We start from the raw sequence: 163,619 nt of genomic DNA on the forward strand, positions 1-163,619 counted from the left end.
AGGGTATAATCCAGGAATCGCCCATTGGGTTGGGGTATAGCCAGGGTGAAACTGGTCTTGGCGATGTCAATACCGACATAGATGGTGTTCATAGGCGTAGTTGATTAAGGCGTTTACCGCTGATGCTTATCGATTCTTTATTCGGGCTTTATGCCCCACGAACTGTTCAAGCTGGCGGTTGAAAACCTCCGTCGGCGACTCGCATTCCGAGCGGTCTTGGTGACCCTTGACAAAAGATAGTCTACCGACGGAGGCACTCAAAAGGACTGCTACAAACATAGAATGACAAAAAACGATCCAGTTTCACTGAAAATTAGAAAGTTTAATGAACAGTTTCAAGATTAAATCCTGTCGAAAAAATCACTTCCAGCCTCGATAACCCCGAACGCCAAACGTAGCAATAGCCAGCATCGTAGCCGAGCTAATGGGCATCAAAATGGCCGCTACGACTGGTGATAAGTTGCCAAACAGGGCGTAACTGAGGCCAATGCCGTTGTAGAGTAGCGAAACCACAAAGCTGAACCGGATCACGCGCATACTATAGCGGCTAAAGCCAAGGAATTTAGGTAGTTGAGTCAGTGCGGTCGCTTCCAGTATGGCATCGCTAGCCGGGGTGAACTGAATGGTATCGTCGGTAACAGCAATACCTACATCGGCTTGTTTCAAGGCACCCGCATCGTTCAGCCCATCACCTACCATCATGACCCGTTTTCCAGAAGCTTGTAAATGCTTGATAAAAGCTAGTTTCTCCTGCGGGCGGCAGTTAAAATGCATCTGTCCGGCCTGGGGAAACCAGTATTTCAGTTCGGTTTTTGTGTGGTCGTTGTCGCCCGAAAGCAGGTATAACTCATAGGATTTGTCCAGGCCAGTGAGCATACTGTCCAGCCCAGAGCGGTATTGGTTCGGGAACCGGAAACGCCCTCTGCATTCATCATCAATGCTGACATAAACTGCTGACTCGGAAGGCGAGGCTATTTCGGTTCCGGTCTTTGAGGAATCCGGCTTGGAAGGTGTACTTTCACTTCCTCGGTCTGCGTCATCAAGTACTAAAGGATTGTGTAATGAAAGCTTATTCCCTGCCAGGGCATCTTCGCAGGCCATAACGGACGCATTGACGAACGAACGCGTTCCCAATTTTACAATTTGCCCATCTACCACAGCCTGAATACCATGCCCCGGAACTTCCGTAAATAAATCCATCGGGAGTGACGAACAGTCGGCCAGGTGAGCCGCCAGTTTCCGGCTAAGCGGGTGAGCCGAGTGCCGCACCAGCGAAGCAATCATACTCTGTTCAATAGAGGTTAATCTTTGTGGAAATTCTTCAACCACGCCTAATGGCTCATCTTCACTCTTTCGCTCTTTCACTCTTTCGCTCTTTACCTCCGTCAACGTTCCCGTCTTGTCAAATACGATGGTATCGCAGGCGGCCATTTGCTCGATGACTTCGGCGTTTTTTAGGTACAGGTGGCGTTTTCCCAGGAGCCGTAAGCCATTGCCCAGCGCAAACGGGTAGGAGAGGGAAAGGGCACAGGGGCAGGCAATAATCAGTACCGCCGTAAACACGTTCACCGCCCGCGATGGGTCGTGCTGGAGATACCAGTATAAACCGACCACAGTTGCCAGTGTGATAACCGTAAGGGTAAAATACTTTCCAACAGCATCGGCAAAGGTGCGGATCTTAGAGTCGGTATCCTTCTGAAACGCATCGTTGTTCCAGAGTTGGGTCAGGTAGCTTTGCGATACATCGCGGACAATTTCGAGTTCGATAGCTTCGCCGACCTGTTTGCCCCCTGCATAAACTAAAGCCCCCGGTTCTTTCGACTCCGGTTCCGATTCGCCCGTTACGAAGCTGTAATCAATGAGTGCATTGCCTTTGTAGAGCAGGCCATCGGCAGGAATCAATTCCTGGTTTCGAATCCGAATCCGGTCGCCTTTATGGAGTTGAGCAACCGGAACTACGCGATCCTCACTTCCTGCGCGTTGTCCTTTGCTTCCGACCACCGTAACCGCCAGTGGGAAATACGACTTATAATCGCGTTCGAACGAAAGAAACTCATGCGTACGCTGCTGGAACCATTTGCCGCACAACAGGAAGAAAACCAGTCCGGTCAGTGAGTCGAAATACCCGGCTCCATCCAGCAACAATACTTCATAAGCACCCCGAAAAAAGGCCACCAGAATACCCAGTAAAATAGGTAAGTCGATGTTGATAAGGCCTTTGCGGAGGCTCGACCAAACGGATTCGAAATAACCCGAAGCGGAATAGAAAACGACCGGGATGGCCAATAGTAAGTTAAGAATGCCGAAAACGTGTTTGAACGATACATCATCGAGGCCGAGGTACTCCGGGAAGCTGAATAGCATGATGTTGCCTGCACAGAATCCGGCTACGCCCAGACGATACAGAAACGGTCGATTGGAGGTTTTCTGCCCTTCTTTTACTACATCGTTCAGACTGATTAACGGTTCGTAGCCAATCGAACTCAGCAATTCGACCACCTGCCGAAGCGTAATCTCCGATGGATTATAAGTGATGAAAACCTGCTTCTTCAAAAAATCGACCCGCGACTGCTGGATAGCCGGATTGATCCGGTACAAATGCTCCAGCAGCCACAGGCACGAACTACAGTGTATGGTGGGTACGTAAAACGTGACCTTCGCAACAGCATCGCCCGAAAATTCCAATAGCTGGGCAATGATGTCCGGGTGGTCTAAAAATTCCAGACGGGTCTGTCGGGCAACGTTTGGTGTTTGTGTCGTTCCCGGTCGGTCCGTACCGGGTTCAATGGCGTAGTACTGGCAAAGCTGGTGCTGGCTCAAAATGGAGTATACCGTTTTACAGCCGTCGCAGCAGAAGTGCTTATCATCGAAAATAAGGTCTTCGTCCAGACATTCATTGCCACAGTGGTAGCAGACCGTTGGGGAAATCGTTGCCGTATTCATCGTTCAGAATTTGGATGCAAGTTGGCACAGGTATGCGCTGCGTACCCTGATAATCATCAGCGATCGGCCTGATACGGCTCAGGATTTGGGAGTCGATAGGGAGAGAAATTTGCGTTATCGCATTGGGGTAAGGGCATGGGGCAGAGGGTAAAATAGCTCGATGTCTGCCCTCTGCCCCATGCCCTTACCCCAATGCACCTATGCAACTCATTCAGAAATACAACGTTCCCGGTCCGCGTTATACGAGCTATCCGACCGTGCCCTTCTGGGATGAAACAACCTTTAGCGAAACGGCCTGGATACGCAACCTGCGTCGGGCCTTTTCGCTAAGTAATGGTAAAACGGGTGTCAGCCTCTACATTCACCTGCCCTATTGCGAAAGCCTTTGCACCTTTTGCGGTTGTAACAAACGCATCACCAAAAACCACGGCGTCGAAAGTCCGTATATCGATGCGTTGCTGGCAGAATGGAATAGCTATTGCGATTTATTGCCCGAAAAACCACGCCTTGCGGAGCTGCATCTGGGTGGTGGAACGCCGAGTTTCTTTTCGCCCGATCAGTTGAAACGACTGCTAACCGGTATTTTTAGCCAGGCTGTACCCACCGACTCGCCCGATTATGGCTGGGAAGGCCACCCCAACAACACAACCCGCGAGCACCTACAGGTATTATACGACTTCGGATTTCGGCGGGTAAGTTTTGGTATTCAGGATTACGATCCGGTGGTACAGAAAGCTATTCATCGCATTCAGCCCGTCGAAAATGTAAAACGTGTAACCGAGTGGGCGCGCGAAATGGGTTATACCTCCATCAGCCATGATCTGGTATTTGGATTACCCTTCCAGACCACCAATTCGATCATCGACATGATTTACCAGACGCTCATTCTCCGGCCCGACCGAATTGCGTTTTATTCGTATGCACATATACCCTGGCTCAAAGGAAACGGCCAGCGCGGTTTTCGGGACGACGATCTGCCATCGGGTGAAGAAAAACGTGTTCTCTATGAAACGGGCCGGACGTTGCTGGAAGATGGCGGCTATGTCGAAATCGGGATGGACCACTTCGCCCGTCCGCACGATTCACTTTACAAAGCCATGGAGGCCGGTACGCTCCACCGGAACTTCATGGGGTATACGACAGCGCAAACGCAGGTATTGATTGGTCTGGGGGCATCCGCCATTGGGGATGTCTGGACGGCTTTTGCTCAGAATGAGAAAGATGTTGACCTGTATATGAACCGGGTGTTGGCCGGAGAATTACCGCTCTTACGTGGGCATGTGCTGGACGATCAGGACCAGTTTCTGCGTCGGCAGATTCTGAATATCATGTGTCAGGGCAAAACCAGTTGGCACTTGGGCAACTGGTCGAAGCGCGAATGGGAGGCTCTTGAAGCACGGCTGGAAGCGTTCTGGCTCGATGGCCTGATCGATTACACCGCCGAAGGGGTACAGGTCCGGCCCGAAGGTCGTCCATTTCTACGGAATATCTGCATGGCGTTCGATGAGCGACTGAACTACGCCAAACCGCAAACCAAACTGTTTTCGCAAACGGTGTAAGTTTACCGCCTTCTATTTTCAGTCATTAATACGAATCTGTTGACTTTTAAAACGATGTGTAAACTTTGTCATGCTGACGAAGGAAGCATGACAAAGTCACTCAATAATTAGTTTTAGTAATAGAATTTAAACAGGTTTTACGCCAGCGAACAGTAAACTCATTCTTCCCATTTATCCAATCCCAGCAACTTCCGACCCAGCGGGCTTAATTCAGCGGTTTGGTAGCGGGTTTTCTCCCAGCCGCGCGGGTCACCGGGGAACGCGTAGCCTTCGGGCGCTACACGGTCGCGCCAGGATGTAATGCGCCATTGACGCAACTCTTCATTATCTTCTTCGGCGGGCATCATCGAAATATATTGCGCTATCCGCACCTTGTCGGCCGACCGATTGGGCCGGATGCCGTGCGGTTGTGTACTGTTGAAAATCAATAAATCACCCGCTTCCATTTTTACTTTCACCAGTTCGAAACCCGTTGTATCGGGCTTAAAGTGGTCGCGGTCGGCGGGTTGAGTGAGTTTCCAGGTATCGTAGGTCCGGTAGAGTTCGGGAATGCACTGAAAGCCGCCCATATTTTCGTCGGTCTGATCGGCCAGCGCCAGTACGCCCTGCACATTTTGCGGACGGGTTTCGGGGTCGTAATCCCAATGGATAAAACCTTTGAAGGTATCCTGTGGCCGAAGCGGGAAATTCAGATTGGCCCGGTCGATGGTAACCCAAAGTTTTTCAGTGCCCCATACGTCTACGAAGGCATCGTACACACGCTGATACTGTCGATTATCCCACTCGTACTGATGGTTGTAGAGTTCGACCATACCACTGCCCGTCAGCTCTTTCATCTTCATTTCGGCGCGGGGTGGCGCATACCAGGTGCTCGGGTCATTGGGGTCTTTTTCTTCAAACTCCCATAGAAGCGTGGCCAGCCGCTCGGCATTCTCTTTTGGAACCGCCTGTTTTATAATGACATAGCCGTTGGTAATCCAGAACTGCCAGTCTTCTTCCGAAAGCACCCGTAGTGGTTGAACTGGTCCGTCGCCATGGTTTGAGCGGTCGCTCAATTTGAGTTTGCTGCTGGTAGCCGTCGATGGATTACCCGGAATATCTTTATGGGCGTTGTTTGGAATCATCGTAGGGGCCATTGTCTGCGTCGCTTCCATAGTTGGTTTGTATTTTTAGTGTTTTTTGTTGTAACAAAGTTAGTAGCCTGGAACTCTGATGTGTTAGGACAGAAATTGCCAGTTTTTGTACTATATTGCTCCTGACTTCCTGGTTTCTGAATAAGTAAGGCATTTATCGGCAAAAAGAAGGTTATTTTGAAAGTCGTTTTAGAAGAAATCAACCCCGATGCCAACAGCTCTTTTCACCTGCTGCTGACGCCCCATCTGAGCGAGGTGTTTCTCTGGCACTATCATCCCGAATACGAAATCGTGTATATCGAAGGAGCCAGCGGTACCCGCCATGTGGGCGATCATATCTCGCGGTACGAAGGCAGCGATCTGGTGTTTATCGGCCCCAATATTCCACACCTGAATTTCGATTACGGTGTGCAGACGGAGCATCAGAAAGTGGTGGTGCAGTTGAAAAAGAATTTTCTGGGCGATACGCTTTGGCAGGCTCCCGAGTTCAGCGCCATTACGGATCTGTTCGAACGGGCGCGGTCAGGGGTTTCGTTTTACGGGCAGACCAAGCTGGAAGTGGGCGAACAGTTGAAACAGTTGGCTCAGTTACCACCCTTTGAGCGACTGATGAAACTGCTGGGTATTTTTCAGCAACTGGCCACCAGTACCGAATGGACGTCCTTACAGGGCGAAGCCGTGACTAATGCCTATAACCTGACGGAACAACTGCGGCTGAAAAAAGTAAATCAGTTCATTGCCGAGCAGTACACCCGCAAAATTGAGGTCGATGAAGCTGCGGCAGTGGCCAACCTGACCAAGGCGGCCTTTTGTCGGTATTTCAAACGGATGACGCACCTGACCTTCACCCAATTTCTGAATCAATACCGGGTCAATCAGGCGCAGAAATTATTGCTGGTCGATCAGACTGTATCGGAAGCCTGTTTTGCCTGTGGGTTTGACAGCCTGTCGTACTTTACGAAGATATTCCGGCGGGTTACGGGCGAAAATCCGCTACAGTTTAAAAAACGGCATCGGGTGTAAGGCTCACATCAGGTAGTTTAGCCATTTCGTAGCCCAGCCGTGGATGGTCGCAACGGTGGACTGTAAAGCCCGCCACTTGGATTATATTTTGTAAAACAAAGGCTTTAAGTTCGCATAACGATACTTAATGTCAGAAATTGTATAAATAATATAGATACAATATGTGCTAAAAAACTATATTTGTCGTTATGTACTTAAGTTTGTAGTTAGCTATGAGATTAATCTTCTTTGTAACCTGCCTCTTGCAGATTGGCAGACTTCTAGCACAGGAAATTCCTGATTTTGCAATCAACCCAAATAGAATATCCGTAATAAAAGTCGTGTACAAGAATAATATATACTCTCGCCCTGTCTTCAGTTTTGTGGGTAGCGTCTTGCCTCATGGCACGGAAACACGAATTGAAGATTCTTTATCAATAGGAAATGGCGAAAAATACTTGGTGTACCGATTAGCGGCCCCTCAAACTGGCTTTTTAACCGTTAATCAATTTGGTGGTCATGTCTACTTGGTACCTAATGATACAGCGACGCTTTTTCTAGATTTAGCGAAAGCGAATCCTTGGTCTTCTTACCAATTTAAGGGGCGCTATGCAGCCATTAACCAATTCTATTTTGATCAAGCAAAGACGTTAAAAACAGTACCTTTTGCCTTCCGGGCTAATGCGGCTAATGAGGCCGTTTCGTTAAAGAGGTATAAAAGCCAAATGGACTCTTTGTTACGTACTGAACAGCAATTCCTGATAACTTATTCTAAACAGCATCATTTGCCAGCATGGTTTCTCCAACACGAGCAGCAACGAATTTTGTATAGTGATGCTTCCTCAAGGGCGAATAACATTCTTTACCGAAGATTTATTAAAAAAGACTCTGTAACGGATATACCAAACGATTATTTCAGCTTTGTTACTCCTGCCTTTATTAATAATTCCTCAACAGCCTATTTAGTCGATTACCAAGGGTTTCTTAAAGATTATTTTTATTACCTTTTTGATCGACAACAAACAGTTAAAAATGTCATTACCTATACAGCTCAAGTAGCGTCAAAAAAATTGACCGGATTAGCTTGGGACGTATTCATGAGTAGCTATTTAGACGAAATATTGGCGGGCGCTCCAACTCTTGGCGAGCAACTACTTACGAAGTATTATTACAGATTTACGAATAAACAGTGGATCAATGATCGGAAAGCTTACTACCAGGACGCTTATTTGCTTAAGCCGGGGGAGATGGCTCCTAATTTTGCTTTGGAAGATCATCTGGATTCATTAGCTTACTTGAAAGACTTTCGTGGTCAAGTAATTTATCTTAGTTTTTGGTTTACGGGTTGTGCGCCTTGTCGGCAGGAAATGCCACTTGAAAACGAGCTAGTAAAGCATTTTAAAGACAAGCCAGTAAAAATTGTCAATATCTGCGTAAGAAGTTCACGAGCCGACTGGGCTAAGGTAAGTAAGCTGTACAATTTACAAACAGTTAACTTGTATGCAAATAAAGCTTGGGAGAACACATTGATCAGTAAGTATAATGTTAACTCCTACCCTCATTATGTTTTAATTGACCGGGAAGGCAAGGTTGTCAAGAATAATTGTAGTCGACCAAGTGGCAATGCGAAAGAAGAAATAGAGGCCCTATTAAAGCAGTAGTTTTAGAACAAATTCAAGAAGTTGAAACTTGCCGTAGGTAGTCCTATTTGACATTTTATCTCTTAATATAAGAGCCTGTTTAAAAATATAGCAAGGGGCTAAAAAGACAAAATCAGCCTATCTTGGGGCATGAGCCGACCAAAGCTATACCCCTCCGACCTGACTGATTCCGCCTGGAAAGTTATTGAACAAATCCTGGCCGACAAGCGAAAGCGCAAATATTCCCTGCGTAGTTTTTTTAACGCCCTGCTTTACATCACCAAAACAGGTGGTCAAGGCGGCAAATGCCTAATGACTTACCACCCTGGCCATTGTGCTATTACTATTTCTGGAAGTGGCGTAACAACGGTACGTGGGAAAAGCTTAACAAAGCTCTCGTTGAACGAAGGCGCAAGAAAGCTAATCGAGAAGCCTCGCCTAGTGTGGGGGTGATTGACTCCCAAAGTGTTAAATGTAGCGAATGGGGCGTGGTACCCAAAGGCTATGACGGCTATAAAAAGATTAACGGGCGCAAACGCCACATTGTGGTGGATACGTTAGGCTTGGTCTTAGTGGTCGTCGTCCATGCAGCTAACCTGCATGACAGTCCAGCGGCTCGGCTGGTAGTGAGTCGGTTAGCGCAGCAAGGCTTTGATCGGCTGACCAAACTCTTGGCCGATAGTGCCTACGGGAAGAAGTTGGCTTCTTGGATGAAAAAGACCTACGGACTGATTTTAGAGGTCGTTAAAGTGAGTGAGTTGGCGGGTTTTCAGCCGGGCCGCCGGAGCGTTAGTGCCAATGCGTTGGAAAGTAGAACGGACATTTGCCTGGATGAATTGGTCGAGACGGCTCAGCAAGGATTATGAATGCGGTGTCAACTCGCACGAATCATTCGTGTATTTATCCAACATCAATCGTATGCTCAAGCATTTTTAAACAGGCTTTAAGTTTACATAATTGCTTTATAAAAAAAATGACAAGGTAATTACAACGGGAGAAGACTTTCAAGGATACTTAAGTAAACAACTTAATTTATGAAAACACTATTTCTTACTCTACTCTTTTTCGCGCCAGTGTCGGTTATTGCTCAAAAAAAGGCTTACGATATAGCCTTTAGTTATGGAGGCTATAACAGCCCAATCGCGTACCATAATCAGTTTTATGATACCAGAAATATCAAAAGCTATTTTTCGGCTGATTTTGATTATCATCTCACGAATCGATGGACCATAGCCTCTGGCTTTATGAGTGGTAAATTTGGTTATTATGATAGTTTTCCCGTAAAGCTGGCCAATGGTACGTATACAGATGAACCCAACTCAAAAGGCTTTGATTTACATGGGTATGCACTGGCTAAATATGCTATACTAGCAAAACCTCGACTTAGCTTGCAAGTGGGAACCGGCGCAGGATTTTATAGTCAACGCTTAGAATATACTTATGAGGGTAACACCTACGAGGCTTCGTATGCTGCTGAGTTTGAGGTTCCAGTCAGTGTCGAGGGATATTATTTCATGTCGGAGAAAATAGGATTTGGTCTTAAGGCTGGTTGTTTTGTCCAGCCTGAGATACGTGGGGTACATATTGGCCCTCAAATCCGATTAAGATTGTAGCCCATCGATTAGAATATTTCTAAGACTGATCCATTAGTCAACTATCTAGTATTTTTCCGGTATATTTTCTTTACATAAAATTAGTTCAAAAACGGATCTGGGAAATGTATAAATTATGGCTTGCTGGATAAGTTATATTTTAGCTAGGTTAACAGTTCTGAGTGACGGATTTTACAGTTCACCGTTGCGATTCGAAATGGCAAACTACCCCACATTTGTCAAGAACAGTGGCTAAGGCAACTTAAATGGTTGTAGTGAGGTTTTTGGGCGATTTGCCTGATGTAGATAAACCAACTGTTCTTAGAATAACCTATTATTGGCATAGTTTAGTCGACTTTTTGATGGAAAATCATCAGAGAAATGTGCGAATAAAGCGTCATAATCTTGGTCATGCTTTTGCCAAAGAGCTTTTCTGGTAGACTGCGCTGATGCGCCGACATAACCAGCAAATCCACTTTATTTTCGGCTATATACTGGTCCAGCGTTTTTTCGATACTAGCGCCTTTGATAAGTCGAAAACGGATGCCGGGCGTACCGATTTCAGTTTTTACCTGCTGTTCAAAACGCGCCAGCGTTTTTACGGCATCAGCCGATTCATCCTTTGTAATATGGATAACGGTAACGCTGGCGTTGAAAGCCTGCGCGATCGGCATCAGTTGTTGCAGATTGTCGATATCGCCCGGTACATAATCACTGGCATATACGATTTCTTTTACCGCTTCCAATGGTTGGTTCTCCGGTATGGCGATCACCGGGCATTTGACTTTTTCGACTACCCATGAGGTGTTGGTGCCAAAAAGATTCCCTTCCAGTCGGCTGCCCGATCCTTGTGTACCCATCACAATAAGATCGATCCCCCTTTCGGTTACCAGACGGAGCATTTCCTCATGGAATTCAGTATCGCTGCTAACAAATTCAGTCGTTGCCAAGGTGCTGCCGCCGACATGGGCATACAAGTCTTTCAGCTTTTGGTCGGTATGCTCTTTTAGCGTACGTAACTCACGATCAAATGAGTTGGCCGATACATAGGCGCTCGTATGATGGGTATGGTACGAGTGAAATACGATGAGTCGGGCCTGTCGTTTTTCTGCCAGGTTACTGGCAAAATGCAAGGCGTTTTCTGAATTTTTCGAGAAATCGATCGGTACTAGAATGGTTTCCATGATAAGATTACAACGCTTTTTGGACGCTGATTAGTCAACCGTAAAAGTACAAGGAGCGATTTTTTAAGGGTTGATCTTGGTCATGTATCGGCATGAGAATCACCTTCTGTGTTACCGAATCTTTTTCGACGAAATGTACAGGGTCATGATGCCAGCGAAGATGGTCGGGACCGCATAAATCAGAAAGTTGGTGACCATCGATAGCCCCATGCCAATCAGTACCCCACCCACAGCTGGCCCGATAATACCCCCCAGCCGACCAATGCCAATGGACCAGCCAACCCCCGTTGTGCGAAACTCCGTCGGATACAGTCGGGCGGCTACGGCATACAAACCGACAAAGCCCCCCTGAATGCCGAAGCCCAGCAGTCCGAACAGAAGCAATAGCAGTGATGAACCCATAAACAATCCGAAAATAGCCATTAATACGCCCGTCATGATCAGGAAGATACCGATGGTTTTTTTGAGTCCAACCCGGCTCGAAAAATAGCCCTGTGTCATGATGCCAAAAAAGGCACCTATGTTAAATACCGTTCCGGCATAAATGGCTAATTCGATGGAAAGACCTGCGTTGGAAGCAAGTTTCGGAATCCAGCTTGTCAGGAAATACAGGGTGGCAAAGGCCAGAAACAGAGCAATCCACAACTGAATCGTCGGGGTTTTGTACTCGCCATCCAGAACCGACCTAAGCGGAATGCCCTGCCGTCGGGTGGGTTTGGGAGGCAATACCGACAGTGTGCTCATGCGCATCCGATCCAGAATCACATTGGCCTTCACCAGCGCATCGGTCGGTTGCGACTTCAGATAAAATTCCAGCGATTCGGTCAGAAAAAACTGAATAATGGGAAGGGCGACCAGTGTCGAGATACCCGCCAGTTGAAACATCGTTTGCCAACCCGATTCTGGAATGACTCGAGCCGCCACCAATCCCGACAAAACGGCCCCGACCGGATACCCTCCGATGGCGAAACTTACCCAGAAATCTTTGGTTTTGTCGGGCGTGTATTCGGCTGCCAGCGCTGCCGTACTGGCCAGCATACTACCAATGCCTAAGCCACTCACGAAGCGGAAGCCAATTAGATGAATTACAGATGTGGCCTGGGCTGTCATATAAATGCTAAAACCCATCATGGCCGCACTGATCAGGATCATGGTTTTTCGACCCAGACTGTCGGCAAATGGAGCCAGCAGCAACGCACCGAAGGTCATCCCGAATAAGCCCGAACTAAACACAATACCCAGCGCTTCGGGGCTGGAATTCCAGCCTTTGGCAATGGCCGGTGCCGCATACGAAATCACCATCACGTCCATACCGTCGAGCATGTTCATCAGAAAGCAGATCAACACCGTCGTGTATTGCAGCCGTGTAAAAGGTTGTTGGTCAAGCAGGGTTTTAGGGCTAACGTCCATTGATCTAAGGGTTTTAGGAGCTATGAGGTCGGTACTTTGGGTAATTCTTTTCTTGATCCGTGGTCTGTGTCCTCGCAGGCCACGGAGAACGAGATTACGTTAAGCCTAATAATTTGATGGCATTCTCTTTCAGAATCAGCGGTTTGACTTCGTCGCGGAAACCAGCTTCATGGAAGTCCTTGATCCAGCGTTCGGGGGTAATCAGCGGAAAATCTGTACCGAACAGCATCCGATCTTTCAGTAAGGTATTGGCATACTGCACCAATTGCTTCGGGAAATACTTGGGCGACCAGCCACTGAGATCGATGTAAATATTCGGTTTGTGCATAGCCACGGAAAGGGCTTCATCCTGCCAGGGCCAGCTTGGGTGCGCAATGATGATGGGATTGTCGGGGAAATCGATGGCTACGTCGTCCAGATGAATTGGATTGGAGTATTCCAGTCGAAGCCCTCCACCCCCGCGTACGCCCGAACCAAAACCCGAATGCCCCGAATGAAACAACATCGGCAGTTTGTATTCGGCAATGACTTCGTAGAGATGATATGCCATCCGGTCGTTGGGGTAAAAGCCCTGCACTGTCGGGTGAAATTTAAACCCTTTAATGCCGTGATTTTCAATCAGATTTCGGGCTTCACGAGCACCCATACGGCCTTTGTGCGGGTCGATACTCGCAAAAGCAATCATCACATCCGGATTGTTACGGGCCCCTTCGGCTACTTCTTCATTCGGAATCCGGCGTTTGCCCACGTTAAACTCCGAATCGACCGTAAACATGACGAAGGCCATATTCTGCGCCCGGTAATAATCGGCCGTTTCCTGAATGGTTGGGCGCTTATCCGATTTGAAATATTTGGCAAATGCTTCATCAAGCTCGGGACGAAAATCATCATGCGGATGCCAGCAGGAAGCTTCAGCATGCGTATGGACGTCGATGGCGATAATTTTACTAGTATCGATCATATTAAAGAGTGAATGAGCGAAAGAGTGAATGAGTGAAAGATGCGTTAGCCACTCTTTCGCTCTTTAATTTACAAAGCCTGCGGCTGGTTTATGGCCTGTTTTGACCCAACTTCTGAGCGCGTCGAAAGCTTGAGCAGTTTGTGCCGGGGTAAACTGGCAATGGCCGCGTCCGTTGGTGTATTTGACCGTGAACAAAGCGTCTTTCTGCTGCTGATGCACCATGTTCTCGAAGTTGACAACCCCGTAGGTGGGTGGAATTAACTGGTCGTATAGGGTGTGCATCAGCAGTACGGGTTTATTGATGTTGCCCGTCCGGTCGTATTTGGCAAAGATGGTGTTTGGATTTGCTGTTGCCGCCAGCCGTTCGGCTTTCTGATTGACTTCCAGGTTGTTCGGGAAACCGCTGTAAACGGTATTGGTATTGTCGAACGGATTTCCTTTGGCTTTCTGGGCCAGATCGCGGAGGACGTTTTCGTTGAAGAACAGCGAAATAGGCAGGTCGTCGAGTTGTAAATCGAAGCGTTTAGCAAAGGCAACGGCCAACACCGAATCTTTAGCCAGGATCGCCGTCCGAATGGCTTTCGCTTTCGCCACCATAGCCTGTATAGGTTGCGCCTGATAGGGTTTCGACAGGTCGAAAATGTCGGTTAGAGAGGTTACGATGCCCGGGAATAATCCGTTGAACGTGGCATACATATCGTACTCTTTCCGGCATTGTAGATACGGTCGGCTCGATAGCGGACAGAGAGGCAATCCACCGTTGTAGTTCGCGCCAAAGTTTTCGATAGTAGCCACCGTGACTCCACCCCCCATCGAATGCCCAACCATAAAGGTCGAATCGGGTTTGCCGTAGGTTTTGACAAAGAGCTTTCGTAAGGCTTCGGTATCATCCACGCCCTGCGGTAGCGCAAAACCCTGATACTGGTAATCCGATGCAGCCACGGCAAATCCTCGTTCCAGAAAGGGCTTCATGCTATTAGCAAAGCCCGGATTCTGACTCTGTAAGGGTCGTGCGCCCATAAACTCGTAACCATGCGCATACATGACAAGCTTCCCTTTCCAGTTTTGCGGAAATAGAATCATATACCGCGCTCCATCAATGCGGCCCGAATCGACTTTCGCTACCAGCGTCTGGGCGAATGATTGGGTCGTGAGGGTTAGAATTACGAGTAGGTTTAGGAGTGTTTTCATAGTTTCTATAAACTCTTTTTTGTCATCCCGAGGAACGAGGGATCTTCGTGCGAGCCGATACAATTACCCGAAGATCCCTCGTTCCTCGGGATGACAAAAAGCCATTGTTACGCGGTTCCCCAGACTTTTCGGGCGGTATTGACGACCAGTTCAATTTTGCGCCATTGGTCGTCATACGTCAGATCGTTGCCGTGGTGCGTTGACGAGAAGCCGCATTGCGGGCTTACGCAAAGGTTATCCAAAGGCATATAGTGGGCGGCTTCATCGATGCGTTTGCAGAGGTCGTCTATGTCTTCCATCTCCCGTACTTTGGATGAAATGATACCCAACACCACCATCTTGTCTTTCGGAACAAACCGTAATGGGGCAAAATCGCCGGAGCGCTCGTCATCGTATTCGAGGAAATAGGCATCGACGTTGATTTCGTTGAACAGCACTTCGGCCACCGGCTCGTAGCCTCCTTCGGCAAACCAGGTGCTGCGGTAATTGCCCCGGCACAGGTGAATGCCTACCGTCAGATCGTCGGGTCGCCCATCGATCACGGAATTGATCAACGCTGCATAGGTTTTGGGGAGCAGATTTGGGTCTTCGCCCCGCTCGATAGCCGCAGCCCGCATCTTGGGGTCACAGAGGTACGCCAGGTTCGTATCGTCCAGTTGCAGATACCGCAGACCCGCCTGATACAGATGGTCGATTTCTTCCCGGTAGGCCGCCGACAGGTCGTGGAAAAACTCGTCCATATCAGGATACGATTCGATGTCGATGGATTTCCGGCCACCCCGAAAGTGAATCATCGTGGGCGACGGAATCGAAACTTTGGGTGTTTGGGTCGTCACGGATTTCAGGAAGTTGAAATCGGCTACCTGAATGTCTTTAACGTGTTTGAGCTTGCCCGTTACACTAAGTACGGGCGGTTTGAATCCATCTTCGGCCACCTTCGCGTTTGGATTGGCTTCGATGCCACCCGTTACCGAAACCCCGGCCAGTTCTTTCAGGAAGTCGAGGTGGAAGTAATCCCGGCGGAACTCGCCATCGGTAATCGAGCGCATGCCGGTCGATTCCAGTTTTTTAACGGTTTCGGCAATGGCGGCATCTTCAATGGCACGTAGCTCATCGGCCGTAATCTCGCCTTTTTTCCATTTCAGGCGGTTTTCTTTCACTTCGGGGGTTCGCAGCAGGCTACCCACATGGTCGGCACGAAAAGGAGGAGTTTTCATTCAGTACTAGGGTTTAAAAAATAAAGTAGGTTGGTAAATTAGTTAAACCGCGAGGGCGCAAAGGCGCTAAGAATGCACTTCTAATTTATAATTCTTTGCGTCTTCGCGTCCTGGCGGTTACTCTCTATAGGTTGGTTTTCTGGTTTAATGACTGTATTCATTGCTGTAAAGCTGTTCGATCAGATGCGGGCGGTTGGCTAAAATCGCTCGTTGATTCAGCGAACCTTTGTCGGTTATTTCACCGATATCCATCGAAGGCGGATCGAAGGCAATGATGATTTTTCCGAGCCGATCAGCACTGCCCATAGCCGTTTCATTGAGTTTATTCAGGAGTTGGTCGACGAAATCCGTTACGGCCATGGTTCTGAATATCTCATGAGGATGAGCATCCGATGAAAGTTTGGCCAGGTTTCGGCAGGCGTCGGCATTTAGAAAAAGGATGGCGCTGGCATAATCCCGGTCAAGTCCAGCAATGACGGCATCCTGTACGATGGGTGAACCGGCAGCAATAATTTTCATACGCAGTATCCCCACATTGACCCAGGTACCAGTCGATAGTTTGAAATCTTCGGCAATTCGCCCGTCGAAAACAAGCCCTTTGCTGGGGTCGGTCTCATCCAGAAATTTTACCGCATCGCCCGTTTTGTAATAGCCTTCGTCGTCAAACGCTTTTTGAGTGGCCTCGTCATTGCGCCAGTAACCGGGTGTGACATTGGGGGCTTTATAACGCGCTTCCAGTTTATCCTTGTCAGGCACCAGTTTTACGCTCATGCCCGCAACAGGTACACCCAAAAGTCCCGAAAAACTGCCGCCCCAGTTGGCAAACAGCGCCGAAGGACCTGATTCCGTACAGCCCAGACCTGTAATGATCGGAATCCGCTCGCCAATGGTCTCAACGGCCAGTTCTTCCAGCCGATTCCAGATTGGTTGCGCCAGACTGGCTCCCGCATAGAATAGCATGGAAAGTCGGGCAAAAAAAGTTTTGCGTAGGTCGGGCTCCCGTTCAAAATAGGGAATCAGCATCTCGAAACCCTTAGGCACATTGAAGTAAACCGTTGGTGAAATTTCCCGCAGGTTCTGGACCGTTGCTTCAATCCCGGTGGGGGTTGGTTTCCCGTCGTCGATATACAGCGCACCGCCGTTGTAGAGCGCCAGACCGACGTTATGATTCCCGCCAAAGGTGTGGTTCCAGGGAAGCCAGTCGATGAAAACGGGCGGCTCGGCTGCCATGAACGGAAACGTCTGCGTAATCTGCTGCAAATTGGCGCACCACATACCGTGTGTATTGATAACCCCTTTCGGCAACCCCGTTGAGCCGGACGTAAACAGAATTTTAGCAACCGTATCGGCCGTAACGCGCTCGAATGCCTGCTCAACAGCTTCAGTCGGTTTTGTATCCAGTAGTTCAGAAAAACTGGTTTCGCTGCCGGGCACGGCTGTGATGATCAGCACGTCCGGAAAAAGCGATTTCGCTAACGCAATGGCGCGGGCATAGGCCGTCTCGTTCTGTGCAAAAACAACTTTGGGCGTCATCACCTGCAGGCAATGTTTCAGCCGCGCCAGATCGGTCGATACGAGCGAATAGGGTGGCGAAATGGGGCTATATGGAACGCCAATGTGCAAAGCCGCCAACGCCAGTAAGGCATGTTCGAGACTGTTCTCCGACAGAATGACGATCGACTCATCGGGATTGATGTTCAGATTTAACAGATATTGAGCAATGGCACTTACCTGTTCCAGCGTGGTCCGATACGATAAACGAATCCAGTGCCCATCCGCTCCGCGACGAGCCAGAAACGTTGCGTCTGGACGTTGGTTGGCCCAATGAACCAGCTTTTCGCCTGGTTTTGCCGGATAAGCTCCCAAGGGTTGTTCCAGTTCGAGCCGGATACATCCATCGGCATCAACCTGTTTTCGGGTATTCGTTGGCCCAAACGCGATGGCTTTATAAGGAGAGGGCATTGGCTTTAAGGTTTAGGCTTGTTTAGGCATCACGCATTATGTATTTACTGGCCTACTTTTTTGGCGCGTCCTTCCAGAAAATCGGTTAGTCGCTGTTTGGCTTCGGGCGATGACTGGGCAATGGTCGCCATCAGACTTTCCATCAGCAGCCCTTCCGATGGCGACGAATCGGCAATGCGGGGGAGTACGTGCATAAGGGCGTAGTTGGTCATGGGCGCGTTCTGCGCAATCTTTTTGGCTAGTTCGATACCTTTCTCCAGCCCTTCGCCAGCCAGGGTCACATACTGGGAAAAACCCATCCAGACCCCCTCTTCGGCCGAAATCGTTCGTCCGGTGAACATCATATCCGCCATTCGAGCCATACCGATCAGTTTCGGTAATCGGACCGATGCGCCACCACCCACAAAGATGCCCCGTTGCCCTTCGGGTAAGGCATAAAACGTACTGGCTTCTGCTACCCGAATATGACAGGCCGACGCAATTTCCAATCCACCACCAACACAGGCTCCTTTCAGCACCGCCACAACCGGAATTTTGCCAAACTGGATTTTATCGAGTGCCCGATGCCACATGCGCGAATGATGTAATCCCTCGATGATGTCCCGTTCCTGCAATTCGGACAGGTCAAGACCGGCGCTGAAATGATCGCCCTCGCTGTGCAGCACGGCACATTTAACGCCTTCCGGAATATCAGAGAAAGCAGTCTCTAGAGCCAGGATGAGGGCGTCATTGACCGCATTCCGTTTTTGTGGACGATTCAGTTTGACAAAAAGCAGTTCATCCTCCTGCGTAACTTCCAATAATGTGGATGCAGCCATTTTAACCTTATTTAGGGTGCTTTGAGTCATTTCTATTTTACCTGCCAGACGGTAATGAGCACGTTATCTGGATTCCGAACTGCTGTAGCGATGAAGATGGCGTTGTTCATCCAGTCGTATTTGCCCACTGGCGCTTCAAATTTTGGCACCGTTCGGAAATAGTATTCGCTCGGACTTACCTGTTCGCCACGACCAATGCGTGCCGCCACTTCGGGTGTTGCCACGCGCAGACCTGTATTGGTGATGTAGATCGTGACACCGTCGAGGGTTTTGAGCTGATAATGGGCTTCCAGTTCGGCCACCCCGTCTTTTCGGACAATTTGCCAATCGGCACCACCGGGCAGAATTTCGCCTTTAATACGCGGGCCTTCAAACGTACCGCCGGTAATGGGAATGATGCGCCGTAAGCCGTGAGGGGTTTCGCCAACTACATAAGGATTCGCGATTTTCACACTTAGCTCACAGACAAACTCGAGTTGAGGTATATCGTACCGCTGCGGCTTTTGAGCAAGGGCGCAAGCAATTGATCCAACGAGCGCAAACAGAATAAGAAGTTGGCGTTTCATATACGTCTAATTAACTCGTTCCAGAATAACAGCGTACCCCATGCCGACACCCACACACATAGTGGCCAGGGCATAGCGCTTTTGCTGCTTTTGTAATTCAAGCGTGGCTGTTTGAATCAGTCTCGCGCCCGACATACCCAGTGGATGCCCTAGCGCAATGGCTCCTCCGTTCGGATTAATGCGTGGGTCATCATCGGCCAGACCCAACTGCCGGGTACAAGCCAGCGATTGGGCGGCAAAGGCTTCATTCAGTTCGATTATATCCATATCGGCCAGGGTCAATCCCGCTTTTTTCAATGCTTTTTGGGTGGCGGGTACGGGACCAATACCCATAATACGCGGTTCGACACCCACCACCGCCGAGGCAACGATGCGGGCTTTCGGAACGAACTGATGCCGCTGGATGCCGTCTTCCGAAGCTATGAGCAGGGCGGCTGCTCCGTCGTTCAGGCCCGCCGAATTTCCGGCCGTTACGCTGCCGCCTTCTTTTTTGAAAGCTGGTTTCAGGGTAGTCAGCACAGCCAGCGTGGTGTTGGGCTTAACAAATTCATCGTAGGCAAACAGGAGCGGGGCCCCTTTTTTGGTTGGCAGTTCAACGGGCATAATTTCCTCCGACAAGCGACCCGATTGCTGGGAATGCGCAGCCTTTTGCTGCGATTGATAGGCAAATAAATCCTGATCTTCGCGACTGATGTTGTAGAGGTCGCCCAGATTTTCGGCCGTTACCCCCATCGCATCGGTGCCATACAGCGCCTGCATTTTGGGGTTGATGAATCGCCAGCCAAAGCTGGAATCGAACAGTTGAGCGTCGTTGCCAAACGGTTTCGACGTTTTCGACATCACCCACGGTCCGCGCGTCATATGCTCCATGCCTCCGGCTATGAACACGTCGCCATCGCCCGCTTTGATGGCCCGATTGGCATGAATCACCGCCGACATACCCGACGAACACAGCCGATTAACCGTTTCGCCCGGAACGGTGTACGGTAGCCCCGCCAGCAAGAGTGCCATTCGGGCCACGTTCCGATTATCTTCCCCGGCTTGATTATGGCAGCCCAGAATGACATCGTCGACCGCATCGGGCGGCAGACTAGGGTTCCGTTTCAAGAGTTCTTTAATGGGTAATGCCGCCAGATCATCGGCCCGAATGGTCGAGAGGCTACCCCCGAAACTTCCAATCGGGGTGCGGATGGCGTCGATGATATATGAGTCGTTCATAGGTGAAAGAGTGAAAGAGCGCAAGAGTGAAAGAGTGAAAGAGCGAAAACCATCCGGCCGACTCGCTCTTTCACTCTTTCGCTCTTTCACTCATTAAAAATTTTGCACTTGTTTTCGCCTGTACGTCTTCTAAGGTTGCTCCGGGCATAAGTTCTACCAGCGTTAACTGCCCATCAGGGTAAGCAAATACGGCTAAGTCGGTGATAACCATGTCGACTACGCCTGTAGCTGTGAGCGGAAGCGTACACTGCGGGACAATCTTGGGTGAGCCGTCGGGGTTGGTATGGGTCATAGTGATGATGAGTCGTTTAGCTCCTTTCGCCAGATCCATTGCGCCCCCCACACCTAGTAAGGGCTTGCCGGGCACGGCCCAGTTCGCCAGATTAGCCGCTTCGTCAACTTCCAGGCCGCCCATGATGGCTACGTCGATATGCCCACCCCGGATCATGGCAAACGAGTCGGCACTGTCAAAATAGCTGCTGCCTTTCAGAGCCGTTACGGGAATCTTTCCGGCATTGACCGGATAATCCATGGCACCACCGCCATCGGTCGGAACGGGGCCTACGCCCAACATCCCATTTTCGGTGTGGAGCATAATGCCCTGCTCGTCGGTGATCAGATCGGCAACGAGGGTTGGGATGCCGATGCCCAGATTGACCACATCGCCCTTTTTAAGTTCGGCCAGTGCCCGACGAGCCATGTTCATCCGCACCTCATCCACTTTTTTAGACGAGGATACCGATGCCGACATCCCTAAATCGTCGGGTGTAAGTGTTGCCTGCACCAGATAATCGACAAAGCAGCCGGGCGTATGCACACATTCGGGCGCTATCTGACCGACGGGTACGATCTCTTCCACTTCCGCAATCACCAGATCGGCGGCTGTCGCCATTGCTTTGTTGAAATTGTTTTCGGTCATTCGGTATTGTAGATTACCCGCCGTATCGGCCCGCCAGGCCCGGATGAAAGCTACATTGCCTCGAAGGCTTTTAATAAATACGTGTTCAACGCCATCAATCACCTTCGTTTCCCGACCTTGTGCCAGTGGCGTACCGGCGGATGTAGGCGTGTAAAAGCCTCCAATCCCGGCTCCTCCGGCGCGGATAGCTTCGGCTAGTGTGCCTTGGGGGAGTAATTCGTACTCGACCTGACCACTTTGGGCGGCTTTAACGGCATCGGGGTTGGACGTGAAAAAGGAGCCGATCAGTTTTTTGAGTTGTCCATTTCGCAAAAGCCGCCCCCCACCAAGGCCCGTTTCGCCTGTGTTGTTGCCAATGAACGTCAGGTTTTTGGCGCCTAACTCAGCCAGGGCATGCATCAGATGGACCGGATTGCCCGTCATACCAAAGCCGCCCTGTAAGAGGGTATCGCCATCACGTACCAACGCGGCTGCCTGAGTCAGTGTCAGGATAGGGACTGTTTTCATCGTTCAGAAAGGGTAGGTTGGTGTAGTGACCCGCGCATGAGTGCACTGGCTTGTTTAGCCGCTAAACCGACATAGTTTTCGGCGATGAGCGCCGATGCTGTCCGGCTGGTGACTAGCTGATTGAACCGGGATGCCTGCAAATGGGTATCGAACGACGAACGTTCTGGATTATGATGCAGCAGTTCGGTCATGAAATTGGAAAACTCCTGTACCCGCCACACCCGACGCATACAGCACTCGGTATAGTTGTCTAAATCTGCCGAACTGCCTTCCCGATACCAGCTCATGAGCGCGTTGAAAAGTTGCTCGGTATCGGCTACAGCCATATTCAGTCCTTTTGCGCCTGTTGGCGGCACAATATGGGCCGAATCGCCCGCCAGAAATAACCGCCCGAATTGCATGGGTTCGCTGACGAAGCTGCGCATGGGTGTAATGGTCTTTTCCAGAATCGGCCCTTCGGTCAAGGTCCAGCCCGTGGTGCCCAGTCGAATTTGTAACTCGGCCCATATTCGTTCATCCGGCCAGTCGTCAAGTGTGTCGGTCACAGCGCATTGCACATACAGCCGGGAGATTTCGGACGAACGCATGCTGTGTAGGGCAAATCCACGCTCATGATACGCATAAATAAGTTCTTCGGTTGAGGGTGGAACTTTGGCCAGAATACCCAGCCAGCAATACGGATATATTTTGTCGTAAACTGTAGTGAGTGAGGCTGGTATGGTTGATCGAGAGATACCATGAAATCCATCGCAACCTGCCACAAAATCGCAGGTTAGCGTGTGCTTTTCTCCTTGAGAGGTGTAATGGATGGTTGGTTGATCACTTTCCAGGCCTTCGATAGCTGTTGCCTCAGCCTCAAACAGAACATCGCCACCCGCATCGAGTCGGCGTTGAATCAGGTCTTTTACGATTTCGGTCTGGGCATAAATCGTCACGCGGGAGCCGCCCGTTAGCTCCGACAGGCCGATGCGGTGCCGTTTACCGTTGTAGCTTAAAATGACACCCTCATGTACAAGCCCTTCCCGGTCAAGTCGATCCGCAGCCCCGGCCTGTCGGAGTATATCTACCGTGTTTTGTTCGAGTAAACCTGCCCGCTGACGGCTTTCAACCCGCGCTCGCGATCGATTTTCCAGCACGACCGACCGAATCCCCTGCCGATGTAACAGCTGGGAAAGAAGAAGCCCGGCCGGACCCGCTCCGATGATGCCTACCTGCGTATGGTGAATCATGATGATTGACGTTCCTGTAAAATGTCCTGCGCGGCATGGAAAGCGGCATTGGCGGCCGGTAGGCCACAATACAGCGCTGAATGCATAATGACTTCCTTCAATTCATCGATGGTGACGCCATTGTTGAAAGCCGCCCGGACGTGCATTTTGAATTCTGTTTCGCGATTGAGGGCAATGAGCATCCCCAGCGTAATCAAACTACGGGAATGGCGGGTCAAACCGGGCCGGGTCCAGATTTCGCCCCAGGCATAGCGCGTGATAAATTCCTGAAAATCGGCGTTGAAGTCAGTGATGCCCGCGTTAGCCCGATCGACATGGGCATCGCCCAGAACAGCCCGTCGAACCGCCATACCCTGATCGTATACACGTTGGCTGGATGTTCGTGATTCGGGCAATTCGGTTGGTTCGGCTGGTTGCTGTAAGAAAGCCATCAGGAGTTGTACCACCGCATCGGCCTTCTCCACGACCGACATATGAGCCGCCGATAGTTCGCAAAGCTGGGCATTCGGTATTTCCTGTTGCATAAACTGCCCGTCGGAAACGGTCGTCACGGGGTCATACGTGCCCGCAATGATGAGCGTAGGGGCGGTAATGTGGTGAATGTCCGCTCGCAAATCCGTATCCCGAAGGACGGCACTACAGGCCACATGACCTTCGGCTCTGTTCGCCTTAATCATGGTTAGCAAGCGTGCTGTTACCTCTGGATTCGCCTGCTGAAAGGCATCGGTTAGCCAACGGTTCAATACGGCATCAGCAATGGCCGAAATACCCTGTTGACTAACGGTATTGATGCGTTCGTTCCAGCCAGCAGCGGTGCCGATTTTGGCGGCTGTATTGCAAAGAATCAGCTTGTTGATTCGATCGGGATAATGAACCGCCAGCCATTGACCAATTAAGCCACCCATCGACAAGCCACAAAAGCTGACCTTCGCTATACCCACCGCATCCAGCAAACCCAGTACATCCTGTCCTAAATCCGCTATACTGATGGGGTTTGCAGAGGCTGGTGTTTGCCCATGCCCGGTGGTGTCGTAGCGTAGAATCCGAAAATGAAACCGAAGCGGCTCCACCACATCATCCCACATACGCATATCGGAACCCAGCGAATTGGAAAAAAGCAGTACTGGGGCCTGTTCTGGGCCTTCGAGCTGATAATGGATCAGGTTTCCGTTTATCTGTAGGTTCGGCATGGTCAGGGTTGAGTAGTCAGATTTTGTTGCATCCGGTCGGTATCGACCTCGAGGGTACGGATCAGGTCGTTGGAGTGGTGGAGGTTGGCCGCTGTGAGCTTCACCAGTTCCCGGATAACCGACCATTCGCTATGCCAGGCTCCGGCAGCCCGTTCGTGAGGCTGGTTCATGGCGCTCAACAGGCTGGCTACCAGTCCGGGTGTACGATGCGCAATAGCGACCATAAACGTCGAGGTTACGGGATTCCGTTTGTGCGGCATGGACGACGAACCACCCTTGCCTTTGGCAGCCCCTTCCCGAACTTCTCCCACTTCGGTTTGCATCAGTAGGATAATGTCGTTCGCCAGTTTGCCAAGCGATCCGTTCAGAATCCCCAGTGTCGACGCCAGATCGGTCAATCGGTCGCGTTGCGTATGCCAGGACGTAGTTGTGAATCCAAGTCCTAAGGTAGCTGCCACCTGTTCGCAGATTGAGGTGTAGTGCTCTCCGAACGATTGCCCATTTCCGACCGGACCGCCCAACTGCACTACCAGACACTCCTGACTGACGCGGTCCAGACGTTCTGCCGACCGGAACAGCCCACTAAGCCAGCCCGTTAGTTTATCGCTAAACGTGATCGGTAGAGCCTGCTGCAAAAGCGTTCGACCCATTATCGGAGTATGTTGATGGACTTGTTTAAGCGATGTTAGCAGATTGATGAGTTCGTCCAGATCGGCCCTGATAGTCGTAAGGGCCTGACTTAGCTGACATACTAACGCCGTATCGATCACATCCTGGCTGGTCGCCCCTCTATGAACGAAGGGAGCCGCTTCTGGATCTTTCTGACGAACACGCTGCCTGAGTTGGTCAACGAATGGGATAGCCGGATTGCCAGCCAGTAGGGTTTGAGTTTTAAGCCAGGTTATATCCCAGTCTGTTTCGGCACAGCAACCCTGAATCGTTTCGGCAGCCGATGCGGGTATGTCACCCACCGATGCCTGTGCCGCAGCCAGGGCCGACTCAAACGCCAGCATGAACCTTAATTCGGCATCGTCCGAAAAAAGGGCTTCCATCAATGGAGTCGTGAAAATCGCGTCGGCCAGCACGGTAGTAAAAAGCTATAAGTCAAAAAATACGGTCTCGTCAGAACCCTGTAATCGAATATTGAACTGATAATGCCCGTCTTTACTTTTCGTAGCGATGAGTGTCGTTCTCCGTTCCGGCTCAACAGAACGAAGCAGCGCGTCCTGCTCGTTAGCCTCTGGCTCATCGGCAAAATAAAGCCGGGTGTATAGTGTTCGAAGTGAACCGCGCAGAAACAGAATGACGTTGATGTGCGGAGCCGAATCGGGTGCAGTAGCACCCGGTTTGATGGTCGTAAACGTAAACTGATTTGTGCGGGTTGTGCCAGTGCCTAAGCGCCCAAACCCGATAAAACTGGACTGATCGGTTGGATAGGCAATGGGCTGGGTATTGTATTGCCCCTGCCCATCGGCTTGCCAGCATTCGATCATCGCGTCGGATACGGGTTGGCCGTTGCCATCAAGAATTTGCCCGGAAACATAAATCAACTCCGCCGAATGGACAATTGGGTTTACAAGCTCTCCTTCGACCAGACTGTTGAAGTCATAACCGTATTGGTGGGCCGTCAGGCCGTAGGCGAAAAAAGGGCCTACCGTTTGTGAGGGGGTTATCGGTAAGGTCGTCATTTATTCAAACGGGGTTTGGTTTCGGCCATTCAGGACAATGTTGAATTCATACGCCAGCGCAAACTCCGGCTCGGTCCAGTCCATACTGAACTTGGCGATCAGCAATTCACGGGCGTGTTTCGGAACCGATTGAAAAATAGGGTCATACGCAAACAGTGGATCGCCCGGAAAATACATTTGTGTGATTAGCCGTTGATCGAGGTGGGGGCCAATTACCGAAAAGTGAATATGGTTCGGACGCCAGGCGTTGTAGTGATTTCCCCAGGGGTAAGCCCCCGGTTTGATGGTATAAAAGGAATAGCGGCCTTCCGCATCAGTCAGCAAACGCCCGGCTCCCAGAAAGTTAGGGTCTAGCGGGGCATCGTGAATCTCGGCTTTGTGAATATACCGACCGGCGGCATTCGCCTGCCAGATTTCGACCAGTACATTCGGCAACGGTCGCCCCGAGGCATCCAGTACACGACCCGCTATTTTGATTCGCTCGCCAATCGGCTCCCCATTTTTCCGTGCATTTTTAGTCAGGTCATTATCCAGTGCACCCAGGCAGGAATCACCAAAAACGGGCATCCGTAGGTTTTTCATCTGATCAGGTACCAGCATCAACGGGCGAGTCGGACTCCGTAGAATCGTAGACTTATACTCCGGTGACAGATGCAATGGGTGGTTGCTCAACGGAACGGATGGGCTAAGGCCAGAGTGCGTTGCTGGCTTATCCGGTTCAACGATGTTTGGTTCCATATCGGGTTCGCTTCGGTGGTATATGCGGGAAGACAAAGCTATGGGGATGGTACAATATTTTCTTGGATGATTCTAAAACAAACTTGTACAAATAGAACATTAATTCGATATTCGGCCTGTTAATTGTCTTTTTAGAACATGAATCGACAGGGGCTTAGAAACTATAAAGGATTGTACGGCGACCACCGATTGCCTTTCCCGGAGAATTTCATTCACCATGAGCTGCTGGCCGTTCGTAGTAAACTTTATGGTTGGGAAATCGACCAGCATCTGCACACCGACTTGTATCAGGTATTTCTTTTTACAGAAGGAAGTGGCATGGTATTGTCGGAGCAAAGGCGGATTCCGCTTCGCCCGCCCTGTGTATTACTGGTTCCTGCCAATACCCTGCACGGGTTTGCGTTTCAGGCTGGCATGGACGGCGAAGTGTTTACGCTATCGGAGTCGTCACTGGACCAACTTCTCTGCGACGCACAACACATTCGGCTCGGTCTCAATCAACTTCAGCAGGTAACGTTTGAGAACTCGGAGGGTGCGTTCGATGATATACGATGGCTTAAAGACCGGCTCATTCGCGAACTGGAAACCGATCAGCCGGAGAAACAGGGGATACTGGGCCATTTAACCCAACTTTTGCTGATTAGTTTGTACCGCACCAGTCTACGTTCCGAAGCCACCGTTCCAAAGTCAGACAATCGGACATTGACCTATTTTCTTTCCTTTCAAAAGTTGATCCGGCAGTCGGTTCATGATCCGAAAACGATTCAGCAATACGCTCGCGAACTCCATATCACCACCGTCCATCTGAACCGGATCTGCCAGTCGATTGTCAATAAATCGGCTTTGCAGCTCGTACATGACTACCTGACGGCCGAAGCGAAAAAATACCTGCTGAACACGTCCTGCTCATTGTCGGAGGTTTCGTACAGGCTAAACTTCAAAGACCCGGCCTATTTTTCCCGGCTTTTCAAGAAACAGACGGGCCTATCTCCCAGAGATTTCAGGAAACAGCAGGGCGTCGTATAAGTAAGCTTCGGAGCCTTCGCTGACCACCTAACCCGAAAGGCCCTGTTTGTTGGTAGACATACCAAACAATCTTCAATATTTTGTGGATTATATTCGTTAAAAGTAAGACCCGCCTGAATTTGCGTTATCTTGGGCGCGGAAAGTTCTGCTCACTAACCTCTATGAAAACCATTACGTCGTCTGTGCTGCTGGTGGTGTTAGGCCTGGCCCTGGGTTTGTCAGGCTGTAATTCGGCCATGCAGTCTTATAAAAAAGGCGTCCGCCACTTCGATGCAGGAGAATATAATCTGGCGCTAACTCAGTTTGAGAAAGCGAGCAAAGGAACCATCGACCCTGCCCGCCTAAACTACTACGTGGCTGAGTCGTATCGGCTCTCGAACCGTTTTGGCGAAGCAGTCCCGTATTATCAGAAAGCGATCGATGCGAATACGACCGAGCCTGCTGCCCGGTTTAATTATGCCTATGCTCTGAAATCGCAGGGCAACTACGCCGAAGCACTGAAGCAGTTGCAGGAGTTTATTGCCAACGCCCCTAAAAACACGGCCAAAGCGACGTTGGATAAGGCGAAGCGGGAGGTCGAAACACTGAAAGCCATCGACATCATTGCCAGGAATAAGTCGATGATTACGTTGCGAAACATGGCTAACCTCAACTCGCCTGGTGCCGAATTTGCGCCCGTAGTACGCGGAGAGGAATTGATTTTCACCGCGTCACGCAAAGAGCAGGTCTACAAAAATAACGGCCAACACATGCTTGGCTTATACAAAACCAAGCTCAATCAGAGACCCGACGAAACGGGTACGTCGCCCGCTCCCGAACCCTTTAGTACGAATGTGTTTCAGGGCGATGTAAACGAAGGAACGCCAGCCTTTACGAAAGATGGTAAAACGATGGTTTTTGCGCGGGGGAATAACGGAAAACGCAAAGGTGGGCTGGATGTTGATTTGTTTATCAGTCGATTAGGGGAAGGGGGCGTATGGAGCCAACCGTTACGATTGCCTATCAGCGACTCGACAGCCTGGGATGGTTCACCCGCTTTTTCGGGCGATGGCCGTACGCTCTATTTTGCCTCGAACCGGGCCGGTGGAGCAGGCGGTATCGACCTGTATCGGACCAGCATCGATGCTTCAGGCCGATTTAGCCGCCCGGTCAACATGGGGCGCGATATCAATACTGCTGGCGACGAAATGTTCCCCTACGTAGGGCCGAATGCGAAGCTGTATTTTGCATCGGATGGGCATCCGGGACTTGGTAAGCTGGACGTTTTCGTAGCAACCCGGTCGGGCGGTGTCACACGCGTAGAAAACATGGGCCAGCCAATCAACTCCCCATCCGACGATTTTGGCCTGATCTATACTGATCCAAACAAAGGATTCCTGGCGTCGAACCGGTCAGGTGGCAAGGGCGACGACGATATCTACTTCTTCCAGGAAGGGCCTGATTCGGATACAACCACGATTGCGCAGAATCCTCCGGCCAATGCCCCCAAAATGGTTCATTACTTTATTGCGGGTACGGTTTCTACCAATGAAACACCTATTACTCCGCTGGACTCAGCGACGGTGAAAGTTATTGACGATGCTACGGGCCAGCCCATTGGCGAAGCCGTAACAGACAAACCCGGTACATTCGGAAAATACCCCTTGCAGGAAGGTAAAGATTATACCGTTCTGGCACAGCGGAAAGGCTACCTGACTCGTCGGGAGCAGTTTACGATGCAGGGTAAAAGTATTCCACAAATATTCCTGACCAAACCGCAAACCGATACAACGTTTACGGTTGATTTACTGCTCGATAAGGCAACGCTCAACAAAACGTTCGTGCTGGAGAATATTTATTACGATCTCGATAAATACAACATTCGTCCGGATGCGGCTGTTGAGCTTGATAAGCTCGTGACCATTCTTCAGGATAACCCGACTTTGAAAATCGAGCTTGGTTCCCATACCGACGCCCGTGCCAGTGATGCCTATAACCAGAAACTGTCGCAGAACCGGGCTAAGTCGGCCGTAGAATACATCGTGTCGAAGGGTATTGATGCCGATCGGCTCACCTATAAGGGCTATGGTGAGACCCAGCTTATCGTGAAAAATGCGAAAACAGAAGAAGAGCACCAGCGCAACCGTCGGACTGAATTCAAGATTCTGGAGCTATAGCAGTATACAGACTATTCCTAAACGCCAAGGCCAACTCTAGCACTAGAGTTGGCCTTGGCGTTTAGGAAGTTATTTAATTGTGAATCGCTCACTAAGCTTCCTTATTTGACCAGTAACTGAGCGTGTTGTTGCTGCCCGTCTTTCACAACAACCAGCGAATAAATTCCGAAAGGCATTGGGCCAATTGGTTGAAGAAGCAACTCCTGAGCATTGGCCCGTGACAGGTTAATGGGCACTTCGAATCCAAGGAGGTTATATAGATGGATACTGGCCGACGATCTTTCAGGGATTACAAGGCGAAACGGCGCATTCGATTCGACCGGATTAGGGTATATGGTCAATCGATCCAGAAGATCATTGGCCGGGCGATAGATGGAAATAATCCGTGAAGTTTCACTGCTTCCATCCCGATCGGCCTGAACAAGTCGGTAATAGTTGTTCCCTAAAGCAGGCGTCTCATCAACAAAAGCATAGGACTGAGTTTCCTGCGTTGTTCCTTTCGACTGTACTTTGCCCAGACTGTCGAATGTTTTCAGGTCGGTACTGCGCTGTACCAGAAAATAATCAGCGTTTTTCTCCCAGGAAGTTGCCCATTCTAGTTTAACGGTTTTCTCTTCGGCCGTGCCTTTCCAGAAAAGCAGACTTACGGGTAAGGGATTGCTTTCCAGGGAAAAGGTACAACTGGCATCACTACTCGGGTCAGCAATATTCATAACCACAAGGCGGGCTGGCAAAGAGCCACAGGGAGTATAACCAGACCCGGTTCTGATTCCGATACCTAAAAACCCCTCGTTACCCGTTGCTCCCCGATCATCGACATAACCTGTGTGGCCACTGGCATCCACATTCTGAATAAGCGCAGCTTCCCGATGCCCCCATGCGGTAGGATTAGGGGTTGCGTCTCGATAAATCCAGCTAAAAATAGCCTGTTCTACCGCATAGGTTGCCGAGGCTCCACAAGAAAGGTATATATTTTCGGATCGCCCCATTGTATACTGACCTGAACTGTTACGTTGCAGACAGTTTGTAGGATAGGTAGCTTCTACTCGTTGAAAAGGAGATGTGCCTCCTGCACCCGTATGTCCGAAGGTGTTATTGGTAAACAGGTAATCAGCATGGGATTGGGCTGTATTATCCAATGCCGTTTCTACACCTTCCAGCGGTTTGCCTAGTACAGCGCCACTGCCATAGTTAATTCCGGCTCGGGCTGCCCGTTCGGCATTGATGAGGTACAGAGCCCGTTGATTATCGGACAAAGTAGCATAGCTGGATGGAAGGGTAAGGGTTCCCAGTGAGTTGGCGGCCAATCCTAATTGAGTTTCTTCGGCGCGTCTTCCTTTGTTGAAGGCCGCTACAATCTGGGCTGTCGACGAAAAATAAGCATCGGGAGCAAAATCGGTTTCGGCAGGTGCTGTCAATGCTACATCGCTTGTCAGGTTGGCTGGAGCCTGGGCAAACAGTTTACCTAAATGGAAAAGGAAAACCAATAGCAGACCAGTAGACGAGTTACGGAGTAATCGTATTTTCATTTTTATAATTTTGGGTTAACTTATTAGTGTAATTTTTGCTAACTTTATCCGTAAAATAGATAATTAATAGTATATTAAAAAATGATAAATATATATTAACTCTATCGTAGAACTAGTTTTTGTGACTGCCTATGTATAAATAGGCTAAAAAAAACGCCTGAGGTGATATCACCCCAGGCGTTTTAATAGTAGGTCGGCTTTACTAGTCTTCCAGAATAGTAATGCTTTGAATTTTATCGCCCTGTTGAATAGAGTCTATTACGTCCAGTCCTTCAACAACCTTACCAAAAACGGTATGATTGCGGTCGAGGTGTTGCGTGTTCTGCCGATTGTGGCAGATAAAAAACTGCGATCCACCCGTATTCCGACCCCGGTGAGCCATTGATAAAACACCTCGGTCATGGTATTGATTATCGCCTGTTAATTCACAGTCGATGGTATAGCCTGGACCTCCAGCACCTGTACCCGTTGGGTCACCCCCCTGGATCATGAAATTGGGAATAACCCGGTGGAATTTAACCCCGTTATAAAATCCTTTTTTAGCTAGCGAAACAAAGTTGTCGACCGTTTTTGGGGCGTCTTTTTCGAAGAACTCGATGAGCATTGTGCCCTTATCCGTGTTCATTTGTGCCTTTGGCATAGTTGCATTTGTTTAATGGGACTGCAAAGGTACGAGTATTTCCTGTGCTATGGTTGAAAACGTCCGGACCCCCAAAAGGCAGTGTGTTTCACACAGATCATACTGACACCTAATAAGCTGTGCTCTATTTGATTACATTTAGTGCTTAACAAAACCACGGATTTATATGGAAACGCCAGACAACCCACCTGTGCCAGACGATAACCAGGCTTTAACCCGCCTGCGACGATTTGAGGATGCCAATGATTTTCTGGAGACCTGCGACCGCTTATCGTCGGGATACGAAAGTGGTCTCTATTGGGAAGATGTTCAACGTGCACTACGTATTGCGGCTGGTCTGGAAAAATGGCCAGACTGACTTCAACCGACCCACTGGCCGTCCCATAAAAACAGCTTTCTCTGGATGTAGCATCTGCTGGACACCAATATCCGATAGACTATAAATTTATTCTTGGAATAAGACAATTGTTTAGTTGCGTTTTCTGGAAAAATGCAACTAAATTGCCTGAGCTTAAGTTGCCAACAAAAGTCAGGCCTGTATGCGGTCTTGCTTTTGTTCAATAGTACCTACGAAATTGAGATGATTAGGTAGTACTACTTGCGTAAGAACTACCAGGAATCTGATTTCTTCTGTTTAGACTAGTGATGGATTCGCCAGGCCGTGGAACAACAACCAATTCCTTATTACGATAATCTACCCGATTTTTTGAAGGCGGTAAAATCCATCGACGCAACGAATCGGTGTTTTGGAATTTTTCCTTTTAAACAGTTTGGCGGGCCGGGCGAAGTAATTCCACCCTTTCGAAGCAGCACCTATGTAGCCGCGTTGGTAACGGAAGGAAGCGGGACCATTCATCTGGATGGGGTTCCGTATCGGGTGCAGCCCGGTACGTTGTATGTACTTCGGCCCTGGACGGTTCGGTCGATTCATAAGCAGGACCAATGGCATGGCTACGTCATTATGTTTACGTCGGAATTTGTTGCCAAACGTTCGGTCCATTCCGACCCTATGCGCGAATACCCATTTTATCGGAAAGGCGCTCAGCCATTGATTCACATTGCCCCAGCCGACGTGGCTGAATTGTACAGTCAGTTTGAATTGATCGACAGGGAATTTAACAGTTCGAATCGAGCGAAGGCCGATCGGCTGGATTTAGCCTATCATTTATTGCAGGCGTTGTTGATCAAAGAGCGTCAGATTTACCGGCAAGCCCTTTCGGCCATTGAGTATTCGCAGCCTATATCCCTGGTTGAACGATTTCAGAGCCTGCTTCAGATGTATTACTTACCCGACCCGAATCAGGACAGCCCAGTTTTACTGACGGTACATGAAGCGGCCGACCGCCTGCATATTCATCCGCATTATTTAAGCGATATTCTGAAGAAATACACGGGAAAAACAGCTTTGCAGCACATTCGGGAACGGACTGTTTTTGAAGCGCAGAACCTGATTCGGAACACCGATCTGACCGTGGCTGAAATTGGCTATAGGCTGAAATTTGAAGATCCTTCGAATTTTACGAAATTCTTCAAAAGTGTAACAGGCATAACCCCACGAGCCTATCGCGAACAAGGGTATGTACTGGCGGCCTGATCGCACAACTGGTAATTTTACAGAACTAACTTTAGGAATCTGCATTTTTTACCATTGAAACTACCAAACCTACCTGTTCTGCCCAATTGTGTGCCCGTAATTTTGGACCTACATTGACCAGAGTTGCTACTAGTTAAGTCGGTATAGCTATCTGATGAGCTTGCCTAACACGTATCCAGGTTTACTATGTGGATTGTCCGCTTAGCGTTAGAGAAGAAATACACCATCGCCGTTATGGCGTTGCTGATTATGATAATGGGTGGGCTGGCCGTAACCCAGATGCCTACCGATATTTTTCCGCGTATCAACATTCCGGTTGTATCCGTCATTTGGGGGTACAATGGTTTGTCGACCAATGAGATGGAGAAAATGATCACCAATTTCTCCGAAACGTCGCTCATCAACAATGTTAGTGATATTCAACGGCTCGAATCGCAGACGTATAACGGTACGGCCGTTCTGAAGATTTTCTTCCAGCCAACGGTAAAGATCGAGGAGGCCATTGCCCAGGTAACGGCCATTTCACAAACCATTCTGGTCCGGATGCCGCCGGGTACGCAGCCCCCCCTTATTGTCCGGTATAATGCCACCGACGTTCCGGTATTGCAGCTGGGCCTTTCGTCGGATAGCCTGACCGAACCACAGATTACTGACTATGCTCAGACGCGCGTTCGTCCACAGATTTCGACGGTGCCTGGGAGTCGGCTTTCGCAGGCGTTTGGCGGAAAAAGCCGTCAGATTGCGGTAGACCTGGACCCTGAACAACTCATTGCCTACAACGTTACACCCGAAGAGGTGACCAATGCTGTGGCGGCCCAAAACCTAACCTTGCCGGGTGGGTCGTTGCGCGTAGCCGATCGCGAATACAACGTCCGGTTGAATTCAAAACCCGATGTTATTTCTATTCTGAACGACATTCCGATCAAGGTAGTTGCCGGGACCACCGTACACATGCGCGATGTAGCCAATGTACACGACGGGGCTGCCATTCAGACCAATATTGTCAAACAGGATGGCAGCAAAGGAGCGCTGATGCGGATCGTGAAAACGGGGAATGCATCGACTACCGAAATTGTCGACAAAATCAAAAATCAGATTTTGCCAACCATCCGGGCGGCTGCCCCGGCCAATCTGCGTGTTGAGGCCTTATTCGATCAGTCGTTATTTGTGCGGGCTTCCATCAAAGGGGTGTTGACCGAAGGGTTGATTGCGGCTTTACTGACGGCCGCGCTGATTCTGCTCTTTCTGGGTAGCTGGCGAAGTACGCTTATTGTGGCCATTTCGATTCCGCTCTCTATTCTGACCTCGCTGGTGATCCTGTATCTGCTCGGAGAAACGCTGAATATCGAAACCCTCGGAGGCCTGGCGCTGGCCATCGGGATTCTGGTCGATGATGCAACGGTTACCATCGAAAACATCCACCGAAATGAAGAATTGGGTATGCCACTTCGGCAGGCTATTCTGGAAGGGGCGCAGCAAATTGCGACACCAACGCTGGTTTCGACCCTGACCATCTGTATCGTTTTTACGTCGGTGCTGTTTCTTGAAGGTCCTGCCCGCTTTTTGTTTGGCCCTCTGGCCGAAGCCGTTGTATTTGCGATGCTGGCCTCGTACGTACTGTCGCGAACGCTGGTGCCAACACTGGCCGATATGATGCTCCGTGGGGAAAAAAGGGAAGGGCATGGGGCAGAGGGTAACGGGTATGAAACTAATCCCTCAGCCCATCGCTCTAATCCCTTTGCCCGATTTTATAATCGGTTCAACACGGGTTTCGACCGATTTCAGGCTCGGTATGTTCGGGCGCTGGAATGGGTACTAAACCACCGTCGGACGGTATTCGTCATCTTTGTCGGTGTCGTGGCTGTCACAGTGGTTATGCTGCCGTTTGTGGGTCGTGACTTCTTCCCCCATGTCGATGCGGGTCAAATCCGGTTGCACATGCGGGCACCTGCCGGGACTCGACTGGAAGCTACAGAGCAGGTCTCCGCAAAAACGACCGAAATTGTCCGGCAGGTAATCCCAGCAGAGGAGGTTGGGTCGGTGATCAGTACGATTGGCTTGACCTCAGAACGGTATAATTTCTTTTTCTCAGATAATGCTACGGCAAGTTCGGCCGATGCCGAACTGCTGATTTCGTTGAATGAGGAGCGTTCGCATGCGACGGATGAGTATGTACGTGCACTCCGGACAAGGCTCCGCGACGAAATGCCGGATGTTTCCTACTTTTTTCTGCCGGCCGATATCGTTAGCCAGATTTTGAACTTTGGTCTGACATCGACCATCGACGTGCAGGTATCGGGCTTTGACCGGGCCAACAACCTGAAAATTACCCGTGAAATGCAGGCAAAAATGGCGCAGATACCAGGCATGGTCGATGTGCACCTGCACCAGGTACTGGATGCCCCCGAACTCTTTCTGGATGTTGATCGCGAGCGGGCAAGCCAGTTTGGGCTGACAGAACAGCGCGTAGCTACGAACCTGAACATCTCACTGAGTGGTACAGGCCAAACCCGCCCTAATTTCTGGCCCGATCCGAATACAGGTTTTCCCTACATTATTGCCGTACAGACTCCGCCGTACAAACTGGATTCATACGATAAACTGCTGCGGACACCGATTACGGCTGGCCAGTCGGATGGCCGCACCCAAGGCAGTCCCCAATTGCTGAGCAACATCACAACCGTAAAACGCACGACGGCTCCCGTTATCATCAACCGGGTCAATACGCAACCAACCTACGACATTTACGGAGGGGTCGAAAAAACCGACTTGGGATCGGTGGCGAAGGAATTGAACAAACTGGTAGCTGAATACAAAACCCAGTTGAAACCGGGTAACGTAATCTCGATTCGTGGGCAGGTGGAAAGTATGGAAAGCGCATTCAATCGGCTGGGCTTGGGCATTGTGTTTGCCGCGTTGTTTGTGTATTTGCTGATGGTGGTCAACTTCCAGTCGTTCCGTTATCCATTCATTATTATCACGGCTTTGCCGGGTGCGTTGTGCGGTATGGTCTGGATGCTGTTTCTGACAGGCACTACCTTTAGTATCCCGTCGTTGATGGGTGCCATTATGAGTGTGGGGGTGGCAACAGCCAACAGTATTCTGCTGGTTAGTTTTGCGAAAGACTATCTACCTGAAGTAGCTGGCAATGCCTATGAAGCCGCGCTGGAAGCGGGAAGAACTCGTTTGCGTCCCATTCTGATGACAGCCATTGCCATGATTATCGGGATGCTACCGATGTCGCTGGGATTAGGCGAAGGGGGTGAACAAAACGCCCCGCTAGGCCGGGCCGTCATTGGTGGATTGCTGCTGGCCACCTTTACAACACTGTTGTTTGTGCCCGTTGTATTCAGTTATCTGGCTCGTAAAACCGACGTTAAGCCTGTAGATGCTTCACCTGTAGCCGAAGAAGTGTAGACCGATGAGTATCATTTATCACATTGTTCTAGCGGCCGACTGGGCCCGTTTCGAAAATGAGCCAGCTTATGAGGCTGCTAGTTTGCAGACCGAGGGCTTTATTCACCTGTCGCAGAAAGAGCAGGTCGATGGAACATTGAGTCGCTATTACCAGAACGTGCCAGATTTATTACTGCTACACGTCGACACGGACAAATTAACGCCTGAGTTACGCTATGAGCCGTCAACTAATGATGACTTGTTTCCGCATTTATATGGGCCGCTCAACAAAGAAGCCATTGTCGTCATAGAACGTTTGAATTGATTGACTTTTAAGGATGTATATGAAAGCGTTACGGATTATTATTCCACTCCTGGCCCTGATTGCCCTGTTTGTTTTTTTCGGGGTATTGCCGCGTATCCGCAATAGTCAGGAGCTAAAGGCCGAAGCCATTGCCGAAAAAAATCGGGAACCGATTGTAAATGCGGTACCCCTGAAAAACGCATCGGATACAACCGGACTGGCATTGCCCGGTCAGATTCAACCCTATCGGCAAACGCCTTTGTATGCCCGTACGCAAGGCTTTTTGCGTCGCTGGTATGTCGATATTGGTACTCAGGTAAAACAGGGACAGCTTCTGGCAACCATCGATGCGCCTGAGCTAGATCAGGACATTGCCCGCGCCAAAGCCGATCAGCAACTTGCCCAAACGAATCTGGAGCGTTTACAAAGTGTGCAGTTGCCGGGGGCAGTCGCCAAACAGGATGTCGATACACGCCAATCAGCCGTGGCTGTTGCTCAGGCCAATGTTCGTCGCCTGGAAGCCTTAAAAGATCTACAGCAGATTCGGGCTCCGTTCAGTGGAGTAATCACCAGCCGTACGGCCGAAAATGGTGTGCTCGTATCACCAGGGGCGGGGCAGCCTTTGTTCACCATCTCCGAAATTGGGACCCTTCGGGTATTTGTTGATGTACCACAAACCTATTTTCAATACGTAAAAGTGGGTTTGCCGGCTACAGTTGTCATTCCTGAATTAAAAAATCAGAAATTTACGGGTAAGGTAGTGCGAACATCGGGAACATTGCGCAATGACTCGCGGACGTTATTAGCCGAAGTGGTTATCCCTAACCCCAAAGGGAATCTGCCGTCGGGTTTGTACAGCCAGGTTAAATTCGACATGATCAATGCCAATGCGCCGGTGCTGATCCCTGCCAATGCCCTGCAAATAACCCCGCAAGGGCCCCAGGTCGTTGTGGTCGATACCGATCAGCGCGTACACTTTGTGCCTATTACACTCGGACGCGATTACGGCACAACGCTTGAAGCCGCCAGTGGATTGACCGGACGTGAATTTGTTGTCACTAATCCGAATGACCAGCTTAAGGATGGACAAAAAGTAAGACTTCGGAAGCCAATAGCCGAAAAAACAGTGGCAAGTAAGTAAATGAAGAAACATATTTTAAGCATCTGGTTTTTGGCTTGTAGTGGGTTGGCCTATGCGCAAACAACACCCGTTAATCCAACCGGAGGGGCCGTCACGATTCAGCCGGGGACCAGCCCCTCAACCGGGCAGGGCACCGTTCAGCCGCAGAATCCGGGAAGTACACCATTGCCCGCCACCTCGGTCTCATCGGCAGACAATGACCTGACACCCGCCCTGACCGTCAGTGGCTTTAAGCGGTTTGGCGACCCTATGCTCGAATCGCTGATTCAACTGGGGCTCGACAATAGCCCCAATCTAAAAGCGGCTCTGAGCCGTCTGGAGGAAGCCCGGATTCGGGTGCGCGTGGCCCAGTCATTTCTGTCACCTTCCTTGCGGAGTTCGGCGTTGATTACAACCCAGAGCCTGTCGCAACACCGCCCGCTGGCACTGACGACGGCGGCACCTGATGAGTTGCCGCGCTTCCAACTGAACACGTTTCAGCTTTTGCCTATCGACGCCAGCTACGAACTGGACCTGTTCAGACGGATTCGGAGCAGCATTGCCGTTTCCGAATTACAGGCGCAGGCCAGTGTAGCCGACTACCAGGCGTTCCGGCTCTCACTGGCTGCCGACATTGCGCGGACCTATCTGCTCATTCGCGGAAATGACGCTGAGCAGGCTGTTTTTCGTCGGAATATCCAGTCTCGTGATACCACGCTTTCAATACTTCGCGAACGCTTCCGGGTGGGGTTGATTAATCAGATCGACGTACAACGTGCCGAAACCGATTATGCAACATTGCAGGTGACCCTGAAAGGGCTGGAACGCGCCCGCGTTGAACTGGTCAATGGATTGGCGCAGCTTTGTGCGCAGGACCCTACTCAATTTTCGGTGCCGTCAGGGACACTTCCGACCGCTGTTCCGGTTTACCCGTATACCAGTGTATTGCCCGAGCAGTTGCAGCGTCGGCCTGATCTGGTTCAGCTAATTCGGCAAAATCAGGTGGCTACAGCCCAGGTTACGCTTCAGCAGAACAGCACACGGCCCAGAGTAAATCTGGTGGGTTCGGGTGGCCTGCTTTCGGGGCGGATCGGGCCCTGGTTTACACCCAGTAGTGCCACGTATATTGTGGGGGTAAATGCCTCAGTTCCGCTGTACGAGGGACACCGCGCCAAGCAAACTATTGCGCTTTCCAGACAGCAGGTGCAAACAGCCCAGCAAACGTACCAGCAGGCCATACAACTGGCCCAGCGTGATGCCGAAACCGCTCTGGATAATCTGACCCTGCTTCGTCAACAGATTGACTTACAGGGTCAGACGCTGACATTGGCCCGCCGGACCGAACAGTATAATCGTGAGCTTTACGTTCGGGGGCTGGCGACTTATCTGGAAGTGCTGGATGCTCAACGTACCATTCTTACAGCCGAGCAACAACTCGCTCAACTACGGAGTCAGGAAATGCAGTATGCGGTAGCCTTACTACGCGCCGTTGGTGGTGATTATTAATTAGTTTACTGATTTGTTGTTTCGGTTTCTATTTAGTTGCCGTCTGCTAAAAAAATAAATAAAACGTGCTTACTGAGCAGTAGGGTCTTCTTTCCGTTTGGTTGGAAATCGTAACTTGGACTTCGAAAATCAGTTATATACTAGCAACTTTGCTATAACTTATCGAAGTATCAATGAATCATACGTATGTAGTTATTATGGCAGGAGGTGTCGGAACCCGATTCTGGCCGTTCAGCCGCACGAGCTATCCAAAACAATTTCATGATGTACTCGGCACTGGCCGAACCTTACTGCAACAAACTGCCGACCGTTTTGAGGGCATTTGCCCCCCTGAGCATATCTTCATCGTCACGAGCTGGCTTTACAAAGACCTTTGTCAGGAACAACTCCCACAGTTGTCCGACGATCAGGTATTGTGTGAACCCATAGCCCGGAATACCGCGCCCTGTATTGCGTATGCGTGTTACAAAATAGCCCAGCATGACCCGGAAGCCAATATTATTGTGGCTCCTGCCGACCACATTATCCTGAAAGAAGAGGAGTTTCAGCGGACGATTCAAACGGCGCTCCAGGCTACAAAAGGGCAGGATATTCTCGTAACCCTGGGCATTCAGCCTAGCCGCCCAGATACGGGATATGGATACATTCAATACATTCCGGAATCGGGCGATGTGATCAAGAAAGTGAAGACATTCACTGAAAAACCGCATCTCGAACTAGCGCAGCAGTTTGTAGCGAGTGGTGAGTTCGTCTGGAATGCGGGTATTTTCGTCTGGAATGTACAGGCTATCATCAAGGCATTTGAACAATACCTTCCCGAAGTTGCTGAGATTTTTGCCGAAGGGGCGGATGTTTACTACACGGAAGAAGAAAAAGCATTTGTCGATAAAGCGTACTCGCTTACCAAAAGTGTCTCCATCGACAATGGGGTCATGGAAAAGGCAGGTAATGTACATGTCGTTTTAAGCGATTTCGGCTGGTCGGATCTGGGTACCTGGAAATCATTGTATGAAGTGTCGGACAAAAACGAAGACTTCAACGTGATCGACGGCCATATTATGTTGTACGATACCAAAAACTGCATTATCAAAACGCCTAAAGATCGGTTGGTTGTGGTCAATGGGCTGGATGGCTATATCGTGGCTGAGTATGATAACGTCCTGATGATCTGCCGAAAAGAAGAAGAGCAAAAAGTGAAAAACTTTGTAGCCGACGCGAAAGAACGAGGCACGGAGTTTGTGTAGCATCGATTAGCTTCCCGAAAGTAGCTATTGCACTTTCGGGAAGCTAAAATCCGCCTGTTAAACAGTCTGCAAGGCAATGGCAGAAATGATCTGTTCGTTAGCGTTGTACATGGTGCTCTACGATTTGTGAAAAAAGTAATTTACCTAAGTTTTTCGCTCCTCCTAACGACCCTATTGCTGGCGTGTAAGGAAGCCGACACAGGTTTTTCGCCTGGAGCCGGTGATACCCGCATTACGGGTACCTGGCGGCTGGTCGAACGGCTCTTTCAGGTCAATGTCAATACGACGGCCTATGATTCGGTCTTTGTCAAAGGCTATTATAAAATTGATTCGACGCTGATAAACGGGCAATACATTAAAGATTCCGTTTTTGTGAAAGATCACTACGTGAGAGATACCATTCAGATCACGAAATCGGTCGATGTTATTAGCCGATACCCGAGTAGCCGACCCCAAACGCTTACCTTCAATACCGACGGCAAGCTAAGCGCCGATGGGGATTCGATGTCGTACTACTTTCCCATCAAATATTACCGGGTCGATACAACCTATCCGGATAGCCTGGGCATAAATTTTTACATCTACACCAACCGGGCAAACGTCTATTTTCAGCAAGGATTACGGTTCAAAGGCGATACGCTTCTATTTCTGCCCCGTTGCGAACGACCGTGCTATTCGAAATTTGTTCGAGCCAGGTAGTTACGCTTCGGCTATTTTGTTGCGGTGAGGGTTACCGACGTGGTACTGAACGGATAATTAGCCAGATTCAGCGTGCCCAGTACCCAGCTTCCCACTTTGGTGCTGCCATTATACAGATCAATGGTGTTGTCGCTCCGTTGCAGGGAAATGGTTTTGCTTTCCGAAAAAGTCGAGCTGCCCGACGAGCTGGCTGTTGTATAGGAAAGGGTAAGGTCAACTTTGTCCAATGCAGTCCCGTTTCGCACGATGGCCGCATTACCACTGGCTACGGTTGTTGACTGGTTGTTGCTCGCCAGGCTAATTGTTGTGAAGGTATACGTTCCCGACACACTTTTGGCCAGATCGGGGTCAGGAACGCTTTCGGTTTTTTTACAGCCACTGATCAGGAACAGACACAGGCAAAGGATAGTAAGCCCGTAGGAAAAAGAATGAACGAGTTTAAACATAGGTTTTAAAAGCTATAAATCTTTGCCATTGCCCTAACTGGAAACGTACCCGCTCCTTTAAACTTGGGTGGCGCAGCCGTAAAGGTAAAGCCCTCATTAGGAACTGCAGACAACTGGCACAGATGTTCGACAATCAGAATGTTGGCCCCTAATAAGGTTGTGTGTACCGGGCGGCTATTCCCACGCGTATCGTCGATATTGTGAGAGTCGATGCCAACCAGTTTTACCCCACAATCGCGCAGATAATCAGCGGCATCAGCTGTCAGGAACGGGTGTTTCTCATAGTAGGCTTCGGTGTTCCAGAAGGTATCCCAGCCGGTATGGATCAGTACGGCCCGGTTTCGCAATTCATGATTTCGGAGATGCTTTTCGGTAATCGCCAGCGTATCGGTGTGTGGAACGCGAATGACGATGCCTTCCAGATCAGTAAATGCCTCCAGACCTACTTCGGATAAATCATGACCATCTTCGAATCGGTGAAACGGACAGTCCAGATAGGTGCCGGTATTGGTAACCATTTCGATCTTGCCAATCTGAAACTCCGTACCCGGCGCATACAATTGGCGGGACCGTTCGCGACTCAGATAATCGCAGATGATGGGGGCGGGGAGCCCTTTGTAGGTGACTAACCCATTCTCAATTGTATGGCTCAGGTCAATCAGGCGATGGCCCGAATACGTGTTGGGTGAATGGCTGCGCTTATGCGGCTCAGTGATGATTTCTTTATTGAAAATTTGGGCTTTACCGACCATCAGTAAACGTAAATCCGCAACGACATAGTCGATCAACTCCTGGTCCGAAATTGAATCACCGTCAATATCCAGTCGAAAGTCTTCACCTTTCAGGCTTCCGCCATTGGTAAACTCGAATGCGAAATCAAACTTTACCCGCTTTTGTGTCATTCTGTTAATAGAACGCAGATTTTTATGAGTGTTATGATGAACACGGATCTTAATCAATCACCAGAATCCGCGTTCTATTTTTTGAATGAAGAGTTATGATTGCCCCCAGCCCTGCGCCCGAATAGGTGTTTGCTGACCCGCTTTGGTAGCCAGAACCACCTGCGAAGGGTCGGCCGTCAGGTAGCCAATAGCCGTAATGCGGGCGTGGTTCGCTAACTTTTCAAACTCCTGCGGGCGAACCGTAAACAACAGTTCATAATCTTCACCGCCATTGAGGGCCGCCGTTACCGGACTAATTTTAAACTCATCGGCAGCCAGGTGCGTCTGATCATCGATCGGGATGTTTTCGTCGAAAATAACCGCACCTGTACCCGATTGATGGCAAAGGTGGAGTAGCTCCGAAGCGAGTCCATCCGAAACATCGATCATGGCCGTAGGGCGAATACCCAGATCGCGAAGCTCATGAACAATGTCGGTACGAGCATCGGGGCGGAGCTGACGCTGAAGCAGATACGACCGCTCTTCGGAAAGGCTCGGTTGCATATTGGGATCGGCCAGGAAGACCTGTTTCTCCCGTTCCAGCAGTTGCAGGCCCAGGTAGGCCGCGCCCAGATCGCCCGTTACACAGAGCACGTCATTCGGTTGGGCCGTATTTCGGTACGTGATTGATTCTTTAGGAACCTTACCCAGTACCGATACCGAAATAACCAGTCCCGAACGGGAGGCTGTCGTATCGCCCCCAACCAGATCGACATTATACGCGGTACAGGCAGCCCGGATGCCTTCGTATAATTCATCGACGGCTTCGACTGGAAAGCGACTACTGAGGGCAATGCCAACGGTCACCTGGATGGGCAATCCGTTCATGGCAGCAATGTCCGAAACCCCAAACGTGATGGCTTTGTACCCTAAATGTTTTAGCGGCACATACGACAGGTCGAAATGAATACCCTCCACGAGCATATCCGTAGCCAGCAGACCGTACTGATCGCCCCAGTCAAATACAGCCGCATCGTCGCCAATGCCCCGTACGGTTTCGGGATGTAAAGGTGATGAAGTGGCTTGCCGGATTCGTTCGATCAGGCCAACTTCGCCAATTGTAGTTAGGTCAGTCATAGAAATAGGTACTAGGGAGCTGTTTTTCACGAACTCTATAGGTAGGATGCATGAAAAAAGCCGCTCCGATTGATTTACGGAACGGCTTTTTTAGAGAATTGGTTTATACCGCCTTACGGATTTGTCAGCGTATAGACGTTGGTACTACCACCCGTTTTCTGGCTGGTCGTTGTCCGGGTCAATTTTAAGTTGTTATCATCAATGGAATTGATTGTAAACGTGATGCTTCCATTGTCGCCAGTTGGCGAAGGGTTCAGATTCGTTAGTTTCAGTGTGTTATCGTCGGGTAGCGAATACTGACCGGTGAAGGTATTACCGTCAAATTCGGTATACTTTACGGTTGGGGCACTGCTCAGATCAAGCTTAAAACTAGCGTAGTTGCGGATATTGTTCGTAGCGCCTTTCGTATAAACAGTGGTGCTGTTTTCGTCTACTTTACTGGCGGTCCATACTTTGGCAATCCGTTCCGAAACGGGAGCCACTTTATTACCCTTACAGCCCATTAGCAGACTGAACATGCTTACTACCGAAAAGAAACCGATAAAATAAGTCTTTCTCATGGTGAATTAAATGCAGAGAATCAGAAGTGGCTAAAGTTACGCTAATTTTGATGTCACTCACAAAATTGATGCCTAATTATTCATTCAACTGATTAAGCGGACGATGTCGCCTGAAACTCCATTACCCGCTTATACGCGCTCACAACTTGCTCTACGCAATGGTCAGGACCGTGACGAGATCTGGTGTGCCTACAACGGCCTTATTTATGATCTGTCGACGTCGCGACTGTGGCGTAACGGTCACCATTATGAACACTGGGCTGGTCAGGACCTGACCGACGAACTGGTCGATGCGCCCCATACCAACAGTGTTTTTGGTCGGTTTCCGGTAGTTGGAACATTACGTTAAACGCAAACTATGTCATTATTAATTGCCGATAGCGGCTCTACAAAAACCGACTGGCGGCTTGTCGATACGGACGGGCAAACCCACGCTATTCAAACGGACGGATTGAATCCATATTATCAATCGACGGCCCAAATGACGGAAACTTTACGCCAGCAACTGCTCCCGCAGGTGGCCCATGCCACCGTCCGTAAGGTTTTTTTCTATGGAACAGGCTGTACAGGGCCAGCCGTAAATCATATTGTGAGCGATTCCTTGCAGGAAATACTGCCTGGCTTACAGGTTGTTGAGGTAAATAGCGATATGCTGGGAGCCGCTCGGGGCGCTACAGGCCATGAACCCGGTATTGTTTGTATTCTGGGAACGGGCTCCAATGCCTGCTGCTATGATGGCGCGAAAATCAGTCGGGGTATTCAGTCGCTCGGTTTCTGGTTGGGCGATGAGGGGAGTGGCGGCTATTTGGGCAAAACGCTGGTCCGCGATTTTTTTCAGGAACGTTTGCCCGCCGATCTTCGTGAGCTATTTCAGGCCCGTTACGCGCTCGACCGCCCGACTCTGCTTGAAAATGCCTATCAGAAACCTTATCCGAACCGCTATTTTGCGGCCTTTACGCCTTTTTTATCGGATCATTTATCGCATCCTTACATAGCTGGTCTGGTCGTCGATGCGTTTACCCTATTCCTGACGACGTATGTGAAACGGTTCCCGGAATCTGGCCAGTGGCCGGTTCATTTTGTAGGATCAATCGCTTATTATTTTGCCGAGCCCTTACGGATAGCCGTTCAGCAAACGGGCCTGATTATGGGAAATATTCTGAAAGCGCCCGTCGAACGTTTGGTTGAATTTCATAAAAATAGCTGAGTATCGGACGTTCACTGTATTTTTGTAGGATGGTTTTCGGTTTATTCCGAAGCTGACAACTACCTGAAAGAATGGCAAATCGGTATTTTTTGAAAGTAAAAGACGTCGTTCGGGAAACACCCGACGCCGTGACAATAAGTTTCTGGCACCCCATCAACGAAGAAGTTCGCTATCAGCCCGGTCAGTTTCTAACGTTTCTGCTCAACATTAATGGAGAAAAAATACGTCGGTCCTATTCGATGTCATCGTCTCCTCACATGGATGTGTCGTTATCGGTATCGGTTAAGCGGGTGCCGGGTGGTTCTGCTTCCAACTATCTCTGCGACCGGATCAAGCCGGGTGATATTCTGGAAACGCTTGAACCCATGGGCACTTTTGTGCCGAAGCTGGACCCGCAAAACAGACGGACTCTGGTGCTGATCGGTGCCGGTAGTGGTATCACGCCTTTGTTTTCGATGGCTAAGTCGGCACTGCACGTAGAGCCCAATAGTCGGGTATGGCTAATTTATGGCAACCGGAATCAGTCGTCGATTATTTATAAGTCGCATCTGGACGCCATGGAGCAAGCCTACGGGCGTTCGCGCTTTCAAGTGACCCATGTACTCAGTCAGCCTACCTATGGCTGGACGGGGGCAGAAGGGCGATTGAATCAGCATTCGATCAGTAAATTGCTGGAACAGCTCCCGACCACTGAGCGGCAGAATGCCAGCTATTACCTGTGTGGCCCCGATGGCATGATGGCCGAAGCCCGCTCGGCCCTGGCCTTACTGGGCGTATCGACTGAACATGTGCATAAGGAAAGTTTTGCGCATGCGCCCGTTACGGCTGGTGATGTGGTGGAAGAGCCTATGACAGCCGCCGATACGGGTACGCCCGAAGTGACGGTGCTGTACGAAGGCAGTGAGTACAAATTTACAGTAGCCCCCCATCAGACCATCCTGGAAGCGGCTCTGGATCTGGATATTGATTTACCGTATTCCTGTCAGGCGGGTATGTGTACGGCCTGTATGGGACGGTGTACCTCGGGGAAGGTTAAGCTCGACGAAGAAGATGGCCTGTCGGAATCTGAACTCAAAGCGGGGTATGTGCTCACCTGCGTGGCACACCCCGTTGGCCCAAATGTGGTGATCGAGATTGAGTAATCGAATCATAAACGCGATAAAGCCGTAAGTTGAGCAGATCGTGTCCTCAACTTACGGCTTTATCGTTTCCTGCCAATATACACCATTCACGCTCAGTTATTGGTACTGACAACGGATGCAGTTGGCTTACTATTTGCCGTTTGCACCGTTGTTGTAACGGATGGACGAGCATCAGCACTAGCTGTAGGGATCGTATTGAGCGTGATAGAAGCGGTTTTGGCCGTAGGCGTTTTGTCCGATTTTGCTACCAGGCTTCTTACCGACACAGCATGCTCATTGTTAAGGGCAGGTGTTACACTGGATTGGTCTTCGGGTTTAGGAGCTGTTGGCGGTTTGGGTGTTGATCGGGGAGCGGCTGGTTTTGCGGTCCGTGCGGGTGGAGCTGGCGCATCAACATCGGGTACGACGTGTGCATCAGGAACAACGGCGGGCGCTGCGGGTGCTTTCATACGAGCCGATGGACGAGCAGCAGCGGCTGGCGGTGCGGGGGGCGTTGGACCATAGGAGAAACCAACACGGGTTCTGGCCGGACGAGCCGCACGGGGAGTAGAACGAATTTTCGGACGAACATTTCGAAGGTCATATTCTAACTCACTCTTGTATGCGTCTGGAGCAGATAAGTTGAAGTCGCCATCAATTTTTACATCTACGTCTACATTTGATAATTGGTCTCCATATTGGCCCATTTCTTCCGACAGGCGCTCCAGGCGTTGGTTTAACTCCTGCGTTTCATGCTCTAGTTTCTCCAAGGGCTTCCGGGCGTCCATCATCCTGGTTTGAGCGGCTTCAATTTGCTGGTTAATTTCTTCGATACGCTCTTCCTGCTTTTTAATTTCAGGTTCCAGAGCGGCTACCTGCTTTTCGACCTCATCCAGCGTTGCCTTTTGCTTGCCCTCCTGATGCATCATTTGCCGTTGCTTCTCGATCAGAGTCATTCGTTGCTGCATCAGTTTCTGTTTGCGCCACTCCAGCATTTGTTGGCTGCGCTCCGATTCTTCAATGGGAAACTGCATTTTTTCCATCTGAAGCTGTAAAGACTGGATATGTTGCGTCTGCTGTTGCATAAGCTGACCCAGGCTATCCATCTTCCGTTGTTTCAAAGTCCGGAGCCGATCAAGAGAATCGTGCGGAACAAGCCCGGATAGTGGGGCAAGAGCATCACGAATTAACTTCTCCTGATTGATTGTCGATAAGGCATTGGTCGGTTCGTTTAGCACATCAGGTAAATGCGTGGCTGTACCTACCGACATATTCGAAAGGTCGATGTGCGATAGTCCTTCCGACAGCGAAGCCATACCGCTCTCGAAAGCATAATTTTTCTCAATGATCGTCAGGAGTATATCGCGGTCAGTCTGAGGAACAGCATCAAGCGATAATTGCCCAGCCATGACGCCATCAAGCTGGTGCTGTAGCCGCGTTATCCGTTCGGCTGATAGTAGCTGGCCTTTCCACACAACATAACTGATATGGCTGTCGTCGGCCATGCCATACTCTGAACGGCTATCTACTTTATGCTTGCGGGTCGTCTTCATCGGACGGGGCTGTACCTTCGTATGTTTGGGAGTATCCTGTTTTTGAACAGCGTAGACCGATACACTCATGAGTAGGATCGTTACGAGCGTCAGCCCCGCCAGGCTACTGTTCGAAATAAAGGGCTTGGTGGGTACACCCAGTACCCGACGTACCCGATGCAGTAGCTGTTGCCGTTTTGAGGCAAACGCCATCGCCAGCGAAGGGGCCTGAATTTGCTGCGTTAGCCGTAATTCTTCAATACGGGCGAGTGCCTGAGCCAGTACGCGTCCATCGCCCCCACAAACCTGAACCGCCAGATCATCGCAGCAATGTTCGCGCTCTTCCCGAACGCGTGCCGAAAGCCACCATAAAGCCGGATGGAAAAAATACAGCACTTCAACGACGGATTGCAGCAGATTTACGGCATAATCGTATCGTTTGATATGCGCTAATTCGTGGGCTAAAACGGCTTCAATCTCCCGAATGGATAGGTTTGCGGCCAGTCCGATAGGCAGTAACAGAACCGGTTTAATGACGCCAACGACCATCGGAACGGCAATTCGCGCCGATTCGCGTACCTGGATGAGCCCCCGAATGCCCATTGCCGAACGAAGTCGATCCGTCATTTGAGCCCAGCCTTTCGTAGCGGGTTGCAGCGCCGTTCGGCTCAGTCGTTGTAGATAAAGCCATCCCCCAGCCAGCCGCAAACCAAATAAGGCTACACCGATCAGATAAACCAGCACAAACTGGCTCAGATGGATTTCGAGAAATTGCTGTAGTTGCTGAGGCCAGGGCAACGTTTGTGTCATGGTTTGCCAGCGTACGGGATACAGAAGCGCCTTGTGGCCATAGACTGGTAAGGTAGTGGTGGCTACGGCAGGCTTATAATACCAGAAAAATGTAACAAGAGAAGCCAGCACCTGTAAGGATAGGGTGGCCACACCGACCTGATAGCGTAACGTGCTGGATCGTTTACGAAGCACATGCAATACAATAGCCAGCGGCAGCACCAGCGCGAAACCCTGCCAGATAGCGTGAATCAGTGTCCAGCCCAGCGCATCCGCTACCGGATTCGACAAAAAATGGAAAGCGTTCATGAGTATAGGAAGTCTTTATGTATAGAAATTCAGTTAATCACATCCTCAATCGACAAAATCTGTTCAAGCAGTTCAATCCGATAAATCCCGGTTCAGGTTGTTTAGGAGGGCTTTGATTTCATCCAGTTCCTCGCGGGAGGCTTTGTGCTGCCCCAGTACCTGCATGACCAGTTTGGAAGCCGATCCCCGAAAGGCGGTTTCAACAAAACGGTCGACCAGATTCCGTTGGGTGTCTTCTTCGGTAACGAGGGCCGTATAGGTGTGCGATCGACCGTCTTCTTCGCGCGAGAGCAGGCCTTTCTCGTGCATAATCTGCATGAGTTTCAGGGCCGTTGTGTACCCAATTTCGCGGTTTTGACTTAAACTGTCGTGCACCTGTCGGACGGTGCTTGGTCCATTGGCCCAGAGCACATGCAGGATTTCGAGTTCGGCATCAGTTGGCTTCATTGTTCATCTACGAAATATTTCGTAGCAATTATATACGAAGATTTTCGTAGATGCAAATTTGTGAACAAAAAAGTTTTGGAATGACTTAATGGGAAGGAGGCTTTGAAGCCGCTATATTGCTGTTTGTCTTTATTTACGAGCCAAAGGATTTTTCTGCTGAGTTACTGATGACTGCCAACGAAACCCTGACCATTCCAGCCCGACCCGCTCGCCCATTTATCGGCGAAACCCTAACGTTGCAAAGCTGGGAAGATGTAAAACCCCTTTACGATAATCTGCTGGAGAGGCCCCTCCATAATGCAGATGATCTTCGGCAATGGCTGATTGACCGGAGCGAGCTGGAATCCTATCTGTCGGAAGATTTTGCCTGGCGCTACATTCGTATGACCTGCGACACGGCTAATGAAGAACTGGTCAACAATCTAAATTTTTTCATTGCTGAGATTCAGCCACCGATGACCGCTGTGGGTAACGAACTGGATCTGAAAGCAGTGAATAGCCCTTACCTAAGCCAGTTAACCGACGAAGGTTATGACGTGATGGTGCGGGGTATGAAAAAAGCCATCGAAATTTTCCGGGAAGAAAATATCCCGCTTCAAACCGAGCTTCAAACCGAAGAGCGGAAGTACGGTGCTATCGTCGGAGCCATGACGGTTACCATTGATGGGCAGGAAATCACCTTGCCCAAAGCCAGCGATCTGCTCCAGTCGACCGATCGGGCGGTGCGGGAAGATGCTTGGCGTAAAATCTGGGAGCGCCGTTACCAGGATCACGAAGCACTCGACCAGCTCTTCGATCGCTTACGAACCTTGCGGCATCAGGTGGCAGTCAATGCGGGCTTTGCTAACTTTCGCGATTATGCGTTCGCTGCGCTGGGTCGATTTGACTATACTCCGCAGGATTGCGTTCATTTCCATGAGTCAGTAGCCGAAGCGGTTGTTCCCCTGCTCAATGAACTGGCAAAGGAGCGGAAGCAAAAGCTTGGTGTCGACCCACTTCGTCCGTGGGATGCCAAAGTTGATGCAGAAGGGCGGGCTCCATTGAAACCGTTTGCGACCGGCGATGAGTTGCTGGAAAAAGCCATCACCTGTTTCGACCGGCTGGATAAGGAGTTGGGCGATGACCTGCGTATTATGCGGGCGATGGGCCATCTGGATCTGGAATCGCGGAAAGGGAAAGCACCGGGTGGGTACAACTACCCGCTCGAAGAAATTGGCGTACCCTTTATATTCATGAATGCAACCTCCAGCCTGCGCGATCTGGTAACGATGGTGCACGAAGGAGGACACGCCGTTCATTCATTCCTGACTCGTGATTTACCCCTAAAAGCCTTCCGAAATCCGCCGATGGAAGTGGCCGAGCTGGCGTCGATGAGTATGGAACTGCTGTCGATGGACCATTGGGACGTTTTTTTTGAAAACCCTGAAGAGTTGCGTCGGGCCAAATTACAGCACCTGGAGTCGATCATCGAAACCCTGCCCTGGGTAGCCACCATCGATAAATTTCAGCACTGGGTGTATGAGAATCCAACACATACCGATGCCGACCGTCGGGAGAACTGGCTTCGTATCTATGACCAGTTTACCGATTCAATCACTAACTGGGATGGGTTTGCCTATTATAAGGAGTACATCTGGCAGCGGCAGCTTCATTTATACGAAGTGCCGTTCTATTATATTGAATACGGCATTGCGCAGTTAGGCGCTATTGGTGTCTGGCGAAATTACCGTCGTGATCCAAAACTAGGGTTAGATGGATATAAACAAGCGCTGAGTTTGGGGTATAAACGACCGATTCGGGACATTTACGAAGCCGCTCATGTACCCTTCGATTTTTCCCAGGCTCATATCCAGGAGTTGATGAATTTTGTGTGGGAAGAGATTCAAAAACTACGATAAAGGCTGTGGGTCAACGGGCAATAGCCGGGCAAACTAGTCATTTATTAAAAAACTAACGACGCATGGTTATTGACAAACGACTCTTTTTCCTATTTTTGCCGAATCAATTCGTAATCAAGTTGCTATGAAACGCGTACTCAATATAGGTTTGTTAGGTGTGTTGGTATTGTCGCTGGCCTCGTGCGATTATCAGAAATATAATTCCGTACGCCAAACAGACTATCGTGCTGGTGATGTCAGCTCAACCTATCGGGCAGGCGATCCAGAGGTATATGGCCTTGGTAAAGATTCGCCAGCCGTTCAGACCCGATATAAATATGCTCCGAATGCGGCTCTGGATGCTAAAGCGGATGAGATTCGGAAAAAATTGTATGGCCCTAACAATACGACCCAAAGTTTGTAGGAACTGCTGAATAGACATAGAAAAGCGATGAATTGGCCAATCACTAGCCGGTTCATCGCTTTTTTTGTTCGTAGCAACAGGCTTCTATACCTTGCGCGTTTTATTCAACGGCCGTACCAAACGCACCGTAAGTGTAAATTTTTGTGTTACTTTGTTGAGTCAAACAACTTGAGAAAAAAGAACTATTTGGTGAGATAAGCCGCTCTACGCATAAATAACTATATGAAAATTGCACTAGTTACAGGTTCGGCAGGGTTGATCGGTAGTGAAGCCGTTGCCTTCTTTGCCGATAAATTTGATCTGGTCGTTGGGATCGATAACAACATGCGCCAATACTTCTTTGGCGCTGATGGCTCTACTGAATGGAACCGAAACCGCCTGGCAGACGCCTATTCGAACTACCAGCATCGCACCGCCGATATTCGTGAAGTGCCCCAGCTTGAAGTCATCTTCAAAGAATTTGGGACCGATATTAAATTAGTTCTCCACACAGCCGCTCAACCCAGCCACGACTGGGCTGCCCGTGAGCCGTTTACCGATTTCGGTGTTAATGCGGTGGGTACGCTCAACATGCTGGAGATGACCCGGCTCCACTGCCCCGAAGCCGTATTTATTTTCACCTCTACCAACAAGGTATATGGTGACAACCCTAATTTCCTGCCGCTGATTGAAACCGAAACGCGTTGGGAAATAGACCAGAACCATCCTTACTTCGAGAACGGTATCGATGAGTACATGAGTCTGGACCACACCAAGCACTCCATCTTTGGGGCCTCGAAAGTAGCCGCCGATGTGATGGTGCAGGAATATGGGCGCTATTTCGGTATGAACACGGGCGTGTTTCGGGGAGGCTGCCTGACAGGGCCTAATCATTCGGGGGCTCAATTGCATGGTTTCCTGTCGTATCTGATGAAATGCGCCATTACGGGCAATCAATACACCATCTTCGGCTACAAAGGCAAGCAGGTTCGCGACAACATTCATAGCTGGGATTTGGTGAATATGTTCTGGCACTTCTACCAGAACCCCCGCCCTGGTGAGGTGTACAACGCCGGTGGTGGTCGTTATGCCAACTGCTCGATGCTGGAAGCCATTGCCCTATGCGAAGAGATTTCGGGCAACAAGATGAACTACCAGTATTCGGAAACGAACCGAAGCGGTGACCACATCTGGTACATCTCGGACCTAAGCAAGTTCAAGCTGCATTACCCCGATTGGAACTGGACGTATGATCTGAAAGAAACGATGATTCAGATTCACGACAGCATGGCGGCCCGGTTAATGAGCCATAAATAAGTTGCCATTGGTTATCATTCATTGTCATTGGTTGTCATTTATTGAGGTGTTGGCTATCAATAAATGACAACCAATGACTACTGCATGACAACGCATGTTACTTGTCCACTTGCATGTATAAAGCGATTGAATTTAATTAGCAATGAGTTTTTTGAAATCTCCTCTACTCTGGGAAACGGGAGGCTGGCTTGCTTTTTTGATTGTCGCAGCTCTATTAGTAAGAGGTGATTTTCGTTCTCAACTGTCTCGTAACCAGCAACTCGGCTTGCTGTTAGCCCTGCTGGGTCTCCTTTTTTTCAAGCGGCTTCCTATTCTGTTTATCAATTGGGAACTGAATCCCGACGAAAGCCAGCTGCTGTCGCAGGCAATTACGCTTAAACACCATCCTGTTTACTGGAAATACATTGATGGGGCTACGATGGGGCCGCTCAGTTCGTATTATGTGGCTTTACCCGGTTATGTCGGTGTTCCCCTGAACTATATTGTGCTGCGCTGGCTGGCGTTTGCGTGTATGGGAGTCAGTGTCGTCAGTGGTTACCTGACCATCGAGAATTTTTTCAATGCGCGTACGGCCCGGCTGGCTTTATTTCCTCTTATCGCTTTTCTGGCCTTTACGACCAACATGGATTTTTTGCATGCGACCAACGAACAGTTGTCGCTGGCACTGATTGGTCTATCGATCTGGCAATATTCCCGATTATGGCGTCAGCAGGCTTTCGACGCTACAACAGGTTTGTTTCTACTCGGTTTTCTGAGTAGTCTGGTTCCCTTTGCCAAGTTGCAGGGCACACCAACGGCACTCGCTGTGGTTCTGGCGGCTTTTCTTAGCCTGTTTGGACAATATTCAGCCATGCCACGTTCCAGATTCTGGCGGGCAGTAGCCAGTTTGGTAGGAGGGGGGCTTGTCTTTCCGGCCTTAGTTGTTGTGCTAACGATTGGCTTTGGTGTTTTTTCGGATTTCATTCAGTTTTACATAGCGGGTAATTTCGCCTACGGTGCCGAAGCATCTTTCTGGGATTTCCTGCTTCTGTTTCCGGCGTTTATCGCCCATACTACCGATTTTCTGGTATTCCTGCTGCCTACTTTTGCCTTGATACTTGGCTGGCTGCTCATAAGGCCGCGCCATGCAGAAAACAAAGTTAGCTTGCTGCTGTTTGGTCTTGGTCTGGTAATAGCCAGCGGATATGCGATCATTAAGCCGGGCAATGCTTTCACCCATTACCTGCTTTATCTGACATTTCCGGTTTGTCTGGTAAACGCCTGGTTTATCGATAAGCTTCGGAAGTCGCTGCATACGGTTTTATGGGTTGCGTTTGTCGTACTCTCTGTTGGAGTAAGCGCATTTTTACAGGCTGACAGGCCGGCCAGCGACCCGCTAACCATTTACAAGAAGACGCCGTTCGATTTTCGGTTTTTCCGGCGTTCGCCAACGGCTCAGGAGGCACTTAAACTGGCTAAACCGGGCGAAGATCTGGTGGTGTGGGGCTGGGCACCTATGTATAATGTGCAGACACAGATGCCACAGGGGGTTTGTGATAACCACGTTATTCGCTGTGTGATGGGATCAAACCAGCCTGTTCACCGAGCGCGATACATACGGAATCTGGAAGCATCGCGCTCGCCCGTATTCATCGATGCCGTTGGTCCGAACTCAATCTGGCTGAATGATCGCGCCCGGTTTGGCTATGAGATATTTCCCGAATTGAAAACCTATATCGACCAGCATTATCAACTGGTTGGCGAAATAGAACATAACCGTGTGTTTGTCCGAAAAGATCGGTACAAACCCCTGCTAAATGAATTGTCGAACAACGAGTAGAACCTGGAAAAGCTTTTGACCATTCAGGTTTATAATTTCTAAATCATATGTGGACGAAAAAAGGACTGATTTATAAGCCCGATGGCTCAAAACCATTTAGCCGTACCCACGCACAGGTGCCTTTTGGCTATCCGATGGATGGCAAAATCCGGGTTTACTTCTCCACGCGCGATGAAAACATCAACTCGGCCGTTTCGTTCGTTGAGCTAAACCCCGATAATCTTTCTGAAGTTACCTATGTGCATGATCAGGCCTGCCTAACAAAAGGCGCTGTTGGCATGTTTGACGAAACGGGTACGATGCCGTCGTGGTTTTTGCCCGTTGGCGACGAAATCTGGTTGTATTATACCGGCTGGAACAAAAGTGAAACGGCCAGCTATCGACTGGGTATCGGCCTGGCCATCAGCCGGGATGGCGGCCTGACGTTTGAGCGGAAATTTACAGGGCCTTTGCTCGATCGGTATATTTTCGATCAGGTTTGGGTTGCTCAGCCCTGTGTGATGCGCGAGGAACAGGCCGACGGGTCGATTCGCTGGCGTATGTGGTATCTGTCGTGTACCAAAATCGAAGTGATCAATGGTCACCCGGAGCCGTTCTACGATGTAAAATATGCCGAATCGACCGACGGTATCCATTGGGAGCGCACAGGAAAGGTATGTGTGGGCTATGATGAATTTACCGATGCCATTGGTCGGCCTACGGTTTATAAGGACGGAAATTTGTACAAAATGTATTTTTCGTACCGCAATTCGCTCAACTACCGGACCAATGTGGAGCAGAGTTACCGGATTGGTTATGCAGAGTCTGAAGATGGAATCGACTGGGTTCGGAAAGACGAGCTGGCAGGTATCGAGCGTTCATCAGAAGGCTGGGATTCGCTGATGATGGACTATTGCCATATTTTTCCGCATCAGGATCAGTGGGTTATGTTTTATAACGGCAATGGATTTGGGGCATCAGGGTTTGGGTATGCCACACAATCAAAAACTGATTAAAAACAGGCCGTTGTTGACCAAAATCAGTAGGGGGTAATTTGGATTTTGTCTAGGCAGCCGCCTATTTTGTACTAAATCAGTATCTGGACAAACTATGAAAGAATTAGCAAAATACCTGATAAAAGTTGATGCCGAATTCAAGGATGGTCAAATCGTGCCCGAAATACCGTTCGAGGAAGTGATGGCATTGGTCAACGAACCAAATATTGTTATTGTCAAATCAGGCATTCCCGAAGAAATGCTTCGGGGAACGATTGCTGCTACTCGATCCTGGGCAGCAAAAACACCCCTGGCCGAAGCGCCTGATTCGTTTGATAACAACCAACATAAACAGCGCCTGCATATTGCTAAAATTCAGCAGGCGCCCCAACTATTCCACGACCATACGTTCGATGCTATTCTTGATCTGGAAGAACCAACCAAAACAGAGCTGTTGAGCGTTTTTAATCCACTTCGCCAGTTCTGGAATAACCTTACCGGGAATAAAGAAGAATACGGTATCCGCAAGGGACAGCCTTATTTTCACCCGCAGGTAACCCACTACCCGTTGGGCGGCAGCTTCTTCGGACGGCACTGGCACCCGCTCAATCCGCAAAAAGTAGGCACTATTCTGGCCCTGAATCAGTACGGTAAGGATTACACATCGGGCGGAACAGGCTACGTAATCAACGATCATATTATTGAAACGGAAGGCTATCAGGACATGGGTGACATTATCCTGTTCCGGTACGATCTGCCCCACTGGGTAAGTCCTTCGAGCTTTGCCGATCGGTTTAGCTGGGATGATCCCGCTGGTCGGTGGGTGGCGATTCTGCCTTTCTACGATCCGTGGGGAACACCCGCTGAAAAAGATGAGCCTCAAGGCTGGAAAGAACATATCCAGACCGCTAAAGCAGTAACTGTTTAAACTAAATAGTCGTTAGAATTGAGGAGCGAGGAGTGAGAATGGCTGGCGCATATTGTCTATATTGCGCCAGCCATTCTCACTCCTCGCTCCTCAATTCTAACGACTTACTCTATTATGCCGAAGGTTAGTGTACTGATTATCACATATAACCAGCACAAGTTTATTCGTCAGGCTATCGACAGCGTTTTGGCCCAGAAGACGAATTTTCCTATTGAAATACTAGTAGGGGATGATTTTTCGACCGATGGCACACGGGAAATCATTCAGGAGTATGAACGCCAGCATCCTGGCCTGGTGATTGGCGTACTTCATCCGCATAATATGGGTAAGAATGGGGGAATCAATTTTTTAGAAACCCTAAAACGAGCCAAAGGTGAATATTACGCCCTGATCGATGGCGACGATTACCTGACAGACCCGCTTAAACTACAGAAGCAGGCCGATTTGCTGGATGCCCATCCCGATTATTCGATGACGTTTCATAATGCGTTGATTACCTACGAAGATGGAAGCCCTTCGTACATACTCAACGGACCGGATATGAAGCCATATTATACGGTCGATGATTTGATCGGAGAAGATGAGATCTGGTTTATGGCTACGTCGAGTACTATGTATCGGAACAATATAAAAGAGTATCCAGCCTGGTTTCGGGAGTCGTCCAGTGGTGATATTCCCCGATTGATTCTGAAAGCCAAACTCGGCAAAATTGGTTATATTCCTGATGTTATGTCGGTATATCGGAAAAACCGGGCTGGTGCCAGCTTTCACGACAATGAGCGCGATGAAGTATTTTTGCGCAACCGGATTCAGATGTACAGTAATATAAACAAAGAACTGGGGTATCGGTACAATACGGTTCTTCGCCGAAATATTGCCCGGTACTATCGCATGATGCTGGATGCGAAGCAGTATGAGGGGAGCTATTTCCGGCGTGCACGGATTGCCATGAAATACCTGTCGATGGCTAAGCCTGAGTGGAAAAAGGCGAAAAAGGTGATTATTGAGTATATTGTACCGAAGCCATTAGCCAAATTGTATAGTACTATACGACTTTTACCATATAGGTAACCATTTGCACAATTTAGTCTGATGTTCAGCGTGTACGGTTACTTCCTTTAAGGGCGTGTACTCACCAGAGCCACCAGACTTTCATCCATAAAATCAATACATACGAATGAAATTAAGTGTTGTCATACCTGCTTATAATGAAGAAGAGTCGTTGCCACTTACGCTACGGTCTCTCTACCAAACCCTGGCAAAGCACGGAGTCCCGCACGAAATCTGTGTAACCAACGATAACTCGAAAGATGGTACGCTACGGGTGTTAGAGCAGTTGGCCGCTACTGAAATTCCGACCTTAGTCTATTACACCAACCCCGGTCCCAACGGATTTGGCTATGCCGTACGGTACGGTCTGGAGCGGTTCACGGGCGATTGCGTGGCCGTTTTTATGGCCGATTTGTCCGACGACCCTGAAGATCTGGTTAAGTTTTACAACAAAATGCTTGAAACCAATGTGGATGCCGTATTCGGTTCGCGTTGGGAGAAAGGAGGAAAGGTTATCGATTATCCAGGGCTGAAGAAGTTTATTAACCGCATTGCCAACTTCATCGTCCGAATCATGATGGGTATCAAATACAACGATACCACCAATGCCTTCAAACTCTATAAACGAGAAACGATAGAAGGCGTAAAACCGTTTTTAGCGCCCCATTTCAACCTTACCGTCGAACTACCACTGAAGGCAATCGTACGTGGCTATACCTATGCTGTAGTGCCCAATAGCTGGACAAACCGCAAGTATGGCGAGTCGAAACTGAAAATCAAGGAAATGGGTAGTCGCTATTTTTTCATTCTCCTGTACTGCCTGATTGAAAAATACTTCTCACGGGGCGACTTCCGAAAGAAATCCGTTAACGCACCTGCCCAAACCGTCAGTCGGTAATTGCCTTATCCGAATATTCCCTTTAAACCTGGGATTTGATAAATGGCAACAGTCTGGACTACCGCCCAGATGGTGCCGCTGATGAGCATATAAAGCAGCAATTGCCCCCGTTTGACGCCGAACGATATGGCCAGTATGGTTCCTCCGATAGGGGTCAGAATGAGAGGGGTCAACAGAGCAATGCCTGCCATACCTGCCCGTTTCCAGATGCGAATGGCTAAACGGGTGCGCCGGGTAAACCGTTTGGGCGGAGTAGGTCGATAGCGTTGCCACAAGGCCTGCAGGGCTGCGCCCGCATAGGCCACGACTACCACGCTCAGCATCATACCCAGGGTTGTAAAAATCGCCGTTTCGAGCCAGCTAAGTCCAAGCGCCACCCCTGTTAAAGGCCCGCCAATAAATTTGATGGTACTGGCAATTAGAACAGAAATATACTTGGCAATCGGCATGGTAGTGATGGATCGGACAGACGAAATATCGCAAGGGAACAACGAAACAAAAGTATCGGTTGTTCAATTAATATGCCGCTGATTCGTTCATCCTATCCCGGCCCGCCAGCTTATCAGTACAACGGGCATCTCCAAACCATTATCCCAAGCCTGACGCGCGTAGTTACTGGGGTTACTTATGAGCGCGAACGACTGACACTTAGCGATGGTGACTTTGTTGATCTTGATTGGATCGATAAAGGGCAGAACCAATTACTTGTGCTTACGCATGGACTGGAGGGCGATAGCAACCGGCAATACATGCGTGGTACGGCCAGGTTGTTTTCTGAACATGGTTACGATGTATTGGCCTGGAATTGTCGGTCGTGCAGTGGTGAAATGAATCAGGCCTTCCGGCTCTACAATCACGGTGAAATTGGCGATTTGAGCGAAGTCATTCAGCACGTACTCCAGCGAAAAGAATACCGGAAAATTGTGCTGGTCGGTTATAGTATGGGTGGAAATATTACCCTGAAATACCTTGGCGTACATGGCAAGCAACTTCCTGATGCTGTTAAGGGAGGAGTCGCTGTTTCGGCGCCAACAGATTTGGGGGCTAGTGCCCTATTGCTCGACCGGGCATCAAACTGGTTCTACCGAAAGCGGTTCATGAAAAAACTGATTGTTAAAATCAGTGAGAAAGACGCCAGGTTTCCGGGCAGGCTGAATATGAGTAAATTAAAGCAGGTGAAGCAATGGCGTGATTTCGATGAGTTTTTTTCGGCACCTGTCAATAATTACCGGGATGCAGAAGATTTTTATACCCAGGCATCGGCCGTTAATTTTATGCCGGGCATTGCTGTGCCCGCCTTATTGCTAAATGCTCAGAATGACCCACTTCTCTCGCCCGAATGTTCGCCAGCCTGGTTAGCCGAGACCCACAAACTGATTTTTCTGGAAACGCCACAAAAGGGAGGGCACGTAGGTTTTCAGATAGCTGGGGATACGTATACGTACGCTGAACGATGCGCCCTTGCCTTTGCCCAAACCATTTGATCGCTTTAACTCGACGCAATGCGGATCAGCTCATTGATCTGAGTAATGATCGAGACATTATCAGGAGTATCTATGTCTTGCCCAACAACCTGATAGCCGGTCAGTAATACCTCTGCCTGAGAAAAGGTACTGGCTAAACGGTTGACAAATTGCTGGACTTCGTGGTTGGCCAGAGAGGAGGTCAGAACCGTAAACAGGTAATCAGGCTTGTACCGACTGTAAGCAGAGGTCAATTCTCTGAACGGTAAGCTCTGCCCGAAATAAATCACTTTGTTTGACCTTGATCGGATAATGTAGTTGGCAAATAATAAGCTGATCTCATGATATTCTCCTTCGGGTAAAAACAGCATGTATTTTTTACCCTTGGTCGTCTGGATGGGGAGACTATCAATAGCCGCAATGAGTTTCTGCCGGATCAGGCTGGTGATGAAATGCTCCTGAGCGGGACCTATCGATCCGGTTACCCACAATGTACCGATCCGGCTGAGAAACGGATAAACAACATTCAAATAGGTATTCTCGAAGCCAAACTGACGCGTATTGGCAAGCATAACCTTTTCAAACTGTTCTTCATCCAGATCGATCATAGCCAGTGTAAGCGCCTGAATCTGATCGGGATAACTAAGTGGCTTCTCTGAGATCTTGAGCACTTCCTGATATAATTCTTCGGAGGAAAGCTTCGAAATTTCAGAAATTTTATAACCGTGATCTTTCAGCAAGGCAATGTTCAGCACGAGTTTAAGATCCTGATCGTCGTAAGTGCGGATATTCGTGTCTGTACGTTGTGGAGCGAGGATAGTATATCGTTGCTCCCAGATGCGCAACGTATGGGCTTTTATACCAGAAAGTTGTTCTAAATCTTTGATCGAGTAGGTGCTCATACCACTAAAGGGCTCGGTTGGATAACCTCAAAACGTGTATCAGTAAATAGTCTTTGCAAAATACAACACCAGAGAAAAAGTTTTGTTTAATGTATAAAGAAAAAAGCTAAACAAAACAAAAATTTACTCTAGGTTATCAGCTACAATCGGACGATCTGGAGAGCGATTAGAAAAGCCATAAAAAAAGCCCCGACGTTGTCAGGGCTTTTTACAAGGGGGGTGAAAGACGGGGCTCGAACCCGCGACCTTCGGAACCACAATCCGACGCTCTAACCGACTGAGCTACATCCACCGTTTTGGAAGTGCAAAAATAATAAAAAGTGGAAAGTGAAGCGTGAAAAATGAAAAGTATTTTTTCAGATTCGTTATTTTTCGCGCTTCACTCCTTTATCCATTAAGCTTGCTTACCTTGCTGGAAACGCTTTTCAGCAGCATCCCAATCAACAATATTAAAGTAAGCCGCTATATAATCGGGCCGGCGGTTCTGGTATTTGAGGTAGTAGGCATGCTCCCAAACGTCGAGGCCAATGACCGGGAAGCCCTTCACCTCGGCAATATCCATTAGGGGATTATCCTGATTTGGCGTCGAAGTAACGGCCAGTCCACCTTCAGGCGTAACGATCAGCCAGGCCCAGCCTGAACCGAATCGAGTTGTAGCCGCTTTGGTGAATTCATCTTTAAAGGCATCGAACGAGCCGAATTTTTCATTAATGGCATCGGCTAGTGCACCTTTAGGCTGACCACCCCCATTGCCAGAAATCGTATTCCAGAACATCGTATGGTTGTAATGGCCACCACCATTGTTACGAACAGCAATGGGGGCTTTGCTAACAGTCGCCAGCAAATCTTCGATGGATTTATTTTCCAGATCGGTACCGGCAATAGCGTTATTCAGATTCGTCACGTACGCATTATGGTGCTTACCGTGGTGAATTTCCATCGTTTGCTTGTCGATATTGGGTTCGAGCGAATCACTTGGGTAGGGAAGCGGGTCTAATACAAATGCCATTGTATTGATAAGTTAGAATGAAAGATTACTCGGTTGGGTTAACAAGCCTGTGCCAAATTATGTTCTTAGACGATTAAAAAACTTTGCCAGTAAGGCCTGACTTTCCTCAGCAAGTATCCCTGTTTCGAGCCGCGTTTTGGGGTGTAAAAGAGGGGTTTGAATGCGACTATAGCCGCGTTTGGGATCGCTGGCACCAATAACCAACCGGCCAAGCTGCGCCCAGAACAAAGCGCCTGCACACATAACGCAGGGTTCCAGGGTAACATAGAGCGTACAGTCGGTCAGGTATTTGCTCCCTAAGTAATGTTCGGCGGCTGTGATGGCCATTAGCTCAGCATGGGCCGTTACATCAGTTAATTGTTCGGTTTGATTGCGTGACTTGGCAATAATTCGGTTCCGACAAACAACCACGGCACCTACCGGGATTTCGCCCGATTCGGCTGCTTCTTCTGCCAGCCCCAGCGCAATTTCCATAAAATACTCGTCGGGCATAGTCGTCGGTTGTTGGTCGTGGTCCATCATAGCCTGTGAATCTGTAAGGATGGACCACGCGCGACTTACATTACTGCTTCAGTATTTTTCGGACCGTTTGGCGGTCGCCCACCTGTATACGAAGGAAGTATACACCATTGGGCTGCGAACTTAAGTTAAGCTCATTCACTTTAGCCCGTGTAGTTTGCTGCAACACAGACTGGCCGCTGGCATCAACGAGCGATAACTGAGCGGGGTCATGCATCAGTGATAGGTCGAATTCTACCGTGAGCCGGGTTTCGGTCGGAACAGGATAGGTCTTAACCAGCGGATCAAGCGGATTATCTTCTACGCCCAGCAAAGGAAGTATGGTAATCGATGCCGTACCCGAAACAGGTCCGCTACCGCAGAAATTAGTCACCTGAGTTAATCGGTAGGTTGTATTGCGAACGGGTCTTACTTCGACAAGTAAGGGGTTGGTACTGGTAGTAAGTGAATAATTTTTGAGGCTATCCGCATAGGTAGCTGTCCAGGGAGCATCTCCGCTAAAGGTAAGGGTCAGATTAGCGGGTGAGCCTTCGTAAATGTTTTGGGAGCCGGTCAGGGTGGCGCTGGCTACCGAGCGTACTGTAAGTTGGGTAGGGCTGTTACTACCCGTAATACCAATTTCCGGATTGTCGGCATTGACCCGAACATAGTACTGTCCGCTCGGCACAGCCGCTGGTAATATGCCTGTAATGGGTGAGCTATTCGCTGTATTCGATACGGCGTATTTTTTACTCGTATCGGCGGCACTGACCAACTCTATACGGAAGGCATTGCCTGAGTTAAATTGTCCGGATGTGGTAAACGGAATTGTAACCGACGTACCCGAGCAAACTGTCGACGAAGCAAATGAGCTTGTTGAAACGGTTGGCACCCGAACATTGATCTGGGCAGTAGATGGGTTGCCGGGCAATCCGAGTCCACAGGTGTTTGATACGGTGACAATCTGATAAATGGTATTACCACGCGGTAAAACGGAAATCGTTGTATCGGCTGAACGCGAAGTTCCCGAATAGCCACCCGTGAGCGTATAGCTGAATGGGCCGACACTAGTGAATTTAAGGTTTAAAGGCGCTCTTTGCCCCAGGTTGACCGTTTGGGTTGGAGCGGTCAGTGCCAGAGTGGGCGGAGCGCTAACAAGTACCCGAACGGTAGTACGTGCGCTATAGCAGCCATACGATGCGATTTGATACACATAAAATGCATCGCCTTTAGGATCGGTGCTTGGCGTGAACGTAAAAGGCACCGCAACGTCGAATACGCGCCCGTAGGGGTCTATCCATTTCAGCTTACTACCCGCTTCGCCTGTGGCTTCGAGCGGAGCTGGTTGGTCATTCAGGCAGTAGCTTACCAAGGCTTTGGCGGTAGGGGCGGGCGGACTTACGATCAGGACGTTGATTCTGGCTTTACTGCTTTCGCAGCCGTCGACAGTTTGGCTCACATCGTAGTTTTGTGTACCGCCCCTGTCGATCGATGGGGTTGGCGCACTCGGATACGAGTTCCCGTCGGTATTGTACCAGCGCAGGTTTTGTCCGTTGGCTCGTGAACTTAAATCCTGAACATTTTGGGCGGGCTGGTCCTGCTGGGCCTGGCAGTAAGTAATATCCGAGACTGATGGAGCACCCGGGAGGGGTTTGATCGTAACCGTAATGGTAGCCTTGGGGCCTTCGCAGTTTTCATTGGATGTTTGCGAGACTTTATACGTCTGCGTACCTACAACATCTGTGCTGGGCCTTGGAGCATTCCCCCCTAATGAGTTATCGGAAGCGTCGTACCATTTCAGGTTTGATCCGGCAGCGCTCAACGTTTGTGCCTGGCTCCTGTTGCAATAGCTGACCGGACTTACGCCTGGAGCGCCCGGTGTACTTTTCACACGTACGGATAAGCTGGCACGAGGGCCCTCGCAGCCATTTAACGTCTGGCTGACATAATACACGGTAACACCCGGTGTGGCATTCGATGGTGTTGGAGCATTCGCTGAAGCAGTTCCTCCATTGGCAGACGTGCCGTACCAGTTTGGGGTAGCCGTATTTACTAAGGATGCTGTCAGGGCTGGTGCGCTGGTGCCCTGGCAAAAGTCGATACTTGATGTTCCTGGTGCATCAGGGGTATCTTTAACCTGAACCGGAATACCGATCCGTTCGCTTTCGCAACTGTTTACGGTCTGGGTTACGTAATAAGTTTTGGTACCGATAGCGCTGGCGTCCGTGCTCGGTACGGTAGGGTTCGATGAAGCAGTTCCTCCCGACGCATTCGTACCATACCATTTCAGACCTGTTCCGGTAGCCGATAAAGCAGAAGCCGTAGTGCCCTCGCAATAAGCACCGGGCGGAAAGATGGTTGGTTGGGCCGGTACAGCATTGACGGTGAACGTTATCGACGCACGAGGACCTTCACAGCTATTGACCGACTGACTGACATAATACGTGGTTGAGCCTGTAGTAGAGGTCACTAGAGCAGGGGCGTCGCTGGTGGCTGTACCGCCAGAAGCCGAAGTGCCATACCAGTTCAACGTGCCTCCTGCCGACGCGGTAGCTGATAAATTATAGCCTGAACGATTCTGGCAGCCAAGAATCGGACTGGAAACACTGGGTGCTCCAGGGGTTGGTTTAGTGATAACGGCAATACTTGCTCTTGAGCTTTCACAACCATTTAACGTCTGGCTGACATAATAATTCGTCGTTCCAGCCGAACCCGTATTGGGTGTAGGTGCTACAGACGAAGCCGTTCCTCCCGAAGAGGCTGTGCCGTACCAGTTCAACGACGCACCTCCTGTGGCAGTTGCTACTAAGGCTGAAGCGGGCTGGTTTTGGCAATATTGGGGAGGTAGAGTGGTAGAGGGCTCCCCAGGTGAAGCTTTCGTTGTAACGGTAATAGCTGTTCTTGAGCTTTCGCAGCCATTGACTGTCTGGCTCACGTAATAGGTAATAGGGCCTGTATTGGATGTCGATGGGATGGTTGCATTGCTATTGCCAGTTCCACCCGTCGCGGCTGTTCCATACCATTTCAGGTTTGAGCCGGTAGCGGTTAAAGCGGGCGCGCTTACCCCCTGGCAATAGGATAACGAAGGCGTTGCAGTAGGAGCTGCGGGAATGGGGTTGGCGACATAGTCAACTTGAACCATGTCGCTGGTACAACCATTTCCATTTAGCTGGCTGACATAGTAGGTGCCACTGGCAGTGGGTGAAGGAGCCGAAATAGGTTGTTTACTTTGGTTATACCAGGCCAGACTGACACCCCCTGCCGTGAGGGTTGCGTTCAGAGATGTTGGCGTTCCGGCACAACCATTTTGGGGCGAAGAAACGGTAGGCTTATTAGCCGAATTGACTGTAAAAGCGCTGCTTTCCTTCGATTGAACTGGCGAACCCGTACTTGAAAGAACCCGTATTTTGTAATTGGTGCTGGTTGGTGACGAAGCCGGAATGGTGACTTTAACTGATGTACCTGTTCGACTGGAAATCGTTGTTAGGGAAGTAGGATAGGCATTCCCCGTTACATCGGATAAAGAAATAGAGAACGTATTCCCACTCGCAAACGAAGCACTGGTTACAAATGTAACGGTAACATCATTGCCGGGACAAACCGCGTTTGTTGATAAGGTGACGCTATTGATGGTCTGCGCGGAGGTTCGGTTGACCAGGCTAGTGAGGCCCAGCAAGGCTAAGAGGTAGAAGTAAAAGATACGGCCCTTCATAAAAATTTGAGCAACTAAGCTTATATGGGTTCTAAAGTTAACGCATTTATGCTCGATATTCAGCCTGAAGTAAGCTGGTATCGGATGGTGTAAGTAGAGCAGGTAGGCTCTATATCAAGTCAAGTTGCTTTAATTCAGGGTTTTAATCTTTCGATGGGCAATAATACTAAGCAAAAAATCATATGTATGGGAAAGCCCTAGCAAGAAGAATGCCACTTCTGAGAGGAAGTGGCATGGTCTGGTTCTATGATCCCAGAGAATTACCGTTTAATCAAGAAATGGCTATTGAATGGCACTATAGATCACTTCATGAATGCGTCGACGAAGTTTTGTGGTGTTGATCGAATTGTTTCCGGCTGTTGGATAAATCCGGTTCGATAGGAAAACAAAGATCAATTCTTCGTCAGGATCCACCCAAACCACATTTCCGGTGAAACCCGTATGGCCAAACGATCGGGGCGATACCTGGGAGGCCATGTATACGCTACTTGGGCTTTCTGCGTTTGGCTTATCCCAGCCCAATGCCCGGTGGCTGCGGTTACTTAGGGTTTGGGTAAAGTACGGCACAGTCATTTGATTTAAAATCCGCTGTTCGCCATACACTCCCTTTTGCAGATTCATCTGTAACAAAGTCGCAATATCGCGGGCATTTCCAAACAGGCCCGCATGGCCCGAAATGCCCCCCTGTACAGCAGCCATCTGGTCATGCACGGTCCCCACAAGCAGTTGATTCCGATAGTAGGTATCCTGCTCGGTTGGCGCGCATTGCGGATGAGCCAAACGTTGAAGGGGCGTAAAGCCAAGCTGGTGCAGGCCCAGGGGTTTATAGACGTTCTCGGTTACAAACTTGTCCAGAGGCTGCTTGCTAACCCGCTCCACAATTTTTTGCAGCGTCAGGAAATTCAAGTCGCTATATACATACGCTGGTCGGCCAGCCTCGTCGGTTTTTTTCGACATCGGCGATTGGACCACCCATTTCCAGACGGAGTCTTTTAAGGCCGGTACTCCCCAAAGGGTCGGCGCAATCTGTAAAGTATGCAGACTGTCCTGAGTGGCCGAGTAATATTCTGCTTTCAAACCACCGCGTGGATTACGGGTACGATCCCAGGTAGTAGGGTAGAACGATACCATCCCCGACTGATGCCAGAGCAAATCCTGAAGGGTGATGTTTTGTTTATTGGTGTTGCGAAGTTCAGGTAAGTAAAACGACGCTTTCTGGCTCAGGTCAATCTGCTTACGGTCGTAAAGGACCATGACCGATTGCAACGTAGCCAGCACTTTGGTAAGTGATGCCAGATCGTACAGGGTTTCGTCGGTTACTTTTTCGGCCCCGGCTGCATAAGTTAGGGCACCGAAGTTTTTGCTGTAAACCACCTTTCCTTTTCGGGCAACCAGAATTTCGCAACCCGGAACCACATGATTTTTAACGGCGCTCTGGGCTATCGCATCAATCTGGTTCAGAACGGTCGTTTTCATGCCAACACTTTCGGGGGCTCCGGCCGAGAGCCGACCTTCGGGGTCGGTACTCATGCCCATTCCCACTTTCATATCATCGTGCGACGTCGAAACGGGCAGCTTTCCCCGGGCTCCCAGTCCGCCAAATAAAACCTGAGGGACTACGCGCTCCATGGCGTCCATCTCCTGATAGGCACAAACCAGCGCATCGGCTCCGGCAAACTGGGGCAGGCTGTAAGGCGAGCCAAAGGCCGTCACAATCACTTTCAGGCCGCGTTGTTTCAGCCGGGAAATCAGGTCGATGGAAGGCTTGGTGATGCCGTATTTCCGGGACGACGATTCACTCATCCGGTGAAAACTGACGACTACCGTATTGGCATCGCCTACCTGAGCCAATATATTGTTAACATCGGTTTCTGAAACCGGTTTGTCGGCATAGGTGAGGGTTTGGAAAGGCGCGTACTGGTTTAGCGTCTTTTGGAAGACGTTGCCAGATTCAGCACCTATGGCAATCGAGGCCAGGCGTAGCGTATCCAGACGGCTTAGCGGAAGTAGGTTGTTGCGGTCATCAGCTATGGTTACGGCTTGCTCGCAAAGTTCCTGTTTCAGACGGTTGGATTCTGGCGAATTCAGATCTGCTGCTAAGCCAGACAGATTGATCGGCTTATAGTTGTTTAGACCAACCCAGTACTTAGCCCGAAGGATTTTGCGAACTTTTTCGTCGATGAATTCCTGTGAGATAACGCCCTGTTGAATCGCATTCAGGATATTCTGGGTGGCTTCGCGAACATTTTCCGGATACAGTAAAATGTCATTTCCGGCCATCAGAGCCCGAAGGTTGACATCCATCGCTTTTGGAGCACGGCTGATACCGCCCATATTCAGCGCATCGGTAAATACCAATCCCCGAAAACCCAGTTCTTTCTTGAGCAGATCCGTTACAATCTTTTCCGACAGGGTTGCGGCCAGTGCTGGGGTATTGTCGATACTTGGTACATGCAAATGGCCCGTTACAACCCCCATTAAACTATCGGCAATGAGTTTGCGGAAAGGATACAGATCAATGTCACGCATTACTTCGGTCGATCGGCTGACCGTAGGAAGTGTATGGTGCGAATCGACATTGGTATCGCCATGACCGGGAAAATGCTTGGCTGTTGCAATAATATGGGTTTGCTGTAAACCGCGCATGTAGGCCGACGCCTTCAGTGCAACGTTTTCTTTAGACTCCCCAAATGAGCGAACGCCAATAACCGGATTGGCAGGGTTGCTGTTGATATCGGATACGGGGGCAAAATTGATGTGTATACCCAACCGTTGGCACTGGCGCCCGATTTCGGCACCCATCCGGTAAATCAAATCGTTATTCCGAATCGCACCGAGGGCCATTTGTTTGGGAAAGTCCATCGTACTGTCCAGGCGCATCCCCAAACCCCACTCACCGTCTATACCGATCAGCAGCGGCACCTTCGACAAACCCTGATAACGATTGGTCAGCACAGCCTGCCGATAGGGCCCACCCTGAAAGAAAATAAGGCCGCCAATGTGATTATTCTGGATAAGGTGGTCAATGTATTGATAATGGTTTTCATGGCGGTTGGAGAAAGTAGCCACCATAAAGAACTGCCCGATCTTCTGTTCAGGGGTTAATGACTGAAATACACTATCTACCCAACGTTGGCCGCTATCGGCTAATGTAAATACATCAACTGGTTTGGCGGCTGGGCGGAACGTAAAGTCGGAGGGAGGGACCGATGGCGTACGGGCTGGCGTTACAGGTTTTCGGGTAGCCGCTTTTTTGGCGCTGGCCCTATGCGAATGTGCGGCTCGATGATGAGCTGCCCGACGCCACAAATTACGACCTGGTTTGGTTAAGCCAAACGCTGAAAACAAACTCACGAACAGGAGTCCGACGAGAAACAGGGGTCGTAGAACGGTGTTCTGCATAGGTAAACTACTGTAAACTAAATACGTCAGTTATCGGCAAGGTAAGGCTAAACCATAAAAATAGGCAAAGCCCAGCGAAAACTATAGCTTATCTCCGAATTATCTAAGTTTTTAACGAAAAAATGTATGTTATTTGTTTTTTGTAATGGATTAATACAAAATTAAATTTAGCGATTGCCCAGTGGAAGCCTGATAAAAGGCTTACTAACAGGATTTTATCGATTCGATAGGAATAGGTATATACGTTCAGCTTCAGAAGTAAAGGGTGGCTATAAACACCAGATGCATAATCAAACTGTCAGGCTCTTGTTCGGATTGGTCAGAAGTGAGCGTCTGGTGGTAAGCTGGAAGGATACTCGATACTATGTACGCTGCTTGGAGAGGAATGAGCCGTTAATGGCCGAGGGGAAGGGATTGAAACAAAAAATAAAACCCAGAACAAGCCGGGTGCATAAGAAAGGAAACATAACGGGAATGCCTAGCGGGATTGCAATGGATTAACCCGCGATATAGCAACCAGAACTTGTTCGGCCAGAGCGCTTTTGGTAGCCTGAACAGCGCGTTGCCAGCTCGTAGCGGGAGGACACAGTCTTGTTTTGGCTACCGATGTCGAAGCTTTAGCCCGTAACTGTTTCCGTGCAGCAAACATATTGTGTGGATGCCCCATACTAAACGCCTGCCCACTGATACCCACGAATAAGATTGCGATGATGAATAACGACTTCATGGCCTCTGCTTTTAATTACAATACAAAGATATGGGTTTAGTTTGGTATCTTGCAATACATAGTACTAAATTTTTTGAAATTTTTTTGCGAAGGGCAGAGGGGTAAGGGCTTGGGGTGATACAGAATAGACAACTAGTCGTTACCCCTGCCCTTCGACCCTGCTTCCCGCTATTCGTCAATAACAATCCGCTTCACAGCCCCGTCTTCGTTCTGGGTTACTGTGATGAAGTAAGTGCCTTGGGCTTTCTTGCCCAGATCGATTTGCCCTACGAACTCGCCTGAGAAATCTTTTATTTCCCGACGAGCTACTTCTTTTCCCTTCGGATTCGTGACAACAATACTTACGTCGCCTTTGGTTGGGGCCGAAAAACGTACATTCAGCTGATCTCGGTCGGGGTTATTCGGGAAAGCGTCCAGGCTACGTATGGTTGATGGTTTTCCGTTAAGACCCCGTGCCCAGCCTTCGAACGGGCGAGCTATCTGATTTTCAAAATCCCGTGGGAATTCAAATTTGAACCGACGCATCTGATCAGCCATTGAATCGGCATTGCGCCGTAGCTGAAATTCCCAGTCTTTACTTCCCCAGAAATCCTGGTTGTTTCGGGGCATTTGCCCACGGAATACGTACGCATCGTTAGGAATACGCTTGAGTCCCTGCCGCTTCCGCAGGGCAATTTTGCTTTCACCAGAATCGTCCACAATAATGGTCAACTGGCGCTTGCCACCGTCTTTTCGGGAAGTTCGTACGGAGTCAACGAATTTGGTTACGAGCTGATCGCGTTGGGCTTCGCTCAGGCCATCGGTGCGATAGGTGCGTTCGATTTCCCGAACATCATCGCCGTTCCGTTCAATAATGCGAATGCTTACCTCGTTAGGATCGGATTTGGGTGAAGGAGTTCCCTTCTTTTGGGCAACAACCGCACCACTGAAGGCAACTGCCAGCAACAGTGCTGGAGCGAACCGGGAGAGGGCTAAAACTGTTTTTTTCATAGGACCTGAAAATTGCAACGAAGGAACAATAAGTTGTAAAACCAATTGATACAGGGCCTGTTAAAGTTTGTTAACGAGCCAATGAGTAGCATTCTGGTTCGTACTTTTACTATTACACGACCTGTTCCTAATAGATATAAAAGCAGGAGTAAGGTTGCATGAGCGAGTAAAAAAATGTCGAAACAACGCATAAGCTGGATTGTTGCGCTGATGGCCATCGGGCTGTTGGGTCTGGTAGGGCTGCAGCTCTATTGGATAAGTAGTGCGCTGCAATTGCAGAAAGAGCAGTTTGCCTACAAAGTTACCGATGCGCTTCAGGAAGTGGTCCGAACGCTGGAACGGCAGGAAATTGCTTATCTGACCAAACAGCATATTCAGGCCCGTGAGCAACAAAGTCGGCTGAAGGCCATTGCTAAAAAAGAAAGTAAGCCAACCCAGGAAGAGGTAGTTGCCCATCAAACGTCACCGGGTAAAGCTGAGCCTGTAGCCCAGGCCAGATCGTTGAAGCGTATGCCGGGTAATCGGCTGAAGACTGACCCAAGCTTATCGGCTGGTATGACCCCTTCGGGTGCCGTTGTTGTTCAGTCCGATATTTTGCACCCGATTGTTCGGCCGCTTTCGCCCGAACAGATGGCCGTTGTGGAAGAATTTGTTCGGCAGCAGGACGAACTCATGGCAGTTGGTGACTGGCAAACGCAGATGATTCAGCAACAGAAATTTGACCACTGGGTCGAAAATGTACTGAGCAATGAACTGTTGGCCATTCAGGATTCCTTAAACCGAGCGGCCAAAAAGCACATTCGTCGGACACATACCAAAGCTAAACCGAATCAGACAGTAGCTTCAAGTACTGATCTGGCGACACGCCCGGCTAGCCTGAGCCTGAATAAAGCAGAAGAACAGTCGCACCGGATCAAGGATATGCTCAAAGGGCTGCTTATGTCCGACCGCCCCATTGAAGACCGTATCAATCGATTGGCACTCGACACCCTGATTCGGCAGGCGCTGGACGAACGTGGAATCAGCATTCCGTTTGCGTATGCCGTTCGAACCCGCCAACAACCCAAATTCCTCTTCACATCGCTCGGGATGGGGTCTCAACAGTTCGATGCGGAAGGCTATAAAGCGGCTCTTTTTCCGAATAATCTGCTCGAAACCGGCAATTATGTCTATGTCTATTTCCCCACTCAGCAGCAGTTTATTTTAAGTCGGCTAGGCTTCACATTTGGGGCTTCGGTTGTGCTGATATTGGTTATTCTGGCCTGTTTTTACATCGCTATCAACACGATTGTCAGGCAAAAGAAACTGGCCGACATCAAGAATGACTTTATCAACAACATGACCCACGAGTTCAAAACGCCCATTTCGACGATCTCGCTGGCCGTCGAGATGGCGCAGGAACAGATCCGGAGCGAAGGCCATTCGCAGCCGGCACTGGCGGTTCATGGTGTGAACGGACCGGACGTTGACGAAGCGCACGAACGAACCGAACAACTCGACGCCCGGCTGACACGGTACATGGGCATTATCCGCGACGAAACCCGGCGACTAGGCTCGCATGTCGAAAAAGTCCTGCAAATGGCCTTGCTCGATCGGGGAGAAATTAAGCTAAATCTGTCGTCGGTCAATATTCATGATGTTATCGAGAAGGTACTGAATAATTTGAGTCTGCAGATCGAACAGCGAGGTGGAGAAGTCGATCTTAACTTTGATGCCGACCGGGAGGTGGTCGAAGCTGATGAGCTGCACCTGACTAACATCGTCTATAATCTGCTCGACAATGCCCTCAAATATTCGCCCGACACGCCACACATTACGCTGACGACGCGTAGTCTTCCAGAAGGGGTCAGTGTTACCGTTACAGATCAGGGCCTGGGTATGACTAAAGAACAGACGAGCCGTATTTTTGAAAAGTTCTATCGCGTACCAACCGGCAATCGGCACGATGTTAAAGGCTTTGGCCTTGGCCTGAGCTATGTGAAGAAGATTGTTGATCAGCATCATGGCCAGATCACGGTCGAAAGCCAGCCCGGAAAAGGCAGTTCATTTGAAGTGATTATACCTTATACAATGAGTGAAAGAGTGAAAGAGTGAAAGAGCGATTCCTGTAATAAGTGATTCGCTCTTTCACTCTTTCACTCTTTCGCTCTTTACACCTATGCCGAATATTCTGCTTGTTGAAGATGACCCCAATTTAGGGCAATTAGTACAGGAATACCTAACCATGAAAGGCTATGCCACCGATCGGACCACCGACGGAAACCAGGGTTTACAGCGATTTATGGCCGGTCAGTATGACCTGTGCATTTTCGATGTCATGATGCCCAAAAAAGATGGGTTCACATTGGCTAAAGAAGTTCGGATGGCCAATCGGGATGTGCCCATTATTTTTCTGACGGCCAAATCCATGCAGGAAGATACCATTCAGGGATTCAAAGTAGGGGCCGACGATTACATCACCAAGCCGTTTAGCATGGAGGAGTTGTTGTTGCGGATACAGGCCATTCTTCGTCGATACCAGCGATCAACGGAGTTAGGTGAGCCAACGGTTTATAAAATCGGCTCTTTTTCCTTCGATTACCCCCATCAACTGCTTTCCCGAACCGACAATGGCCCTTCGGTCAATGATGGCGAATCACAACCGCAGAAACTAACCAGTAAGGAATCGGAGTTATTAAAATTGCTGGCGCAGAACCTCAATCAGCCAGTGAGTCGTAGCTTTGCCCTGAAAATGGTTTGGGGTGATGATTCGTACTTCAACGCCCGAAGCATGGACGTGTATGTGACCAAATTGCGGAAGTACCTTAAAGAAGACCCTTCCGTTCAATTGGTCAACGTGCATGGAGAAGGGTTTAAATTGATCGTGTAGTGAGCAGTATAGTTCAGAATGGTCAGCTGCAGTTAAAAAGGTCAAGAGTCGTATTGATATTCCTGACCACACTTGACAACCTTTGACTAGGTCTAACTAGATAACTCGCTGCCTGTAATCCATTAATACAATGAATTTAATTCGTCGTCCTCGCCGGAATCGCCAGTCGGCTGTGATTCGTGACATGGTGCAGGAAACCCGCCTGTCGGTTACCGATTTTATCCTCCCGCTGTTTGTAATGGAGGGCCAGAATGTTCGTTCCGAAGTGGCTTCGATGCCCGGCATCTATCGGTTATCGCTCGATTTGCTGCTCGAAGAAATTCAGGAGTGCGTTGATCTGGGTATCAAAACATTTGACTTGTTCCCGAATCTGCCAGAATCGAAAAAAGATAAATACGCCACCGAAAGTCATAATCCGGATGGACTGTATTTACAGGCCGTTCGCGCTGTGAAAGAGCGTTTCCCGGATGTGATGGTCATGACCGATGTGGCTATGGACCCGTATAGTTCGGACGGGCACGATGGCGTTGTGGAAGATGGTAAAATCCTGAATGATCCTACGCTCGAAGTACTGGGCAAAATGGCGCTGGCCCAGGCCCAGGCAGGCGCGAATATCCTTGGGCCATCCGATATGATGGATGGTCGCGTAGGCTACATTCGTCAGGTGCTCGATGAGGCAGGCTATTATGATGTAGCCATCATGTCGTATGCTGCCAAATACGCCAGCGCGTTTTATGGGCCTTTCCGTGATGCGCTCGACTCGGCTCCTAAATTCGGGGATAAGGAAACCTACCAGATGAATCCGGCTAACAGCCGGGAAGCCCTCATCGAAGCGCAGCTCGACTACGACGAAGGGGCCGATTTTCTGATGGTGAAGCCTGCTCTGGCGTATCTGGATGTGATCAAGTTATTGAATGATAATTTTCATTTGCCGATTGCGGCCTATAACGTCAGTGGCGAATACGCCATGGTTAAGTCGGCCGCCAGAAACGGCTGGCTCGATGGAGAACGCGCCATGATGGAAGTGCTGCTGTCCATAAAACGGGCGGGGGCCAATGTCATTCTAACCTATTTTGCCAAAGAAGCCGCCCGACTTTTATGAGTAACCTGCTGATTCGTAACGCCCGTTTGGTCAACGAAGGGCAAATTGTGGAAACAGATGTGTGGGTTGAAAACGGTTTTATCGCGCAAATTCAATCCGGTTTGTCCGATACAAAAGCGGATCGGGTAATTGACGCGGCTGGGCAGTACCTGCTACCGGGGGTTATCGACGATCAGGTGCATTTTCGGGAACCGGGTCTGACGCATAAGGCGACCATCCAGTCCGAAGCCCGTGCGGCTGTGGCAGGNGGGGTTACCAGCTTTATGGAAATGCCCAACACCGTTCCTAATGCATTGACACAGGAATTGCTGGCCGATAAATACGCGATAGCGGCTCAAAGGTCGCTGGCCAATTATTCCTTTTTCATGGGGGCGTCGAACACCAACCTCGACGAGGTGTTGCGCACCGATCCCAAAACGGTCTGTGGCATAAAAGTTTTTATGGGGTCATCGACGGGTAATATGCTGGTCGATAATGAGCAGATTCTTGAATCACTCTTCCGGCAAAGTCCAATGCTGATTGCCACCCATTGCGAAGACGAAGCGACCATCCGGGCTAATACCGAACACTACCGCGCTGAATACGGTGACCGCGCAACGGCTGAATTGCATCCGTTGATTCGGAACGAAGAGGCCTGTCTGAAATCGTCATCACTGGCGGTCGAGCTGGCGCGTCGGCATAAGGCCCGTCTGCATATTCTGCACATCTCGACCGCCGACGAACTGGCTTTGTTTGACAATACAGTGCCCCTGACCGAGAAGCGGATTACGTCTGAAGTCTGTGTGCATCACCTCTGGTTCGACAGCCGCGATTATGCCCGGCTGGGGAATCTGATCAAGTGCAATCCGGCCATTAAAGCCCCTCATCACAAGGAAGCGTTACTGGCGGCTCTACTCGATGATCGGCTGGATATTATTGCTACCGATCACGCACCACATACCTGGGACGAAAAGCAGCAATCGTACTGGCAGGCCCCATCGGGACTACCGCTGGTGCAACACCCGCTGTTGCTTATGCTCGATTTTGTGCAGCAGGGAAAATTGCCGATTGAGACCGTCGTTCGTAAAATGAGTCATGCGCCTGCCGATTGTTTCCAGATCGACCGACGGGGGTATGTGCGTGAGGGGTATTGGGCCGATTTGGTACTCGTGGATACCAGCCAGCCAACAACAGTCTCGAAAGCAGGGCTCTATTATCAATGCGGCTGGTCGCCACTGGAGGGGCATACCTTCGGAGCTTCGGTGACGCATACGATTGTTTCGGGTGAGCTGGTTTACCAGAATGGCGCCTTCTGTTCGGACCGCCCCGGCCAGCGACTGGCTTTTGTGCGATAGATTTGAAAAAAATCATGAAAAAAATCTTGTGTTGTGTTGTAAGGAAGCCCTATCTTTGCAATCCCAACACGGGGAACGCGCTGCCGAAGTGGTGAAATTGGTAGACACGCACGTTTCAGGGGCGTGTGTCTTTACGGACATGCGAGTTCGAGTCTCGCCTTCGGCACAAGTATTAGGGTTTATCTAGTTGATAATCAATTAGGTAAGCCCTAATTGATTTTATGCGGGGGAAGAAAGGGGGGAAGAATCACTGATTAGCATATTATTTACTGAATAAATCTACTATTAAGCAGGGTATTAAAATGTGAAGTCCAAGAATTTATGCAAGGGATATGACTGCTTTTAATGAGAATGATTTAGATAAATGGATTTTTAAATACTGGACTTATTTATTAATAAATGGTAATAGAAGAAAGTCTACAAAAGAATTAAAGAATGATGAAAGATTGATACGTAGAATGCGACGACTAGCTAAGCTTTGCGAAAATTATAATGAATCATTAGTAAATAAATATGGCATTAAAGTAGATATAGTAGATTGTTGGCTAGACACATTACATAACTCTCAAATTAATATAATATTTGAGAGTGAAGATGTAGTGATTAAGTATCTAATATTATATGCTAAGTGGCAAAGCGAAAAATTTAATGCTGCAATTGAATCCACCGAATCCGAACTGTTAGAAACAATAAAGATAGAAAGACAAAATAGTAAAAAACCAATTGGTGTAGAAGATAATAATAGTGAAATAACATATGATGAATTATTTGCTAAAGAGACGAAAAAAGAAATAGTAGATAAGGCACTAATAGATTTAAATATAGTATCTAATAAAGGTACAACCGTATTAACTAATAGACAGAAAGGCCAAGTTTGTGGTTTTATAGAAATACTTTTAAAGTACGATTATTTACCAAACATATCAAGAGATTTGATAGCTAATGCTTTTTATAAAAAATTAGCTCTTAAAGAAGGAAGATTTAAAAATGATAGTAATCAATTTGCAGAAATGCTAGTTAAAGCCAATAATTATTTTAAAATTATAGTCAAACAATGAATACTTAAAAGTATATAAAAGAACAGTAAAGATATATTAATTCGATTTGATATATTATTAGCCAATATTATAAAGTAACTTGTCTGCTAATGTCCGTACATGTCCTGAAATGTCCGTATACTGATTGTAGCTTTGCTGTGAAGTAAACTAAACTACAGCAATGAACGCAATAAAAACACTGCATATTGAGCAACTTGATTCTAAAATACTTTTCGATAAGTTACAAACTATTGAACGTGCAATAAAAGCGCTAAAGGTTCAATCAGACAGTATAGATACAGATATATTTCTTACACGTCATGAAGTAGCAGAAATACTCAAGATAAGTGTAGTTACTGTTTGGTCTTGGACAAAGAAGGGGATACTACAATCGTATCGTATAGGCAATCACGTTAGATATAAAAGATCAGAGATAATTAAAGCACCAGCTCCAATTAAAAACGTCGTTGAAAGAAAATAGAAATATTATGTATTTCAAGATCTTCTTATGACAAGTAAAAAAAAGTGTAAAAACTGAAGCTGAAATGATTGATACTATACATCTCTTATATGATTTTAATAATCATAAAGAATTAGAAGACTGTATTGAGTCTATGAAAGAAAGATATTCTGTAGACTGCTATTATAGAGAGACTAGCGATAACAGTAAATATAGTGTTCGCCAATTTAGATGTTGGGATGATGGATTTAAAATATGGATTACTAGTAATCAACTGCATCTTGAGGGAAGTCTAACAAAACTGTATTTTGGTAATAATATTCAGCAGCTAAATAATAAAGAGTTAGCAAAAGCTTATGAGTTATTAATATCTAAATTTGACCTTGTCGATTGGACTAAAGCAGTGCATAAAAGGATTGACTTTGGTATTAATGTAAAGCTATCTTTCCCACCAAGGTTAATAACTAATAAAATTATAGGTGGGAAACGAATGAAAAAGTCAGTTATAAAAAGTTCAAATGAAAGTGTTACTATTGGAAATAACTCACAGAGTATGATTTTTTATAATAAAACTTTAGAATCAAAAGGTAATACTCTGATTACTAATAAATTAGGCAGTGTGCCGGATAATTTATTGAGAATTGAATATAGAATCATGGGGACCTATCCAATGAAAAAATACTTTGGAACAGATAGATTAACTATACCATATATTTTGGCTAATTTAAATTTGCTTCCTAAAATATGGTACGATAGATATCTGAATATAGAAAAAGATTATTCAAATGCGCTTGACTTATTTAGTAACAAAAAGGAGATGGAGATGAAAGCTATTCTCTATTTTGGCCTTGAACCTATGAAATCATTAATTATTGAGAGTTATAAGGCACATAAAATGCCTTTATCTACTAAACAAAACTTACTAAGATACTTAAGAGAGCTAACAGAGTATCAAAAAATTAATACTGGTTTAAATGATATATCTAAAGAACTTGATAGAGAGGTTGAAATGTTTTTAAAGAAGAATTTATCAGACTAGCCCATGTTATAAAAAAAAAATTTAAAATTTTTTTTGAATGGATTTTTCTAAGGACAGATGAATTGTTGAAAGAAAATTGAAATAAATGTATGTTATGTTTTAAACGCTCATAATTGCGATTTAAAAGCTTTTGAGAGAATTATTAATATTGTCATGCATATTTTATTAAATATGCTTAAATCGCAATTAAACGCCTTGAGAAATTTGTGTAATTGATTTTGATGGTGGATAAGGGTTCTGCAGGACTAGTAGTTGGTGTTTTTGGTCATATTGGTAGAGATAAAAAAAGTGCGATATCTCTATATCGCACCTTATGATTTTATAAATATTAATAGCCTAACCTATAAAGTGTTGTTGAAGCTCCATTCTTAATCATAGCTGTTTTCCATAAGCCAAACCCTAGTTTGTAATATTGGGCCTCTATCACATTGCCATCTCGTCGATATGTTGCAAGGTATTTCTTAGGCAATCCTCCTTCGCCACCCTCATTGATTATTACATAGCGAGCAGTATACTTTTCACCTGTTTCTTTATTTACCCATCCTACAGTCTCATTGCCTTTAGGAATTTCTAATAGTATAGCTGGAGGATTAAATCTTTTAACTTCGGTCATTCCAAGACTGTTCTTTTTCTTAGAATAAGTTACAAGCACTTGGTGGTTACTAAATTTTACATGTCTGAGAGTTGTGGACATAACATTTTGGTATGTGCCATTTATTTCATTTACTATGTACTCGTTGTCTTTATATATATACTCTACCTTACGTTTAATGCCAGTTGCAAAACCATCAGGAGTTAGAAGAGAATATATGTGAAATTCTGGAAGAGTATCTGGCATGAAATACCTACTTGCTTGTGAAAAGCATGTTGAATAGGCAAATAAAGTAAGGCCAAAAATATAAAAATGCTTAGTCATAGTAATAGAATGGTTAAATCTGAATCAAGATAGGCAGTATAGTTGCTGTTGTCAACGGATCAGATGACATCCATCCTAAATATGAAGCTCAAATTGCTAGTGCATGCCACTAGCAATGGATAAATCTTCTTTTTTAAAGGGTTTAGGAAGTAATATCGTGAAGCTTCGTTCGGAAAAGAACTGGAGTCAGTCCGATCTTGCTCGTGCTTGTTTTAAAGACAGACAGAGTATTGAGAGACTAGAAAAGGGTAAAATTAATCCCTCTATCTATTACTTAAAGGAAATTGCTGATGCACTTGGAGTAGAATTGTCTCATATGTTAATGTTTTAATGTTGCTTATTAAGCAAATTATATGCTTATTCATAGTTGGATATATTGATTAATATTAAATTAGCAATAGTTAATATCTAATTATGTAACCGAATATAAGTAATGCGTATTTTATTTGCTCAATTATCAGATATCCACTTTAAGGGTGAAAATAATCCAGTACTTGCTAAAGAAGAGAAACTTTTTCATGCATTGCAAAATAAAGCTCTTTCGATGGATAGAGTTGTGCTATTAATAACAGGTGACTCGGCATATTCAGGAAATGCGGGGGAATTTGAAATAGCTTTTGATTTTATAGAACGACTTAAAAGTCGCTTGGCAGAATATTCTGGGACACAAATAGATTCGATTGTAATACCAGGAAATCATGACTGTGATTTCTCTTCACCGAATAAGCTCAGAGAAGCCGCTATTAGTATTATTGAAAAATTAGGTGATGAAGGAATTGACGATACTATAATAGATGCATTAACAAGCACACAAAAAAATTATTTTAACTATGCAGACAGATTAAATCCTATTAATGAATTAATCGAAACTTATAAGCTCTTAGATGTATATAAATTCAATTTGGGTTCCAAAACTATTATTATTAATTGCTTTAATTCTGCTTATATATCACAATTAAAAGAAAGCCCTGGTCATATGTATTTTCCCATTAGTTATTTAAGTGGGAAGTTATTGGAAGAGAAAGCGGACTTAGTATTAAGTTGCTTTCATCATCCTTTAAATTGGTTAATGCCAGAAAATAGGAGAGAATTTAAGACTTTGGTTGAAGAAATATCAGATATGTATTTTACTGGCCATGAACACCAGTTTGCAAAGGCTTCTATATCTGATATGGAATCAAATATTACATATTATATCGAAGGGGATGTATTGCAAGATTCTTACGATATTAATAATAGTGGTTTTAATACTATTATTTTTGATTTAGATAATAGTCAATTTCTAATTGAAAACTTTAAATGGAATAAGACATTATATGAGAGTAATATTCATACTGCTAATTGGCGCTCTTATGACAGAAATATAAAAAACATAAAAAACCCATTTACCCTTAGTAAAGATTTCAAATTGTTGATCAATGATGTTGGTTTTAATATACGTCATCCCAATGTATCTACTATTTACTTAAACGATATTTATATTTATCCACGTTTAGATGTTATAGATTATTTAGAAGATTCTAAAAATGATGTAATAAATATTACAGAAGATTCAGAATCTCTAATAAAGTCTTTAAAAAGTAATATCAAAATTATTTTTACTGGACCTGAGAATATTGGAAAAACAAGTTTGTTGAAAATGACATACCTCAACTTACATTCTAGAGGATTTATTCCAATAATAATAGATGGAAATGTTATTAAATCAACAAATATTGAAGATTTTATTCCAATTCTATATAGGAATTTCTCATCTCAATATAACCCAATTTCTGAGGATGAGTTTTCTCAAATTAATAAAAACAAGATAGTCATACTAATTGATGATTTCAATAGGATAATTGTAAATAAGAAATATAGGAATAGATTGTTATCAAATTTACTATCCAGATTTGACAATATTATTATTACTAATGGAGAAACTTCAATAATACAAGATTTAATTACTGAAGGTATATTGAATGAAGACCTAAATTTTAAAGTTTATCAAATAAAAGAGTTTGGACATCAATTGAGAGGGAAATTATTGAATAAGTGGATAACAATAGGTGTTGAAGAAACAATTACTGATGAAGAAAGGATATATAAGCTCAATAAGGCTGAATCCATTATTAAGGTAGTAACAGGGAAGAATTTAGTACCAAATTATCCGCTTTTTATATTAGTACTCCTTCAAGCTATTGAAGCTGGTAATCCAACGGATTTAACTGCAAGTACATTTGGCCATTACTATCAATATCTTATTCAAAGAGCTTTTGGTAATATTCTTAAAAGCCAAGACGAAATAACAAGTTATAATAATTATTTAAGTGAGTTAGCTTACTATTTATTTAGTAAAAGATCTAGAGATATTGATTATAATGAATTGAAAAAATTTGATTTAAGGTATAGAGAAAATTATACTATAACTCATAAGTTGGATACAATACTAGAAAACGTAACGAATGCAAAAATTATAGCCAAATTTGACTCGCTATATGAATTTAAATATTTATATATATACTACTATTTTGTTTCAAACTACTTGTCGGATAATATTGATAGCCCTGAAATTAAAGAAATAATTTCTGCTATTTGTAAAAGAATTTATAAAACAGATTTTGCAAATATTTTACTTTTTTTAACCCACCATACGAAAGATAGATTTCTCTTGAATGAGGTACTAGTTAATTCTAAACAATTATTTAGTGAGCTTAAACCATGCCAGCTAGAGACCGGAAATGCTGCTATTAAATCTCTTGCCGTTAAAGTCCCTGAATTAGTTTATAAACCTAAAAATGTAGATGAGCATAGAGATGAATTAAATGAAAAGCAAGATGAAATTGATGAGGTAGAGAAGCCGAGTCTTAGTGAAGAACTTTCTCAAGTCCCTGATATCGGTGAAGATATTAGCAACTTGGATGAAATATCTAAAATCAATCTTTGTTTTAAAACTTTAGAAGTGCTTGGGCAAATTCTAAAGAATAATTATGGTAAAATCCCAAATCAGATGATATATAATCTGGTTGAAGAAACTTATCTTTTAGGACTTAGGAGTCTAAATCAATATTTCGTTATAATTGAGGAAAATACTGAAATGTTTATTCAATTTATTGAAAATGTTTTAGAAGAGAAAAATATAACTTCTCCTGAAAAGATCAAGAGCTTGTCTAAAAGGATACTTTTTAATATGTGTTGCCACATTTCGTATAACTATATAAAGAAAGTATCTGACTCAGTTGGTACTGAAAACTTGGAGAATGCATATAAGGCTGTGTTTGATAACTATGATTATAATTCAATAAAACTAATTGATTTTTCAATAAAACTTGATCATTTCAAAGCATTTCCAAATAGTGAAATGAAAAATTTAAAAAATGAATTTATTAAAGCGCCGTTGGCGCTAAATTTAATGCAACGCATGGTGATAAACTATCTGTACTTGTTCCCAACAACTCATGAACAGCGTCAAAGGATTTTGACCTTTTTAGATATACCTATTAACTTACAGAGAGAAGTTGACTTTAGATCTAGGCCTGATAAAAGATTATAAGAACTTGTATTCTTTTTTGTTGTATTATGCTTTTGTTGTTTACAAAATTTCTATATTATTTTTGAAAGTAGGAACGGATTAAGCTCATAGTTTCTTGGGCATCGACTTTTATATATTTTAAAAACTCAGATTCTTTTCTATGGCCTGTTAATTTCATTATTAAAAGGGTTGGCATTCCTCGCTTGAACATGTTCGTCGCAAAAGAACGCCTAGCAGTGTGAGATGTTACTAGCTCCCATTTTAGAACTCCTGGTGAAACTTTTGCCCATCCATCTGAAGTTTTAACAACTTGTTTCCCTCCTTTTGTAACGTGTTTTAATTCACGGCTGTCAATTTCTGCTAGTTTACATATTTCCTTAAGGTAGTCGTTGGTTTTTTGGTTTGAAATGCCGGAAGGTAACCTATTATCATATTTTGCCAATAGTTGAATTACGGCTTCATGGACAATAGGAATTTGTACACGACCTCCAGTTTTTTGTTGCTTAAGGTCAAGGTATTTGTTCCCATCATTATCTATTTTTATATGTTCTGGTTGTAAAGTAGAAAAATCTGAAAATCGTAAACCTGTCCATGCTGCAAAAATAAATAAGTCTCTTACTCGTTCAAGGCGAGAAATTTTGCTTAAATCAAGCTCGTAAATGCGTTGCAGTTCTAATTCTGTAAGATAAATGTTTTCAGCATCTTCTCTCATATTAGCGAATTTACGAAATGCGTAGTTAGCCGTTAAGCCTTCATCAACGGCTGCACTCATAAATCCTTTTAAGTTTTCAATGTATTTGCTGACATTATTAGTAGCATAGTTTTTAGCTGTCAACCATTCCGTGAATGCTTTGTAAAAGTTAGTATCTATGTTGTCCAAATCTAATGAATCAGTATAAGCAAGAGCAAAAGATTCTAATCCGTTCAATGTCGTTTTATAACGCCGTATTGTATTAGGAGAAATAACTCGACCTGCTCTGTTTCCTTTGCTCCTTACTAACCTAGTAGGGCAGGTTTCAATGTACCATCGCACAAAATCTAGTAAATTCTTTGGTTTTCCTGTTTCAACTACTGGATTTAGATAAATATCTATTTGTTGTTTTATTGTTTCTTTATTTAGTGGTATACGTTTTGCCCTCAAATCGTTTAGAATATTTGTAATAGCGCTCTCAAGATTATTCATGAATGTATTTGCACTGTCTTTATTTGTAGCATCAACTACGTTACGAATCCTATACTTTTCATGATTCCAATGAGCTGGTAAGACTTTAAATGGGATTGAAAACTTTAATCTCTCATTATCAAAGCAAACTAAACAATGAATCGGTGTTGGTTTGTGCGCTTGACTATCTCTTAGCCAAAATGTAACGGGAGAAATAGATTTTCTTGCCATGATGGTGCTCTTATTAGACTACCGGACAAAAGTAATAATAATTATAACGGGGGAAGATATGGGGGAAGAATGTATTTATTCAATTGAATTTGTCTTAATCTATCTTAGTTCGTTAAATTACTGAAAGATCACTATTTTGGTTAATATAGGCCGTTTTTTGGACGTTTATCTAATGTTGCTAGGTAAACGAAATTAAGTTAGTTCGAGTCTCGCCTTCGGCACACCTTAAAGCCGCAATCAATTGTTCATCAGTTGGTTGTGGCTTTTTCTTTAAATCCTGGTATACTGGTATGTAGTTTTGCCGACACCTTTTATCCAGAGTAAGTGACTATTTAAACTAGCCCATCTGGTTTGCCGAGGCTGTATGGCTATCCAATTTTCTGGAAAAAATTTAGGGTCTTTAAAATCTAGTTAGCAGTACACAGAGTTGATAGCTTGATTGGTAACTATAGTGTGTAGTTATTCAGTTTAGCACACCTTTCTGGAACGAATACCTGGATGCGCCTTCTTTACCTAGTCGTTTTATACTCGCTTTTACTTTCTTCAAGCTTTGCCCAACTGAAAGGCTGGCAGGAACTTACCATTTCCGACGGGTTGTCGCAGGGGATGATTTATGACCTTAAGCAGGATCATAAAGGGTTTATATGGATAGCGACTAAAGATGGTTTGAATCGGTACGACGGTTATACGTTTACCGTTTTCACGCACGATACCTATAATCCGTACAGTCTGTCGTCTAATGCTTGTTCGAGCTTACTGGTAGATCGCCACGGGCGATTGTGGATAGGTACATTGAACAGTGGCCTCAATCTGTATGATGGCCGGACACAGCGATTTTACCACATCGATATGAGCGGTCCTGCTTCGGCTGATGCGGGGAATTATGAGATTAGTTTATTGACCGAAGATCCCGACGGGAATATATGGGTAGGCACCAGCCGGAATAAACTCATAAAAATTACGCTGGAAGGTTCACTAAAAACGGGTTTCCCCTGGCAGGCCAATGCTACTTCTGAAGTTAAGATCACCCAGTTATCGTTTCCATTATATGGTGTAAATAGGGGTAGTGCTCCTACTCGTATTGGATTTCATCGCGATGGGCAGGCAATGGTAAGTATGGCCAAAGAGTTGTATGCACTGAATTGGCGACAACCGCAACAGACGGGTTTTTCACGAATCAATCGGTTAGGGGCTTTGGCTACCCTATTTCAGGCAACGCCAGACAGCCAGAAACCGGAAATCTGGTTCGGTTTCAGCGATGATACACTCGTTGGCTGGAACCAGACCCAACGAAAGGCGATTCGTTTACCACCTACTGAGAATTTCAATGTGTATCTGAACAGGCTTGACAGCCATACACTGGCTGTAGCGACCCCCAACTTTTTGTGGATCATGTCACCTGCCCAGTTCTATGCGCAGGATAGTTTGTCGGCTCGTAATGCGTTTGCTCGATTGCCCCCCAATATTTTTGCCGTCACCAAAATCCTTGTCGATAAGACCGGCAACATTTGGGTAGGTACGGCGGGCTACGGTCTGCGAAAATTCAACCCACACATCAAACCGTTCCAATCTTATCTGTCGAATACGTCACTATCCTATTTATTTCAGGATCGGCAGGGGCAGATCTATGTACGAAATCAGTTCGACTATGGGCGTTTGGATCGGGCCAGCAATCGTTGGCGTCCTTTTCTGAATAAGGGTAACCTGGGGCCGAATGGCCGACTGCGGTATCTTATGCAGGATCGTCAGGGATTTTTCTGGGGAGCGCTGGTTGACAATCAGGGCAATTCGTCTACCCATCAGTTGATTAAATTCTCGGAGCAATGGCAACGGCTTGACACATACACCTTACCAACGGGTACTGCTTTTGGCGACTACGGCAACCAGATACGGGAAGACAAGGCTGGGCATTTGTGGGTCGGGGCCACCAATGGAAAGCTCCTTAAATTCGATCCGGCCACTCGCCTATTTGCCGTATTCTCGTACCAAAAATGGCTGGGTAAACAGGCCGCCGAAGTTGAAACTTACTCTTTATATTTCGATACGCTTGGTACGGGATGGATTGGCACCCAGAATGGGCTTATCCGAGTCGACCATCCGCAGACAACACCCGCTTTTTCGATCTATAAGAACGATCGTGCTACTCCTGGAAGCCTGAGCAATGATTTTGTATCGAGCTCCATCGACGATCCCATCGCCCCTTTAAGATACCTCTGGATAAGTACGAAAGGAGGTGGTCTAGACCAACTCGATAAGCAGACAGGACAGTTCCGACACTTCACAGAGACGCAGGGCCTTCCCAATAAAGTAGTGTATGGTATTCTGACCGATGCGTTTAATAACCTCTGGATGAGCACCAATCGGGGGCTGGCGCAGTTTAATCCGCAAACGCTCAAGTTTCGTAAGTATACCAAGGCCGATGGGCTGCAAGATGACGAGTTCAATACCGGATCGTTTCTTAAAATCCAATCGGGCGAACTCCTTTTTGGGGGCGTAAATGGGCTGACCGCCTTTCGCCCCAAAGAGGTGATGGCTACTACGACTGACTCGCCCCCTCGGGTGCATATTGTTGGTCTGAAAATCAATAATACGGTCGCAACAGTAGGAGCGGCAGATGGGCTTTTACCTGAAACTATTGAACAGACCCGGCAACTCAATCTGTCTCATACGCAAAACTTGATCACACTGGAATTTGCGCTGATGGATTACACAAATCCGGCCAAAAATCAGTATCGCTATCGGCTGAAGGGTATTGATCCGGGCTGGGTTGAGTCAGGTACACATCGTTTCGCCAACTATGCCCAATTACCTGCTGGCGTCTACACATTTGAGGTTGAAGGGTCGGCCGATGGCGAACGGTGGAGTCAGCCCGTCAGGCTTCACATTCAGATTCATCCGCCGTATTACCTAAGCTGGTGGGCGTATCTGTTCTATTCGGTCGTTGTGTTGTTGATCGGCTGGCAGCTATACCGCTTCCAGAAACAACGTTGGTTGCTGCAACAGCAAGTGGCTTATGAGCAGCGAGAGGCCTATCGGTTGGCCGAACTGGATGCCCTGAAGACGCAATTCTTTACCAATATTTCCCACGAATTTCGCACCCCACTCACGTTGATTCTGGCACCCCTGGCGGATTTGAAACAGCGATTCCGTACAGAAAAGGTAGTTCCATTGACGGAACCCGTAGTAACGTTGATGGAACAAAATAGCAATCGGCTCCTTGGGCTGGTCAACCAGTTGCTTGATCTGGGTAAGCTGGAAGCAGGTCAACTCAAGGCTACTCTCCAGCCCGGTGATGTCGCGGTTTTCCTTAGTACGCTGGCCAGCTCATTTAGCGCCCTGGCCCAACGTCGGCAGATTCAGTTTTCGTTGATCCAGCAATATCCCCACGTTCAGGCCAGTTTTGACCATGATAAGCTCGAAAAAATCGTTACGAATCTGCTCTCAAACGCTTTCAAGTTTACCCCTGACGGGAAGCCGATTCGAGTACAGGTCGACTACCCTCAGCTTGGTAGCACTACCGAGTTGGTTATTAAAGTAGAGGATACGGGTATTGGTATTGCTCCAGCGGATCTCGCTCTTATCTTCAAACGGTTCTATCAGGCCAGTCATTTTTATGAAGGTACAGGTATTGGTCTTTCTCTGGTTAAAGAACTGGTCAAGGTGCTGGGAGGCACAATCGTTGTTTCCAGTCAGGAAGGCGTTGGTACCCATTTCACGGTTCGTTTGCCCTTAATCACCCATCCGTCACAGTCTGTGCCTACTGACCAGCGCTTATCGAATTCGGTGGAGGATGGTAAGCATTCCCACCTGCTGGCAGATACGTTCTTGTCGGCTCCTGCAACGGATACTTTGTTGCTGATCATTGACGATAATCCAGCTATTCGGGCGTATGTGCGAACTGTGTTCGAAGGTGATTATCAGGTACTGGAAGCGGAAGATGGGCAGGATGGTCTGGAAAAAGCGACCATGAGCTTACCCAACCTAATTATCTGTGATCTGCTAATGCCCAGACTGGATGGATTTGAGTTTTGTCGCTTGCTTAAGAATCAGGAAACGACCAGTCATATTCCAGTGGTAATGCTGACAGCTAAAGCAACAGCACAAGACCGTATCGAAGGGTTTGACTTAGGGGCTGATGACTACCTGACCAAGCCTTTCAATCCGGCTGAGCTTAAAGCTCGGGTCCGTAATCTGCTGAAGAAGCAGGCGCAATGGCAGCAATATTACAGTGGTGAGTCGGGTAGGGCAAACGACGGTCTTCCCGAACCGGCTCTGTCTGAGAAAGAAGCGGTATTCCTAGCCAAAGCCCATGCCAGGGTAATGGCACATCTGGCAGATCGTAACTTCGGCGTAGAGACATTTAGCCATGAAATGAATATGAGCCAAAGCCAGTTAGTTCGTAAACTAAAGGCTCTGACCGGGCAAACGGCGGTAGAGTATGTCCGTACGGTTCGGCTTGAGCAGGCTGCCGATCGGTTGCGTCAGAAGCAGGGCAGTGTCTCAGAAATAGCCCATCAGGTAGGTTTTGAAAGTCTGGCTTATTTCACCCGCATGTTTCAGGAAAGATTTGGAGTGTTACCCTCTGCCTATGAGTAGGTTTTTCGGTTGTGTTTCTGGGGCTTTTTGGTTAACCGGGTGGGCTGAATGAAATGAAAAATGCCGCTGAAAGCTACTTCTTTTACCTTCATGCTGTGATAAACTGTTACGAAAACGCTATATGCCTAAAATGAGTAAAAGATTGCCTAAAATGGGTTAATGGCAAAGCGCTGAAAGGGAGCATATTTGCGAGTGCGATACCGATTCGTCGCGCTACCATTTAATCTAACCCATATGCGCTCAATGTTTACACAGGTCGTAAAGCGATATGCACCTGGCTATTGCTTCATTCTTAGTTTCCTTTGCTTTTGGATAAGCCAATCTATGGTATGGGGGCTGCCATTTCCGACAGGCTTATCTTCAGTTGTTGCAAATCCGTCGGGACCCGCTTCTGTTTCGACGGTAGAATCTGGTAAGTGCTACCGACTGGTATCCCGGCTCAGCGGTAAAGTGCTGGGTATCGATGGCAATGGCCAAAGTGACGGCAATCAGCTCCGCCAGCAAACCGATGCCAATCAACTCACCCAGGGCTGGCAATTTACATCGGTTGGAAATGGATATTACAGCATCACGGTTTTGTCGACCCAGAAAGGCATTCAGGTAGCCAACTCCTCAACAGCCGATGAGGCTTTACTGGAGCAATGGACTTATTGGGGGGGCGCTCATCAGCAGTGGCGTCTGGTACAAAATTCCGAGGGGTACTACACAATTGTCAACCGCAATTCCAGCAAAGCGATGACCATACGTAACGCCAGTACGGCCGAGGGTGCTCAAATCAATCAGATGCCGGTAGCAACCGGCCAGCAACAGCAATGGAGTATTGAGGAGCGTAGCTGTACCACTACGCCTACTACCAATCAGCCGCCAGTAGCGGTAGCTACGGCTACTTCTCTGTCTGGCACCTCCCCGCTGAGTGTCACCTTTACGGGCAACAAATCCTATGATCCTGATGGTGATCCCATTACCTACGAATGGGATTTCGGCGATGGGAGTGTCTATTCTAACGAAGCCAATCCTGTTAAAGTGTTTACGGCAAAGACCGGAAATCAGGGCGTAGGACTGATACTCAACTACACCGTGCGGCTAACAGTCATCGACAATAAAGGATTGAAAAGCCCTGTTAAGACGTTCTATGTTTCACTGAAGGATATACCAACGGTTCGTATTACCAATCCCGTCAATGGGGCCAGCTATCCCCTCGACAAATCGACCAGTTACACGCTGGGGGCTACGGTAACGGGTGGAAATATCGGTTCTCAGATATGGCAGGTGAAACTGCGCCAGAACAACCGGGAGCAGTTGGTGAAAACGACATCGGGGAGTGCTCCGGTTGTCGATTTATCACCTGTAGGTTGCGATGGGCAGGATGTCTACTATGTCATTTCGGTGAAAGTGACCAACAATGGCGGTCTATCGGCTCAGGACTCGGTCAAAATATATCCTGACTGCAATTCTCCAAAACTCAATGTTACGGGTCTGACAGCTACCACAATCACGAGTAGTAGTGTGCAGCTTAACTGGACCAATCCGACACTGCCCTTCGACAAAGTGCTGGTGGTCGGTAAAGCTGGGTCAGCCCTTACCGACAGCCCACTGGAGCCTAACTATACCGCCAGCTCAAGCTTTACAGGGACAGGGTCGGTATTGTCAGGAGGAGGTAAAGTACTTTATCAGGGCACAGGTACGTCTGTTTCCGTAAGTGATCTGACGCCGGGGCAGACGTATTACTTTCGGGTTTATGCTCGTGCAGGCAATGGCTGGTCGGGTGGTGTGCAGGTTAGCACGGCACCGGCTATTCCGAACCGACCTCCTGTAGCTGTGGCTACAACGAGTTCGCTTACAGGGGCGTCTCCCTTGAGTGTAACCCTTACCGGCGACAAATCCTATGATCCTGACGGCGATAACCTGGCTTATGAGTGGAGCATTAGTGATGGTACTGTCTTATATGGAGCTAATCAGGTAAAGACGTTCTCTATACAAACGGGTCCGCATGGCGCCGGGATTATCAGTACGTTTACGGTTAAACTTACGGTCATCGATTCGAAAGGCGTGCGAAGTTTCAGCCAGACATTTACCATCTCGCTGAACACCAGTCAACCGACAACGCCAAACTCTGTTTCGGTGGTGGATGCGAGTAAATGCTATCGACTGGTATCCCGGAGCAGCAATAAGGTGCTGGGGGTAGAAGGGGCCTCTCTGGACGATGGTGCCCCGATTCGCCAGCGAACCGACGCCAATCAACTTGCTCAGGGCTGGCGATTTGAGTCGGTAGGGGATGGTTACTATAAAATCGGCGCTTTGCATAGTAACAAAGCTATGGATGTGATCTATGGATCGCAGGAAAATGGGGCCGGCATTCAGCAATGGACGTTCAATGGCAACTGGAGTTATAATCAGCATTTTGCGCTTCAGTGGAATACAGGCGGCTATTTCCAGATTACGAGCCGAAACTCTGGAAAAGTACTTGAGGTGCAGAACGGTAATACCGACGAGGGGGGAGTGATCATTCAGAATACACCCAGTGGGGCAATCAGCCAGCAGTGGCTTATTCAGGAGCGCTCCTGTACTACTAGTCCGCCCTCCTCTACGACGACCACGCCACCTAGCTCAACAACTTCATCTGCCAGCATCGACCCTACGAAGTGCTACCGCATCCAGTCGCGTAGTAGTGGGTTAATCCTGAACGTTCCGGCTGGATCACCAAGCGATGGGGTGGCACTGCAACAGACTAGCAATGCCGATCAGCTCTGGCAGAAATGGCGGCTTACTCCCGCAGATGGGGCTTACTATACTGTCTTGGTGCTTCACAATCAAAAAGGGATGCAGATTGCCAACTCGTCGACGGCCGATAATGCACTGGTCGAGCAATGGACCTACTGGGGAGGAGCCCATCAACAGTGGTCTGTTCAGCGAAATACGGATGGCTATTACACTTTCGTGAATCGCAACTCCAGTAAGGCAATGTCTGTTCAGAATGCCAGTACAGCCGAGGGAGCAGCCGTCAATCAGCAAACCCTGGGATCAGGACTACACCAGCAGTGGAGCCTGATCGAGACAACGTGCCCGGCCAGTGCCCGACTTGGTGTTACTGAAACAGGAGTTACCCTGAGCCTACGACCCAACCCGGCCCGCGACTACGTGCTGATTAACCTTGGGCCTGCGGTTGGTCAGGCCGTCAGCATACAGCTAAACGATCTGTTGGGGCGTGCGCTGCAGCAAACTCACCTGGAAGTGGCACCATCTGAGCCCTATCGATTCAATACCAGTCAGTTGCCCGACGGATTATACCTGATTCAGATTACACCTGCCGGGCAATTGCCGACTACGCTGCGGTTGATGATCCAGCGATAGTGCAAAACAACGGCTTTCAAATGTGAAAATGAAAGCCTGTTAAAACGGACTTACCAAGAAATAGGCCCCATCAAGGTTGATGGGGCCTATTAGGTTAGGTTGGCATTTCGGAAAGCACCTTTGTGTAACTTCCTATCGTCAATACGTAGTTGATGATCAAAGGGTTGCGCTCGACTGCTTGGTAAAGGAAAAATTTTACAGTTCCCGACTGATTCGTTCGTTGTATATGTCAAGCTCGGTGTCCGTGACGGCTTTCGAACCATGTTCCAGTTCCATTAATGCCGCCCATTGCCGATCGTTCGTTGTAGCGGCAAAAGCTTCAAAATGTAACTCGCTGGCAAGCCAGCTAATAGGAAAAGGCTTGTCGTCGGTGAGGGCTATGGCTACGAGCGAATCATAAATATCCCGAGCCTGGGCCTCGCTGGATACTGACGACCATAGGCTGGTGTAGGCATTGCAGACTTCATCCAACTGGTCTGCGCTGGCATTCCAGAAGCAGATAAGGGGCTGGCTGATACAGGCGTAAATTCGGATGGAATTTTGGCTCAGAAGCATAGCGGAGTAGTTGTAGTCCGATTACTTCACGAATCATGCCAAACCGTATAAAACAATCTTATAGAATTGGTATATGCATACACGTATTCATTGAGCCATTTGGGCGATTTATCGGCTTCTAAAGCCGTAAATGATCAGATAAGCTTCTGTTTACGAATCGCTTAAGCTACTCAATGAACAAAAAAACGCTGACCCTATCAGAATCAGCGTTTTGAATTACATGTCTACTTTACTACATTATTGTTAAAACTTTGCAATTGTTAATATTAGAGACAATAATCATACCAATGAGTAACATAATATTGGTGATTATCTGTTAGTTAGGGTATTGGCTGCACCATCATTTGGTTAACGGCCTCCCAATGGAAATAAATAACCGACAGATAGCATGGCATTCTGTGGCTTTGTGGTACTGCCATCCTCATGATCGGCCATCAGGTAGTTATAACGGCCTTCGAGCAGTACTTTGCCTGTGCCTGCCTGTATCGCCACACCGGCCCCACCAGCTACACCATAGAAAAATCGGCCCTCACCACTCATATCAATGGCCTGTGCTTCACTTTGACCGCCCTCCCGAACCGATATGGTTCCACTTACGACGTAGGTGCCCACCGGGCCTGCATTGACGAAGAAGCGCAGTTTGGGCTGGCCAAAGGCTACTTTCAGCAACACAGGAACTTCGACCATATTGTATTTGAGTTGTAAGTAATCGGAACCCAGCGCAAAACGGACGCCATATTGGCTAAAGAGCACTTCGGGTTGTACCGAAAAAGTGGGCCCACCCATGTTGAACACAAGCCCACCATGAAATCCCATAACGCGGGCCAGCTGTACCCCCTGGCCTACAGATGCTGGATCGGCTCCGCCTATTGTACCTGAATTACCACCGAATCGTAAACCCACATGGAAGTTACTCTGACGGGTATACGTCGGACGGGCAGGCGCAGTCGTTTCATGTTGCCTTGTCATAGGCTGGGTCGACGCTGTTCTGACGGATTCTGAAAGGGTAGGCTGAACAGCCACTAGAGCCGGGGTTTCGCTAGTGGCTGGGGTAGGGGCTGGTTTCGGAGCGGTAGCCGTTTTCTTCTCCGTTAGCGTTCCGGTATGAACGCCGTTGTTCGATCGCGTAGCCGCAGACCGGGAAGTTGAGGCAACTGGCCTACGTACGGCTGATTTCGTTTGTGCTGACAGACTCAGGGGCAGAATGGCCAGAGCAATTATCCAGAAATGGTTCTTCATCATTCATTCGTTTTCGTTGTTTTCGATTCGAAATTAGATGATACGTCCAGATGGCGTATTGACTTCTCAGGTGAAGTGGTATTTTGATGGGTTCAATTGATTAAAAAGATGAGTGGACCAGCAGCGGCATTTATAGCCTGTAGGTTGGATACTCCATGTCTCGGATCAAAAATCCAGAGTAGAGTCTGCTGGCCGCTGTTTATTTATTGAATAGGTGAGTTTTGTTCAGTAATAGCCTGACTATAACGCCAAAGAAAAGTCCGACAAATGCCCCTACAGCCCCCCAGCCAATGTCTTCAAAACTAAAAAATCGTGTTGGAATCAACAGTTGACCTGCTTCGGCCACTATGACAACACCAACCAAAATGAGCCAGATGATAAACCAGCGGTAAAAAGGCTGGGGGTGCGATGTTGGTAAAATACCTCCGGCAAAGCCCATGAAAACGAATGGCACCGCTGTCCGTATGTTTCCGTTCGCATGGTTATCGGTCCAGCGTGTTAGCCAGGCAGGCATAAACCAGAGATGCCTAAAGTCGTAATGGGGCTGCCAGCTTAAATAGAGAACGAACGCAACGCCCAGAAAGAGAAATAAATAGAGTATACGCATACGTGCTGGCAAATGAGTCGATAATAAGTTAGCTGGCATGACCAAACCATGAGTTTACGATTTTTCAGCGATTTGGCCAAAGCGTCTAAAACCGAGCGAAAAATAGGGAATGTTGGCTATTATCAATATATATAACTCCTTTGTTTTCTAATATTTAATATCGTGTACTTTAAGTTATGTATATTGTAAAAGTTCAAAATTCACGTACATTAAATTTGTAAAATATTTTTCATGTAGATACTCTTAATTATGTGACAATTTGAAAAAAACATGGTCAAAGGAATATAGTAGAGAATAGTAAAACTACTTATATGATTTATCCGTGTTTTGACGACTTGTACTTAAATGAATCGCTTAATATTATTTCTCTTTGTATACTTATATGCCTTATATGTATCGGCAGATCCCGCTTATCGACGTATAACGGGTTACGTTTTTGATCAGCAAACAGGCGTACCACTGGCGGGTGTTCATGTTTATATAGCTGATAATAAGATGGGTACGCTCACGGATTCAGAAGGGCATTTTGCCGTGTCGGTGGCCGCTGAGTCGACTGTCCACCTGACGTTCTCGTCAGTGGGTTTTACCTCAAAAACCCAGACCATCATACCGAAACAACAGACCGAACTTACTGTATTTTTGACCTATGGACAGCAACTAGCTGAGCAGGTTGTCAGAGCGACTACCAGTGCTTCTGTTAGTAGTAATCCGCAGATGAGTGCCATCACCCTTTCTATGGAGCAACTTGGAAAAGTACCAGCTTTGCTAGGCGAGAAAGACGTGATGAAACTGTTGCAGTTAATGCCCGGTGTGCAAAAAGGATCGGAAGGAAATGCCGGACTGTATGTTCGCGGAGGGGCACCTGACCAAAACCTGATTCTGCTGGACAATGCCCCCATTTATAACCCCAATCATTTACTGGGCTTCTTTTCGGCCTTCAATGGAGATGCCCTCAAACGCGTTGAGATGACGAAAGGTGGTTTTCCGGCACGCTTCGGGGGGCGTTTGTCTTCAGTAATCGAATTAACGACTAAAGATGGCCAGACAGATCGCTTGCACGGTGAGGCTTCAGCAGGTTTGGTAGCCTCCCGGCTTACAGTCAGTGGACCTCTTGGGAAACGGGCTTCGTTTATGGTGGCTGGGCGACGCACCTATTTGGATTTGCTTACAGGGCTTCTGGGACAAAATACGGCTGATCAACCGATGCTTAAAACCGCCTTCTTCGACCTGAATGCCAAGGTGACCATTCAGGCCGGGCAAGCTGACAAGGTCTATATCAGTGGGTATACCAGCCAGGATAAGTTCACTAATGGTTCGGCGCTGCAATCTAATCTGCGCTGGATGAATGGAGCAGGGAGTATTCGCTGGAATCACCTTGGTTCCAGAGGGACGGTTTCGGATCTGTCGTTGATCTACAGTCGTTACCAGATGGGGGTGCAGGATCAGAAAGCGCTCGAGCAAAGCAGTCAGAACGCGTTATATACGCTTAATTATGAGTCGTCTATTCAGGATATTGGCCTTAAGTATGATCGGACACAGTATCTGAATGCCGCTCACCAGATTCGGTTTGGCGGTCAACTGACCCACCACACATTCAATCCACAGGCTTATGTAACCCTGAATGTAAACTACCTGCCAGAACAGACTACGGGCCAGACCATAACAGCCGCTGAAGCCGGAGCTTACGTAGAGCATACCTGGAGCCCGGCCGGCAAATGGCGCTTTGCCAGCGGGCTTCGGCTTAGCACATACTCGGTTTTAGGGGGCTCAAGCACAACCACCGAAACCAGAATGCTTCCCGACTCATCGGAAAAGACAGTATACATACGCCCCGAACCTCGGTTGTCGGTTGCCTATCGGGCTACGCCTTCATTCTCGATCAAAGGATCGTACGCCCTTATGAATCAATACCTGCATTTACTATCCAGTACGGGTGTTGGCCTTTCCACCGATCTATGGGTACCAACGGTCAAATCGATCAAGCCCCAGCAGTCGCAGCAGGTAGCAGTAGGCATGGCTAAAGATTTTGCAAAATCGGGTCTGTCATTGACTATCGAAGGGTATTATAAGAAAATGAATGACTTGCTTAGCTATCGGGAAGGCGCCAGCTTTCTGTCGGCAGATGCACAGGGCAACGTCAATTCAACCAAGTGGGTCGATAATGTAACCAGTGGGCAGGGGCAATCGTATGGCGCTGAAATTCTGCTCCAGAAACAAACAGGCCGATTGTCGGGCTGGATTGGCTATACACTATCCTGGACCAACTGGCAATTCGCCGAACTAAATGGAGGCAAGGCATTTCATCCGCGTTATGACCGACGCCATGATGCCTCTATAGTGGGCATGTATGAACTAACACCTGCCATTACTTTGTCGGCTACCTGGGTATATGGTACGGGAAACTCGCTGACATTGCCATTGTCCCGTTTTTCGGGGTATTACGATCAGAAAGCAGTGGGGAGCCAGGCTACGGCGAATGCGCTGTATGGAACAGGTTCGAATGTGAAGGAATATGGCGAACGGAATAGTTTCCAGGCCGAAGCGTACCACCGCCTTGATGTAAGTGCGCGTTTTACAAAAAAACGTGCCCATACCGAACGGGTCTGGGAGGTAAGTGTATACAACGCCTACAATCGGCATAACCCTTTCTTGTATTCGCTGGAAGGAAAAGCGCAGGAAAAAGGTCTGCCTTCGAAAACGGTTTTATATAAATACTCTTTGTTTCCGGTAATCCCTTCGGTAAGCTACACGATCCGGTTCTAGTAAACGTCTAATCACATTTCATCCATGATTTCCTTTTCTAAGAAATGGCTATGGCTGTTTCTGTCAACGGTCTTATTTTCCTGCAATTCGATGCGCGAGGAAGTTGTTCCCGAAGAGCTGTCCTCGCAGGCAAACAAACTGGTCGTCGATTGCTTCATATCGCCACAGGATTCGTTGCTCACGGCCAAAGTGAGTCGCTCACGGCCCATTCTTGACGATCAATCGAATAAAAATGTCGAAGTTTCTGATGCGACCGTACTACTTTCAGACGGCAGCAACTCCGTTAAACTGGTTTATAACTCACAACAGGCAATTTATAGTGTCAAGGCGCAGAAACTGACCATCCGGGAAGGGGCAACCTATACATTAACTGTTTCGACGCCCGATGGTAAACAGGTGTTGGCCACAACAACGGTTCCCAAATCGGTAGCTTTTAAATCCGTACAGATTGATTCATCACTTCAGACAGGTACCCAGAAAGATTTCCGGGTAGTGGGCAACTGGCAGGCCGGGGCCGATACCTATTTCCGTGTGAAAGGCTCCTATCGAGGTATCCGTTATGCCGCTCCGGCCAATACGTCCTATGAAACCCCACAACCTATTGCTTTCGTAATGGCAACGAACTCATTAGGTCTAGTTGAGTGCCCGAGTAAAGCAGCCAGTTTACTGGCTTCGGCATCGCTCGGCGACGGATCGTTCAAAAAGCTGTATCGTTCTACTCAGATCAGCCTGAATCTATTGCATGTCGATGCTTCTTATTATGCCTATCATGTAGCCCTGGATCAGCAGTTGCAAGCGTCCAGTAATCCATTTGCTGAGCCAGTTGCGATTCCAACCAATATTCAGGGTGGGCTCGGATGTTTTGGCAGCTACAGCCAGACGACGCTGGCGACTGTGATTAAGTAGCAAAATATAGAGCGCTGATTTTTAGGGTTATTATGTGTTGTCAAGATACGTGCAACATATAATAACCCTGAAAATCAGCGCTCTGTATATGCGGTTAATTTGTCTTTAGGGTTGCCAGAAAACTTACGACATCCCGGATTTCCCGCTTGGTGAGCAGGTATTTCATGTCGGGCATACTCGATGGCGCATAGGTCGTTTTGGCGATTTTGTCTTTCTTAATTGTCCGGTCTGGATCATCGCCACTTTTCAGTACGATTTCCGAATCGGTTTCTTTCTGCACAATACCGCTGAGTGTTTTGCCATCTTTTAGCTCAATCGTAGCCGTACCAAAACCGGGGGCCAGTCGGGCACTGGGATTGACGACCGCTTCGAGCAGCTGCTCCCGCGTCAGGCGGCTGGCTACCCCGTTGAGTCGTGGCCCCGCATTGCCACCCAGATCGTCGTAGGAGTGGCAGCGGATACATTGGGCCGTTTGATGCCGGAAGAAAATCCGACGGCCCTTGTCGGGCTCTCCACCGTACAAACTACCCTGATACGACGCTAAAACCGCATCGGGCGATTGTTTAGCCAGAATCGCTTTGTGTTGGGCAATCAGTTGGGGCGATTTGGTTTCGGTAATGGCTTCTTCCAGTTCCAGGCTCAGATCGACCGGAAGCTTGCCAGACGATAAGTCACCCAGAAGCTGATCGAAGATGGGTTTAGTGTTGGCGATGGGTAGCTTACCGAGTGTTACCAGAGCCGCCTGTTTTTCTTCGGTCGAGTGGGTTTGCAGCACCTCTTTCAGTTGAGCTACCATCTGGTCCTTGGGCATACTCGTTTTGCCGATGAGGTCCAGAGCCGCAACACGCACCCGCTTGTCTTTATCGGCCAGGGCGGTTTCGATGGCTGTGCCAATTTGCTTGTCGTTCAAGGCTGCCAGTGCCCGGAGCGCTTCCTCCCGAATCTCGGCATCGCTGTCGTTTTTCAGACGGTCCAACAGCACAGAATTGGCGGTAGTTAACGACAACTTGCTGATGGCTCGAATGGCGCTTTTGCGGATAGGAGCGGCAGAGTTCGTAGCCATTGTCGTATACAAACTAGCCGACTTGGTCTTTAGAACAGCCGGGTCACGCGTGACCGGACCTCTATACCGGCCATCGACCCGGTCGAGCAGCGAGGGTTTAGCCCAGGTGCTCAAGGCGTCCATGGCTTCGGCGCGTAAGGCAACAGGATTCTCCTCGCCATTAGCATAGCTAATCAGATTCTGCACAGCCTCGGACGTTCCGACTCGTAAATTGGCGTTGATGGCTCGACGAACGAGGGCTTCGTTGGTAAATTTGGTTTTGACCAGTACGTTACCCAGGGCCGGTAGTGCCTGTGGAATCGACAAATCATCGTTGATGCCACGTGCAGCTTCAGTTACGATAAATTCGTCGCTATCGTTCAGGAAATTAGCGATGCCGGGATTCTGCATACGACGCAGAGCCACAACGGCCGCAATGCGAACGGCTTTTGATGGATGGCTCGACAGGGCAATAATCGGTTCGGCTTTACCCATACGGGCCAGTGCCAGGCTACCCGCATGGCGAATGTACGTGTCTTCGTCGTTGTTGGCCTCAAGTAGCGCAATGATCGGCTGAAGAGCTGGCACATAAGCAATTCGACCCAGGGCCTCGGCCGCAAAGAAGCGCGTACGGGCGTTTTCATCTTTCAGCATTGGAACCAGCGCCGAACCCGCAGCCGCATAGCGAATGTCGCCCAGCCAGCGGGCGGCCTGTGCCCGGATTTCGGGATCGCTGTCTTTCAGATACGGCATCAGGCGCTGGGCATATTTGGCATCTTTACGCGCCAGTTGGCTTATGCCCCAGATGCTGTGCACCCGCGCCAGTTGATGCTCGGTTTGCTGGAGCATTTGACCGAAGGCCGTTGCACCCGCTTCGCCCCGTTTTACGAGTTCAAACTGCGCTTTCTGCCGAACGCGCATATCCGCATTTTTGAGGTAGCTGCTTAGTTCATTTACCGGGGTTTTGCTGAAATTTTGCGCCAGTAGCTTCTTGGTCAGCGCCCGCTCGGCCCAGTTAGCACCGTCTTTATCGTCGAGTTTCCAGATGCGGCCATAATCTTTGGTATCCCAACCGTTGATCCAGTCAGCTACATACATGGCCCCATCCGGTCCGAAATCGAGTCCGGTGGCCAGCACATTACCCAGAATTTTCTTCGACTTATCCAGTTCGAAGGAAGCACCTTTAGGCTTGAGCGTGAATGAGTGAACGCCCGATGCTGCCGGATTACCCACAAATTCAGCAATGAAAAAGGTGTTTTTATACTTCGGGCTCAACGCGGTACCGGGGTTATAGAGCATACCTGCCGGGCCGCTGACGAAGTTGGCCAGTGGGGGCAGAATGTAAGCCGCCTGTCCGTTGAAACGTGGCTTAAACATTTGCTCGTCCATCCAAACCTTATACGTATTATTCAACGGATCGCGGTATTTGCCGTACTGCCAGTTGCTTCGCCAGCCCGTATCCGACCCGTTGACGATGTAGACCAGCCGCTCTTTTTCGCCAGGATGATCGCCATCATTGTCTTCGCTGATCAGATTGCCGTATTCGTCAAAAACAAACTCGTGGGTATTCCGAACCCCATAGGCAAATACTTCAAAATCGCTGCCATCCGGGTTCGACCGTACAACGACACCGCTATTCGGGTGCGCCCATTTTTTGCCATCGGGCCCAACGCCATTGAAACCAATATCGCCGATTTGCCAGTAAATGCGCCCGTCGGGTCCCATTTCTACCCCCGACAGACCGTGGCCGCTGAAGCCGATGTGAACCCCGTACCCGTGCGAGATCGATTTTTTCTCATCGGCAATGCCATCGCCATTTTTGTCGCGCAGCCGCCATAGATCGGGGGCTACAGTTACATAAAGGTCGTTGCCGTCCGACAAAACGCCACCCATTACGTCGGTTGTTTCGTCGTGGAAATCGTTGACGACCATCTTCGACAGGTCGGCTACACCATCGCCGTTGGTATCTTCGAGCCTGAACACCTGTTCGCGTTCAACGGTCATGTCGCGCCAGTCGTGCGATCCATCACCATTCACATCCTTGAGCCACTCGTTCTTCTTGCTATTGGCAGGGGAGAGGACCTGGTGCAGAAACGCCCGTTTGTCTTCAACCGTCTGCAGTCGGTTCGATTCGATTTCCCAATCCTGGTGCCCCCGAATGTCGAACTCCGAGTTTTTCTGCCGGTTGGTTCGGGTATAATACAGCCGTCCGAAGTCGTCGATGTCGATACCGATCGGGTCCGATACCAGCGAGTCGACACCCCAGAGTTTTAACGTCAGTCCGTCGGCCAGTTGCGGCTTCACCAGTGCTTCAACGGCATGAGCCATTTCGGCGGCTTTAGCCGGAGCCAGTTTTTTAATACGCTGGGTAATCGGATCGTCCATAAATCCGGTAAGACCTATCCAGGTCGTTAGCCCAACGGCTGCCAACGGAAGCAGCGATTGTCGGAGGGGAAATCGCGTTATTTTTTTCATGCAAAGAATCAGTACGTCAGGCAGATTGAATGAGCCAAAGTCAGGTTGTTTACGCGTTTCTGACGACCAATTGATAAAGAGATTTTTGCCCTGTTTTTAACTTCCTGAGCAGTTAAAACTTTGGCGAAGCTGTCGAGCAAGTTCAGACCATAGCAGAGAAGCTCTACAGATACACAACCTGTACTATAGTCTCCGTTCTAGGAGTTCAGTATTCGAGTGGTTGATGGATTTTGCAGCGTGAACCAATCAATGATTGTGTAGCTGAAAGTTTACGGGTAGTATCAGACTTTACCAGCCAGCACTTACTACCGCTTGCTGATTCGGTTGTGTGTTATGGAACGCTGTTGATCAGACTTAAACCGTTCACCAACACCTGCCGACAAGGCTGCGTGTTTAGTGGCTCTGCCCTGAACTCTGGCCCGCCACCGGCGCCAGGAAGCAGGCTTTAAGTGGGCTCGTAGGAGTTTGATGACGGCAGACTCCGGTAAACCAAATTGTGCCTCTATAGCATCAAAAGGAGTACGATCTTCCCAGGCCATTTCGATCAATCGATCAAGATCGTCTTGACTCAATTCATGAGATTGCGGTTTCATGTACCTATAATGTGGTTAATAAGCGAAAGGTTACACTTACAATGAGTGTATTTGCGAGCTACAAGCGGTAACGGATGCATTTTCTGATTACCTAAAGCGTTAGCAACAGGCCTACCGATGCGTAATTGATCCAGGTAAAATTATACACCTCATCAACATCGGCCCCGCCTTCTACTACCCGATACCCTGCCTTTATGCCAACGGTTCGATTAATGGCATAAGCGCCACCCAGAAAAATGTCTTCTGCCCGGCCAAAGCGCGAGCCCAGTGCATCCCCTTCGAGCCATATCCGCCAATGCTCGTCGGGTTTGTAGACAACATTGACATTGACCAGCGGCACAAAGCCTACATTCGGAAAATTGGAACGGGCCGACTCATTGGCAAACTGGACATTCGCATCCCGGATTTTTGCCGTCAATCCCAGTCCTGCCTGCCATTTGTTGCGGTTAATAAACTCGTAGCGATACGTCAGCCGATAGGAGTTAAATGTATAGTCAACGTTTGTGGGGCGGTTGGCGGCAAAAAGCTGATTGTTGAAGTTTACATCCTGACGCAGTTCGCCCTGATAGCGCACTGTTAGTGGAGCGTACAAAAGCGAAATGGTGTGCCGATTGGCTATCGTATAACTTAGCCGGGCGCGATAAAACGCGGTTGGTTTTGCGGTTAAATTATCGGGAAGATTGACGTATGTTCCTCCCTGATTAGGTATTCTGATTTCATTGTAAGGAGTCCCAAGTACGAGTCCCGACTCCAGATCGAGCCGTAGTTGAGCCTGCGCTGAGATCCCCATGAAAAACAGCAGAACGACGCAGAACCCAATTGAAAAGACCTCAGGAAAATGTATTTTTCTGTGCATTCTTCCTAAACGATCTTGCTGACAAATGGTTTTAGAGTAAATTCCTGGCGGATCGAGTCCTGTCAGGTTGAGTAGGCAGTTCGGTTCTGCCCCCACGTTCAGGTACAAACTCCCCCTAAACGTTGATCCTATTTAACGTAAAAACAACAATGGCATCTGGCATTTTTGCAATTTTAGATGATATAGCGGCTCTGATGGATGACATGGCGTTGGCCACAAAAGTAGCCACGCGAAAGACGGCTGGTATACTGGGAGATGACCTGGCTGTAAATGCGGAAAAAGCTACAGGATTCCTGGCCGATCGGGAGTTGCCCATATTATGGGCTATTACGAAAGGGTCACTGCTCAATAAACTGATTATCGTTCCGATAGCACTGTTACTCAACGCATTCGTTCCTGTAGCCATTACTGTCGTCCTGTTGTTGGGCGGCTGTTATCTGGCTTATGAGGGTGCAGAAAAAATAATAGACTACTTCGGTAAGTCAAAAGAAAGTCATCGCCCTGCCACCTCAGAGGACGCTCGGGAACGCCCTGTCGTCGATGATGAAAAGGCTAAGGTAAAATCCGCTATTACCACTGACTTTATCCTATCGGTAGAAATTGTCATTATTGCGTTGGGGTCAGTGACCGACCAGGAATCGTTGATCCAGATCGCAACGGTATCGGTAGTGGCTCTACTAGCTACGGTTGGCGTGTACGGTCTGGTTGCGCTTCTGGTTCGAATGGATGATGCTGGTCGTCAGCTAATCCGTTGGTCGAATAATACAGGGTTCTTTAGTAAACTTGGCCACGGTCTGGTTGGGGCTCTGCCGATCATCATCCGGCTTTTGAGTATAGTAGGAACCGTCGCCCTATTGCTGGTTGCTGGTGGCATATTTGTGCATAACCTACACTTCCTGCACGCGTTTCTTCCTGGCCTTCCTGCGTTTGTAAAAGAGTTTGGTATCGGGCTGGTGGTTGGGTTGGTCCTTGCTGGTCTGGTTACCCTGTTTAAGCTGGTAACCCGGTCTACTAAACCACATGCTGTCGGGTAATTTTAAACCAGCACGACATAACTATTCGTATTGGTTGTTTCTATGCTGGCCTTTTTATAGGTAGACAGTAATGCAGCGGTCGAGTCATCAGCGTATTTACTCTGCTGATGACTCGACCGCTGTCGTTCATAAGCTTACATGGATTTGCCTAAGGCAATTTCCAGCAGTTCTTTGTCGGGGTGATTTTTTACCTGGCAGCTATTATCGAAAAGCATCGTAGCGCCGTTTTGGGCATTATACTGCGGCCAGTTGGGCAGGCTTTTATTGTTTGGATTACCGCTACGAGCAAATGCGATCCAGGCATTGCTCATCTTGTCGGCCAGCGCATAGGCGTCTTTACCTCCTCCCGTCATTTCTTCGCAACGGGCAATGTTGTTGAACGCAAATGGAATTTCCATGCAGTGCATCGACTTATACAGGCCATCGTTTACCGGCGAATTCCAGGTGAAGAGGTACATATACACCGGGGCAGCACCGGCAACCGCTTTTTGATTGGCCTGTCGGATCACACCCGCCCGAAAATTGATGTCGATGTTGATGTAATCGGATGGATTGCTGGTTTCGGGATAGGCCTTTTTTACAGCCGCCATATAGGCGTCGGCTTTGTCGCCAATTCGTTTCTGCATCGCTGCTTTAGCCGCTTCCATGTCGGTTGCGCGGTTGGCCGGGTTGAAAGGACCAAATTCGGTTTTGGTTGAGCCAACCAGCAACGGGACGTTCTTCGCCAGCTCCATCGCAGCGGGTTCCGAAATCTGGTAGGGCAGGAAGTTACCGTCGTGAATCGGGCCCCAGCCCAGGCCAAAACCGCCCTGATTTTGACCTTTTAAGCTTTCATTTACTTTACGTAAGGCGCGTTTTCCGGCAGCGTTCAGGCGCTCGTAGGAGATTTTTTGCAGCGAATCGACCTGGTTAGGCTGAAAATGCAATTCTTCCAGCAGTGCAGCGCCGACCTTACGAGCCAGATCGCTCTCGGTGAAGCTGGTCAGGTAACTACCACTTTGCACAATGGCTTTGTGAAATAATCCTTTGGCCGATGGCGCATTCATTAGGCTGGTCACTTTGCCGCCACCACCCGACTGACCAAAAATGGTTACGTTGTTCGGATCGCCACCAAACTGAGCGATGTTTTCTTTTACCCATTGCAGCGACGCTACCAAATCCATTAACCCCGCATTGGGCGAATTTTTGTATTTGTCACCATAGGCCGACAGGTCCAGAAAACCCAGAATATTCAGCCGGTGATTGACCGTTACAACCACGACATCCCCTTTTTTGGATAGGCTTTCGCCATCGTATGAGGGCAGCTCAACCGACGAACCCGCCGTGAAGCCACCGCCGTGAAACCATACCATAACGGGGCGCTTTTTTGCTTCAGTCAGTTGGGGTGTCCAGACGTTCAGGCTCAGGCAGTTTTCGTTAGTGTAGCCCCAGTCGTGATGAAACGGAAACTCGATTTCGTCATAGGTAGAGGTCGTCGGGTCCATTGGGCAGACTGGTCCGTAGGTCATTGACGAACGGACTCCCGTCCACGAATCGGGTTTGGAAGGGCCCATGAACCGCTCGGCTTTGGCATACGGAATGCCCTTGAACGTAAACGTACCGTTGTGGATATAACCGCGAACTTTGCCGGATGCGGTAGGCGCAACGGCAATATCTTTCCCGGCCATAATCGGGGTAGGGGCTGCTTTTGGGGTTTGCGCTACCGCTAGCAGCGGAAGGCTCAACACGGCTAACGAGAATAGAATTGTGTTGGTTTTCATTGGGGTTGGGATACTTGTAGGTTGGTTTATGTAATTTATCGCTTGCTAATGATCGAAAATAGAAAGTCGAGAGCTGCTTCGTCGGGCAGTTGCGCAGCAGCAGTTTTATCGCCAAAGACCATAATCTGTTTATCCTTGGCGGAATAAGCAGGCCAGTGAGGCAGTCCTTTGCCATTTGGATCACCTGTTTTGATGAAATTGGTAATACTGCCTGACATGTACCAGGATAGCTCGCCATCGATCGGTTCCAGCGGACGAAGCTTGTGGTCGATGAAGTTCAGATTGTCGTACATGTAGGCAACTTCTCCGGTATGGAATGCGCCGTAGCGTGCATATTCGCCCGTTGCTGGAATCTTTCGGGTAAAGCGGTAAACATAAACGGGCTTGCCCTGTTTGCTGGCAATGTTGGCCCAGGTGTAGTTCTGCGCCCCGAAAATCATGTCTCTGGAGATTTTCATCTGCGAGCTGGCTGCTTCCGCATCGGTTCCGCCCGGATAGTATTTCAGAAACTGCTCTGCTTTATCGCCGTATTGCTGCTCGATTTGCTTTCGGTAGGCTTCTGCATGTTTCGGCGGGCCAAACGACATACCTTCGTCTTCGTTCCAGCCTGTTAGCAAGGCCACATTGTTCTCTTTACCAGCCGCAAAAATGGCCGGAATGGACGCTGGCAATACATAACCGTCGATGATGGGGCCACGACCCTGGGCTTTTTTCAGGATTTCGTCGGCTGGTTTGGCGCGTAACTCCGCTAGCGATGAGGCCCCCAATGCCTGAGCCATTTTCAAGCCAGCTTCTTCACCTTGCTGAAGCGTCGGGTGCGGAGTGGCAAAGCTGGCACCGCTTTCGGCAATGGCTTTCGTGAACAAACCCTTTGCGAGTGGGGTGGCTACCATACAGTTCACACTCATGGATCCGGCCGACTGTCCGGCGATGGTTACATTATTCGGATCGCCCCCAAATTGAGCGATGTTTTTCCTGACCCATTGCAGAGCCGCTACCTGATCCATGAGCCCATAATTGCCCGATGCATGATGCGGTGATTCTTTAGTTAGTTCGGGGTGAGCGAAGAATCCAAACGGTCCCACACGGTAGTTGGCACTGACGAAAATGATGCCTTTTTTAGCCGTTGCCTCGCCATCGTAAATAGCGCAGCCGGCCCCACCACTATTGAATCCGCCACCGTAAATCCAGACCAGCACCGGGCGTTTTTCGCTGGATGAATTCGCCCCCGACCATACGTTCAGATACAGACAGTCTTCGCTGATCGGTTCTTTCGGAATCAGGAATTCAGCACTCCACGGCCCAAACGGGTTTGGTGTTCCCTGCATCGGGCTTGCGCCAAAGGCATTGCATTGGCGAACGCCCGACCAGGGTTTTACAGGCTGCGGAGCTTTCCATCGTAGATCGCCAACAGGCGGTGCCGCAAACGGAATCCCTCGAAAAATATGGACATCACCATCCTTATTGAGGGTTCCCGAGATCTGGCCACCTTCCACTTTTACAGTATCAAACTCTTTGTGATTGGAGGTAAAAGCCGCTATGCCAAATAACGTTAGGAATGCAAGAGAAAGAACTGGTTTCATGATAGGGTTTAGATGGATAGAACGCAGATTTTTATGATCTGTGTAAATCATATAGATCATAAAAATCTGCGTTCTACTATGGAACAGTTACTTGATTTGCTTTCAAAACTTTATTGAAAAATAAGACTTGATAGGGGAGTGCGTTTTCCCAATACTCCCAGGTATGGGCACCGGGCCGTTCGGTATAGTCGTGTGGTGTTTTGTTTTCCATAAGTTGGCGGTGCAAATCTCGGTTACCAACAATTAGAAAATCATCCACACCGATGTCGAAAATGAGTGGTAAGCCATTTTTTTTCAGTTGATCGGCCAGCGTTACCATCGTATAACCCGGATAAGGCGCGTCTCCTTCCTTGGGTGGGCCCAGCAGCTTCGCAAAATTTTCCGAGCGCGATTTGGCGAAGTCGGCAGGTACTTTCCAGGTAGCGGTGTTGATGTTCATGACCCCACTCATGCTGCCAGCGGCCGAATACAGGTCAGGGTGGCGGCTTGAAATGAACATAGCCCCGTGTCCGCCCATGCTTAAGCCCGCAATGACCCGGCCTTTACGGTCGCGGATGGTTCGGTACGTGTTGTCGATCCGGTCAATAAGCTCCTTAGAAATAAACGTTTCGAACTGGCTGGTTTTGACCAGTGGGCTATCGAAATAGTAGCTCGTGGGATCGCCGTCTGGCGTAACAATAATCAGGTTGTATTGATCGGCTAAGCGATGTAACAGCGTTTTGTCGGCCAGTTTGGTTAGCCAGTCGCGGAAGCTACCCGTACCACCATGAAGCAGGTACAGCACCGGGTAGGGTGTGGTATCGCGCTTTTTAGCCTTTACGTATCGTTCGGGTAGCACAACGGCTGCCCGCAGGGTTCGGTTCATGCTGGCGCTGGGTACATCGAGCGTATCGACCTTAGCCGCCTGAACCTGGATGGTCAGAAGGTAAACCAGCGTGCTGATAAGAAGTTTAGTGTACATGGTTCGGCTGGGTTTATTGGGCGATCGAGCCATTAGCTTTCAGGGTATTGCTGAAAAACAGTATATGGTTGGGCAATGAATTTTGCCAGTACTCCCAACTGTGCCCACCGGGACGTTCGCTATAATCGTGAGGGGTCTGGTTGAAAACCAATCGGCGGTGTAGTTCGCGGTTGGGCTCGATCAGGAAATCATCGACACCGCAATCAAAAATCAACTTCTGACCATTCGCTTTTAACTTGTCGGCCAGATTGATTACCGAGAATGTGGCGTAGGTATCTGGTACTTGCTCAATGGGCCCCAGTATTTTTTCGAACTCCAGTTTAATGCCTTGCATCATGTCCGGGGGAAGTTTCCAGCTTCGCATATCGGGGTTGAGTGCGCCACTCATACTCCCGGCTGCACAATAAAGGTCGGGATGACGAGCAGCTAACAAAAGGGATCCGTAGCCTCCCATCGACAGGCCCGTAATAACCCGCCCTTTGCGGTCGCGAATGGTTCGGTATGTATTGTCGATTTTAGGGATGACCTCTTTTGTCAGGTACGTTTCGAACTGACTATCTTTTCTGACCGGGCTATCCAGGTAATAACTGAATACCTCGCCTTCGGGCATCGCAATGATGAGGTTATACTGATCGGCCAATCGCTGAATCAGGGTCTTGTCGGGCGTTTTGGTGATCCAGTCATTAAAATGCCCATAGCCGCCGTGAAGCAGGTACAGCACCGGATAATTTGCCTTACTTTTTGCATACGACTCGGGCAATACAACCACCGCGCGCATGGTCTTCTGCATTACGCCACTCGGCACATCCAGTGAATCGACTTTAGCCGCGAAAGACGATAAGGTTACCAAAAGACTAATGCCGGAAAGAAGGATTTTAAACATAGTATTCCGCGAATTTATTGGGCGATCGAGCCATTGGCTTTTAGTACTTTCTGGAAAAACAGCAGATGATACGGCAGTGAGTTTTGCCAGTACTCCCAGGTATGTCCACCCGGATGTTCGGTGTAATCGTGCTCGACTTTGCTGTAAACCAGTCGGCGGTGCAGTTCGCGGTTGGGCTCGATCAGGAAATCGTCGACACCACAGTCAATGATAATTTTCTGCCCGTTGGCTTTCATTTTGTCCGTCATGTAGACGACCGAGTTAGCTGTATACGTATCAGTTGTTGAACCCAGAGGGCCCAGAATCCGGTTAAATTCGGGTTCGATCCGTTTTTCAAACGTAGGATCGATGCGCCAGGTTTTGTAATTCAGGTCGACGGCACCGCTCATACTGCCAGCCGCACAGTATAGTTCAGGGTGCCGTGTAGCCAGATAGAGCGCCCCGTGGCCGCCCATACTTAAGCCTGTAATAACCCGCCCTTTGCTATCGCGAATGGTGCGATACGTATTGTCAATTTTGCTGATAACTTCTTTGGTCAGGTAGGTTTCGAACAGATTGTCTTTCTGCGTTGGGCTGTCCAGATAGCCACTCAGCCGATCCCCCTCGGGCATCACAATGATGAGGTTATACTGATCGGCCAGTTTATGAACCAGCATTTTGTCGGGCGTTTGCTTGAGCCAGTCACTAAACTGACCTCCTCCACCGTGCAACAAGTATAAAACCGGATAAGCACCCTTGTTTTTTGCATAGGATTCGGGGAGAACGACCGCTGCCCGCATACTTCGGTTCATGCTGGTACTGGGTACATCCAGCGTATCGACTTTGGCGCTGAAGCCTGATAGGGGATACGTAAATCCAGTTAGGCAAATAAGGAAACGAAGGATGTGCATGGCAATCATTGGATAGAACCCGTTGGTTCGATTTGAACAGGCTTTGAAGTAGACTCGCAAATAATGCTACCTTTATGTCAAAAGTACGCAAAGATGTATTACGTCATAATGCCAAATGTGTTTTTGTTGTAAAATTTTATGATTGATTATAACCATCCGGCGTTTCAGTATTATCAGAATGTATCTGAACAATGCATCCACTACCTATCGATTGATGGGGTGATTTTCGGCTTTCATCAAAATCAGCTTAAGGTATTGCTGTTGCGCTGGAAAGGTACGGACGAGTGGAGCCTTCCAGGAGGTTTCATTCTGAAAACTGAGTCGGTCGATCTGGCGGCCCAGCGGATAATAAAAGAGCGTACGGGTTTACAAACGCTTTATTTACAGCAATTTCATGTGTTTGGTGAAACGGTCCGCTATAATCAGGAGGAAACCTGGGCGAAAATAAATCTGCCTATTCAGGGTATTAACTGGTCGGAACGAACGATTTCGATCGGCTATTATGCCCTGGTCGAATATGCCGAAGTTGTTCCGGCAACTGACTTTTTGACCGAAGAATGTCGGTGGTGGAGCCTGGATGCCATTCCTGCTTTGCTTTTCGACCATAACCATATCATAGAGGTTGCTTTGCAGTCGTTGCGGAAGAACGTGGGCGACCAACCCATCAGTCATTTATTACCTGATACGTTTACCATCCCTGAATTGCAACGGTTGTATGAGACGATTTTGGGCCATTCATTGGATGCCCGAAATTTTTACAAGAAAATTATGGCGCAGAACAATCTGGAACGGCTTGCCGAGCGACGAGCTGGAACCCCACATAAAGCTCCCTACTTATATCGGTTTAAGGTCGCTTTTTCGGAAAGGTAAGCGTATTGCTCCAGGGCGTCTAATACCTATAATTTGCCTGTTCAATGGGCTGTTTTATCAATTCATCCGACACCTATGTAGCTACTACAATACTTTAGCTCATTTTTGTGATCTCGGTTTGCCTTGTACAAAGGTGTTTTAAACCGGGTCGTAATTTTGTAGCGTATATACATAGCGTTAGCGATGATAATAACTCGACTCGAACTGGAAACGAACCAATTAGGCACTGTAAAACCGTTTTATGAGCAACGTTTGGGCTTGCCTATAATGAGTCAATCACAGGATGAGGTTGTCTTTCAGGCAGGCTGGACAGCGCTGGTGTTTCGGCAGAGCGATGTTACAACGGCTCCTTATCATTTTGCTTTCAATGTTCCCCAGTATACGCTTGAGCAGTATCAGCTCTGGTTTGATCTGCCCTATATCAGTACCTGGTCGGCCGATTGTCGAATCGCTAATTTTCCCGATTGGAAAGCACGGGCCAGCTATTTTTTCGACCCTGGCGGCAACGTGGTTGAGTTTATCGAACGACGAGATGCCGCTTGCGAAGAGTCGGCCAGTGGGTATTTTCAAGGTATAAGTGAGATAGGGTTGGTACAGGATGATGTAAAGGCTACTACAGACTGGCTACAGCAGGCATATGGTCTGAGTCAATTCCCCAAAAGCAAGCCAATGCCCGATTTCACCGCCGTTGGTGACGATTATGGGCTGTTAATTGTGGCTAAAACAGGCCGACCGTGGTTATTTACCGATTGTAAGGCGATGCCTGCTCGCTGGCGTATGGAATTCATCGATCCGAAAGGAAATCATGTCCTGATCGATCCGTTCGTATAAATTGGCAATCGTTTCGAGGTAAATATCTGATTTTTAGTAGTTTGTTTTGTTGGCAGGCTAGCTGCTGGCTTCGCCTTTAACGCAGCGACTAGTTACATACCGTTTTTCCCTATCCGCTTATGGATGAAAACAACCTTTCGTCTGAATAGACGACTGTTCAGTTTTGGGGTCCTGTCTTTCGACTAAAAAACGGTCCTCAAACAGTCTGTTTACAACACAACATACTCCTATGAACACGTTACTCAAGACCCTTCTTCTGACTTTTCTTGTCTGCTTTACTGCGTTGGCCGAACCCGGAAAAAGAGCGGGTAAAAAAGATCACCCTACCAAACTGGCCCGCTATGAGGTCGGAACCTACATTACGGTCATGCAGAAGCTTCGTGTCAACATCGACAAACAGTTGGGGGGCGAAGTATCCGTCAGACTGATTGATGCCAAAGGAAACCTGTATTACGAACATACCCTGACATCGGTCGACACAATCGCCCGGTTGAGCCTGGATCTGAGCGATCTGAACGAAGGAGAATACCAATTGAAAATCTCGAATGGGCTGGAAATGGAAATCCGGGATATTAAAATCAGCGCAAAAGAGCCTGTCGTCCAGTCCCGCAAACTAACGGTTTTATAAAATTATCGCTTTAGGCGAGGTCAGGAATTTACCAGTCTGACTACGGGACAATTGGCTATTGGCTGGTTGTCTCGCCGTGGCTGTAGTTGCCTGAAATCTTCATTACCTGACCGTATTCCTTGATATAGTTCGCTGTCGGTCAATTTGTTACAACTTCTAATGAAAGAACCTAATCTTGATCATTGGACAACCGCGTTTGCTGTTATTGCTTTTCTGGGCTTGTTTGTGGCTCCTCTACTGTTGAGCCAGGCGGGGCAGCGTAAGAGCCAGGTACGGTATATTGTGGGTATCGTTGTCCTGTTTTCGATCATGCTGATTTACTACGTTCTGTTCTGGAGCGAGTACATCCGCCTTTTTCCCTATCTGATCGGTACCATCGATCTATTCTTTTTTTTGTTTGGGCCCTTATTCTACTTATACCTCAAAGACCTGGTTAATGAGCCAATAGCGGGTCCGAAGCGGGTGCTTCACTTTTTGCCATTCTTTATCGGTTTAGCTGCCGACCTAATTGTGCTGATAGCTCGTACACAGTACCCGGAGTTGTGGAGCCGCCCCGCCCGAATACCCATCTGGGGAGTTTATTTTAAGGTGTTGCCCTGGGTATACTTGATTCAGTTGGCGCTGTACGCTATTGCCATTTTACGACTGCAGCAATCGTTCGGCAGCCTGCAAAAAGTAGGCCGCTGGGCATTGTGGGTGAGTTTATGCTATCTGGGGTTTGTACTGGCCAACTGGTCCTATTTTCTGCTGGTCAGACTGCCATTTTTCAACCGGGCCTGGGATTACGGTATTTCGTTCAGTATGTCGGGGTTTATTGCCCTGGTTGCGGTGCTGGCGTATGTACAACCGCATATTTTTCAGACCAACGAATTCCCGGGATTTGAATCAGAGCCCAAAGAAGAGCCCGATGCCCGGTATCGTCACTCGGGCTTGCCATCGCACCTGGCTCGTCATTTTGCGAATCAGCTTCAACTACTGATGCATACCGAAAAACTGTATCAGCATAATGAGCTACGTCTGGATACGCTGGCCGAACGCTTATCGATTAGCCGTCATCATTTATCGCAGGTTATCAACGAACAACTGGGCATGAGTTTTTTTGAGTATGTCAATTCGTTGCGGGTCGAAGAAGCAAAAACCTTACTGGCCCAGGTATCGCGACGCGAGTTGAATGTAATTGAAGTAGCTTATCAGGTTGGATTTAATAACAAAGTATCCTTCAACAAAGCCTTCAAACGGGCAACGGGTCGGACACCCAGCGAATTTCGCCAGTCCATGCAGGCGAAACCAAAATGTGACCCGCACGACCAGCTAGAGGACGCTTAAATGTGGTAATGTTTATCAGAATTACCGTTTGCTGTGTCGCAATTAAGTTGATTTAACAAGGTTTCTATTGAACGCAGATGGTTAGCAACTGCCTGAAAATCATTTTTTATCAAGCCTAAAATACCCCCAACCCCCTAAAGGGGGCTTATTTCCCTGTTAAACAAAGCCCCCTTTAGGGGGTTGGGGGTATTTTCAGGTGGTTATGATTCGTATGGTTTACTCAGATCTTAATTAATCATACAAATCATAATAATCTGCGTGCTATCACGCACAATTGTATGATTAAATCATTGTACATAGCTGGAAAACTTCTTTCAGAGCTGGACGATTATAAGGACTATTTCCGACCCTGGGCCAATCCATTTCCAACCTGGCAGGGGGTAGCGCAGGTAGTTGTTGCCGATATCAACGAGGGGCAGTTAATGCCCGAACTAGTCATTGAAGCGTTCAATCCTGACGGGGTTGATCGGTATTTGTTTCGGGAAGCCAAAGCCAATGCCACAAATCTGGTTCCGACCTTCTACTTACATACGCAGCCAACTACGGAGAAGCAATTGGAAAGCATCCGGACAATGGTGAAAAAAATCCGGCAGTCGGTAAAAAACTACCAGCACGATTTTATTCGTGACGATCAGATTGAGGCTATTGAACAGATGCTCCGAAAGCTTCCGATCGATACGACGGTTAAATATCTATTTACGATCCGGCTCAACGGGCGCTACTTTGGCGAGGATGAAAAATACCGGGCTCTTTTTCTGAACGACCGGATGCCGTATGCCACCTACTGGCGGAAGTCACGGGCTACCAATAAAGTGTGTGCTGTCAGTTACGAACAGGTTTCGGAAGTGTGGGGACGGGTGAATACACTGGGGTTTACGGTCGAAAAACCTGCTTTTTCCCGAAATGGATTCGATGGAGAAGATTCGTATAAGATGTTTCCGGTATCGCCCGATGCGGTGAAACGGCTGGAAGGGGCCAAGCGGCTGATACTCGAACGGCTGGCCCGGCCCTTTTTCGGGATGAAATACCTGATTATGCCGCGCTTTTTCGATTCTGTTCCCGATGAACAGGCAAGGCAGTTTCTGGCCAGCTTCCTGCGGTCGGCGGGTGTTGGCACAACGACCAGCGTCCAATCGATCTACAGCTTTATTAACCAGACAGAACAGACCGATGATCAGTCTGTCAACACGGCTGCCGACTTTGAGCCTGTGTATTACGACATTTTCTTTTACGAGGAAAATCAGGCCCAGTTTGCTATCAAATTGCAGGTGTCGAATATCCTGCCCGCTCGCTTCAGACAAATCAGTGCCGCCCGAAAGGCCGTGGAGCGGTGTTATCAGGGTTTAACAGACCCAGTAAGTCTGGTACAGGGAAAACCTGAACCGTTTCGGGTTTCGCTGGCTTCGCTAAAAGACTACTTCGCCGAATTGGTTAAGGTAAAGGGAAAAGATAAATGGCGATTCCACTCGTTCTTTTTTCATGTCGTCGACGCTGTTTTTTATAACCAACCACTCGATCGTGAACAGCTTCTGCGGGCGTTTATGGGGGTGATTCGGGCAGCTTTTAAGGCCAATGATCCCAGCGCCTACCTGGTTAGCCGACACATCCGGCATTCGTTCGTATTCCTTCAATTTTTCTATCAACTGAATCTTTTTTCTTTTTCCAACATGAAACCTGTTGCTCCTCAGCCCGTTGGGCTGGTTCCCGAAACGTTCGAACGTCAACACCCTGATCTGCTGGCCCATCCTCTCCGACGGGCGGCTTTTTACCTGGGCTGTGAGGTCGAGCTATTGCTGGCCAAGCAAAAAAGCTTTTATCGGAACCAGCCGTTTCGCCAGTATCTGAATGGACTGAACCTGGATGTTGATCAACTCCGCAAAATTCACCTGAAACTGACGGCTAAAATTGGGGAATATATGGATACCGGGATCAACGATAAGCGACATTTTTACCCGTCTGAACTAGCCCGGATTGCCGAACTCGACGTGCAAATTGGTCCGGCACTTCTGCTGGCCGACAATAGCCTGTCGAAGGCCGACATTTCGTATTCGTTTGCGGTAGGGATGGCTATGCAAAAGGCGTTTACCATGGAACAGGTCCGTATCAGTCGATCAAGAAAAACAGTAGCTGGCCCAACCGCTTAACGCATGCGTACCATTCAAAACCGTAGTGAGATCCTGTTTTTATACGATACCAAACGCTGCAATCCGAATGGCGACCCACTGGATGCGAATCGCCCACGTATCGATGAAGAGTCGGGTTGCTGTCTGGTAACCGATGTTCGGCTGAAACGTACCATCCGTGATTACCTGCTCGATCATGGATTTGATGGAGAGCCGGGTAGCAAAGGTGATATTTTTGTTCGGTCGGTGGGCGGCAGAGCCGTAACAGGAACTGAACGGGCAAAGGCGTATAACAGCCGGGAAGAGTATCTGCAAAAGTTTATCGATGTCCGGCTGTTTGGGGGGGTGTCGGCGCCCAAAGCTAGTCCGAAGGTGGGGAAGCAGGTCAGAGAAGTGTTGCTGGCTGAAGCGGCCCTTGATCCGGAAGCCGTGGAACCTGACGAGCCGATTGATGCACACAAGCTGTTTCATTTTACCGGCCCGGTTCAATTTGGCATGGGGCGTTCGCTGAATCGGGTTCAGGAAACATTTATCAAAGGAACCGGAGCGTTTGCCACCAAAGAAGAATCGATTCAGAAAACCTTTCGCGAAGAATACATCATTACCTATGGCCTGATTGCGTTTCATGGCGTGATTAACGAACAGGCTGCCCGATACGTCGGAACCACGCAGGACGACATTACCCACCTGATTGAAGCCATCTGGTACGGTACCCAAAGTTTGCTGACCCGCTCCAAAAAAGGACATATGCCCCGGCTGCTGGTCAAGATTGATTATACAGCCGGATTTTTTATTGGTGACCTGATCGAACGGCTCCGGTTGATTCCCAAAGCGGGTAAGCGGGAGGATGCTTATGCGGATATTGAGGATTTCACGGTCGATACTTCCCGGTTGGTGGCGGCTCTGGCAAAATACGCAGACCGAATCGAACGGATTTCGGTGTTGCAGGACGACCGTATTCAACTTTCGCAGCCCATTCCAGGTGATACGCTATGAATCGGCAACTATTGATTTTTGACATTTGGGGAGACTACGCGCATTTCAAAAAAATTTATGCAACTACATCCGCTATTTCCTACGCCATTCCACCCAAAACCTCTTTGTATGGCTACATGGGGGCGATCCTGGGCTTGCCCAAAGCGGATAATGCATACCTGAATACGTTTGCCAATAAGCAATGTCTGCTCGGGCTTTCGGTGCTCAATCCAATCGTGATGAAACGGTTAGGGGCCAACTTGCGATCAACCCTCAAACGCGTCGACGATAGTCCCAAACCTTCGCTGGTCGAATATGTGTATAAGCCACGCTATCGGTTGTTTGTCTGGCATCAGGACGAAGCCGTTCGGCAGGCGCTAAAAAAAGCGATCAAAGCGCACTCCTGTGTTTACTCGCCTTCGCTGGGACTGGCGGGGTTGCCGTCCAATTTCGAATGGGTGGGTGAGGCTGTGACAAAAGCACAGCGGTCGTCAGAAGCGCTTCCTGTCCATTCGGTTATTCCCCGGAAATATCTGCTGAGTTTAGAGGAAACCGCTTTGCTGGAAGGCCAGAACGAGCTGATCGAACAGAGTTTGTTTGCCATCGAGATGAATACCGATCGGGAAGTTACCGAACGTGACGACATCCTGCTGGATCGGAAAGGACGGGCCATTCGGGCGCGGGTTACCGAATACTATCTGGTTAAGGAGGCTAATGTTGTCCTTTTTTAACATTACTGGTGTTGCCTATGCCTACACAGACATTCATTCCGCAAACGACCATCACCTTTCCGGAGATAACACTCAACACCCGCGATGCCCATAAACTGCGCGGATATTTTGGGGAGCTATTCCGGGACTTTTCGCCTTTGTTGCATAATCACCTTCAGGGCAATGACGAATCAGTAGATTCCGTTCGATTTCGATACGCGTATCCATTGGTGCAGTATAAGGTGTTGCGGCAGGTACCGACGCTGGTAGGGTTTGGTGAAGGGGCCGAACTGCTCACCCAACTGTTTCTCCAGGTTTCGGGGTTAACGATTGATGGAAAATACGTTCCGGTGCATACCAAACAGATTCGCTGTGAACAGGTGCCTATTGGCATGGCCGATGAGTTGATCGCGTATCGGTTTGTAACGGTATGGATGGCACTCAACCAGGCGAACTATAATGACTATCGACGGTACTCAGAGACGGAGCAGTCTTCACAGCTTAAACGGGTTTTTACCAGTCAGATGTTGGCTACGTTTCGGGCATTTGGGCTGTGGCTGGTTCCCCACGACCGATTGATGGTGCATTTGTCGCTGGAAGAGCGGGCTACCCAGTTTAAAAATCAGCGTATGGTGGCCTTTTCCGGTCGATTTCTGGTAAATAGTATTCTGCCCGACGGACTGGGCTTAGGCAAAGGGGTTTCCCGTGGCTTCGGAAGCATAGAACGCTGTATAACCAGTGACCAACGAAGACCGATGAGGGGTAGTATGGGTTGAGTCTGGAGCGCGCATTTGACACTACCAAAATGCAGAATCCATCAAAAGCAGGATTGAAGCATATCCATTTAATCTCTTAAAAAGAGTGACTTTTGAGACTATCCCCATTGAAGAAGGGTTGAAAATGGACAGTAGACGGAGGGGTCTTTCCGAAGTGGCAATCGCTATTTCGGAAAGACCCCTCTCTGCTTTTTAGCTCGGCGGCCATTCACTCACAAAAGCGATAACCTTTATCGGGATTACCCTCGACCACCTCCTTGCACGCGTCCTTTGAAAGGATTGTAGGGCTGGTATCCGCTTCGGACGACCGCTAATTTTTTGATTTTCTATGTTTCAATCTTTACTCAAAACATGAAGTTCACGTTCATCACAAGCTGGTTGCTGGTTCTGTTCGTTTGTTGTACAGTATCAGCGCAGGATGTAAACGTCAGCGGCCGTGTTACGTCATCCGATGATGGCCAAACACTGCCTGGCGTAAGCATTCAGGTAAAAGGCACGACCAAAGGCACCACAACGGACGCCAATGGTCAGTATCAGATCAGTGCTCCGGCCAACGGGCGACTGATTTTTAGTTTCATTGGCTATGCCAGTCAGGAAGTGGCTGTTGGCAATCAATCGACCATTAATATCGCTTTAGTCACTGGCGCGCAAAGTCTGGACGAAATCGTTGTAACGGCTCAGGGGATCGAACGCGACAAGCGTTCGCTGGGGTACGCTACACAGGAAGTCAGCGGCAACATTCTGGCGCAGCGTTCAGAACCCAACTTACTAAATGCTTTACAGGGTAAGCTGGCGGGGGTCAATATTACGGCAGCCAGTGGCGCACCCGGAGCCTCGACAAACATCAACATCCGGGGTATTACCTCCTTTACGGGAAGTAATCAGCCACTCATCGTAGTTGATGGCATTATCTTCAGCAACGACGTCAACCTGACCCAGAACACGCTGTTTGGTACCCAACCCGCCAACCGACTGGCCGATATTAATCCCGAAAGCATTGAGTCGGTCAACGTGCTGAAAGGCCCGGCGGCTGCGGTTCTGTACGGGTCGCGCGCGTCGGCCGGGGCTATTGTCATTACGACCAAATCGGGCCGGAACCAGAACAACAAAACCGAGGTGACGGTCAATTCGTCGTTCAACGTTCAGAATGTGTATGGTCTGCCCCGTTTCCAGAACGAGTATGGCCAGGGTGCCAACAATCTGTTTGTATCGAACTCGACCAACTCCTGGGGTCTGCCTTTTGCGGGTGGGCCTACGTCGGTGACCAATACGCAGGGGAATACCGTGCCGTATCAGGCGTATCCCAACAACGTAAAGGACTTTTATCGGCAGGGGAGTATCCTGCAAAACTCGGTCAACATTGCCTCGGGCGACGCCACCCGGAATTACATCATCGCTATTGGCAATACCCTGCAGAATGGGATTATCCAGAACTCGAAGTTCAACCGAACCAATGTGCAGCTAGGCGGAGAGTCGAAACTGCAAAATGGGTTGCGTATCAGCGGAACCGGAACCTACGTACAAACCGTATCGACGGGGATTCCGGGTGGGAATGGAGCCAGCGCCTTCGGGCAGATAACCCGCATACCGCGCAGTTACGATCTGGCAAACGAACCGTATCAGGATGCTAACGGCCGAAGCATTTACTACTCCACTACCAACAATAACCCACAATGGAGTGTGAATAACGAGAAGCTCGACAGTCAGGTGGATCGTTTCTTCGGTAATTTTCAAATTAGCTACGACATCACAAGCTGGCTGAACGTAGCCTACCGCGTTACGGGCGATACCTATACCGACCGACGTAAACTGACGCTGCCCATCGGTGCCGGACGTTCACCGGCCGGAGAAATCCAGCAGGACAATTTCTTCCGCAACGAACTTAATGGCGACCTGTTGATTTCGGCCCGCAAAGACAATCTGTTTGTGGATGGGCTGAATGCGAATCTGTTGCTGGGGAATAACGTCAACCAGCGCAAAACGCAGGAAGTTCTGGTCGATGCGTCGTCCTTAACCATTCCGGGATTCTACAATGTGGGCAACGGTACCGTATTTACGGCAGGGACTGGCACGGGGGAGTTCAGTACGGCCCGTAGGTTGGTAGGGTATTATGGGCAGTTGTCGCTGAACTATAACAATTACCTTTTTCTCGAACTATCGGGCCGGGCCGATAAATCATCGACACTCCCCCAGGCCAATAATACCTATTTCTACCCGTCGGCAGCGCTCAGTTTTGTACCAACGGATGCCTTCAAGCTCAACTCGGATATCTTGTCTTATGCGAAGGTTCGTGCCAGCATTGCTCGCGTAGGCCGGGATGCAGACCCATATCTGCTTACATCCGTATATACAGGGGCTGCCTATGGAAACAATACCGCCAACATTACCTTCCCGCTTCAGGTCAGCAATGGGAGCATTCCGGGTTTTGTGGTGAGCGGTCGTATCGGAAACAATAACCTGACTCCCGAATTTGTGACCTCGTATGAAGTGGGCCTGAATCTGGGATTATTTAAGAATCGGTTTAGCATCGATGCTTCCTACTTCGATACCCGGAGTACGAATCAGATTTTCAACGTAGCCATTGCGAACACAACGGGCTTCGATACCCGAACTACCAACGTCGGAGAGCTACGGAATCAGGGCGTTGAGGTTGTTCTGAATGCTACGCCAGTGCGGGTCAGTGGTTTCAAATGGGATCTTTCGCTCAACTATACCTTAATCCGCAACAAAGTCATCTCGATTGCACCGGGCGTAAAATCGTCGTCGGTAGGTAGTTCGGCTACCAATCTGGTTGGATCGGGTGCCAATGCGTTTACGGGTATTAACCCTTCGATCTATGAAGGCTATCCGTATGGTGTCGTGGTCGGTACAGCCAATGCCCGTGTGCAGAATACGGATCCGAATGGCTTGTATTATGACCCAACCGGACAATACGTAGGGCAATATGTGATCAACGGAACCTCGGGCCAGTTTGCGCCCGGCATCGCCAATTCGGTCATTTCTAACCCACAGCCGAACTACATCGCTGGTCTGACCAATACGTTCTCATACAAAGGAATTTCCCTGTCGGTGCTGATTGATACACGTCAGGGCGGGCAGCTTTATTCGTTCCCGATGGTCGATCTCCGGGGCAATGGCTCGTTGTACTTAACCGGGCAGGACCGGGATCAGCCCCGCATTTTGCCCGGTGTGATTCAGAATGCTGACGGTACCTTTCGACCCAACAACATACAGTTAAGTCCGCAAGCATATTGGGGTGGCACAGGTTTTACCGGATTGGGTGGGTTAGCGTCAGAAGCCGCTGTGTTCGATGCCACCGTTTACCGCCTGCGCGAAGTCGCTCTAAATTATACCCTGCCAAAGAGCCTGTTGGGTAAGACGCCTTTTGGCTCCATCTCGGTGGGTGTCAGTGGCCGGAACCTGTATTTCTATGCGCCCAACTTCCCGGCCGATCCCGAAATCAACACGCAGGGAGCCGGTAACATCCAGGGGCTTGACCTGAACGGCCCGCCAAATACCCGCAATTTCGGGGGCAATATCCGACTCACGTTCTAATTACTGTATTCAACAAAGAAGCTCATGAATTTACTGAATTATAAACGCTACGTATTGCTGCCCCTGTTTTTGGGTATGGGTGCCTGTAGCAACTTTCTGGATATAAATGTTACGCCCAACAACCCGACTGCCGTAACCCCGGCCGTATTGTTGCCGGGTGCTCAGGCGGGTACGGCTTTTGCCGAATCCAATGAAATCAATCGGTTTGCGGAAGTGCTGGTTCAGCATCTGGCCGGATCGGGGAATAGCCCCGCCAATTACGATGTGTTCCAGACCAACGGAGCCGATATGGAAAACCAGTGGCGGTTCGAAATCTATAACGGGGGCCTGATCAACTTTCAGAAACTGGTCGATCTGGGCGATGCTACGAACTCAAAAGCGTACAGCGGTATTGCCAAGATCATGAAGGCCTACACCTTCGCGATTGCAACAAATGTGTGGGGCGATGTTCCGTATTCGCAGTCCCTTCAGGGCGAAGCGTTTACCGCTCCCCGCATCGATAAGCAGGAAGATATTTACAAAGGGAACTCGTCGCAGGGGATTCAGAGCCTGTTCGATCTGGTACGCGAAGGCATTAAAGACCTGGACGCTCCTTCAGCGCTGAAACCCGGTGCCGAGGATTTGATTTACGGGGGCGACCTGGCGAAGTGGAAGCGGGCGGGAAATAACTTACTGCTCAAGTTTGCGGCCGTTATCAGCCGGAAAGAGCCTGCCTTGGCCACCAGCGTGATCAACGAAGTATTGACGGGCAATAATTACATCACGACCAATGCCAACGACATGAATTTTACGTTCGGATCGACGGTAGGTAGTCAGGACCCGCGCTACAGCTACACGTACGTAAGCACCTTTAAAGACGACATCATTTTGAGCACGCGGTATCTGAATATGCTCAAAAGCATGAATGACCCACGTTTGCCCATCTTCTTCACCAAACCCGGTGCGGATTATGTCACGATCGACAACGGATTCCGGGGTACGTTGCCCGCGCCCGTTACCAACTGGTCACGGTATAACAAATTCATTACGGGCAATTCGGGCGAAGGTCCGGTACGGATGACTACCAATTTCGAACGGGCGTTCATCCTGGCCGAAGCCGCCCTGCGTCTGGGTACACCCGGCGATCCACAGGCCCTCTACACCGAAGGCATCACCGCATCGATGACCCTGGCCGGACTCTCCGCCGATCAGATCAAAGCCTATCTGACTGCCAACCCAACCGTGGCCACCCTGTCGGGTACCAATGAGGAAAAAATCGCCCAGATCATCACTCAGAAGTACATCGCCTGGACCGGAAACGGCCTGGAAGCCTGGAACGACTACCGCCGGACCGGATACCCCGCCNTGCAACCCTCCCAGAATGCAGCNGGTATCGATGGCACCCGTCCCGTGCGCGCCGTGTATATCAATACCGAAATTCAACGCAACCCCAACTTCCCAAACCCAGCTCCTCAGACAAACGTACGGGTCTGGTGGGATGTGGATTAATGGTTACCCCAACTGTCATACGCATTTTCATGAAAAAGATACTTTTAAACCTGTTGTTGCTGGCCCTGGTGGCTGGTGGCAGCTTCTCCTGCAAAGACGATCTGGTCTACAGCGATCTGGTGCGGGACAATCGGCCGGCCATTCCGGTCACNGTCCATAGAGTGCGCTAGTGCCAGCTTTCGAGCGACAGGCGGCACGTCCCGCAGGTCAGCGTTTGGGCTTCCATTCCGGGTTTCGTGCGACAATGCAAACGCCTGAGTTATTCAGGCTTGATAGTGTTAACTTTTTTAATGTGGATTGGCAAAGAGATAAAAGGCGAATAATCAATTACTCATCTGACAGATTGCAGTCTTTTGAAGTAGTTATGTATGAGTGGATTGACAACCTTAATTTCACAATTAACCCGAGAGAATGTCTTGACAATGCTGATGAGTACATAGACATAGCTAAAGCAAAGTTTTTGGAATCGGGTTGGGACGGCGATGGTGAGGTAGAATTAATGTGGATTCCACCATTTATGTTCACAGGAGTAAGAACTCCGGAATTTACAGCCGGAGTCACTATATGGCACGTCAAACAACGCGAAGATGGTCTTTCTTGGTTGTTAACGCCTATTGAGTTGCCTTGCCAGTCAGAATTTTAGATTCCACGTGTGCCGTGTCGCGGGCGACAGGCAGTACGCCGGTAGATCAAGGTTTTCAGCCCAACCAAACGGGTGTGTAAAGGTTCAGGTACGTGCGTTTGTTCAGGTTGTTCGCCCACCATCAACACCCGTTGGCGTTGGGTGGTCAGTCCATAAAGTGCTTGCGGGGCAGCTTCCGTGCGACAGGTTGAACGCCCCGGCAAGGTGGCGTTGGGGCTTCCATTTCGGCGTGTCGGTTGACACGAGAAATGCCCCGGATAGGCAGGTTTTGAAAAGTAGGTTTGCCACTTGGCGTGCGACAGACCAACCGTTATTATACAAATCTTTATTAGCTAGAGAGCCATTTCACCAACAGAATAACTTTCTTATTTGTACCACATTTATAAGCTTCAAAAATATCTAACGGATGGATAAGTTGTTTTTAACTTATATTCTCAATGGTAGCCATAATGGCATGTACTTATTATGTGAGACAGAAGATGATGGTGAATTTCTCAATCTAGATGATAAATTTATTTATGTTAGGCTAGAAGATTTTTGGAGTTATAAAAAGCAATTCAAATTGGCATTTGAACTAAAAGAATTTGTCTCCGTGCGGAAAGTTTCATGGGAAACTCGACATTATTTTAGTTGTGAGAGTTCTAATTTGACGTACCAATTGGCGATGAGGTATTTAGGACCTTACTTAGAAGAACAAAAATTAAAAGACTTTAAATATCATATGTTTGATATAAAAGTTGATGAGGTTATAGTAAATCCAGATGGTAAAAATAATTATATTCAACTTTATTTTTTAAAAGCTATTAACTATTTAGAATACCTACACTATAACTCTTGGCACTATGATTATGATTTACCTTCTGACAAGCAGAAGCAAATTTTCATATTAGATGAAGAAAGAATTCTTTTCAACTCTATCCACATGGTTATCAGGCGTATTCGCTCGTATGAAAATGATAAGCGTAAAAATCCTCCAAAATTTCCAGACTATAATTATCCAAGAAAATACAGTGATACGGCAGATGACGAAGATGATATAATGGGAGCTTTAGGAAATGGAGAAGGTGATGTCTACGGATTTTGAACCGCTTAACAGGCGTCAGATGAATTAATTAAATATCAGAAGTGAGTTCAGTAAAGAACTTTATAACAAGACAAGCGGTATAAAGCTTTACCTAAATTTAAACAACAATCAGGTTGACTAAAATCAGTTTAAAATAATTATGGAAAATTTACCTAGTTGGTATAAATTGATTTATAGCTGGTGTAGAAAACGCAAACCCAAAGGTTACGGCCTAACGCTACCTTTTTTAGTAGGTGCAACTGATTTTCCTTCGGTGAGTGAACTTCTGAATGATATTAATAGTAAGCAAACACCAGAAAAAGTCATCATCAGATTTTGTCAAAACAGACAAGAATATGTACTATCGTTAGACGATGTTTCATATCCAGTTTCAACCTATTTGTCAGGGGAAAATAATCTTCTTTACGATGATGATTATATCGAATCCATAGAATCATTTTCAAAAGTAGTTGACTACCTATCCGGAAAATATGCAGCGGTTATCAATGCAGGTCTCTATTCTATGAATATGAAGACTAATGAATGGGAAGTATTTTCAGGAGAGGATATTAATTTTATAAATGATTCATTATCAAAGTGGTGAAGAAGCGTTAAGTAATCGCTCCCGTGGGGTAGCTTTCGTGTGACAGGACGCACGTCCCGCGGGAGAGTTGGCAGCCCAACCAAACAAGGGTGCAAAGGTTGACGCCACGTTCGTTCAGGCACGTAGCATCCTCATCCATCAGCCCTTGTGGTCGTTGGGTGTGAGGCCAAAGAAGTGCTTGTTTGCCGTCGTCTCGGCGACAGGCCGCACGGCTCGACAGTCGGGCTTTTCGGCTCGTTTGCCAGCTTCGGTTGACAAAGTCCACATCTCGATAGGTTATTTTGGGCTTATTAGGTAGGTTCCGGTTGACAAGTTACACTCCGCAACAGTTGAGCTAATTGACAAGTATGAGAAACATCAAACGAAAGATCAAGTCTTTGATTAATAAATTTGAAATGGGGCAAATCAGTACTGAGGATGCACTCAGCCAAATCAATGAGTTGGCTCAGACAAAGATTTCTCATTATGAACTCGTCAGCTACAGTGGCTATACAGACCAAGACTCATTTGTTGACCAAATTACTCAAAAACCACTACTAAACTGGCAAGACATTGGTGATGAAGAAGCTATCGATCTAATAGAAGAAATTCTGTTGAACACCGATAATGATGCCCTATTAGACAGGAACTCTGAAGCCCTCGAAAAGCGATATAGAAAACCTACGGGAAAAGTACGTAATTACATTTTCCACGAAGCCATTCTAACCAGTGGAGACATACTTGCCGAATTAAAGAAAGATACAGTTTTCTATATTTAATTTATTCCACGCTGTCATCGTTCCGGCGACAGGGAGCACGTCTCGCAGGAAAGCTGGGCAGCCCAACCAAACAGGGGTGTAAAGGTCGAAGGTTGTGGTCGTTCAGGGATGTAGTGAGTTCACCATCAGCCCCTGTGGCCGTTGGGTGGAGCGAACAACAGAAAACAACGTATTGGTGAGCTTGCGTGCGACAAGGAACACATCCTGGACAGGCAGGCTGTTTGGTTCGTTAGTTGGCCTCGGTTGACAAAGGGAACATCTCGACAGGTGGCTTTTTTAGGCTCGTTTAGCGGCTTCGGTTGACAATTTACCTAACTAGACGAATAAGTCAGCTAGCTTTTTTTACAATAAACGAGTAACTCATTCATTATTAGCACTTTCTACTTCTTGTATACTGCTACACCAAATATTCTATGGTATTGCTATGTCTATATCTGATTTTACAACTATATATAATCCCTTACTTCAGACATTTATAATGTTTTTAGGGCTTTTATCAATTCTCTTGTTAGCTTATCAAGTTAAGCAGAGCAGCGACTGGAATAAGGTTAATTCTCAACATAATTTATACACGTTGTTGCCTGATATTAAACTTGAAAAAGAGTTTTGGTCAATAGCTGAGAAATACTCAAATGGAAATAATAATGGAAAATTAACTTATGAAGATGCGCAAAAAATAAGGGAAAATTATGAAGAATGGATAATATTTAAAACGTATATTAATAGCTATGAGAGAATTTGCTCTGCAATAAATCTTGGTGTAATTGACGAGCTGTATGCATATTCAGTTCTTCATTCAAAAATGAAAGACGTTAAATTATGTTGCTATGAGTATTTTGAATATGTCAGAGAAATCAAAAAGGATAGAGAACTATTTATTGAAATAGAAAACGCTCTTGATATTTTCGACAAAATACAACAAGAAAGAGAAAAAAAATTGAAGAAAGCAACATCGATTCATACGGGGACGAGAAGAAGAAGATATTGAAATTTAACTGTAGGCACATCCCGCACATCTTGCGACAGGATGGCTTATTACTCGTTTACTGAGTTGCGTTCGGCAATATAAGTGCTCCGGTTAGGTCAGTCTGACAGTTTTAATAAGGATGTTACTGCTGAGAAGCTAAACCCTTTTATTAAATACCTGACCATACTATCTACTATTTTGATTTAGGTATTTGGTTATAAGCTTTATGACCTTTCTGCCATTCAGGTTTGATGAATTTCTTTAACTCTGCAAGGTTATAATGCGCTGTTGGACCAGCACCGAACTCTTGATTGATGGTGCGAGGATTACCGATTTTAACGGCATCAAGAAACTGTTGGTGAAACTCAGCTTTTAAGTAGACTGTAGCAAATTCTTTAGGAGTCATGTATGCATCATTTGTTATAATCAAGAAACAACTGATAACTATGCAAAGTTGCCAATATTAAAATTTGACTGAAGAGGTAGCTTGTCGGGCGACAGGATACGCGTCCCATAGTAGGCTTTGCAGCCCAACCAAATGAGGGTGTAAAGGTTGGAAGCGGTTGATGGTTAATAACGTAGCGTTCTCATCCATCAACCCTCATGGTCGTTGGGTGCCCACAAAGTATAAAAAGCTCGTGTTCGGTCTTCTGGGCGACAGGCCGCACGGCTCGGATATGGTAACTTTAGGCTGCCATTTCCACGTTCCCGTTGACAGGCCAAACGCCCTTACCATGCATGTTTTGGATTTATAATTCCGTATCATGGCGACAGAGTAAAGGTTTTGTAGATCAAGCTTTTGGAAATACAATTCAATTTTTATCATTAAATTAATCTGCACTTGATTATTTTTTATAATAACAATGAAAAAGCCATCATTTAAGAAGAGCTTCGTTGCTCACAAAGAATTCACCGATAGAGATGACTTCAAAGAAGTTTTAATGAATGCTTTAGAGAATCCACAAAAACTTGATGAATATAGGGTTAAAGTATTCTACGGAGCTGGTGGGCAGGGAAAAAGCTATCTACGTGATGATTTTTTTGTAAAAAATTATCTGTCACCTAAATCTAAAGAAAATAAGAGCCTAATCTATGTTGAACCTATTGACTTTGAGAATGATACAACAGTTCAACGGTCAGATGAGGCACTGATTAAAATAGCGGCTCATTTGATTGAGAAGGGAAGTATCCCGTTACCTGCTTTTTGTATAGGCTTCATAAAATATAAACAAAAGAAATCTGCTGAACAAGATATTCAAACCGCTTATCCTTATTTATTTAAACTTATTACAAAGTACAAAATAACTAGCAGTGAAGACGCAAATCACACAGTGGATTGGATTGCGGGCGAGGTTTTTAATGAATTAGTGAATATAGGTTTAGAGTTATTTTCTGAAAGCCTCAAAAGTATTCCAATTATCAATTACTTTACTGACAAAGCTATTAAAAAAGGGAAAAACAAATTAATAGAGTGGATTCGGAGTAGTGAAGTAAAAGAAATTCTAGGTAATTTAGATACATTCACTGAAACACAGCTATTTGAACGTTTACCAAAATTACTAGCATATGATATTTATAAATATCTTGAAAATAATATTAATTTGGATGGTAATCTACAAAAAAGAATTGTAATTATTTTTGATGGATATGAGCGACTTTGGCCAAGCGAGATCAATCGTAATATTGATAAAGATAAATGGATTCGTGAATTTATTAGTGATTTACCAGGCGTGCTTTTTGTCATTTTCGGTCGAGATAAAATAAATTGGTCAGAAAACGACGAAGAATGGAATTCTATTCTCGACCAGCATTTAATGCAAGGATTATCTGATCAAGACGCAGATAAATTTTTGCAAAAAATTCCTATCGCAGAGAAAAACATTAGAGAAGCAATCATAGAATCATCTAAAAGCATTAATGTTCAAGAAGGATGTCTACCTTTCTTACTTGATATTCAGGCTGATACGTATGCAAATATAATCAACAGTAACTCCTCTTTAAATGCAGAAAGATTTATGGGTAATGATAAACAAGTTATTGAACATTTTTTTGAGCATATTCCTAAGCAAACTGCTTATGCTATTAAAGTTTTGAGTAATCTTTTACATATTAATGAATCAATAATTAATTATTTAGTAAGAAATCAATTTATATCTGCTGGTATAATATCTATGAAAGAGCTGAAGTCATTTTCATTTATAAACGTGGAAGCGGGCCAAGCAACAATTCATGGTTTGATGCGCGATCTAGCTTCAAATCAATATCAAAAAGAGCATTTAGAGGAATGGTTAAGACTGCAAGAGGCAATGTTTAATTATTTTGACAAACAACTTATATTCTCAGAATATACTAAAGTAAATTCCTCTATTGAATTTATTTTTGAATATGCTTCTTTTTACAAAAATAAGTACGATTCAGTAAATATGGCCGAATGGGTAGTTGATAGAACTGCTTTTCTATGGGGTAGTGATAAGCATAACATTATCACTAATATATTGATAAACACCGCTAAATTACAGCAAATTCAAGACAATAAATTTTTATTGGGTAAATTATATTTTAGACTTTACAACAGATATGATGATCTAAAAGACATTAGAAGTAAAGAATATTTTTTAAACTTATCTTTTAAATACTTTAGAGAGATTTTACCTATTCCATTAAACTCAATTGATATAGAAAATCTTTTATTAGATGATGAAAAGATAAAAATTTTAAATTGGCAATTTGAAGTAATACAAGAAAAAGCAAAAAGCCTCAGTGATCAAGATAAATTACCAGAATCGGACGAATGGTGGCAAATTGTGATTAACTTGTCAAATAAATTCGGATTAAATTACAATAATATTGCCTTTTCTGAACTTTTATCTAAAATGGGTAGATTTGCAGAAGTTGAGCATACTTTCTTTTATAACTATCTCAACAATGATGAAAGTATACAAAAAGCATATTATGCAAATCAGCTAAGACGTTTGATGTTTAAACAAGGAAGATATGAGGAAGCCTTAAAGTTTCATCAAATAGCAAACTCTTATTATTCCACGGTTACTGATGAACCATCTTGGAAAGCGTTTATGGACGTTATTTATGCGAGTATTTATATTAAAAGTGGTGAAAATTTAGATTTAGTTGAAAATATACTAGCCTCTTCCTTTGATATATATAGAACAAATCTTTCAGAAAATCACCCATGGATGAGTCATTATTATATAGTTTTATCTGAACTATATATAATTCATAATCAAATTGAGAAAGCCAAAGAAGCATTAGCTAGTGGTTTACAAATAAATGAAAAAATATATACCAGTTTCAATAGTGAGACTTTTGAATTTCAATTATTATTTGTAAAATTAGTTGAAATGTATTTTATAAATGACAAAAGCTTACTGTTTGAAGATGAGACTTATGATAAATTCAAAAGTTTTTATATTAAAAAAATGGGTGATATGGTAAGTGTTGGTGTTAATATTTTAGGTATATATCATCCAGTATTGCATGAAATGTTAGAATGGCTGATAAATAGCTATAAGTTTTTAGAGAAACAAAGTCACGTTAAATATTATAAAGATAAACAGAATGAATATCGTAGAATTTTAAGTAATAGAATTACTATCAGAACGAAATTATTTGAAAATATAGAAATTTCGCAAGAAGAATTAAGTATATTTTTAACAAAATGTGATACAATAACTAGTTTACCTTCAAATTCTTCATGTATTAAAATAACAAAATTTAAATTGCCCTTTTTTAAGACTTTTAATTTATATTGTGTTTCGTTTACAGAATTACATTTTCCTTATTTTAAGTATTTTTTGGCAAATGAAAACTCTGTATATCTTTTAGACTGGACAAATACAATAATATATAAGATTGCTGAAGAAGATCTCTATTTAACTGAACAAAATGTTATCCAATGGACTGTCTTTTTCTTTGATGCCGTTAAAGGGCGCCATGGTGGCTTTTATCTTTTAAGCGATAAAGATGATATTCCATTTATGTTAGATACAATAATAGCAGACAGTACTAAGAAAAAAATTGCCGATATAGTTAACCCAATTAAAATTCTTGTTAACGAAGTAGAAAATTATATTTTAGAATCTCAAATGGTTTTTAAGAATTCATTATTTAATTCTAAAATCAATGTTGATAAAGATACTGGAAAAATTAAGCTTTTTGATGAATCTATTTTAGAAGTAGAAATAGAAGGTGATAATGTGACAGATTTACCTATTTCTATTGACCCAGTTTATGTAAAAATGGAGAATTGGTGGGAAAAATCAAATCTTACATTACAGGAACTTGTAAGCGTTATATGTCAGTATTGCCTTGATTTGGAAGATGAAGCTAACAAAATGGCAAATTCTATACTTTGGGAATTAAATAACAACAATGCTATTCCAATCAAAGAGACAATTATTGTATCTAAAAGTGTATTTGAATACCTCAATTCTATTAAGAAAGATGATTTAAGTTTTGTCAAATTACATGCAGACAAACTAGCTGATTTTTGTACAAAACTAATTAACTATTTATCGGCTATAGATAAAAAATTTACTCATCTAAGTGTAAAAGATAGTTAAAAGCAACCGTGAATATGCATCGTTATTCGCTCCGGATAGAGTGCCTATAGTGCATCCGGCAGTTCCTTGGTTCATATTAGGCAGAGCGGATGAAACAAGTTCATGTGCGTTGCGCTCAGCATAAAAGCGGACAGTAAGTTGTCTATTTGCTTCGCGTAGGTTAGCTTTCCGTCGACAGGAAGCACGTCCCAGAGGAAAGTTTGCAGCCCAACTTACTGAGTGTGTAAAGGTTGGAAGTTTTCGCGTTCAGTGACGTAGCGTGCTCATCCATCAACACTCAGGGGTGTTGGGTGGAGCGAACAGGCTGTAAAACAACGTAGCGGTCGGCTCGCGTGCGACAGTCAGCGCGTCCCTAAGTCCGGCTGTTTGGCTCGTTTGGCGGCTCTGGTCGACAGCATAAACACCTGAATTGGGTAAGTTTGCGTTTCATTCCTTACCTCCTTATGACATAGGAAACGCTCCGATTAGGCAGCCCATTATTAACTACCTTTACCGCATGGATTTGTACAACGACAACGAGCGGTTTATTTCGATTCTTTCTGATTATGGCTTTAAAGTAACCTTCGGCAACGAGACCGACACACGATTTTTGCGTAGGGCGTTACAGGCTCTGATGCAATCTCCCGTAGCCATAAAAACGGTTGAGTTTATCGAAAGCGAGATTCCAGGTCTTACTAAAGACAGCCGAAGCGGAGTGTATGACATCGCTTGTGTGGATGAAGCTGGCAATCAGTTTATCGTTGAGATGCAATTGAGCAAGTATCCTGACTTTATTCAGCGTATGAAATTTTATTCGTTCTATCGGCTCAACACGCTGGTTCGAAAAGGCAAATATAAGTTCGAGGGCTTGCCCAAGATTTACTGTATTGGTATTTTGGCGTTCAATATCTTTCCTCGCATCGCTGATTATCATAATGTTGCTACCCTGAAAAACGAGAAAGGCGAACTGATTGATGACCAGACCACGTTTATCACAATAGAACTGGCCAAATTCAAGAAGCGGTTATCCAGCATACAGACTGATTTGGACAAACTCATTTACACGATGAAGACTCTACACAAAGCTACTAAGCCTAAGCAGTTCCCCCAGTTCTGGAGTGAGGAATGGTTAGAAGCGGCCATTAAAGAATTGGATACGCGAGCCATGACTCCAGAAAAGCGGATGGCCTACGAAATGACCCTATCGGCTAATGCATTGGCGATTGAGAATGAAAACAGGAAAATCCAGGAAGCCAGAGAAGCCGAAAATTTAGCGGTGAAAGCTGAAACAGTTAAAAATGCATTACAAATGGGCTTAACAACGGACCAGTCAGCCAAATTAGCCAGTGTTACCCTTGAATTCGTGGAGAGTGTTAAGCAAAATCTTTCCTCCAAAGAAAAATAATTGGGCAGCTTTTGGGCGACAGGGAGCCCGTCCCGAGGTGAAATTTGCAGCCCAACCAAACGAGGGTGTAAAGGTTGACACCCCGTTTGTTGTCTTGAGTTGTGCCCTCATCCATCAGCCCTCGCGGGTGTTGGGTGCAACAGACAGCGCGTACGTATTTGGCGGCTTCCGGGCGACAAGGAAGTCGTATCAGCATGGCAGCTTTGAGGTTCGTTTGGCGGCTTCGGTTGACACGAGAAACGCCCCAGTTGGGTCGGTTAGGCTTAAAAGGTAGGTTCCGGCTGACAGAGGGAGCATTATTGTAAATCAACTATAACAACGATATGCAAAAGAGTAGCTATCAAGATGCTATAAAAAATTTAGACTTTGCAAATGTTGAGTTTATCGAGTTACCTAATGAAGTGGCAAGTCGCATTAATGGTTTAATCGCGACATTCCCCGACAACGAAGACCAAATTATTCAATTACTCCCCGATGCAATTCGGCTGGTTTATCTAATTGGGGAATTAGAATCAGTTATCGGCAACGACGGTTTGTTAGCTATCTTTATCAACTATGATAAGATCCAAGTGAACCGGTTTGAAACAGCAGTTGAACAATCTGGCCACAAAAAGTACCTGTCTTTGTTCAGAAAAGCTCGTTCCTTAGCGGAGTCGAAATATCAGTTGAAGGCTGGGATCAACTTAGCGGATGATTTACCAGATGCAGATATTGAAGAAGTATTCGGCCCCCAAATAATTGAGAAAATCGAAGCCATTGATGAGCAAATGAACGAGCTACAGGATAAGGGCGAATATTGGGATAAAATTGAGGTTCTTTATAAGGAAGGTTTGAAGAAATAATGAGTAGGGCAGCCTTCCCGTCGACAGGGAGCACGTCCCGGCGGAAAGCGGGGCAGCCCAACCACCACTGTGTTCGCATGCGAACGAACCCCCGAAAAACTGTTAAATTGCCCTTTTTGAGTAACTCCTGATTATCAAGCAGTTGCAATTTAACAGTACATCCTAATGAGGGTGTAAAGGTTGTAAGTGGTTTGTGTTGAGGGTAGTTTTGCCCTCATCCATCAGCCCTCATGATCGTTGGGTGGACCAAACAAAAAGCAGTGGCGTATTTGCGGGCTCCGGTCGACAGGACGCACGTGCCTACAGGTAGGCTTTTTTGCTTCTTAGTCGGCTTCGGTTGACACAAGAGACGCCCCAATAGGCCAGTTTGAGTTTTCATGTTGGGGGGGGCGGCTGACACGAGAAACAGAGTCAAGCTTTCTGCTAACTTTGCCAAATGGAGACAGGCGTTTATATTCCAATTATTTCAGACTACGGCTTCAAAGCCACCTTTGGCAATGAAGCCGATAGTTTGTTTCTACGTACGGCGTTACAGGCTCTGATCAAGTCGGACACGCCCATTCGGGAGGTGCATTTTGACAAGAATGTGTTTGAAGCGCTGACCATCGACAGCCGAAGCGGTATTTTTGATTTAGCTTGCACCGATGAAAACGGTAGCCAGTTCATCGTGGAAATGCAGTTGGGCCTAGCTCCGTATTTTGTGCAGCGAATGAAGTTTTACGCCCTGCATAAGTTCAATACAGTTGTCGAGCGGGGAGAATTTGATTACGCTAACCTACCCAGAATATACGCTATCGCTATTTTAGCAAAGAGTATTCTACCAACTGCTCATTTTCATACGGTTGCTAACCTAAGGAGTGAAGCGGGTGAAATCATTGATAGCCAGATGACGTTTATCACGGTAGAATTGGCTAAGTTTAACAAGCAAGTAGCTGAGATAGAGACCGATTTAGACAAACTGGTTTATACCATGAAGACGCTTCATACAATCGAACCTACCCAATATCCGGCTTTTTGGAATGAGGAGTGGCTCAAGCGAGCTATTGACGAGTTGGATACGCGAAAAATGACCCCAGAGGAACGGGCTTACTTTGCTCGTGTGACAGCAGCCAATGCCGAAGCAGTAAAGGCTGAGAAGCAGAAAATCCGGGAGGCTGTAGAACAAAACGAGCAATCTATAAAAGCGGAAACGGTCAAAAATTTGTTGGGTTTGAATATTTTGAGTGTAGCTCAGATTGCAAAAACCGTTGGCGTGACTGAAGATTTTGTACGCAAGATCTCCGTCGACAGGTAGCACCTCCCAAAGTCAAAGTTTGACAGCCCAACCACCACTGTGTTCGCATGCGAACGAACCCCCGAAAAACTGTTAAATTGCCCTTTTTGAGTGACTCCTGATTATCAAGCAGTTGCAATTTAACAGTACATCCATCCATGTGTGTAAATGTCTCCCTACGATCGTCATCAGCACATGGAGGTGGTGGGTGTTATTTTCATAGTTAATCTTATAATGTATGGATCTTTATATAATCGCCTACCTAATTATTATGTCGTTGGCATTTTCGTTTTCGATAAAGAAGTTATCAGCTCAAATTGCCGAATTACTTGCTAATCAGCGAAAAGCCGCTGAATCCCAAAATGAAATACTTGCAGAGTTGAAACGCCTTACCCCGTCTCGTGGGTCTACTCTTTAGGCTCGTTCGCTCTGTCAGAATCACTGATTTTAGACAGGAAACTAGTTACTAGGCAGACTTTGCTAGTTATTTCCCATTGTACTATACCCCCATGAAAACGCTCAGCAGGAGCCCTTCATGAAGCCTTCATTACCTTGTGAGGCTCTACGCTCCAGCATGAGTACTGCCCCAATCAATCCGTTACTGCAGGATAGGCGTAGATAGAGTATTATGCCAACACATAAAATCTATCTGGTCGCTTTGGCTTTGGGATGCTTATCCCCCATGTTGAGTGTAGCACAACGCATCGACAATACCGCATCGTTTCGGGACATGGGCTCGGATACGTATGCTCGCTTCCACTACGACAACGATTATTTTACGGCAACGGACTATTATTATACCCAGGGCTACTCGATTGAAATTGTCAATCCGGCCCTTCGTAAAAATCCGCTGACGAAACTGCTCGTTAAACCCAAAGGCAACCCGATCCGGTATGGTCTTGCACTGGAACATTTTGGGTTCACACCCACTACCCTGAGTAGCGATGCCATTCTGGTAGGCGATCGTCCGTTTGCTGCCGGCATTCTGCTTAAAACGTTCAGTATCACAACCGATACGCTGCGTCGGGTTCGGGTGTCGTCGTTACTCAGCACGGGGATGGTAGGGCCAGTTGCGTTTGGTTATGAAATGCAGGCAGCGATTCACCGACTTATAAACGGCGTTGAACCCCATGGCTGGGAGCACCAGATTCGTAACGATGCCATTTTGAACTATACGCTCACCTACGAAAAGCAGTTGTATGCGTATCAGCATGCGCTATCGGTAAGTGCTAATGCCCAGGCTCAGGCCGGCACGTTCGTGAATCGAGTACAAACGGGGTTTGTAGTCATGGCAGGACGATTCGATCCACCGTTTGCCCATTCGATAAACAAGCGATTGCCCTTGCAATTGTATGTATATGCCCAGCCTTTAGTTAGTCTTGTCGCCTATGATGCTAGCCTGCAAGGTGGGCTGTTCAATCGAAGCAGTCCATATGTAATTCCAGCCAATCAACTGATGCGTACCCCATTTCAGGCAAACTATGGGGCTGTCCTTCGGTATCGAAAACTATACCTGGAATATTATCAGTCGTGGCTTAGTCGCGAATTTGAAACCGGAATGCCTCACCGTTGGGGGGGCGTAAAAATCGGCCTCGCTTTCCATGCATCCGATCAAGTGGCTAACTGAGCCTGACAAGTGCTTTTCAGAACAGGCGGCATAGCTCGTGGCCTTCCGGGTTTACGCTCAATGGCAACGTATTTTCAAAAAGGGAATCTTATTAAAGGTTTTTCAGACCTACCAGACCACCGCATTTTTCCGAACCAATCCAGTAATATCATGGCGCATAATAAATCTATAGGTATGCATCTTGGTTAAGTGATTCCTGTTCCTCTATCTTCGTTGGAAATACATCTATTACATGAAAATCAGAAAAGCCGTCATTACCGCAGCCGCACGCGGAGAACGTTTATACCCCGTTGCCGATACGATACAGAAAGCGATGCTGCCCATCATCGATACCGATGGGCTGCACAAACCCGTTATTCAGGCTATTGCTGAAGAGGCTTTTCTGAGCGGTATTGAAGAAATCTGCGTTGTATGTGCGCCCGGCGACGGTGATCGCTACATCAATGCGTTTACTTCCCTGCGCGATAACCTGATCAAATCCTACAAAAACGTTGACTGGGCTCAGGAAGAAGCCGACAAAATCGATACCCTCATCAGTCGGATTCGCTTTGCCGAACAGGCCGAACCACTGGGTTATGGGCACGCAGTTTATTGCGCCAAAGATTTTGTAGCCGATGAACCGTTTCTCCTCCTTCTCGGCGACTACCTGTACATCTCCAACCTGACCAGCAAACGATGCGCTACGCAGCTCATTGAACTTGCCATGCAGGAAAATTGCTCTGTATCGGCTGTTAATCCGACCATCGAGCACCAGATCGGGCGGTATGGCACCCTCACCGGCAAGCATGTTCCTGGTATGAATGGGGTGTACCAGATTGAGCGACTTATCGAAAAGCCCTCATTGAGTGTGGCCGAGCTTGAACTTCAAACACCTGGTCTGCGTGTGGGGTATTACCTCTGCTTCTTCGGTATGCATGTATTTACCCCTACGGTGTTCAGCCTGCTGGAAAAACAGCTCGCGCAGGGTAGCTCCAATACTCCGCTGACACCAGCCTTGCAGGAACTGGCCCATATCGAAAAATACCTGGCTCTGGAGGTGAAAGGCAATCGTTATGATCTGAGTGGTCGGCAGGGACTTTTACGGGCACAGATGGCCCTCGGTCTGGCAGGGGTGGCCCACGACGAAACGCTGACGTCGATGGTCGAGCTATTGGCCGAGGCTAATTCGCGAAAGGCACAACTTATTCGCTAACGAGCCGATAGCCGAATTCACTGATCCAAAGAAGCGCTATTCTGTTTAGCCGATATCAACATGAATATATTTATAGAAACCATTACGTCTACAGATCCTGCTATTCGTAATCGATCTTTTTTTGACCTAAGCCGAAATTTATCTGCCAATACCTTACTGAAGGCCCTGCGAGAACTGGACGCATTCCGCAAGTCGACATCGAACCTGTACGATAAAGTCAGAGCCATTCTTTTCCTATACGCCGGTTTCCGTTTCTTCCTGATGGAGACCAACGAAATTCCGGCGATTGGCAAAATTCCCTATGCTGGTTTCGACGACTTACTGTCGCGTCGGTTTGAACAGGCTATTGCCACGTTTTGGCAGGAATTGGATAAACAAGGGCCGAATGCAACTTTACTCAGTGCATTGGCCGATAGCTATCATCAACTGTCGTTTCAGACGCTGGCCGATCAGGTTCGGAAAAGCGTTCGTTCCAGCAAAGGCAATCAGTGGATGTTTCGGGTAGGGCATCAGGCTGAGCACCCGATCCGTATTCACCCCCGTTTGCTGCAACGCCCCGACAACTCCCTCTTCTACCCTATTCTGCACGAACAAACCTCCGTGCGGATGGACTTGACCCACAGCGGCTGGTCGGACATTTTCTTTCTGGGGATGGATTATCCGGAAGGAGCCCGCGTCATCAATATTTCCATCGATCTGGGGGTGTTCGGGCGGGATAAAGACATTCGTCCGCCACTGAATGGCTATGTGCGGGTCATTTCCGAGCCTGTTCTACGCCTGACCAGCGTCGATTTGAACACGACCAAAGATGTTCATGATCTCGATGATCTGTTCAATTTCGGGAACGATTACCTGAGCCTGGTCAAAGCGGGGGTTATTGCCTCGGGGCTGATTCCGCCTTCGTTCGAAGGAACGAATCAATCTCTGGCCGATATTCTGGCCCGGATTGTGGCACCGGGTATGGGGATCGAACTGGTCACGAAGGTGAACGACATTCCGAAAGGCTCCCGTTTTGCCGTATCGACCAACCTCCTGGGGTGCATTATCAGTCTGCTGATGCGGGCTACCTGCCAAACGCAAAGCCTGGAAGGTGGCTTGCAGGAAAGCGAACGGCGGCTGGTCGCTTCCCGAGCCATTCTGGGCGAATGGATTGGTGGCTCGGGCGGGGGCTGGCAGGATTCCGGTGGTGTATGGCCGGGTATCAAGGCGATTCAGGGTACATTCTCGCAGGAAGGCGATCCCGAGTTTAGTATCAGCCGGGGCACCTTACTACCCCGCCACCGGGTGTTGCAGGGCGACGACATCCATCCCGATATTCAGGAGAAAATTATGCACTCGCTGGTGCTGATGCACGGCGGTATGGCCTCCAACGTTGGGCCTATTCTGGAGATGGTTACCGAAAAGTACCTGCTCCGGGGTGATAATGAATGGAATGCCCGCCAGCAAACGAACCAGATTTTTGATAACATCCTGAGTGCCATTAAAGAAGGAGACATCAAAAAACTGGGCCAGAATACCGCCCGCAACTGGGCGTATCCAATCAAGACCATCATTCCCTGGGCGTCTACGTATTTCACGGAACAGATCATTGCCAAAGCGAAGAAACAGATCGGCGACGATTATTATGGGTTCCTGATGCTGGGCGGTATGTCGGGGGGCGGTATGGGGATGTTTGTTAATCCAGCCCATTACGAAGATTACAAAATGCAGGTGCTGGAGATGCTTCGGAAAACCAAAAACGAGCTTTCCGACTCGCTGCCCTTCGCCATGGAGCCGGTCGTATACAACTGGAGTATCAATAACAAAGGCACCTGGGCCAACCTGCTGGAAGGAAATCAGGCTATGATGCCCGAGCAATACTACGGTATTCAGGTGTCCGAGTTGGTCCGCAAAGATCCGAAGTCGATCCCCTACGTTCGCCGGGCAGAAATTGACTACTTTACCACCTATTGCGATCAGAATAACCTGGCCTATCCGCTGCTACGGACCATTGTCAGTAATTTATTTAAGGTATCGGACCCGACGTCGCAGGGCAACCGAAGCGTCGAAAACGAGAAAGCGGACCAGATCAAGAAAGAGAACGGGTTCGACTACATCCAGCACAACGAAATCCGGGAAGAACTGCAAAAAGGGCGTATTGGCTTATCGCGAAACCGATTGTCGGCCGAAACGACCATTGACGATGTGCTGCCGAACGATCTTGTTTCGCTCGAATCCCTAACATCGACCATCCAGACGGGCGAAGCGGCCATACGAGCGGGTAAAGTAGCGATTATGGGACTAGCCGCCGGGGTTGGCAGTCGATGGACCAAAGGAGCTGGGGTCATTAAGGCCATCAATCCGTTTGTCGAAATTGAGGGTGTGCATCGGAGCTTTCTGGAGATACACCTGGCCAAAACCCGTAAAGTAGCCGAACGATATAGGGCCCCTATTCCATACATCGTAGCCACGAGTTACCTGACCCATGAACCCATCCGAAAAAAGCTGGCGCAAACGGGTAATTTCGGTTATCAGGGGCCAACTTTCCTTTCGCCGGGCCGATCGATCGGGCAACGTTTTGTGCCGATGGAGCGGGATTTGCGGTTTTTGTGGGAAGATATGCCCCAGGAAACCCTGGACGAGAACAAACAGAAAGTTCGGGATGCGGTGCGCCAGTCGATGATTGCCTGGGCCAAATCGAAAGGAGAAGGCAGCGATTATGTCGATAATATTGCCGCGCAACGGTTTTCACCCCTGGGTCACTGGTACGAAGTCTCGAACCTGTTGCGTAATGGTGTGCTGGCAAAGCTTCTGGCCGAACATCCGCAGGTTGAAACGATCATGCTGCATAATATCGACACCCTCGGTGCCGACGTTAATCCGGCTGCGTTGGGTTATCACCTCGAATCGGGCAATGCGCTCACCTTTGAAGTGGTTCCCCGCCGTATCGAAGACCGAGGGGGTGGTCTGGCTCGGGTAAATGGGCAGCTACGGCTGTTGGAAGGACTGGCTCAACCGCGCGAAGAAGACGAGTTGAACCTGAGCTATTACAACACCAACACCACCTGGATTCAGGTCGATCCGTTGCTGCAGCTCTTTGGCCTTACCCGCGCCGATCTGCAAACCAGCGATGAGGCTCAGCTAGCCAAGGCGGTACGGAGCGTAGCCCACCGGATGCCGACCTACGTGACCATCAAAGATGTAAAATACCGCTGGGGACACGGACAGGAAGACATCTATCCGGTAGCTCAAATCGAAAAGCTCTGGAGCGATATGTCGGCCTTACCTGATGTGAAATGCGGGTATATTGACGTGCCGAGGTACCGGGGTCAGCAGATGAAAGACCCGGCTCAGCTAGACTCCTGGGTAACCGACGGCAGCAAGGACCATGTAGCCTCGTTATGCACCTTTGCTCCTGCTGAATGACAGAATCGCATGGGCGGCCCCAACGGATTTTTATGATGATTATGATTTAGTATAATCTGAACCTGTTTAAACTTTTGTTTCAATTGCTTTTGTCATCCCGACGCAGGAGGGATCTTCGGTAAATAGCCAATTTCCCTGCTCATGCCGAAGATCCCTCCTGCGTCGGGATGACAAAAAGCACGCATTACGACTCGATTAGGAAAAGTTTAAACAGCCTCTCTGTGTAAATCATAATCATCATAAAAATCCGTGGTCTATTTTAGGTAAAACTGTGTATCGATTGCTTTTAGGTAAAACCATGTATTGCTCACATACTCATGAGATTAACAACTACCTGTTTCCTACTCGCAACCATTCTAGTATCAGCCTGCTCTACCAAACAATCAGACACACCGCTTGTCGGCACCTGGGAGTTGGTTTCGGCCACAACAGTTGAAAAGGACTCCAGCTTTTCTACCTTCGATCCGACTCACAAAATGATCAAGATTATAAATCCGACCCATTTTGCGTTTCTCAATCACGCTATGAATCCACCGAAAGACTCAGCCAATCAGTTTTCGGCAGGCGGTGGAAGCTATACGCTGAAAGATAGTGTGTACACCGAAAATCTGGAATACTTTAGCGACAAGGCCTGGGAAAACCACAAATTCGAGTTTGTCGTCAAAATTTCAAATGATACGCTGATTCAGAAGGGAGTTGAAAAAATTGAAAAGCTCGGTATCGACCACATCATCATCGAAAAATATAAACGGGTCACAAAGTAGTAGCACTCGTTTACTACCATATCCAATCTACTTCATATTGGTAAATGTTACTATCTGCTGTGACCAATAAAAGATTTTCCACCACACTTTGCGCAATTAGTACTCGATCAAACGGGTCACGATGATGCAGATGATGCATAGGTAGTGTAAGCAATTGACGCGTATGTTGAAACGTAATTGGCAGTATTTCAAAGCCATTTTGGGCAAGTAGATTGAGTAAATTGTCATAGCCTGGCTCAAATGAAAGGCTTCCTAAGCGAATCTTGATTGCCATTTCCCAAAGGGAAGCAATGCTAACAAAGGAAACCGTAGTCGGATTTGCGATAAGTTGTCTCGCTTTTAGAGATAATTCCGTTTCATTCCCGTTCAGGAACCAGATAAGCGCATGCGTATCAATTAATAAGTTCATTATTGATAATCAGCAAACTCGTCCAGTTGAGTATCAAAATCTGGACGCATATGAAACTGGCCTTTAGCACTTCCAAAAACAGGAGTTTTACGCAAAGGCTGTTGCTCCTGGTCTTTTTTACGTGCAGTCAAAAACTCAACAAAATCATCTACTTCCTGCTGATAAACAGGGGACAATCTCTGATATTTCTGATAAAGTTGGAGGTAAGTCATTTTAGTACACAATCTTGTTGATTAACAGCTTATTCGTTCTATGCACGTTTCGCTTTACCCAGAATAGCTCACCCTATTACTACTTACTATTCAGTCGGTTATATTGTTTCAAGACCTTGCGGATCGTTTCGTGCGGTAACGCCGGGATAAAATTATCGTTAATACCAGTCATATCTTTGGCCGCTACCAGCGCATTTAGAATGGCTTCTTCGGTAGCCTGAGCGGTGGCCGTAAATAAAGGGTCAATTTGATCGTTCGTCAGCATCTCGACGGACTTTGTTTTGGCTTTACGATCGAATACACCAGGGTTGGCTGTTGAGAAAGCCAGGAATATATCGCCCGAACTATTGCCGCCTACACCCCCCATTTTTCCAATCCCTAGTGAGACCCGTTGGGCAATTCGTTTTAACTGATGGGGCAATAAAGGGGCATCCGTGGCCACAATAGCAATGATCGACCCACGCTCGTCGGATTGCTTCGCTTTCGGTTTGCCATAGATTTGTTCGCCATTGAGCTGCCAGGCCAATGTATCGAGCAACGCTCTCCCGACGGGCACACCGGCAATGGTCAACTGGGCCCGGCTCCCAAAATTAGCCTGCACCAATACTCCGACTGTGTACCCATTGGCCACCCTCGACGAGGTCCCTGTTCCTCCTTTAAATCCCAGACAAACCATGCCTGTTCCTCCGCCAACGGCCCCTTCAGAAACCGGACCACTCTTAGCTCCGTCGAGGGCAGCCATTACGTGTTCTTTCTTCACGTGGAAGCCATTGATGTCATTCAGCATCCCATCGTATGTTTCGGCAACGAGCGGGTATGAAAACCAGATATCGTTGCCCAGATCTTTGTAGAATTTGTTTTTGGCTTCCCAGGCCACGGCAGCGTCGCGGACCACGCCCACGCTATGCGTGTTGGTAATCAGAATAGGCGTTTCCAGAAAACCAGACTCAGTAATCCAGGTGGTACCCGTCATTTCGCCATTGCCATTGAGCGTGTGCCAATTGGCAAATACAGGGTCACAGGTTTTACCGCGCGGCAGAATAGCCGTAACCCCTGTACGAACGGGACCTTTACCCACGTCCAGCTTGCCATTTCCCGAAATCAGCGTCACCATACCTACCTCAACGCCCTTCACATCCGTTATGGCATTGTATCGCCCTGGTGTTCCATCGAGCGGAATCCCCAGATCACGGGCACGAGTAGGGGTTTGTGCATAGGCCAGCGTTCCCCCAGTCAACAGGTAAAACGCCAGAGCGATCTGTGTACGCATAGGAAGTCCGTTTAGCATTACTCCACCGTTACGGATTTGGCCAGATTACGTGGCTGGTCAACGTTGCGCCCCCGCATAACGGCAATGTCGTAAGCCAGCAATTGCAGAGGTACGACCGATACCAACGGCATCAGCACCTCATGGACTTTCGGGATTTCGATGGTAAAATCAACCATACCCGGCAGGTGCGTATCGCCCTCCGTCGTGATCGCAATAACCCGCCCTTTCCGCGCTTTGACTTCCTGAATGTTCGAGACCACTTTTTCGTACGATGAGTCTTTGGTCGCAATCACAACGACCGGCATATCTTCATCGATCAGCGCGATGGGGCCGTGCTTCATTTCGGCAGCCGGATACCCTTCGGCATGGATGTAGCTGATTTCTTTCAGTTTTAGCGCCCCTTCCAGTGCAACGGGGAAGTTCAGACCACGGCCCAGGTAGATAAAGTTGCGGGCGTAAGTAAAGATGTAAGCGATCTCTTTAATCTTATCGGCAGCCTGTAGCACTTTTTCTACCTTAGCCGGAATGCTTTCCATTTCGGCCAGCAATTGCCGGAACAATGAGTCGGAAATTGTGCCTTTCCGTTTTGCTGCGGCCAGCGCCATCAAGGTCAGAACCGTTACCTGCGCCGTAAACGCTTTGGTACTGGCCACACCGATTTCGGGCCCGGCATGGGTATAGGCCCCTGCATCCGTAGCCCGTGCGATCGACGAACCCACTACATTACAAACCCCAAAAATCGTAGCCCCTTTCGATTTGGCCAGTTCAATGGCCGCCAGCGTATCGGCCGTTTCGCCCGATTGCGAAATGGCGATGACAATATCGCCCTCTTTAATGATCGGATTACGATACCGAAATTCCGACGCATACTCTACCTCGACCGGAATTCGGGCCAGTTCTTCAAATATGTACTCAGCCACCAGCCCCGCATGCCACGACGTACCGCAACCGACAATGACAATTCGTTTCGATTTCGCCAGTTTATCCAGGTAGTCGCGCAAGCCACCCAGTTGCAGGGTTCCGGCATCGGCCTGTACGCGTCCGCGCATCGAGTCGGCAATGGAACGGGGCTGCTCAAAAATTTCCTTGAGCATGAAATGATCGAAACCACCTTTTTCGATAGCTTCGAGTTCAAGCTCTACTTTATGGACATAGGGCGTAGTAGTCGTGTTATCGAGCGTTACAACTTTCAGCTCACCATTTTTAATGACTGCGATTTCGTAATCGTTCAGGTAGATAACGTCTTTGGTATACTCCACAATCGGGGTAGCATCCGACGCCAGAAAGAACTCATTCTCACCAACGCCAATCACCAGGGGCGAACCTTTCCGGGCCGCAATCAATTGGGTTGGGTCCGTTTCACTCATGATCACAATGGCGTAAGCGCCTACCACTTCCTGTAGTGCCAACCGAACAGCATCTTCCAGGCTACCCCCGTTGTTTTCCCAAATATCCTCGATAAACTGGCCTAATACTTCGGTATCGGTTTCGCTGGTAAAGGTGTGGCCTTTTTTGAGCAACGCCTGCTTGATAGCCGCGTAGTTTTCAATAATTCCATTGTGAATAATGGCCAGCTTCCGGTGAAAGGAGTAATGTGGGTGCGCATTGACATCGTTAGGTTCTCCGTGGGTAGCCCAGCGCGTATGCCCCATGCCGATGGTGGCATGCGTTTCTTTGCCGTCCAGCTCCTGTTCCAGCGCTATTACTTTGCCTTTCTTCTTATAAATTTTTAACCCGTGCCCATTCATCAGAGCAACACCGGCACTATCGTAACCTCGATATTCCAGACGCTTCAGGCCTTTTATGACCAGTGGGCACGCTTCCCGGTGGCCAACATATGCTACAATTCCACACATAATTTCAGAAGCCGTTTTAGTTAACTAACGCACAAACTCTACGTAGCGGACATCCGCAGTACACGCTATATTCAGGAAGTAAAGTAAATGCAAAAAGCCGGACGTTCCGGCTTTTTGCATGATTGATTTCGCAATCGTTCAGAAAATAAGCGTTTTACCTGGCTATTAACCAGCCAGTTGGGTATACAGGTTGTAGTAGCGATCGGTTAGGTCATTGGCTTCAGCCAGGTCGAATTTATGCTCTGGCATATCATCCAGAATGGCATTGAGGCTTTCGCTCGACTCTTCATCGGCCCGAACTACTGCATCGGCATACGCACAGCCAATCCGAATAAATCCCTGAAAATCGGCAGTTTTCAGCTCGGCCAGCATTTCATCATCAATGTCCATCATACGGGCTTTTTCGATAATGTCGCCCTCGAACCGATGCTCAAACGAATTGTTGTAGACCGTAAAAACCGACTTCGTGTCTTTAAACATTGGGTCATTTTTATAGGTCGTTTTCAGATACAGCGGAATCAGGGCTGTCATCCAGTCGTTGCAATGAACGATGTCAGGCGCCCATCCCAGTTTTTTTACGGTTTCCAGAACCCCTTTGCAGAAGAAAATCGCCCGTTCGTCGTTATCATCATAGAATCGGTTTTCTTTATCGTGGAAAACATACTTTCGCTGGAAGTAATCTTCGTTATCGATAAAGTAAACCTGAAGCTTAGCCGTAGGGATCGATGCCACCTTGATGATCAGGGGCTTTTCGTCGTCGCCAACGGCAATGTTAATACCCGACAACCGAACTACCTCGTGCAACCTGTTTTTCCGCTCATTGATCAATCCAAACCGGGGCACCAGAATTCTGATTTCCATTCCCCGCTCCTGCATGGCTTGTGGCAGCTTGCGAACAAAGTCGGCAACCTCAGAAGTTTTTAAGAAAGGATTGATTTCACTAGCGACATAAAGGATGCGTAATTTGCTCATAATCGGGAAGCGTGTGTTGTCTTGAGAGAATCAAAAAACTTGCAAAATTAAACAAATTTTTCCCGTATTTCAATACATTTTCCCTTAAAAAAGATACGTATTTGCTTAAAAAAGAGACGAAACCTGTATCATTGCAGGCTCAAAAAATTAGCCTCATGAAACGTTTTGAAAAAGCCGATACCATTCGTCAATACCTGCATACCTTCCGTACAGAAAGCACCATTGGCTTTGTTCCAACCATGGGTGCTCTCCACGAAGGGCATCTGGCCCTGATCGAAACAGCCCGTCGCGAAAATGACGTTGTCGTGAGCAGTATCTTTGTCAATCCGGTACAATTCAATAACCCTGACGATCTGGCCCGCTACCCGCGAACGCTCGAAGAAGATTGTCAGAAACTCGAAGCGGCTGGCTGCGATGTCGTATTTGCGCCCTCCGTCGACGAAATGTATCCAACTCCCCCTACCCTGCATCTGAATTTCGGCTCGCTGGAGACCGTTATGGAGGGCGCTTTTCGGCCTGGTCATTTCAATGGCGTTGGTATTGTGGTGGCCAAACTCTTCAACATCGTTCAGCCTGACCGAGCCTATTTTGGCCAGAAAGACCTCCAGCAAGTGGGCGTTATCCGGCAACTCATCCGCGACTTAAGCTTCCCTGTCGAACTGATCCGCTGCCCTATTATACGCGAAACCGACGGGCTGGCCATGTCGTCGCGAAACCGTAATCTGACTGCTGCCGAACGTGAACAGGCCCCAGCCCTCTTTCAGGCGCTGACGCTCGCCCACGATTGTCTGCTTGACGAACAGAGTGTTACCCAGACCAAAGCAGTAGTTACAGACTTTTTCAATGAAAAGCCCGAGTTTCGGCTGGAGTATATAGACATTGTGAATGCCAACACGCTTCAGCCTACCGATTATGTGCTGGCCCCCGGCCAAACAGCGATTTGTCTGGCGGCTCATCTAGGTAAAGTTCGCCTGATCGATAATCTGGTATTTTAATAGCGTTTATTTAGCCTCCTCATTGGCAACCAGCCAGGCCGTCTGAAACACCAGCGTTGCCCGTTTTTGCAGCAATTCGTAATCAATTTTATCGGCTGTATCGGAAGGCTGGTGATAGTCGGAATGCTCACCATCTGAGAAAAACAGGGCTGGAATACCCACCTTAACGAAGTTGTAATGATCGGACCGATAGAAATATTGTTTAGGGTCTGAGTCTGTGTCATAGCCTCCATCATTTAAAGCCAGATGCACCGATTGATCGTTGGCCCGGCTGGCTAAAGAGGCCAGTCCATTCATCTGGCTCCCCGTAATCAGATAGCAGTAGTTGGGCTTCTTACTGTGATAATCGTCAGCCCGGCCAACCATGTCTACATTAAGATCACAGATGAGCTGGTGGAGTGGGATAGGACTATTGGCAACAAAGTATTGCGACCCTAACAAGCCCCCTTCTTCGCCCGAAAAAAGCAGGAATAAAATACTTCGTCGGGGCCGCACTCCCTGACGGGCCAGACTATCGAAAACCGATGCTACACTCAAAATGGTAGCTGTACCCGATGCATTATCATCGGCACCGTGATAAATACGCTTTCCAACTTTCCCCAGATGATCGTAATGCGCTGATAGAACGACCACCTCCTGTTTTAAGTCCGTTCCCATAAGCAGCCCCCCTACGTTATGGCTGAGCGATACATGGCTACTATCTCTGGCAGTGACAGGCAAAGGGGCTAACTCATGTCGTTTATAAGTTGGTTTCCCATTCATCCGTACACCTCCATACAGAGTAACCTCGGTCGTTGTAAAGGCAAACGTCTGCCGGAAGGAACCCTGTACCGAATCGATTCGAAAAGCGGCTAGCAGATGGCTTTGCCTGAATGAGCGGGCACAATAAATAGACGCCTGTTGCTGCCCGATAGTACCCGTTTCGCGCCCCTGTAAACTGTCGGAAGCCAGCATAAAAACGTGCTTCCGCAACCAGTCGGCCGGCACTACCATGTGTGAAACATCCACTTGAGCAATCAATGGACGATTTACTCCCAGCAACAGGCTAAGAAAGCAATAGGTAAGCTTCGAACTGAGTAAACGCATAGCGAAAATTGTATGATGTGACTACCGCCCCTATAGACGTACAGCCATCACGAGCGTTACACGTTTCAGTCTACAATACGAAACACCATTTTTGCTTTCTCCCGAGAGAGGGCGTTAAAATGCCACCACTCGTACTCAATAGGTGTGAAACCACCCTGGCGCATGGCCGTTCGCAGAATGAGCCGATTATCAAGTTGTTTTTGGGTCAATTTCCCACTTTTCAACAGACTAGCCTCTCGGGAAGGATAGGCTAGTTCACCAAAGAAATCATATTTGGTACCCATATCCAGCGGCTTCCCATCGGCTGTAGCCACCGTCAAATCGACCGCACAGCCATAGTTATGGATAGACCCCTGACGTGGGTCGGCAACGTATTTTCGTCGTTCACGTTCTGGCAAATCGGGCAGAGCGTTCCAAAGATTCCATTGGGCCGAACGGGGCCGGGCGGCATCATACACCAGCAACCGCAAATTGGGATGATGCGCCTGCAAGTATTTACTAGCCATTGCCAGTTTGCGGGCAGCCATGGGTTGCATATACGCCCGCGTAAGGTCGCCATATACATCTTTCCCAACGAAATTATCCGTCGTTGAATACTTGAGTTCGACCAGAATCGTTGGGTCAATGGTTTGCACATCCACCAACCCCTGTTTGATCATGGCCGCTTCGAAGGGCTGGGCAAGAGCCGGAAAAAGAGCGAAAGCGGGAACGAGTGAAAGAGCGATGATGCAGAAGACAATTTTCCTCATGTTATCCGAACATCAGACTTGGTTTGAGCCAAATGTTCGTGTAAACTTACAGGGTTCTATTTAAACGCCGAGTACAACGAGTGAAATAACCAACGTTTGCTCATTCGCTCTTTTACTCTTTCGCTCTTAATTTCGGATGGCTCTTAATTACATTTGGGTTGCTTTTTTCGTGATCGCTTTTCTGGTGGCTTTAGCCAAGCTCATTTTCCTGGGCGACACCGAAATCTTCAAAATTATTGTTGAAGGGTTGTTCGACTCATCGAAAGTGGCGGTTATGGATATTGCGCTTCCACTGGCGGGTGTCATGACGTTCTTTCTGGGACTACTGAATATTGGTGAGAAAGCGGGAGCGATCAACTTTATGGCGCGCATTATTGGCCCTTTTTTTCATAAACTATTTCCTGAAGTTCCGAAAGACCATCCGGCTAATGGGCAGATGATTATGAATTTCTCGGCCAACATGATTGGACTGGATAATGCAGCTACTCCCTTTGGCCTGAAGGCCATGGCCAGCCTGCAGGAGTTGAACCCCAACAAAGACACAGCTTCCAATGCCCAGATCATGTTTCTGGTGCTGCATACATCAGGGCTCCAGATCATTCCGCTGAGTATCATGGCGCAACGGGCTATTCTGGGAGCTAAAGACCCGTCGGATGTTTTTATTCCCTGCGTAATTGGTACCTACGTGACCACAGTGGTAGCCCTGGTGGCCGTAGCCATCAAGCAGCGTATCAACTTGCTCAATGCAACGGTTCTGGGTTGGCTGGGCGGCATTACGACACTGATCGGATTAGCCCTGTGGGCCCTGTCTGGTCGCCCAAAAGAAGAGATTGAAACCATATCCAAGGTGTTTGGCAATCTGGTCCTGCTGGCTATAATCGTAGCCTTTCTGCTGGGTGCCCTCCGGCGAAAAGTGCCAATTTTCGAAACCTTTATAGAAGGCGCCAAAGGCGGATTTGAAACAACCGTAAAAATTATCCCCTATCTGGTGGGCATGCTGGTCGCCATTGGGGCTTTCCGGAATGCAGGCGCAATGGACTACCTCGTAGGCGGCTTAGAGTATCTATTCTCACTTACGGGTCTGAATACCGACTTCACCGATGCGCTGCCGGTTGCATTGATGAAGCCACTTAGTGGAGCCGGTGCCCGTGCACTGATGATCGACGCCATGAAGCAATTTGGCCCCGATTCATTTGTCGGGCGTCTGGTCTGTATTTTCCAGGGGTCGGCCGACACTACCTTTTACATCGTGGCACTCTACTTCGGCTCGGTAGGCATTCGAAACTCACGTCATGCCATTCCATATGGCCTTTTTGCCGATTTGGTTGGTGTCATTGCGGGCATTGCCCTGGGTTATTTCTTCTTTCACTAACCTATCCGTAGCTGGCGTAGTTTATTTCTGAGTATTTCTCCCTATCCTCAGAATGTCCATTTACTGCGTCAGCAGCAAATATAACTTTTCAAGGATACAACCTCTGTCGGATCAGATAATCCCGTTTTTACTTACTAGTAAGTACTTCAACGTAAAGTACAATAATAAATGTTATTACAATTAATTTCAGAAATATCGTGTTAAGCCATACTTTATGGCAATAAATCATATGAATACAAATACGTTTTAAAGAAAATTGCCTTTAAAACAAAATATTATTCTTCGCCTTAGCGCGTATTTTTATACTTATTCATTAAGTAGTATTACTTTTTAGATCTTCATAGGCTTTACTTAGCTGTAACCCGATTGATTGCCTTTTTAAACCTGGCTCTACCGATTCAAGCTACGTAAATGACGAAATGCATGTATACCCATGGTGACAAATCTGTATCTCCCTCAAACAGTGCTAGTTATTTTAACGAATACGTATAAAATCATGGAATAGTTAAAAGAATGTTAATCGAACAATACACATTTTTTAAAATTCATAACAATCCAGCAGAATTATTAAAAAATCTATACCAATCAAAACTCCAGCAGAGAGCCATTATTAGAATATTACAAAATTTCTTAACCGAAGGATAGTAGCAATTTGTATTCGGCACATTAACTTTGTTCGCCAATTTATTGGACGTTTAATATTATTTAATCTCTACTAACAAATGCGGAAAATTTTATTTGGAAGTTGGATGCTTACGTTATTGTTCTGTCTACCCGGTTTTGCACAGGATATAACCGTAAGCGGCCAAGTCACTTCATCAGATGACGGGTCGCTTCTGCCAGGAGTGACTGTACAGGTAAAAGGTAGCAATCGGGGTACAAACACCGACGCTCAGGGCAATTACCGCCTGACGGCCTCTGCCAATAGCACATTAGTATTTAGCTTTATTGGCTATACGGCGCAGGAGGTTCCGGTCAACAATCGGTCTGTGGTCAATGTTCTGCTAAAGGGCGATACCCAGCAGCTTAGTGAAGTGGTTGTTATTGGATACGGTACGCAGAGCCGCCAGGATGCTACCGGAAGTATTTCTTCCGTAAAAGGGTCGACAATCGCCCAAATGCCTATCCAAAGCTTTGAATCAGGCTTGGCAGGTCGGTCGGCAGGGGTACAGATTACGGTTCCGAACGGCGTATTGAACAACCCACCCGTGTTTCGAATTCGGGGTACAAACTCGATTTCACTTAGCTCTTATCCGCTGATCGTGGTAGATGGTGTTCCTACGTTCACGGGCGATCAGGGAAGTACCAATGCTCCATCGAACCCGCTGGCGAGTATCAACCCCAACGACATCGAAAGCATGGATGTTGCCAAGGATGCAGCCGCTACCGCCATCTATGGTAGTCGTGCCGCCAATGGTGTCGTCTTTATTACCACCAAACGGGGTAAGTCGGGTAAAGTTCGGGTCAATTACGATGGCTGGTTAGGTTTTTCCAACACGTATCGTCTACCCGACATGTTGAATGCCAGCCAATACATTTCGTTCAAAACCCAGGCAGCTGCCAACAACCCAAGTGCTTCGGCCGTAAAATTCACCCAGACGAATGACGCCAATGGTAATCCGATCGATACCCGCTGGTACGATTACATCTATCGGCAGGGGGTATCGCATAGCCACAGTGTGAACGTTTCGGGTGGTAGCGAAAACACGAACTACTATTTTTCGGTAGGGTATACCAATCAGAAAGGCGTACTGAACAAGAACGACTTCGGTCGTATGAACGCCCTGTTCAATGTTGATAGCAAGCTGAGCAAGTTGTTTACCATTGGTGGCAAAATCGCCGTTTCGAACGAGAAAAACCTGTCGGCTGGTACATCCGGTTCGTTGAACGGAGAAGCCTTTAATACCGCCGGTTTAGGTCGTGTAGGTCTGGTACTGCCTCCAATCCTGTCGCCCTACAATAACGATGGAACGTATAACCTAAACGGTTCGGCTATCGGTATTGCCAATAACATTGTGGGTACGTCGGTTTCGTATCCAAACCCGCTGCCGATGCTGGATCAGAACCGATCGAACACGGAAAACAACCACATTCAATCGAACGCGTATATTCAGTTCAAACCCCTTGACTGGATTACCCTGCGGAGTACGTACGGTATCGACTACCTGCTGGTCGACAACGACCTGTTCCAGTCGCCCCAGTCGAGTGATGGATACAGCTCAACGGGTAATGCCACCAGCAACTTCCGCAAACTGAAAACGTGGTTATGGACCAATACGGCTCAGTTTGAGAAAACGTTCGGTGGAGCGCACAACTTTAACTTACTGATAGGCCAGGAACAACAACGGACCACAACCCTGGGTTACGGGATCAACCGTCAGAACTTGTCCGATCCTAACTACACCGTAATTCAGGCTGGTTATACCGTAAACAACCCATCCAGCATGGCCTACGGCGAAAACTACCTGCTATCGGGCTTTGGTCGTTTGAACTATAACTACAAAGAGAAATACTTCCTGAGTGGTAACGTACGTCAGGACGAGTACTCAGCACTGGGTGAGAAAAAAGGGGTTTTCTACGGCGTTTCGGCAGGCTGGGAAATTGCCCAGGAGAACTTCTGGAAATCGGCTTCGCTGGATAATATTTTCAGCAGCTTCAAAATCCGGGGTAGCTATGGTAAAGTGGGGAACATCGGTGGTATTAACGACTACTCGCCTTATTCGCTGTATGCATCTGGTTTATATGGTGGTGCGGCTACACTGGCCTTCAACGTGGTTGGTAACCCAGCCCTGAAATGGGAAACAAGCACCAAAACCGATGTAGGTATTACGTTTGGTTTATTGAACAACCGGATTTCGGGCGAAGTGGCTTACTACAAAAATGACATTAACAACCTGATTCTGAACGTAGCGCAGGCTCCGTCTACGGGTATTCCAGGTACGCTGTCAGGGGTTGCCTTTCCTCCGCAGAACGTAGGTACGATGTACAACAAAGGGTTAGAGCTTTCGCTTAATGCCCGTATCATCAATACCAAAGACTTCCAGTGGAGTTCGAACTTCAATATCACCTTCAACAAAAACGAAGTAACGGCCCTGGCTCCAGGTCTGAGCGTTCTGCAAACCGGCACATCGAGCCTGGAAACGGTAAACCAAACGCAGCCAGGGTATTCGCTGGGTTACTTATGGGTAGTAAGAACCAATGGCGTTGATCCGGCTACGGGTAAACGAATCTTTGTCAATTCGGCTGGTCAGAACGTGTATTATCAGTTCTATGCCCCTACGGGTGAATTCAACTATTCGACCACGCCCGATGGCAAAACCAGATATGTAAGCCCAACGGGCGGAAGCACCATCACACAGGCTACCGACGGAGTCATGTATGCGAACGTAGTGCCTAAGCAGTATGGTGGCTGGGATAACAACTTCAAATACAAAAACTTCGACCTGGGCGTTCTGCTCACGTATCAGTTAGGCTTCTCGGTTTACTACGGTACCAACGCGGGTCTGCACGATCAACGGTTCTGGAACAATGCAACCGATGTACTGACCGATGCCTGGCAGAAAGAAGGCGATACGGGCAAAAAATACGCAAAGCCTGTCTTTAACGACAATACGTCCAATGGTTCGGCATTCCCGCTGGACATCAACGTATTCAAAGGCGACTTCCTGAAAGTTCGGTCAATTACGTTCGGTTATACCTTACCCAACAACCTGCTGTCGAAAGTTAAAATGAGCAACCTGCGCCTGTATGTGAGCGGTCAGAACCTGGCCGTTCTAACGAAATACCCGGGCCCCGATCCAGAAGTATCGTCAAACGGAGCTTCCACATCAGGGAACAGTGCCCAGGGTGTCGACAGAAATACAATTGGTAATGCTCGCACGATCACTTTTGGTATCAGAGCCGGATTCTAATTCAAGCTTAAGAAACACATGAAACGTTATTTCAACTATATAGCCGTTGTTTGTCTGACGCTAGTAGGAGCCAGTTCCTGTAATCGGGATCTGCTTACCCCAATTCCGCAGACATCCGTATCCGACGCATCCGCTTTCAGCACCACGACCCGAGTACAAACTCAGCTTCTGTCGCTGTACGGCGCTTTAAAAGATGGTAACTTCTACGGTGGTCGTTATGTCATCTATGGCGACATCCGGGGTGAAGAATTTATCAACGAAACCTCTAACCTCGTTACCGGGTCCGATGTTTGGGGCTTAAATGCGACCAACAGTGCTACGGCCGTCGTAAACCTGTGGTATTTTGCCTATCTGGCCATCAATAAGTGTAACATCTTCCTGGATGGTATGGCCGCTGGTGGGTCGAATGTAGTTGGCGCTGATGTTGCAGCTAAGTACATTGCCGAAGCCAAGTTGATCCGGGCATTGAGCTATTACAGCCTGCTTCAATATTATGCCCGGCCGTTTGCGGATGGCAACGGAAGCAAGCCAGGTGTTCCCCTTCGTCTGAATGGTATCAAGGGAGTCGGTCAGTCGGATCTGGCCCGTAGTTCAGTTGCGGATGTATATGCGCAAGTATTGAAAGACCTGAACGAGGCTGAAGCCGGTCTGCCTTCTACATACACTGCGGCTTCCGACAACGTTACCCGCGCGCACAAAAATACAGCCATCGCTTTGAAAACACGGGTATATCTGAGCATGCAAAACTACGCGTCGGTTATTTCGGAAGCGAATAAAATTGTAAGCGCAACGGCCCCGTTTAAGGCCCCGACGGGTGTAGCGAATCAGCTAGTATCTGATGTTACTACCCTTTTTAGCACCTACGTGAACTCCGAATCGATCTTCTCGATGCCAATGACGTCGACATCGGGCGATTTTCCAGGTACGCAAAACCAGTTGGCCTACTACTTCTCGCCAAACACGGCAAATGGTGGTGTAGGTAACGGTGAATACTCACTCAATGCCAAGGGGATTATTGCGGAACCAACCTGGACAGCTACCGACAAACGGCGTTCGTTCATTAAGCAATCAGGTACGGGCGCTAACCTCAAAAACTGGTTGGTTAAATACAAAGCGCCAAGCCCTTATACGGATTATGTTCCGGTAATACGTTACGCAGAAGTCCTGTTGAATCTGGCCGAAGCAAAAGTTCGGAGCACCAACACGGTCGACGCCCAAGCAGTTGCCCTATTGAATGCCGTTCGGAATCGCTCAGACGCAGCTACCACCTTTACAGCCGCAAACTTCGCAACTTCTGCCGATCTGATCAATGGGATCTTATTGGAACGCCGGATTGAATTCCTGGGTGAAGGCTTACGGAACAACGATTTGATGCGGTTGCTCCAGACGATTCCTGCCAAAGGAACCGTTGCAGCCAAAACGGCTGCTGAACCTAATTACATCTGGCCTATTTCGGCTTCTGAATTAGCCCTGAATAAACTGGCTACGGACAACTAGTCGTATTTATTCTATAAGCACATAGGCGGCTATCCTGGTTAGGGTAGCCGCCTTTTTTTTCCGACTCTATTGGCGAACTCTCCCCCAGCAAACCATCGGAATAAAGTCAGGGCATTTTTGATTCAACAGACGTACACACGGCTGACCGGGTAGTCATCATTTTTTTTCGCCAATTTTTGTACAAATCCCAGTTCAGGTGCAACGTATCCAGCGGAATCATGTCTTTAAAGATTTAGGTAAAATCAATCAAAAAAACACTTCGATTACGACCTCATTACTGTAAAAAAAAGTGGCAGCCATTTATCTACTACTTGAAAAACAGGCAGTATATTTGTTCCCATTTTTGACTATTTTAATATCAATTAATCTCTACTCACAAATGCGGAAAATTCTATTGGGAAGCTGGTTGCTTTCGTTATTGTTCTGTTTGCCCCTTATGGCGCAGGACATTACCGTGAGCGGCCGCGTCACTTCATCAGATGACGGTTCCACCTTACCCGGCGTGAGCGTTCAGGTAAAAGGAACAACTAAAGGTACTACAACCGACGCCAACGGACGTTACCAAATCAGTGTACCGGCTTCAGCCCGGCTTATTTTCAGCTTCATTGGTTATACCAGCCAGGATCTGGCTGTCGGCAATCAAACAACCCTCAATGTTGCGCTGGTGGCTGGCTCTCAGTCGCTCGACGAGATCGTCGTAACGGCTCAGGGGATTGAACGCGACAAACGATCGCTGGGCTATGCTACCCAGGAAGTAGGTGGAAACATTCTGGCTCAGCGCTCAGAACCAAACCTGCTCAATGCGCTTCAGGGCAAAGTATCGGGTGTCCAGATCAATACCCAAAGTGGTGCTCCCGGCGCGTCGACCAACATCAACATTCGCGGGATAACCTCGTTCAATGGATCGAACCAACCGCTGATCGTGGTGGATGGTATCATCTTCAGCAACGATGTAAACAACACGCAGAACACGCTGTTTGGATCACAACCTTCGAACCGTCTGGCCGATGTCAACCCCGAAAGCATTGAATCGGTCAACATTCTGAAAGGACCAGCCGCTGCCGTACTGTATGGTTCGCGTGCATCGGCCGGCGCTATTGTCATTACGACCAAGTCGGGCCGTAACAACAACAACAAAACGGAAGTGACGGTAAATTCGTCGTACAACGTCCAGAACGTATACGGAATTCCTAAATTCCAGAACGACTACGGTCAGGGAGCGAACAACCTGTTCAACTCGACATCGACGAACTCCTGGGGCCCGCCTTTTGCCGGAGGTCCAACGTCGGTAACCAATACGCAAGGTAACACGGTGCCCTATCAGGCCTATCCCAACAACGTAAAAGACTTTTACCGTCAGGGGATGATCCTGCAAAACTCGGTCAATATTGCTTCGGGCGATGCAAACCGGAATTACATCCTGGCCATTGGCAATACCCTGCAGAACGGGATTGTACAAAACACGAAGTTCAACCGGACAAACGTTCAGTTGGGTGGTGAAACACGACTGCAGAATGGCCTCCGTATCAGCGCCCAGGGTAACTACGTACAGACCGTTTCGGTAGGTATTCCGGGTGGTAACGGAGCCAGTGCGTTCGGGCAGATTACCCGTATCCCACGCAGTTACGATTTGGCCAATGAGCCGTATCAGGATGCCAATGGCAAGAGTGTTTACTTTACGCCAAGTACCAACAACCCGCAGTGGAGCGTAAATAACGAAAAGCTGGACGGACAGGTTGATCGTTTCTTTGGAAACTTCCAGGTAAGCTATGACATTACCAAATGGTTGAACGTAGCGTACCGGGTTACGGGTGATACCTACGCTGACCGCCGGAAACTGACGCTGCCTATCGGTGCCGGACGTGCTCCGCTGGGTGAAGTACAACAGGATAACTTCTTCCGTAGCGAGCTTAATGGCGACCTGCTGATTTCGGCTCGTAAAGACAATCTGTTCATTGATGGTCTGAACGCCAACCTGTTGCTGGGCAACAATATCAACCAGCGCAAATCGCAGGAGCTTTATACCGATGCCGCTTCTCTGACAATTCCAGGCTTCTACAATGTCAGCAATGGTACCGTATTTACAGGTAGCGGAGAAACCAGTACGCTCCGTCGACTGGTAGGGTACTACGGTCAGTTGTCGTTAAATTACAACAACTACCTGTTTGTCGAACTGTCTGGCCGGGCCGACCAATCGTCGACGCTGCCCCAGGCAAACAATACTTACTTCTACCCATCGGCAGCCGTAAGTTTTGTTCCGACCGACGCTTTCAAGCTTAACTCCGACATTCTGTCGTATGCGAAAGTACGGGCTAGTCTTGCTCGTGTAGGTCGTGATGCTGATCCATACCTGCTCAACTCGGTGTATGTGTCGCAATCGTATGGCAACAACGTAGCCAGTATCACCTTCCCGCTGTCGATTGCCGGGGCCAATATTCCTGGTTTCGGGGTTAGCTCACGAATCGGTAACAACAACCTGACGCCTGAGTTTGTGACCTCGTGGGAAGTAGGTGCCAACCTGGGCTTCTTCAAGAATCGACTCAGCATTGATGCTACGTACTTCGAATCCCGCAGTACGGATCAGATCTTCAACGTAGCGATCTCCAACTCAACGGGCTATAGCACCCGGACGACCAACGTTGGGGAATTGCAAAACAAGGGGGTTGAATTGGTGGTCAATGCAACGCCTGTACGGGTGAGCGGTTTCAAATGGGATCTGACCCTGAACTACACCCTGATTCGGAACAAAGTCGTTTCGATTGCTCCCGGTGTGAAATCGGCCAACATTACGGGGAACTCGTTCACGGGTATTGCTCCTTCCATTTACGAAGGGTATCCCTACGGTGTTATTGTGGGTACCGCCAATGCGCGTGTACAAAGCACCGATCCTAATGGACAGTATTACGATCCAAGCGGGCAGTTTGCTGGTCAGTATGTCGTGAATGGAACAACAGGTGCCTTTGCTCCTGGCGTGCCTAACGCGGTTATTTCAACGCCACAGCCTAACTATACGGCCGGTCTGACCAACACCTTCTCCTACAAAGGCATTTCGTTGTCGGTACTGATCGATACACGCCAGGGTGGCCAGATTTACTCGTTCCCAATGGTCGACTATAAGAATACGGGTGCTCTGTATGTAACCGGCCTTGACCGCGATCAACCTCGAATTTTGCCAGGTGTTATTCAAAACGCTGATGGAACCTTCCGCCAGAACAACATCCAGGTACCTGCTCAAACGTATTGGGGAAATGTAGGTGGTCTGGCTTCAGAAGCTGCTGTATTCGATGCCACCGTTTACCGTCTGCGCGAAATCGCCCTGAACTATACGCTGCCGAAAAACTGGATTGGCAAAACCCCATTTGGCTCGATCTCGGTGGGTGTTAGTGGTCGTAACCTGTACTACTACGCACCCAACTTCCCGGCTGATCCTGAAATCAACACACAGGGTGCTGGTAACATCCAGGGGCTTGACCTGAACGGCCCGCCAAATACCCGCAACTTCGGCGGAAACATTCGGCTCACGTTCTAATCAACTTATTCTTCCTTTAAGTCATGAAATTCATCAATTATAAACGCTACCTGTTAATACCCTTTTTGTTGGGTATGGGCGCTTGTAGCAAATATCTGGACGTTAACGTCACGCCCAACAACCCAACATCGGTTACCCCCGCCGTATTATTGCCGGGTGCTCAGGCGGGGACTGCCTTTTCTAACGCCAACGAACTGAACCGTTTTGCGGAAGTATTGGTGCAACATTTGGCAGGTGCCGCAAACAGCCCCTCTACCTACGATGTATTCCAAACCAACGGAGCCGATTTTGGGAACCAATGGACTGGAGAAATCTACGGTGGCGCCCTGGTCAACTATCAGAAACTAATCGAGCTGGGTGATGCGACCGGTTCAAAAGCGTACAGCGGCATTGCTAAAATTCTGAAGGCCTATACCTTCTCAATTGCAACCGACGTTTGGGGCGATGTTCCATATTCGCAGGCTCTGCTGGGTGAAAAATTCCTTACTCCCCGTCTCGACAAACAGGAGGATATTTACAAAGGGAACTCGTCGCAGGGGATTCAGAGTCTGTTCGATCTGGTACGCGAAGGCATTAAAGATCTGGACTCGCCATCAGCGCTGAAACCCGGAACTGACGATGTCATTTATGGGGGTAATCTGACCAAGTGGAAGCAGGCAGGAAACACGCTGCTGCTCAAATTCGCTACGACCATCAGCCGGAAAGAACCCGCTCTGGCCACCAGCGTCATCAACGAAGTACTGACGGGCAATAATTACATCACGGCCAACGCCAACGACATGAACTTCACATTTGGAGCCAGTGTCGGTAGCCAGGACCCTCGGTATACATACTCGTTTATTAGCTCGTTCCAGAACGACATTATTCTGAGTACGCGGTATCTGAACCTGCTGACCAGCCTGAACGATCCGCGTTTGCCCATCTTCTTCACCAAACCCGGTGCCAACTATGTCACGATCGACAACGGATTCCGGGGTACGCTGCCAACACCTGTAGCAAACTGGTCGCGGTACAATAAGTATGTAACGGGTAACTCGGGTGAAGGTCCTGTTCGGTTAGTAACGAATTTCCAACGGGCATTCATTCTGGCCGAAGCCGCCCTGCGTCTGGGTACACCCGGCGATCCACAGGCCCTCTACACCGAAGGCATCACCGCGTCGATGACCCTGGCCGGACTCTCCGCCGATCAGATCAAAGCCTATCTGACTGCCAACCCAACCGTGGCCACCCTGTCGGGTACCAATGAGGAAAAAATCGCCCAGATCATCACTCAGAAGTACATCGCCTGGACCGGAAACGGCCTGGAAGCCTGGAACGACTACCGCCGGACCGGATACCCCGCC

General features: G+C 47.7%; 125 protein-coding genes and 2 tRNA genes. 71 read left to right on the forward strand and 56 right to left on the reverse strand.

All coding sequences use genetic code 11. The features are described from left to right. Positions 1-360: 360 nt before the first annotated feature. On the reverse strand, positions 361-2,943 hold the full coding sequence (locus B153_RS0115955; RefSeq protein WP_020597733.1) for a heavy metal translocating P-type ATPase: 2,583 nt from the start codon (positions 2,941-2,943) through the stop codon (positions 361-363). Between the two features lie 200 nt (positions 2,944-3,143). Between B153_RS0115955 and hemN the strand changes: the two genes are divergently transcribed. Further along, positions 3,144-4,502 (forward strand): oxygen-independent coproporphyrinogen III oxidase, encoded by a 1,359-nt coding sequence (hemN, locus tag B153_RS0115960; RefSeq protein ID WP_020597734.1) that lies wholly within the window; start codon positions 3,144-3,146, stop codon positions 4,500-4,502. A gap of 158 nt (positions 4,503-4,660) precedes the next feature. On the opposite strand, the gene B153_RS0115965 is transcribed toward hemN, so the two are convergent. After that, positions 4,661-5,656, reverse strand: coding sequence for a phytanoyl-CoA dioxygenase family protein (locus B153_RS0115965; RefSeq protein ID WP_020597735.1), 996 nt, complete (start codon positions 5,654-5,656; stop codon positions 4,661-4,663). A 156-nt stretch (positions 5,657-5,812) separates the two neighbouring features. Here B153_RS0115965 and B153_RS0115970 point away from each other — a divergent pair, with 156 nt between their 5' ends. The 4 genes from B153_RS0115970 (at position 5,813) to B153_RS0115990 (ending at position 9,890) form a co-directional block, all read left to right on the forward strand. Further along, positions 5,813-6,658, forward strand: coding sequence for an AraC family transcriptional regulator (locus tag B153_RS0115970; protein WP_020597736.1), 846 nt, complete (start codon positions 5,813-5,815; stop codon positions 6,656-6,658). A gap of 212 nt (positions 6,659-6,870) precedes the next feature. After that, positions 6,871-8,298 (forward strand): TlpA family protein disulfide reductase, encoded by a 1,428-nt coding sequence (locus tag B153_RS0115975; protein ID WP_026262204.1) that lies wholly within the window; start codon positions 6,871-6,873, stop codon positions 8,296-8,298. 284 nt (positions 8,299-8,582) lie between these two features. Then, the gene (locus tag B153_RS37280; protein ID WP_169518484.1) at positions 8,583-9,143 is read left to right on the forward strand and encodes a transposase; all 561 of its coding nucleotides are present in this window, start codon (positions 8,583-8,585) and stop codon (positions 9,141-9,143) included. Between the two features lie 168 nt (positions 9,144-9,311). Continuing rightward, positions 9,312-9,890, forward strand: coding sequence for a hypothetical protein (locus B153_RS0115990; RefSeq protein WP_020597738.1), 579 nt, complete (start codon positions 9,312-9,314; stop codon positions 9,888-9,890). A gap of 326 nt (positions 9,891-10,216) precedes the next feature. Here B153_RS0115990 and B153_RS0115995 read toward each other — a convergent pair whose 3' ends face one another. The 15 genes from B153_RS0115995 to pcaH form a co-directional block, all read right to left on the reverse strand. Further along, complete coding sequence (locus B153_RS0115995; RefSeq protein WP_020597739.1) at positions 10,217-11,053, reverse strand: universal stress protein; 837 nt, start codon at positions 11,051-11,053, stop codon at positions 10,217-10,219. A 111-nt stretch (positions 11,054-11,164) separates the two neighbouring features. Then, entirely contained in the window at positions 11,165-12,463 is a 1,299-nt protein-coding gene (locus tag B153_RS0116000) for an MFS transporter (RefSeq protein WP_020597740.1), read from the reverse strand. 94 nt (positions 12,464-12,557) lie between these two features. Then, positions 12,558-13,424, reverse strand: coding sequence for a 4-hydroxyphenyl-beta-ketoacyl-CoA hydrolase (locus tag B153_RS0116005; RefSeq protein WP_020597741.1), 867 nt, complete (start codon positions 13,422-13,424; stop codon positions 12,558-12,560). Between the two features lie 63 nt (positions 13,425-13,487). Beyond that, complete coding sequence (locus B153_RS0116010; protein ID WP_020597742.1) at positions 13,488-14,615, reverse strand: alpha/beta hydrolase family protein; 1,128 nt, start codon at positions 14,613-14,615, stop codon at positions 13,488-13,490. A gap of 107 nt (positions 14,616-14,722) precedes the next feature. Then, positions 14,723-15,832 (reverse strand): 5-methyltetrahydropteroyltriglutamate--homocysteine S-methyltransferase, encoded by a 1,110-nt coding sequence (locus B153_RS0116015; RefSeq protein WP_020597743.1) that lies wholly within the window; start codon positions 15,830-15,832, stop codon positions 14,723-14,725. A gap of 144 nt (positions 15,833-15,976) precedes the next feature. After that, positions 15,977-17,794, reverse strand: coding sequence for a feruloyl-CoA synthase (locus B153_RS0116020; RefSeq protein ID WP_020597744.1), 1,818 nt, complete (start codon positions 17,792-17,794; stop codon positions 15,977-15,979). A 44-nt stretch (positions 17,795-17,838) separates the two neighbouring features. After that, positions 17,839-18,612: a crotonase/enoyl-CoA hydratase family protein gene (locus B153_RS0116025; RefSeq protein WP_020597745.1), complete on the reverse strand. Its 774-nt coding sequence runs from the start codon at positions 18,610-18,612 to the stop codon at positions 17,839-17,841. A 32-nt stretch (positions 18,613-18,644) separates the two neighbouring features. Then, positions 18,645-19,178, reverse strand: a complete 534-nt coding sequence (locus tag B153_RS0116030) for a DUF3237 domain-containing protein (RefSeq protein WP_020597746.1) — start codon at positions 19,176-19,178, stop codon at positions 18,645-18,647. Between the two features lie 6 nt (positions 19,179-19,184). Beyond that, positions 19,185-20,396 carry a 3-oxoadipyl-CoA thiolase gene (pcaF, locus tag B153_RS0116035; RefSeq protein ID WP_020597747.1) on the reverse strand — a complete coding sequence of 404 codons (1,212 nt, stop codon included), beginning with the start codon at positions 20,394-20,396 and terminating at the stop codon, positions 19,185-19,187. 70 nt (positions 20,397-20,466) lie between these two features. Beyond that, on the reverse strand, positions 20,467-21,822 hold the full coding sequence (locus B153_RS37290; protein WP_020597748.1) for a 3-oxoacid CoA-transferase: 1,356 nt from the start codon (positions 21,820-21,822) through the stop codon (positions 20,467-20,469). Beyond that, entirely contained in the window at positions 21,819-23,051 is a 1,233-nt protein-coding gene (locus B153_RS0116045; RefSeq protein ID WP_020597749.1) for a 4-hydroxybenzoate 3-monooxygenase, read from the reverse strand. The genes B153_RS37290 and B153_RS0116045 overlap by 4 nt, the downstream gene beginning before the upstream one ends. Beyond that, the gene (gene pcaDC, locus B153_RS0116050) at positions 23,048-24,241 is read right to left on the reverse strand and encodes a bifunctional 3-oxoadipate enol-lactonase/4-carboxymuconolactone decarboxylase PcaDC (protein ID WP_020597750.1); all 1,194 of its coding nucleotides are present in this window, start codon (positions 24,239-24,241) and stop codon (positions 23,048-23,050) included. The genes B153_RS0116045 and pcaDC overlap by 4 nt, the downstream gene beginning before the upstream one ends. A gap of 2 nt (positions 24,242-24,243) precedes the next feature. Further along, entirely contained in the window at positions 24,244-25,326 is a 1,083-nt protein-coding gene (gene pcaB / locus B153_RS0116055) for a 3-carboxy-cis,cis-muconate cycloisomerase (protein ID WP_040761550.1), read from the reverse strand. A 12-nt stretch (positions 25,327-25,338) separates the two neighbouring features. After that, positions 25,339-25,929 carry a protocatechuate 3,4-dioxygenase subunit alpha gene (gene pcaG, locus B153_RS0116060; RefSeq protein WP_020597752.1) on the reverse strand — a complete coding sequence of 197 codons (591 nt, stop codon included), beginning with the start codon at positions 25,927-25,929 and terminating at the stop codon, positions 25,339-25,341. Continuing rightward, positions 25,930-26,667 carry a protocatechuate 3,4-dioxygenase subunit beta gene (gene pcaH, locus B153_RS0116065; RefSeq protein WP_051097296.1) on the reverse strand — a complete coding sequence of 246 codons (738 nt, stop codon included), beginning with the start codon at positions 26,665-26,667 and terminating at the stop codon, positions 25,930-25,932. A 138-nt stretch (positions 26,668-26,805) separates the two neighbouring features. On the opposite strand from pcaH, the gene B153_RS0116070 reads away from it, so the two are divergent. Both B153_RS0116070 and B153_RS0116075 read left to right on the forward strand, forming a co-directional pair. Beyond that, entirely contained in the window at positions 26,806-27,693 is an 888-nt protein-coding gene (locus B153_RS0116070) for a helix-turn-helix domain-containing protein (protein ID WP_020597754.1), read from the forward strand. A gap of 161 nt (positions 27,694-27,854) precedes the next feature. Next, complete coding sequence (locus B153_RS0116075; protein ID WP_020597755.1) at positions 27,855-29,849, forward strand: CHU_0125 family OmpA-like outer membrane integrity protein; 1,995 nt, start codon at positions 27,855-27,857, stop codon at positions 29,847-29,849. 101 nt (positions 29,850-29,950) lie between these two features. Here B153_RS0116075 and B153_RS0116080 read toward each other — a convergent pair whose 3' ends face one another. Both B153_RS0116080 and B153_RS0116085 read right to left on the reverse strand, forming a co-directional pair. Next, the gene (locus tag B153_RS0116080; protein ID WP_020597756.1) at positions 29,951-31,378 is read right to left on the reverse strand and encodes a hypothetical protein; all 1,428 of its coding nucleotides are present in this window, start codon (positions 31,376-31,378) and stop codon (positions 29,951-29,953) included. Positions 31,379-31,580: 202 nt separating this feature from the next. Next, a complete protein-coding gene (locus B153_RS0116085) occupies positions 31,581-32,018 on the reverse strand; it encodes a peptidylprolyl isomerase (RefSeq protein WP_026262207.1) in 438 nt (145 codons plus the stop codon). A gap of 166 nt (positions 32,019-32,184) precedes the next feature. On the opposite strand from B153_RS0116085, the gene B153_RS0116090 reads away from it, so the two are divergent. The 8 genes from B153_RS0116090 (at position 32,185) to B153_RS0116125 (ending at position 41,881) form a co-directional block, all read left to right on the forward strand. Beyond that, the gene (locus tag B153_RS0116090) at positions 32,185-32,376 is read left to right on the forward strand and encodes a hypothetical protein (RefSeq protein WP_020597758.1); all 192 of its coding nucleotides are present in this window, start codon (positions 32,185-32,187) and stop codon (positions 32,374-32,376) included. Positions 32,377-32,679: 303 nt separating this feature from the next. Next, positions 32,680-33,612, forward strand: coding sequence for a helix-turn-helix domain-containing protein (locus B153_RS0116095; RefSeq protein ID WP_020597759.1), 933 nt, complete (start codon positions 32,680-32,682; stop codon positions 33,610-33,612). Positions 33,613-33,798: 186 nt separating this feature from the next. Next, positions 33,799-37,029: an efflux RND transporter permease subunit gene (locus B153_RS0116100; RefSeq protein WP_020597760.1), complete on the forward strand. Its 3,231-nt coding sequence runs from the start codon at positions 33,799-33,801 to the stop codon at positions 37,027-37,029. 4 nt (positions 37,030-37,033) lie between these two features. Beyond that, on the forward strand, positions 37,034-37,333 hold the full coding sequence (locus B153_RS0116105; RefSeq protein WP_020597761.1) for a DUF952 domain-containing protein: 300 nt from the start codon (positions 37,034-37,036) through the stop codon (positions 37,331-37,333). Between the two features lie 19 nt (positions 37,334-37,352). Next, positions 37,353-38,453: an efflux RND transporter periplasmic adaptor subunit gene (locus B153_RS0116110; RefSeq protein WP_040761568.1), complete on the forward strand. Its 1,101-nt coding sequence runs from the start codon at positions 37,353-37,355 to the stop codon at positions 38,451-38,453. After that, positions 38,454-39,938 (forward strand): efflux transporter outer membrane subunit, encoded by a 1,485-nt coding sequence (locus B153_RS0116115; protein ID WP_020597763.1) that lies wholly within the window; start codon positions 38,454-38,456, stop codon positions 39,936-39,938. 173 nt (positions 39,939-40,111) lie between these two features. Continuing rightward, positions 40,112-41,182, forward strand: coding sequence for a mannose-1-phosphate guanylyltransferase (locus tag B153_RS0116120; RefSeq protein ID WP_026262208.1), 1,071 nt, complete (start codon positions 40,112-40,114; stop codon positions 41,180-41,182). 126 nt (positions 41,183-41,308) lie between these two features. Continuing rightward, positions 41,309-41,881 carry a hypothetical protein gene (locus tag B153_RS0116125; RefSeq protein ID WP_026262209.1) on the forward strand — a complete coding sequence of 191 codons (573 nt, stop codon included), beginning with the start codon at positions 41,309-41,311 and terminating at the stop codon, positions 41,879-41,881. Between the two features lie 11 nt (positions 41,882-41,892). Here B153_RS0116125 and B153_RS0116130 read toward each other — a convergent pair whose 3' ends face one another. The 4 genes from B153_RS0116130 to B153_RS0116145 all read right to left on the reverse strand — a co-directional run bounded on the left by B153_RS0116130 (position 41,893) and on the right by B153_RS0116145 (position 44,905). Continuing rightward, positions 41,893-42,327, reverse strand: coding sequence for a hypothetical protein (locus tag B153_RS0116130; protein ID WP_020597766.1), 435 nt, complete (start codon positions 42,325-42,327; stop codon positions 41,893-41,895). A 5-nt stretch (positions 42,328-42,332) separates the two neighbouring features. Further along, the gene (locus tag B153_RS0116135) at positions 42,333-43,229 is read right to left on the reverse strand and encodes a cyclase family protein (RefSeq protein ID WP_020597767.1); all 897 of its coding nucleotides are present in this window, start codon (positions 43,227-43,229) and stop codon (positions 42,333-42,335) included. A 93-nt stretch (positions 43,230-43,322) separates the two neighbouring features. After that, positions 43,323-44,345, reverse strand: coding sequence for a thiamine-phosphate kinase (gene thiL / locus B153_RS0116140; RefSeq protein ID WP_020597768.1), 1,023 nt, complete (start codon positions 44,343-44,345; stop codon positions 43,323-43,325). A 113-nt stretch (positions 44,346-44,458) separates the two neighbouring features. Continuing rightward, positions 44,459-44,905, reverse strand: a complete 447-nt coding sequence (locus B153_RS0116145) for a hypothetical protein (protein ID WP_026262211.1) — start codon at positions 44,903-44,905, stop codon at positions 44,459-44,461. 103 nt (positions 44,906-45,008) lie between these two features. Here B153_RS0116145 and B153_RS0116150 point away from each other — a divergent pair, with 103 nt between their 5' ends. The 3 genes from B153_RS0116150 to B153_RS0116160 all read left to right on the forward strand — a co-directional run bounded on the left by B153_RS0116150 (position 45,009) and on the right by B153_RS0116160 (position 47,254). Beyond that, the gene (locus B153_RS0116150; protein ID WP_020597770.1) at positions 45,009-45,254 is read left to right on the forward strand and encodes a cytochrome b5 domain-containing protein; all 246 of its coding nucleotides are present in this window, start codon (positions 45,009-45,011) and stop codon (positions 45,252-45,254) included. 9 nt (positions 45,255-45,263) lie between these two features. Further along, the gene (locus B153_RS0116155; protein WP_020597771.1) at positions 45,264-46,112 is read left to right on the forward strand and encodes an N-acetylglucosamine kinase-like protein; all 849 of its coding nucleotides are present in this window, start codon (positions 45,264-45,266) and stop codon (positions 46,110-46,112) included. 71 nt (positions 46,113-46,183) lie between these two features. After that, complete coding sequence (locus tag B153_RS0116160; RefSeq protein WP_020597772.1) at positions 46,184-47,254, forward strand: ferredoxin--NADP reductase; 1,071 nt, start codon at positions 46,184-46,186, stop codon at positions 47,252-47,254. A gap of 92 nt (positions 47,255-47,346) precedes the next feature. Here the strand turns inward: B153_RS0116160 and B153_RS0116165 are convergent, their stop codons facing one another. Both B153_RS0116165 and B153_RS0116170 read right to left on the reverse strand, forming a co-directional pair. Then, entirely contained in the window at positions 47,347-49,863 is a 2,517-nt protein-coding gene (locus B153_RS0116165; RefSeq protein WP_020597773.1) for a M56 family metallopeptidase, read from the reverse strand. A 72-nt stretch (positions 49,864-49,935) separates the two neighbouring features. Next, positions 49,936-50,310 (reverse strand): BlaI/MecI/CopY family transcriptional regulator, encoded by a 375-nt coding sequence (locus tag B153_RS0116170; protein WP_020597774.1) that lies wholly within the window; start codon positions 50,308-50,310, stop codon positions 49,936-49,938. A 167-nt stretch (positions 50,311-50,477) separates the two neighbouring features. On the opposite strand from B153_RS0116170, the gene B153_RS0116175 reads away from it, so the two are divergent. From B153_RS0116175 to B153_RS0116210, 8 genes are all read left to right on the forward strand, one after another. Next, positions 50,478-52,208, forward strand: coding sequence for a M3 family oligoendopeptidase (locus B153_RS0116175; protein ID WP_026262212.1), 1,731 nt, complete (start codon positions 50,478-50,480; stop codon positions 52,206-52,208). Positions 52,209-52,332: 124 nt separating this feature from the next. Next, on the forward strand, positions 52,333-52,611 hold the full coding sequence (locus B153_RS0116180; protein WP_020597776.1) for a hypothetical protein: 279 nt from the start codon (positions 52,333-52,335) through the stop codon (positions 52,609-52,611). Between the two features lie 222 nt (positions 52,612-52,833). Beyond that, entirely contained in the window at positions 52,834-53,907 is a 1,074-nt protein-coding gene (locus B153_RS0116185) for an NAD-dependent epimerase/dehydratase family protein (protein WP_020597777.1), read from the forward strand. 142 nt (positions 53,908-54,049) lie between these two features. Beyond that, a complete protein-coding gene (locus B153_RS0116190; protein ID WP_026262213.1) occupies positions 54,050-55,726 on the forward strand; it encodes a hypothetical protein in 1,677 nt (558 codons plus the stop codon). Between the two features lie 47 nt (positions 55,727-55,773). Then, the gene (locus B153_RS0116195; RefSeq protein WP_020597779.1) at positions 55,774-56,721 is read left to right on the forward strand and encodes a glycoside hydrolase family protein; all 948 of its coding nucleotides are present in this window, start codon (positions 55,774-55,776) and stop codon (positions 56,719-56,721) included. Positions 56,722-56,815: 94 nt separating this feature from the next. Continuing rightward, positions 56,816-57,628, forward strand: coding sequence for a hypothetical protein (locus B153_RS0116200; protein WP_020597780.1), 813 nt, complete (start codon positions 56,816-56,818; stop codon positions 57,626-57,628). A gap of 114 nt (positions 57,629-57,742) precedes the next feature. Then, on the forward strand, positions 57,743-58,699 hold the full coding sequence (locus B153_RS0116205) for a glycosyltransferase family 2 protein (protein WP_020597781.1): 957 nt from the start codon (positions 57,743-57,745) through the stop codon (positions 58,697-58,699). Between the two features lie 106 nt (positions 58,700-58,805). Next, complete coding sequence (locus B153_RS0116210; protein WP_020597782.1) at positions 58,806-59,576, forward strand: glycosyltransferase family 2 protein; 771 nt, start codon at positions 58,806-58,808, stop codon at positions 59,574-59,576. A gap of 5 nt (positions 59,577-59,581) precedes the next feature. Here the strand turns inward: B153_RS0116210 and B153_RS0116215 are convergent, their stop codons facing one another. Further along, the gene (locus B153_RS0116215) at positions 59,582-60,025 is read right to left on the reverse strand and encodes a hypothetical protein (RefSeq protein ID WP_020597783.1); all 444 of its coding nucleotides are present in this window, start codon (positions 60,023-60,025) and stop codon (positions 59,582-59,584) included. 72 nt (positions 60,026-60,097) lie between these two features. Here B153_RS0116215 and B153_RS0116220 point away from each other — a divergent pair, with 72 nt between their 5' ends. Further along, positions 60,098-61,060 (forward strand): YheT family hydrolase, encoded by a 963-nt coding sequence (locus tag B153_RS0116220; RefSeq protein ID WP_020597784.1) that lies wholly within the window; start codon positions 60,098-60,100, stop codon positions 61,058-61,060. 5 nt (positions 61,061-61,065) lie between these two features. Here the strand turns inward: B153_RS0116220 and B153_RS0116225 are convergent, their stop codons facing one another. The 8 genes from B153_RS0116225 to B153_RS0116265 form a co-directional block, all read right to left on the reverse strand. After that, a complete protein-coding gene (locus tag B153_RS0116225; RefSeq protein WP_020597785.1) occupies positions 61,066-61,941 on the reverse strand; it encodes a MerR family transcriptional regulator in 876 nt (291 codons plus the stop codon). 217 nt (positions 61,942-62,158) lie between these two features. Beyond that, positions 62,159-62,234: transfer RNA gene (locus tag B153_RS0116230), tRNA-His, on the reverse strand. A 101-nt stretch (positions 62,235-62,335) separates the two neighbouring features. Then, on the reverse strand, positions 62,336-62,950 hold the full coding sequence (locus tag B153_RS0116235; protein ID WP_020597786.1) for a superoxide dismutase: 615 nt from the start codon (positions 62,948-62,950) through the stop codon (positions 62,336-62,338). Between the two features lie 57 nt (positions 62,951-63,007). Next, positions 63,008-63,442, reverse strand: coding sequence for a nucleoside deaminase (locus B153_RS0116240; RefSeq protein WP_020597787.1), 435 nt, complete (start codon positions 63,440-63,442; stop codon positions 63,008-63,010). A gap of 70 nt (positions 63,443-63,512) precedes the next feature. Continuing rightward, positions 63,513-67,160 carry an Ig-like domain-containing protein gene (locus B153_RS0116245; protein WP_020597788.1) on the reverse strand — a complete coding sequence of 1,216 codons (3,648 nt, stop codon included), beginning with the start codon at positions 67,158-67,160 and terminating at the stop codon, positions 63,513-63,515. 282 nt (positions 67,161-67,442) lie between these two features. Next, positions 67,443-70,562: a serine hydrolase domain-containing protein gene (locus B153_RS0116250; RefSeq protein ID WP_020597789.1), complete on the reverse strand. Its 3,120-nt coding sequence runs from the start codon at positions 70,560-70,562 to the stop codon at positions 67,443-67,445. Between the two features lie 478 nt (positions 70,563-71,040). Continuing rightward, on the reverse strand, positions 71,041-71,289 hold the full coding sequence (locus B153_RS0116260; protein ID WP_020597791.1) for a hypothetical protein: 249 nt from the start codon (positions 71,287-71,289) through the stop codon (positions 71,041-71,043). Between the two features lie 168 nt (positions 71,290-71,457). Then, a complete protein-coding gene (locus B153_RS0116265; RefSeq protein WP_026262214.1) occupies positions 71,458-72,279 on the reverse strand; it encodes a T9SS type A sorting domain-containing protein in 822 nt (273 codons plus the stop codon). 174 nt (positions 72,280-72,453) lie between these two features. On the opposite strand from B153_RS0116265, the gene B153_RS0116270 reads away from it, so the two are divergent. The 8 genes from B153_RS0116270 to B153_RS0116305 all read left to right on the forward strand — a co-directional run bounded on the left by B153_RS0116270 (position 72,454) and on the right by B153_RS0116305 (position 80,120). After that, positions 72,454-74,373 (forward strand): sensor histidine kinase, encoded by a 1,920-nt coding sequence (locus B153_RS0116270; RefSeq protein WP_020597793.1) that lies wholly within the window; start codon positions 72,454-72,456, stop codon positions 74,371-74,373. Between the two features lie 64 nt (positions 74,374-74,437). Then, positions 74,438-75,148, forward strand: coding sequence for a response regulator transcription factor (locus B153_RS0116275; protein WP_020597794.1), 711 nt, complete (start codon positions 74,438-74,440; stop codon positions 75,146-75,148). 130 nt (positions 75,149-75,278) lie between these two features. Further along, positions 75,279-76,250 carry a porphobilinogen synthase gene (gene hemB / locus B153_RS0116280; RefSeq protein WP_020597795.1) on the forward strand — a complete coding sequence of 324 codons (972 nt, stop codon included), beginning with the start codon at positions 75,279-75,281 and terminating at the stop codon, positions 76,248-76,250. Then, complete coding sequence (locus B153_RS0116285; RefSeq protein WP_020597796.1) at positions 76,247-77,584, forward strand: dihydroorotase; 1,338 nt, start codon at positions 76,247-76,249, stop codon at positions 77,582-77,584. The genes hemB and B153_RS0116285 overlap by 4 nt, the downstream gene beginning before the upstream one ends. Before the next feature lie 82 nt (positions 77,585-77,666). Continuing rightward, a tRNA-Leu gene (locus B153_RS0116290) sits at positions 77,667-77,750 on the forward strand. Positions 77,751-77,916: 166 nt separating this feature from the next. Beyond that, complete coding sequence (locus tag B153_RS0116295) at positions 77,917-78,642, forward strand: hypothetical protein (RefSeq protein ID WP_020597797.1); 726 nt, start codon at positions 77,917-77,919, stop codon at positions 78,640-78,642. A 160-nt stretch (positions 78,643-78,802) separates the two neighbouring features. Then, on the forward strand, positions 78,803-79,102 hold the full coding sequence (locus B153_RS0116300) for a helix-turn-helix domain-containing protein (protein ID WP_020597798.1): 300 nt from the start codon (positions 78,803-78,805) through the stop codon (positions 79,100-79,102). 64 nt (positions 79,103-79,166) lie between these two features. Further along, on the forward strand, positions 79,167-80,120 hold the full coding sequence (locus tag B153_RS0116305; RefSeq protein ID WP_020597799.1) for a phage/plasmid replication domain-containing protein: 954 nt from the start codon (positions 79,167-79,169) through the stop codon (positions 80,118-80,120). Between the two features lie 328 nt (positions 80,121-80,448). Here B153_RS0116305 and B153_RS0116310 read toward each other — a convergent pair whose 3' ends face one another. Then, positions 80,449-81,036, reverse strand: coding sequence for a hypothetical protein (locus B153_RS0116310; protein ID WP_020597800.1), 588 nt, complete (start codon positions 81,034-81,036; stop codon positions 80,449-80,451). Between the two features lie 115 nt (positions 81,037-81,151). Here B153_RS0116310 and B153_RS0116315 point away from each other — a divergent pair, with 115 nt between their 5' ends. Beyond that, complete coding sequence (locus tag B153_RS0116315) at positions 81,152-81,367, forward strand: helix-turn-helix domain-containing protein (RefSeq protein ID WP_040761572.1); 216 nt, start codon at positions 81,152-81,154, stop codon at positions 81,365-81,367. A gap of 102 nt (positions 81,368-81,469) precedes the next feature. Further along, the gene (locus B153_RS0116320) at positions 81,470-84,568 is read left to right on the forward strand and encodes an anti-phage protein (protein ID WP_020597802.1); all 3,099 of its coding nucleotides are present in this window, start codon (positions 81,470-81,472) and stop codon (positions 84,566-84,568) included. A gap of 55 nt (positions 84,569-84,623) precedes the next feature. On the opposite strand, the gene B153_RS0116325 is transcribed toward B153_RS0116320, so the two are convergent. Beyond that, complete coding sequence (locus tag B153_RS0116325) at positions 84,624-85,940, reverse strand: site-specific integrase (RefSeq protein ID WP_020597803.1); 1,317 nt, start codon at positions 85,938-85,940, stop codon at positions 84,624-84,626. A gap of 498 nt (positions 85,941-86,438) precedes the next feature. Between B153_RS0116325 and B153_RS0116330 the strand changes: the two genes are divergently transcribed. Together B153_RS0116330 and B153_RS35310 are read left to right on the forward strand one after the other, a co-directional pair. Next, on the forward strand, positions 86,439-90,536 hold the full coding sequence (locus B153_RS0116330; RefSeq protein WP_020597804.1) for a response regulator: 4,098 nt from the start codon (positions 86,439-86,441) through the stop codon (positions 90,534-90,536). Positions 90,537-90,860: 324 nt separating this feature from the next. After that, complete coding sequence (locus B153_RS35310; RefSeq protein WP_020597806.1) at positions 90,861-93,887, forward strand: RICIN domain-containing protein; 3,027 nt, start codon at positions 90,861-90,863, stop codon at positions 93,885-93,887. A 195-nt stretch (positions 93,888-94,082) separates the two neighbouring features. Here B153_RS35310 and B153_RS0116345 read toward each other — a convergent pair whose 3' ends face one another. The 3 genes from B153_RS0116345 to B153_RS0116355 form a co-directional block, all read right to left on the reverse strand. Beyond that, positions 94,083-94,442 (reverse strand): hypothetical protein, encoded by a 360-nt coding sequence (locus B153_RS0116345; protein WP_020597807.1) that lies wholly within the window; start codon positions 94,440-94,442, stop codon positions 94,083-94,085. 348 nt (positions 94,443-94,790) lie between these two features. Then, positions 94,791-95,684 carry a porin family protein gene (locus B153_RS36705; protein WP_020597808.1) on the reverse strand — a complete coding sequence of 298 codons (894 nt, stop codon included), beginning with the start codon at positions 95,682-95,684 and terminating at the stop codon, positions 94,791-94,793. A gap of 196 nt (positions 95,685-95,880) precedes the next feature. Continuing rightward, complete coding sequence (locus B153_RS0116355; protein WP_020597809.1) at positions 95,881-96,288, reverse strand: VanZ family protein; 408 nt, start codon at positions 96,286-96,288, stop codon at positions 95,881-95,883. Positions 96,289-96,633: 345 nt separating this feature from the next. On the opposite strand from B153_RS0116355, the gene B153_RS0116360 reads away from it, so the two are divergent. After that, entirely contained in the window at positions 96,634-99,051 is a 2,418-nt protein-coding gene (locus tag B153_RS0116360; RefSeq protein ID WP_020597810.1) for a TonB-dependent receptor, read from the forward strand. A 24-nt stretch (positions 99,052-99,075) separates the two neighbouring features. Continuing rightward, positions 99,076-99,957, forward strand: a complete 882-nt coding sequence (locus B153_RS0116365; protein ID WP_020597811.1) for a DUF4249 domain-containing protein — start codon at positions 99,076-99,078, stop codon at positions 99,955-99,957. 94 nt (positions 99,958-100,051) lie between these two features. Here B153_RS0116365 and B153_RS0116370 read toward each other — a convergent pair whose 3' ends face one another. The 3 genes from B153_RS0116370 to B153_RS0116380 form a co-directional block, all read right to left on the reverse strand. Continuing rightward, complete coding sequence (locus tag B153_RS0116370) at positions 100,052-103,474, reverse strand: HEAT repeat domain-containing protein (protein ID WP_020597812.1); 3,423 nt, start codon at positions 103,472-103,474, stop codon at positions 100,052-100,054. A 305-nt stretch (positions 103,475-103,779) separates the two neighbouring features. After that, a complete protein-coding gene (locus B153_RS0116375) occupies positions 103,780-104,067 on the reverse strand; it encodes a TIGR03643 family protein (protein ID WP_020597813.1) in 288 nt (95 codons plus the stop codon). Between the two features lie 91 nt (positions 104,068-104,158). Further along, entirely contained in the window at positions 104,159-104,857 is a 699-nt protein-coding gene (locus B153_RS0116380; protein WP_157634724.1) for a hypothetical protein, read from the reverse strand. A gap of 215 nt (positions 104,858-105,072) precedes the next feature. Here B153_RS0116380 and B153_RS0116385 point away from each other — a divergent pair, with 215 nt between their 5' ends. Continuing rightward, entirely contained in the window at positions 105,073-105,957 is an 885-nt protein-coding gene (locus B153_RS0116385; RefSeq protein WP_020597815.1) for a DUF808 domain-containing protein, read from the forward strand. Between the two features lie 134 nt (positions 105,958-106,091). Here B153_RS0116385 and B153_RS0116390 read toward each other — a convergent pair whose 3' ends face one another. The 5 genes from B153_RS0116390 to B153_RS0116410 all read right to left on the reverse strand — a co-directional run bounded on the left by B153_RS0116390 (position 106,092) and on the right by B153_RS0116410 (position 112,043). Then, positions 106,092-107,717, reverse strand: a complete 1,626-nt coding sequence (locus B153_RS0116390; RefSeq protein WP_020597816.1) for a carboxylesterase/lipase family protein — start codon at positions 107,715-107,717, stop codon at positions 106,092-106,094. Positions 107,718-107,752: 35 nt separating this feature from the next. Further along, positions 107,753-109,300, reverse strand: coding sequence for a carboxylesterase/lipase family protein (locus B153_RS0116395; protein ID WP_040761579.1), 1,548 nt, complete (start codon positions 109,298-109,300; stop codon positions 107,753-107,755). A 76-nt stretch (positions 109,301-109,376) separates the two neighbouring features. After that, positions 109,377-110,261 (reverse strand): alpha/beta hydrolase, encoded by an 885-nt coding sequence (locus tag B153_RS0116400; protein WP_051097300.1) that lies wholly within the window; start codon positions 110,259-110,261, stop codon positions 109,377-109,379. A 13-nt stretch (positions 110,262-110,274) separates the two neighbouring features. Further along, positions 110,275-111,144: an alpha/beta hydrolase gene (locus tag B153_RS0116405; RefSeq protein WP_020597819.1), complete on the reverse strand. Its 870-nt coding sequence runs from the start codon at positions 111,142-111,144 to the stop codon at positions 110,275-110,277. Between the two features lie 14 nt (positions 111,145-111,158). Next, positions 111,159-112,043, reverse strand: coding sequence for an alpha/beta hydrolase (locus B153_RS0116410; RefSeq protein WP_020597820.1), 885 nt, complete (start codon positions 112,041-112,043; stop codon positions 111,159-111,161). Between the two features lie 129 nt (positions 112,044-112,172). Here B153_RS0116410 and B153_RS0116415 point away from each other — a divergent pair, with 129 nt between their 5' ends. From B153_RS0116415 to B153_RS0116480, 13 genes are all read left to right on the forward strand, one after another. Continuing rightward, positions 112,173-112,904 (forward strand): NUDIX hydrolase, encoded by a 732-nt coding sequence (locus tag B153_RS0116415; protein ID WP_020597821.1) that lies wholly within the window; start codon positions 112,173-112,175, stop codon positions 112,902-112,904. A gap of 183 nt (positions 112,905-113,087) precedes the next feature. Next, on the forward strand, positions 113,088-113,735 hold the full coding sequence (locus tag B153_RS0116420; protein WP_026262217.1) for a VOC family protein: 648 nt from the start codon (positions 113,088-113,090) through the stop codon (positions 113,733-113,735). A 229-nt stretch (positions 113,736-113,964) separates the two neighbouring features. Then, a complete protein-coding gene (locus B153_RS0116425) occupies positions 113,965-114,363 on the forward strand; it encodes a T9SS type A sorting domain-containing protein (RefSeq protein ID WP_020597823.1) in 399 nt (132 codons plus the stop codon). Positions 114,364-114,522: 159 nt separating this feature from the next. Beyond that, positions 114,523-115,689 carry a helix-turn-helix domain-containing protein gene (locus B153_RS36710; protein ID WP_020597824.1) on the forward strand — a complete coding sequence of 389 codons (1,167 nt, stop codon included), beginning with the start codon at positions 114,523-114,525 and terminating at the stop codon, positions 115,687-115,689. A gap of 278 nt (positions 115,690-115,967) precedes the next feature. Further along, complete coding sequence (locus tag B153_RS0116435) at positions 115,968-117,833, forward strand: TM1802 family CRISPR-associated protein (RefSeq protein WP_020597825.1); 1,866 nt, start codon at positions 115,968-115,970, stop codon at positions 117,831-117,833. Positions 117,834-117,836: 3 nt separating this feature from the next. Beyond that, positions 117,837-118,808 (forward strand): type I-B CRISPR-associated protein Cas7/Csh2, encoded by a 972-nt coding sequence (gene cas7b / locus B153_RS0116440; protein ID WP_020597826.1) that lies wholly within the window; start codon positions 117,837-117,839, stop codon positions 118,806-118,808. Beyond that, a complete protein-coding gene (gene cas5, locus B153_RS0116445; protein WP_020597827.1) occupies positions 118,805-119,518 on the forward strand; it encodes a CRISPR-associated protein Cas5 in 714 nt (237 codons plus the stop codon). Before cas7b ends, cas5 begins: the two co-directional genes overlap by 4 nt. Before the next feature lie 17 nt (positions 119,519-119,535). Continuing rightward, complete coding sequence (locus B153_RS0116450) at positions 119,536-120,273, forward strand: CRISPR-associated endonuclease Cas6 (RefSeq protein WP_020597828.1); 738 nt, start codon at positions 119,536-119,538, stop codon at positions 120,271-120,273. Positions 120,274-120,624: 351 nt separating this feature from the next. Beyond that, positions 120,625-123,828, forward strand: coding sequence for a SusC/RagA family TonB-linked outer membrane protein (locus B153_RS0116455; protein WP_020597829.1), 3,204 nt, complete (start codon positions 120,625-120,627; stop codon positions 123,826-123,828). A 75-nt stretch (positions 123,829-123,903) separates the two neighbouring features. Then, on the forward strand, positions 123,904-125,316 hold the full coding sequence (locus B153_RS0116460) for a SusD/RagB family nutrient-binding outer membrane lipoprotein (protein ID WP_425423149.1): 1,413 nt from the start codon (positions 123,904-123,906) through the stop codon (positions 125,314-125,316). 244 nt (positions 125,317-125,560) lie between these two features. After that, the gene (locus B153_RS0116470; RefSeq protein ID WP_020597832.1) at positions 125,561-125,959 is read left to right on the forward strand and encodes a hypothetical protein; all 399 of its coding nucleotides are present in this window, start codon (positions 125,561-125,563) and stop codon (positions 125,957-125,959) included. Positions 125,960-126,365: 406 nt separating this feature from the next. After that, positions 126,366-127,043 (forward strand): hypothetical protein, encoded by a 678-nt coding sequence (locus tag B153_RS0116475; protein ID WP_020597833.1) that lies wholly within the window; start codon positions 126,366-126,368, stop codon positions 127,041-127,043. Between the two features lie 139 nt (positions 127,044-127,182). Further along, positions 127,183-127,626, forward strand: coding sequence for a hypothetical protein (locus B153_RS0116480; protein WP_020597834.1), 444 nt, complete (start codon positions 127,183-127,185; stop codon positions 127,624-127,626). Between the two features lie 138 nt (positions 127,627-127,764). On the opposite strand, the gene B153_RS38700 is transcribed toward B153_RS0116480, so the two are convergent. Continuing rightward, on the reverse strand, positions 127,765-127,893 hold the full coding sequence (locus B153_RS38700) for a hypothetical protein (protein WP_020597835.1): 129 nt from the start codon (positions 127,891-127,893) through the stop codon (positions 127,765-127,767). Positions 127,894-127,973: 80 nt separating this feature from the next. Here B153_RS38700 and B153_RS0116485 point away from each other — a divergent pair, with 80 nt between their 5' ends. Further along, entirely contained in the window at positions 127,974-128,384 is a 411-nt protein-coding gene (locus tag B153_RS0116485; protein ID WP_020597836.1) for a hypothetical protein, read from the forward strand. A gap of 424 nt (positions 128,385-128,808) precedes the next feature. Continuing rightward, positions 128,809-129,372 carry a DUF4760 domain-containing protein gene (locus B153_RS0116490; protein ID WP_157634726.1) on the forward strand — a complete coding sequence of 188 codons (564 nt, stop codon included), beginning with the start codon at positions 128,809-128,811 and terminating at the stop codon, positions 129,370-129,372. Positions 129,373-129,544: 172 nt separating this feature from the next. Here B153_RS0116490 and B153_RS0116495 read toward each other — a convergent pair whose 3' ends face one another. After that, on the reverse strand, positions 129,545-129,757 hold the full coding sequence (locus B153_RS0116495) for a hypothetical protein (protein WP_020597838.1): 213 nt from the start codon (positions 129,755-129,757) through the stop codon (positions 129,545-129,547). A gap of 457 nt (positions 129,758-130,214) precedes the next feature. Here B153_RS0116495 and B153_RS0116500 point away from each other — a divergent pair, with 457 nt between their 5' ends. The 8 genes from B153_RS0116500 (at position 130,215) to B153_RS0116535 (ending at position 144,418) form a co-directional block, all read left to right on the forward strand. Further along, positions 130,215-133,931: a tetratricopeptide repeat protein gene (locus B153_RS0116500; RefSeq protein WP_020597839.1), complete on the forward strand. Its 3,717-nt coding sequence runs from the start codon at positions 130,215-130,217 to the stop codon at positions 133,929-133,931. A gap of 496 nt (positions 133,932-134,427) precedes the next feature. Beyond that, positions 134,428-135,315 carry an Rpn family recombination-promoting nuclease/putative transposase gene (locus B153_RS0116505; RefSeq protein ID WP_020597840.1) on the forward strand — a complete coding sequence of 296 codons (888 nt, stop codon included), beginning with the start codon at positions 134,428-134,430 and terminating at the stop codon, positions 135,313-135,315. 323 nt (positions 135,316-135,638) lie between these two features. Then, a complete protein-coding gene (locus tag B153_RS0116510; RefSeq protein WP_020597841.1) occupies positions 135,639-136,157 on the forward strand; it encodes a DMP19 family protein in 519 nt (172 codons plus the stop codon). Positions 136,158-136,593: 436 nt separating this feature from the next. Beyond that, entirely contained in the window at positions 136,594-137,451 is an 858-nt protein-coding gene (locus B153_RS0116515; protein WP_020597842.1) for an Rpn family recombination-promoting nuclease/putative transposase, read from the forward strand. A gap of 607 nt (positions 137,452-138,058) precedes the next feature. Continuing rightward, on the forward strand, positions 138,059-139,057 hold the full coding sequence (locus B153_RS0116520) for a lipid A deacylase LpxR family protein (RefSeq protein ID WP_020597844.1): 999 nt from the start codon (positions 138,059-138,061) through the stop codon (positions 139,055-139,057). A 232-nt stretch (positions 139,058-139,289) separates the two neighbouring features. Then, positions 139,290-140,249 (forward strand): UTP--glucose-1-phosphate uridylyltransferase, encoded by a 960-nt coding sequence (locus B153_RS0116525; RefSeq protein WP_020597845.1) that lies wholly within the window; start codon positions 139,290-139,292, stop codon positions 140,247-140,249. A 60-nt stretch (positions 140,250-140,309) separates the two neighbouring features. Then, positions 140,310-143,654 carry a UTP--glucose-1-phosphate uridylyltransferase gene (locus tag B153_RS0116530; protein WP_020597846.1) on the forward strand — a complete coding sequence of 1,115 codons (3,345 nt, stop codon included), beginning with the start codon at positions 140,310-140,312 and terminating at the stop codon, positions 143,652-143,654. A gap of 317 nt (positions 143,655-143,971) precedes the next feature. Beyond that, the gene (locus B153_RS0116535) at positions 143,972-144,418 is read left to right on the forward strand and encodes a hypothetical protein (RefSeq protein ID WP_026262219.1); all 447 of its coding nucleotides are present in this window, start codon (positions 143,972-143,974) and stop codon (positions 144,416-144,418) included. Positions 144,419-144,431: 13 nt separating this feature from the next. On the opposite strand, the gene B153_RS0116540 is transcribed toward B153_RS0116535, so the two are convergent. The 5 genes from B153_RS0116540 to B153_RS0116560 all read right to left on the reverse strand — a co-directional run bounded on the left by B153_RS0116540 (position 144,432) and on the right by B153_RS0116560 (position 149,137). Next, positions 144,432-144,827 carry a type II toxin-antitoxin system VapC family toxin gene (locus B153_RS0116540; RefSeq protein WP_020597848.1) on the reverse strand — a complete coding sequence of 132 codons (396 nt, stop codon included), beginning with the start codon at positions 144,825-144,827 and terminating at the stop codon, positions 144,432-144,434. Continuing rightward, complete coding sequence (vapB, locus tag B153_RS0116545; RefSeq protein ID WP_020597849.1) at positions 144,827-145,039, reverse strand: type II toxin-antitoxin system VapB family antitoxin; 213 nt, start codon at positions 145,037-145,039, stop codon at positions 144,827-144,829. The genes B153_RS0116540 and vapB overlap by 1 nt, the downstream gene beginning before the upstream one ends. 79 nt (positions 145,040-145,118) lie before the next feature. Continuing rightward, on the reverse strand, positions 145,119-146,309 hold the full coding sequence (locus tag B153_RS0116550; RefSeq protein WP_020597850.1) for a DmpA family aminopeptidase: 1,191 nt from the start codon (positions 146,307-146,309) through the stop codon (positions 145,119-145,121). A 17-nt stretch (positions 146,310-146,326) separates the two neighbouring features. Beyond that, positions 146,327-148,165: a glutamine--fructose-6-phosphate transaminase (isomerizing) gene (gene glmS, locus B153_RS0116555; RefSeq protein ID WP_020597851.1), complete on the reverse strand. Its 1,839-nt coding sequence runs from the start codon at positions 148,163-148,165 to the stop codon at positions 146,327-146,329. A gap of 165 nt (positions 148,166-148,330) precedes the next feature. Next, positions 148,331-149,137, reverse strand: a complete 807-nt coding sequence (locus B153_RS0116560; protein ID WP_020597852.1) for a glycogen/starch synthase — start codon at positions 149,135-149,137, stop codon at positions 148,331-148,333. A 155-nt stretch (positions 149,138-149,292) separates the two neighbouring features. On the opposite strand from B153_RS0116560, the gene panC reads away from it, so the two are divergent. Beyond that, positions 149,293-150,132, forward strand: coding sequence for a pantoate--beta-alanine ligase (gene panC, locus B153_RS0116565; RefSeq protein WP_026262220.1), 840 nt, complete (start codon positions 149,293-149,295; stop codon positions 150,130-150,132). A 6-nt stretch (positions 150,133-150,138) separates the two neighbouring features. Here the strand turns inward: panC and B153_RS35330 are convergent, their stop codons facing one another. Beyond that, positions 150,139-151,218 carry a M28 family peptidase gene (locus tag B153_RS35330; protein WP_051097298.1) on the reverse strand — a complete coding sequence of 360 codons (1,080 nt, stop codon included), beginning with the start codon at positions 151,216-151,218 and terminating at the stop codon, positions 150,139-150,141. Between the two features lie 65 nt (positions 151,219-151,283). Continuing rightward, positions 151,284-151,967 (reverse strand): M15 family metallopeptidase, encoded by a 684-nt coding sequence (locus tag B153_RS0116575; protein ID WP_020597855.1) that lies wholly within the window; start codon positions 151,965-151,967, stop codon positions 151,284-151,286. 136 nt (positions 151,968-152,103) lie between these two features. Here B153_RS0116575 and B153_RS0116580 point away from each other — a divergent pair, with 136 nt between their 5' ends. From B153_RS0116580 to B153_RS0116600, 5 genes are all read left to right on the forward strand, one after another. Next, the gene (locus B153_RS0116580; RefSeq protein WP_020597856.1) at positions 152,104-153,339 is read left to right on the forward strand and encodes a nucleoside recognition domain-containing protein; all 1,236 of its coding nucleotides are present in this window, start codon (positions 152,104-152,106) and stop codon (positions 153,337-153,339) included. Between the two features lie 722 nt (positions 153,340-154,061). Continuing rightward, the gene (locus B153_RS0116585) at positions 154,062-157,250 is read left to right on the forward strand and encodes a SusC/RagA family TonB-linked outer membrane protein (RefSeq protein WP_020597857.1); all 3,189 of its coding nucleotides are present in this window, start codon (positions 154,062-154,064) and stop codon (positions 157,248-157,250) included. 18 nt (positions 157,251-157,268) lie between these two features. Beyond that, on the forward strand, positions 157,269-158,747 hold the full coding sequence (locus B153_RS0116590; RefSeq protein WP_020597858.1) for a RagB/SusD family nutrient uptake outer membrane protein: 1,479 nt from the start codon (positions 157,269-157,271) through the stop codon (positions 158,745-158,747). A gap of 379 nt (positions 158,748-159,126) precedes the next feature. Next, on the forward strand, positions 159,127-162,276 hold the full coding sequence (locus B153_RS0116595) for a SusC/RagA family TonB-linked outer membrane protein (RefSeq protein WP_020597859.1): 3,150 nt from the start codon (positions 159,127-159,129) through the stop codon (positions 162,274-162,276). Positions 162,277-162,299: 23 nt separating this feature from the next. Then, the coding region (locus tag B153_RS0116600) for a SusD/RagB family nutrient-binding outer membrane lipoprotein (protein WP_020597860.1) at positions 162,300-163,619 on the forward strand (1,320 nt) is incomplete at its 3' end.

Source organism: Spirosoma panaciterrae DSM 21099 (assembly GCF_000374025.1).
In the GTDB taxonomy this organism is placed as follows: Bacteria; Bacteroidota; Bacteroidia; order Cytophagales; family Spirosomataceae; genus Spirosoma; species Spirosoma panaciterrae.

Coding starts and splice junctions, on each gene's coding strand:
- B153_RS0116275 (WP_020597794.1), top strand. CDS start 74,438: ATGCCGAATATTCTGCTTGTTGAAGATGACCCCAATTTAGGGCAATTA.
- B153_RS0116045 (WP_020597749.1), bottom strand. CDS start 23,051: ATGATTCACCATACGCAGGTAGGCATCATCGGAGCGGGTCCGGCCGGG.
- B153_RS0116090 (WP_020597758.1), top strand. CDS start 32,185: ATGGAAACGCCAGACAACCCACCTGTGCCAGACGATAACCAGGCTTTA.
- B153_RS0116540 (WP_020597848.1), bottom strand. CDS start 144,827: ATGAACTTATTAATTGATACGCATGCGCTTATCTGGTTCCTGAACGGG.
- B153_RS0116000 (WP_020597740.1), bottom strand. CDS start 12,463: ATGGACGTTAGCCCTAAAACCCTGCTTGACCAACAACCTTTTACACGG.
- B153_RS35330 (WP_051097298.1), bottom strand. CDS start 151,218: ATGCGTTTACTCAGTTCGAAGCTTACCTATTGCTTTCTTAGCCTGTTG.
- B153_RS0116590 (WP_020597858.1), top strand. CDS start 157,269: ATGAAACGTTATTTCAACTATATAGCCGTTGTTTGTCTGACGCTAGTA.
- B153_RS0116480 (WP_020597834.1), top strand. CDS start 127,183: ATGGAAAATTTACCTAGTTGGTATAAATTGATTTATAGCTGGTGTAGA.
- B153_RS0116160 (WP_020597772.1), top strand. CDS start 46,184: ATGGCAAATCGGTATTTTTTGAAAGTAAAAGACGTCGTTCGGGAAACA.
- B153_RS0116395 (WP_040761579.1), bottom strand. CDS start 109,300: ATGAAACCAGTTCTTTCTCTTGCATTCCTAACGTTATTTGGCATAGCG.
- B153_RS0116510 (WP_020597841.1), top strand. CDS start 135,639: ATGCAAAAGAGTAGCTATCAAGATGCTATAAAAAATTTAGACTTTGCA.
- B153_RS0116300 (WP_020597798.1), top strand. CDS start 78,803: ATGAACGCAATAAAAACACTGCATATTGAGCAACTTGATTCTAAAATA.
- B153_RS0116030 (WP_020597746.1), bottom strand. CDS start 19,178: ATGAAACGCCAACTTCTTATTCTGTTTGCGCTCGTTGGATCAATTGCT.
- B153_RS0116110 (WP_040761568.1), top strand. CDS start 37,353: ATGAAAGCGTTACGGATTATTATTCCACTCCTGGCCCTGATTGCCCTG.
- B153_RS0115990 (WP_020597738.1), top strand. CDS start 9,312: ATGAAAACACTATTTCTTACTCTACTCTTTTTCGCGCCAGTGTCGGTT.
- B153_RS0116585 (WP_020597857.1), top strand. CDS start 154,062: ATGCGGAAAATTTTATTTGGAAGTTGGATGCTTACGTTATTGTTCTGT.
- B153_RS0116515 (WP_020597842.1), top strand. CDS start 136,594: ATGGAGACAGGCGTTTATATTCCAATTATTTCAGACTACGGCTTCAAA.
- B153_RS0116235 (WP_020597786.1), bottom strand. CDS start 62,950: ATGGCATTTGTATTAGACCCGCTTCCCTACCCAAGTGATTCGCTCGAA.
- B153_RS0116295 (WP_020597797.1), top strand. CDS start 77,917: ATGACTGCTTTTAATGAGAATGATTTAGATAAATGGATTTTTAAATAC.
- B153_RS36705 (WP_020597808.1), bottom strand. CDS start 95,684: ATGATGAAGAACCATTTCTGGATAATTGCTCTGGCCATTCTGCCCCTG.
- B153_RS0116550 (WP_020597850.1), bottom strand. CDS start 146,309: ATGCGTACACAGATCGCTCTGGCGTTTTACCTGTTGACTGGGGGAACG.
- vapB (WP_020597849.1), bottom strand. CDS start 145,039: ATGACTTACCTCCAACTTTATCAGAAATATCAGAGATTGTCCCCTGTT.
- B153_RS0116175 (WP_026262212.1), top strand. CDS start 50,478: ATGACTGCCAACGAAACCCTGACCATTCCAGCCCGACCCGCTCGCCCA.
- B153_RS0116500 (WP_020597839.1), top strand. CDS start 130,215: ATGAAAAAGCCATCATTTAAGAAGAGCTTCGTTGCTCACAAAGAATTC.
- B153_RS38700 (WP_020597835.1), bottom strand. CDS start 127,893: ATGTGGACTTTGTCAACCGAAGCTGGCAAACGAGCCGAAAAGCCCGAC.
- B153_RS0116115 (WP_020597763.1), top strand. CDS start 38,454: ATGAAGAAACATATTTTAAGCATCTGGTTTTTGGCTTGTAGTGGGTTG.
- B153_RS0116265 (WP_026262214.1), bottom strand. CDS start 72,279: ATGAAAAAAACAGTTTTAGCCCTCTCCCGGTTCGCTCCAGCACTGTTG.
- B153_RS0116165 (WP_020597773.1), bottom strand. CDS start 49,863: ATGAACGCTTTCCATTTTTTGTCGAATCCGGTAGCGGATGCGCTGGGC.
- B153_RS0116505 (WP_020597840.1), top strand. CDS start 134,428: ATGGATTTGTACAACGACAACGAGCGGTTTATTTCGATTCTTTCTGAT.
- B153_RS0116385 (WP_020597815.1), top strand. CDS start 105,073: ATGGCATCTGGCATTTTTGCAATTTTAGATGATATAGCGGCTCTGATG.
- B153_RS0116100 (WP_020597760.1), top strand. CDS start 33,799: ATGTGGATTGTCCGCTTAGCGTTAGAGAAGAAATACACCATCGCCGTT.
- B153_RS0115975 (WP_026262204.1), top strand. CDS start 6,871: ATGAGATTAATCTTCTTTGTAACCTGCCTCTTGCAGATTGGCAGACTT.
- B153_RS0116355 (WP_020597809.1), bottom strand. CDS start 96,288: ATGCGTATACTCTATTTATTTCTCTTTCTGGGCGTTGCGTTCGTTCTC.
- hemB (WP_020597795.1), top strand. CDS start 75,279: ATGAATTTAATTCGTCGTCCTCGCCGGAATCGCCAGTCGGCTGTGATT.
- B153_RS0116240 (WP_020597787.1), bottom strand. CDS start 63,442: ATGCCCGACGAGTATTTTATGGAAATTGCGCTGGGGCTGGCAGAAGAA.
- B153_RS37280 (WP_169518484.1), top strand. CDS start 8,583: ATGCCTAATGACTTACCACCCTGGCCATTGTGCTATTACTATTTCTGG.
- B153_RS0116215 (WP_020597783.1), bottom strand. CDS start 60,025: ATGCCGATTGCCAAGTATATTTCTGTTCTAATTGCCAGTACCATCAAA.
- glmS (WP_020597851.1), bottom strand. CDS start 148,165: ATGTGTGGAATTGTAGCATATGTTGGCCACCGGGAAGCGTGCCCACTG.
- B153_RS0116200 (WP_020597780.1), top strand. CDS start 56,816: ATGAAAGAATTAGCAAAATACCTGATAAAAGTTGATGCCGAATTCAAG.
- B153_RS0116315 (WP_040761572.1), top strand. CDS start 81,152: ATGGATAAATCTTCTTTTTTAAAGGGTTTAGGAAGTAATATCGTGAAG.
- B153_RS0116120 (WP_026262208.1), top strand. CDS start 40,112: ATGAATCATACGTATGTAGTTATTATGGCAGGAGGTGTCGGAACCCGA.
- B153_RS0116260 (WP_020597791.1), bottom strand. CDS start 71,289: ATGAAGTCGTTATTCATCATCGCAATCTTATTCGTGGGTATCAGTGGG.
- B153_RS0116345 (WP_020597807.1), bottom strand. CDS start 94,442: ATGCTTCTGAGCCAAAATTCCATCCGAATTTACGCCTGTATCAGCCAG.
- pcaF (WP_020597747.1), bottom strand. CDS start 20,396: ATGAACGACTCATATATCATCGACGCCATCCGCACCCCGATTGGAAGT.
- B153_RS0115955 (WP_020597733.1), bottom strand. CDS start 2,943: ATGAATACGGCAACGATTTCCCCAACGGTCTGCTACCACTGTGGCAAT.
- hemN (WP_020597734.1), top strand. CDS start 3,144: ATGCAACTCATTCAGAAATACAACGTTCCCGGTCCGCGTTATACGAGC.
- B153_RS0116405 (WP_020597819.1), bottom strand. CDS start 111,144: ATGTTTAAAATCCTTCTTTCCGGCATTAGTCTTTTGGTAACCTTATCG.
- B153_RS0116185 (WP_020597777.1), top strand. CDS start 52,834: ATGAAAATTGCACTAGTTACAGGTTCGGCAGGGTTGATCGGTAGTGAA.
- B153_RS0116075 (WP_020597755.1), top strand. CDS start 27,855: ATGAAAACCATTACGTCGTCTGTGCTGCTGGTGGTGTTAGGCCTGGCC.
- B153_RS0116575 (WP_020597855.1), bottom strand. CDS start 151,967: ATGAGGAAAATTGTCTTCTGCATCATCGCTCTTTCACTCGTTCCCGCT.
- B153_RS0116435 (WP_020597825.1), top strand. CDS start 115,968: ATGATTAAATCATTGTACATAGCTGGAAAACTTCTTTCAGAGCTGGAC.
- B153_RS0116005 (WP_020597741.1), bottom strand. CDS start 13,424: ATGATCGATACTAGTAAAATTATCGCCATCGACGTCCATACGCATGCT.
- B153_RS0116245 (WP_020597788.1), bottom strand. CDS start 67,160: ATGAAGGGCCGTATCTTTTACTTCTACCTCTTAGCCTTGCTGGGCCTC.
- B153_RS0116450 (WP_020597828.1), top strand. CDS start 119,536: ATGCCTACACAGACATTCATTCCGCAAACGACCATCACCTTTCCGGAG.
- B153_RS35310 (WP_020597806.1), top strand. CDS start 90,861: ATGGTATGGGGGCTGCCATTTCCGACAGGCTTATCTTCAGTTGTTGCA.
- B153_RS0116130 (WP_020597766.1), bottom strand. CDS start 42,327: ATGTTTAAACTCGTTCATTCTTTTTCCTACGGGCTTACTATCCTTTGC.
- B153_RS37290 (WP_020597748.1), bottom strand. CDS start 21,822: ATGAAAACAGTCCCTATCCTGACACTGACTCAGGCAGCCGCGTTGGTA.
- B153_RS0116490 (WP_157634726.1), top strand. CDS start 128,809: ATGTCTATATCTGATTTTACAACTATATATAATCCCTTACTTCAGACA.
- B153_RS36710 (WP_020597824.1), top strand. CDS start 114,523: ATGAAAGAACCTAATCTTGATCATTGGACAACCGCGTTTGCTGTTATT.
- B153_RS0116305 (WP_020597799.1), top strand. CDS start 79,167: ATGATTGATACTATACATCTCTTATATGATTTTAATAATCATAAAGAA.
- B153_RS0116020 (WP_020597744.1), bottom strand. CDS start 17,794: ATGCCCTCTCCTTATAAAGCCATCGCGTTTGGGCCAACGAATACCCGA.
- thiL (WP_020597768.1), bottom strand. CDS start 44,345: ATGACTGACCTAACTACAATTGGCGAAGTTGGCCTGATCGAACGAATC.
- pcaH (WP_051097296.1), bottom strand. CDS start 26,667: ATGGAACCAAACATCGTTGAACCGGATAAGCCAGCAACGCACTCTGGC.
- B153_RS0116370 (WP_020597812.1), bottom strand. CDS start 103,474: ATGAAAAAAATAACGCGATTTCCCCTCCGACAATCGCTGCTTCCGTTG.
- B153_RS0116375 (WP_020597813.1), bottom strand. CDS start 104,067: ATGAAACCGCAATCTCATGAATTGAGTCAAGACGATCTTGATCGATTG.
- B153_RS0116150 (WP_020597770.1), top strand. CDS start 45,009: ATGTCGCCTGAAACTCCATTACCCGCTTATACGCGCTCACAACTTGCT.
- B153_RS0116025 (WP_020597745.1), bottom strand. CDS start 18,612: ATGGCTGCATCCACATTATTGGAAGTTACGCAGGAGGATGAACTGCTT.
- B153_RS0116320 (WP_020597802.1), top strand. CDS start 81,470: ATGCGTATTTTATTTGCTCAATTATCAGATATCCACTTTAAGGGTGAA.
- B153_RS0116190 (WP_026262213.1), top strand. CDS start 54,050: ATGAGTTTTTTGAAATCTCCTCTACTCTGGGAAACGGGAGGCTGGCTT.
- B153_RS0116420 (WP_026262217.1), top strand. CDS start 113,088: ATGATAATAACTCGACTCGAACTGGAAACGAACCAATTAGGCACTGTA.
- B153_RS0116015 (WP_020597743.1), bottom strand. CDS start 15,832: ATGAAAACTCCTCCTTTTCGTGCCGACCATGTGGGTAGCCTGCTGCGA.
- B153_RS0116415 (WP_020597821.1), top strand. CDS start 112,173: ATGATTGATTATAACCATCCGGCGTTTCAGTATTATCAGAATGTATCT.
- B153_RS0116525 (WP_020597845.1), top strand. CDS start 139,290: ATGAAAATCAGAAAAGCCGTCATTACCGCAGCCGCACGCGGAGAACGT.
- B153_RS0116470 (WP_020597832.1), top strand. CDS start 125,561: ATGCAAACGCCTGAGTTATTCAGGCTTGATAGTGTTAACTTTTTTAAT.
- B153_RS0116330 (WP_020597804.1), top strand. CDS start 86,439: ATGCGCCTTCTTTACCTAGTCGTTTTATACTCGCTTTTACTTTCTTCA.
- B153_RS0116580 (WP_020597856.1), top strand. CDS start 152,104: ATGGCTCTTAATTACATTTGGGTTGCTTTTTTCGTGATCGCTTTTCTG.
- B153_RS0116410 (WP_020597820.1), bottom strand. CDS start 112,043: ATGATTGCCATGCACATCCTTCGTTTCCTTATTTGCCTAACTGGATTT.
- B153_RS0116455 (WP_020597829.1), top strand. CDS start 120,625: ATGAAGTTCACGTTCATCACAAGCTGGTTGCTGGTTCTGTTCGTTTGT.
- B153_RS0116380 (WP_157634724.1), bottom strand. CDS start 104,857: ATGGGGATCTCAGCGCAGGCTCAACTACGGCTCGATCTGGAGTCGGGA.
- B153_RS0116560 (WP_020597852.1), bottom strand. CDS start 149,137: ATGAGCAAATTACGCATCCTTTATGTCGCTAGTGAAATCAATCCTTTC.
- B153_RS0116520 (WP_020597844.1), top strand. CDS start 138,059: ATGCCAACACATAAAATCTATCTGGTCGCTTTGGCTTTGGGATGCTTA.
- B153_RS0116325 (WP_020597803.1), bottom strand. CDS start 85,940: ATGGCAAGAAAATCTATTTCTCCCGTTACATTTTGGCTAAGAGATAGT.
- B153_RS0116270 (WP_020597793.1), top strand. CDS start 72,454: ATGTCGAAACAACGCATAAGCTGGATTGTTGCGCTGATGGCCATCGGG.
- B153_RS0116495 (WP_020597838.1), bottom strand. CDS start 129,757: ATGACTCCTAAAGAATTTGCTACAGTCTACTTAAAAGCTGAGTTTCAC.
- B153_RS0116530 (WP_020597846.1), top strand. CDS start 140,310: ATGAATATATTTATAGAAACCATTACGTCTACAGATCCTGCTATTCGT.
- B153_RS0116180 (WP_020597776.1), top strand. CDS start 52,333: ATGAAACGCGTACTCAATATAGGTTTGTTAGGTGTGTTGGTATTGTCG.
- B153_RS0116170 (WP_020597774.1), bottom strand. CDS start 50,310: ATGAAGCCAACTGATGCCGAACTCGAAATCCTGCATGTGCTCTGGGCC.
- B153_RS0116080 (WP_020597756.1), bottom strand. CDS start 31,378: ATGAAAATACGATTACTCCGTAACTCGTCTACTGGTCTGCTATTGGTT.
- B153_RS0116220 (WP_020597784.1), top strand. CDS start 60,098: ATGCCGCTGATTCGTTCATCCTATCCCGGCCCGCCAGCTTATCAGTAC.
- B153_RS0116390 (WP_020597816.1), bottom strand. CDS start 107,717: ATGAAAACCAACACAATTCTATTCTCGTTAGCCGTGTTGAGCCTTCCG.
- B153_RS0116105 (WP_020597761.1), top strand. CDS start 37,034: ATGAGTATCATTTATCACATTGTTCTAGCGGCCGACTGGGCCCGTTTC.
- B153_RS0116425 (WP_020597823.1), top strand. CDS start 113,965: ATGAACACGTTACTCAAGACCCTTCTTCTGACTTTTCTTGTCTGCTTT.
- B153_RS0116195 (WP_020597779.1), top strand. CDS start 55,774: ATGTGGACGAAAAAAGGACTGATTTATAAGCCCGATGGCTCAAAACCA.
- B153_RS0116535 (WP_026262219.1), top strand. CDS start 143,972: ATGAGATTAACAACTACCTGTTTCCTACTCGCAACCATTCTAGTATCA.
- B153_RS0115995 (WP_020597739.1), bottom strand. CDS start 11,053: ATGGAAACCATTCTAGTACCGATCGATTTCTCGAAAAATTCAGAAAAC.
- B153_RS0116360 (WP_020597810.1), top strand. CDS start 96,634: ATGAATCGCTTAATATTATTTCTCTTTGTATACTTATATGCCTTATAT.
- B153_RS0116595 (WP_020597859.1), top strand. CDS start 159,127: ATGCGGAAAATTCTATTGGGAAGCTGGTTGCTTTCGTTATTGTTCTGT.
- B153_RS0116225 (WP_020597785.1), bottom strand. CDS start 61,941: ATGAGCACCTACTCGATCAAAGATTTAGAACAACTTTCTGGTATAAAA.
- B153_RS0116475 (WP_020597833.1), top strand. CDS start 126,366: ATGGATAAGTTGTTTTTAACTTATATTCTCAATGGTAGCCATAATGGC.
- cas5 (WP_020597827.1), top strand. CDS start 118,805: ATGAATCGGCAACTATTGATTTTTGACATTTGGGGAGACTACGCGCAT.
- B153_RS0116205 (WP_020597781.1), top strand. CDS start 57,743: ATGCCGAAGGTTAGTGTACTGATTATCACATATAACCAGCACAAGTTT.
- B153_RS0116145 (WP_026262211.1), bottom strand. CDS start 44,905: ATGAGAAAGACTTATTTTATCGGTTTCTTTTCGGTAGTAAGCATGTTC.
- B153_RS0116250 (WP_020597789.1), bottom strand. CDS start 70,562: ATGCAGAACACCGTTCTACGACCCCTGTTTCTCGTCGGACTCCTGTTC.
- B153_RS0115965 (WP_020597735.1), bottom strand. CDS start 5,656: ATGGAAGCGACGCAGACAATGGCCCCTACGATGATTCCAAACAACGCC.
- B153_RS0116085 (WP_026262207.1), bottom strand. CDS start 32,018: ATGCCAAAGGCACAAATGAACACGGATAAGGGCACAATGCTCATCGAG.
- B153_RS0116070 (WP_020597754.1), top strand. CDS start 26,806: ATGAATCGACAGGGGCTTAGAAACTATAAAGGATTGTACGGCGACCAC.
- B153_RS0116365 (WP_020597811.1), top strand. CDS start 99,076: ATGATTTCCTTTTCTAAGAAATGGCTATGGCTGTTTCTGTCAACGGTC.
- pcaG (WP_020597752.1), bottom strand. CDS start 25,929: ATGACGACCTTACCGATAACCCCCTCACAAACGGTAGGCCCTTTTTTC.
- B153_RS0116400 (WP_051097300.1), bottom strand. CDS start 110,261: ATGTACACTAAACTTCTTATCAGCACGCTGGTTTACCTTCTGACCATC.
- cas7b (WP_020597826.1), top strand. CDS start 117,837: ATGCGTACCATTCAAAACCGTAGTGAGATCCTGTTTTTATACGATACC.
- B153_RS0116485 (WP_020597836.1), top strand. CDS start 127,974: ATGAGAAACATCAAACGAAAGATCAAGTCTTTGATTAATAAATTTGAA.
- B153_RS0116155 (WP_020597771.1), top strand. CDS start 45,264: ATGTCATTATTAATTGCCGATAGCGGCTCTACAAAAACCGACTGGCGG.
- B153_RS0116210 (WP_020597782.1), top strand. CDS start 58,806: ATGAAATTAAGTGTTGTCATACCTGCTTATAATGAAGAAGAGTCGTTG.
- B153_RS0116310 (WP_020597800.1), bottom strand. CDS start 81,036: ATGACTAAGCATTTTTATATTTTTGGCCTTACTTTATTTGCCTATTCA.
- pcaDC (WP_020597750.1), bottom strand. CDS start 24,241: ATGCCGAACCTACAGATAAACGGAAACCTGATCCATTATCAGCTCGAA.
- panC (WP_026262220.1), top strand. CDS start 149,293: ATGAAACGTTTTGAAAAAGCCGATACCATTCGTCAATACCTGCATACC.
- B153_RS0116135 (WP_020597767.1), bottom strand. CDS start 43,229: ATGACACAAAAGCGGGTAAAGTTTGATTTCGCATTCGAGTTTACCAAT.
- B153_RS0116010 (WP_020597742.1), bottom strand. CDS start 14,615: ATGAAAACACTCCTAAACCTACTCGTAATTCTAACCCTCACGACCCAA.